We start from the raw sequence: 225913 nt of genomic DNA on the forward strand, positions 1-225913 counted from the left end.
CAAGACCCCGATCGTGGTCAACGACAGCCGCGGATTCTTCACCTCCCGCGTCATCGGCACGTTCATCAACGAGGCCCTCGCGGCCGTCGGCGAGGGCGTCGATCCGGTGTACCTGGAGCAGGCGGGCCAGCAGGCCGGCTACCCCGCGGCGCCGCTGCAGCTCGCCGATGAGCTCACCCTCACCCTGATGCAGAAGATCCGTCTGGCGACGGAGACCGCACTCAAGGCCGAGGGTCAGAGTGTGCCGCAGCACGGCGCCTACGCCGTGGTGGACTGGATGGTGGAGAACGGCCGCCCGTCGAAGAAGGACGGCGCGGGCTTCTACGACTACGCCGACGGCAAGCGCACCGGCCTGTCGAAGGGCTTCCAGGAGCACTTCAAGTCGGGCTCGGTGAAGCCGGACTTCGCCGAGCTCCAGGAGCGGATGCTGTTCATCGAGTCGATCGAGACCGTGCGCTGCTTCGACGAGGGCGTCATGGACTCGGTGGCCGATGCCAACATCGGTTCCATCTTCGGGATCGGCTTCCCGGCCTGGACCGGTGGCGTTCTGCAGTACATCAACGGCTACGAGGGCCGCCCGGGTACGCCCGCCGAGGGGCTGACCGGCCCGAAGGCGTTCGTCAAGCAGGCGGAGTTCCTGGCCGGCAAGTACGGCGAGCAGTTCACCCCGCCCGCCTCGCTGATCGCCAAGGCGGAAGCCGGCGAGACCTACGAGTAGGACCGGCTCGCAGCCGAACTGACGAGGTCCGGCACCACCGAACGGTGGTGCCGGACCTTTTTCGTCGTCACCGAGCAGGTGGTGCGGGCCTACTCCGGACCGGCCTCGATGACCTGCTCGGCGACCTCGGCCAGACGCACGTTGCTGTCCTGCGACAGGCGCGCGAGCAGGCGGAACGCGGCATCGGAATCGAGCTTGTAGCGTTCCATGATCATGCCCTTCGCCTGACCGATCACATCGCGGGTGGTCAGCGCGGCACGGATCTGCTCCTTCTCACGGACGGCGGAGAAGGCCACCGCCGCGTGCACCGCGACCAGCGATCCGATGGACACCGACTCGGAGTCGAAGGCGCCCGGCTCGCGGGCCATCAGGTCGAGGGTCCCGTAGCTCTCGTTCTGCACGTACAGGCAGAAGGAGAGGATCGAACCGACCCCGGCGGCGTGCGCGGCGCTGCTGAACTGCGGCCACTGCTCGTCGGAGGAGGTGTCGTCGATCATGATCATCGTCGAGGTGGCGAAGGTGGCGCCGACGCTCGGCCCCTCCTGCAGTTCGCGTTGCAGGTCCGCGACGTTCTGAGCGGTCTCGCCGACCACGACCGGATGGCTGATCCGGCCCTTGGTGTCCACCAGGGTCACGCTCGCGAAATCCGCTCCGGGAACCTGCTCGACGGCGAGCTGAGTGGCGGCGGTGAGCACCGATTCCGAGTCCGAGGACTGCTCGCGCAGCAGCCGGGCGATCTCGCCCATGCGGTCGCTGAGCGACAACTCCTCCAGCGCGACCTCGGGAGCCTCGTGAACGGTGCCGAGCACCGAGGGCAGCTGTTCAGTGGTCTGTTTACGTGAGGGGGGCACGGTTACCCGTTCTCCGCGTCGTCGTGCGCGGGGTCGCAGCGTGGGGCGCCCGCTTCTGGACGGCCCTCGGTCGCGGTCTGCTCACTGGCAGGCGCTCACCATATCGACACCCGCTGCTCGGGGTCCAGAAACAGGCGATCCCCGACACCGACCCCGAACGCCTCGTAGAAGGCGTCCACGTTGGAGACGATCGTGTTGCAGCGGAACTCCGCCGGTGAATGCGGGTCGATCGCCAGCCGGCGGATCGCCTCCTCGGGGCGCGACTTGCCGCGCCAGATCTCACCCCAGCTGTAGAAGACCCGCTGCAGGCCGGTCAGATCGTCGATGACGGTGCTCTCATCGTCGACGGTGCCGCCGGCCCGTTCGCGGGCGATCCGGTAGGCCACCAGCGCGATTCCCAGACCGCCCAGGTCACCGATGTTCTCGCCCACGGTGAAACCGCCGTTGACGTGGTGCGGCTGCGGCTGGTCCGCGAGCTCACGCGGGGTCAGTGCGTCGTACTGCTCGATCAGGGCGCTGGTGCGTTCACCGAACTCGGCGCGGTCGGTATCGGTCCACCAGTCCGCAAGGTTGCCGTCCCCGTCGTACTTCGAACCCTGATCGTCGAAGCCGTGGCCGATCTCGTGGCCGATCACCGCGCCGATGCCGCCGTAGTTCACGGCGTCGTCGGCGGTGGGGGAGAAGAACGGCGGCTGCAGGATGGCCGCCGGGAAGACGATCTCGTTCATTCCCGGGTTGTAGTAGGCGTTGACCGTCTGCGGGGTCATGAACCACTCGTCGCGGTCCACCGGCGCGCCGATCTTCGCGAACTCGCGGTCGTGCTCGTGGGCCTCGCCGCGCCGGACGTTCCCGACCGGATCGCCGGCGACGATCCGCAGAGCGGAGTAGTCCCGCGTGCTGTCCGGGTAGCCGATCTTCGGGGTGAACCTGCCCAGCTTCTCCAGTGCCTTCTCCCGGGTGGCGGGCGTCATCCAGCTCAGGTCGGCGATCCGGCGCCGGTAGGCCTCCACCAGATCGTCCACCAGTTCCTGCATCCGCGCCTTGGACTCGGCGGGGAAGTGCTGCGCGGTGTACAGCTCACCGACCGCGAAGCCCAGGTACTGCTCGACCAGTGAGACGCCGCGCTTCCACCGCTCCCGGATCTGCGGCGCACCGGTGAGGACGGTGCCGTGGAAGGCGAAGTGCTCGTCCACCAGGGCTTCTGTGAGCAGCGGGCTGCGGGTCTGCAGAACGCGCCAGGCGAGCCAGGTGCGCCATTGCTCGATTGGGCGTTCGGTCAGGAGTGCGGCGGCGTGCGTGATGAACGACGGCTCGCGCAGGTTCATCTCCGCGAACGTGGTCTGCGGGGAGGCGCCGCCGGGGGAGCCGGCGCCGGTGAGTGCGGTGGTCCAGGCGCTCAGGTGCAGGCCCGGTGCCTGCTGGTCGAGCTCGGCGAAGGTACGCAGGTTGTAGGTCTTGTCGGCGTCGCGCCGGTCCACCACGTTCCAGTGTCCGGCCGCGATCGCGGTCTCCAGGTCCAGGATCCGTGCCGCGGCCTCGTCCTCGGTCCCCGGGGCGACGATGCCGTCCAGCAGCTCCGATGCCAGGCGCAGCACAGAGGCCACGTGCTCGGTGAACTGCGCCCGGATAGGGGCGTACTGCTCCTCGCGGTAGTAGGCCTCGTCGGGCAGCGAGAGGCCGTACTGGACCAGGTTCACCAGGTAGCGGTCGGACCGCTTGGCGTCGGTGTCCACGTAGTAGCCCACCAGTCCGGCGACACCTGTGCGTTGCAGCCGGCCCAGCACCGTCGCCAGGTCCGGCGGCGCGCCGACGCCGCGGATCGCGGCGATCTCGTCCTCGATCGGCGCCAGGCCGGCCGACTCGATGGCGGCGGTGTCCATGAAGCCGGAGAACAGGTTCCCGATACGGGTCGCGTCGGTATCGCCGTCCGGGTCGGCCGTGGCCGTCGCAGCGCACTGCTCGATGATCTCGCGGACCCGTGCCTCGGCGGTGTCGCGCAAGGCGTAGAAGGCGCCGTCTGTGGAGCGGTCCGCGGGGATCTCATGGCTGTCCAGCCACTTTCCGTTGACGTGGCCGAACAGGTCGTCCTGCGGCCGGATGGCCGGATCGATGTGGCTGAGGTCGAGGGCACGGTCGGAAGTCACCGCTCCATCCTGCCAGGCATGGCACGAACCGCCCGGGCACCGGTGAGAACTCAGGCTAACTTCGTTCCGATTGCGGGGTCGAATCGGCCGTCGAGGGGGACCTAAAACACAATGGGCGTTAATGTAAGCCTTCAATACTGTGATTAGTTAGAGGAGAAATTGATATGGGCACGAGGCCGACCTGGTACCGCGTGCGCGCGGCCGGAGCGTCACTGCTGGTCGCGACGGTGATCGCCACCGCCGGAGTGATCGCCCCCTCTTTCTCGGACCTCCCGGCCCTCACTGCCCGGGCGGTTGCGGAACCCGCCGGACCGGGGGCCGGGGTGGCACCGTCGCTCTCCCGGGAGTGGATCGCCTCGCACGACGGTCCCACCCAGTACCCGCGGATGGCGATCGAATGGGACGTGCCGATCACCATGTCCGACGGAACGGTGCTGCGCGGCAACGTCTACCGTCCCGCCGACGACTCCGGACGGGCGATCGAGACCCGCACCCCGACCGTTGTCAACGTGACGCCCTACACGAAGCTGGTCAGTACTCTCGCCGCGCTGGCGCTCAACGTGCCGACCCTCTCGCCCGCGGTGATCGACCTGCTCGACCTGCTCAACTTCTCGGGCACCCCGATCGGGGGCGTCGACGATCTGCGCAACGTGCTGCGCGGCGGGCTGATCAACACCTTCACCGTCGACCCGAAACTGGTGCGCAACGGATACACCCAGGTGATCGTCGATGTCCGCGGCACCGGCAACTCGCAGGGAGTGTGGGACGTCTTCGGTGAACGCGAGCAGCAGGACACCGTCGAGATCCTGGATTGGGTCCGCGCCCAGAAGTGGACCAACGGGCGCCTGGGCATGACCGGTGTCTCCTACTCCGGGATCAACCAACTGCAGGTGGCGGCGAAGAACCCGAAGGGCCTGCAGGCGCTCTTCCCGGTGGTGCCCTCGGCTGACCTGGTGGCCGACATCGTCGCCCCCGGAGGCGGGCTGGGAGTGGGATTCCTCGGGCCGTGGCTGTCGATCGTCAACGGACTCAAGTTCATTCCGGACGGCCGCGCGTTGCTCAACGGCACCTTCGACTGGAAGTGGCTGCAGCAGCGGATCGAGAACCCCGCCGTGTTCTTCCCCGAACTGCTCTCCGGTGTCTTCTCGCCCACCGCCGCCGGCCTGACGCCGGCCACCAAGGAACTCATCACCAAGGACTCCCCGATCCGCGCCGCCTACCGCACCCCGCTGGAGAAGGTGACCACGCCGACGTTCGCGCTCGGCGGCTGGCACGACCTGTTCACCAACACCGAGTGGCGCCTGCCCAAGGCGCTCAGCGCCCTGCCCCCCAGCAAGAAGAAGCTGATCATGGGCGACGCCTACCACCTCACGGTGACCGGCGACATGCGTGGGGCGAACCAGCCCAACCGCGCCGACGTCCTGCAGAAGGCCTGGTTCGACAAGTGGCTCAAGGACGTCGACAACGGCATCGACGGCCACCCACCGGTGATCGTGCACCGCAAGGGCGGCGGGTTCTGGCAGGGCCAGACCTTCCCCGAGCCCGGCCAGCAGTATCAGCGGATGTACCTCTCCGGTCAGTCCTCGGGCACGGCGCCGACGGCACTGTCGGACAACAGCCTGCAGAAGGACCGCCCGCGCACGGCCGGCCGCCGCACCGTCGGACCGGGGCTGTCCACCCTCTGCTCCAACGACACCGGACAGGCCATGTTCGGCGCGCTGGTGCTGACCGGCTGCACCCGGGACAACCGGGTCGCCGAGACCAACGCGCTCACCTTCACCTCGAAACCGGTCACCGCGCCCACTGTGATCTCCGGGCCGATCAACCTGCGTCTGACCACCACCCAGGACGCGCGGGACGCCTACTGGAGTGTGATGGTGACCGACGTCTCGCCGGACGGCCGTTCCGAGGTGATCAGCTCCGGTCAGTTGACCACCTCGCTGCGGCGGATCGACGAGTCCCGCAGCACCCGCACCGCGGGCGGCGATCTGGTGGATCCGTACTACGAGCTCGATCTCGCGGGCCGCCGTCCGGTGCGGCCCGGGGAGGTGGTCGAGCTCGACATCGCCGCACACGCCACCGACGCCGTGCTCAAACCAGGGCACCGGCTGCGGGTGGACGTCTTCGCGTTGAACCTGATCAAGTCGATGTCGATGGGCCTGGTGACCGCGGAGACCCGGCTGGCCCCGCAGCACGTGGTGCTCGACCCGAACCGGCCGAGCTTCCTGGTGGTGCCCTCGGAGCGTCCGCTGCCGTAGCGGCGGCCGCCAGCGGGCGTCATCCGCCCAGGCGCGTGTGCATCTCCCAGAACAACAACTGCGCACCGTCGGGCCCGGCGCTCACCCGCCGGGCATCGCCGGCGGTGCGCAGCGAGTCACCGTCGGACAGTGCGCCCGCCGCCTCCACCTCTGCGGTGCCCTCCGCGAGGTAGAGATGACCGTAGGGTGCTTCCGGCAACTCGACCACGGCGCCGGGGGCGAGCCGGGCGGCGTGCAGGGTGGCGCCGCGGGTCCCGATCCGGATCGCGGAATCGTGCGCCGGGTCGCCCGAGGCGATCGGCACCAGGGCACCGCCGGTGAGGTCGGCGCCGACCTCGCGCTGCTCGTACGACGGTGGCGTGCCCGCCTCGTCCGGCAGCACCCACATCTGCACGAACCGCACGTCGGCACCGTCGACGGCGCGGTCGTTGCGCTCGGAGTGCAGGACCCCGGTGCCGGCGCTCATTCGCTGTGCTAAATCGGGGTAGACCAATCCGGAGTGACCCTCACTGTCCTGGTGGACCAGCGAACCGGACAGCACCCAGGTGACGATCTCCACCGCCCGATGCGGGTGGGTGTCGAAGCCCAGACCCGCGCTGACCTGCTCGGAATTGCACGCCAAGAGCACCCCGTGATGGGTGTTTTCGGGGTCGTAGTGATCGCCGAACGAGAAGCAGTGACGGGACCGCACGCCGGGCATCGACGATGCGGCCCGGTCCGCCGAACGAACAAGCCGATCCATATCCCAAGGATGCCACGTGTGTTTAGGTAAACTCCCGCCGTCGAGTGTGATGACTAGCATCGAGCCCGTGGGAGGCGACGTGAGGCGGAGCGGACGAGCACGGTTCGGTGTCGCCGCACTCGCCTCCGCGATCCTGCTCGCGACCGGAGCCGGGCTCGCCGCCTGCGGTGACGACGCCGCGGGCGAGGTGCACAAGATGCTCGACGGCTACGCCGCTGCGATCGGTGAGGGCAAGGCCGTCGCCGCTGCCGCCCACACCTCGTCCCCGGACATCGCCGGCGGTGTGATCGGCCGGACCCTGCGCGATATGAACGCCAAGAAGGTCGAGGTGAGCGCCACGAACGTGCAGCGGTACTCGGCCGGGAACGCCACCTTCGACATCAAGACCCGATGGAACTTCGGCGACGGACGGGACTGGGACTACACCACCAAGGGCAGCGCCACCCAGCTGTCCATCGGCTGGCGCATCTCCTGGGACCCGGCGGTGCTGGCCCCCGGCCTGACCCCGGAGACCTCGATCCGGCAGATCCGCACCGACGCGAAGGCGCCGAGGGTGTTCGCCGCGGACAAGTCCCCGCTGATGTTCGCCGGCACGGTGCACCGGCTCACCGTCAACCCGGACAAGACCAAGAACCTCACCGACAGCCTGACCCGGGTCGCGAAGATCGTGTCCCCGGTCGCACCGCTGGTCACCCCGGAATCGCTGGCCGCGAAGGCCAAGGCCGACCCGGGGAAGCCGGTACCGGTGATCGACCTGCGCGACGACGACTACGGAGTGCTCGGCGACAAACTCGAAGCGGTACCCGGGCTTCAGGACACCCGCGCCGAGGACCTGCTGATCGCCAACCGACAGCTGTTCTCCCCGCTGTTCGACGGCATCAAGGGTGCCTGGCAGGCCAACCGGGATGCCACCGCCGGCTGGGAGGTGCAACTGCTCGGCAAGGGGAAGCCGCCGACCAAGGTGGTGGGCTTCCAGGGGCCACCCGGTCCGGACCTGCGGGCCGCGATGGACCCGAAACTGCAGCTCGATGTGGAGAACGCGGTGGTCCAACTCGGCCAGCCCGGCGCGATGGTCGTGATCTCGGTGTCGACCGGGGCGGTGCTGGCCGCCGCGCAGAACAACCAGGCCAGTGCCATCTCACCGAGCTGGGCGCTCACCGGGCTCTCCACCACGGGACCGGTGCTGGCGCCGGTCTACAACGAGGTCAACGCGGCGGCTGGCGCCGACGCCGGGAAGCAGCGGCAACTGCTCGGCCCGCTCGGTCTGGGCACCGAGTTCGCCATGCCCGGGGTGAAGACGGTGACCGCGCAGGTACCGGGCAGCGGTGGCCGGGCACCGTCGGAGCTCGGCGCCGACACCCTGGAGGCCACCCCGTTCGGGATGGCGGTGTTCGCCTCGGCGATCGCCAAGGGGCGCACCACCGCGCCGTTCGTGATTCAGGGACAGACCGCCGCACCGAGCGTGCCGCTGGGAGAGGTGGACCCGAAGATCATGGCTGCGGTGCGCGCGAAGATGGACGCCACGATCTCGCCCTCGGGGGACGGCAGCGACCTGGTCGCCACCAAGGTCAAAGGGCTGGTGGGCACCAACGGCCCGCAGGGGCCGGGCTGGTTCATCGGCTACCGCGGTGATCAGGCCTTCGCCATCGCGGTGACCGGGGACCGATCGGGTAGCGGAGCGCTGCAGGTCGCGGGCGCGTTCCTGAAGTAGCGAACCGACCGGTCAGGCGGCGTTGCGGCGGGCGAGCACGGCGGCGATCGTGCGCCAGCCCAGCAGGAACAGGGCCAGCGCGATGCTCGCCACGATCACGAAGCTGACCTCGACCCCCTTGGGCGTGAGCAGACCGCGGGCGGTCATCCCGACGGCCACCGTCGAGATCCAGATGATGACACCGGCGGGGAACACCCGGATCGGGACGAAGGTGTGCGCGCGCCCCGGCTCGTGACCGCGCAACGAGGCCAGCACGTAGGTGAACGCCCAGCCCACGGCCAGGGCGAGCAGGAACGGCCACGCGGTCTCGGCGAAATCGGTGGGGGAGAACGCCTCGGCGTGGCTGAACCGGCCGATCACGACGAACAGCAGCACGAAGACCGCATCGATGACGGCGATAACCGGGTTGCGCATGTAGTGCACGGTAATCGATCGCCGCGCGCTTCCGGATCACCGCTACGGTTAGCGCAGGTCAGGACGGGTGCGACCCGGGTGGTGGAGCTGTCCGGCCGGCATCGCCGTCCTCCGTGCGGGGCTCCGGGCCGGGCTCCGCGTCGGGCTCCGGGGCGGTGCTGGGCTCCTCGCCGGAGTCGCTGCCGGAATCCTGACCGGCATCCTTGTCGGCGGCGTCGGGGTCGACGTCCATGGTGCTGCGGTAGGCCACGAAGAACACGATCCAGCCGATCACCACCACCAGCACGTAGCTCACCAGCCGGTACAGGATGGTCGCCGTGAAGGCCTGACTCAGTGGCATTCCGGCCAGCACCAGCGCGGGTACCAGCGCCGCTTCCACCAAGCCGAGCCCGCCGGGGATCGGGCTGATCGTGTTGACCACCTTCGATGCGGCGTAGGCGCCGGCCAGGGCGGCCAGACCGGGCGCCCCGCCCACCGCGTAGCAGGCGAAGGCGAGGCACGCCACGTCGGCGACCCAGTTGAACATCGACCAGCCGAAGGCCTCCGCGCCGTAGCGGCGGCTCATCTTCACGGCCTGGAGTTGTTCGATCACCTCGCGCAACTTGGCCAGGCCGGCGTCCTCGGGCTTGTTGCGCAGGTCGTTGGTCCACCGGATCAGGCGCGCCCCGACCACGTACAGGCCGTCCGGGTGCGAGGCCACGTACTGCACCAGCACGATGAACACCACCAACATGCCCACCGAGAACAGCACCGAGTACGGGCTCGTCTTCGCGCCCGCGAGCAGCGCTCCGACCAGGCCGAGCACCGCCAGGCCGGCGGACATCAGCAGTCCGCTCATCACGATCTGCCAGGCCGCGACCACCCGCGACGCGCCCCACATCCGGGTGCGCCGGTACACCAGCGTCGGAGCCAGAACCTGCCCGCCCGGCATCGTCTGCGAGACCGAGTTCGACGCCAGTTGCAGGCCCATCGCCTGCCGTTGGGTGACCTTCACTCCGGCGGACCGCAGCAGCACCCGGATCACCTGGGCGAACGAGTCCATCGAGAAGAACACGGCGATCAAACACGCCAGCACCCATTCCCAGCGGATGTGCTGGAGCTCGCGCACCGACTTCGAGACGGTGGGCCCGAACAGGTAGGCCTCGACCGCGAGGATGACCGCGATCACCACCAGCAGCACTCGCCGCACCCACATCAGACGCCGCCGGGTGAGGGCACTGTCCTTGGGTGGCTCTTCGTCGGGCTGCATCGGCGCCAGCCTACTCACCGGATACCGTGAGCACATGCAACGCCTGGCGTCCCGGCTTCGGCGCGTCGGGTCCGACGGTGACCCGCGCGCACCGCTGTGGCGCGGTGCCCAGTGGTTTCGCGCGTTGTCCTTGGTGTACGCGGTGGGGCGGCAGATCGACGAGTCCGACAGGTACCGGCTGGTGGGCTGGAGCTGGGTGATGATCGGCGCGGTGGTCCTGGTCAGCGTGGTCGCCGGGCTGGGTTACGTGCGCGGGTTCGGCCGTCGCCGGGCGTTCGTGATCGCCGAGTTCGTCATCGCCGCGGTGCTGGCACTGGGCACCGTGTGGGTGGCCACTCCCGAGTTCACCGCGGCCAATCAGGCGCTGCCCACCACTCTGTGGCTGACCAATCCCGTGGTCTCGGCCGCCATCCTGGCCGGCCCGGCGGCGGGGATCGCCGGTGGTATCGCGATCGCCACGGTGAACGCCGTCCACCGGGGCAGCTTCCCCGAGACAATCATACGCGACGCTAACTATCCGGTGTTGATGGCCGTCGGTCTGGGGATCGGGGTCGCCGCGAGGGTCGCCGTCCGCTCCACCGAGCAGGTGCGCGCGGCGGAGCGAGTGGCCGCCGAGGCCCGCGCCCGTGAGCGCCTGGCCCGTGAGGTGCACGACGGGGTGTTGCAGACCCTCGCCTTCCTGTCCCGGCGGTGCGCCGAGCTGGGTCCGCCCGGGTCCGAACTGCACGACCTCGGTGCCCGTGCCGGACGGCAGGAGCGGGCGCTGCGCCGGCTGATCGCCGAGACCCCCGACCGTGAGGGTGTCGACGCCGGACCGCGCGATGGGGACACCGTCGACCTGCGTGACCTGCTGCGACCACTGGCGTCCGGCACCGTCACGCTCGCCGAGCCGGGCGGTCCGGTGCCGCTCCGCGCTGCAGTGGCCACCGAGACGGTGGCGGCGGTGCACAACGCGCTGGAGAACACCGCACGGCACGCCGGCGACGCCGCACGCGCCTACCTGCTGATCGAGGACGTCGGGGACGCCGTGGTGGTGACGGTGCGCGACGACGGTCCCGGCATCGCACCGGGACGGCTCGAAGCCGCCCGGGAGGAGGGCAGACTGGGTGTGGCGGAGTCGATCGTCGGCCGGATCACCGACCTCGGTGGCCGCGCCGACCTGACCACTGGTCCGGACGAAGGGGTGGAGTGGGAACTGTGGATACCTCGGACGTGACCGCGAACGCGGGAATCTCGGTGCTGGTGGTCGACGATCACCCGATGTGGCGCGAGGCCGTCGCCCGGGACCTGCAGGACCGCGGCTTCACGGTGGCCGGCACCGCCGATTCGGTGGCCGCCGCCGGGCGGATCGCCGGCGCCGTACAGCCGGCGGTGGTGCTGATGGACATGGCCCTCCCCGACGGTGACGGCGCCGCCGGAACCGCTCTGGTGCTGACGCAAGCGCCGAAGACCTCCGTACTGATCCTCTCGGCCTCCGATGAGCGTGACGACGTGGTCGAGGCGGTCAAGGCCGGCGCCTGCGGTTACCTGGTCAAGAGCGCCTCGGCGGACGAACTGGAGGCGGCGGTGCACGCCACCGCCGCCGGGCAGCCCGTGTTCACCCCGGGCCTGGCCGGCCTGGTCCTCGGCGAGTTCCGCCGCATGGCCGCCGCGCCCGAGCCGCCCGCCGCGCAACTCACCCCGCGCGAGACGGAGGTGCTGCGACTGGTCGCGAAGGGCCTGTCCGCGAAGCAGATCGCCGGCCGGCTGCACCTGAGCCACCGCACCGTCGAGAACCACGTCCAGGCGACGCTGCGCAAACTGCAACTGGGCAACCGGGTGGAACTGGCCCGGTACGCCCTGGAGAACGGCCTCGACTAGGCGGTCGGGCGGTGCCCTCCGGGTCGGGGGTCAGGCCCTGCGGCGGGTGTCCGGTGAGGTGTTCGGGGCTGAGCAGCGAGGTCAGCGTCGCCTCGTCGAGTAGCCCGCGCTCCCGGATGATCTCGACGACACCCCGGCCCTGCTCCAGCGCCTGCGCGGCGACCGAGGTGGCGGCGGCGTAGCCGATGCTGGGGCTGAGCGCGGTGACCACACCGATCGACTCGGCCACCATGGTCTCCAGGCGTGCGGTGTTCGCGGTGATCCCCGCGACGCACCGCCGGCCGAGCACCCGGCTCCCGCGAGTCAGATGCGAGATCGACTCGACCAGCGACCGCGCGATGATCGGCTCGAAGGCGTTGAGCTGCAACTGCCCTCCCTCCGCGGCCATGGTGATGGTCACGTCGTGCCCGATCACCTCGTAGGCGATCTGGTTCACCACCTCGGGGATCACCGGGTTGACCTTGCCCGGCATGATCGACGACCCCGCCTGCACCGCGGGTAGGTGGATCTCGTTGAGACCGGCGCGCGGCCCCGACGAGAGCAGCCGTAGATCGTTGCAGGTCTTCGACAGTTTCACCGCGATCCGCTTGAGTACGCCCGAGAGTTGCACGAAGACACCGACATCGGCGGTCGCCTCGATCAGGTCGGTGGCGCCGACGAGTTCGTCGATGCCGGTGATCGTCCGCAGGTTCTCGATCACCCGCTCCCGGTATCCGGGATGCGCGTTGAGCGCCGTGCCGATCGCGGTGCCGCCGATGTTCAGCTCGTGCAGCAGCCGGGTGGCCTCCTGGAGCCGGACGATGTCCTCCCCGAGGGTGGTGGCGAAGGCCCCGAACTCCTGCCCGAGGGTCATCGGGACGGCGTCCTGCAGCTGAGTGCGGCCCATCTTCACGATGCCCGAGAACTCACCGGCCTTCATGGCGAAGGCGCCGCGCAACTCGGTGAGAGCCTCCTGGAGTTCCCGGAGCTGTGTGATCAGAGCGATCTTGATCGCGGTCGGGTACACATCGTTGGTGGATTGCCCGAGGTTCACGTGATCGAGCGGGTGTACGGCGGCGTAGTCGCCGCGTGGCCGCCCGAGATGCTCGAGCGCCGCGTTCGCGATCACCTCGTTGGCGTTCATGTTCGTCGAGGTGCCGGCGCCGCCGGCGATGGTGTCCACCACGAACCACTCGTGCAGGCCGCCGCCGCGGATCCGCTCGCAGGCCGCGACGATCGCCGCGCAGCGCTCATCGTCGAGCACGCCGAGTTGCCGGTTCGACGTCGCCGCAGCCTGTTTCACAGCTGCGAGGGCGTTCACCAGGTGGGTGTGGGTGGCGATCGCGATGCCGGTGATCGGGAAGTTCAGCAGCGCCCGGGCGGTGTGGGCGCCGTAGTAGGCGGCTGCGGGGACGTCGATGTCGCCGAGCAGGTCGTGCTCGCTGCGCGTCTGGTCAGGGGTCATCGAACGATCGTCGCGCACTCGGCGGCGGTTCCCCAGGGGTTCGCCGATTCCGGTCCTCGATTCCAGTGCCCGCAGACGGCGCCGGCTACGTGCGGAGCGGAACGCCGGAGGTGGCGAAGACGTCGAGCACCTCGGCGTAGAGCGTCGGGCCGAGCGCACGCCGGACCTCGTCGGCGTGCGTGAGGCGGAAGCCGAAGGGCTCGTCGTCGGGGGTGCCGAAGCCTCCGCGGAGGCAGTCGACCAGGGCGTCGAGGTTGCTGCCGAAGTAGCCGCCGGTGCCGTTGACCGCCCGGCCCAGTTCTGTGTAGAAGCCGTCCGCATCGGCCACACGGCGTCCGTCCACGGTGTAGGTCTTCACGCTCAGGCCCCCGTCACGATGCAGAACGAGGCGTAGTGATCGCCGGTGTAGTACCAGTTCGGCGGGGAGGTCAGCGGGGTCCCGCCGGTGACGATCCGCCGGGCGCCGCGGGTGGACGAGCCGGGGGTGATCACCGTGTACTCGTGGTAGTAACCCGAGGCCTTCGAGGGCAGCAGCCCCTCACGGTTCTGGAAGACGACCCCGTCGTTGTTCGGGTACGGGAACGGCCCGCCCTGGCGGATCAGCTTCACGGTGGTGGTGGCCTCAGCGGGGAGTGAGCTCAGCGCGCACGTCGGTAGGGCGGTGGCGGGGGGGACGGTGGCGGTTGTGACGCCGAGCGCCACGACGACCGAGCCGGTGAGACGGAGGGCGGTACGCATGAGAAGAAAGTTAGCCGAAGCAGGTGATATCTGCGTGGCCCCGGCGTGAACTCCGCGCGGCTATCGCTTCCGCGGCCGGTACGACCCCAGCCCCAGAGCGACCACGGTGAGCTGCCGATTGGTGCGGTCGATCAGCTCGTCCACGTCGCGGGTGTTGCGCGCGTCGATGCGCATCAACTCGGCCACGAACCCCAGCGTGACGGTCACGTACAGATCCGCGATCATCTCGAGATCCTCGACGTTCCACTCGCCGAGCGCGGAGATGCGAGCCAGGTCGTGGGTGAGCTCCTTGGCGAACAGCCGCAACTCCACGTCGATCGCACGCCGTAGCTCGGGGGATCCGCCGTAGCGCTCGCGGACCAGGAACTGGAACTCGTCGTTGTTGCTGCGCGCCTGTTTGGCGACGATGCGCACCGCCTCGCTGCCGCTCGGCGCGATCCCGTCGCGCCGCGCATCACGTAGCATCCGGCGCAGCACCCGCATGGCGTCCTCGACCAGGGTCACGCCGAGGTCGTCCATCGAGGCGAAGTGCCGGTAGAAGGCGGTGGGCACTACGCCCGCCCGCTTGGCGACCTCGCGCAGCGACAGGCTGGAGAACGAGCGTTCACCGGCCAGTGCCAGCGCCTCGTCGAGCAGGGCCTGCCGCGTGCGTTCCTTCGCCTCCGCCCGGGACGGGCCGGGCGTGTGCCGCTCGACGGCGCGCGGAGAGGGGCGGGGCATGTCGTCGAGTCTATCGCCGCCGGTCCGGGCGGCGTAGCCGACCGGTGTGGGGCAGGTCACTGTGGAAGGCCTTGACGGCAGCGCGGCGCAGACGGTCATACTGTGAGTGTACAAGTGTGCACTGAATGGAGATACAGACCGATGAGCCGCTTCCTTCGATTCGCCGCGACCACCGTGGAGGCCGCGCTGACGCCACACGCCGTGGACCGGTACCTGGAACTGTTCGACCCGATGCTCACCTGGTCCGAGATCCGCGGCCGGGTCACCGCGGTCAGCCGGCGTACCGACCGCACCGTGACCTTCACCGTGGCGCCCACGCGCCACTTCGAGGGATTCCAAGCGGGGCAGTTCGTCCAGGTCAGCGTGGTGATCGACGGTGTCCGCCAGACCCGCTGCTTCTCACCCGCCAACTCCCAGCACCAGGACGGGACCGTAGAGTTCACGGTGACCGCCGATCCCGGTGGGCAGGTCAGTACGTACCTGCGGGAGCACCTCGAGGTCGGTGACGTACTGGGGCTGACCCCGGCCGCGGGTGCCTTCACCCTCCCCGGCGCACCCGGCGAACGCCCCTCCTCGATCACCTTGATCAGCGGTGGAAGCGGCATCACACCCGTACTCTCGATGCTGCGCACGCTCGTCGACGAGGACTATCCCGGCACCGTCGCCCTGCTGCACTTCTGCCGGGACCGGACGGACGACCCCTACCGCGCCGAACTGCAGCGGCTGTCCCGCCGGCCCGGTGTGTCGGTGACCTACGTCTACACCCGGGCCGGTGGCTCGCACCTCGGCCCCGAGCACATCGAGGACTTCGGTGAGGTCGGTCTCGCCTGCGGGCCGGCGCCGCTACTGGCGGCCGCCGATCGGCTGTACACCGATGCCGGAGTGGAGCTGCGCGTGGAGGACTTCGCGCCGCCCTCGGCCGCCTCACCCACCGGAGATGCCACCGGAACGGTGCGTTTCACCGAATCCGGCACCGAGACCGGGAACGACGGCCGCACCCTCCTGGAACAGGCGGAGTCGTCGGGACTGTTCCCGGCGAGCGGCTGCCGGATGGGCATCTGCTTCTCCTGCACCGCTGTCCGCACGTCCGGGTGCACCACCAACGTGCTCACCGGAGAGCGCGGTTCCGAACCCGATCAGCACATCCAGCTCTGCATCAGCGCGCCGCTCGGCGACGTCGAGATCGCGCTGTAGCCCACCGACGCCCGGAAGGGAGCACCATGACCGAACAGATCGCACTCACCGCCGGACAGGTCGAGGAGATCGGACGCCGCTTCGACGCGATCCGCAGCCGCATCCTCGCCGACCTCGGCGAGAAGGACCGCGAGTACATCTACTCCATCGTGCGCGCGCAGCGCGGATTCGAGGTCGCCGGACGGGCGATGATGTACCTGCCGCCGCTGTGGCCGGTCGCCGTCGGCGCGCTGGGCGTCTCGAAGATCCTGGACAACATGGAGATCGGCCACAACGTCATGCACGGCCAGTACGACTGGATGCGTGAGCCCGGCCTGAACTCCCGCGAATTCGAATGGGACACCGTGTGCCCCGCCGATCAGTGGAAGCACAGCCACAACTACCTGCACCACACCTTCACCAACATCCTGGATATGGACCGCGACATCGGCTACGGCATCCTCCGGATGGCGCCCGAGCAGAAGTGGAATCCGTACTACCTGGGCAATCTGGCCTATGCGAGCGCGCTCATGGTGTTCTTCCAGTGGGGCGTGATGCTGCACGATCTGCAGACCGAACGGATCATCAAAGGTGAGCGTTCCTGGTCCGACATCAAGGACCTGGTGCACGGAATGCGTCGCAAAGCCGGCAAGCAGGTGCTCAAGGACTACGTACTGTTCCCGCTGCTCACCGGCCCGCTGTTCCCGCTGACCTTCCTCGGCAACGCCTCGGCCAACCTGATCCGCAATCTCTGGACCTTCTCGATCATCTTCTGCGGGCACTTCCCGTCGGGAGTGCAGACCTTCACCCGCGAGGAGACCGCCGACGAGACCCGGGGGCAGTGGTACGTGCGGCAGATGCTGGGCTCGGCGAACATCGACGGTGGCCGCCTGTTCCACATCATGAGCGGCAACCTCAGCTTCCAGATCGAGCACCACCTGTTCCCGGACCTCCCCGCCAACCGCTACCCCGAGATCGCCGCCGAGGTCCGGGCGACCTGCGAGGAGTTCGGCCTGCCGTACAACACCGGCTCGCTGCGCGGCCAACTCGGCTCGACCTGGAAGAAGATCGCCAGACTCTCGCTGCCCAACAGCTGGACGCGGGCCGAGCCCGAACTCGCCGTCGTGATCGAACGTGAGAGGGTGGCGGCGTGACCCGATCGACAAGGAGACCCACCGTGGACGGTTTCGAACGGCGCAAGGATCAGGCCCAGGACGCGATCGAATCGACCGCCATCCGGGTGGGCCGGATCGCGACCATCATCACCACCGCCGTCGCCGACGTGGCGCGGGAGATCGGCGACGGAATCAGCGACGCCGTGGAGATGCGGCAGGCCGCCAAGCGCGCTGAGCGGGCCACGGCCGACGAGTCCGAGGACTGACCCACCGCCAACGAGAACGAGCTCCGATCCCTGAGGGATCGGAGCTCGTTCGTCGTTCACGGGTCAGTCGCGCGGCGGGCGTTGCTGGTAGGGGCGGGTACCCTCCCCGGACGGTCCCTGGCCGTGCTGCGGCGGCCGGGGCGCCTGCGGACCCGGACCGCCCGGTCCCTGCGGACGCGGCGGGAACGGGGGCCGTCCGGGCTGGCCTGCCGGAGGCGGACCGGGGCGCTGCTGCCGCGGCATCGGTCCGCTGGGGCGCGGACCGGGGCCGGGCTGACCACCGGGACGGTACTGCCCGGGCGGCGGGCCCTGACGGCGGTCACCCGGGTGCGGCTGCTGGTAACTGCGCGGATCCTGCGGCGGGCGCGGCGCCGGAGCCGAGTGGCGCGGCGGCATCTCGATCCGACCGGAGAACCCGGGCGGGGGACCGGGACGTCGCGGACCCGGCCCGACGGGGGTCGGCCGCGCCTGACGCTCCACCGGCGGCGCACCGGCACCGGGCGCGACGGCGTGCTCGGTCGGTCCGGCGGCCGAACCGGCCACCACCGGCACACCCGCGGGGACCTGCTGCGGTGCGGCCTTCCCCGGTCCGGCGGTCGCGGCCCGTACCGACGAGAGCGCACGGCCGTCGCGGGTCTCGGCGGGCAGCGAGGTCTCGCCCAGACCGACCGCCTGCTGGATCTTGCGCATCCAGTTCGGAGCCCACCAGCAGTCGTCGCCGAGCAGCTTCATCACCGCGGGCACGAGCACCATGCGGACCACCGTCGCGTCGATGATCAGCGCGAAGATCAGGCCGAAGGCGACGTACTTCATCATCACCAGCTGCGACGTGGCGAAGGCCGCGGTCACCATGATCAGCAGGATCGCCGCCGCCGTGATGATCCGGCCGGTGTTGGCGGTGCCGGCGCGGATCGCCTGTTTGGTGGTGGCGCCGGAGGCTCGCTCCTCGATCATTCGCGACAGTACGAAGACCTCGTAGTCGGTACTGAGGCCGAAGACCACCGCGATCACCAGCACCAGCACCGGGGCCATCATCGGGCCGCCGGTGAAGTTGAACAGCGAGCCGCCGTTGCCGTCCACGAACATCCAGGTGAGGAAGCCGAGCGTGGAGCCGAGCGAGAGGATCGACATCAGCACCGCCTTGATCGGCAGCGTGAGCGATCCGAACGCCAGGAACATCATGATCGTGGTCACCAGGACCAGCAGGAACATCAGCAGTGGCAGTTTGCTGAGCATCGAATCGATCGAGTCGTACTGCAGCGTGGGCATACCGCCCACCGTGAAGCCGATGCCCTTGCCCGGGTCCGCGCCGTCCATCTTGATGCTGCGGAGTTTGGTGACGGCTTCCCCGACGGCCTTGGTGTCGTTCGGGTCCTGCAGTGAACCCTTGGAGATGCGGACCGAGACCTCGGCGCCCTTACCGCGGAGCTTGAGCGGTTCACCGCCGTCCTTGGCCTTGTCCACCGCGGCCGATGCCGCGCCGAAGCGTGCGGAGGCGGGGTCCGCCGGGTTGGCGCGCACGAAGCCGGGGATCTTGTTGGCCTCGGTGAGCACCTGATTGATCTGCGCGTCGTCGGCGTTGGTGAAGACCAGGTTGATCTCCTGGCCGGTGAACGCCGGGAACAGGTCGAAGAACTTGTCCTGCGCCTGCCGGGTCTCGTTGCTCGGCGGGAGGTAGGTCTGCGAGATGCCGCCGAACTGCAGGCCGACGACGGGGATCGTCGCCGCGAGCAGCAGGCCGACCACGCTGACGGTGGCGGCGATCGGGCGCTTCATGACGGCGTCGGTGACCCGGCCCCACATGCCCGCCTCGATGTTCGCCTTGGTCTTCGGCTTGCCCAGACGCTGCTCGGCCTTGTGCACCAGAGAGCCGATCACCGGCAGCTTCCACGAGTCGACCACCTTGAGCATCCCGTGGAAGCTCAGCGCGAAGACCTTCGGACCGAGCACCGAGAGCATCGCCGGCAGCAGCAGCAGCGACAGCAGTGCCGAGATGAACACACCGAGCAGGGCGCCGGTGGCCATGGAGGTCAGCAGACCCAGCGGGGAGATGTACAGACACGCGAGAGCGCCGACGATCAGTAGGGATGACATCACGATGGTGCGTCCGGCCGTCATCACCGTGCGTCTGACCGCCGTGGGTGTGTCGTACCCCTCGTCCAGTTCCTCCCGGAATCTGGACACCATGAACAACCCGTAGTCGTGGGCGATGCCCAGGCCGATCAGCGAGATGATCGGTCCCACGAACAGGTTGACGTCCATGAAGTAGGTCGTGATCATGGCGATCGCCATGGCCGCGCCGATGGTCATCACACCGATGATCATCGGCAGCGTCGCGGCGACCACGCCGCCGTAGACGAAGAACAGCACGATCGCCACCAGCGGCAGCGCGATCAGCTCGGCCTTCTTCTGGTCGCGCTGCACCCCTTCGGTGACCTCGGAGGTCACCGGGACCAGGCCGGCGAAACGGGCGCTGAACTCATCGGACTTGAGATCGTCGGTGAGCGGGCCCTGCAGCTCCAGCCAGTCCTTACCGCGCTGGGTGTCGTCCGCGGACTTCAGCGGGAGCGTGAAGAACCCCCAGGTCACACCCTGGGAGTCGGTCTTGGTCATGATCGACGCGAGTCCGGGGTTGGTGTAGCTCACCGGCCCCTGCTGCGGCTCCTGCTTGTTCTCCGCGCGCAGTTTCGCGTCGTCACCGGCGGCGTACTTGCCGAGGATCTTGGCGCGGGCCGCGTCGACCGCCTTGGCGACCTCCGGGTCGGTGACCTTCGCACCGTCCTTCGGCTTGACCAGCACCAGGATGTCGGACTGCGCCATCCGGCCGGCGGCCTGATCGGAGAGGATCGAGGCGGCTACCGAGTCGCTGTTTTCGTCGTACAGACCCGACATCTTGGTGGCCTTGCCGAGGCTGAAGAAGCCCCAGACGCCGCTGATGGCGATCGACACGAACAGAACCGCGATGATCGTGTAGCGGAACGCGTACGTGAAGCGTCCTATCGCTGAGAACAAGCGAATATTCCTTTCCGGTGGCCGGCCCGTGTGCTGGGCCGGTCGTCAGGCACGACTCGAAAGTAGCGAAGAAAGCGGGCGGAAGGGCTGCAGCCACGCGCCCTCGTCGGGCAAGGAATCCAGGCTGACCCGAGGAAGCGGCTCGCGGAACACTCCGGTGATGTCTTCGAGATCGACGAACTCCAGAGTAGGGGACGCGAGCGCCCAGGCCGCATGCTCACGGAACCCCAGTACCTTTACCGGTACCCCGCTTGCGGCGATCTCCTCCAGCGGCTCCCGGAAGGCCTGCCCGTCGGCGGAGGCCACCAACAGTCCAGCCAGGCCGGGGGAGTAGCGCCGCACATCGATGTGATCGAGCATGTCGGCGTCGACATCGCTGTCCTCATCGACCTTGGGCTTGGCGAACACCGCGTAGCCCACGTTCCGCAACGCCTCGACCCAGGGGCGGACCACATCGGCGGTGCCCGGGGCGATGTTGGTGAAGACGGTGGCCTCGGGCTCGAACCGGGCCGGGGCCGACGACCGTGCCGCCTCACCTTCCAGTTCGGCGGTGTAATCGAGCAGCCAGCGGCCGAGCGCGTCGAACCGGGGCCGGTGCGCGGCGGTCGGGCGCCCGCCCAGGATGGAGCCGAGCCCCATATCCAGGTTCGGTGCGTCCCAGACCAGCAGGACCCGCTTCGCCGGATCGGCGGGCAGCACGGATTCGTCGGTCGGACTCGTCACGGCCCCTCTCCTTCCGCCACGCGCTCGTAGACGAACTCGTGGATCTCGCGGCCCACCTGCGCGGCCTTGTCCTGGAACTTGGTCACCGGCCGGTCGACGGAGATCGGCAGCTCGGCATCGGCGAGTCGCGGGGGCAGCGCCACCGGCCGCAGCAGCGGCTCCGAGGGTGCGGTCTCTGCAATCGCCTCTGCATAGTCTGCATGATCAGTGGCCACGTGCAGAATCCCTCCGATCTTGAGGCGATCCGCGATCAGCGAGAACATCCGTGCCTGCAGCAGCCGGCGCTTGTGATGCCGGGCCTTCGGCCACGGGTCCGGGAAGAACACCCGCACCCCGGTCAGCGTGCCCGGGGCGATCATGTCCTCGAGGACCGCGACCCCGTCACCGCGGATCACCCGCACGTTCGTCAGCCCGGCCCGCTGTACCGCGCCGACCAGCTGGGCGATACCCGGCAGGTACACCTCCACCGCCACCACATCGTGTTCCGGCTCGGCCTCGGCCATCGCCCAGGTCGAGGTCCCGGTGCCGGAGCCGATCTCCACGATCAGCGGCGCCTCCCGGCCGAACCAGGCCGCCGCGTCCAGCGGGTGCGACGGCGCCGGGAAGGTGCCGGGCGCGCCGGGGGAACCGGGGGAACCGGGGGGCAGGGGAGCAGCCGGGGGGATGTCCCGGCCGAGGGTCTCCCAGCCGGTGTCCATCGCCAATTGCTGGGCGGGGGTGAGGGAGGCGCGGCGGGAGCGGAAACTGGTGACGCGCGGGTACAGCCGACGGTGCTCGGCGCGGGGATCCTGGGACTGGGGCACGCTCTCCATCGTCCCAGCTTCTCGGATGTGACCTAGCATTGGCGCCATGATCGCGCGTAACACTCGACACACGGTGCTCCGCCTGACCACGACGGCGGTGGTACTACTCACCGCTCTCGGCCTCGTCGCCGGCTGCTCATCGTCCTCCGCTCCCGCCGACGACCGACCCCTCCCCGATGCGAAGGCGGTGGTCGACGCCTCGTCGGCCTCCGCCCGTGCCCTCCGTGATGTCCGCCTGGACCTGTCCGTGGACGGCACCGTCCCCAACCTGCCGGTCAAGAGCGTGGGCGCCTACCTGACCAAGGACCCCAAGACGGGCGGCCAGGGCGACGCCGACGTGATCTACCAGGGCTCGGCGATCAAGGCCAAGTTCATCGTCACCGGTGGCGACCTCTGGGTGCAGCTCGCACCCGGCCAGCCCTACAACCGCACCGGACCGGCAGCGGACGTCTACGACGCCTCCGCGATCCTCGACCCGGAGAAGGGCATCGCCAAACTGATCTCCTCGGTACGTGAGCCGAAGGTCGAGGGTCGCGAGCAGATCGGCGGGACCGCCACGGTCCGGCTCTCGGGCACCATCCCCGGCGCCGCACTGGCCGGTATCGTGCCCAAGGCCACGCTCGGCGACCGTCCCGTCACCTTCTGGGTGCAGGACGAGGCGCCGAACAACCTGGTGCGGGTGCACGTCGGATTCGATTCCGGCACGCTGAGCGTCACGCTCTCGGACTGGGGCAAGAAGGTCCCGCTGCTGGATCCGAAGACGGCGAAGTGAGCTCGGCGGTGAGCTCGGAGCCCCTGCCTCGGCGGCGGGGCCGTGGCATCGCGATCGGCGCCGCCGGGCTGGCCGTTCTCCTCGGCGCACTGGACACCTACGTGGTGGTCTCGGTCCTCGAGGACATCATGCGCAGCGTCCAGATCCCGCTCAACCGGATCCAGCTCGCGACCCCGATCATCACCTGCTACCTGCTCGGGTACATCGCGGCCATGCCGCTCCTGGGCCGGCTCTCGGACCGGTTCGGCCGGCGACTGGTGCTGCAGATCAGTCTCGTGGTGTTCATCGCCGGCTCGGTGGCGACCGCGCTCGCCGACACCGTCCCCGAGGTGATCGCCGGGCGGATCGTGCAGGGAGTGGCCAGCGGCGCACTGCTGCCGGTGACGCTCGCGCTCGCCGCCGACCTGTGGTCGCCGGACCGGCGGGCAGCCGTGCTCGGCTGGGTGGGCGCCGCCCAGGAACTGGGTAGCGTGCTCGGCCCCGTCGTCGGGGTCGGGGTGGTCGCGCTGGTGCACGACAGACTTCCCTCGATCGCCAAGGACGACGCCTGGCGGGTGGTGTTCTGGGTGAACGTGCCGCTCGCGGTGCTCGCGATGGGACTGATCCAGATCAGCGTCCGCAGGCGTTCCGAGCGGGAGCGGCCGAAGGTCGACGTGGTGGGCGGCGTGCTGCTGGCCATCGCGCTGGGACTGTCGGTACTGGGCCTGTACAACCCCGAACCCGACGGCACTGCGGTGCTGCCGCCCAACGGCGGCCTGCTGCTCGGCGGCGCCGCAGTGGCGTTCCTGGCCTTCGCCGGGTGGGAGGTCTCCGCGCGGACCAAGCTGATCGAGACCGCCGGTATGCGGGTGACCCCGTTCCTGGCCTCGTGCGCGGCATCGGTGTGCGCCGGTGCCGCACTCATGGTGACGCTGGTCGACATGGAGCTGTACGCCCGCGTGGTGATGCAGCGTTCGCAGATCGACGCCGTGCTGTTGCTGGTGCGCTTCCTGATCGCGCTGCCGGTGGGCGCGATCCTCGGTGGGCTGATCGCGGCCCGGATCGGGGACCGCGTCGTCTCGGTGATCGGACTGCTCATCGCCGCCGGCGGGTACCTGCTGATCGCGGCCTGGCCACCGGAGGTGAGCACGGCCGCCTACGGCCCGCTGCCCGCCCTGGACACCTCACTCGCGGTCGCCGGGTTCGGCCTCGGACTGGTGATCGGGCCGTTGTCGTCCGCGGCGCTGCGGGCGGTACCGCTCACCCAGGCCGGTATCGCCTCCGCCCTGCTGGTGGTGGCCCGGATGAGCGGCATGCTGGTCGGTGTCGCGGCGCTGACGGTCTTCGGCTCGTACCGTCTGACCTCGATCGTGAACTCGATGCCAGCGGTGACCCCGCAGGGAGGTTTCGCCGAGACCGCCGCAGCGGTGTTCCGGCAGACCCAGCATGCGTATGCGCAGATGTTCGGTGAGGTGTTCGCCGTGACCGCGGGGATCTGCGTGGTGGGTGCGGTGTTCGCGGTGTTCGTGGCCGCGCGCCGGAAGGAATCGGAGCGAAACCGCACCGTCGGCGAGGAACCGCTCGTACCGTCGTCCTGACGGACCGGTGCGGGGGCGCCGGGCACGGGGGGCGAACGACATGGGGGATTCGGCGCATCCGTCGGTACGTACCGGGCCGCCGCGGTTGCGGCTGCTGGGACGCTCCGGGGTGGGTAAGACGGTGCTGGCGGCGGCGCTGCGACGCCGCGGGATCGACGTCGACGACGGTGCTGGCGGTGGCGGTGGCGTACCCGCACCGGCCGATGCCACCGCCTACTGCTTCGCCGGCGGACTGCGCGGCAGCGACCGCGCCGCGATCGAGACGCTGGCGGACGACCCCCTGCTGGTGATCTGGTGTCGCGCCGACGCCGCCGGCTCCTGGCGTGCCGCCGACGCCCACACCGAGCGGGTGGCCGAGGTGCTGGGCCGGCCGGTGACCGCGGTGATGGCGCTACTGGACGCACCCGATGTCGACCTGGCCGTGGTGCGACGGATCGCCGGCACCGATCTCGCACTGCCGGAGTCCGTGCTCGACGCGGCCGTGGCCCTGGGCGGCGACGCCGACCTGCTGCACCGGCTCGGGGGCTACGGTCTGGCCTGCGCGATCGGCGCATTGCGGGAGGCACCGTCGATGCCCGACGAGGAGCTGCGGACCCGGCTCCGCGAGCTCGGCGGAGTCGATGCGCTGCTCGCGCCGCTGGCGGCGGCCTTCCACGGCTGCGGCGAGCGTCGGCGGGCGCGGTTCGAGGACGAGTTGCGCGCTCTCGCGCACGCCGACTGCGCCCGTCGGGACCGCGCGGAGCAGGAGCTGCTGGACCTGCTGGGGCGAGCGTCGTGACCGTCCTGGTCGCCGGGCAGGACCCGGCCGGTGCGGTGGCGGTCGCGCAGCGGCTCGGCGGGCACGCCGCGGTGGTCGGCGCCGACGGTGCCCTCACCCCGCTCGGCGGTCGCGCGGCCGGCTCCGCCGCAGAGCAGTACAGCGCCGCGGTGTACCTGCTGGACTCGTGCGTCCCGGCCGACGCCGTGGACCTCGCCGCGCTGGGACGGCTGCGCTGCGCCTATCCGACGGTGCTCGCGGCCACCGGCGCCGAGGTGTACCCGGACGCGGCCGCGACCACCGCCGAATCGGCCCGACGGTGCGGGGCCGAGGTCCACGGCGTGCAGCCGGCGTCCGGCGCCGGTTTCGAAGCGCTGTCGGCTGCCCTCGCCGACCCCGGCCCGGTACAGCCGCCGCCCGCACCGGCGCGGCCCGGGGCGCAAGCGGGCGCCGGCAGCGCGGCGCTGGAGCGAGCCGACCGCTCCGCCTACTTGCGCACCACGATCGCCCGGCTGCGGGCCGCGGCGCTCGCGGAGGCGGCGCAGGACCTCCGCGCCCACGACGTGCGTGAGCTGGACCTGCGCGTCGGCGGCCGTGAGCAACTCGCCGAGCGGCTCGCCGACACCGTCGCCCGGCTGGAGCTGAGCCTGCACGGTCGGTTGCGCGCCGCCTATCGCGGCACCTTCGCCGGCTGGCCGGATCCGCCGGAGCCGGCCGCGCCGGTGCTCTCCCGCCCGGACCTGCCGGACGCGCCCGCGCACCGTCGGCGGCCCGAGGACGCTGCGGTGCTGCTGCTGGGCGCCTCCGCGGGGCTGGGCATCGGCCGCGCGGTGGCGGCGCCGCTGGAGGCGCTGGGTGCGCTGCGCTGGGCGGCGGTGCCGATCAGTCTCGCGGTGGGTCTGGCCGCCGCGCTGTGGCTGTTGCGGGTACGGCGCCGCTCGGCCGCCGGATCGGCGGACCGGGCATGGGCGGAGAAGGCCACCGCCGCGTTCCGGCAGCGGGTCGAGTTCGACCTCGCCGCCGCGCTGGTGGCGGCGGAGTCGGATGCGGCGCTGCGCCTGGCCCGTGGACCGGGAACCGATCGCCGGCCTGGTGCGTCTAATGGATATGGACCCTGAGTTCGGGTTGTTCGGGGCGAGCGAGCCCGAGGCCTTCGGCTCCGGCCTGTTCGACGGTGCGGTGCCCGCCCCGGCACCGTCGCCGGGCGGGCTGTGGGTCAGCGCCGAGGGCGGCTGGTTCGACGTGCACGCCCTGGACACCGACGGCGACGGCATGGTCGATACCGGCACGGTGACCGATGCCGACGGGACCGCGGTGTTCACCGATCTGGACGCCGACGGGGTGGCCGACGTGTACCACCGCATCCGCGGTGACGGGACGTTCGAGACCTGGCGGTTCAGTGGCGGCAGGTGGACTCTGCTGGACCGGGGGAATGTGATGTGAGCCGTCGCACCCGCCTCGCGGTTCTGTGACTTCGTCCAATGTGTGACACTGGTGCAAAGGGAGCGTTACGAGATCTCGGGAGACGAACACATGACCTCAGCAACCATTCCGGGCCTGGATGGGGCGTCGATCCCCACGAAGCACGAGAAGCTCATCGAATGGGTGCGGGAGATCGCCGAGCTCACCACCCCGGACCGGGTGGTCTGGGCGGACGGCTCCGAGGAGGAGTGGGACCGCCTCACCTCCGAGATGGTCGAGGCGGGCACCTTCACCAAGCTGGACGAGAAGAAGAAGCCGAACTCGTTCCTGGCGCTCTCGGACCCCGCCGATGTGGCGCGCGTGGAGTCGCGGACCTACATCTGTTCGGAGACCAGGGAGGGCGCCGGCCCCACCAACAACTGGGTGCGCCCCGCCGAGATGCGCGCCACCATGACCGATCTGTACCGCGGCTGCATGGCCGGCCGCACCATGTACGTGGTGCCCTTCTGCATGGGGCCGCTCGGCGCCGAGGATCCGAAGCTGGGTGTGGAGATCACCGACAGCCCGTACGTGGTGGTCTCGATGAAGATCATGACCCGGATGGGTACCCCGGTGCTGCAGAAGCTGGGCGATGAGGGCTTCTTCGTCAAGGCCATCCACTCGGTGGGTAAGCCGCTCGCGCCGGGCGAGGCCGACGTGCCGTGGCCGTGCAGCGAGACCAAGTACATCACCCACTTCCCGGAGACCCGCGAGATCTGGTCCTACGGCAGCGGCTACGGCGGCAATGCACTGCTGGGTAAGAAGTGCTACGCGCTGCGCATCGCGTCCGCGATGGCGCACGACGAGGGCTGGCTGGCCGAGCACATGCTGATCCTCAAGCTGATCTCGCCGGAGGAGAAGGTCTACTACATCGCCGCCGCCTTCCCGAGCGCCTGCGGTAAGACCAACCTGGCGATGATCCAGCCGACCCTCCCGGGCTGGCGCGCCGAGACCGTCGGCGACGACATCGCCTGGATGCGTTTCGGTAAGGACGGCCGCCTGTACGCGGTGAACCCCGAGTTCGGCTTCTTCGGCGTGGCCCCGGGCACCTCGATGGGCTCGAACCCGAATGCGATGAAGACCATCGAGGCCGGCAACACCATCTTCACCAACGTCGCCAAGACCGACGACGGCGACATCTGGTGGGAGGGCATGTCGGCGGCGCCGCAGCACCTGACCGACTGGCGCGGTGAGGATTGGGAGTCGAGCTCGGCGGAGAACGAGGACGGTGTGGTCACCGTCGCCGCGCACCCGAACTCGCGGTACACCACCCCGATGTCGCAGTGCCCGTCGATCGCCCCCGAGTGGGACGATCCGCAGGGTGTGCCGATCTCGGCGATCCTGTTCGGTGGCCGCCGCAAGACGACGGTGCCGCTGGTCACCCAGGCCCGCGACTGGAAGCACGGCGTGTTCATGGGCGCCACCGTCGGCTCCGAGCAGACCGCCGCCGCCGAGGGCAAGGTGGGCACCGTCCGCCGCGACCCGATGGCGATGCTGCCCTTCCTCGGTTACAACGTGGGCGACTACTTCGAGCACTGGCTGAGCATCGGCAAGCAGGCCGACGAGTCGAAGCTGCCGGCCGTGTTCTACGTGAACTGGTTCCGCCGCGGCGAGGACAAGCGCTTCCTGTGGCCCGGATTCGGTGAGAACAGCCGTGTGCTCAAGTGGATCGTGGACCGTATCGAGGGCAATGCCGCTGGTAAGGAGACCCCGGTGGGCATCGTCGCGACCCCGGAGGAGCTGGACCTGACCGGTCTGGACGTGCCGGTCGAGGACGTCGCCGAGGCGCTCGCGGTCGATGTCGACGAGTGGAAGGGCGAGCTGCCCTCGATCGAGGAGTGGTTCGAGTTCGTCGGCGACAAGCTCCCGACCGGGCTCAAGGACGAGTTGGACGCGCTCAAGCAGCGTCTGGGCTGATCGCGTTCTGCGAAAACCGCAGAAAACGGGGCCTTGAAGCCGGATCCGGCTTCAAGGCCCCGTTTTCCGTTGTTTTCACAGCTGTCAGTCCGGCGGGGACCAGCGCTGGGGGCGGCGGAAGGCGCGGTCGATCACCGAATCGGGGGCCAGCCGTAGGGCCAGCTCACGAGCTCCGACGGCGACGGGGTTCGGCCACTGTCCGGCCGCACCGATCAGGTGGGACTGCCGGGCGATTCGTTGAGTGCGCATTCGACGGGCCTTGTCGTAGGCGGTGAGTTTCGCCGGAACCTCCCGCGGATCCGGATCCCGGGCGATCGGACGCAGCAGCGAGACCAGCACTGCGGCGTCTTCCAGCGCGAGGTTCGCCCCCTGTCCCAGTGTGGGCGGCATGGCATGCGCGGCATCTCCGACCAGCGCCGCTTCGCCGCGGGAGTAGGTGCGCAGGGGATGCGCCAATCGTTCGATCGGCTGGTACCCGATGCGGGAGGCCTCGGTACCCGCGATCAGCGCGGGGATCGGATCGTGCCAGGCGCCGTATCGCAGGGCCAGCTCACCCGGCTCGGGGAGGTCGTCGGCGGCCGACGGACGCACCGCGAACCAGTACACCCGGCCGTCGCGCAGCGGCATGTAACCGAACCGCTCCCCGCGCCCGAAGCTCTCCCCGGCGTCGGGTACTCGCATCGGTTCGGCGGTGATCCCGCGCCAGGCCCCGTATCCGCAGTACACGGCCCCCGGGTCGCCGGCGTGGCTGCCGCGCACCCGGCTGCGGATGCCGTCCGCGCCGATGATCACGTGCGCGTCGGTGAGCGAGCCGCTCGGGCCCAGATCGAGGGTGCCGCGGCTCAGGCCCTCCAACCGGATGCCGGGCCGGACGGTGTCCGGGGCGAGCCCCCGGAGGAGGGCGTTGTGCAGGTCGGTCCGGTCGACCACCCGCAACTCGGCGACGGTGGCCGCGGTGAACGTGGTCAGTAACGTCCCGCGCGCGGTACGGATTCCGATGGGGACCTCGGCGGGAGTGTCGGAGGTGACCGCCCGCACCTGTTCCTCCAGGCCGAGCGAACGCAGTGCCGCGAAACCGTTCGCGAACAGCGACAGCCCGGACCCGCGGGGGAGGAATCGAGCGGCCTGTTCGAGGACGATCACCTCGGCGCCGGCGCGCTGCAGTCCGGAGGCCACCGCCAGCCCACCGATTCCGGCGCCGACGATCGCCACGCGCAGCGAATTCGTCCTCCACATGTCCTCGAAACTAGTGCGGATCCGGTCCGCTGTCACCGAGCTCCGGCTCAGCCGACGGTCCGGCCGGAAGGCGGGCACGGAGGTTGAAAACGGAAATCCCGGTCGGATATCGTGTCGTGTCCCTCCGGGTTCTACGAAGGGCGAGCACCTTCGAGGAGAGATCAGTGGTAGACGAGTGGGAGTTGTGGTTCCCGGACGCCTATGAGGTGGGCGCCGAGTCGGTGCGATCGTTCGCCCGTGCGATCCGCAGCGAGCACGTTCCCTATGCCGTCAGCCGTGTCCTTCCGGCCGACGTCGGCGTCCCGTCGACGATGCTCGGTGGGCCGTTGCTGCAGGCCGCGTCCGCGGTGGTCGGCAAAGCCATTCCCGGATGCAACCTGGCCGCGGTCCTGCACGCCGGACAGCGGTTCGACTACCTGCGCCCGCTGCGTGTGGGTGATGTGATCAGCATCGGCGTGCGGCTCGCCTCGCACATCGAGAAGGCCGATACCGACCTGCTGGTGGTCGAGTCCATGGTCTACGTCGGTGGCGAACCCACCATCGGCTCGGAGATCCTGCTGGTGCACAGTCAGCGCGAGACCGGCATCGACCTCGAAGCCGTCGACCGGCTCGCCGACGAGGTGATGATGACCGGCACCGGGCCGAGTCGGAGCGACGAGTACGCCGCACGGGTCGCCGATTCGGTCTGAGCGTTCACACCGCTGCGCCCAGCAGCCCCTCCAGGGCGCGCGCCATATCGGGTGCCTCGATCCGCATCAGCACGGACTCGTCCACCCCGATCAGGTCCAGACCGGAATCGGCCAGCCGCAGCTCCCGCTCCTCCTCCGCGGCCTCGATCACGTTGCGGACGAACCGGCCGTTGCCGAGCGTGTCCAGACGGTCGGTGATGCCTGCGCAGCAGGTCTCCAGGACCGCTGCGGCGTCACCGCTGAGCACCGCATCGCGGGAGCGGGCCATCGCGGCGCCGATCTCCGCCAGCTCACCCGGTGAGTAGCCGGGGAACCGGATCCGCCGCGCGAACCGCGAGGCCAGGCCCTCGTTCGAGGCCAGGAAACGGTCGATCTCGGCGTCGTAACCGGCCACGATCACCACCAGCCGGTCCCGATCGTTCTCCATCCGCGCGAGTAGAGTGTCGACCGCTTCCCGGCCGAAGGCATCGCCGCCGGAGAGACCCTCCTGCACCAGGGTGTAGGCCTCGTCGATGAACAGCACCCCGTCGAGCGCGGAGTCGATCACCGCGCTGGTCTTGAGCGCGGTGGCACCGAGGTACTGCCCCACCAGATCGCGACGCGAGCACTCGACCACCGTGTCGGAGGCCAGCAGTCCCAGCCCGCGATACATTCGGGCGACGATCCGCGCCACTGTCGTCTTACCGGTGCCGGGTGGCCCGGTGAACGCCAGATGCAGCGACCGGCTCCCGCTGGACAGACCGCGGTCGGCCCGTACCCGGGCCAGCTGCATCGTGGTACGCAGGCGCGTGACCTGCTCCTTCACCTCCCGCAATCCCACCTGCCGGTCCAGTTCGGCGGCGGCCTCGGCCAGCAGATCGGCGCTGGACCCGGCGTCCCCGGTCCCGGACCGGTCGGTGGCGGGTTCCTGCGGCGTCTCGATCACCAGTCGGTGGCTAGGATCGCGCAGCGCGGCCTCGGCCGGCGGGTACGACGGTGCCGCCCGCTCCAGTAGCGCCCGGGCGGCGTCCTCATCGCCCTGCTCCCGGAGCACCAGGGCGTGGCAGTAGCGGGCCGCGTCCGCTGCGCCGGGCAGCGCCCCGTCGGCGGCGGCGGTCAGAAGCCGCACCGCCTCGGCGAACCGACCCAGCTGCGCGGCGGCCGCCCCGGCGACCGCCCGGCCCGCTGCCGCGAGCACGGTGTCCTCCCAGGTCGAGACGTCGGTCAGGGCGGTCAGTGCGTCCGCCCAGCGCCGGGTTCGGGAGGCGATCACCGCCTGTTGATACCGCTCAAGGGGGCAACGCGAGGCGTTCGCGAGTACCTGCACTGCCTCCTCCGGGGCGCCGTCGGCGAGTAGGCGCGCCGCATAGGCCACGTGCGCGGTGGTCGCGTCGTGCAGCGGGTGATCGACGTACAGGCCGGTGGCGAAGGACGCCGACGGGGTTCCGGGCGGTAACCCGACCCGCCGCGCCGTGGCCCCGATCCGTTCGGCGTTGCGGTGCAGCGCCGCCAGCACTTCCGCGGTGGTCTCCCCGGCGGCGGCGCGCCCCAGCCAGGCATCGGCCATCGTCGGGTCGGCGGTGGTGGCGGCCTCGAAGGCGCGGCGGGCCAGTGCCGGATCAGCGGGCGCGGCGTCGAACTCGCCGATCCCGATCCCGAGCGCGGCGATTCCGGCTCGATAGGCGCGCAGCGCGGATGCGTGTGCCGCGGACGTCGTCATCAGTTCCCCCGAACTGAGGAATCCCCCGATTCCCCGGTTCCACGCTAATCGCGGTCAGCGTGCGAGGAGGGCGATCTCCCTGATCTCCTGCAGATCGGGCCCGTACTCGTCCGAGGACCAGAACCGCAGCCGCCAGGTGTCGGCGCCCTCGCCGTCGTGGCGGGCGACGGCCTCCACCTCGTAGAAGCCGCGGGCCATCGGGAACTCGACGACGTCGCCCGTGCCTTCTTCGCCGGGGGAGAAGAACTCCACCGAGCCGGAGGTGTCCACGCACAGTTTGGTGCGCAGGACGGTGTCCCACCGCCCCTCGGCGGGCGGGACGTCGTCCCAGTGCTCGAACTCGATCGGCATCGCGGTCTGGGTGCGCGACGGGGAGGCGAACCCGGCGGTGGCGCGGTTGGTCGCGGCACCGTGCACGGTGACCGCGGCGAGCAGGTCCTCGGGCACGCGGTGCCCGAAGCAACTGCCGAAGAACTTGCCCCCGCGCAGATCGAGCACACCGGAGAGCTGCATCAGGAGCTGGGGTTCGAGGCGCATCTCACCATTGTGGACGATGATCGTCTCGGGGTTCACCCCGATGCCGTGAGCGGCGCGTTCTGGCATTCTGTTGCCATGTCAACGACTCCGATCGAGACGATCGCCGCGCGGGCCGTGAACGTGACCAAGGTCTACGGTGAGGGGGAGAGCGCGGTCTACGCACTGGCCGGGGTCACCGTCGACTTCCGGGCGGGAGAGTTCACCGCGATCATGGGACCCTCCGGTTCGGGCAAGTCGACGCTGATGCACTGCCTGGCCGGCCTAGATGCCGCGAGCGGTGGATCGGTGCAGGTGGGCGGCACCGAGCTGACCTCGCTCAATGACAAGCAGATCACCGAACTGCGCCGCGACCGCATCGGATTCGTCTTCCAGTCGTTCAACCTGGTGCCCACCTTGACGGCGCTGGAGAACATCACCCTGCCGCTGGACATCGCCGGCCGTAAACCCGATGAGCAGTGGCTCAACGCGGTGATCGACCGGCTCGGCCTGCGCCCTCGGCTCGGTCACCGTCCCACCGAACTGTCCGGTGGACAGCAGCAGCGCGTGGCCTGCGCCCGCGCTCTGGTCGGGCGGCCGGAGATCGTGTTCGGTGACGAGCCGACCGGCAATCTCGATTCGCGGTCGGGCGCCGAGGTGCTGTCCATCCTGCGTGCCGCGGTGGACGAGTTCCGGCAGACGGTGGTGATCGTCACGCACGATCCGCGTGCCGCCTCCTACGCCGACCGGGTGGTCTTCCTGGCCGATGGCCGGATCGTCGACGAGATGTCCGAGCCCACGGCGGACCGGGTGCTGGAGAAGATGATTCACCTCGACGAGCTCGTGGCACGCTGATGGCCTCTCCCATGCGCCGGGTGGCGCTTCGGAATCTGATGGCGCACAAGGGGCGTTTGGTCCTGACGGTGCTCTCGGTACTCCTGGGCACCTCGTTCATCGCCGGCTCGATGGTCTTCACCGGAACCCTGTCGAAGGCCTTCGACGGGATCTCCGGTCAGATCGCCGTCGGGGTGGACGCGCGCGTCTCCCCGAAGAACTCGCAGGGCGACGGTGGCTTCGGTCCGGCCGGGCCGGGGGTGCCGATGAGCGTGGCCGACCAGGTGAAGACGGTGCCCGGTGTGCGGGTGGTGGTCCCGGCGATCACCGGAACCATCGCGCTGCGAAACGGCTCCGGGGACGTGGTCTCCCCCACCGGTGCACCCCAGGTGGGAGGCGCCTACCTGCCGCCGGAGGAGAGTCTCGATCCGGCCGGCCAGCGGATCACCGCGGGCCGGGCTCCGTCGGCCCCGAACGAAATGGTGATCAACGAGACCGCCTCGGAGCGGTTGAAGCTCCCGGTGGGGGCGAAGACCACCGTGGTCGCGCCGCGCTCACCCGGGCCGGTGGACGTGACCGTCGTGGGGGTGTACCGCATCTCCATCGACTCCGGTGGCTACGTCGGTGCACTGTTCGCCAAGGACGAGGCGCTCACGCTGTTCGGCGACGGTGCCAGTGCCCCGTACATCGATGTCGCCGCCGCCGATGGAACCTCACCGGAACAACTGCGCGAGGCGATCGCCGCGAAGTTGCCCGAGCTGGAGGTCAAGACCGGTGCGCAGGTGCGCCAGCAGTTCGAGGACGAGATCAACAAGGGGCTGAGCTTCCTCAACTACTTCCTGGTTGCGTTCGGCCTGATCGGCCTGCTGGTGGGCGTTTTCATCATCTACAACACGTTCTCGATGCTGGTCGCGCAGCGGCTGGGCGAGCTGGCCCTGCTCCGTGCGATCGGTGCCAGTCGCTCCCAGGTGCGCAATTCCGTGGTCCTCGAAGCGGTGGTCGTCGGCGTGGTCGGCAGTGCTCTCGGCCTCGCGGTGGGCATCGGCCTGGCGGTGCTGCTGCGCGCGGGTGTCACCGCGGCCGGCGCCGGCTTCCCCGACGGTGGCCTCTCGGTGAGCCCGTCGGTGGTGGTCACGGTGATGGTGGTGGGCACCGTGGTCACCGTGATCTCCGCGTTGATCCCCGCGGTCCGGGCCTCGAAGGTGCCGCCGGTGGCGGCGATGCGGGCGCAGGACGGCGGCTCCGCAGCCTCGGTGATGGCGCGCGGCGCGATCGGTGCGGGCCTGCTGCTCGGTTCCCTGGCCCTGCTGTTCGTGGCCACCAGCGAGGTCGGAACCGCCGCCGCGATCGAGGTGGGTATCGCCGGCCTCGGGCTGATCCTGGCCGTGGTGATCGGGGGTCCGGCACTGGTGGCTCCGCTGCTCGGCGGGATCGGCAAGCTGATCGCCGCGCCCTTCGGTCCGGCCGGCCGGCTGGGGCGTACCAACGTGATGCGCAATCCCCAGCGCACTACCGCCACCGCATTCGCGCTGGTGATCGGGGTGGCGTTGGTCGGTGTGATCGGCACCCTCGGCGCATCCATGCAGAAGTCGGTCGACGCGCAGGTCGACAGCGGTATCCGGTCCGAACTGGTGCTGCAGGCACCGCAATTGGGGATGCCGCCGGCAGCGCTGACGGCGATCGAGAACGTCGCCGGGATCGGGGAGAAGACGGTGCTCTACGCGGTTCCGGCCCGCCTCGGCGAGGATCGGACGCGGCTGCTCGGGGTCGACGGTGACGTCACCGCCTCGTTCAACCTGACCCGCGAATCCGGTGATCTGGCACTGAAACCGGGTGGCCTGCTGGTCGACGACCGTACCGCCGCGGAGCGTGGCTGGGAGGTCGGTTCGAAGGTGGATCTCACCTCCGCCGTGGGGCGGGAGCGGACCCAGGTCACCGTCACCGGGATCTACCGGGGCAATCCCGGGACACTGTCCGGTCCGGTGTTCGCAGCGGCCGATATGAACGCGCTCTATCCACCGGCGCGTGGCGCCTCCACCCCGATCGTGACGCCGCAGTCGGTGTTCCTCAATGCCGAGGACGGTACCTCGGTCGCCGACCTCAAGGATCGCTTGCGGGAGGCGGTCAAGCCGCTGCTGGTGGTCAACGTCGACGATCAGAAGGACCTGAAGGATCAAGCCGGACAGGCGATCACCGCGATGATGGGGGTGCTGTACGGGCTCCTGGGGCTGGCGGTGGTGATCGCGATCCTGGGCATCGTGAACACCCTGGCGCTGTCGGTGGTGGAGCGACGCCGGGAGATCGGGATGCTCCGTGCGATCGGGCTGATCCGCTCCCAGGTCCGCCGGTCGATCTACCTGGAATCCATGCTGATCGCCGTCTTCGGCGCGGCGCTCGGTCTGGTGCTGGGTGTGCTGCTGGGCACGTCCCTGGTGTACGCGCTGCGCGATGAGGGACTCGGCTCGGTGGTGGTGCCCTGGTCCACGGTGATCGTCATGCTGGTGGCCTCCGCCTTCGTCGGTGTGGGGGCGGCGATCCTGCCCGCGATCCGGGCCGCGCGCACACCCCCGCTGGCCGCGATCGCGGAGGGGTGATCGGCCGGCTGTCACAGATCGCGCACGGCCGGTGTCCTGTGTACGACACGTCCAACACAGGAGGAGTAATCATGAAGGTCGTCGTGATCGGAGCGGGCTACGCCGGGACCATCGCAGCGAACCGCCTGGTGAAGAAGGCGGACGGCGTGCACGTGACGGTGGTCAACCCGCGGGCCGAGTTCGTCGAGCGGGTGCGACTGCATCAGCACCTGGCCGGGACCGGGTCCGCCACCGTCGCCCTCACCGCGATGCTGGATCCGAGGATCAGGCTGGTCGTCGGGACCGTGACCAAGATCGGTGACGGTTCCCTGCTGCTCGCCGACGGAACGACTCTGCCGTTCGACCGGGCGATCTACGCGGCAGGGGGAGCCGTGACCGCTCCAGATGGGGCGCTGGCCGTCGGTTCCCTGGATTCCGCGGAGGAAGCACGCCGGGCGCTGCTCGCCCTGCCCGACGGTGCCGCGGTCACCGTCGTCGGCGGTGGGCTGACCGGTATCGAGACCGCGGCGGAGGTGGCGGAGACCTTTCCGGGCCTGCGAGTACGGCTGCTCACTGAGGGCGAGGTCGGCGCCTCGCTCAGTGCCGGGGCGCGGGCCCGTGTTCGCCGTGAACTCGACCGGCTCGCGGTGCCGGTCGATCGCGGTGGGTTCGCCGGTCCAGCCGGTGCCGATCTCGTGTTGTGGGCGGTTGCGACGCAGGTCAGCGGATTGGCGGCAGCCAGTGGGCTCGCCGTGGACGACGACGGCAGGGTGTTGGTGGATGCGTTCCTGCGCAGCACGAGCGACCCGAGGATCATCGCCGTGGGTGACGGTGCAGCCGTTCCCGGCGCCCGGCTGAGCTGCCAGACCGCGATGCCTCAAGGTGCCTACGGTGCGGACACGTTGGTGCGCGAGAGCGCGGGCAGGCCGACTCGGCCGTACTCGATGGGGTACACCGGCCAGGTCGTCTCGATCGGGCGTCGTGCAGCGGTGATCCAGGTCGCCAGGCGGGACGACACCGCGACCCGTGTGTGGTTCGGCGGGGCAGCCGCGGTGCCGGTGAAGGAACAGGTGTGCCGCCTCGCCCGCGGGGCTGCACGCACCGCGCGGTACGTCTGGCTCCCCGCACCCCGATGAACCCGATCGAGGTGTTCACCGAGCATCGCCCCCTGTTGTTCTCGGTGGCCTACGAGATCCTGGGCAGCATCGCCGATGCCGAGGACGTGCTGCAGGACAGCTACCTGCGGTGGCGCGAGGTGGATCTGAACCGGGTGGACGATCCGCGCGCGTACCTCGCACGGATCGTCACCCGGCAGGCGCTCAACGTCTTGCGCACGGCGTCGCGGCGGCGGGAGGACTACATCGGTCCGTGGTTGCCGGAGCCGCTGGAGGCGTGGTCGGGCGACGGTCCCGCGGAGCACGTCCTGACCGGGGAGGCGGTCACCACTGCGATGCTGCTGGTTCTCGAATCCCTGAGGCCCACAGAGCGGGCGGTGTTCGTGCTGCGGGAGGTGTTCGCGTTCGGCTACCCGGAGATCGCCGCGGCGATCGACAAGTCCGAGGCCGCGGTACGCCAGATCGCGCATCGGGCCCGTGCGCACGTGACGGCGCACCGGCCACGTTCGGTGGTGGAGCCGGCACTGGCCGAGTCGGTCGCGGAGAGGTTCCTCTCAGCCGCGATGTCCGGTGACGTTCAGGCTCTGATGGATGTGATCGCTCCCGATGCGGTGTACCTCGCCGACGGTGGCGGGGTGGTCTCGGCAGCGCGGCGCCCCGTTCTCGGTGCCGACCGGGTGGCCAGGTTCATGGTGGGTACGTTGCGTAGATCCGCCGGCTACGGCCGGCTGGGGCTGCGCTTCGGGGTGTTCAACGCGATGCCCGCGGTGGTGGTGAGCTTCGACGACGTGCTCGATCTGGTGATGTGCGTCGAGGTGACCGGTGAGCGGGTCTCGGCGGTGTACGTGGTGCGTAACCCGGCGAAGCTCGGGCACCTGCGCTGAGCGCCGGGGGGTCACGGCGCTTCACCCTTCCGGTCACGGTGAAAGTCCTGTTCCCATCACGACGATGGGAGAAAACGAACAAATAGTGTATTTCGTTTACCGGGTGAGTACGACGGTGGTCACTCCGGATTGGCATACCGTTCCGGTTGGATCTGCGCACATCTGGGCGCGTAGGTAGAGCTTCTACCTGCGTAGTCATGATTCGATGTAGGCGCCGTCGACCGTGACGATCGCCGGTTGGGTGTAAGTGTTACAGCTCACCCATGAGCAGATTCTCACCGATGGTAACGATTTAGTAACGAGGCGAGTTCGGTGGGTGCGTCCGTGACCGGTGCGGTGCCCTCCTCGTCCGGGCTGACCGGCCTGCGTTCGGCGAGCGCCGCCGCTTCGGAATCCGTGGTCGACCCCGACACCTACGGCCGCCACGCGGCTCCGGTCGAGGTCTCGTCGGCGGCCACCGCGACCGCCCGCGAGAAGGCCGCTGGTTCGGAGCCGACGGTGCCGGTGGTGTCCACCCCGTCGACGCCGTCCACCCCGTCCGCGGCGGCGGAGACGTCCGTCCGGAAGCCGGCGGAGACCACCCCGTCGGTGAGTGCGCCCGCGTCGTCGACCGAGTCGGCCCCGGCGACCGGAGGTTCCTCCGCGTCCTCGACCGGGACCTCCAGCAGCAGCACCACCGGCGGCGCGACCGGTGGCGGCACCGCCGGAGCTTCGACGGGGGCGAGCTCGACCGGTGGCGGCTCCGCCGGAGACTCGGCGGGTGCGAGCTCGACCGGTGGTAGCGGCTCGTCGGCGGAGTCCGCCGGGGGCACCTCGACCGACAAGGCCGATAGCTCCGCCGGTCAGTGTTTGCGGAAGACCAGAACCAGATTCGACACCAGCAGTTCCCGCAGTACCGGAACCTGCACCATCGACCACGCCCACGCCGGATGGTAGCGCGGGAACGCGGCCACCAGCTCACCACTGGTGACGTTGTTCGCCCAGCTCAGGCCGTCTGCGGCGGTCACCTTGAACAGGGAGGTGCCGTACAGGTTCTTCGGTGGACGGCCGTGCCGGCGGGTGTACCGGCGCGCGGCGCGTTCACCGCCGATGTAGTGGGTCAGCCCCATCTCGTGGCCGCCGAACGGTCCGTACCAGAGGGTGTAACTCAGGATCGCCATGCCGCCGGGGCGGGTGACTCGCAGCATCTCCTCGCCCATGGTCCGCCAGTCACGCACGTGCTCGGCGACGTTCGACGACAGGCACACGTCCACCGCGCCGTCGGCGATCGGCAGCGCCAGACCGGAGCCGCGCAGACCCCGCGAGGAGGTGATGCCCGCGGCGTGGGCCTCCGACGGATCGGGTTCGACGGGGACGTACACCGCGCCGTACTCGGCGAAGGCATCCTCGAAGTAGCCGGGCCCTCCGCCCACGTCCAGCACCACGGCGCCGTCGAGAGCGCCGTACAGGTCCGAGGTCAGTTCGACGGTGTCCCGCGCCAGCGAGCCGTAGAACCGGGCGGGTTCGCTCTGCTCGAACCGGAAGTCCGACAGCAGTCCGGCCGAACGGCGCAGGGTGGCGCGCCGCCGGAGAAGGGTGGTCGTGTTCTTCCAGGTCGCGGGGTACACGCCACCGGACGGTACCCTAGACGCCGTGCGTGAAGTCCTCCTGCTGTGCTGGCGAGACACCCGCCACCCGCAGGGTGGCGGCAGCGAGCTGTACCTCGAACGCGTCGGCCAGGAGCTGGCGCGCCGCGGCGTGCGGGTCACCCTGCGCACCGCCCGGTACCCGGGGGCAGAGCGCTCCGAGACGGTCGGCGGCGTGCGGATCTCCCGCGGCGGCGGACGGTTCAGTGTGTACCCGCTGGCACTGTTGGCGATCGTGGCGGCGAGGTTAGGCCGCGGTCCACTGCGCGGGATCCGGCCCGATGCGGTGATCGACACCCAGAACGGCATCCCCTTCTTCGCCCGACTGGTCGCGGGTGTCCCGGTGACGGTGCTGGTGCACCACTGCCACCGCGAGCAGTGGCCGGTGGCCGGGCGGCTGGTCGCGAAGATCGGCTGGTTCATCGAGTCGCGGCTCTCGCCGTGGGTGCACCGGTCCTCCCAGTATCTGACGGTGTCGCTGCCCTCGGCCGAGGAGTTGGCGCTCCTCGGTGTCGGCCCGGAGCGGGTGGCCGTGGTACGCAACGGGATCGACCCGGTGGATCCGGCTGCCGTGGAGGTGCGGTCAGCGACCCCGCGCATGGTGGTGCTCTCGCGCCTGGTGCCGCACAAGCAGATCGAGGATGCTCTCGACGTGCTCGCTCGACTGCGGCACCGGGTGCCCGAGTTGCATCTGGACGTGATCGGCAGCGGCTGGTGGGACGAGCACCTGTACGCGCACGCGCAGCGACTCGGTGTGCAGGATTCTGTGACTTTCCACGGCCACGTCAGTGAGGAGCGCAAGCACCGGCTGCTCTCGCAGGCGTGGGTGCACGTGATGCCGTCCCGCAAGGAGGGCTGGGGCATCACCGTGATCGAGGCGGCGCAGCACGCGGTGCCGACGGCCGGGTACGTCTCGTCCAAGGGGCTCACCGATTCGGTGGTCGACGGCGTGACCGGGATGCTGGTCCCGGACCTCGCGGGGCTCACGGAATCAGTGTTCGCCCTGCTCAGCGATGCCGATCTGCGCGATGAACTGGGTGCGAAGGCGCAGCAGCGGGCAGGCGAGTTCTCCTGGCCCGCCACCGCCGACGGTGTGGGCCGTGTGCTCGCGGCATCGGTGTCCGGAACCCTCGTCGGCGGCTTGGTCTAGCGCGATCCACGTGCAGCGAGCTGCAGTCGGCCTGGGCGCAGGCCTCCGGTAGCGCTCCGAGAACGGGCGATATCCGATAGTGTGCATCCATGATGACGCAGCGGTTGATCGGTGTCCGTCAGGGATGGGGATGACCTCCGACGTGGCCCGGGTGATCCCGGGCGGCGTCCTGAAAGCGGCCTCACGAGCAGTGATGGTCGTCGGCGCGCTCCTGGTGGCGGCCCAGGTTCTGGGCGCGAGCCGGGGGGCGATCGATGGGCCGCTGGGGCCGCGGTTGAGCTCCGGGATCCTGTTCGCGGTGACCGTCCTGGCGTTCCCGACCGCATGGAACCTCCGGTCGCCGGGGCGTACCACGGATACCCGGAGTGTGACCGCTCATCTCATCACGAGCGCGGGATTGGTCGTGATGCTCGTCGTCGCCGGGGCGAACATCATCGGGACGGATCCGATGGCAGGGCGGCTGTCGATGAGCGTGGGTCTGTTGGTGTTCGCGGCTGGTCTGCTGATGGTGTGGAGGGCGGGTAAGCGCCCTCCACGGGTGTACGCGCCGATCGTCACGCAGACGGTGCGGACGCACGCGGGGGAGCGTTGGGTGCGGATCGGCCAACCGCAGCAGTCCGGAGACCGATGGACGACGATGTGGTCCGTCGGAGCGGCGAGCGGCACGATCGTCCGTGTCTCGTACGGACCGGACTCGATGAGCTCGCTCACGGCGGCACTCGCCGACGCGGAGGCCGCCACAGTCGTACTGTGAAGGCAGGGCCGGTCGCAGCGTGACCGGCCAGTTCCGGTACGTGCCGGGTGCGGGTCACCCGGCGAACAGATGGATAAGGTGCACGGATGCCGCAGACCGTTCAAGGAATCGTCGCCCGCGCAAAGGGCGAGCCCGTCGAGATCGTTCCGATCGTGATCCCCGACCCGGGGCCGGGTGAGGTGGTGGTGGCCATCCGCGCGTGCGGGGTGTGCCACACCGATCTGCATTACCGTGAGGGTGGAATCAACGACGAGTTCCCCTTCCTGCTCGGTCATGAGGCCGCGGGCATCGTCGAATCCGTCGGTGCGGGAGTCGATCACGTCGAACCCGGTGACGCGGTGGTGCTGAACTGGCGTGCCGTGTGCGGGCGGTGCCGTGCGTGCAAGCGCGGTAAGCCGCAGTACTGCTTCGACACGTTCAACGCGGAGCAGAAGATGACCCTCGAGGACGGCACCGAACTCTCACCCGCTCTGGGTATCGGCGCCTTCGCCGAGAAGACGCTGGTGCACCAGGGGCAGTGCACCAAGATCGATCCGGAGGCCGATCCGGCCGTGGTCGGCCTGCTCGGCTGCGGCGTGATGGCGGGCCTCGGTGCTGCGGTGAACACCGGTGGAGTCTCACGCGGTGACACCGTGGCCGTGATCGGTTGCGGCGGTGTCGGAGACGCAGCCATCGCCGGTGCGCGGCTGGTGGGTGCCCGCACCATCATCGCCGTCGATCGTGACCCGAAGAAGCTGGAGTGGGCCCGTGACCTCGGTGCCACGCACACCGTCAACGCCGCGGAAGTCGATGCGGTGGAGGCGATCACCGAACTCACCGACGGTTTCGGTGCCGACGTGGTGATCGACGCGGTCGGCCGGCCCGAGACCTGGAAGCAGGCCTTCTACGCCCGCGACCTGGCCGGCACCGTCGTACTGGTGGGGGTGCCGACACCGGACATGACCCTGGAGATGCCGCTGATCGATTTCTTCTCCCGCGGAGGAACTCTCAAGTCCAGTTGGTACGGCGACTGCCTGCCGGAGCGGGACTTCCCGCAGCTGGTGGACCTGTACCAGCAGGGCAGGCTGCCGCTGGAGAAGTTCGTCACCGAGCGGATCGCACTCGACGAGGTGGAGCGGGCCTTCGAGACCATGCACCGCGGTGAGGTGCTGCGATCGGTGGTGGTCCTGTGACGCTGCGGGTGGAGAAGGTCGTCACCAGTGGGCAGTTCAGCCTCGACGGCGGTACCTGGGACGTTGACAACAACGTCTGGCTGGTCGGGGACGACAGCGAGGTCGTGGTGATCGACGCCGCGCACTCCGCCGGCCCGATCGTCGAGGCGGTGGCAGGACGGACGGTGCGCGCCGTTGTCTGCACGCACGGTCACAACGACCATGTGACGGTCGCACCGGAGCTCTCCGAACGGCTGGACGCCCCGATTCTGCTGCATCCGGGCGATGACGTGCTGTGGGAGATGACCCATCCCGGCGTTCTGCATGAGGACCTGGCCGACGGTGCCCGGATCGCCGTCGGCGGCACCGAGATCGAGGTGCTGCACGCGCCCGGCCACTCACCCGGATCGGTGTGCCTGTACCTTCCCGAAGCCGGGCAGCTGTTCAGTGGCGACACCCTGTTCGCCGGTGGACCGGGTGCCACCGGCCGCTCCTACAGCGACTTCTCGGTGATCATCGACTCGATCCGGGACCGCCTGTTCGCGCTCCCTCCGGAGACGGTGGTCAACACCGGCCACGGCGACGGCACCACCCTCGCGGCGGAATCGCCGCACCTCGAGGAGTGGATCCGCCGCGGTCACTGAACGGTACCGGCGCTAGACCGAGGTGAGTACCGGCGAACGGTCGGCCACCTCGGTGATCCGGTCCCGGAGCAGCCGGAAGACGGTGTCCACCGCGCGGACCGCCTCCGGGGTGTCCGGGTACATCGCGTTGAAGTCCAGGCCACCGGTATCGCGGTTGATCCAGGTGAACACCTCCCGTGAGGGGGTGGCGTTGGCGAACACCGACAAGTCGTGCTGGCGCGCCAGCTCCGCACCGGGCACCCGGGTGACGTCGATGTAGGACAGCATCGGAGCGGTGAAACCGTGCTCCACCGGGAACTCCGGATCGTCGGCGAGGAGGTCGATCACCGGGAACACCGGTGTGCGTTCGAGCTGCCGGGCGATGGCGACGCCCTCGTGCGCGTTGCGCGCCACCTCGTCGAAGTCGCCGGAGGCGGAGAACTGGACCGGCACCAGCGTGACGTACCAGCCGACGGCCATCGCGTCGCCGGTAGCGGAGCGGTCCGCTCGGGGAATCAGCATGGTGAACAGGTCCTCGCCGGTGAGGGCGTAGGAGACCTGGCCGAGGACGGCCAGCAGCGCGCTGCTGGTGTTCGCGCCGGCTTCTCGGGCGGCGGCGCCGAAGCGCTCGGTGCGCTCCGCGTCGATGAACGAGGTGTGCACGGCGATCCGGCCGGGCGCGCAATCGCCGTCGGGCAGGCCCAGCGGGAGTGGGAACCGGGGCATCCCGCCGGACCTGCCGAGCATTTCGCGCCACTGGACGACATCCGGGTGGGTGAGGGTGAGGGTGTCGGCCAGGGTGCGTTGCTCCCTGGTGAACTGGCTGTACGGGCGTACCGGAACAGCCGTGTAGGGGGTGTCGTTACGAGCGGAGGTGTACCGGGTGAGGATCTCGAAGAAGCTGATCGCCTGCGAAACCCCATCGGTGTACATGTGATCGGCGCACACGATCACCTCGAAGTTCGGGTTCGGCGAGCCCGGCCGGGCGTTCTGAATGCCGTTCACCGCGAACGCGAAGGCGGCCCAATCATCCAGGCCGGGAATGGTTTCCATCAGGAAGTCCTTGACCGTCGCGGCCGGGGTGGACTCCGAGGTGGCGCAGCATCCGAGGTGCAGGTGCTCGGGCAGCAGGGTGCGCCCGCGCGGATTCGAATGGCCCGAGACCGGGAACGAGGTGTGGAAGACCTCATGCGCCCGAACGAAATCCGAGAACACCGAGGCGATCAGGTCGGCGTCGTAGACATCCGGAATCGTGAACGTGGTGAACACCAGGCGACGCGCACAGGCCTCGTCGGAGACGCCGCTGCGCAGGTGGTCGGCCTGGATGAACGAGGTGCTCACACCGCGGTCGGGCGCGGTCTTCATGGCCTCCCGCGTGGCCGCATCCGGCGCCCAGACCGCCCACTCGCCGGGCGGGCACTGCCACTGCTCTGAGAATCCGGAGATCATGTCGACCATGATGACGAAATGAATAGCAGAGCAAAAGACCTGTGCTCCGTGACATTTCCAACACCGTAAAGGGGTATGCGTCACACCCGTTATGGGATAGTATGTGATTCACGTAACTAAGATTTAGTGGTGTTCAATCCCGCAAAGCCGCTCGCGATACGGCTCGTCCCGGCTGCCGGCGACCGCCGAAAACGCAGATCAGGGCGCCGCTGAGCAGAGTCGCGAGCCATACCAGGTGCGCCGCCCAGGCGCCCGCCCGCACCTGCGACGACGGTCCGGCCACCGCAGCGACCTCCCCGGGAACCCGGTACAGCTGCAACCGGCCGGTATCGACGGTGCGCTCCAGACCCGGCAGGGCGGTGGCCGGGAATGCGGGGGCACCGTCGATCACCACCGCCTCGACCAGCACCCAGCCCACACCGAGCGCGGCCAGCCTGCCCGCCAGAGCCTCACCGCCCGCGGCCAGCGCGTCCTCCGCATCCGCCGCGACACCGGGCACCCGGTCCACCGAGCGGCCACCGACCCGCAGCTCACCGGTCTGCAACACCGGCGCTCGCAGCATCCGCGGCGCCGGGTCGAGAACCGGAGCCGCCGGACCGTACGGATACACCCGGAACATCCCCGGCGGTAGCACCGCCACCGCCCCCCGATCAGCCGGCACCGCATCGGCGACGGTGCGCCAGTCCGCCGGATAGCTCACCGGCGCCAGGGCACCCCCGACTCCCCACGCCAGCGACGGCAACACCGCCACCGGCACCGCGACCGCCACGGTGGCCGCCGCCGCCCGGGCCGCGGGCACCGCGGCCACCAGCGCCGCCGCGCACGTCGCGTACAGCGGCACCATCAGAGCCACCCACTTCTGCCCGTCGCGTAGCAGACCACTCCCCGGAATCGCCTGCACCACCAGCTCGAGCAGCGACAACCCAGGACCCGTCGCCGCCAACGCCGGCAGCACTACCGCCCCCAGGGCCAGCAGCGCCAGGCCTCCCAGCGGCGGCGCGAACAGGCGGTGCCGCACTACCGCCAACCCACCGACCAGCACAGCCGCAGCGAGCACCGTCCACAACCACGGAACGCCGTCCGGTACCGCCTGGCGGTTCCAGATACCGCCGAGCCCCAGCAACGACCCCAGCGTCCCCAGGCCCGGCTCGGCGCGAGCCGAGAACGCCGCCACACTGGCCGGATCCGCGCGCACCCCGCTGCCCGAGACGATCGACGGATACACCCACGGTGCCGCCGCGCACAGGAACAGCACCACCTGCCAGGCCCACCGCCGCGGTGCCACCACCACGGCCGTGACCAGTGCGAACACCGCCCCGGTGGGAGTCAGGCCACCGGCCGCCAGGCACGCCGCGAAACCGCCGAGCTGCCGCAGTCCGGTCAGCCGCAGACCCACCACCACGGTCCACCCGATCGCCGCGTACCCGGCCAGCAGGCTCCAGTGCCCCTGCAACAGCCGCTCCGCGACGAACGGATTCCACAACGCCACCGTCGACGCCGCGAGACCGGCACCCAGGCCCGCCTCCCGGCCCACCGCCGTCAGCACGGCGAGCGCGCACCGCCCGAAACCCCAGCCCGCGGCGACCAGCGCCACGAACAGCGCAGCCGTGACCAGCACGCCACCGTCGACCACTGAGGAGCCGAGCGCCAGCAACCAGTCCTGCGGGGTGGCGCGGGCGGCGTTACCGCCGAGACCGAGCGCGGCGTCGGTGAGGAAGGAGCGGGGCGTGGAGACCGCGTCCCGGAGCAGGAGATACCGCCCCCCGAACGCCAACGGGCCCAGAATCACGCAGGTGAGCACGACGGACCAGGCGGCGAGGGCCGGATCACGCGATCTCATCGGCCCCAGCCTACTGGCGCAGCGCGGTGGCCACGGCGTCGCCTGACAGAATGGCCGGGTGAGCGGACTGGCATGGGTGACCCTCGGCTCGATGCTCGCGAACCTCTGCTCGTACCTGGTGCACCTGCCCGCGAGCCGCTGGTTGGGGCCCTCGGGCTATGGGGAGTTCGCGGCACTGCTGCAACTGTCGCTCATCCTCGCCGTACCCGCCCTGGCTCTGCAGACGGTGGTCGCCCGACAGGTGGTGCGCGGCGCCGGCGCGGCGCAGATGCGCAGGTCCGGCTACCGGATCGCGCTCGGAGCCGGTGCCCTCGCAGCGGTCGCCGTACCGCTCGCCGCAGCGGGACTGCACACCGGCGCGGGTACCGCCGCCGCAGCACTGGCCGCCGCCCCCGCTCTGGTGCTGCTCGGCGTGGAACAGGGCATCCTGCAGGGCGGACGACGGTTCGGACGGCTCGCGGCGCTCCTCGCCGTCGCCGGTCTCGGGAAGCTGGTCTTCGTGGTCCCGGGCCTGGCCCTCGGGCCGGGCCCGGCACTGTTGGGGACCACCGTGGGGGCGCTGGTGGCCACCGGGATCGGACGGATGCTGGCCGGTGCACCCCCGGAGCGGTCCCCAGTGGCCGATGCCGGTCTGCGGTCCGTGCTGGCCGCGAGCTCGGTGCAACTGGTGCTGCTGGTCTTCGCGTCGATCGACCTGCTGCTCTCCCGGCCGGTACTCGGGCCGGTGGCGGCGGGAAGCTATGCACTCGGCGCCGTTGCCGCGAAGGCGGCGTTCTGGCTGCCGCAGGCCGTGGGAGTGGTCTTCTACCCGCGTCTGGCCACCCCTGAACACTCCCTGCGGGCACTGCGCACCGTCACCGCCCTGCTGACCGCACTCGGGCTGGCCTGCGTCGCCGGAGCGGCGGTGTGTGCGCCCCTGGTCACCGTGCTCGCCGGGGAACAGTACCGCCCGGTCCAGGACCGGCTGTGGCTGTTCGCCGCCCAGGGCGGCCTGCTGGCGCTGATGCAGGGCCTGCTGCTGTACGCCATCGCGATCGAACGGACCCGCCTGGCGATCCTGGCCTGGGCGGTGGCCGGCGTCGAGACGGTGCTCCTGCTGACCTGGCCGCGCACCGCCGGCGAAATGATCACAGCCGCGGCGCTGTGCGCGGCCGCGGCTGTGATCGTGATCGGTTCGACGGTGTCCGTCAGCGCCCGTCGCGCGGACGGAAGTCGATCGCCTCGGTCTGCGAGTCGTCCGGCCTCGGCTGAGCGTTGAACGCCTCCGTCACCGGCTCGTCCTGATCCTGAGCCGGACGAGCGGCGGTCGCGTCGTCGTCCAACGGGAGGGTCGGCGTGGGACCGGAACCCGAACGCCGGCCACCGGCCGGAGCCGCACCGCGCCCGACGAACAGCGCGAAGCCGCCCAGGCCCAGCGCGATCAGGCCCAGCACCGCACCCGCGACCGGGACCACGTACTTCGCGACGGCCAGTTTGTTCTGCGCCGACTTCGCGGCATCGGCCTGCGAGCGGACGGTGTCGCCCACCCAGCGCTGATTGGCGTCGAAGACGTCGAGCTTGAAGTCACGCACCGGACGCGGAGTGTTCGGTGCCACCTGACCGGGCAGACGGAACTGCTGCTGGTAGTGCAGCGACTGATCGACGATGATGCCCGACTTCGGATCGACCCACACGTCCACGCCGGTCTTCGCCCAGCGGTTGAGCGTGATGTCGTCCTTGGGATCGACGCCGCCGATGCCCCACCAGCCGGCCGGCATGGTCAGCACGGTGCCCAGCGTCGGATCGTTGCTGTCCCGGATCGTCGACAGGTCGGTCCAGTCGCGCTCACCGCGGAAGTGCAGCGTGTTGGTGCCGCTGACCTCCTTCTCCTCGACGAACTTCAGCGGAACGTTGCTGCGGGTGATCAGGTCGAAGAACTCGTACTTGCCGTCCTGCGAGGTGCCCGCCGGGAACCGGTACTGCAGGCCCTTGCGGTTGTCGAGCTTGACCGCCGGGGTGCTCTCACCCGGTGCGTAGGTGGCCTCGGAGGTCTTACCGGTGGGCTTGGCGGTCTCGCGGTCCAGCTGCACGCGGTCCAACCACGCCTGCACCAGTCCGTCGTCGCAGGGACGCTCGTTGGCGGCGGCGCCGGTGAGCTGCGGATGTCGCGGCTCGCCCTTGGTCTTGACCGACGGGACCACCATCGACATGCCGGACTGCACCGTCATCGTCGACTCGTCCGACGGTGCGGTCACCAGCGTGCGGGTCTGCGTGGTCACGCTGACCTCGCTGACCACTGCCTTCTGCTTGCCGATCGAGCACAGGTCCAGGGACTTCGCCGGGAACTCCGCGTCGGCCTGCGAATCCGCCGGCTTCTCCGACTTGGCCACCGTGGTGATGTCCAGGTCGAGAGGGATCGGCTTGAGCTTGCCCGCCACGTACACCGGTGCGGCGATCGCAGAGGTGATCAGCAGTGCGCCCAGGAAGATCAGGATCGGACCGATAACGCGTGCCAGCCGGCCACGGCCTACCGCCATCGAAAGCTCTCCTCACGGTCTTGCGGAGCACATGCGGGTCTCGCACGCGCCGTGGGCGATGCGTTCGCATACGCCTCCGAGTCCCTGAGCTTACAGGCAGCCGGCGCGCAGGCGGGTCCACGCGCGCGGACCGGCGCCGATTCCGGCATAAGGCCCGCCGCCCGTGCCCGGGTAGATTCGAGTCCCGATGACAGCCACTCAGACCAGCGACTTCCGGACGGCGCCGCCCGCGGGTGCGTCCGGTTTCGTGCCCGCCCTGGAGGGGATGCGGGCCTGTGCCGCGATCGCCGTCATGCTCACCCACACCGCCTTCCAGACTGGTCAGGTGGGGGATTCGGTGATGGGCAGGGTCTGGGGCCGATTCGATATGGCCGTCGCGCTGTTCTTCGGTCTGTCCGGTTTCCTGCTCTGGCGCGCGCACGCGCGGGCCGCCTGGTCCGACGGTGCGCCGCCCGCGGCCGGCCGGTACTACCGCTCGCGCATCGTGCGGATCGTGCCCGCCTACCTGGTGGTCGCGCTGGTGGCACTGGCCCTGCTGCCGCGTGCCGATCCCCCGTCCGGATCGACCTGGCTGGCGAACCTGTCACTGACCCAGGTCTTCGTGCCCTACTCGCTGACCGACGGCCTCACCCAGATGTGGTCGCTGTCGGTGGAGATGCTGTTCTACCTGCTGATGCCGATGGCCGCACTGGCGATCGCGCGGCTGCGCGGCGACCGGGCCCGCTGGCGGGTTCCCACCCTGCTCACCGTCGCCGCACTGTCGCTGAGCTGGGGATACTTCGGCGAGCTGCTACCGCTGCCGCGAGGGGTGAACCACCACAACTGGCTACCGTCGTACATCCCCTGGTTCGTCGCGGGGATCGTGCTCGCCGAGATCGTGGTGGCTCCGGCCACCCGGTTCGTGCGGGTGCGCAGGTACGCACGGCGCGGTCTCTGCTGGCCGGCGGCGCTACTGGTGTTCGCGGTGATCTGCACCCCACTCGGCGGGCCGGTGACCCTGCAGACGCCCACCGCGTGGCAGTTCGCGCTCCGCATGGCGTTCGGTGGAGTGCTCGGATTCCTGCTGCTCGCACCGTTGGTTCTCGAACCCGCCGGCGCACCCGCCCGGTGGCTCGGATCGGGGCCGATGCTCGCGCTCGGCCGCTGGTCCTACGGCATATTCATCTGGCACCTGGTGGTGCTCACCGCGATCTTCCCGCTGTTCGCCATCGTCCCGTTCAACGGGAACATGGTCACGGTCACCGTGCTGACGTCGGTGTTCTCGATCGCCGTCGCCGCGCTGAGCTACGCCTGGGTGGAGGAGCCCGCCCGACGCTGGCTTGCCCGCCACGAGGGCAGGCGCACCGCCGGCCAGGCCATCAGCAGCACCCCGGCCAACGCCAGGCCCTGAGGCCACGGCCCGTGACCGACGTAGCCGGCGTCGGAGTTCCACGGCCCGGTGGCCAGGAGCAGCATCCCCGCCAGCACGAACCCGGCCGCACCGAACACCCGTAGCCCGGCCCGGCGGTCCGCCGGGAGGTGCAGTCCGGACACCAGCACCGTCGCCGCCCCGGTCACCGCCCACAGCCCGAGACCGGCCCATCCGCTGAGCACGAATGCGGCCGCGCCCAGCGCCAGGCCCGCGACCATCCCCGACCGCCAGGCCCGCACCGGCGTACCCGCGCCGCGCGAAGGCGCCCCCGGGACCAGCGCCAACGCCGCCAGGATCACCAGCAGTGCCAGGCCCCCGAACAACCCGATCCGGTACGGCGCATTCAGCGCGTACCGCAGAGTCACCGGGCCGCCGGTCCCCGCGGGCACCACCCAACCCTGCTGCCAGCCGTTGACCGTGACCGGTTCGAGCGGGGTCCCGTCCGGTGCGCTCGCCGCCCAGCCGCTGTTGCGGCTCTCCGGTACCACCAGCACCTGCGCGGTGGACGGGTGATCGATCGCCACTACCCGCCGGTCCGGCGTCCAGCTGAGCACCTTGACCGCCTTGTCCGCGGCCGCCGGAGTCTCCGCAGCGGTGTCCAGAGTCAGGGTCTCGATGCTGAAGGCGGACCCCGGTGTCGCCACGACCTGCGTCTTCCCCGCGGGCAGCGGGACCGCCGGATCGCAGGCGACCGCCCGCACCGGGGCGCCGTCGCGCAGATGACGGGCGGTGGCGTCCACCCGGAAACGCACCTGCCGGTCACCGATCAGTACCGTCGGGCCGGCCTCGCAGGGCACCGTGATCCGCCGGTCCGGACGCGAGGGCTCCGAGCCGGGGACGGGCGCACCGTCGGCGCCGACCGCCTGCACCTCGGCCAGTCCCGGAGGCATCTTCTCCGGGAAGCCGAGCGCGTTGATGTTCAGCTTCTCCTCCCAGTCCAGCACCGAGATCGAGATCGAATCGGTGACTGCGGGATCCACCCGCACGGTGGCGCTGTCACCGTCGGCGGAGAGCTCGCGCACCTGCCGCCCGGTGCCGAGGTCGACCGCGATCCGGGTCGGCCGGGCCGGTGCCTCACCGCGGGGCAGTGCCAGTTTCAGGCCTGCGACCAGCTGCGACGAGGGCAGTCGCAATCGCAGGATCGGTTTCGGCGCAGTGGGCTGGGTCGCCGACTGCGGCGCCGTCCAGGTGGTGTTCGGGTCACCGTCGGTCGCGGCGGCACCGCTGCCCCGGCCGTCCCCGACCGCCGAGTCCGCGAAGCTCGACGGTGCGAGCGGGTCCGCGAGCAGCGTGGTCAGGGCCTGCCCGGGACGGGCGTGCAGAGTCATCGTCGGCGTCACTTCGGGGGCACCGGGGCCGTCGACGGTGCGCCGCAGCGGGCCCGGTTCCTCCGGTCCGATCGAGATGTCGGCGCACTGCACCGGTCCGGGCCCGCCGTTCTCGCCCGGCGTGACGACGCAGCCGGAGCGGCCCATCGACTCCTGACCGAAGACCCAGCGCTGCGCCGGACCCGACGCCGGCAGGACCACCTCGTGCCGGGCCTCGATCGGGGTGCCGCCGCGCGCATCGGTGAGCTGCGCCTCGGAGATCGCGAACTGGTTACCCCAGGTGCGGTCGGAGGTCTCCGCGGCGGTGATCCGCACCCAGCGCGTGGCTGCCGACGGCACCACCAGGGTGATCGGAGTCCCGGCGGTCACCGGATCGGAGTAGACGGTGCCGGCCTCAGTGCTGATCAGCAGGCGGTTCACCGCAGGGCCGAGGGCCCGGCCCACGGTCACGGTGACCGCGAGGTCCTCCCGCGGCTGCGGCAGGGTGAACTGCAACCACTGATTGATCGCGTGATCGAGCCCGGACGAGACCCAGGAGGTGTTCTTGTCACCGTCGACCGCGGCGGCCGGACCGGCGCCGGGCAGCACCGTCCCCAGCTGGATCGCGTCGGCGGCGGAACTGGACGCGGTGACGGTGGCCCCGTCCCACCGCCCGTCCACCAGGCCGGCGCCGGGTACCGGGTAGTCGGGTAGCCGGTTGAGGGTGCGGCGCTGGTCGTCGGCGGTGCGGATCGCGGAACTGTGGTCGTCGACCCGGCCGTAGTCGGTCTCCCGGTTCTTCGGGGTGTCGGTCACCGTCAGCGGACCGTCGGGCAGTCCTGCGGCCCGCGCATCGGAGGCCAGCAGGGCGGCCCCGAGTTCGCGGCGTCCGGCGCCCGCGGCGTCGGCCTGCAGGGTGAGCAGTGATTCCGGTCCGCCGGCGATCCGCGGCATGGAACCCAGCTCGGCGAGGTACGGGCCGGTGGGCGTGTTGCCGTCCACCCGGTAGATCGTGATCGCCGGCAGCGGCGGACGCAGCCCCGAGTCCACCACTACCTTCTCGACCGTGGGCGGGGCGGTCTTCGGGCCGAACCTGGCCACCTCACTGATCCCGGGGGAGCCCTCGATCGCGGCCCGGGCGAGGGCCGGCCGGGCGGACCGGGACGTCTCCGGGTCCAGATCGGCGCGCAGCACGAGATAGGAGACGCCCTGACGGCGCAGCGTCGCCGCCAGGCCGGGTGACGGTGTGCCTGCCCGCAGCAGCCGCTGCACCGAGTCGAGGGCGCGGATCGCACCCGGCGGATTGAGCGGGATCGCATCGCGCACCGCCCACGGCGTCTGTGCCAGCGGCTGGATCGGCTCGTCGCGGGTCAGACCCCACAGCTGCGCGCCGAACGGGGCGCCGGGCACCACCAGGGCCCGTTCGGCGCGGGCCTGCCCCGGAGCGGTGCCGCCGGCGTTCGCCGAGAGCCAGTCCGCGGCCTGACTCCAGTAGTCCGGGATCTTCTGGTACGGACCGCGCGGCGCGAGCTTGCCGGTCCAGGCCATGCCGCCGGCCAGCGCCAGCACCACCACCACCGCCAGGGCTCCGGCCGCCAGCCGGTCCTGCTCCGGGTGTGCCAGCGCCCGCCGCACCCGGGCCGGGGCGACGGTGCCCGGCAGCGGAGCCCGCGCCAGCAGATGCGTCAACCCCATGACCAGGGGCAATCGCAGGAACGGTTCGAGCTTATAGACGTTGCGCAGCGGTGCGCCGACGCTGTCGAGGAAGACCCGCACCGGTTCGGCGATCGGCGAACCGAGCCGGCTGGCGTACCCGGCGCCGATCGCGGTCAGGCCCACCAGCAGCACCGTCGCCCAGACGCCCCGTTCGGGCATGCGGCGCATGGTGAGTCCGGCGATTCCGGCGGCGGCGACCAGGCCGGTCACCACCACCGCGGCGGGAGCGGTGGTGAGCATCGCCCCGGCGGCGCGCTCGTCGGAGATGAACGGACTCCACGAGGTGGTGCCGCGCAGCACCTCCGGCACCGACGCCCACTGCGTAGTGGCGCGAGCGGATTCGATGAACTCCAGGAACGGCGGGCTGACCCGGCCCATGATCAGCAGCGGCACGATCCACCAGGTGGTGGCGAGCAGGACGCACACCGTCCACCAGGCGGTGAAGACCCAGAACTGGCGGGTGGCGCCGCGTTCCCCCCGTGCACCCACCCGGGCGTGCAGCAGCCACCACAGTGCGGCGACGGCGCATGCGAAACCGGTGGCGACAGCGTTGACCGCACCCATCAGGGCGACCGCCACCGCGGACTTCGCCGCCAGGTTCCGCAGCGGCTGATCGGTGCCCTGCAGCATCACCACCAGTGGTAACAACACCCACGGGGCCAGCATCACCGGTGCCGTTTCGGAACTGATCGCGCCCAGGGTGGTCAGTACCTGCGGGGCGAGCACGTAGGCGCAGGCGCCCACGATCCGGCTGCCGCGCGAACCGGTGCCGAGCGCCTCGGCCAGCCGGACGACGCCCCAGAACCCGGCGAACAGCAGCAGCGCCCACCACAATCGCTGGGTGATCCACGGCGGGACGTGCAGGAGTTGGCCGAGCGCGAAGAAGGCGCCGTGCGGGAAGAAGTACCCGTAGGCCTGGTTCTGCACCTGGCCCAGCGGGGACTGGCTCGACCACACGTTGGCCGCGCGGGTGAGGAAGCCGATCGGGTTCGCCGTCAGGTCGAGCTTGGTGTCGGCGACGATCCGCCCGGGCGCGCTGGCGAAACTGAGCGCGAGCAGGGCCAGGAAGGCCCAGGCGCCGGCCCGGCGGGAGAGCGGTGCTACGACCTGGGCGCTACTTGTTGGCACCCGAGTCGTCGCGCTCGCCGTAGTTCGACGAGCCCTGCAGGAAGCCCTTCTCCTTGGAGACGGTGTCCACGCTGGTCGACGGGCTGGTCTGGCTGACGGCGGCGCCGCTCACCAGGGCGAGGGCGACGGCGACGACGATGCCGGCGACCACGGCCGTGGCGCTGGCGATGATCGAAGTGCGGTCCATGCGGTGCAGTCTACAGGTCCGTCCGGGCGAGAGGTGGCCAGGAACGCGCGATCACAGCTCGTCGCAGCCCGACGGGACGATCATCACCGGCCGCTTGCAGCCCCGCAGTACGTGTTCGGAGACCGACGAATGCCACAGAGCCTTGATCCCGGAGATCCCGCGGCTGCCGGAGACGATCACGTTCACGTCCTCCTCGTCGGAGGCGGCGATGATCGCGGCCCAGACCGTGGTGGAGACCTCGGCCAGCTTGCCCTGTGCGGTGAAGCCGGCGGCCGTGGCGAGTTCCACGCCCTGGTCGTTGGTCTTCCGCGCCTCGGTGTGCACCACGTCGCTCTCGCGGGTCAGGGCGGTCTCCGCGGCGCCGGCGCCGGCCACCCCGCTCATCGCGGAGAGGCGGGCCGCCTGATGGATGGTCGATTCCCACGCGGTCACCACCACGGCATGGGTCTGGCGTCCCTGCGCGAGCACCGCGCTGGCGTACTTCACCGCGCGCTGCGAACTCTCCGAGCCGTCGTACGCGATCAGAACCTTCACGGGAGCACTCATGCCGATCACCTCGATCTTCGCGGTCGCCTGGGTCCAGGTTACGCCCGCGCGGAGCGTCCGGTGGCGGGGAAGGCGCATCGTGTCGGGAGGGTTTGAGACACTGGGCGCGATGCGATTGATACGGAACATCACGATCGTGGTCACCGCGGCGGCCGCTCTCACCGCCTGCGCGACCTCCGAGCCCGTCGTGCCGCAGACCGCAGCGCCGAGCCCGCTGAGTGCGACGACCGTGAGTTCGTCGCCTTCGAGCGTCCCGAGTGCCCCGAGCGACCCGGCCGTCCGCCCCGGGTGTGGGACTGACCTGCTGGCGAAGCTGTCGGTCCGGGAGAAGGTCGCCCAATTGATGATGGTGGGGGTGCGGAACGCCTCCGATGCGCGCAGCGCGGTCCGTCAGGGTGTGGGCGGCGTCTTCATCGGCAGTTGGACGGATGTCTCGGTGTTCTCCGGGGGTGTGCTGGCGCAGGTCGCCGCGTCGGGGCGGCTTCCGGCCATGGTCTCCGTCGACGAGGAGGGCGGACGTGTCTCCCGGGTGCCCGGTGCGAACCTGGTCTCGGCGCGCCAGCTGGCCCGCACGATGACGGTGCCGCAGGCCCGCGCCGAGGGGGGGCGCGTGGGCCGGCTGTTGAAGTCGAAGGGGATCACCGTCGACTTCGCGCCGGACGCCGACGTCTCCGCCCAGCCCGACGGTGCCGTGATCGGGGACCGCTCGTACTCCGACGATCCGCGTACCGTCGTCGCGTACTCGCAGGCCTTCGCCGCGGGGCTGCGTGAAGCCGGGGTGTACCCGGTGTTCAAGCACTTCCCCGGACACGGCAGCTCGTCCGGCGATTCGCACCTCGGAGGTGTGAGTGTGCCGCCGCTCAACGCGCTCAAACAGCGTGATCTGATCCCGTTCCGGGCGGCGGCGGCCACGCCGGGGTCGGGGATCATGGTCGGGCATCTACAGGTTCCCGGCCTCACCGAGCCGGGCCTGCCGACCAGCCTGAGCCCGGCGACGATGCGCCTGCTCAAGCAGGGCACCGGTTACGGTGCCAAGCCCTACGACGGTCCGGTGTTCACCGACGACCTCTCCGGGATGAAGGCGATCACCGACCGGTACTCGGTGCCACAGGCGGTGGTGAAGTCGCTGTCCGCGGGAGCCGACGTGGCACTGTGGATCTCGACCGATCAGCTCGGTGCCGCGATCTCGGCCGCCGATTCCGCTGTGCGCTCCGGTGAGCTCCCGGTGGCGCAACTCGACGACTCGGTGCTCCGGGTGGCGCGGGCGAAGCAGATCGTCCGTTGCTGAGTCGGACATAGCGAAAACTACTTACCAGTAACCGAGTGCCGTACCATCTGACTCGACAGTAAGGAGGCATCGGTGGCAGGTGGTACCAAGCGTTTGCCGCGGGCGGTTCGCGAGCAGCAGATGCTCGACGCCGCCATCACGGTGTTCTCGCGCAACGGATTCTACGAGACGTCGATGGATGCGGTTGCCCGGGAAGCGCATATCAGCAAGCCGATGCTGTACCTGTACTACGGGTCGAAGGACGATCTGTTCGCGGCCTGCGTCACCCGTGAGGCGGGGCGCTTCCTGCGCAGCATCGAGTTCGACGCCGCCCCCAACCTGCCTCCGCTGCAACGGCTGCGCTCGGTGATCGCGGGCTTCCTGAAGTACGTCGACGAGAACCGTGACGCCTGGCGGGTGATCTACCGTGAGGCCTCCGGCCAGGCGGCGTTCGCCGCGCTCACCGAGGTCAACCGGGAGCGGGTGGTCGAGATGACCGCGATCCTGTTGCAGCAGGCCGCGAAGTACGCGCCCGAGGGCACCGATTTCGAGCTCTACGCGGTGGCCCTGGTCGGCTCCGGCGAGGCGATCGCCGACCGGCTCGCCACCGGCAAGGTCGAGTTGGACCGGGCCGTGGAGATCATGACCTCGTTCCTGTGGGGCGGCATCCGAGGCGATCGCCCCGACTAGACCGGCGCGGTCTCTGTGAAAACGAGTGAATCCGGGGTCTTGAAGCCGAATTCGGCTTCAAGACCCCGGATTCTGCACTGTTCGCAGCGGGTTACAGCGCCGTGAGGGTCGCCGTGACGTGCGGGAAGCCCTTCTTGAGGTCCTTCGCGACGACCTCGGTATGGCCCTGGCGGGTCACGTAGAGGCCCACCTTGGCCGGCAGGATCACCGGGCGGCCGAATCGCACGTGGTGGACCACGGCGTCGGGGATCTCACCCTCGACCACGCCGAGCATCGCCGCAGCGGTCCACGCGCCGTGCGCGATGGACGACGGGAACCCGAAGGCCTTGCCGCCGAGCGGCGACATGTGGATCGGGTTGCGGTCACCGCTGACCGAGGCGTACCGGCGGATCAGACCGCCGTCGGCCTTGAGCAGCGCGTCCGGCGCACCCGGGCGGGCCTCCTTGGGCGTGGGCCCCGAGGGCTCGTCCGACAGTGAGGTGCGCTGCTGGATCATCATCGTCGACACCTCGGAGGCGACCGATGCGCCGGAGGCGTCGGTGAACTCGGTGGTGAAGTCGATCAGCATGCCCTTGCGGTGCTCACGCAGGTTGCCCACCGAGGTGCGCAGGGTCAGCTTCTCGCCGGGCACCACGCGGCGCAGCCGGGTGATGGTGTTCTCCACGTGCACCGACCCCACCGCGGCCGCGGGGAAGTCGTCCGCCAGGAACAGGTCCATGATGAGCGGGAACGAGAGCACGTAGAGGTACATCACCGGGACCTCGCCGGCGTTGCCCACGCCGATGGCGTCGCAGTACTCGCCGAGCCGCTCGGGATCGACCTCGACGGTCAGCTCCACCGAACGCGTGGGCAGCTTCGTGTCCATCGTGAGCCGGCCCTGCTTGCCGATCACCGGCAGGATCCCGCGCAGGCCGCGGGTCAGCACCGACAGGCTCGACGGCGGGGCCTGCAGGACGGTCGTGTTGTCCGCCATATCAGGCTCCCAGCAGGCTCTGACCGCACACGCGCACGACGTTGCCGGTCACCGCGTTCGAGCTGGGCGCGGCGAAGTAGGCCACGGTCTCGGCCACGTCCACGGTCTGGCCGCCCTGCTGCAGCGAGTTCATCAGGCGGCCGGCCTGGCGGGTGGCCAGCGGGATCGCGGCGGTCATGGCGGTCTCGATGAAACCGGGGGCGACCGCGTTGATGGTGATGTTCTTCTTCGCCAGGATCGGGGCGTAGGCGTCGACGATGCCGATCACGCCGGCCTTGGTGGCGCCGTAGTTGGTCTGTCCGCGGTTACCGGCGATACCGGCGATCGAGGAGACGTCCACGACGGAGCCGCCCTCGTTCAGTGCGTCGGCCTCCAGCAGGGCGTCCACCAGTTGCTTCGGCGCCTTCAGGTTCACCGCCATGACCGAGTTCCAGCGGCCCTCGTCCATGTTGGCGAGCAGCTTGTCGCGGGTGATGCCGGCGTTGTTGACGATGATGTCCAGACCCTTGTGGCGGGTCTTGACCAGCTCGGCGACCTTCTGCCCGGCGTCGGCGGCGGTCACGTCGAGCGGCAGTGCCGTGCCGCCGATCTTGTTCGCCACGGCCGAGAGGGCCTCGCCGGCGGCGGGGATGTCGGCGGCGATGACGTGGGCACCGTCGCGCGAGAGCACCTCGGCGATGGTGGCGCCGATGCCGCGGGCGGCACCGGTGACCAGGGCGACCTTGCCGGCCAGCGGCTTGTCCCAGTCGGCAGGCGCCTGTGCGTCACGCTCGGTCACACGGATCACCTGGGCGTCGACGTACGCCGACTTGCCCGAGAGCAGGAAGCGCAGCGTCGAGGCCAGGCCCGAGGCGCCGGTGGCGGCGTCCGGGTGCACGTAGACCAGCTGGGCGGTGGCGCCGTCGCGCAGCTCCTTGGCCACCGAACGGGTGAAACCCTCGAGGGCGCGCGCGGCGATGTGCTCGTCGACGTTCTCGATCAGCTCCGGAGTGGTGCCGAGGACGACCAGGCGGGCGCTGTTGCCGAGCGAGCGCATCTGCGGGGCGAAGAACTCGTACAGACCGATCAGCTCGTCGATCGAGGTGATGCCGGTGGCGTCGAAGACGGCGCCGCCGAGCTTCTCGGAGCCGCGGGCGCTGCCGTTGTTGACCACCAGGTCGTAATCGGCGAGAAGCTCGCGAACCGGCTCCACCAGGCGGCCCTTGCCGCCGAGCAGGACCGGTCCGGTGAGAGCGGGCTTACCGGCCTGGTAGCGGCGTAGCGTGGGAGGCTGGGGCAGGCCGAGGCGGCTCGCCAGGAAGGAGCCGGGTCCCGACTTCACGAAGGCCGCGTAGAAGTCCGTGCTGGGTGCATCAGGCATGTGGGGTACCTCATCCGTGGGGGTTCCGATAGGCTATCGACAAGCAACTTACTCCAGAGTAAGAATACTCGGTAGTAGCAACCCTCAGATTCCAGGGAGAAACCGTGGCAAACATCGAAACCCGGCCGGTCGCCATCCTCGGCGGCAACCGCATCCCCTTCGCCCGTTCTGACCGCGCCTACGCCAAGGCCAGCAACCAGGACATGTTCACCGCAGCCCTCAACGGCCTGGTGAGCCGGTTCAACCTGCAGGGCGAGCAGCTCGGCACCGTGGTCGGCGGCGCCGTGCTCAAGCACAGCCGTGACTTCAACCTGATCCGCGAGTCGGTGCTCAGCAGCCCCCTGAGCCCCTACACCCCCGCGTTCGACGTGCAGCAGGCCTGCGCCACCGGCCTGCAGGCGATCAACGCCGCGGCTTCGGGCATCGCGCTCGGTCGCTACGAGGCCGCCGTCGGTGGCGGTGTGGACACCACCTCCGACGCCCCGATCGGCGTCTCCGAGGGCATGCGCAAGGTGCTGCTGGAGGTCAACCGCGCCAAGACCACCGTCGATCGGGTCAAGCTGCTCGGCAAGCTCCCGGCGAACCTGGGCCTGGACATCCCCCGCAACGGCGAGCCGCGTACCGGCATGTCGATGGGTGAGCACGCCGCCATCACCGCCAAGGAGATGGGCGTCGCCCGCGCCGACCAGGACGAGCTGGCCTACCTCAGCCACACGAACATGGCCGCCGCCTACGACCGCGGCTTCTTCGAGGACCTGATCACCCCGTACCTCGGCCTGACCCGGGACGACAACCTGCGCCCCGGCTCGACCGTGGAGAAGCTCGCCACCCTCAAGCCCGTCTTCGGCGTCTCGCTCGGCGATGCGACGATGACCGCCGGCAACTCCACCCCGCTCACCGACGGTGCCTCGACGGTGCTGATCTCGAGCGATGAGTGGGCCAAGGAGCGCGGGCTGCCGGTGCTCGCCTACCTCAAGGACGTCGAGTACTCGGCCGTCGATTACGTCGGCGGCGAGGACGGCCTGCTCATGGCGCCGACCTACGCGGTGGCGAAGATGCTCGCCCGCAACGGCCTGACCCTGCAGGACTTCGACTTCTACGAGATCCACGAGGCCTTCGCCTCGGTGGTCCTGGCCACGCTGCAGGCCTGGGAGTCGCCCGAGTACTGCAAGAACCGCCTGGGTCTGGACAAGCCGCTCGGCGCGATCGACCGGGCCAAGCTGAACGTCAACGGCTCCTCGCTGGCGGCCGGTCACCCGTTCGCCGCGACCGGTGGCCGCATGGTGGCCTCGGTGGCCAAGCAGATCCACGAGAACGGTGGCGGTCGCGCCCTGATCTCGATCTGCGCCGCCGGCGGCCAGGGTATCGTCGCCATCATCGAGGGCTGACCGGGACGGACGGGGCGGTATGAACGTCGGGATCCTCATCGTCGGGGCGGTGGCCGTTGTCGCCGTTCTCACGTTGATCGGTGTGCTCTGGTTCGTGCGCAGCTCGAACAAGCAGATCCAGGACTTCGCGAAGTCCACCGATCTGATCCCCGGCCGCCCCGGCCGTGCTCCGGCCGAATGGTCGACGTCCACCTCGACCGAGGCCAGACTGCATCAACGCACTCGCTACGCCATCGCGGACGTGCACCGCGGCGCCTACGCTCCGGCGGTGCCCCCGCCCGCGGATTCGGCGATCGCCGGGCCGGAGACCGACCTCGCCGACCTCGACGAGGCGGTCTTCGAGCTCGACGATGCGATCATCGCCGCCGCGCAACTCAGCGGTGAGGAGCGCACGAAGGCCCTGGGCGAACTCGAACCCAAGGTCGCGGCGCTGGAATCGCTGACCGGCAAACTGTGGGAGGCCCCGTCGGCCAAGCGGCGCGAGCTGATCGACGCCGTGACGGCGGTACTGCGCCGTTAGCCGCGGGATCCGGCGGCGCGCAGCCGCTCCACCGCACGGCTCAGCGCCCACGCCAGGGGCACCGTGATCACCGACGTCACCGCGACGATCACCCAGGTCGAGCCGGTGAACAGCGGCCAGTCGAAGACATCGCGCACCACCAGATCCAGCACCATCACGTGGATCAGGAAGTACTCGTAGCTGATCGACCCCAGCCACACCATCGGCCGTGAGCCCAGCGGGCCCGGCCGTCCGGTGGCGAACGCGGCCACCAGCAGCCCACCGATCAGCGCCTCCAGCAGGTACTTGAGCACCCCCTGCGCGGGGGAGGGCAGTGACAGGTCGATCGGTCCGGCCGCCGGTGTCAGCAGCACCCCGTAGGCCAGCGCGGCGACCAGCAGCAGCGGCAGTCGTGGCAACCGCACTCGATCGACCAACAGCGCCACCGTGATCCCGGCCGCGAAGGCCGCGGCGTACCCGGGCGGCCAGGACCGTGCGGTCTTGCCGAAGACCTCCGTCGCGATCACCAGGGTCAGCCAGCCCACCGAGAACGCCAGCATCGTCGCGGGCACGATCCACAGCCGCGGGCGCACCCGGATCAGCCACAGTCCCAGTAGTGGCAGCAGCAGGTAGAACACCACTTCCACGCACATGCTCCACATCTGGGTCAGGCCGGAATGCACGTGCCCCACGCCGTAGATCTGCACCAGCAGCAGGTGTCGCAGGTAGCCGCCCGGTCCGTGACCGGAGGTCGAGTCGTCGCTGCGCCACAGGTAGATCAGGTAGACGACGGTGACCACGATCCAGTAGGCGGGCAGGATCCGCCAGGCCCGGGCCGTGAGGTACCGGCGCAGGTCCGGGCGGTGCCCGTCGCCGCGAGCGGCCCGCACCCAGGGCCGCACCAGGAGGAATCCGGAGAGGGCGAAGAACACCGGTACCGCTGTCTCCAGCCGCGCGTAGGCCGCCCCGAGCAGATCGGGGCGGAAATCGCCGGCCCAGAACGCGGCGTGCGTGATGCACACCCCGAGCGCCGCCACCGCCCGCAGGCCGGTGAGCGCGGGAATCCGCTGCTCTGCTGGCGCCATCCGAGTGCTCTCCGCTGATCGTGTCGCAGGCCGGGTCTTCCGATCCTACGGTGCCCGGGAACGGGTGAGGGCGCCCCGACCGGATCCGGTCGGGGCGCCCTCGAGGTCTATCTACCGCTGACGGCGGCGACGATCAGAACGCGGCCTCGTCGAGGTCCATCGGATCGTTGTTGACCGCGGCGATGATCTCCTTGATCGAGGTCAGCTGCGGCAGCATGTTCGCGGCGAAGAACTTCGCGACGCCCACCTTGCCCTCGTAGAAGGACTTGTCGGCACCGGTGGCGCCACCGTCGAGCTTGGCCTGCGCGACGACGGCCTGGTGCAGCAGGCGCCAGCCGACCATCAGGTCGCCGAAGGCCATCAGGAAGCGCACCGAGCCCAGGCCCACCTTGTACAGCTCCTTGGGCTCCTGCTGCGAGGCGAGCGCGAAACCGGTGAGCGTGGCGGCCATCGCCTGCACGTCCTCGGCGGCGGTCTTGAGCTGCGCCACCTGCTCGGCGAACGGGCCGTCGATATTGGCCTCGATGAACTTGGTGACCTCGCCGGCCACGTGGCCCAGGGCCGCGCCGCGGTCCCGGAGGATCTTGCGGAAGAAGAAGTCCTGGGCCTGGATGGCGGTGGTGCCCTCGTACAGCGAGTCGATCTTCGAGTCGCGGACGTACTGCTCGATCGGGTAGTCCTGCAGGAAGCCCGAGCCGCCGAAGGTTTGCAGCGACTCCTGGCCGAGCAGGGTGAAGGCGCGCTCGGAGCCGACGCCCTTGACGATCGGCAGCAGCAGGTCGTTGATCTTGTAGGCCATCTCGGCGTCGGCGCCGGAGACCGGGGTCGCGGTGCGGACGTCCTGGTGCGCGGCGGTGTAGAGGTAGACCGCACGCAGGCCCTCGGCGTAGGCCTTCTGGGTCAGCAGCGAGCGACGCACGTCCGGGTGGTGGGTGATGCTCACCCGCGGCGCGGTCTTGTCGGTCATCTGGGTCAGGTCGGCACCCTGGATGCGCTCCTTGGCGTACTCCAGCGCGTTCAGGTAGCCGGTCGACAGGGTGCCGATGGCCTTGGTGCCCACCATCATCCGGGCGTGCTCGATCACCTTGAACATCTGCGCGATGCCCTTGATCTCCTCGCCGACCAGCCAGCCCTTGGCGGGCTTGCCGTGGCCGCCGAAGGTGACCTCACAGGTGGTGGAGGACTTGATGCCCATCTTGTGCTCGACGCCGGTGACGTAGACGCCGTTCTCCTCGCCGAGGTTGCCCTCCTCGTCGAAGTGGAACTTCGGAACGAAGTACAGGCCCAGGCCCTTGGTGCCGGGGGCGCCGCCCTCGGGGCGGGCCAGCACCAGGTGGAAGGTGGACTCGAACATGCCGTCCATCACGGCGGAGGTGATGAAGCGCTTGACGCCCTCGATGTGCCAGGAGCCGTCCTCCTGCTTGATGGCCTTGGTGCGGCCGGCGCCCACGTCCGAGCCGGCGTCCGGCTCGGTGAGCACCATGGTGGCGTTCCAGTTGCGCTCGGCGCAGATCTTGGCCCACTTCTTCTGCTCGTCGGTGCCCTCGTCGAAGAGGATCTGCGCGAAGCCGGGGCCCGCGGCGAACATGAAGACGGGCGGGTTGGCGCCGAGGAACATCTCGCCGATGCCCCAGTACAGCGAGCGGGGCACGTCGGTGCCGCCGAGCTCCTCGTTGAGGCCGAGGTAGGCCCAGCCACCGTCGGAGAAGAACGCCTGCGACTTCTTGAAGGCCTCGTTGATGGTGACCTCGTGGGTCTCCGGGTTGAAGACCGGCGGGTTGCGGTCGGCCTCGGCGAAGGACTCCGCGATCGGGCCCTCGGCCTGACGGGCGGCCTCGCGCAGCATCTCCTTGGCGGTGTCCTCGTCGAGGTCGCCGTACGCACCGGACGCCAGCACCTCACCGACACCGAGATCCTCGAAGAGGTTGAACTCGATGTCGCGGACGTTGCTCTTGTAATGACCCATGGGGCTGTTCCACCTTCTCAGATCAGGCTGTCGGACTGTTACCTGCCGGTAAGTTACCACCCGGTAATATCAAAAGAATAACCTGCGGCCGGTCGCGGAAACAAGTGCCCCCGGCGCGTTGTCCACCTTCGCTACTCGTGTCGCCGCCGAGCGCGAACCACCAGGTCAGTACCTGTTCCGTGGTGTGGATCACTTTCCCGCCACTGAACGTGCTCGACCACCATGTCCGCGGGCAGCGCCTCGGACACCTCGGCCGCTCCGATGGTCGGCAGGCCCGGATGCGAGGGGGCCTTCTCGTGCGTGAGCAGCAGCAGGATCCCGCCGGGCGCGAGCGCCCGGGTCACCTTGGCGATCGACGCGGCCCGATGCTCCGGCTCCGGATGCACGAACGCCCACAGTGCGAGGTCGTAGGGCGGGTCCGGGATCGGGTCGACGGTCACGTCCAGCGGTGTCCAGTGCAGGCGGGCCCGGACGGTGCGGGGCGCCCGTGCGGCCACCGTCGCAGCCTTGTCCAGGCCCACGCGCGAGAAGTCGACGGCGGTGACGTCCCACGCGCGGGTGGCCAGCCACAGCGCGTGCCGGCCCTCGCCGGCGCCGATGTCGAGGGCGCGGCCGGGCGGTAGCACGGTGGCCTGTTCCACCAGGAACGGGTCGGGGGGTGCGCCCCAGATCAGGTCGGTGGCGCGGTAGCGGTCGTCCCAGTCGTCGGCGTTCACAGCAGTGCGTCCTTCAGATAGGCGACGTCGTCGGCGAGCCCCTCGGCGGGCGTCTCCAGGATGACCGGTGCCCCGGCGGCGCGGGCGACATCGGCCAGCAGGTCCGGATCGATGGTGCCGGACTGTAGATTCGCGTGCCGGTCCCGGGCGGAGTCGAAGTCGTCACGGGAGTTGTTCAGGTGCACCAGGTCGATCCGGCCGGTGATCGCCATCACCCGCTCGACGATGCCGAGCAGTTCCTCACCGCCGGCCCAGGCGTGGCAGGTGTCCAGGCAGAAGCCCGCGCCGTGTTCGCCGACGGCGTCCCACAGCCGGTCGATGGTCTCCAGCTGGCGGGCGATCGCCGCATCACCGCCCGCGGTGTTCTCGATCAGGATCGGCACGTCGAACCCGCCCTTGTCCTCCTGGCGGGTGAACAATTTCTTCCAGTTCTCGATCCCGGCCGCCAGATCCTCGCCTTCGCGTAGGTGACCGCCGTGCACCACCAGCCCGAACGCGCCGAGTTCCCCGGCGGCGGCGGCCTGCTGCTCCACCGCCTTGCGCGAGGGCATTCGCAGCCGGTTGTTCAGGCTGGCCACGTTGATCACGTACGCCGAGTGCACCACGATCTCCAGCGGGGAATCCCGGAGCGCCTCGGCCTGCGGGTGGGGCTCGGGCTTGCGCCAGCTCTGCGGATCCGAGACGAACATCTGGATCACGTCCACCCCGAGCTCGGCGGCGGTCTCGACGGGGTGGGTGTCGCTGCGGACATGGGCACCGATGCGCATACGTCCAGCGTAGTTGTTCGCCCGGCTCGGGTGGGTGTCCTGTGGAGGACCGCGGTCCTGTGGATGGGGGGCGATCTGCGCGTCGTCGGCGCCGGGCGACGGGAGCGGTCCGGCCTAACCTGACGCCATGCCTGACGGAACGGTGGTCGTCCGAGCGGCGACGTGGCGGGGCGAGCCCGCGCACGCGTACCGGCGGTGGGCCGATCGTGAGGCCCGGGCGGCGGCGCAGTTGCACGCGGCTCTCGACCGAGCGGTGTCCGAGATCCGCAGCGGTGGAGACGATCTCGCGGCGCGGCTCGCCTCGATCGACCTTCCCTCCGCCGTGCGGCCCGGAACTGAACCGCCCGCCCGGGTGCCGCTGTCCGGACCGAGTCCGGGAGGGCCGCCGCGGTTGCCGGTCCCGGTTCCCGGGCGCCCGGCGTCCGCCGCGCAGCGGGACCGTGACAACCGGGCCCGGCTCGCCGCTGACCTGCGCGATCTGCGTGGACGGCGGCGCACCGCCGGGCAGGACGCGCGGCTGCGGACGCTGGAGACCATCGACGCCCGGCTCGCCGAGCTGTCCCGCGGCGGCGAGACGGTGCAGTTGTTCGAGTACGACCCGGGCGCGTACGGCGGCGACGGCAACGTGGTGGTGTCCATCGGCGATCTCGACACCGCGCAGAACATCGGAATCGTGGTACCCGGAATGGGTACCACCGCCGCCTCGATCGGAGCGGTCACCCACAACGCCGCGCGGTTGCAGGTGGCGGCGCGCCGCGCCGACCCCACCCGTCCGACGGCGACGGTGGCCTGGATCGGCTACGACGCCCCATCGGGACGGGCGGCGCCGGTGCAGGTGCTCACCGGTGTGCATGCGCGGCGCGGCGCCCGGGAACTGCGGGCCGATCTCGAGGATCTGGCCCGGCTGCGTCCCGACGATCCGCGGATCGTGGTCTTCGGGCACAGCTACGGCGCCACCACAGCGGCCACCGCCGGTTCGGGTGGGGCGCTCGCGGGCACCGTCGACGCGATGGTGCTGCTGGGAGCCCCCGGCGCGGGGCCGGTGCGTTCGGCGAGCGAGCTGGCGGTGCCGGTGTTCGCGGCTCGCGACTCCGACGACCCGGTCGCCAAGGTGGGCTCGACCGACGGTGCCGGGCAGGCCCTGCGCAAGGTCTTCGGCGTCGAGCTCGGACTCGGACGGGACCCGGCCGCCGCCGCGTTCGGTGCCACCCCGGTCGCCGCGGAGGGGCCGACGGGGTTCGGCTTCGCCGCGCACTCCGGTTACTTCGACGAGGGATCGCCGTCACTGGCGGCGTTCGCCGCGATTCTCACCGGAGGTGCCCATGCCCGCTGACGCCGTGGACATCGGCGAGATCTCCGCCCTCGCCGCGGACTGGGACCGCGCCGCGGACGACTTCACCGAACGGGCCGCGTACTGGCGGCGCCTCGCGGCGGACCCGGAGACGGCTGCCTTCGCGCAGCGAGCGGCGGCGGCGCTCACCGGCCACGCCGAGGCGGCCACCGCCGCGGCCCGCCGGCTACGGGACTACAGCGCCTCGGTGCGTGCCGTCGACGCCGACGGTGCCCGCAGCGTGTGCCTCGCGATCACCGCCGCGGCCAGCATCAGCGCCGCTCCGATCGCCGACGTGGTGCTCACCCCGACGTCGAAGGACTGAGCCGCCGCCCGCATCAGCTCGGCGCCGGTCTCGGCCGGCAGGGTGCCGGCCACATGGTGCGCCCCGGCGAGGGTCTCGCCGGCCGCCCGCGCCTGATCGGCGTCCAGCCCCTCGGGCAGGGCCAGATCGGCTGCGTAACCCGCAGCCAGGATGGAACCGAGGATCGCGGTACCGAGCACCGAGCCCAGCTCGTACGCCGTCTCCGAGACCGCCGAGGCGGCTCCGGCCTTGTCCGCCGGCACCGAGGAGACGATCAGATCGTTGGAGAGGGTCTCCGCCGCACCGATTCCGGCACCGAGCATGGCGAACGCCACGAGCAGTGCGACCGTGGTGTCCGGGGAGATGAAGACGGCGACCACCGCGTAGGCGGCGGCGGAGACGAGCATGCCCGCCACGATCACCGTGGAGGGGGCGATCCGGCGTACCAGCCGCACCACGTACAAGCCCGCGATCACCATGGTGATCAGGCCCGGGACCAGTGCCCAACCGGAGGTCATCGGGCTCATACCGGCTACCAACTGCAGGTGCTGCGCGACGAAGAACATGAATCCGACCAGCGAGAAGATGCTGATCAGGTTCACCGCCACGGCGCCGGAGAAGGTGCGGTCGGCGAACAGTCGCACGTCCAGCATCGGGTCCGGGCGACGGAGCTGCCGGCGGACGAACAGCCAGGTCGCGACGACTCCCAGCAGCAGCGCCGCGAGTGCCGCCGCGACGCCGCCCTTGGCCGCCGCCTTGACCGCGTAGACGACCGGGGTGAGGGCGAGCAGTGAGAGTGCGATCGATACCGGATCGATCCGCCCCGGAGCGCTGTCCCGGGACTCCGGCACGCACATCGGCGCCAGGACCAGGAGTGGGATCAGCACCGGAACGGCCATCAGGAACACCGAACCCCACCAGAAGTGCTCCAGGAGGAAGCCGCCGACGATCGGGCCGAGGGCCGCGCCCGCAGCGAAGAACGAGGCCCACACGGCGATGGCGAGCCGTCGCTGCTGCGGGTCGACGAAGATGTTCCGCAACAACGACAGCGTCGACGGCATGAGCATCGCGCCGAAGAAGCCCAGGCCCGCGCGCGCCGCGATCAGTGCGGTCGCGGTGGGGGAGTACGCGGCCACCACCGACATCGCGGCGAAACCGGTGGAACCGATCAGGAGCAGGCGGCGGCGGCCGAACCGGTCGCCGAGGCTGCCCATGGACACCAGCAGACCCGCCAGGACCAGCGGATAGACGTCCACGATCCACAACTGTTGCGCCGCGGAGGGGCTCAGCGTGGCGGCGATCGAGGGCAGCGCGAAGCTCAGCACCGTGCCGTCGATGGAGACCAGCAGCACCGGGAACATCAGCACGGCGAGCGCACACCATTCGCGCGCCGTGGCGCGGGTCGGGCCGGGTGAGGTCGTGGGGATGGTGCAGGTCATGGCTTTCCGTTCGAGTTCGAGTGGTTCGACCATGGTTACTGTACCAGCCGGACGGTACAGAAACGAGGACGGCGAAACCCGGCTACCATTCCTGTCGTGCCACCTCCGCCCGCTGCACGCGCCAAGCTGCTTGAATCCTTCGTCCGGATACTCATCGAGCAGGGCGAACGCGCTGCGACCCTCGAAGCAGTGGCCGCCGAGGCGGGTGTCAGCAAGGGCGGTCTGCTGTACCACTTCGGGTCGAAGGACGCTCTGGTGGAGGGCATCGTCGACTGGCTCGACGGTCTCGTCGGCGACGATCTCGATCTGATGCGTGCCGCACCCGAGGGTGCCGCCGCCTATTACGTGCGCACCTCGTGCTTCGGCGACACCGACCTCGATCGGCTGATCATCGCGATGCTGCGGCTGAGCCAGGGTGCGAACCCGAGGGCCCAAGCCGCGCTGTTGGAGATCCAACAGCGCTGGCTCGGTGTGCTCCTCGAGCAGGTTCCGGATGAGGCCGCGGCCCGTGCGGTGATGCTGGTCGGTGACGGGCTCTACTTCAACGCCGCACTCAGTGGCGGCCAGTCCATCGCCACCGACGAGCAGATCGAGGAGATCCTGCAGCGCGTGCAGCGCATGATCGTCGCCGCCTGACCCGCGCCGGAGCCGGGCCCGGCGGTACCGGACGTGCCGGTGTCAGGCGCGGGTCCGGACGGTGTCCGCCGGCTCCACCGGGTCCCAGACGTCTCCGGGCAGGTCGCCGGGCAGGTGCGGGTTGCCGCGACCGACGAAGCGCACGTCCTGGCCGGAGCGGCGCATGGCGTCGTAATCGCGCAGCGCCCCGAAGGCCCACCGGCCGAGCAGAGTGATCGCGATCAGGTTCACGGTGGCCATGAGCGCCATCGCCACGTCCGCGAGCATCCACACCGTCTCCAGCTTGGCCAGTGCGCCGAATCCGACGGCGGCCAGCACCAGGGTCTGCAGCACCCGCAGTCGAGAGCCCTGCAGGCCCAGGAAGTTCAGGTTGATCTCGGCGTACGAGTAGTTGCCGATGATCGAGGAGAAGGCGAAGACGAACACCAGCAGGGCCATCGGCACCGTCGTCCAGGTTCCGAGCGAGGCGGCGACCGAGTTCTGGGTCAGCACCGCGCCGCCGTCACCGTCGGGACTGACTCCCGGCTGGTAGACGCCGGAGACGAGCACGATGAACGCGGTGGCGGTGCACACGACGATGGTGTCGACGAAGACGCCGAAGGACTGGATCAGGCCCTGCTTGACCGGATGCGAGACGGTGGCGGTGGCCGCGGTGTTGGGGGCGCTGCCCATGCCGGCCTCGTTCGAGAACAGGCCGCGCTTGACGCCGTTGAGCAGTGCGGCCAGGATGCCGCCGGCGGTTCCGGCCAGAGCCTCGTCGAGCCCGAACGCACCGGCCACGATCTGCCGGATGACCTCGGGGAAGGCGGTGATGTTCAGGGCCACGATCACCAGGGCCATGCCCACGTAGATCAGCGCCATGACCGGCAGGATGATCTCGGAGACCTTGGCGACCCGGCGCACACCGCCGTAGAAGATCGGCGCCGCGAAGACCATCAGGCCCACCGCGATCCACGACGAGTCGATCTCGAAGGTCGATGCCAGCGAGCCGCTGATCGTGTTGGCCTGCAACATGTTGAACGCGAAACCGAAGGCGAAGATCAGCAGCACGGCGAAGACGATGCCCCACGTGCGCGAGCCCAGCCCGCGCTGGATGTAGTACGCGGGACCGCCGCGAAAACTGCCGTCGGGATTGCGCACCTTGAACATCTGCGCGAGCGTGGCCTCGACGAAGGCGGTGGCCATGCCGACCAGCGCCACCATCCACATCCAGAACACCGACCCCGGGCCGCCGAGCACCAGTGCCACACTCACGCCGGCGATGTTGCCGGTGCCCACACGCGAGGCGAGGCCCACGCAGAAGGCCTGGAACGACGAGATGCCGCCGTCGGCGTCCGAGCGGGACGAGCCGATGGCCTTGAGCATCTGGGGGAACATGCGAACCTGCACCAGGCGGGTGCGCAGGCTCATGTACAGGCCCACGCCGAGCAGGAGGTAGATCAGCAGCGACTCGTAGAGGCGTGTGCTCAACCAGGCGAGCGCGGTGTCCAGGTTCGCGATGAGCGAGCTCATGAATTCCTCTCCGGGCCCCGGGTGCGGGACGGTTCATCTGCAATGCGGTGCCGCGATGATGTCACGCCGGTGCGCATCCGATCGAATGCATCGCGCTGTCCGGCTCGTTGAGTTCGATTCAATAGACCCTTTACTGCGCACATCTCTGCTGGTAGCGTCCCCGATATGCCTTCGATCTTCATCTCCGGCGGCGCCGTCGGCATCGGCCGCGCGACCGCCCTGCGTTTCCTGTCCGAGGGATGGACGGTGGGCGTCTACGACATCGACCAGACCGCACTCGACGACCTCAAGGCCGAGCATCCGGAGATCGTCACCGGTCGGCTGGACGTCACCGACTACGGGCAGTGGGAGGCGGCGCTGGCCGACTTCACCTCGCACACCGGGGGCAAGCTGACGGTGCTCGACAACAACGCCGGCGTGCTCTTCGGCGGTGACCTCGATGAGATCACCCCGCAGCAGGTGAAGCTGCAGATCGACGTCGACGCCCTGGGAGTCACCTACGGCGCCAAGGCCGCCCTGCCCTACCTCGCCGGTGAGAAGGGCGCGCACCTGGTGAACATCAGTTCCGCCTCGGCGATCTACGGCCAGCCCGGTATCGCCACCTACAGTGCCACCAAGTTCTACGTCGCCGGTTTCACCGAGGCGCTCGAACTCGAGTGGGAGAAGCACGGAATCCGGGTGGTCGCGATCTGGCCGCTGTGGGCCAAGACCGCCCTCGCCGACACCGACGCCAAGAGCACCCGGACCCTGGGGGTGAACCTGACCCCCGAGGAAGTGGCCGAACAGGTGTGGAACTCGGTGCACCCCAAGGTCCAACTGCCCTTCCTGCCGCGAATCCACTATTCGGTCGGAATCATGACCACCGTGCTCTCGAATTCGAGTAAGTTCGCACCCAGGTCGATCGTGCGCCTGATCAACCAGATCACCAGCCAGTAGCCGGTGCCGGCGCGCGGGGCCGGTCATGCGAATCCGAGCTCCCGAGAGGTAGTCCAACGCCGTGATCGAGACAACGATGCAGGACGGCGAGCTGACCATCGCTCGCCTGGTCGAGTACAGCCGCCGCGTCTTCCCCGAGGCCGCGGTAGCCACCTGGACCGGAGAGGGTCTGCGGCGCATGTCCTTCGCCGAGGTCGGCGACCGCGCCTGCCAGCTGGCGCACGCCCTCACCGGCCTGGGGGTGCAGCGCGGAGACCGGGTCGCCACGTTCATGTGGAACAACAACGAGCACCAGGTCGCCTATGCCGGCGTCCCCGCGATGGGAGCGGTGCTGCACACCCTGAACCTGCGGCTGACCCCGGAGCAGGCGGTGTTCATCATCGACCAGGCCGACGACCGGGTGATCATCGTCGACGCCTCGGTGGCGCCGTTGCTGAGCAAGTACCTCGCCTCCACGCCGAAGGTGGAGCACGTCATCGTCGCGAACGGCCCGAAGGAGGCGCTGGAAGCGCCAGAGGGTGTCACCGTGCACGGCTTCGACGACCTGCTCGACGGGCGACCGACCACCTTCGAGTGGCCCGAGCTGGACGAACGCGCTCCCGCAGTGATGTGCTACACCTCCGGTACCACCGGTGATCCGAAGGGCGTCGTCTACAGCCACCGCAGCATCTGGCTGCACTCGATGCAGGTGAACTCGTCGTCGGGCATGGCTCTCGGCAACGCCGATTCGGTGCTGGCGATCGTGCCCATGTTCCACGTCATGTCCTGGGGCCTGCCGTTCGCGGCGATGATGAGCGGCATCACCCTGCTCATGCCCGACCGGTTCCTCCAGCCCGAGCCTCTGCTGCAGATCATGGACGCCGCCAAGCCCACATTCGCCGCGGCGGTACCCACCATCTGGGCCGGGGTCGCGGCGGTCCTGGCGACCAAACCACAGGACATCTCCCACCTGCGTGAGGTCGTGGTCGGCGGAGCGGCCGTGCCCCCGTCCATGATCCGAACCTTCGACGGTTTCGGGGTGAGCATCACCCACGCCTGGGGCATGACCGAGACCTCGCCGCTGGGTTCGGTGTCCCGGCCCCCGTTCGGGGTGGACGATGCGCAGGAGCGGTTCGCCTACCGCGTCACCCAGGGCCGCTTCCCGGCCTCGGTGCAGGCCCGCCTGATCGACGACGAGGGTGCTGAGCAGCCCTGGGACGGCGAATCCGCGGGTGAGCTGGAGGTGCGCGGGCCGTGGATCACCGGCGCCTACTACGCCCCCGAGGGCAACGTCAGCGACGAGTCGAAGTTCCACGACGGCTGGCTGCGCACCGGTGACGTCGCGACCATCAGCCCGGACGGATTCCTGACCATCGTCGACCGCACCAAGGACATGATCAAGACCGGCGGTGAGTGGATCAGCTCCGTCGAACTCGAGAACACGGTGATGAGCAATCCGGCGATCGCCGAGGCCGCGGTGGTGGCGGTGCCGGACGAGAAGTGGGACGAGCGTCCCTTCGTGCTGGCCGTGGTCAAGGACGCCGGGGACGCCGATGCCGGGCAGCAGCGCGCCTTCCTCGCGGATCTGCTGCCCAAGTGGCAGCTGCCCGAACGCTGGGCCTTCGTCGACGAGGTGCCCAAGACCTCGGTCGGCAAGTTCGACAAGAAGCGCATCCGTGCCGAGTACGCGAGCGGCACCTACCCCGTTGTCGAGTCCCGCGACTGAAGGTTCACTGCACCGAATCATCTTGTGGGAGTGGCCCGGTCGAGCTCGGTCGTGACATCGTGGAGGGATGAACCGCACGACTGAGAATCGGACCGGGCCACACTCACCCGGTTGGATCGCCGCGGTGGCAGGGGTACTGGCCGGTGCCACTGGGCTCGCGGTGGCCGAACTCGCCGCCGCCGTCGTCGCCCCGGGCGCGAGCACCCTGTTCGCCGGCGGGGCCGCTGTCATCGATGCCGCTCCCGCCTGGCTCAAGGACTTCGCGATCGAGCGGTTCGGCACCGCCGACAAGGCGGTCCTGCTGGCCACCATGGCCGTGGTGCTCACCGTGGGCGCGGCGTGCGCGGGACGGCTCGAACTCCGCCGGGCACCGTGGGGTGCGGTGCTGATCGGCCTGGTCGGGATCACCGGGGCGGCCACCGCGGTCATGCGTCCGGACGCCACGGCGTTGTGGGCGCTGCCGAGCGTGGCCGGAATCGGGGCAGCGCTGCTCGTGCTGCGGACGGCGATCGCGCGGCTGCGGCCGGGGGCGTCGGCGCGAGCCACCGGTGCCGGTGCAGTCGACGGCGCCTCCGGTGCGGTGGACCGGCGCGGTTTCCTCACCGTCGCCGGGGTCGCCGCCGGGACGGCCGTCCTCGCCGTCGCCGGAGCCCGCCTGATGTCCGCCGGATCGTCCGCGGTGCAGGCCGCCCGCCAGGCGCTGCGCCTGCCCGCGCCCGGCAGACCCTCCGCCCCGATCCCCGCCGGCGCGAACCCGCCGGTCGCCGGGATCACTCCGTACGTCACGCCCACCGCGGACTTCTACCGGATCGACACTGCGCTGCGGGTACCGCAGATCGAGCCCGCGCAATGGTCGCTGGAGGTTCGCGGCATGGTCGAGCAGCCGTTCACCCTCACCTGGGACGAGCTGCTGGCCCTCCCTCTGGAGGAGCATTACGTGACGCTCGCCTGCGTGAGCAACCCGGTCGGTGGCGAACTGATCGGCAACGCCCAGTGGCTCGGCTACCCGATCAGAGCCCTGCTCGACCGCGCGCGGCCGCAGCCGGGCGCCGACATGGTGCTCTCCCGCAGCCAGGACGGATTCACCGCCGGCACACCGCTGGACGTCCTTCGCGATCCCGCCCGAGCCTGCCTGCTCGCGATCGGGATGAACGGAGAACCGCTCCCGGCGCGCAACGGCTTCCCCGCCCGCCTGGTGGTTCCCGGCCTGTACGGGTACGTCTCGGCCACCAAATGGGTGACCTCCCTGACGGTCACGACCTTCGCCGCGGATCGGGGCTACTGGACACCGCGGGGATGGTCCGAGCTCGGCCCGGTGAAGCTGCAGTCGCGGATCGACGTGCCCCGCGGCCGGGTGCCGGCCGGTGACGTCACCGTCGCCGGTGTGGCTTGGGCGCAGCACACCGGAATCAGCCGGGTCGAGGTCCGCGCGGACGACGGTCCCTGGGTGAGCGCTGAACTCGCCGACACCGTCGGCCCGGATACCTGGCGGCAGTGGCGGACGTCGCTCCCGCTCGACGCCGGCCGGCACGTGCTCGACGTGCGCGCCACCGACGCGAACGGGGCGGTCCAGACCGATCGGGTAGCCGATGTGGCACCCGACGGCGCCACCGGCTGGCACCGGGTGGCGGTCACCGTCGGGTCATGACGGTGCGGCACACAGGCTCGACGGGTCCTGCATCACCACCCGTACGCCGTATCCGACATCGGATGCCAGCTGGGTGAGCAGGTACGCCGCGACCGTCGAGATGCGGGTGACGTCGGTGAGGTCGAGGACGACGGTGCTGCCGCTGCACGCGCGGCCGCGGCGCAGCGCCTCGTGCACCACCTCCTCCACGGCCACGAAATCCACCTCGCCGCGCAGCCGCAGGACGGTCCGTCCGGTCGACGGATCGGTCTCGGCGGACGCCACGGAACTGACCGGGTTGATCGGACGGTTGAGCAGATGCAGGCCGAACTCGCTGCTCATCCGCTGCAGCACGGCGACCCCGCGACTGGAGTTCCCGGCCTCGTCGAGCGGCGGGCTGAAGACCCCGATCCCGTACTCGCCCGGTGTCGCCGCGACGATCCCGCCGCCCACACCGGACTTCGCGGGAATGCCCACCGAGACCATCCACGCGCCGGACCTGTCGTACATGCCGCAGCCGGTCATCACCGACAGCACGTGCCGCGCCACCTCGGCGCTGATCACCCGCTCCCCGGTGATCGGGTTGATCCCGCCGGCCGCGAGGGTCACGCCCATCACCGCCACGTCGTGCGCGTCCACCAGCAGTGCGCACTGCCGGAAGTACGGGTCGAGCGCCTCGTCGACGGGGATGCGCAGCGCCTCGGTGGAGCGGGCCAGCGCCGCCAACGCGAGATTGCGGTGGCCGGTGGCGGCCTCCGACGCGTACACCGCCTCGTCGAGTTCGAGGTCCCGGCCGGCGAACCGGGACAGGCCCGCCCGGATCGCAGCGAAACGTTCCGCACCGTCGACACCGCCGATCAGCGAGGTGGCGACGATCGCACCGGCGTTGATCAGCGGATTCTCCGGCCGGCCCGACGGATCGAAACTGATCCCGTTGAACGCCTCCCCGCTGGGTTCGACGCCGATCCGCTCGCACACCGCGTCCACCCCGAGTTCCTGCAGGGCGAGAGCGTAGACGAAGGGCTTGGACATCGATTGGATGGTGAACGGGGTGCGATAGTCGCCCGCCCCGTACGAGTGCCCGTGCACCGAGACCGCGGCGATCCCGAACGCCTCCGGATCGGCGGTGGCGAGCTGCGGGATGTAGTCGGCGACGGTGCCGGGATGATCGCCGCGGCGTACGTCGTCGAGCACGCGGGCCATCGCGGCGTCGACGGGGTTGTCGGTGAACTCCACGGAGACCGGTTCGGCGATGCGACTCACCCTGTCACGGTAGCCGGGCGGCGGTCTCGCCGTCAGCCGTCGCCGTCGGCCGTCGGAAGCTGTCGCTGCGCGGCGAGTATCGTCTCGGGTACCGCTACCAGTTCCGGTGAGCAGCGCACACCAGCCGATATCGCCGTCTTGATCTTCTGGAGAATGCACATGACTGAAACGCTGCCCGACGGCCGAGCCGTCGACGAGGCCGTCGCGGCCGGAGCCCGCGCCTACGAACTCGACCGTGCCCATGTCTTCCACTCGTGGTCGGCGCAGGCGCAGATCACCCCGATGACGATCATCGCCAGCGAGGGGTCCTACGTGTGGGACGGCGAGGGCCGCAGGCTCCTCGACTTCAGCTCGCAGATGGTGAACACCAACATCGGCCACCAGCATCCCAAGGTGATCGCGGCGATCGCCGAGCAGGCCGCGAGGATCTGCACCATCGCACCGCAGCACGTCAACGAATCCCGCAGTGAGGCAGCGCGACTGATCGCCGAGCGCACTCCCGGTGACCTGAACAGGGTGTTCTTCACCAACGGCGGTGCCGATGCCAACGAACACGCCGTTCGCATGGCGCGGGTGCACACCGGACGCCGTAAGGTGCTCAGCCGCTACCGCAGCTATCACGGCGGCACCGAGCTGGCGGTCAACCTCACCGGTGATACCCGCCGCTTCGCCAGTGATTTCGGCAGCGAGGCGGTCGTGCACTTCGACGGACCGTTCCTCTACCGCAGTTCCTTCTACGCGCAGACCGAGGAGCAGGAGAGCCAGCGGGCGCTCGAGCATCTCGAACGCACCATCGTGCTCGAGGGGCCGAACACCATCGCCGCGATCATCCTGGAGGCCATCCCCGGTACTCCCGGCATCATGGTCCCGCCGCCCGGCTACATGGCCGGTGTCCGCGAACTGTGCACGAAGTACGGGATCGTCATGATCGCGGACGAGGTGATGTCGGGCTTCGGCCGCACCGGTAAGTGGTTCGCCATCGAGCACGGCGCCACCGCCGCAGGCCCGATGGTGCCCGATCTGCTGACCTTCGCCAAGGGCGTCAACAGCGGGTACGTGCCGCTCGGTGGTGTGGCGATCAGCGATGCCATCGCGGCGACCTTCGCCGACCGGCCCTATCCCGGCGGTCTCACCTATTCGGGACACCCCTTGGCCTGCGGATCGGCGATCGCCACCATCAACGCGATGGCCGAGGAGGGCATGGTGGAGAACGCCGCGAAGATCGGTGACGAGGTGATCCGTCCGGCGCTGGAGGGCTTCAAGACCACGCACCGTTCGGTGGGCGACGTGCGCGGCGAGGGCGTGTTCTTCGCGATCGAGCTGGTCCGTGACCGGCAGACGCGCGAGCCGTTGGCACCCTACGGTGGTAGTAGCCCGGCGATGAACGAGACCATCGGCGCGCTCAAGAAGGGCGGTCTGCTGCCCTTCGCCAACTACAACCGCATCCACGTGGTGCCGCCGTGCAACGTCTCGGTCGACGAGGCCCGCGAGGGCCTGGCGATCATCGACGAGGCGCTGGCCGTCGCGGACGCGCACACCGTCTGACCCGAATCGCACCAGGAGGCCGCCATGCCAGCTCTCAAGCCCGTTCTTCCCGCAGAGTTGCAGCCCGGCCGGCCCGGTGTGTACGAGTTCTCGGTGCGCTCCGCGCGACCCGTCGACTGGGTGTGGAAGGAGCTGACCTCGGACCGGCCACTGCACTGGTGCCGGGCGATCCGGAAGATCGAATGGACCAGTCCGCGGCCCTTCGCCGCCGGTTCCACTCGCCGGGTGCACCTCGGTCCGGGGATCCGCGGTGACGAGATCTTCTACTCCTGGGAGGAGTCGGAGACACTGTGCGAGAAAGCCTTCTACGTCCAATCCGCCACCGCGCCCGGTCTGGCGCGGCTGGCTGAGAAGTACCGGGTGCAGGCTCTGCCGGAGGGTGGGTCGCTGTTCACCTGGACGCTGTTGATCGAGCCGATCGGTGGGGAGCGGGTGATCGGGCTCAGTGGTCTTCCGGTGGGTCTGATCGTCAAGTGGTTGCAGCGCGATACGGAGAAGTACCTGGGCTCGTAACCGTTCAGCGGGTGCCGAGTCGCTCCCGGATGGCCGCTGCCACCTCGTCCGGGCGAGGCACGCCGAAGACGTGCTCGGAGCCGTCGCCGATGGTGATGCACAGGTGCGTGCGCGGGCGGCGCAACAGTCCGGCGGGGCGATCGACCAGGCCGGCGCCGACGAGGTGCTTGAGTTGTACTGCGAATCCGGTGCCCTCGAACCGGGAGGCCAGCCCTGCGGGGCGGAATCTCACGTGCGCATCGGTCAGATCGAGGTGCCCGCGGATGGCGCCGCGGCCGCCGGTCGCGTCGAGGTGCCGGACGGCGGGCCAGCTCAAGTCACTCACGGCTCAACTCTAGGTGGAGCCGGGGTACGGCCTGGCGGTAGCATCAGGTATCCGTTTGAGTGATCATGGGGGTTGAGATGCCGTACTTCGGTGCAATCGTACTTCTGCTCTGGGTGCTGGCCCTGGTCGATGTGATCGTCGCGGACGAGCATCGCGTGCGGCATCTGCCGAAGCTGGGCTGGCTGGCGGTGATCCTGCTGATTCCGCTGGCCGGGTCGCTGATCTGGTTCCTGCTGGGCCGTCCGGTGGGCGCGGCGAGCGGTGCGCCGTCGCGTACCACCGGCTACCCCGAGTACGAGCGGCCCGGGCGGCACCTCGCCCAGTACCCCGACGATGACGACGAGTTCCTGCGCAAATGCCGCGAGCGGGCCGATGAGCAGCGGCGGCGCGCGAAGGGGCTCGACGCCCGCAACCCGTCCGATCCGCCGGAGGACGGCAACTGACGCCCTGTTCTCGCCGGAGTCGCAGTGGAGCCGATGACGGGAATCGAACCCGCGACCTCCTTGGGAAGCTGACTGAGCCCGATTCCGCCGGTTCTTGAGAATGTGTGCAAGTCGTTGAGCTGCGATGAGTGCGAATCAGCGCGGGGTCGCGGCGGTGCGCCCCTCCATTCCATGGAGGCAGTGCGGCCCCGCCTTCGTCCCAGGAAGACGCCATGACCACTAAGGCAGAGCTGATCGAAGCCCGCCAGGCCGGCCTCCACGCCGAGCCGGGCGACTCGAACCCGTACGCAGGGCTCGAGCTGCCGACGCTGGGCCTGATGTGGCGCCACGGGTACCGGCAGATGCTCGCCGACCGACTCGCGACCTCACCCGCCCGCCAGGCGTACCTCGCCGCCGCCCATACCCGTGACCCGTACAAGTGGCGGTGATCGCCTACTGGCTCGGGCACACCGACGCGAGCTTCACGCAGCAGACCCACGCGCACAGCCAGGACGACGAGCTGCGCAAGGCCGCGGCGAGTTTGGGAGCAGTTGTGACATCCTGTGACACCGAGCCCGGATCGAGGGCCTGATTCGAGCTTGCGGACCCGCATTCGTGCAGGTCATTCGTGGAGCCGATGACGGGAATCGAACCCGCGCTACCTGCTTGGGAAGCAGGAGTTCTACCATTGAACTACATCGGCATTGCGGCGCTTCTCCAGCGAGAGCGCCGCGCGTACGGGCCACAGTAGCACGGGCCCGTCGGCGCCAGACCGCCGGCTAGGGCGAGCTGGGGGCTGCTGAGGGCGGCTGGGCGTGGTCAGGTGCGCGACGATGCCCGCGGAGCCACCCACAGTTGGTAGGCGCCGGCCAACGCCACCAGCCACACGCCGCCGACCACCAGCGCGATCAGAGTGTCCTTCTCGAACGCCATCAGCACCACCACCAGCAGCAGGAAACCGATTGCGAACAGCTGCCCGTAGGGCCACAGCGGTACTGGGAACTTCAGTGCGGCCACGTGATCGGCGGGCATGACACGTCGCTGCCGGAACTGCGAGAACAGGATCATCAGCCACACGAAGATCGTGGCGAAGGTCGCGATCGAGGCGATCACCACGAACACGTTCTCCGGGATCAGGTAGTTCAGCAGCACGCCCACCAGCAGCGCGGCCGTCATCACGGCCACCGTCACCCAGGGCACGCCGCCGCGGGTCAGCCGCTGCAGGGCCCGCGGTGCCTGGCCCCGCTGCGCCATGCCGTACATCATCCGGCCGGCTCCGAAGATGTCGCTGTTGATCGCCGAGATCGCTGCGGTGATCACCACCAGGTTGAGCACATGCGCGGCCGGTTCCACGCCCAGCGCGCGGAAGATCTGCACGAACGGGCTGGAATCACGGCTGATCTCGTTCCACGGAATCACCGCCATGATCACCGCCAGCGCGAGTACGTAGAACAGCCCGATCCGCACCGGCACGGTGTTGATCGCCTTGGGAATCGTCTTCTCCGGATCCTTGGCCTCGGCCGCCGTCAGGCCGATGATCTCCGAGCCGCCGAAGGCGAACACCACCAGCACGAAGCAGCTCAGGAAACCACCCAGTCCGGTGGCGAAGAAGCCCTCGTGCGACCACAGGTTGCTCACCCCCTGGGAGGTGTCGTGCAGGCCGAAACCGAAGATCAGCACGGCGATACCGCCACCGATCATGGCCACGATCGCGGTGATCTTGACCATCGTCAGCCAGAACTCGACCTCACCGAAGACGCCCACCCGCATCAGGTTCAGTGCGCCGATGAAGAAGATCACCGCCAGCACCCAGATCCACTTCGGCACTTCCGGGAACCAGAGACCCATGTACACCGCGAACGCGGTGACGTCCGCGATGCACACGAAGATCATTTCGAAGACGTACATCCATCCCGTCGCGAACCCGGCACGCGGACCCAGGCTCGACGATGCGTAGTCCCCGAAGGAGCCCTGCGGCCTGCGGACCGCCATCTCGCCGAGCGCCCGGAGCACCAGGTAGATGACCACACCGCCGATCACGTAGGCGAGCAGCACGGCCGGTCCGGCGGCCTGGATCGCCGAGGCCGAGCCGTAGAACAGACCGGTGCCGATCGCCGAGCCGAGCGCGATGAACCGGATGTGGCGCGCGGTCAGCCCGCGGCGGAGGGGGGTATCGGTCACGAAGGAGCAGTATTCACGACCATCACCACTGGTTGAAACTCTCCGCCGAGACGAAGAATCCGTGATCGCCGCGGCGGCAGGTCACGCCGCGGGTCTCGGAGACGCAGGTGACACCGGCCGAGGTGACGCTGTGCCCGTAGGGCAGGGTCTGCTGATCGACTCGGGAGGAGAAGACACCCTGGGAGAAACAGGACGGCTGGAACGGTCCGCCCCTCTGCGACAGGTACCCCTTGGACAGTTTCTCGGGCGGCATGGTCGCGCCCTCGCACCGAGCGCCGGGCGGGATCACCGTTGTCGTGAAGACCTGACAGCCGGTGAGGGAGCCGTCCCGTTCGGTGGTGATTCCGCACCCGATATTGCGGGACGGGGTGTAGAAGTACACGCCTCCGGGGCCGTTGTACCGCTCCGGAGAGTCCGCGATCGGCGTCGAAAGCTCGCTCGAGGTGACCTTCCCGGGATTCGACCCACCGGCGTCCGGTGCCGCCGGACCGCCGTCGGCGGGGCCGACAGCCGACGCGGGCGCGGCTGTGGACGCGGGAGCGGTCACCGGGGCGGGCGCAGCACCGTCGGACTGCGAGTCGCAACCGGCGAGGGCGATGGGGAACAGGGCGGAGAGGAGGGCGGGGAGCACGATCGGTACTTGCCTCATACCCAGTGGTCGTCGATCCGTCGGTGATCGTTACCGGTGGGCACCGGCGTGCGGCGTCTGCCTTAGGCTGAACCCGTGCTGCTCTCCGATCGCGACATCCGCGCCCACCAGGAATCCGGCCGCCTCGGCATCGATCCGTTCGATCCCGACATGGTGCAGCCGTCCAGCGTGGACGTGCGGCTCGACGGGCTCTTCCGGGTCTTCAACAACACCAAGTACACCCACATCGACCCGAAGCAGCGGCAGGACGAGCTGACCTCCCTGGTCGAGCCCGCGGAGGGGGAACCCTTCGTGCTGCACCCCGGGGAGTTCGTGCTCGGCTCCACACTGGAGGTGTGCAGCCTGCCCGACGATCTGGCCGGCCGGCTCGAAGGCAAGTCCTCCCTCGGGCGCCTGGGACTGCTCACCCACTCCACCGCCGGTTTCATCGACCCGGGATTCTCCGGGCACATCACGCTGGAACTGTCGAACGTTGCGAACCTGCCGATCACCCTGTGGCCGGGTATGAAGATCGGCCAGCTGTGCCTGTTCCGGCTCACCAGTCCCGCCGAGAACCCGTACGGCAGCTCCGCCGTCGGATCCAAGTACCAGGGCCAGCGCGGCCCGACACCGTCGAAGGCGTACCTGAACTTCCAGAACTGACGCGGCTCAGTCCGCCGAATGCCGGCCCCGGCGCGGCTGCTCGGCCGGTGGCGCGGGCCGCGGCGGTGTGGGGATCGGGCCCGACGGCAGGCGCCGCCGGCCGGGTCGCTGCGGGGCGTCCGGCTGCGGGCGCCGCACCGGCATCCGACCGGTCGACGGTGCCGCAGCTGCGGGCGCTGACCGGTCGGCAACCTGCTCCGTGGCCTGGCCGGCGGTCCGCTCGGACGGTCCGGGCGCCGGCTCCTCCCGCTCGACGGTGCCGCGGCGCGACCGCACCCGGATCTCCGACGGGTCGCTGTCCGGGTGGCTCTGGGTGTATCGCTCGGCCGCCTCGGCGCTGACCGCCGCCCGCTTCGGCTTGGCCAGCAGCGTCGCGATCGCCGTGGTCAGCGGTACCGACAGGGCCAGCCCGATACCACCGACGAAGGAACGGACCAGTTCCACCGAGACCGAGTCCGAGGTGAGCACCTGACCCAGCGGGCGGCTCGCGATCGAGAACAGCAGCAGCAGCGGCAGCGCCGAACCGACGTATGCGAACACCAGCGTGTACACCGTCGACGCGATGTGGTCCCGGCCCACCCGCATGGCCGAGAGGAAGGTGCGCCGCCGTGAGGCCTTCGGGGAGAGCTTGGCCAGCTCGAAGGTGGCCGACGCCTGCGTGATGGTGACGTCGTTGAGCACACCCAGTGCGCCGATCACGAACCCGGCCAGCAGCACGCCGGAGATCGACAGCTGCGCGGCGTGCGCCTGCAGGTTCGTGGCGTCGTCGCTGCTCAGGCCGGTGACCCGGGTGGTCTCCGTGGCCGCCCAGGCCAAGACCCCGCAGACCGCGAGGGAACACAACGTGCCCAGCAGTGCCGCCGAGGTCCGCAGTGAGACGCCGTGCGCGAGGTACAGCACCACGTACAGGATCACTGCGGACGCCACCAGCGCCACCCACACCGCGGAGTTCCCGTCCAGGATCGACGGCAGCGCGAACAGCACGATCACGACCCCGGACAGGGCCAGCCCGAGCAGCGCACGCAGACCGCGCCACTGCGCCACGATGACCACCACGACCGCGAAGATCAGGCCCCACACCCACAGAGAGATGCCGCGCGAGTAGTCGTAGAAGGAGTAGTTCGACGGTGCGCCGGCCACCCCGCCGCCGTTGACCGCGATCATGATCTTGGTGCCGGGGGTCAGATTCGGCTGCCCGGTGCCGGGGATCGCCGGGCGGGAGGTCTGCACACCGGTGCCCTGGTCCGGCGGGGCCTGCCCGGGTACCGAACTGAAGTTCACCCGCAGGGTGCCGATCGAGAACTGCGTCCACTTACCGGCGTCGGGTCCGCTGGTGATCTGGACCGCACTGTTGAGGCAGCCACCGTCGGGATTGGCGACCGGGTGCGGCTCGGTGTCGATCACCTGACCGTTCCCACGCGGGGTGAAATCGCAGTCACCGATCTGCTGATCGGTGACGGTGCCCTTGTACAGCGTGGGCGACTGCGGCGCGCCGGGGAGCGTGACGCGCATCTGCGAGGGCCACAGCAGCACCACACCGGCCACCACCGCGATACCGATCACCGCGAGCAGTCCCACCACCACTCGGGCGGCCCACTTGCCGAGCGAGATGTTGCTCAGCGAATGGGTGTGGACGTGGCCCATCTGCTCGTGGTCGGCGCGGTCTTCGGTGTCGGTCACCCGTGTCACATTACTTCTGCTTGTAGGAGCTCAGGAAGTTTCCGAATCGGTCGAGTGCCTCGGCCAGGTCGCGTGCCCACGGCAGCGTCACCACACGCAGGTGATCGGGTGTGGGCCAGTTGAACCCGGTGCCCTGGACCAGCAGGATCTTCTCCTGGTTGAGCAGGTCCAGCACCATCTGCTCGTCGTCGCGGATCTCGTGCACGTTCGGATCCAGCCGGGGGAAGGCGTACAGCGCACCCTCTGGTTTGACGCAACTCACCCCGTCGATCGCGTTGAGCTTGTCGAAGGCGACGTCACGTTGCTCGCGCAGCCGGCCTCCGGGCAGGATCAGGTCGTTGATCGACTGGTACCCGCCGAGCGCCACCTGGATCGCGTGCTGCGCCGGGACGTTCGGGCACAGCCGGGTGGAGGCGAGCAGCGTCAGTCCCTCGATGAAGCCGCTGGCGTGCTCCTTCGGGCCGGTCAGCACCGCCCAGCCGGCGCGGTAGCCGCACACCCGGTAGGCCTTCGACAGGCCGTTGAAGGTCATCACCAGCAGGTCCGGCGCGAGTTCGGCGATGGAGATGTGCTGGGCACCGTCGTAGAGGATGCGGTCGTAGATCTCGTCGGCGAGCACCAGCAGTGAGTGCCTGCGCGCCACCTCGACGATCTGCTGCAGTGTCTCGCGGGAGTACACGGCGCCGGTCGGGTTGTTCGGGTTGATCACCACGATCGCCTTGGTGCGGTCGGTGATCTTGGCCTCGATGTCCTCCACCGACGGGTTCCAGCCGTTGTCCTCATCGCACAGGTAATGCACGGGGGTGCCGCCGGAGAGGCTGGTCATGGCGGTCCACAGCGGGTAGTCGGGCGCGGGGATGAGCACCTCGTCGCCGTTGTCGAGCAGCGCCTGCAGGGTCATGGTGATCAGTTCGGAGACGCCGTTGCCGAGGTAGACGTCGCCGATGTCGAAGTACGGGAAGTCCGGGACCTCCTCGTAACGGGTCACCACGGCGCGGCGCGCCGACGCGATACCCTGCGACTCGCTGTAGCCCTGCGAGGTGGGTAGCGCGTGGATCATGTCCCGTACGATCGAATCCGGCGCCTCGAAACCGAAGGTGGCCGGGTTACCGATGTTCAGCTTGAGGATCCGGTGCCCCTGCGCCTCCAGCCGGGCCGCCTGCGCCACCACAGGTCCACGGATCTCGTAGAGCACGTTCTGCAGTTTCGCGGACTGCTCGAGCGGCTTGAGTTCGGTGCGGATGTGGGGCACATGCGGTCGGCTCATGCGCTATATCGTCGCAGGCTGCGGCAAATCCTTTTCGCTCACCTCGCCGTTGTCCGACGGTGCCCCGGCGACGGCCCGGCGCCGGGCGGCGCCGATCACCATGAGGGCGTACCCGATCACGATCCAGGTGCCCAGTACCGCGAAGGACGCGGCCGCTCCGGCGCCGATCAGGGAACCGTCGGCGAAGAACGCGGCGCTGCGCAGTGCGGTGCCGGTGGCGCCGATCGGCAGCGTCTGGCCCAGCACGCTCCAGATCCGGGGCAGGAACTCCGGTGGCGCCATGACACCCGCCAGGGGCATTCCCACCAGCAGGAACAGCAGCACCGTCGGAGCCACGCCGCGGATCCCGATGAGCGAGATCAGTCCGGCCGCGGTCGCCGCGATCGCCAGGATCCCGGCGCTCATCGCCAGCCATTGGGCCCCGAAGCCGCCGGGGAGTACGCCGATCCACATCGCCACGCCGACCGCGCACGCGCCGGTCACCGCGGCGCCCACGGGCAGGGCGGCGGCGATCACGAGCGGTAGGTGACCGAAAAGTACCGTCGCGATCGCCAGCACCATCCCGGTGACGAAGACGGGGATCGCGATCGCGCCGAGGCCGGCACCACGCGGATCGTCGGAAGACGGTGGCGCGACGTCGGTGACCTGGACCGTAGCGCCCGGTGCGAGCGTGCCGGCCATCTGGGTGAGCAGCGGTGCGACCACTGGGGAGGCGCCGGTGGCGATCACCGCGCGAGGCTGCGGTCCGGGGATCAGGCCGCCGTACACCTCGCGGTTCGCGGTGGCGCGCTCCAGTGCGGCCTGGTCCGCGTAGCCGGACACCGTGAAACCGCCGCTGTGCCGCGCGTCGAGTTGTTGCTGGACCTGCTCCGCCGCTGCAGCCGGTCCGACCACGCCGATCGGCAGCTCGTGCGGCTGCGCGCGGGAAGCGGGGCCGGCGAACAGCAGCACGATCAGCGGGATCACGACGGCCAGGCCGGCGAAGACCGCGGCGAGCTTGGCGAGGGATGCGCGCATGGGGTGCCTCCAAAGAATTCAACGACTGATGAATCCCAGGTTACGACCGTACTCCGTCAGAAGTCAACAGGTGTTGAAATACTGCTAGGATCGACACATGGCAACCGGGAGACGCGCGGGCACCAGTACCGCGAAGGCCGACATCCTCGAGGCGGCGCGCGCACTTTTCGCCGAGGTGGGCTACGACCGCGCCACGATCCGCGCGATCGCCCGCCGGGCCGGTGTCGACGTCGCCCTGGTCTCGTACTACTACGGCAACAAGAAGGGCCTGTTCCGTGAGGTCATGCACCTGCCGATCGACCCGGAGGAGACGTTCGGCAATGCCCTCGAAGGTCCCCGAGGGGGCGTGGGGGAGCGGCTGGTGACGACGGCGCTGACGGTCTGGGAGGCGCAGGACACGGCCCCGGTGGTGCAGGCCATGCTCCGCGGCGCGGTGAACTCCGACGTGCGGGAATCCAGCGTGTTCGGCGAGTTCGTCGCCCGGGAGATGCTACCGACGCTGGCCCGCCGCGCCGGCGTGAGCATCGAGACCGGCCGGATCGTGGCGAGCACCATGTTCGGGCTGGCCTTCATGCGCTACCTGGTGCGCTCACCGATCTTCACCGCTCCGTCGCGCGAGGAGCTGATCGCGACCTACGGTGCCGCGATCCAGCGAATGGTCGACGCCGACGGGACGGCGGCGCACGGCACCGGGCCGGATGCGGGCGGGTCAGGCGGAACCGTGGCCTGATCCCTGGGCGACCGCCATGACCTCGTCGGGATCGGTCGCGGCATGGGTGAACTCGTCGCCCAGATTGTGGAAGGCGCGTCCGAGCTCGTCGGAGATGTCGATGATCCGGGCCTTGCGAACCTCGGGCTTGTCGATCTCCTCGGCAACGTACTGGGCGATGAACCGGCGGATCTCCGCATCGACACTGGCCACCATGCGCACGATGGAACCGCGGATGCTGCGTGACTCCACATCCACCCACACGTCCTTCGGACGCGGCGGGTCCACCTCGATCCGCAGCTCCAACGGCGCGGCGGCGCGCACCGTCAGCGGCAGGGTGATCAGGCCCTCCACGTCGTAGCGGATCCGGTCGAGCTTGAGGTCGATCAGCAGCCCGATACGCAGCGGGATCTTCACCGTGAAGGTGATCAGTTCCCCCACGTGCCGGGTGAGCTGCGGTTCGGCGATCTGGACCTGAGCCCACACCTTCGCCATCCCCGCGGGTCCGGACGGGACGGGGCCGACGGTGAAGTCACCGCCGGCCATGTCGGCGAACGCGGAGCCGACGCGCTCCTCGTTCACGGCGATCTCGAAGAACCGCCGCCCGAACTCCTCGTAACTCACGTATTCAGGCACGCGACCATCTTGCACCATGTGCGATAGAGATTTCGTGAGGAACGATCACTTCTTGCCGCCCGGACGTTTGGCGCCGGCCGCGATCCCGAAGCCCTTGGCCTTCGACTCCCCCTCGGTGGTGAGCAAACGCTCACTGCCGCCCGACGGTGCCGGGCTCTCCTCAGCCCCCTGGACTGCGGTTTCCGCGTCCTGAGGGGTCTCGGGGGCCTCCGCTGCGTCGGCCTGGGCGACCGGCTCGGCTGCGGGCGCGGCCGGCTCAGCAGGAGCCGGCGCTGCGGCGGCGGGCTTCGGCGCGCCGGGCTTCTTGGCGCCCGGCCGCTTCGCGCCCGCGGCGATCCCGAAGCCCGCGGCCTTGGACTCACCGGCGCTGCTCAGCGTGCGGTCCTGTGCCGGGGCGTCCGGCGCGGCGGCGTCCTGCTCCGCCGGAGCCGATGCCGACGGAGCCTGTGCAGTCGCAGGGACCTCCGTGCTCTCCGGGGCTCGTGCGGCCTCAGCGGACGCCGCAGCGGGTGCGGTGGGCGCTGCCGGCTCAGCAGGAGCCGGCGCCGCGGTGGCGGGCTTCGGTGCGCCGGGTTTCTTGGCGCCGGGTTTCTTGGCGCCACCCGCGATGCCCAGCCCGACCGCGGGCTTGGCCGGGGCTGCCGGGGTCTCCGGAGCTGCCGGGGTCTCCGGGGCGGGCTGATCCGACGCAGCGGCGGCCGGGGCCGCAGCAGGCGGCTTGGGAGCGCCGGGCTTCTTGGCACCGGGGCGCTTGGCTCCGCCAGCCATCCCCAGACCCACGGCGGGCTTGGCCGGCGCGGCGGGCGAGGACTCCGCGGCGTCGGCGGCCGGGGCAGCCGGGGCAGCCGGTGCATCGGCAGCGGCGGCAGCGGGCTTGGCCGCTCCGGGCTTCTTCGGTCCACCGGGGCGCTTGCCGCCGCCGGCCAGGCCCAGGCCCACCGTCGGCTTGGCGTCCTTCTTCTCCGCGGGCTTGTCCGCCTCGGTGCTCGCCGCAGCGGCGGCTGTACCGGCCGCAGCCGCAGCCGCGGCGGCAGTCGGGGCCGCGGCAGGTGCCTGCTCCTGAGTCGCGGCATCGTCGGACACCTTGCGGTTCGGGTTGCCCCGGACGATCCCCTCGGGCAGGCCGCGCTTGACCGACTCCAGCAGCATCTGCGCGACGTCGACGACCTCAGGCGCCGGACCCTCGGATTCGGCGGTCTGTGCCGTGACGCCGTCGGAGAGCATCACGCGGCAGAACGGGCAGCCGGTGGCGATCTTCTTGGGAGCGTCGGTGGGCATCTCGGAGAGCGTGTTCAGGGCCTCGTCGACGCGGTCGACGTTGATCCGCTTGCCGAGCTGCTCCTCCATCCACATGCGCGCGCCGCCGGCGCCACAGCACATGGAGCGCTCCAGGTGCCGCGGCATCTCCTTGAAGGTGGCTCCGGAGGCGCCGATCAGCTCACGCGGGGCCTCGTAGACCTGGTTGTGGCGTCCTAGGTAGCAGGGATCGTGGTAGGTCACGTCCTCGCTGGGCGGGGCCACCGGCACCAGTCGCTTGTCGCGGACCAGCTTGTTCAGCAGCTGGGTGTGGTGCACCACCTCGTACTGTCCACCCACCTGCGGGTACTCGTTGCCCAGGGCGTTGAAGCAGTGCGCGCAGGTGACCACGATCTTGCGCTGCTTCTCGGGAACACCGTCGAACACCTCGTCGAGCTGCTCGATGTTCTGCTGCGCGAGCATCTGGAACAGGAACTCGTTACCCGCGCGGCGGGCGGAGTCGCCGGTACAGGTCTCGCCCTGGCCCAGCACCAGGAAGTTCACCGCGGCCACGTCCAGCAGCTCGGCGACGGCCTTGGTGGTCTTCTTGGCGCGGTCCTCGAAGGCACCGGCGCAACCGACCCAGAACAGGTACTCGAAGCCCTCGAAGGACTCCACATCCTGGCCGTAGACCGGGATCTCGATGTCCATCTCGTCGATCCAAGCGGTGCGCTGGCTCGAGGCCTGCCCCCACGGATTGCCCTTGTTCTCCAGGTTCTTGAACAGGCCGGCCAGCTCGTGCGGGAACTCCGACTCGATGAGCACCTGGTAGCGGCGCATGTCGACGATGTGGTCGACGTGCTCGATGTCCACCGGGCACTGCTCGACGCAGGCGCCACACGTGGTGCAGGACCACAGCACCTCGGGATCGATGACGCCGCCCAGAGCACCGTCCTCACCCGCGGGGCCCACCAGGGCGCGCTCGGCCTCGGCGCGGGCCTCGGCGGGGATCTTCTCCAGCTTGGCCTCGTCGGGGTTGCCCTCGGCGTCGACCAGGCCGATCTGCTCGCCCGACGGGTCGGTGCGTCCGCCCGCGAGCAGGTACGGGGCCTTGGCGTAGCCGTGATCCCGCAGGCCCATGATCAGCAACTTCGGACTCAGCGGCTTACCGGTGTTCCAGGCGGGGCACTGGCTCTGGCACCGGCCGCACTCGGTGCAGGTGGTGAAGTCCAGCCAGCCCTTCCAGGAGAAGTCCTCGATCTTGCCGGCGCCGAGATTGTCGACATCGGGATCGGTGTTCTCCATGGTCAGGACCTTGCCGTTGGAGACCATCGGCTTGGCGGCGCCCAGCGCGCGGCGGCTGCCCAGCTCGCGCTTGAAGTAGATGTTGAAGAACGCCGAGAAGCGGTGCCAGGCGACACCCCAGGTGAGATTGCCGCCCACCAGGATCAGGAACATCACGCCGGACATCAGCTTGATGAAGGCGAAGACGGTGATCAGGGTGGGGCTGGCCGGGAGCAGGGTGGCCACGTGCCGGGTGAAGAAGTCGGTGACCGGGTCGGCGTCGCCGTAGGTGGCGATCTTGCTCGACTTCACCGCGATCATGCCGAGGCCCTCGAAGAAGACGATCGCCTCGATGGTGTACGCGGGCAGGAATCGGCTGCCGGCGAACCGGGAGAACAGTGCGGGGTTACGCGGGTGCTTGACCTGGCGCACGATGATCAGCACCAGGATGCCGAGCACGGTGCCGATGCCCAGCAACTCGTCCATCATCCGGTACACCGGCCACGAACCGAAGACCGGCCAGTGGAACGCCGGGTTGAAGGTCTGCGGCAGTGCCTCGAACCAGAGGATCGCGCCCGCCAGGAAGCCGATCATCACGAACCAGTGGGCGATGCCCACGGTGCGGTTCTTGATCATCTTGGTGTGGGCCAGGAACTCGACCACGACCTCCGCGGCGCGCGGGATGAAGGGGAGCCAGCGGTCCTTGGCGGACTGGCCCTGTGCGATGATCCGCACCATGCGGAGGGCCCCGCGGAGGAAGATCGCCCAGCCGACCGCGAAGGCGATCGCGCCGATCGTGCCGAGCGTGATGTTGAGCGGGGTGATCTCGGACTCGGCGGCGGCCAAATAGGTCTGGTCCACGTCGTGCACCTTTCTGCCTCGCGGGCTGGTAGCACCCATATTACTGGCGAGTAAGATAGGCGCGAAACCACTGCGTCTGGCATAACGGTAGATCGCTCAGGTAATGGGCTTCGCGTGAAGGTTCACCTAACTACCGCTCGGTAAGGTGTGGTCCATGCCCTCCGCCACATCACTGCGCGCCTCCGTGCCGGCCCGGCTGCGCGCGATCGCGGGTGGGATCACCGGCGCGGGGCCGATGTACGAGCCGGCTCGGGCACCGTCGGCGCCGGTCGCGATCGTCTTCGGCGCGTCGGTGCGCGGGGGCCGGCCGGGGTCCTTCGTCGAGGGGCGTCTGGAGGCGTCGCTGCAGCTCCACCGACTGGGCAAGGTGCAGCGAATCCTGGTCTCGGGCAATGCGGGTGGCACTTCGGGCGATGAGATCGCGGTGATGACGCGCTGGTTGCTCGAACGCGGTGTGCCGGAATCCGATCTGTTGACCGACGGCACGGGGCTGGATACCTATCTGTCCTGTCGCCATGCCCGGGACGAGTTCGGGTTGCGGCGCGTGCTGCTGGTCTCCCAGTTCTTCCACGTCCGCCGGGCCGCTGCGATTGCGCGGCACCTGGGCTTGGACGTCGATGCGGTGCGGGCCGGATGCGGCTGCACCCGCCGCTCCTGGGTTCGTAACCTCGCCCGCGAGTACCTGCTCTCGCGGCCGAAGGCCGCTCTCGACATCGCCCGCCTGCGCTGACCGATCGGTTGCGCGGCTAACGTCGTTATCCTATCGTGTAGCTAACAATGTTAGCCAAGGAGGGATCATGCGGTGGTCGGTGTCGACGGTGGTGGCGATCGTGCTGGTGGGAGGACTCGTCGTGATGCTCTACCGGGAGCGCACGGTGGAGCGGTCGGTGGAGATCGAAGCGACTCCGGAGCAGGTCTGGACGGTCCTCACGGACTTCGACGCCTACCCGCAGTGGAATCCGTTCGTGATCGGCGCCGCGGCGCCCGAGGGGCTGCAGCCGGACCGGAAACTGGACGTCAGAGTCCGCAACGGTGGATCCGAGATGGGATTCCGGCCCACTGTGCAGGTCGCTCAACCCGGTCGGGAGCTCCGGTGGCTCGGCCGTGTGGTGGTCCCCGGTCTCCTCGACGGTGAGCACTACTTCATCCTCGAAGCCACGCCGGGCGGGACGCGATTGACGCAGGGGGAGCGGTTCCGCGGAGTCCTGATCCCGGTCTTCGGTTCGTCGATCGACGTCGGCGACGGTTTCGCGGCGATGAACCGGGAGCTGCGCAAGCGGGTGCTGGCTACGATCGCTCCGTGATCCCCGACGAGCTGGACCCGCTTCGCCACGCGACACCGCGGGCCCGCCAGATCGTGGAGACCGCACGCACGCTGCTCGAACGTGACGGCTGGGAAGCGGTCACGATGCGCGACCTGGCCGATGAGATCGGGATCCGCGCACCCTCGCTGTACAAGCACTTCGCCGGTAAGGACGCACTCAAATCCGCGTTGGTCGCGGTGGCGCTCGCAGAATCGGGTGCCGCTCTGCGGCCGGCCGGCACCGTCGACGAACTCCTGGTGGCCTATCGCGCGGCCGCGGGAGCGAATCCGAATCTGTATCGCCTGGCCACCGTCGGACCGTTGGATCGAGCGGCGCTGCCCGACGGCTTGGAGGAGTGGTCGGGTGCCCCGTTCTTCGAGGTCACCGGCGATCCGCACGCGGCACAGGCGTTGTGGGCGGCCGCACACGGCATGGCGATCCTGGAGATCGACGGCAGGTTCCCCTCCGGCTCGGCGCCGGACCGGACCTGGCGGGAACTCGCCCGGCGATTCGAAAACCGGCTCTGAACCGGCCTACGCCGCCTCATCGCGATCCTCATCGAGAAAACGCCTGGTTTCCGCCAGGCCCCGCCACGTACTGTGCCCCTGCACCCCCGTCCTGATCCCGCACCGAGTCCACAGATCGGTACCTCTCATGCATCCCATCACCACACAACAGGTCCTCGACTCCTTCCGAGGCGCTACCAGGAGTGAGGTCAAACGCGTCACCTTCCCGGCCGACTTCGACGATCTCGATTTCGAGAAGCTGGAGTTCGTCGGTTGGACCGATAAGAAGATGCCGCGCCGTGCCTACGTGGCCGTGCCCACCGACGACGGGCTGGTGAGCATTCTGCTCACCCGGGCCGAGGCTGACAGGGCGAGGTCGAGGGCCAAAGCCATGTGCAACTGGTGCCGCGATGTCAACATGACCAGTCAGGCGGTGCTGTACTCGGTCCGGCGAGGCGGACCCGCCGGGCGCAAGGGCGACACCATCGGCATCCTGGTGTGCGAGGACTTCAGTTGCGCCGCCAATGCTCGCAAGCTCCCACCCGCCTTCCACAAGGGCACCGATATCGATCAGATCCGCGAACAGAACCTCGCCGACCTGCGACGGCGGGTCACCGGGTTCGTCGCCGAGGTGCTCAGCACCGAGGAGTGATCAGCGGTAGTTCGGATTGTTGCCGGTGGGGATCTCGATGTTGACCGGCCGGAACTCGCCCAGGTACACCAGCTCCATCGTCTTCGCGATCTGATCGAGCTGGCGATACACCTCCGCGGGGACCGCCGCGCGTGTGAGCTCACCCTCGCGGATCGCGACGTACGTCGGCCACATGGCGTGGATCAGCGGCTCCCACAGCGGCTGTCGCGGCAGTTGCATCCAATCGGTGAGCCGGTCTCCGAGCGAGTACCGGGTGAACGCCTCCAGTGCCGGCCGGGAGGCCAGCGTGCCGTCGGCGGACCGGCCGAGGTCCATCAGCATGCTCGCGATCTTCACGCCCTCCGGAGTCGGGCCCATGATCGAATCCAGGTCCACCTGAGCCTGCCGCTCGGCCTGCTCCCAGCTGGAGGGGATGTACGCGTCGTCGATGCCCAGCATGTACGCGTTGACCTGCCATGAGTGCAGCAGTCCATCGGTCTCGTCCGGTGGTAGACGGACGCCCCAATTGCGCATGATCCGCATGCCCATGGTGGCCAGGCTGTGCCAGGTGACCGTCATGTCGGCCTGCGAGATCGGCACCGGCTCGGGCGCGACCCGGCGCCAGTGCGGCGACTGCGGCAGCAGATGCCGGACGGCGCCGTGCGTGAGGCGGGTCTTCACCGAGGTGACGGCGGCCCGGCCGTGCGGCCCGTACCCGCCGACCGCGATCTGGTCGTAGACCAGACGGTAGGTCTTGGCGATGCGGTCCTTCATGTTCGCGCCACCGGCCGACCAGTACACCGCGCGTGACTCCCGGGGGATCACCGACATCATCACCCCGCCGGAGAAGCCGATGATCACCGACATGTACAGGCTGCGCGTGGTGTAGAACCTGTCCGCGTAACCCATCAGTCGCGGATCCATCCAGTCCGGCAGGGCCACTGCGTGTTCGATGAACTCCCGGACGTCCGACGGGAGACCTGTGGGCACCGGCTGGCCGTTGGTCTGCCAGGTGGCGAGCGCACGGTTCACGCGCGGCACGTCCCCGCGCTCGAGGACCGATTTCATCAGCGCATCGCACTGCGGGTCCCATCGCTTCGCGGGGTCGGGGGTGCCGGTGGTGCGGCTGCCGGGTTCGGCCGAGACCAACCCGGTGCCCAGCCCGCCGGCCACCGCTGCGGCGCCGGCCGCGCCGAGTCCCGCGACCCGTAGTGCGTTCCGCCTGGTGATCGTGCCCGGGCTCTTGTCCGCCACGGTCATCCGCGTTCCCCTCCCGCTGTGTGGCAGGAGTGTAGGCAGAATCAGATTGCGATTGCAAACATGCGGTCAGTCCGCACTGTGCGGGAGCTTCACGCCCCGCGGAGCGACCCTCCCCGCCGACGGGGGCGGCACCATCGGGCCGATGTCACCGTCGGGGGCGGTGTCCAGATCGAGCATGACCGGAGCGTGGTCAGACGGTCCCTTGCCCTTGCGCGCCTGCCGGTCGATCCAGGCCGCAGCGGTGCGATCGGCGACGGGGCCACTGGCCAGGATCAGGTCGATCCGCATCCCGAGATTCTTGTTGAACATCCCGGCGCGGTAGTCCCAGTACGAGAAGACCTGCTCGTGCGGCCACCGCTCGCGCACCACATCGCGTAGCCCTAGCGCTTCCAGTGCGGCCAGCGCTGCGCGTTCGGGTGCGGTGACGTGGGTGTGACCGACGAACGCAGCGGGGTCGAAGACGTCCTCGTCGGTGGGGGCGATGTTCATGTCACCGCACACGAGCTGCGGCACGGAATCCGCTGCGACCTGCGCCCGCAGCGCGTCCAGCCAGGCCAGCTTGTAGGTGTAGTGATCGGAATCGATCTCCCGGCCGTTGGGCGTGTACAGCGAGTGCACCCGGATGCCGGGGTCGGCGGACCCGGTGCTGCCCTTGCCGCACACCGCAGAGACCGCACGCCCCTCGACCTCGGGAAACCCCGGGGCGCCGGGGATCCCGATCACCACGTCGTCGAGCCCGACCTTGGACAGCACCGCGGAACCGTTCCATTGCGGCTGCCCGGCGGTGGCGAACGCGTAGCCGCGCTCGGTGAGGTCCGGACCGATCAAGGTGGCGAAGGCGTCGTCGGTCATCTTCAGTTCCTGCAGGCAGACCACGTCCGGACGGCGGGAGTCCAGCCATTCCAGCAGCCGTCCGTGCCGCTGCTTGACCGAGTTCACGTTCCAAGTGGCGATCCGCATGCCCTCACAGTATCGGTGGCCACCGACGCCTTCGCCCGAGCTGCCGTTCACACTGGTGGGCATGAATCCGGGTGAGCAGTACCTGCGGGCGGCGGTCGCATCGTCGGCCGTGGTGATCGGCGACTACTCGACCTCGTTCTCGCTCGCCACGCGGATGATGCCGCGTCGGGTCCGCGGGCACGTCACTTCGATCTACGGGCTGGTCCGGGTCGCGGACGAGATCGTCGACGGTGCCTGCCACACCGATCCCGGCGGTCATCTCGACCGGCTGGAGCAGGACGTCCGAGCCGCGCTGCGTGATGGTTTCAGCGCGAACCTGGTGGTGCACGCCTTCGCGCACACGGCGCGCACCACCGGCTTCGGGACCGAGCTGACCACGCCGTTCTTCGACTCCATGCGCAGCGATCTCACCCCCGCCCCGCACACCGCGCAATCGCTCGCGCAGTACATTCACGGCTCCGCCGAGGTGGTGGGTCTGATGTGCCTGCGCGCCTACGTCAGCGGGGTCGCCGAATCCGATTACGAGCGGCTCTCTCCGGACGCGGTGCGGCTCGGCGCCGCCTTCCAGAAGATCAACTTCCTGCGTGACCTCTCCGACGACGAGATCCGGCTCGGCCGCGCCTACCTGCCCGAGCTCACCCGGGACGCCTTCGAGGTCGCCCTGCGCGACGCCGAAGCGGATCTGCGGGCCGGGCGCGCCGGCATCACCCGGCTGCCCCGGGACGTGCGGCGCGGCGTGCGCACCGCCGCCGACCTCTACGCCGAACTGCTGCGCCGGTTGCGGATCGCCGGGCTCGACGGTGCCCGGTCCGGCCGGATCCGCGTGCCCACCACGGCGAAAGCCGCGGTCCTGGTCCGCTCGGTGGCGAACCGGTAGCGCGGACCGAACGCACTCAGTGCGACGCGGCCCGTGGCAGCTGTGGAATCGCGTTACGGCCCAGGAACTCGGTGAGCAGAGCCGTGAACTCCGGCGTGCATTCGAGCTGTGGCATATGACCCACGCCGGGGATCATCACGGTCTCCGCGTGCGGCATCAGCGGGTGCACGTTCAGCAGGTGCGACGCCGGCAGGATCCTGTCCTGATCGCCCCACATCACCAGGGTCGGCCGCGGGGTCGGCGCGATCGCCCGGTGCAGTTCCTCCCGCCACTGCGGCCGGACGCCGTGCAGCACCGACCCGAGCTCCCCGGCCGTCTTCCACGCGGTCAGTCCGGCATCGGTCTCGCGGGCGATCGCCATCGCGTGATCGCGCCGGGCCCGGGTGGCGAAGGACTTGTCGGCGAAGATCAGGCGTTCGGAGACCCATGCGTTGAGCGGACTCGGGATCGTGGCGATCAGCTTGCCCAGCAGGGGGACTCCGAACAGGCGCAGCATCGGGGTGACCTGCTTGCCGAAGCCCGCCGGATCGACCAGGGTCATGGTCGCCACCAGATCGGGATGGCGGGCCAGCAGGGTCATGGTCACCGCGCCGCCGAGCGAGTTCCCGACCACGTGCACCGGACCGCGCACGCGCAGGGCCGCCAGCACCTCGGCGGCACCGTCGGCCAGTGCCGCGAGGCCCGCGCCATCGGGATGTGGTGCCGACCAGCCGTATCCGGGCAGGTCCGGTGCGATCATCCGGTACTCGGGGCACGTATCCGGCCCACTCCCTCCGAGCGCGTCGAAGACCGGGTCCCAGTCCTCCAGGCTACGGGTGATCCCGTGCAGCAGAAGCAGAGTGGGCAGGCTCTCGTCGCCGGAGACGCGGACGCGCGCCCAGCGACCGTTGACGCTGACGGTGTCGATCATCGGTTCTCCCGGATCCATTGCAGGGTGGCCTCGGCCAGCGGACCGGGGTTCTGCACCACCACCCAGTGCCCGCCGGCGATGGACACGTGCCGCGACTTCGGAGACTTCTCCAATCCCAGCAGCTGCATCGGCGGAGTGACGAACATGTCGGCCTCCGGGGTGAGAACCTGCACCGGAACCGTGGTGACGGCGTTCTCCGGCTTGAGGAAGGGGGCCGGCATGTTGGCGCGGTAGAGGTTCAGGCCGTTGGTGAAGTCACGGTCCGCGCGCACGTATCCCGGTGCCGTCCGGCCGCCGCTGCCGCGCTTCTCGAAGGTCTCGATCAGTCGTCGGCCCACCCCGCTCTTGTACAGCGTGTCCGCGACACCGGGGGTGAGGAAGACGGGGATGTACGCCGAGCCGGCGGCCTGCCGCAGTCGCGCGGGCAGATCCGAGAGCGCTCGCGAGCCCTTGAGGAACTCGCCGGCGTGATTGAGGTTGGGGCCGGAGATCGAGGTGTACGAGGCGGTCTTGTCGGCCACCGCCGGATCGACGATGGCGTGCCAGCCCTGGATCGAGCCCCAGTCATGGCCCATCAGGTGCACCTTCGAACGATCGCCGCTGACCTCGCGCACCGCGTCGATCACCCGCGAGACGTCGGAGATCAGGCGGTCGAACCGGTAGCCGGCCTTGCCCGACGGTGCTTCCGATGCACCCGCACCGCGGACGTCGTAGCTGTAGACGTTGGCTCGTCCGGCCAGTTCGGCGGCCACGCCGTCCCACACGTGGTGGTTGTCGGGGTAGCCGTGAACCCCGAGCAGAGTAGGCAGCGTCGGGTCGTGGGATCCGTAGCGGAATCCCGCCAGGACCAGGCCGTCCGACGTGGTCACGTCGAACCGGAGTTGATCAGTCATCGTCGGCACCTCGGAGGTCGATGGTCGGCTCATCGCTCCCGCCGCACTGAGGCGATGAGAGCACTTGGGTCGAAACCTATCACTGCGGACTGGTCGCCAGAAGGTCTTGCGGCAACCGGGGCGCGGTCGTAAAGTACAACCTGATGGTTGTAGATGAGATGACTCCGGACGAGGTGGACAGGCTGTTCCACGCGCTCGCCGACCGCACCCGGCGCGACATCGTGGTGCGCGTCATCGAGCACGAGTGCTCGGTCTCCCAGCTCGCACGGGGTTATGAGATGAGTTTCGCGGCGGTGCAGAAGCACGTCGCGGTTCTCGAACGGGCGGCGCTGGTCACCAAGGTCCGGCGTGGCCGGGAGGCCCTGATCCGGCCCGACATCGACACCATCGCGCGCGGCGCCGAACTGCTGCGCGAGTACGAGGACCTCTGGCGGGGACGAGTGCAACGCATGGACGCCCTGCTTCAGCCGCTCACGGATCACGAATGAGGAGTCGACATGCCCGTTCTCTCTACCGCCGCCGATCGCGAGGCGCTCACGTTCGTTCTCGAGGCCGAGTTCGCGGCCTCGCCGGAGAAGGTCTGGCAGCTGTGGGAGGACCCGCGGCTGCTGGAGAAGTGGTGGGGTCCGCCCACGTGGCCGGCCACCTTCGTCCGGCACGAGTTGCGCCCGGGCGGTGAGTCGCGCTACTACATGACCGGCCCGGACGGCACGAAGGCCGGCGGGTGGTTCTCGACGGTGTCCACCGAAGCGCCGTCGACCTTCACCTTCCGCGACGGTTTCGCCGGGGAGGACGGTGAGCCCGTCGACCCGGAGGACTACTCCACTTCCACCGTCGTGATCACCGCCGAAGGCGATGCGCTCTCGCACATGCGGTTGGTCGCGACCCACCGCTCACTCGAGCAGCTGGACCGGGTGCTGGAGATGGGTATGGCCGAAGGGATCACCGCGGCGATGAACCAGATCGACGCACTGCTTGCGCAGGACTGATCCGGTCCATCGCCGCGGTGGACTCACCACTGCCAGAAGGCGCGCTGCGCCGCGACCGCCCAGGACGTGATCCGGGGCAGATCGGCCCGCTCGGGAAGCCGGCACGCACCGGTGTCGAGCAGGCGGCGGACTTCCGCCTCGAGCAGTTCGATCGCCCGGACCACGTCCGCGCGCGGCACCTCACCGCGCTTGACGGCCAGCACGTGCTCGCGCTCGGTGATGGACATGGGCAGGGTCAGCGCGGCGTCCCGAGCGATCTCTCGACCCTGGTAACGCCGAACGCTGCTCCCGCAGTGACCGGCCCAGATCGGTCACCATGATCAGATCGCCCGGCGGCGCATACAGCGGCAGGAGCACCGTCGGATTGCCCTTGACCGCCAGGCGCAGGTACTTGCGCAGGCTGTACATCACCAGATCGGTATCACCCGGCCCGCTGCGCACCCCCTCGGGCTGGATGGGACGTCAAATACGGCAGTCACGCGTTGCGCCTGGCGTAAGTGTCGCGCAATCAGTTCCGGCCGGTTCGGGGCGCCCGCGCGACCCAGCATCCGCTCACGCTGGCCGCGCATGTAGCCCAGGAACCGTTCGACCGCGAGCTGTGAGAGGATGCGTCCGCCAGATGTAGTCCGGGCGGTGCTCACCCACGCCCAGAACGACGTCGGCGGGCTCGATGTAGACGCCCAGCTCGTCGTGATCGTCGGTGCCGGGGATCGCGATGCCGTGCACGCCGGAACCCACGACGCTACGCAGGATCTCACCTCGCAGGGCGGTATCGCGGTCGCCGTATTCGACGTTCTCGAGCTCGGACATGCAGCGACCGTATGCGTCCGATCACCGTCCGATCAAACGATTTTCACGACCACTTCTGCGCCTCGCGCGCCTGCCTCATCTATCGGTACAACTGGGTCCGCCGGGTGAGTGCCCGTGCCGCGAGCCGGCCCGAGATCAGGGCGGGCGGCACGCCCACGCCGGGGTGCGTCATCGAGCCGGCGAGCACGGCGTTGGCGATCCCCGGTACCCGCTGCGGCCGCCGCAGCGGACCGGTCTGGCTCAGCGTGTGCGCCGCCGCGAACGGCGTTCCCGCGGACATCCCCCGGCGTGCCCAGTCGGCGGGCGTGTCGGTACGCAGCACCTGCGCGCGGTCGATGCCGCGGTAACCGCGGCCGGACAGGACCTGCAGGAGTTCACGCAGGTAGTCGGGGCCGATCCGGTCCCAGTCCAGCGGCGCCGATGCCAGGTTCGGGCAGGGCGCCAGCACGCTCACCGGGCTGGGCTCACCCGTCGTGACGGACGGTCGGGTGATGAGGAACGACGGGTCACTCATCAGTCGTCCGCGCCCACGCGTCGCGGTGATCTCGGCGAACGTCTGCTCCCAGGCTGTGCCGAAGTCCAACGTGTGGTGCGCCCGGGTGGGCCAGTGATCCTGCAGGTCCGGGTCCACGTCCAAGTGCGCGACCACGGCCGACGGCGAGAGTCGCACCCGCCGCGGTGCCCGGCCGCCCAACGGTGCGATCAGCCTGTCGGTGACGGGGGCGTCGGCGGTGATGACCACCGCATCGAACGAGAACCGGTGCACTCGTGCCGATGTGCGCGCCCGCAGTCCGGTCACCAGACCCCGTCGCCCGTCCAGGCCGAGCACCTCGTGTTCGAGCAGGAGTGTGCCCCCCGCGCGTTGCACCTGCCGCGCCATGACCGAGGCGACCGAGCCCATTCCGGCCCGCGGGTACCAGACGCCCAGGCCCAGGTCCATGTGTGAGATGACGGCGTACACCGCGCGCGCCGCCGACGGTGCGACACCGGCGTACAGCGCCTGGAAGGTGAGCATCCGGCGAGTGCGCGGATCGTCGACCCGCCGGTCCACCTGATGCTGCATCGATCGCAGTGCGCCCAGCCGCACCAACCGGACCAGCGCCGCCAGGTCGCCGGGGTTCGCGTACGAGCTCCACGCGGCATCGCCTCCGATGAAGCGCGGATAGGCGGCGTCGAACATCGCCTCCTGCCAGCGCAGGTGGTCGCCGGCGGCGAGGTCGTCGGGTGCGTGCAGCACGGTCGGCGGGAGCGCGCCCAGCGCGGGGAAGCGGCCGGCGTAGGCGGGTGTCACCGGCAGCAGGTCGAGCTCGGTGGCGGCGTCGGCACGGCCGAGTCCGGCGGCGGTGAGGGCGTCGAAGACCAGCTCCGGCATGGTCAGCACGCTCGCGCCGGTATCGATCAGGCGCCCAGCCGTCACCACGATCCCGGGGTCCCCGGCGGTCGCGGGGATCCGCTCGGTGCCCGCCCGTCCGCCGACCTCCCGCGATCGTTCCAGCACGGTCACCGTGTGGCCGGCGCCGGTCAGGTGCAGTGCGGCTGAGAGCCCGGCCAGGCCCGCTCCGATGATTCCGATGTGCACGCGATGAGTCTAGAGAGGACTCGCGAGAACATATTGCAATGTGTGCATATATGTCTTAGGGTCATTCCCATGAGTGCAGACCACGACCACGGATCCGGCCACTCGGCGCGGTGGGAGATCGGATTCGCCATCGCCTCGGGCGTGACCTACGTCAGCGGCATGATCGCCGAGTACGCCCTGGACCGGCCATCGCTGGCCACCGTGCTGTTCCTTGCGACCTACTTCTTCGGCGGCTACTTCACCATCCGCTCGGCGATCAAGTCGACGCTCGCCGGCAAGTTCGAGGTCGACTTCCTGATGCTGGTCGCCGCGCTCGGCGCGGCGTCGATCGGCCGCTTCGCCGAAGGTGCCGTTCTGCTGTTCCTGTTCAGCCTCGGGCACGCCCTGGAGGAGTTCGCCCTGGCCCGGGCGTCGAAGTCGATCGAGGCGCTCGCCGAGCTCGCGCCGCGGACCGCGCTGGTGCACGTGAGTGGACCGGCCGATCTGTCCGGTGAGTTCACCGAGCAGCCGGTGGACGGTGTCGAAGTCGGCGATCTGGTGCTGGTCCGGCCCAATTCGCGGGTCAGTGCCGACGGTTTCGTGGTCGACGGCCGCTCCGCGATCGACCAGAGCGCCGTCACCGGTGAGTCGATGCCGGTGGAGAAGGAACCCGTCACCGACGCCGACGCCGCAGCGGCCCGCCCGGCCACCGTCGCCGCCGAGCACCGGGTGTTCGCAGGCACGGTCAACGGCTCCGGTGCGCTCGTGGTGCGCGCCACCGCGCTGGCCAAGGACTCCACACTGAGCAAGGTGGTCGAGCTGGTCGCGTCCACCGATCAGGCGAAATCGCCCACGCAGCGTTTCCTCGACCGGTTCCAGCGGATCTACGTTCCCGCGGTCATCGTCTTCGTGATCGGTGTGTACCTGGTCGGCCAGTTCGCCCTCGGCAAGTCCTTCGCCGATGCCTTCTACCTCGCGATGGCGGTGCTGGTGGCCGCCAGCCCGTGCGCCCTGGCGCTGGCCACCCCGTCGGCGGTTCTGGCCGGTGTGGCCCGCGCGGCTCGGGCCGGTGTGCTGATCAAGGGCGGTGCGCCGCTCGAGACGCTCGGCCGGGTCTCCTCGATCGCCTTCGACAAGACCGGCACCCTCACCTGGGGTGAGCCGCAGGTCACCGACACCGTCGCCGCTCCCGGCGTGGAACTCGACGATCTGCTCGCCACCACCCTCGCGGTCGAGAAGCTCTCCGACCATCCGCTCGCAGCCGCCGTCACCGACGGCATCGCGGGCCGCACCACCACGGCGCTGACCGCCACCGATCTGCAGTCGGTCACCGGCCGGGGTGTGCGCGCCTTGATCGACGGTGAGCAGGTCGAGATCGGCAACCAGCGACTGTTCTCCGACGCCGGGGTCGAGATCGACGGTGCCGTGGCGGCCGATATCGATCGGCTACAGGCCGCCGGTCGCACCCTGATGGTGGTGCGCCGCGGCGGACGGTTCCTCGGTGTGATCGGTGTGATGGACACGCCCCGCCGCGAGGCCGGAGAGGTCCTCGATCGGCTGCGCGAGTCCGGCATGAAGGACATCGTGATGATCTCCGGCGATCACCAGCAGGTGGCCGACGCCGTCGGCAAGCACGTCGGGGTGGACCGCGCCCTCGGCGGGCTGCTGCCCGAGGACAAGGTCGCGCAGATCCGCGGCATGTCGGCTACCGCGGAGCCTGCGGGCGGTGCCGGGGGCGCCAGGGCCGCTGGTGGTGCCGGGCGGTGCGCCATGGTCGGTGACGGGGTCAACGACGCCCCCGCGATGGCGCAGGCCGACGTGGGTATCGCGATGGGCGCCGCCGGTTCGGCGGTGGCCCTGGAGACCGCCGACGTGGCGCTGATGAGCGACGACCTGGGCCGCCTGCCGTTCGCGGTGCGGTTGAGCCGCAAGACCAGCCGGGTCATCCGGCAGAACCTCATCGCGGCGCTGGGCATCGTCGTCTTCCTGGTGATCGTCACCTTCCTCGGGATGCCGATGGGTCCGGTGGTGTTCATCCACGAGGGCTCGACGCTGATCGTGGTCGCCAATGCGCTGCGCCTGTTGCGCTTCGACGTCGGTCGAGAGCATCACGGCGTGGAGCACGAGTCGCGTCCGGAGAAGGTCGCCGTCGCCGCCTGACCCTGCTCGGCGTCTTCCATGCTCGTTCCCGGATCCCCCCCGTGCCGCCCGCACGGGGGGGATCCGGCGTCTGCGGATCGTAGAGGTGAGCGCACTCTGCTCAACTTTTTGCCGGAACCGGGAACAATCCCGTCCTGCGGGTCGTTGGATCAGACGTACTACTTGAGCGTGCTTCGCTCAATGGGGTAGAACTGAAGTGTTCGCCCCTTGAGCCAAGGGCGCTGAAGTCTTCGAATCAACAGCAGAACAAGCAGGAGGCAAGAAACATATGGCACGTGCAGTAGGCATCGACCTCGGCACCACCAACTCGTGCGTCTCCGTCCTCGAGGGCGGAGACCCGGTCGTGATCGCCAACGCCGAGGGCTCGCGCACCACCCCGTCGGTGGTCGCCTTCGCGCGCAACGGCGAGGTCCTGGTGGGTCAGCCCGCCAAGAACCAGGCCGTCACCAACGTCGACCGCACCATTCGCTCGGTCAAGCGCCACATCGGCACCGACTGGTCGCAGAAGATCGACGACAAGGACTACACCAGCCAGGAGATCAGCGCCCGTACGCTGATGAAGCTCAAGCGCGATGCCGAGGCCTACCTCGGTGAGGACGTGACCGACGCGGTCGTCACCGTCCCCGCGTACTTCAACGACGCGCAGCGCCAGGCCACCAAGGAGGCCGGGCAGATCGCGGGCCTGAACGTGCTCCGCATCGTCAACGAGCCCACCGCCGCCGCACTGGCGTACGGCCTGGACAAGGGCGAGAAGGAGCAGACCATCCTGGTCTTCGACCTCGGTGGCGGCACGTTCGACGTCTCGCTGCTGGAGATCGGCGACGGTGTCGTCGAGGTCCGTGCGACCTCGGGCGACAACAACCTCGGTGGTGACGACTGGGACCAGCGCATCGTCGACTGGCTGGTCGAGAAGTTCAAGGCGCAGCACGGCATCGACCTGACCAAGGACAAGATGGCCATGCAGCGTCTGCGTGAGGCCGCGGAGAAGGCGAAGATCGAGCTCAGCTCCGGTCAGAGCACCTCGATCAACCTGCCGTACATCACCGTCGACGCCGACAAGAACCCGCTGTTCCTGGACGAGAACCTCTCGCGCAGCGAGTTCCAGAAGATCACCAGCGATCTGCTCGAGCGCACCCGCACTCCGTTCCAGGCCGTGATCAAGGACGCCGGCATCTCCGTCGGCGACATCGACCACGTCGTGCTCGTGGGTGGTTCCACCCGTATGCCCGCCGTGACCGAGCTGGTCAAGGAGCTCACCGGCGGCAAGGAGCCCAACAAGGGCGTCAACCCCGACGAGGTCGTCGCGGTCGGAGCGGCGCTGCAGGCCGGTGTGCTGCGCGGCGAGGTCAAGGACGTGCTGCTGCTCGACGTGACCCCGCTGAGCCTGGGCATCGAGACCAAGGGCGGCGTGATGACCAAGCTCATCGAGCGCAACACCACCATCCCCACCAAGCGGTCCGAGACCTTCACCACCGCCGATGACAACCAGCCGTCGGTGCAGATCCAGGTCTTCCAGGGCGAGCGTGAGATCGCCGCGCACAACAAGCTGCTCGGCAGCTTCGAGCTGACCGGCATCGCGCCGGCCCCGCGCGGTGTGCCGCAGATCGAGGTCACCTTCGACATCGACGCCAACGGCATCGTGCACGTGACCGCCAAGGACAAGGGCACCGGCAAGGAGAACACCATCAAGATCTCCGACGGCAGCGGCCTGTCCCAGGAGGAGATCGACCGGATGATCAAGGACGCCGAGGCGCACGCCTCGGAGGACAAGACTCGCCGCGAGGAGGCGGAGACCCGCAACCAGGCCGAGTCGCTGGTCAACCAGACCGAGAAGTTCCTCAAGGAGAACGAGGACAAGGTCCCGGCCGAGAACAAGGAGAAGGTCGAGGCCGCCATCAAGGAGGCCAACGAGGCCCTGCAGGGCACCGACATCTCCGCGGTCAAGTCCGCCGTCGAGAAGCTCTCGACCGAGTCCCAGGCTCTGGGCCAGGCGATCTACGCCGCGGCCGGTGCCGAGGGCGCCGAGGGTGGCGCTGCGGCCGGTGGTTCCACCCAGGCCGACGACGGTGTCGTCGACGCCGAGGTGGTCGACGAGGATCCGAAGGACGCGAAGTAATGAAGACCCCCGAGAATCCGGTGGAGCCGGACGAGGTGTACACCGACGCCGAGGGGGTCGACGAAGCCGAGGTCACGTCCGCGGCGGAGCAATCCGCCGCGGGCGAGTCCGCCGACGGTGCCGATGCGGCCCCGTCGGACAAGGAGGCCGAGCTCACCGCCGATCTGCAGCGCGTCTCCGCCGAGTTCGCCAACTACCGCAAGCGCACCGCGCGCGAGGTGGTCGACGCCCGTGCCGCGGGTAAGGCCTATGTGGTCGGTGAGCTGCTGGTGGTGCTCGACGATCTGGACCGGGCGCGCAGTCACGGTGATCTCGACTCCGGGCCGCTGAAGTCGGTGTCCGACAAGCTCGACGGTGTGCTCAAGGGGCTCGGTCTCGAGTCCTTCGGGGCCGAGGGCGATGAATTCGACCCGTCGGTCCACGAGGCGGTGCAACACGAGGGCGACGGCACCGACCCGATCCTGGGCGCGGTGCTCCGCCAGGGCTATCAGATCGATGGCAAAGTGATCCGTAACGCGATGGTCGCAGTGGTGGACCGTCCCGCCGGATCGTCCGACCCGAACGAGTCCCAGTAAAGGAGGTGATGCCCGGTGGCACAGAGGGAATGGGTTGAACAGGACTTCTACAAGGAGCTGGGCGTCAGCTCCGACGCGAGCGCGGACGAGATCAAGAAGGCGTACCGCAAGCTGGCCCGGGAACTGCATCCGGATGCCAATCCGGGCAACACCGCGGCCGAGGAGCGGTTCAAGCGGGTCTCGGAGGCGCACGCGGTGCTCTCCGACCCGGCCAAGCGCAAGGAGTACGACGAGACCCGGCGCCTGTTCGGCGGCGGGCGGTTCGGCTCCGCCAGCGGCGGCTACCCCGGTGGTGGCTTCGGCGGCGGTTTCGGTGATGCCGGTGGCGCGAGCGGGTTCTCCTTCTCGGACATCTTCGACGGTGCGGCCGGCAACGGCGGTGGCGGATTCGGAGACATCTTCGAGGGCCTGTTCAACCGCGCCGGAGCCGGCGCGGGACCGGGCCCGGGGGCGCAGCCCTCGCGCCCGCGGCGCGGCAGTGATCTGGAGTCCGAGCTCACGCTCGACTTCCGGGACGCCACGCTGGGCGTGACCACTCCGATCACGTTGACCTCTCCGTCGCCGTGCATCACCTGCCACGGCTCCGGCGCCAAGCCGGGTACCAGCCCGCGGGTGTGCCAGTCGTGCAACGGTTCCGGACTGGTCAGCCGCAATCAGGGAGCGTTCAGCTTCTCCGAGCCGTGCCCGGACTGCCGTGGCTCGGGATCGGTGATCGACGATCCGTGCGGCGAATGCACGGGCACCGGCGTCACCGTGCGCACCCGCACCGTGAACGTGAAGATCCCGGCCGGTGTCAAGGACGGGCAACGCATCCGGCTGGCCGGACAGGGCCAGGCCGGGATGCGCGGGGCACCGTCGGGCGATCTGTTCGTGACCGTGCACGTCGGTGCCGATGACGTCTTCACCCGCAGCGGTGACGACCTCCTGGTCACCTTGCCGGTCAGCTTCTCCGAGCTGGCGCTCGGGGCGACGGTGACGGTCCCGACGCTGGCCCAGTCGGTCGGGGTGAAGATCCCGGCGGGCACCACCGACGGTCGCACCCTGCGGGTGCGGGGTCGCGGTGTGCCCAAACGTGCTGGTGGCCAAGGTGATCTGCTGGTCAAGGTGCAGGTCACCGTCCCGAACTCGCTGGATCAGCGGGCGCAGGACGCCCTGCGTGCCTACGCCGAGGCCGAGCGCGCCGCGGGCTTCGATCCGCGGGCCGGATGGCCCGGCGGCGGCAGCGGTGCCCCGCGTCCCGACGGCGCGGGGGCGTGACCATGAACACCGGTGCGCACGGCCCCGAGGATCCGGACGCGCACGTGTTCATGATCTCGGTGGCCGCGCAGCTCGCGGGGATGCACGCGCAGACCCTCCGCACGTACGACCGGCTCGGGCTCGTCACGCCCGTGCGGTCGGCGGGCGGAGGGCGGCGCTACTCGTCCCGGGACGTCGATCTGCTCCGAGAGGTGCAGCGGCTCTCCCAGGACGAGGGCGTCAACCTGGCCGGCATCAAGCGGATCATCGACCTCACCAATCAGGTCGATGCACTGCAGCGCCGGGTCGACGAGCTCACCGCTCAGGTCGAGTCGGCGCGCCGCTCCGGCGGAGAGCTGGTGCACGTGCCGAAGACCAGCGCAATGGTGCTCTGGCAGCCGCGGGTGCGCCGCCGGGACTGAAGCCGTCAGAGCGGATCGGAGAGCACGTCCGCCGGCGCGGCGCCCTGTTCGACCGCCTTGGCGCTCGCGGCGCGCAACAACCCCGGTGGTCCGGCGATCAGAACCCGGTGGCCGGTCAGATCCAGATCGTCCATCGCGTCCACCAGGGATCCGTGCCGCAGCGGCAGCGCACGGTGACCGGTGGCGGGCCGCTTGAGCCACCACGGATCACGCCGCGCATCGGTCACCTGCGTGACCCGCAGCCACGGATTGGTGGCCGCGAGCGGCGCCAACGAATCGGAGTCGTACAACAACCCCGGCGATCGCGCACCCACCATCAGGTGCACGTCGGGGTTGTTGGCGTTCACGGCCAGCGCCAGCAGGATCGACTTCATCGGCGCCAGTCCGGTGCCCCCGGCGATCATCGTGACGGGGCGGTCACCGTCGGGCCGGAGCGTCCCGTGGATCTGCCCGAACTGCCACACGTCGCCGGGCCGGGTCTCGGCGAACACCGCGCTGGAGACGTAACCGCCGGGCACCGAGCGCACGTGGAACTCCAACTGCCCCTGCCGGTTGGGCGGCATGGCCAGCGACAGCGGGCGCCACTGCCGGGGGACCTGCGGAATCTGCGTCTCCACGTACTGACCGGGCCGGAACAGCAGCGGCTCGTCGGCGATCAGGCGTACCACGGCGAGCCCGGGGTGCGGCCGCAGTGCCTCGACCACCCGGGCGGTGCGCCGCGCCGGCGTCGGGTCCGAGTGCGCGCCGCCGCGCATCACTCCGGTGAGTAGGGCAACGGCCTGCTGCAGGACCGCCGAATCGGCCTGGTCCAGGCCGCCGAGGGGTTGGTAGGTGGCTTCGACCTGCGCGATGATCGCGGCCCCCATGGTCTCGTAGTCGGCCTCGGTCAGTCCGTACTTGCGGTGATCACGCCCGAGCTGCGCCAGGAATTCGATCAGTTCGTCGTGATCGTCGGCCTCGGGGATCGTGGTGAAGACGTGGTCGAGCACCCGGAAGAACACCGAACGGTGGCCGGACATGCTGGCCGGGAACAGATCCCGGAGTGCTGGATCCATCGCGAAGAGCCGCGCGAAGAGGTCTTTGGTGAACTCGTCGGACACCGGGCGGAGGTCGGTGGCGATCTGCGTGAGACCGTGCCGAGAATGCGACCCCACCTCGATCCGCTCCTACCCGTCGAACTGTTCGTGACCGCCTCATGGTACCCGCGGATGCAGTGTCGCGAGTCGGTCACAGTCGGGCGTGCCTGGTTCTCTCGGTTCCGGTACTCGGGTACGTTTTCTCCGTATCTGCGACGCGTCGTCGCGGCATCACCAGGTGCGCTCCGCACCGATTCCGGTTCAGTGCTCTACAGAGAGGGTTCTTCCGCCATGGTCGCACTGCGAGATCGCCGTCACCTGCGCCGATTCGGATACGGGGTGGCGCTCGGTGCCGGCATCGCGTTCGCGCCCTTCGCGATCGCGGCCGCGTCCGCCGATCCGGGGCAGGCAGCGCAGGGGCCGGCCGCCGCGGCCGCGCAGCAGGGTCCGGCGCTGGGCCAGCCCGCTCGCGCAGCGCAGCCGATGAGGGTCGCCGAGCAGGCCGTGGCGAAGGTGGTACTGCCGGCCCCCGCGGCTCCGCCCGCGCCCGCCGCTGCTGCGCTGCTGGTCCCTGTGAAGCCCGCAGTGAAGGTGCCCAACCCGGTGCAGTCCGGTTCGGTCGCGGCCCAGTCGGCTGCGCAGCCGGTTGCGCTCGCCGAGCGGCAGCAGGTGGCGCCGCGCTCGCAGGCGGCGGACCGTCGCTCGATCGTGGTGATCGGCGCCTCGGTCTCCGCGGGGAAGGCGGTCACGGCGGGCGCCGCCTATCCCGGACAGGTGCGCGAACTGTCCGGACGCCCGGTGTACGTGAGTGCTCGTTCGGGTGCCGCCTACAACGACGGCTCGATCGCCCAGCTCACCCGCGCGGCGAACCTGCCTGCTCGCTCGCCCGCCCTGGTGGTGCTACAGGCTGGCACCAACGATGTGGGCGCGCGTCCGGCGGCCGTGGCGGGCCAGGTCCGCCAGGTGGTCTCGACGGTGCGCCAGCAGGCGCCCGGTGCCAAGATCGCCCTGGTCACCGTGTTCCCGTCGATCCACTCCGGCGAGGCCGCGCAGGCCACTGACCAGGCCATCATCGGTGCCGCTCAGTCCGTGGATCCGTCGGTCACGGTGATCTCGCCGCTGGAGGAGGAGTGGCGGTACGGCGCCAGCGGCGACGGGCACCCCGGCTCGTCGGCGCACCTGCGTATCGCCGAGCGGATCTCCGCCCTGGTCTGATTCCCCGTCCCCGGTTCTCCGTGACCCTCGCCGATGTGGCGGGGGTCACGGTTCGTTATCGGGGTTGAGTGGAACAGACTCAAGACTGGATGCGTTGAACGGAACATGGATGCATACTTGAGTGAGTAAGGCTCAGGTGTGCGCAGCATGTTCGTCACGACCCCAGGAGGGCATTCACGTGGATTCGTTCAAACCCACCACCAAGACGCAGGCCGCACTGACCTCGGCGCTGCAGGCGGCATCCGCAGCGGGCAACCCGGAGATCTCGCCGGCGCACCTGCTGGTGGCTCTGCTGGACCAGACCGACGGTATCGCCGCGCCGCTGCTCAAGGCGGTGGGTGTGGATCCGGTCACGGTGCGCAACCGCGCTCAGGACCTGGTGGACCGTTCGCCCAAGGCCAGTGGTTCCACCACCACCCCGCAGCTGAGCCGTGAATCGATCGCGGCGATCAGCGCCGCGCAGAAGCTGGCCACCGAGATGGGCGATCAGTTCGTCTCCACCGAGCACGTGCTCTACGGGCTCGCCGAGGCGGGCGGCGCCGCCGGAGCCGTGCTCACCGAGGCCGGTGCCACGCCCCAGGCCATCCGTGAGGCGTTCACCGCTGTTCGGGGCAGTGCGAAGGTCACCTCGGAGAACCCGGAGGGGCAGTACCAGGCGCTGGAGAAGTACTCGACCGATCTCACCGCGCGGGCCCGCGAGGGCAAGCTCGATCCGGTGATCGGGCGTGACAACGAGATCCGCCGGGTGGTGCAGGTGCTCAGCCGGCGAACCAAGAACAACCCGGTGCTGATCGGCGAGCCGGGCGTCGGCAAGACGGCCATCGTCGAAGGTCTGGCGCAGCGCGTGATCGACGGTGACGTCCCGGAGTCGCTGCGCGGTAAGACGGTGGTCTCGCTGGATCTGGGCTCGATGGTCGCGGGTGCGAAGTACCGCGGAGAGTTCGAGGAGCGGCTCAAAGCGGTGCTGGACGAGATCAAGGCCAGTTCCGGGCAGATCATCACCTTCATCGACGAACTGCACACCATCGTGGGCGCCGGTGCCACCGGTGACTCCGCGATGGACGCCGGCAACATGATCAAGCCCATGCTCGCCCGCGGTGAGCTGCGGCTGGTCGGCGCCACCACGCTCGACGAGTACCGCCAGTACATCGAGAAGGACGCCGCGCTCGAGCGGCGGTTCCAGCAGGTACTGGTGGGTGAGCCGAGTGTGGAGGACACGGTCGGCATCCTGCGCGGCCTCAAGGAGCGCTACGAGGTGCACCACGGTGTGCGGATCACCGATTCCGCGCTGGTTGCCGCCGCGTCGCTCTCGGATCGCTACATCACCTCCCGGTTCCTTCCGGACAAGGCGATCGACCTGGTCGATGAGGCCGCGTCGCGGCTGCGGATGGAGATCGACTCCCGTCCCGAGGAGATCGACGCCGAGGAGCGCCTGGTGCGGCGCCTGGAGATCGAGGAGATGGCACTGGCGAAGGAGTCCGACGCCGCCTCGAAGGACCGGCTGGTGAAGCTGCGCGGCGAGCTCGCGGATCATCAGGAGAAGCTGGCTCAGCTGACCTCCCGCTGGCAGAACGAGAAGGGCGCGATCGACTCGGTGCGCACCGTCAAGGAGCGGCTCGAGAACCTCAAGGGTGAGTCCGAGCGGGCCGAGCGCGACGGCGATCTGGGCCGTGCCGCGGAGCTGCGCTACGGCCAGATCCCGGCGCTGGAACGCGAACTCGACGAGGCGGTGGCCAAGTCCGGTGCCGCCTCCGACGGTGAGGTCATGCTCAAGGAGGAGGTCGGCCCGGACGACGTCGCCGACGTGGTCTCGGCGTGGACGGGTGTCCCCGCCGGCCGCATGCTGGAAGGCGAGACGGCGAAGCTGCTGCGCATGGAGGCCGAGATCGGCAAGCGTGTGATCGGCCAGGAGGCCGCCGTGGCCGCGGTCTCCGACGCGGTGCGCCGCACCAGGGCCGGCGTGGCCGACCCGAACCGGCCCACCGGCTCGTTCCTGTTCCTCGGCCCCACCGGCGTGGGCAAGACCGAGTTGGCGAAGGGATTGGCGGAGTTCCTGTTCGACGACGAACGGGCCATGGTCCGGATCGACATGTCCGAGTACGGCGAGAAGCACTCGGTCGCTCGGCTGGTTGGCGCGCCTCCCGGGTACGTCGGCTACGAGGCCGGTGGTCAGCTCACCGAGGCGGTGCGGCGCCGTCCCTACACGGTGGTGCTCTTCGACGAGGTCGAAAAGGCCCACCCGGACGTCTTCGACGTGCTGCTGCAGGTGCTCGACGAGGGCCGGCTCACCGACGGCCAGGGCCGCACGGTGGACTTCCGCAACACCATCTTGATCCTCACCTCGAACCTCGGCGCCGGTGGCGACAGGGATCAGGTGATGGCGGCGGTGCGGGCGAAGTTCAAGCCGGAGTTCATCAACCGTCTCGACGACGTGCTGGTCTTCGATGCCCTCGACTCCTCGCAGCTGACCGGCATCGTCGACATCCAGCTGGATGCGCTGCGCAAGCGGCTCGCGCAGCGCCGGCTCGGTCTCGACGTCTCCGGCGAGGCGAAGGCCTGGCTCGCCGAGCGCGGGTTCGACCCGCTCTACGGTGCTCGGCCGCTGCGTCGGCTGGTGCAGCAGGCGATCGGCGATCAGCTGGCGAAGGCGCTGCTCGCGGGCGACGTCCGGGACGGCGACGAGGTGAAGGTCACCGTCAGCGATGACGGCGACCGTCTGGTCATCGCCTGACGGTCCGGCCACCGGCGCCCGCGCCACGTTCGAAGGTCCCGTCCCCTCCGGGGGCGGGACCTTCGTCGTCGGTCTTGTCATCGGTCCCGCACCGCCCTATTGTGAAGCCTATTCAGAAATAGGCATGGCTCACCTAAGTAGGATGGTATGTCGAGAGACTCGCAGGAATCGGAACCCGACGCCTCACCGGCCGTCGACTCGAAGGCCCGGCTGCGGGCGGGGTCGGCGGCGCTGAAGGAGATGACGCGGCCGGTGGCCGCGATGCTGACCCTCGGCCGCGCGATGGCGCTGATCTCGGGGGTACTGGCAGTGGTGCCGTACATCGCCTTCGTGCGCATCGGCGCCGAACTGCTCGGCGCCGCCGCCGTGGACCGGGCCGTCGACGGAGCTGCGGTGCAGACCTGGCTACAGATCCTGATCAGCACGTTCGCCGCTCGTCTCGGCATCTACCTGGCGGCCCTGACCGTCACACACGTCGCCGATCTGAAGTTCGGCCGGATCATCAGACTGCGTATGGTGCAACGGATCTCGCAGGTTCCGCTGGCGTGGTTCAGCTCCACCAACTCGGGGCGGGTGCGCAAATCGGTTCAGGACGACATCGGTGTCGTGCATCAGCTGATCGCGCACCGCCCGGTGGAGGTGGTGAACGCGGTGATCATGCCACTGGCGCTGATGATCTACGCCTTCCTGATCGATTGGCGGCTCGGTCTGCTGTCGATCGCCACCCTTCCCGTGTACGCGCTGGCCATGGCCTTCTCACTGCGGGGCATGGGGGAGATGACGGTCCAGATGGACCGGAAGCTGTCGGTGGTATCGGCGCGGACCGTCGAATTCGTGACCGGGATCGCGGTGGTGAAGGCGTTCGGCCGCGTCGGGCGAGCGCACCGCAGCTACCAAGAGGCGGCCGACGACTTCCACACCTTCTACGCCGAGTGGGTCAAGCCGCTGGTCCGGGTGGCGGCGCTGGGCAACTCCTGCCTGGCGGTACCGCTGATCCTGCTGGTCAACATCGGTGGCGGCGCCCTGCTCGTGCACAGCGGAGCGGTCACCGCAGCCGACGTCCTCACCACCTCACTGATCGCTCTACTCGTGCCGTACGCCTTGGAGACACTGATGAGCTCGACCTGGTCGACCCAGCTCGCAGGGGCGGCCGCGCTGCGTCTCCAGGACATCCTTCACACGCCGACGCTGCCCCGGCTCGACGACCCCGGTGACCGGCCGCAAGGCCACGACGTGGTCTTCGATCGCGTCGAGTACTCGTACGCCGGCTCCGGTCGTCTGGCCGTCGACGACCTGAGCTTCACGCTCCGCGAGGGCACGATCACGGCACTGATCGGCCCGTCCGGCTCGGGGAAGTCGACGATCGCGACGTTGCTGGCCAGATTCGACGATCCGCAGTCCGGGTCCGTGAGCATCGGCGGGGTGCCGGTGCAGCGGATAGCCGACCTGTACGCGCATGTCGGGTTCGTGCTGCAGGACCCGCAACTGCTCGGGATCAGCATCCGCGACAACATCCGCCTCGGGCGGCCCGATGCCTCCGACGAGCAGGTACGGGCAGCCGCCCGGGCCGCCCGGGTGCTCCATGAGATCGAAAGCCTCCCAGCGGGGTTCGACACCATCCACGGCGATGGAAGTGGGCTGTCCGGAGGGCAGGCGCAGCGGATCGCGATCGCCCGGGCGCTGCTGGTCGACGCTCCGGTGCTGGTGCTCGACGAGGCCACGGCACTCGCCGACCCGGAAGCGCAGGCCGAGATCCAACAGGCGCTCTCGGAACTCGTGCGCGGCCGCACCGTCCTGGTGATCGGACACCGGCGGGAGACGATCAGCGGCGTCGACCAGATCCTCGTGATCGACGCCGGCCGCCTGGTCGCCGCCGGTACCCACGACGAACTGCTGGCGAACCCGCAGTACGCGCGACTATGGCGGTCCGGTGCGCCCGCCTCCACTCGGATCGAAGGAGACCTGTGATGCCGCTCCCGCTGCTCGACGTCGTACCCCGCGTCCGCCGGATGCTCTCGCGCCCCAGGACCCTGCGCACCATGCTCTCGATGGCGGCGGTCACCGGCCTGATCGAGGGACTCGCCCTCGCGGCGATGCTCCCGGCCATCGCGAACCTCTCCGGAGGCGACCGGGTGTGGGGGATGGGGACGTCGGGCTGGTTGATCGTCCTGGCCGTACTCGCAGCGCTCGGCTTCGCGGTGAACTACCTCTCCAGCCGCAGCTCCTACTCCGCTGCGCTCGACTTCCTCTCCAGCATCCACCGGCTGGTGGGCGATCAGGTGGCGAAGCAGCCGCTGGGCTGGTTCGCTCGTCCGCGCGCCGGGGGATTGTCCCGCGTGGTGTCCACCGAGCTGATGATGGCCGGACAGATCCTGGCGCACATGCTCTCGCCGATCGTGGCCCGCATCATCAGCGCGGGCGTGGTGATCGTCGCAGCATGGCTGTGGAATCCCGCGCTGGGACTGGTGTTGACGGTCGCGGTACCGGCTTTCGTCGCGATCACCCTGGTCTCCACCGCCCTCATGCGCAAGGGACGGTCGATCCACGAACCCCGGGAGACGCTGCTGGCGAACCGGATCGTCGAGTACTCCCAGTCGCAGGGAGCGCTGCGCTCGTGCGGGCGCAGTGAGGATTTCGCACCGCTGCGCAGAGCCCTGGAACAGGCGGAGTCCGCCAAGAAGCGGGCGTTCGGGTTCGAGACGGCCGGCCTGCTCACCAGCGGCATGGTCTCCCAGGGGGTGATCGTCGTGCTGATCACCGTGACCGGCACGCTGGCGGTCTCCGGCGACCTCGCCCCGATCCCCGCGCTGGCGTTCATCGGGCTGGCGCTGCGGTTCACCACGATTCTGTCGGAGATCACCTCCAGCGCGATGGCCATCGAATCCCGCCGCCCGCTGCTCGATCAACTGGACGAGGTTCTCACCGCCGTTCCGTTGGCCGAGCCGCAGGCTCCGGCGGACCTGCCGGCGCCGGGTTCGATCGAGCTCGATCGGGTCACCTTCGGCTATCAGCCAGACGGCCCTCCGGCTCTGCGGGACGTCTCGCTGAACGTGGCGGCCGGGACCATGGTCGCGCTGGTGGGCCCATCCGGTAGCGGTAAGACGACGGTGGCCAAACTCGTCAGCAGGTTCTACGACGTGCAGCAGGGCCGGGTGCTGGTGGGCGGGGCGCCGGTCACCGAGCAGACCACCGAACAGTTGATGGGCCAGCTGTCCATGGTCTTCCAGGACGTCTACCTGTTCGACGACACCCTGCTGGCCAATATCGCGGTCGGCCGGGACGACGCCGCGCCGGAGGAGGTCCTGTGGGCAGGGGAGATCGCGGGCGTCGACGAGATCGCCCGGCGCCTGCCGCGCGGCTGGGATTCGCCGGTCGGCGAGGGTGGACGGGCGCTCTCGGGAGGTGAACGGCAACGGGTCTCGATCGCTCGTGCACTGCTCAAACGCGCACCGATCGTGCTACTCGACGAGGCCACGTCCGCCCTGGACGTGGAGAACGAGGCCAACATCGTGGCCGCGGTGCAGCAGTTGCGGCGCGAGGCCACCGTGCTGATCATCGCGCACCGTCTGGACACCATCGCCGATGCTGATCTGATCGTCGCCCTGGACGACTCCGGTGAGGTGGAAGCGGTGGGTACCCATGATGAGCTGCTCGCGGCGGGCGGGACGTACGCCGACTACTGGCGGCGTCTGCGCACGGCGCAGGGATGGAGGCTCACGCGCTAGAGTCACCGCCGTGGCACAGGGCGAGTCGATCACACGGAAGGCGGGCCGCAGGCCGGCGTTCGACGCGGACGACGTGATCGATGCGGCGTTCGCCGAAGGACTCGACAGGTTCACCCTGGCGGCGGTCGCCGAACGTCTCTCGGTGGTACCCCCCGCCCTCTACCGTCTGTTCCGGTCGCGGGACGAGGTGGAGGCGGCGTGCCTGCGCCGGGCCGCCTCCACCATCGAGGTGCCGGCGCCCGGGGCGCGCTGGGAGGACGTACTGCGGCTGTGGGCCGAACAGTGCTGGCTGGTGTGCGAGCGTCACCGCGGGCTCAACCGGATGGTGTACGCCAACCCCGTCGCCTTCACCCACGTCGAGCACATCACGGCCGCGTACGCCCGCGCTCTCATCGCGGACGGCTGGACCGTGGGGGAGGCGGCGTTCGCGCTGGACTTCCTGGGGGACACCGTGTTCGTCTCCCACCTGGGCATCGAGGCCATGCACGCACTCGATGAGGAGGGGGAGAGCGGCTACGACCGGGCCCGGCGGGAATCGTCCGACGACGCCGTCTTCCGTCCGCAGCCCCAATGGCTCGACCGCACCGTGCTGGACGCGAAGATCGAGTTCATCATCGAGGGACTGCAACACCGGCGCCCCGACATGTGACCCGCCGCGGATTACGCTGGACGCCATGAGCAGCAGCGAGGTCACCGTCGGTTCCATCGCGGATGCCAAGTACGTCCTGTTGACCACCTTCCGCAAGGACGGCACCCCCGTGGCCTCGCCGCTGTGGGCGGTGCGCGACGGCGCCGATCTGCTGGCCTGGACCGTGGCCGATTCATGGAAGGTCAAGCGGTTGCGACGCGATCCGGCGGTGCTGGTCCAGGTCTGCGATGCCCGCGGCACGAAGACCACCGGACCGCAGATCGCGGGTGTCGGCGAGATCATCGACGGTGCAGGTCCCGCTGCGATGATCCGCCGCAAATACGGCCTGATCGGCCGGCTCATCGTGATCGGATCGCGGCTGCGGCGGGGCACCGACGGCACCGTCGGGATCCGGGTGCGCCCGGCCGAGTGAATCAGCCCGCCGGGTCCGGTGCGGCCCGCCACTGATCGACCGCCGGACCGAGGAACTCGACCAGCTGAGGAAGCCGATCGGCCAGGGCGAGAGTGGCCACCGCACGCAGCATTCCGACCGCGTTGATCACCTCCAGCACGTCCGGGCGCAATGCGCGGAGCCCGGCGGCTGCGGCGCCGCGGTCGTAGGCCGCCTCCAATTCGGGCCCCAGCGCCGCCAGGTCCCACTCCACCGGTCCCAGGGTGACCAGCTCGAAATCGGCGTACCGGGGACCGTCGAGTCCGGCGAACATGTTCGCAGGAGGGCAGTCGCCGTGGATCGGCTGCAGGTCGACCCCCGGGAACCGTGCCTCGAACGCCGTCCGTGAGGACACCAGCGGCTCCAGTCGATCCCACTGCCGCTGCGCACGACGCACCTCGTCCGCACTGATCAGATCGGGTCGCCGGATCAGCGATAGCAGGGCCGGGGTCACGCTGTGCGGGGCGGTCGCGGTCAGGAACGCGAGCCGGCCCGGATAGCCGCGCATCGCGGCGTGCAGAGCGGCAGTCCGTTCCGCGTTCACGGTGTAGTCCGGTTCCGCCGACTCGTCCTGGTGAACGTGGTCCCAGAAGGTCATCGAGAACCCGTCCCGCTGTACCGGCCGTAGCGGAACCCGGTCGGTGGGGGCGAGCACCGGTACCCCGGCACCGGCCAGCCAGGACGTCATCGACAACTCGTCCTGCTGACGCCGGGCCAGCTGCTCCAGGCTCTCCGCCTCAGTGAGCACCGTCGGTACGCGCACCACCACCGACGCCGGTTCGAGTCGCACCACCACCGAGAACAGGTCGTGCAGCACCGTCGCGTCGACGACCGGCAGCCCCAGCTCACGCGCCGCGGCGACTGCGGCGTCGACGGCGGCCGCGGAGTGTCCGGTCGGTTCGGTCATGTCGTTCACTGTGCCAGCACCTCCACCATTCCCGCGCCGGCCAGTGCGACCACCGCTGCGACCAGCATCAACGCTCTGCCCGGGCCGATTGGTCTGTGCCGTCGCCGCGCCCCGGTCGCAACCGGGGCGAGCACCGCGACCGCCAGGCACAGGGTCAGGATCGACACCGCCACGGCGAGCCCGGCGGCCTGCCCGGCCCGCGCCACGACCGCCGAGGTCAGCACCACCGCGATGACGGTGCGCAGCCGCGCCAGCCGGGTGCGCTCCGCAGCCCGCGGGTCCGGTGCGTTCACGTCACCGCGATCGATACCGCGAGGACGATCGACGCCACTGTGATCAGGGCGGCCACCAGGAGTGTCGCCGGGGATCCGCGCAGTTCACGACCGGTGCGCATGGCTCCCTCCACCGACAGCCACCGTCGGAACGCGAGGCCGGCGAGCACCGCGGATCCGGCCAGCAGCACGATCACCAGTGGGGTGCGCACCACCGGTGCCAGTACGGACGGAGCGAAGGCCTCCAGGGCCACCGTGGAGGCGACCAGCGCCAGAGCGGTGCGGATCCAGGCCAGAAAGGTCCGTTCGTTCGCCAGAGTGAACCGAATATCCGGTGCCTCTCCATCGACCAGCTCCCGCGGTGGCCAGTGACGTCCCACGACACCAACGCTAGCGCGGCTCACAATGATTCGCTCGCAGGATTCACAGGCACATCTCAGACACGACGCCTAAGTTCGCCCGGAGTGCGTAGAACTGCGCGCACCATTGAACCGACGGGAACCGGCCGATCCGCCAGGAGGGAGCCCCAGTGGGAGGCGACGCACGCACGCGCAGCTCGTGGCCCGCCGTACTCCTCAGTCTCCTGGGAATCGGACTGGTCGGCGCTGGTATCGCCTACGCCCTGCACGTCTCCTCCGAAGTCGGCAGCGACCGCCGCGTACTGCCTGCGGCGCAGTCCGCCGGCACCCCGGTGCACGAGCAGAAGACGGTCGCGATCACCCCCGGCCGCGAGGTGATCGGCGCGGTCCTCGCCGTCGAGGCCTCGTCCATCACGGTGCGCTCGGCGCCGGGCGGCAGCACCGTCAGACTGTCCACTGGACCGGACACCCAGGTCACCACCACGCACGGCAGCAAACTGTCCGATATCGAGGTCGGCGATGTGGTCATGATCCAGGTGAGCGCCGACGGCGGGGCCGCACTGGCGATCTACGCCGGTCAGATATCCATCGCCGGTACTCCGTCAGTCGGGTGAACTCGGCGCCGGACCGGCTAATGTAGGTGGCGATGTCGTACGTAGTGTTCCTGATCCTCGCAGTGGTGTGTGCGGTGCTGGCTGCCGCGCTCATCTGGTACGAGCGCAATCACACGCCCCAGGTCCGTTCCGAGCGGGCCGATTGGGCCGCCGAGCGTGAGTTCGTCTACACCCCGGAAGATCCCTCGCTGCAGGACGAGTTCCACCGCGGCGGTATGGCCGTGGGCGGTGCACCGAAGGTGATCGATGTGGCGCACGGCGCCTACTTCGGCGCCGCCGCCTACGTCTTCGACGTGCAGGGATCGGTCACCGTCGTGGCGATCGACCGCGGCGCATCCTCCGGTGCGCTGATGGACCTGCGCCCGGGCGACGCACCGCCGCCCGGTGAGCCGGGGATGGAACCGCTCGGTGCCCTCGGTCCCCGGGTGCTCTACACCAACAACGCCGAGGTCGCCCGCCGCGTCGCCGACCGGCGGATGATCACCTTCGCCGAGCAGGTTCCCGAGCACATCGAGTCGCTGTGGAACGAGGGCGAGTGGACGCTCGCCGCGATGCCCACCACCGACGACCCGGAGGATCTGGACGAGGCTCTGGAGGCGGTGCGCCGCTTCGGTGACCTGTTGCGCGTGCTCCCGCCCGAGGGACACGCCCGCGTCCTGGCCAGCGGCGGGCCGCGCGACCCGGGCCAGCCGCTGCCGGTCCGTTCCGGTCCGGACGGCCGACGGTGACAGCCGACGCCAAGGCGCGCCTGGCCGAACTGGTCCGCGAACTGGCCGTCGTGCACGGCCGGGTGACCCTCTCCAGCGGCCGGGAGGCCGACTACTACGTGGACCTGCGTCGTGCCACCCTGCACCACGAGGCGTCGCCGCTGATCGGCCGGTTGCTGCGCGAACTCACCGCGGACTGGGACTACGCCGCGGTCGGTGGCCTCACCCTGGGTGCGGATCCGGTGGCCACGGCAGTCATGCACGCCCCGGGTCGGCCGATCGACGCCTTCGTCGTCCGCAAGGCCGCGAAGGCGCACGGTATGCAGCGCCAGGTCGAGGGCCCCGACGTCGTCGGCAAGCGGGTCCTGGTGGTCGAGGACACCACGACCACCGGCAACTCGCCGCTGACCGCGGTGCGGGCGCTGCGCGAGATCGGTGCCGAGGTGGTCGGTGTGGCCACCGTGGTGGACCGCGCGACCGGCGCGGCTGATGTGATCGCCGCGGAGGGCCTGCAGTACCGCTCGGTGCTGGGCCTGCCCGACCTCGGGCTGTGACCGGCGCCCCGTGACCGGCGGCGAACTCGAGGACGCCGGCCCCACTGAGTGGGTCACCGGCCTACCCGGACCGCACACCGTCGGGATGGGGCCGTGGGCACGCGAACACCCCGGTGAGCCGATCCCCGACGATCCCCGCTACGACGTCGAACTGCTCGCCGACGGTGACCGCCGTAACGTCGTCGATCGGTACCGCTACTGGACGCGGGAGGCGATCGTCGCCGACCTCGACGCCCGGCGGCACCCGTTCGACGTGGCGATCGAGAACCTGGGCCACGACGCCAACATCGGCACCGTGGTGCGCACCGCGAACGCCTTCGGGGCGCGGGCGGTGCACATCGTGGGCCGTCGGCGCTGGAACCGGCGCGGCGCCATGGTCACCGACCGGTACCAGCACATCCACCACCACCCGGACGTCGACGCCCTGAGCCGGTGGTGTGCGGAACAGCGGTTGCCCGTCGTCGCGGTCGACAATCAGCCCGGCGCGGTGCCGCTGGAACGGGCCCGTCTGCCCCGGCGCTGCCTGCTGCTGTTCGGGCAGGAGGGGCCGGGTGTGTCCGGCGATGCCCGGGGGATCGCCGATACGACGGTGTCGATCGCGCAGTTCGGTTCTACCCGCTCGATCAACGTCGGGGTGGCGGCCGGGATCGCCATGCACGCGTGGATCCGGGAGCACGCCGATCTCGACACCGCATGGTGACGCCCGTCGCAGTGAGTCGACCTGGGCGGACGCGCACTGGTCGGCCGCCCGTGATGTAGTGGAGGCATGAGTTCGGTCGAGTGGAATCAGCGGGCGGCCGCCGCGCAGGCGGCGGTGGTCGATCGGCACCTGCGCACGGTGTGGGGCCTGCCCGGCACCCGGCTCGGGGTGCCCGCGTACCCGGCCCTGCGGCGGGACAAACTCCTGCTGAGTTGGAACTACTGGTGGCAGGCGCATCTGCTCGATGTGGCCGTGGACGCCTACCTGCGGGACGGAGCTCCCAGCACCCGCAAACTGGTCAGCCGGATCGCCCGGGGACACCGGGTGCGCAATCTGCTGCGGGTGACCAACTCCTACTACGACGACATGGCCTGGATGGGGCTGGCTCTGGAACGGGCCCGGCGGCACGCCGGGCTCAACACCTCCCGCCGGCTGCGGACGCTGCGCAACACGCTCTACGACGCGTGGGTCCCCGAGGCGGGCGGCGGCATCCCGTGGCGCACCACGGGGCTGTTCCTCAACGCCCCGGCCAACGGGCCGGCCGGGATCTTCCTGGCCCGCATGGGCCGGTTCGAGCGAGCGACGGAGATGTCGGACTGGCTGTACCGCCGCCTGCTCGACCCGGAGACCGGCCTGATCAACGACGGTGTCGACGGTGACCCCACCGACCCGACCTGCGGGCACATGCACACCGAGAAGTACAGCTACTGCCAGGGAGTGACGATCGGCCTGGACACCGAGTTGTCCTCGGATCTCGCGCCCCGGCACGCCGCCCGCGCCGGGGCGCTGATCGGCGCGGTCCGCGAGCACATGACCGAGCGGGACGTGCTGACCGGCGGTACCGGTGGAGACGGCGGCCTGTTCAACGGCATCCTGATGCGCAATCTCGCGCTCGCGGCACTGAACCTGCGGGGGCCCGGCAGCGACGACGTCCGCGAGGTGGCCGCCGAGATCGTTCTCGCCTCCGCGGATGCCGCGTGGCGGGGCGCCCGCGAGGTCGACGGCCGGGTGCTGTTCTCGGCGGACTGGACCCGCGATGCACAGGTCCCGGGCCCGGGTGGCCGCGCCGCGTACTTCACCGGCGGCACCGTCCGCTCGTCGGAGACCCCCGAGCGCGACCTCTCCGTGCAGGTCGGCGGCTGGATGGCGATGGAGGCCGCGGCGGTCCTCGCCCGGAGCTGAGTGGGCAGGCTCAGTCCTCGCTGAGCATCCCGGCGTCCATCCGCCAGCGGCGGGTGGCGCGCACCGTCTCCAGCATCCGGCGATCGTGGGTCACCAGGATCACCGTGCCGTCGAAGGACTCCACCGCCTGCTCCAACTGTTCGATCGCGGGTAGATCCAGATGGTTCGTGGGCTCGTCGAGTACCAGCAGATTCACCCCGCGGGCCTGCAGCAGCGCGAGCGCGGCGCGGGTCCGCTCACCGGGGGAGAGCGACGAGGCGGGCCGCAGCACGTGGTGTCCGCGCAGCCCGAACTTCGCGAGTAGCGTCCGCACGTCGGCGGGCGGCGTCTGCGGGACCTCGGCGCAGAAGGCTTCCAGCAGCGGACCGTCCGAGAGGAAGCGGCCGCGGGCCTGGTCGACCTCGCCCACCTCGACCCCGGAGCCGAGGACGACCGACCCGGCGGAGGGCGTCAGGCGGCCGAGCAGCAGCCCCAGCAGAGTGGACTTACCGGCCCCGTTCGGACCGGTGAGCAGGATCCGGTCGCCGTAGGCGATCGAGGTGCTGATCGGTCCCACTGTCAGTCCGGGGTATCGCGCCTGCGCACCCGAGAGCTGCGCGACCAGCGAGCCGCTGCGCGGTGCCGCGGCGATCGACATGCGCAGCTCCCATTCCTTGCGTGGCTCGGCGACCACTTCCAGCCGCTCGATGGCGCGTTCGGTCTGCCGAGCCTTCGACGCCTGTTTCTCGGTCGATTCCAGGCGCGCCTTGCGGCCGGCCTTGTCCGGATCGGACCCGCTGCGCATCTTCCGGCGCGCATTGCGGACCCCGTGCTCCATCCAATTGCGCTGCATCTGCGCGCGGTCCTGCAGGCCGGACAGCTTTCCCGCGTACTCGTCGTACTCCTCGCGGGCGTGCCGGCGGGCGGTCTCCCGCTCCACCAGGTAGGCCTCGTAGCCGCCGCCGTACACACCGATCTGCTGCTGCGCGAGGTCGAGTTCCACCACGGTGGTCACCGTCCGCGCCAGGAACTCCCGGTCGTGTGAGACCAGAACCAGAGCCGTTCCCGCGCTCGTCTCGGTCACGAAGCGCTCCAACAGTTCCAGGCCGGCCAGATCCAGATCGTTGGTCGGCTCGTCCAACAGCAGCACGTCGTATCGGGAGGCGAGCACGGCCGCCAGACCGGCCCGGGCCGCCTGACCACCGGAGAGTCCGGTCATCTCCGCCTCGGAGTCCGGTAGCCCGACCTCGTCCAGGATCGCCGCCAGACGCTGTTCCAGATCGGCCCCGCCGAGCGCCAACCACCGGTCGAGGGCGGGCGTGTAGAGGTCCTGCCTGGAGTCCTCGGCCAGGGCCTCCGCCGCGTCGTCCATCGCCTGCTGCGCCGCCGTCACACCGGTGCGTCGCGCCACGAACTGCGCGACGCTCTCGCCGGGGCGCCGTTCGTGTTCCTGCGCCAGGTATCCGACGGTGGCATCGGCCGGGGCCAGTTCGACGGTGCCGGAGACGTCCGGCCCGCCGGGGGAGCGGACACCCGCGAGCAGTGCGAGCAGTGTGGACTTGCCCGCACCGTTCGCGCCGACCAGGCCGACCACATCGCCCGGGGCGATCACCAGGTCGAGTCCGGTGAACAGGGTGCGGTCGGCGTAGGCGACCGATAGGTCGCGGGTCTGCAGGACCGTCATGCGACCTCCTGGGTCGTGATTACCGGACTGGATCAAACGATGATTCTAGGTGGTCGCGGCACCGGTTCCTGAACGCCCTCCGGCAATCCGTCCATCGACCGTTATCCCTGGTGGCACGCAGTATTCATCCGGTATTCGCCGTCCGGTCGGTGCAGTGCGCCGGGCCACAGGTTTACCTGTACGTGAGTTGCTTAATGGCCTCTTGACATCCCGTTTAGTGACGCTAAGTTGTGAGCTTGGGGGTAGGCGCAGTGAGGCCCTTCGGGCGTGTCTCCTGATCGCCTGCGGCGACCCTCGCCGACCACGCACGCACATCGAACGCCCCACAGCATCGACCTGCAAGGAATGGACGCTTGACAGCCTTCTCCGGCGACATCGCGCGCGCCGGCGGTGGAGAATCATCGCTATCGCGTTTCGACCAAGAACTGAAACCTGCTGAACCCCACCGGTTCCCTCGGCTGCGGCCGCTGGAGGCGGTGGCGGTGATACCGGCACTGCTGTGCATCGGCATGGTGATCGCAGCGCTGGGAGTCGCCATGGTGACCTCCGCGCCGAAGTCGGTGGTCCCGCTCTCGGCGCAGGAGTCGATGAAGACCGAGGCTGTGACCGCGGTGAACGCCCTCGCCGGTGTGATCGATCGGACCGTCAAGGCGGTACGCGCCAATCCCTCAGTAGCGCAGGGTGATACATCGTCACTACCGATCGGATCGGGACTCTCGGGAGTGGAGGTGATCAACCGCGCCGGGGCGACGGTCGCCTCCGCCGGTGATGCGGTTCGGGTCTCCGGCGCCGAACTGTGGGAGTCGGGAACGGCACCGCGAGTGGCCCGTCTCGGCGATGCACTGATCGTCGCGGTGCCCGCCGGTCCCGATCGGATGGTGCTCGCACAGGTGCGGGTGCGCGAGGTCGAGCGTCACGACGACCGCCGGACGGTCACCGTGGTGCGCCTGGACGGTGCGCCGTTGAGCGGGCCGCCCGGGTACGGGACCGTCGCGGGGTCGCTGGTCCGAAACGCGACACTCGCCAGTGCCGCTGGCCAACAGGGTTTCTCGGCGTCGAGTCAGGGTGTCAACGATGAGGAGGGGGAGGACTCACGGCACACCTCCGCCGCCGCAGCGGCGCGCCTGCCCGGTCTCGGTGCGGGTGCCGACGTCGCGGTCGCGGTCACCGGCAGGGTTCCCGCGATCGAGGGTCGAGCCGATCGCCCTGGAACCCAGGCGGCGATCGTGATCGGTATCGCCTCGGTCCTCGTCTTCCTGCTGCTGTACCTGATGGTCGTGCGTCCGGTGCGCAACCTGCGCGACGACATCGAGGCCCTGTGCAGCGATCTGGACGCCGGCCGGGTGTCCCGGGTTCGCCTGCAACGCTCGGCGCACGCGCAGGTCGACCGCATCGCCGCCCTGGTCTCCCGGATGCCGCGGGTCTTCGGCGGCTCCCGTGACCTCACCCCGATGTCCGATCGCCGCCGTGCGATACCCGGTGGTGCCGTGATCGCCGTCGCCGCGGTGATCGCGATCACCGCTCTGATCGTGGGCGGCGCACTGGTCGCCAGCCGTGACTCCGCCTCCGGCGGCGCCGATGTGGTCTCCGCCGAACAGCGCGCACACGAGACGCAGATGCGATTGAGCAAGACGCTGCTCAGTGCACTGACCGAGGTCGAGAGGGCGACCACTCCCTCGGTGGGTACCGTCACCGACTGGCAGAAGGACGTCACCGCGGTACTCGACCGCCAGCCCGGACTGCGCTCGGTGTACGCCGTCGCCGGCGCCGACGGTGCCGTGCTCGCGGAGGCCGGTACCGCGCCGTCCGCCGTGGACGAGTTGCGCAACGGTTCCGGACTGGTGCAGGTCAACAGCCAGGGTTCCGAGCCGATCGTCGCGGCCGTCGCCCGTAGTCACGATCAGAAGGTGACCGTGATCGCCGAGTTCGCGCCGCGCAAGCTCAACGACATCCTGTCCCGCTCGGCGGCCGAGACGGTAGTGCTCGATCGCACCGGCCGGGTGGTGCTCGGCTCCACCGGCTACCTGGCGTTCTCCGAACCCGCCGCCGATATCGCCACCGTCGGCGGCACCGCCTCCACTGTGCCGTCCGCCGAGGTCTTCGGTTCCGGCGATGAGGCGATGATCCTGTCCGCGGAGAAGGTCGGGGAGCGAGCCCCGGCGACCGACTTGAACTGGGTGCTGGTGCAGCGCGGCAAGGTGGCCTCCGCCGCCTTCGAGCAGTCGCCCGTGCAGCGCGCCGGAGCCGCCGTGATCGGGCTGGCGACGATCGCCGCCGGCGCCCTCATGCTGTGGCTGTACGCGTCCACCGTGATGCCGCTGCGCCGGGTGATCCGCTGGCTGGAGCCGGTGGCCCTGGATGCCCCGCCGCCACATCCCCCGGCACCCGCCCCGGCCCGGTTCGACGAGGTCGGCGCGCTGACTGCCGGTCTGCTGCACCTGGTGAAACGAGGCTGATGTGATCGTCCTGTATGCGCTCCTGGTGGGCGCCTGCCTGGTGCTGCTCGGCTGCGGTGTGCTCGAACAGCGCCGGCACCACCAGAACCTGCACTCGATTCCGGTCCGAGTGGTGATCAACGGTATCCGCGGCAAGAGTTCGATCACCCGGCTGTGCGCCGGTGCGCTCCGCGGTGGCGATCTGGTGACGGTGGCCAAGACCACCGGCACCGCGGCCCGGTTCATCCCCCCGGACGGCACCGACGAGCAGATCCACCGCCGGTTCGGCCTGGCCAATGTGATCGAGCAGGTGGGTATCGTGCGCCGCGCCGCATCGTTCCGCCCGGACGCGCTGGTGATCGAGTGCATGGCCGTGCTCCCGGACCTGCAGGAGATCAACGAGCGCAAGCTCATCCACTCCACGATCTGCGTGATCTGCAACGTCCGTGAGGATCACGTCGCGGAGATGGGGCCCACTCTGGAGGACATCGCACGTTCGCTGTCGCGGTCGATGCCCAAGGGCGGCGTCTGCGTGACCGCGGAGAAGGAACACGTGCACGTGCTGCGGGAGGAGGCCCGCAAGCGGGACTGCCGGCTCATCGAGGTCGATCCCGACGACATCAGCGACGAGATCGTGGCGGGGTTCCCGTTCATCACCTTCAAGGAGAACATCGCGATCGCCTTCGCCGTCGCACAGATGTGCGGGGTCGACCGGGATGCGGCCCTGAAGGGGATGGTCGAGTCCGCCGCCGACCCCGGGACGGTGGCGGTCAGCCGGTACCGCAGCGGTGACAAGCGCATCGCGATGGCGAACATCTTCGCCGCGAACGACCCCGAGTCCACCCGGATGAACATCGACCTGCTCACCGACCGCGGGCTGATCGGCCGCCCGCTGAACGTGATCATCAACTGCCGGCCCGACCGCGTCGAACGCAACGGGCAGATGGGTGAGCTCACCGGCGTGCTCGATCCGGACCGGATCATCCTGATCGGCGACCCCACCCGCTCGGCGAAGGTCAGCATCCCCGACACCCTCACCGACCGGGTCTCCGACCTCGGCGGGCGACTCGATTTCGAGAGCGTGCTGTCGGCAGTCGTCGCCGATGAGACCGGTGCGGCCTCGGTGGTGACCATCGGAAACATCCACGGGAGCGGGGAAGTCCTGCTCCACGAATTCAACGGCCTCGATCCCGACACTCAGGAGACCTCGTGCTGACCGGCACCCTCAGCCCACAGGTCGCGACCATCGCGCTCGCCATCGGCGTGATGCTCGCGCTGTGCTGCTACCTCGTCACCAATCTCTCGCCGGGCGGCATGATCACCCCCGGCTGGCTCGCCGTCGCATTCCTGGAGGACATCGACCGGGTACCGGTGATCGTCGGCGTCACCGCGGTCACCTGGTTGTCGACGATGCTCGTGCAGCGCTACGTGATCCTGTACGGCAAGCGGCTGTTCGCCTCGGTGATCCTGATCAGCGTCGTCTACTCGGTGGGCGCCTACCTGGTGGTGCACGAGCACGCCCCGCTGCTGTTCGCCCACCAGACGCTCGGATTCATCATCCCCGGCCTGATCGCCTACCAGCTGGTTCGCCAGCCCCGCCTGCCCACGATCGCGTGCACCTTCTCGGTCACGCTCGGTGCGTACGGGATTCTGGCCAGTGGTGTGCTCCTCGACCTCGTTCCGGCGACGTGAGCCGGCTCGACCTACGCGGCCTGTCGGCCCGCACCCGCCGCATGATCGCCGCGTGCATCGTCTCGGTGATCGTCGGCGTGGCCGGCATCGGCGTCGGCGTGTTCCGTCAGGGCGGGCTCTCCGACGCCGCCCTCGACGCCGGCGAGGCCGTGCCGGAGATCGGTGAACTGCGCTTCGAACGATTGGACGCACCAGGCCGGACCATCGCCCGTGACCGGCACCGGCGCATCGTCGCCGTGATGACCGACGGTGCCCGCACCGCCTCTCTGCTCGGGCGTTCCCGTGTGATCAACGAGACCGCGACCACCAGGGCGCTGGTCGTCGATCATCAGCGCGTGGTCCTCATGCCCCGACCGTGGGCGCCGGAGGCGCAGTCGCAGCCGTGGTACCGGGACTGGTTCTCAGCCGCGGTGAAGAACAGGGACCCCGACCTGCTCGACATCGCCGCGCAGTACATCACCGGTGCGGACCAGGGCGTCGACGCCGCCGGAGTGCAGTACCGAGGCGACGCCCGATACCGCGGCCCGGCACCGTCGGGCGGCGAACCGGACTCCGATTTCAACGACTATCTCGGAGTGCCGTTCACGTTCCCGAACGGCACCACCCGCCGACCCGATCCGGGTGCGCTCCGCACGCTGAGCACGGCCGGCTTCGTGCGGCTGGTGTACGGCTATCGCGGAGGCCTGCCGCTCGCCCGCACGGCCGACGACAAGACCGCTATGGCACCCTCGGTAGAGGGAATGCACCGGGGGATGGGTGTGGACGTCGCCTCCGCGACCGATGCCCCGGTGACGGATCTGAGCCGACTGCAAGCGGGAGACCTGTTGTTCTTCGACACCGATACCGATCGGGGCCTCGACCAGGTGGGCATCTACATCGGCCTGGACCAGGACAACGAGCACCGCTTCATCATGAGCCGGCGCGCGGCGGACGGGCCGACCATGGGTGACAAGGGCGGTCCGTCGGTGATCGACGAGGGCAGGTTCGCCACCGCGCTGCGCGCAGTGAAGCGCCTATGACGGGTCGTCGACCCGCTGGATTGAGTCGACGCGATCTCCTGCGCGGCGCGGCCGGGCTGTCGCTCACGACTCCGCTGCTGGCCTGTGGGAGTGGAACCGCGGGCCCGGTGAACCTGGATGAGCTCGTCGCGGACCTGTCCGCATCACTGGTGCCGGATCAGCCCTATCGGGTGCCGACCGCGCAGGAGCGGGCCACCGTGGTGCGCGGACTCCGGACGATCGGCTCCGGCGGTCTCGACGCCGCGCGGGGCGAGCTGGCCGGGGTCGGGTTCCGGGTGGAACAGGCGCGGGACGAGCCCTCGGGCCAGGACCTGGTCGTGGTCCGCTCGGAAACCGCCACCGAACGCGCCTGGGGCACGGTGGTGCTGAGCGTCGCGCATCCCGATCCGCGGGTGCTCATCGAGGTGCCGCACCCCCGCGCGGACATGCAGACCGAGTTCATCGGCCTGTCCCTGCTCAGGGCGGTGCCGGGAGCGGCCCTACTCATCGCCGGAGCGCATCGCCGGGCGGACGGTGGCAGGGCCGACGTCGCGCACAACGCGGAGTCGGTCTTCCACCAGGTGGCCGTCGATTACAGCATCCGCGGTGCGGCGCAGATCCAATTGCACGGGTACGCCGACGGTTCGCTCCCGGGTAAGGACATCGTCGTCTCCGCGGGCAGTGGGCCGACCTCCGAGGTGGCCCGCGACATCGCGGGGGCTCTGGGCGGCGCCTTCGACGTCTGCCGTGCCTGGACCGATCGTTGTGGCCGGCTGGAGGGCAGATCGAACGTCCAGGGGACGGACGCGGCCGAGCGGGGGAGCGTCTTCGTGCACCTCGAGGCCAACAACACCGTGCGCACCCGGCAGCAGGACCGCTCGGAGTTCGAAGCCGCGCTCAGCCGAGTGCTGCGCGAGATCGGCCGGAAGTAGTCACTCGTCGAGGTCGACGGTGACGTTCGGCTTCGCCATCTCCCGGCGGTAGCCGATGATCCCGATGATCGTGCCGATGACGAGCATCACGATCATCCCGCGCAGCGCCCAGTCCAGGATCCACTTGTATTCGCTCAGAGCGGTGGACGCGTAGTAGCCGACCAGCAGCAGGAACGGCGCCCAGATCAGCGAGCCCAGCACCGAGGCGAGGGTGAACTTGCGCTTGTCCATCCCGACGGCTCCGGCGACCAGTGGACACAGGGTGCGCACCCACGGAATCCACCGGGCGATCAGCACCGAGAAGAAGCCGTGGCGGTCCATGAGCTGTTTGACCTTGTGCAGGTTCTGCTCGTTGAGGTAGCGGCCGTCCTGTTTGGCCAGCACGTGATCGCCCATCTTGACGCCGATCCCGTACCCGACGTGATTGCCGGCGATAGCGGCGATGAACGCGGCCACCGCCAGGCCCCAAACCGATGCCGTCGAATGACCGGTGGTGGCCATCGCGAGTCCCGCCGTGAGCAGCAGGGAGTCACCGGGCAGGAAGAGTCCGATGATGAACGCGCACTCGCAGAAGACGAAGCCGGCGACGATGAGCCAGATCATCACCGGCCCGGCGTTCTGGACTAATTCGAGCACGGGGCGAGCCTAGGCAGTGGCGTCGGCGCGGCGATTCGCGAGGTACTTCTTCACTACGCCCCAGACGATCGGCAGGACCGAGACCAGCACGATGCCGATGAAGATCTTGTCGATGTTCTCGCGGACCCACGCGATCCGGCCCAGCCACACACCCAGGAGCAGGATGCCGTCGGCCCAGATCACCGCACCGATCGCGTTCCACATCACGAACTTGGCGTAGTGCATCTTGGCGGCACCCGCGGCGATCGGGGCGAAGGTCCGCACGAACGGCACGAACCGGGCCAGGATCAGTGTGGCGGGGCCGTACTTCTCGAAGAACTCGTGCGACTCCTCGAGGTGCTTGGTCTTGAGGAAGCGGGCATCGGGTGAGAAGAACTTCTCACCACCGAACCTGCCGATCAGGAACCCGACCTGCGAGCCGAGGATCGCCGCGATCGGTGTCGCGATCAGCAGCACCGGCAGCGACATCGCCGAGCCGGTGTAGGCGATCTCGTTGGCCGCGGTGCTGGTGGCGCCCGCCGAGGCCAGCAGGCCTGCCACGAACAGCAGCGAGTCACCCGGCAGGACCGGGAACAGCACACCCGACTCGATGAAGACCACGAGCAGCAGTCCCACCAGGGCGATACCGCCGAAGGCGTTGAGGACCGCCACCGGATCGGTGATGTCCTTGAGGGCGAAGGCCTGCATGGTGGTCGAGGCGGCCAGAGTCAGGTCGGTGAAGTGCACGACGACCAGGATACCTGCGCCGGGGACGTGCCGGTGTCGGCGTCTTTGACGATAGTCTTTGACCAGGAACCGCATACTCGCGCTCAGGAGGACAGAACATGCCCATCGCAACCCCCGAGGCATACCGGCAGATGCTGGACCGCGCCCGTGAGGGAGGCTACGCCTACCCGGCGATCAACTGCACGTCGAGCGAGACCATCAATGCGGCCATCAAGGGCTTCGCGGACGCCGGTAGCGACGGCATCATCCAGTTCTCCACCGGCGGAGCCGAGTTCGGCTCCGGCCTGGGCGTCAAGGACATGGTCACCGGAGCGGTGGCGCTGGCCGAGTTCGCGCACGTCGTCGCCGCGAAGTACGACGTCACCGTGGCGCTGCACACCGATCACTGCCCCAAGGACAAGCTCGACGGTTACGTCCGTCCGCTGCTGGAGATCTCCGCGGAGCGGGTCCGCAACGGCCAGAACCCGCTGTTCCAGTCGCACATGTGGGACGGCTCGGCGGTGCCGCTGGATGAGAACCTGGAGATCGCCAAGGACCTGCTGGCGAAGGCCAAGGCCGCGAACATCGTCCTGGAGATCGAGATCGGTGTGGTCGGTGGTGAGGAGGACGGCGTCGAGAACGAGATCAACGACAAGCTGTTCACCTCCGATGAGGACTTCGCGAAGACCGTCGACGCGCTCGGTGCCGACGGCTACCTGCTGGCTGCGACCTTCGGCAACGTTCACGGCGTCTACAAGCCGGGCAACGTCAAGCTCCGCCCCGAGGTGCTGCGCGACGGTCAGAGCGTGGCCTCGCAGAAGCTGGGCCTGCCGGCCGGTAGCAAGCCCTTCTCGTTCGTCTTCCACGGCGGTTCCGGTTCGCTCAAGAGTGAGATCGAGGAATCGCTGAGCTACGGCGTGGTCAAGATGAACGTCGACACCGACACTCAGTACGCCTTCACCCGTCCGGTGGCCGGGCACATGTTCGCCGATTACGACGGTGTTCTCAAGATCGACGGTGAGGTCGGCAACAAGAAGGTCTACGACCCGCGCAGCTACCTCAAGAAGGCGGAGACCTCGATGGCCGCGCGTGTGGTGGAGGCCTGCAACGACCTGCACTCGGCGGGTAAGTCGATCAGCGCCTGATCGTCGCTCAGGCCAGCGCCAGGCCCACGATCACGGCCAGTACGAGCAGACCGAAGGCCGCGGCCGCCGCCCATTCCGGGCCGGTGAGCCGCGGCCTCGCGCGTTGCGGAGGATTCGCCGCCGGTAGTGCGGCAGGCGCTGGTGCGGGTGACGGTGCTGCGGACGGACGGTGCCCGGGCGGCGCCATCGGGTGCGGTGCGGGTCGGCGATTGTGCGGAGCGACCGGGTGCCGCGGACTGCGGTGCTGGTGGTGCTGCCGGGGTGCCATGGCCTGCGGGGAGGCCGGAGGAGGTGTGGCGGCACGGCGCGGCGGGGTGACCCGTTCGGCGCCGCGGGTGATCCGGTCGGTCCGCGGTGCCGGAGGGTCCGCGACCTCGGAGTAGGCCAGTCGCGGTGGCGACGGCGCGATCCGGGCCTGCGGCGGGACGCTCCTCGCCTGCGGTGCTGGGAGGCTCGGGTTCCGGCGGGTGGGATCGTCCGGGTGCGGAGTCATCGTCCGCCGACCTGCGTGCACACCTTCCAGCCGTCACCGTTGTTCTCCAGGGTGAGGGTGTTGCGCACCTTGGCCTGCGGGTTACTGACGTAGTGGACCTCGACCTGGACCTCGGCGCGGTTGTCGCGGACCTCCACCGCCTGGAGGCCGTTGATCTCGGGGAGCATGCCGTCGGCCTTGGCGTTGTTGTGGATGCGCTGCCACCGGGCGTCGTCGATCTTGTCGTAGTAGGCCTTGGCGCCGCCGCAGGTCTGCTGACGCAGCGCGGCCAGATCGCCGCGGTTGACCGCCGACACGAACGAGGTGGTGGCGTTCGCAGCGGCCTGACGGGCATCGTTGGGGTCGCTGCTCGTGGACGAGCCGAACAGGGCGATACCGCCTGCGATCAGTGCGATCACCAGGATCGCTGCGGCGATGATCCACTTGAGCTTGCCGCCGCGCTTCGGTGCGGGGGCACTGCCGGCCGGGGCGTGGTACTCGGGTGCCTGACGTGCGGGCGCGAGCGGCGGTGCCTGCGGTGCGGGTGCCTGCGGGGGAACGGGCTGGGGTGCGGGTGCCTGCGGGGCGGCGGCTGCGACGGGCAGGGCCTCGGTCGGCGGAGTGGCGTCCGGGAGCGCGGTCCGCTCGGTCGGAGCGGTCTGTGCCTGAGAGGGCTTCGTGGCTGCGGCGCCGGCTGCGGCGGCGCCGGCTGCGAGGGTTGCTGCGGCGGCGGCTGTTGCGGGTTTCGCCACCGACGGGGTGGTCTTGTCGGCGGGTTCCTCGGGGGATTCTTCGCCCGAGTCCGTGGCGTCATCGCCTGTGGTGTCGTCGGGCTCGTCGGTGGTGGCGGTGGCGTCCGTCTCGTCTGTGGAGCCGGTCTTGACCTCGGCCTCGTTCTCGGTTTCGGCTTCGCCGGTGTTGTCCGGTTCGGCGGCTTCGTCGGTGGACGTGGCTGCGGCGGCGCCGGCTGCGAGGGTTGCTGCGGCGGCGGCTGTTGCGGGTTTCGCCACCGACGGGGTGGTCTTGTCGGCGGGTTCCTCGGGGGATTCTTCGCCCGAGTCCGTGGCGTCATCGCCTGTGGTGTCGTCGGGCTCGTCGGTGGTGGCGGTGGCGTCCGTCTCGTCTGTGGAGCCGGTCTTGACTTCGGCCTCGGCCTCGGCCTCGGCCTCGTTCTCGGTTTCGGCTTCGCCGGTGTTGTCCGGTTCGGCGGCTTCGTCGGTGGACCTGGCTGCGGCGGCGGCGCCGGCTGCGAGGGTGGCTGCGGCAGCTGCTGTTGCGGGCTTCGGTGCCGACGGGGCGCTCTCCTCCGCAGCGGCCTCCGCGGCGGTGCTCGCCTCGTCGGTGTCGGCGCGGGGAACCACCGGGATCGCCACGGTGTCCTCGGTACTCGGACGGTTCACGGTGGGGAGCACGTCGGTCTCGGCCTGTGCCACCGCATCGACCGGCGGAACCGTGTTCACGGGGCCGACGGTGCGCAGAGGCGACGCAGCGGCGGTGGGGGCGATCTTCTTCGTCTCGTCCGCAGCGGTGTCCTCGTCCGCGTCCTCCGCCTGGTCGGCGGCGCTGGTGCCCTCAGCGGCAGCGGCGACCGGGATGGCGCGGGTCTCGGCGTCGGAGGGACCATCCCCGGCTGCCGCAGTCCCGCCACCCGACTCCGACCGAGCCGCGGCACCGTCGACCTCGATCGCGCTGGTCTCCGCCTCGCTCGGCACAGCCGCCGCGCCGCCCGACCCGACCACCTGGGCCAGGGAATCCGAATGTGAGGGAGTCACCGCGTCCGTCGGGGCGCTTCCGATGGTCCCGGCCTCCTCGTTCGACTCGTGCAGTGGTGCGGCGGGCCAGGTGGCGAGCCGCTCCCGCAGGTCCCGTAGCCGCGACAGGGGTCCCAGGTTCTTCTCCCGCGCCATCGAATCCCTCATCCCCTCACTCGCGAACAAACTCCGGTCGGCGACGGCGCACCGCACACCGAACACCTCACAGACTAGCCGCCGCAGCTCGACGGGGACTCGGACCTGGTGCGACGTGCGCCGCATCGCCTGGCCCCGCGGAGCCGGCACATGCGAGGATCGACGGCATGACCTCGTTCGGAGATCTCCTCGGCCCGCCCCCCGTGCTGCTCGACCTCGATGAGGAACCGGAGTTGCAGCTCAACCAGGGGCGCCCGGCCGCAGAGGTGGCCGCGGACTTCCCGACCTCGTCCCTGGCCTGGGCCACCCTCGCGGAGTCCGCGCTCGCCGACGGGCAGGCCGTCGCCACGTACGCCTACGCCCGCACCGGCTACCACCGCGGTCTGGACCAGCTGCGCCGCCAGGGCTGGCGCGGATTCGGTCCGGTGCCGTACAGCCACGAGAACAACCGCGGCTTCCTGCGCGCCGTCGCGGCCCTGGCCCGTGCCGCGAAATCGATCGGCGAGGAGGACGAGTACCTCCGCTGCCTGGATCTGCTCAACGATTGTGATCCGCAAGCCGCGGCCGCACTCGGACTCGGCGACTAGCCGGATCCGTCGGCGGCACAATGCACTGCCGCCGATCATCCAGAACCGCACCCGGCGGCTCTGGACCTCCAAGCTGCCCATCCTGCAGTGCGCACTGGCGGCGGGGCTGGCCTGGTTCATCGCCAATGACCTGATCCGGCACGAGTCGCCGTTCTTCGCGCCGATCGCAGCGGTCATCTCCCTCGGACTGTCGGTCAACCAGCGGCTTCGGCGTTCCCTGGAGCTGGTCGGCGGGGTCACCGTGGGGATCGGCGTGGGCGATCTGCTGATCAGCGTGATCGGCACCGGACCATGGCAGTTGGCGATGGTCGTGGCGTTCGCGATGTCCGTCGCGGTGCTGGCCGACCGGGGTCCGCTGGTTCCGATGCAGGCGGCGTCGTCGGCCGTCCTGGTCGCGACGTTGCTGCCGCCCGGGTCGACGGCGAGTTTCAACCGGATGGGCGACGCGCTGGTCGGCGGCCTGGTCGGAGTGCTCATCGTCGCGGTGATCCCGAGCAATCCCGCGGGCCGGCCGCGTAAGGACGCGGCGAAGGTGCTCGACACCATGCGCAAGGTCGTCGCCTCGATCGCCGCCGGGCTGACCGACGGTGATCGATCCAACCTGGATTGGGCACTGGAGACCGCTCGTGCCACCCAGCCCGACCTCGACGAACTCGGCGCAGACCTGGCCGGTGGCATCGAGATCGCGAAGGTCTCACCGGTGTTCTGGAGTGCGCGGCCGCGGATGGAGCGGCTGCATGCGATCGCCGACCCGCTCGACAATGCGGTGCGCAACGTGCGAGTGATGGCGCGGCGGGCGATCGCCTCGAACCAGTCCGGGCAGCGGATCGATCCCGCGCTGGTCAGGGAGGTCGGCCGGCTCGCTGATTCGTTCAAGACCGTGCGTGACATGGTGCTGGCCGAACCCGGTGCGCACCCCGACGAGGCGGACGCGGCGCGGGTGCTGAGGTCAGCGGCGCGGCGCGCGAACGAGCTGCACATCGAGGAGGGCGGCGGCTCCCTCAACGAGGTGGTGATCTACGCACAATTGCGCTCGACCATCGTCGATCTGTTGCAGGTGGCCGGACTCAAACGGACCTCCGCGATCGCGGTGCTGCGGGCGCAGCCGCGCAGTGAACGCCGGACCGAGCCGACCGACCCGGTGCAGCCGCCGGACGCACCGGCCGGCCCGGTCAGCTGATCAGCAGCCAGTCCTCCACATTGCGGTAGAACGTCGATCGGGTGACCACCGACGGGTCGGAGCGACCGTCCCGTTCCACCACCAGCTCCAGGCCGCCGGTCTGGGCCGCACGGCCGGTGAGCCACTTGCGCAGCACCCCCTTCGCGAGCCGGGCGCGGACGCCTTCACCCGAGCCGGTCGGCTCGACGATGATGGCCTTCGCCTGCCCGGTGAACAGTTTCTCCGAGTCGACGAAGGTCTCACCGGTCAGCGGGCCACCGTCGGGACCGGTGATCCGGGCGCGGCCCACCAGCACGAAACCGCGGTCGTCGCGGATCAGCGGTACCGGACGCGGGGTGCCGGTGAGCGGATCGCCCGGCGGGTAGATCGCCGCGGCGCGGGAGTTCGTGGTGGGCGAGTACGCCACCTCGACGTCGAGCCGCTCGGCCGCCATCAGGCGGGCCAGCACGGCGGCGAGCAGATCATCGGGTCCGGCGACCACGATCCGACCGGGGAAGGTCAGCTTCTGCTTCAGTTCCGACTTCGCGGAGTCGGGATCGACGGTGATCGTTTCGAGGTCGCGGAGGCTGCCCGGGATACGGACATCAGGTGCGCGCACCACGACGGTGCTCTGGGTCACGGAGCTCACCACACCTACTGTAAGGTTGCGGCACGGCTCGACGTTATCCAGGTGATTCCTTTGTGGTGAAGGGTTCGGTATCGGGCCGGAAGGAGATCGTCCATGCCTGCGATCGTGCTGATCGGCGCCCAGTGGGGCGATGAGGGTAAGGGTAAGGCCACCGATCTGCTGGGGGAGAAGCTCCAGTGGGTGGTGCGCTATCAGGGCGGCAACAACGCCGGCCACACCGTCGTTCTACCGAACGGTGACAAGTTCGCACTCCACTTGATCCCGTCGGGCATCCTCACGCCCGGTGTGAAGAACGTCATCGGCAACGGCGTCGTGGTCGATCCGTCGGTGCTGCTGGCCGAGCTCGACGGCCTCGAGGCCCGGGATGTGGACACCTCGAACCTGCTGCTCTCGGCCGATGCGCACCTGCTGATGCCGTACCACGTGGCGATCGACAAGGTCACTGAGCGGTTCCTCGGCAATAAGAAGATCGGCACCACCGGTCGCGGCATCGGTCCCTGCTACCAGGACAAGATCGCCCGCGTGGGCGTGCGCGCTCAGGACGTCCTCGATGAGTCGATCCTCACCCAGAAGGTCGAGGCGGCACTGGAGTTCAAGAACCAGGTGCTGACCAAGATCTACAACCGTCGCGCGCTCGACGCGCGGCAGGTGGTCGACGAGACGCTCGAACTGGCGGAGAGCTTCAAGCACCGCATCGCCGATACCCGCCTCGCGCTGAATCTGGCGCTCGAGCGCGGTGAGACGGTGCTGCTGGAGGGATCGCAGGGCACCCTGCTCGACGTCGATCACGGCACCTACCCGTACGTGACCTCGTCGAACCCCACCTCCGGTGGCGCCTCGGTGGGTTCGGGTATCGGCCCCACCCGGATCACCACCGTGCTCGGCATCCTGAAGGCGTACACCACCCGTGTCGGCTCGGGCCCGTTCCCGACGGAGCTGTTCGACGAGTGGGGCGAGTACCTGGCCAAGCACGGTGGCGAGGTGGGCGTGACCACCGGCCGCGCCCGGCGCTGCGGCTGGTTCGACGCCGTGATCGCCCGTTACGCGACCCGCGTCAACGGCATCACCGACTACTTCCTCACCAAGCTCGACGTGCTCAGCTCGATCGAGAACGTGCCGATCTGCGTGGCTTACGAGATCGACGGTGTCCGGTACGACGAGATGCCCCCCAACCAGAGCGACTTCCATCATGCGAAGCCGATCTTCGAGACGATGCCCGGCTGGTGGGAGGACATCTCCGGGTGCCGCACCTTCGAGGATCTGCCGAAGAACGCGCAGGATTACGTGCTGCGGCTCGAGGAGCTCTCGGGTGCGCACATCTCGTGCATCGGTGTGGGACCGGGCCGCGACGAGACGATCGTGCGCCGCGCGATCGTCTAGCCGCGGCGCGCGTCAGGCTCCCGGTGCGGTCGCCGGGGTCGACGGTGCGGCGCTGGACGGCGGGGCGGGCCGCTGTGCCCCGTCACGGCGGTGCTCGCGGCGTTCGGATCCGTCGACCCGACCCTCGGCGTCGCCCTGATGCTTGCCGAAGCGCTGTTCGGCGATCTTGCCGCGGTGTCCTCCGTCGCCCTCGTGGCCGACCCAGTACCCGGCTGTGAAGCTGACCCCGCCGAGGCCGATCAGGCCGAAGACGATGCCCGCGACCAGTAGTTTCTTCGACGCTCCTGATGGTGCGGGCTGTTCCTGCGGGGCCGGTCGCGCGTCGGCGGCAGTGTTCTCGGGCTGTGATCCGGTGGATTCGGTCATCGGTGACTCGTTTCGGTTCGGTGCGGTGCGAGTGACCGCAGGTGGTACCGAGCTTCGACGGGGTTGCTGGGAGACCGCTGGGGACCGGCCCTCAATCACCTGGAATTCCGGTGGTCGCCGAGCGCACCTCGTCCATCGACGGCGCGTGCGCCCCGGCCCGGCCCACGGTGAGCGCTGAGGTGGTCATCGCCCGGACCAACGCCGGACGCAGGTCTTCGGCACGGGCGGTCCGCAACCGGTGCACGGCGTCACGGGACCCTAGGTACCCACCGTCCATCAGCCCGGAGAGCAGTCCGGCCATGAACGAGTCGCCCGCGCCGACGGTGTCGGCGACGGTGACCGGCGGCGGATCGAGGTGCAGGGGTTCCTCCTGACCCGCGAGCAGTGCGTCCGCACCCTCCGGACCGCGGGTGATCACCACCAGTGCGGGCCCGCCGGCGGCCCAGTCCCGCATGACCCGCGCCGGAGTCCGTCCCGGGTAGAGCCATTCGACGTCCTCATCGCTGGCCTTCACCACGTCCGCGAGGGCGATCATCTCGCTCACCCGGTCCGTCACGTCCGACGGTGCGCCCATCAGCGCCGGCCGGATGTTCGGGTCGTAGGAGATACTCGCGTGCTCACGGAGCATCTGGGAGGCGGCTACCACCCCGTCGGCGCCGGGTGCGAGCGTCGCCGCGAAACTGCCGGTGTGCAGGTGCCGGTACCGGGCCGGGTCGTCGAGGGGCGGAACCTGCCAGGTCAGGTCGAACTCGTAGGTGGCGCGACCGTCAGCGTCGAGGTGGGCGTGGGCGAGTGGGGTGCGCGGGGCACCGTCGGATCCGGGAACGATCTCCACTCCGGCCGCTCGTGCCGCGTCGGAGATGCGGGTGCCGCGCTCGTCGCGCCCCCACCAGGACAGGATCGAGGTGGCGTGGCCCAGGGATGCGAGTCCGCAGGCCACGTTGAACAGACTGCCGCCCACGTGCTCGGCGGGTTCGGTGCCTTCGCGAAGTACCACGTCGACGAGTGCCTCGCCGAGGCACAGCGTCCGGTCGGTCATGTCGGCGTCCCTTCGATCCCGGTCGGTGATGTGAGTTTGCCATGATGGAACGTATGACGAACCTCAGCGAGACCGGTGGCAATCCGCGTATCGGCACGGCTCTGACTCCTGGCGCTACCAAGGCGTTGCTGCTCGGGTCCGGAGAGCTGGGCAAGGAGGTGGTGATCGCCTTCCAACGTCTGGGAGTCGAGACGATCGCCGTCGACCGGTACGCGGACGCGCCGGCGATGCAGGTCGCGCACCGCAGTCACGTGATCGACATGACCGATGCCGCGCAGGTCCGCCGGGTGATCGAGGAGGAGAAGCCCGATTTCGTGGTGCCCGAGATCGAGGCGCTCGCGACCGAGGCGCTGGCCGCGGTGGAGCAGGACGGTCTCGCTGAGGTGATCCCCACCGCGCGGGCGGTGTCGCTCACGATGGACCGTGAGGGCATCCGGCGGCTCGCCTCGGAGGAGCTGGGGTTGCCGTGCTCTCCTTACGTCTTCGCGTCCTCACTCGACGAGGTGCGGGCCGGTGCCCGCGAGGTGGGCTTCCCGTGTGTGATCAAGCCGGTGATGTCGAGCTCCGGTAAGGGGCAGTCGGTGGTCCGGTCGGCGGAGGAGATCGACGCCGCGTGGGATCACGCGGTCGACGGGGCGCGGGTGCGCAACGAGCGCGTGATCGTCGAGGGGTTCGTGGACTTCGACTACGAGATCACCCTGCTCACGGTGCGGGTGTTCGACGCCGAGCGGGGCAAGGTGGTCACCCGGTTCTGTGAACCGATCGGGCACCGCCAGCAGGACGGTGATTACGTCGAGTCGTGGCAGCCGCAGGCGATGAGCCAGGCCGCGTACGACGCCGCGACGTCGGTGGCGGGGCGGATCACCACGGCGCTGGGTGACGGGGGCAAGGGTGGACGTGGTGTGTTCGGAGTGGAGTTGTTCGTCAAGGGTGACGACGTGTACTTCTCCGAGGTCTCACCGCGTCCGCACGACACCGGTCTGGTGACGCTGGGCTCGCAGCGGCTTTCGGAGTTCGAACTGCACGCCCGCGCGATTCTGGGCCTGCCGGTGGACACCTCGCTGATGTCTCCGGCGGCGTCGGCGGTGATCTACGGCACCAAGGACAGCAGTTCGGTGGCCTTCGACGGGGTCGCCCGCGCACTGGAGGTGCCGGAGAGCGATCTGCGGCTGTTCGGGAAGCCGCAGGGCTACCAGCGGCGCCGGCTCGGTGTGGCGGTGGCGACGGCGGACACCACGGAGGTGGCCCGTACCAATGCCACCGAGGCTGCGGGCCGGGTGACGGTGGTCGACAGTGCGGATCCGATCGCCGCGGCCGCGCCGGCGACGATGGCAGTCCCGATTCAGCGGCCGCGACAGCAGGAGGATCTGTCCACCCAGGCGATCCCCACGCAGCGTCCCGAGCCCCGTCCCGAGCAGCAGCCCCGACCCGAGCAGCAGCCCCGTCCCGAGCCCCGGACCGAGCAGCAGTCCTGGCCGGTGCCGCCGCCGCAGTCGCGGGTGTCGCCCCCGCAGGCACCGCCGCAGACGCCCCCGCAGGCACCTGCACCGCCGCAGCAGCCGTCAGAGGAACCGGAGCCGGTTCCGCCGACCAGCATGCATCCAGTCGCCGGCCGGCGTCCGGCGCAGCCGCGTCCGATCCAGCCGGCTCCGCGTCCTTCGGTGAGTGATTCGTCGCCGATCACCGAGCAGGAGTCCTACGACCACAATCCGCCCACGTCTCTGGGCCTGCCTCCGCAGCGTCCTGGTCAGGGCGACTGAACTGCGTCTGCTGGCGATCAGCCCCGCTGGAGCCAGTACGCCTGTGATTTGATGCGGTCCTTGGGGAGTCCGAGGTCGCGTTTGGCGGCCCTGGTGATCTCGCGCGTGGCTCTACTTTCGGCGGCCACGAACAGGAACGCGTCTCGCGGGATGCTCGCGGTGGTGACGGTGGAGACCAGGGTGGCGCCGCGGTCCTCACGGGGTACCCACGTCACGCTCGCACCGCGCACCGGGATTTCCCGCTCGGCGATGTGCTGGTACTCGAGGAACACCCGGCACGGCACCCCGGCCGAGTCGACCAGCGAGTTGATCGCCGGGATCGATGCCGTATCGCCCACCAGAACGTACTCCGACGGTGCCGGGCTCTCGGGCACGGTCAGATCGGAGCCCATCATGGTGGCGGCGATCCTGTCACCGGGTTCGGCGTCCACCGCCCAGCGCGGCGCGGGGCCGTCATGGACGGCGAACTCGATGGAGAACTCGCTGCCTTCGGGATCGACGATGGTGTAGCCGCGCTGCGCCAGGCTCCCTTCGTCGGCATCGGTACTGGCTTCTCCGCTTTTGGGGATCCACAGTCGTACCCACATCGTGGGGAACCACGGGTTCTCCGTGAGGAAGGCGCCCCCGTCGAAGCGGATCCGGTGGTAGTGATCGTTCACGTGCTCGGTCCGGATCACTGTGAAGACGTAGTCGTCGGCTCGCATGGCCTTGAGGATCAGACCGGACACCCCTCTACCCATGTAGATGAGCCTAGCCTAAGTTCGGTCAGTCCTTGTGGCGGCAGGCGCAGAGGTCGCCGCATCCGCACGGGTCGCCGCATCCGCAGCGGTCGCCGCACCCGCACACCGTCCGCAGGTCGATCATCGACAGCACGCGATCGGTGAGGTCGGTCTGGGGCTCGCCTTCCGGCGCTGCGGAAACCCGCAGGCGGCGGCCGATCTTCGCGACGGTCGTGTACCACCGCCGGCAGTCCTGGCAGTGCATCAGATGGTCTTGTGCGGCGGCGGCCTCACCGGAATCCTGCTCGTCGTCGAGATCGGCGGAGAGCGCCTCACGCGTGCGTTCGCAGACCGTGCTCATGTGCCCCTCCGTCCGTGATCCGACACCGAAGCCGTGTTCGCTGGTGAAGCCGGAATTCGACTCCGCCGCACGCATCGTGCTCGATACCCCAGGGGAGTAGGAACACGGTTGCCGACTCTGGTTTCATATCTATCATGTCCGATCGATCCGTGTCCGAGGCGCACCTTACTGAGATCGCGCTCCGCGCCGGACGCGGCGAGCGGGCGGCCCTGGAGGAGTTCATTCGTACCACCCAGCGAGACGTGGTGCGGGTCATCAGCCACCTCAGCAACGCCCAGGACGCGGAAGACCTTGCGCAGGAGACCTTCATCCGTGCTATCGGTGCACTACACCGCTTCGAGGGACGATCGTCTGCGCGGACCTGGCTCATTACCATCGCCCGACGGGTCGTCGTCGACGCCCGCCGGCATGCGCAAGCCCGCCCGCGCCTGGCCAGCAGAGAGGCTCAGGTCGCCTTTGAAACCACCTGCATTGCACCGGGAATCACGCTGGACGCCCGCGCCAGTGTGTTGGATCTGCTGGGTGGACTGGCTCCCGAGCGTCGCGAAGCTCTGATCCTGACGCAGGTTCTCGGGTTCAGTTATGCCGAGGTCGCAGAGATCATCAGCACGCCGATCGGCACGGTTCGATCCCGCGTCTCCCGTGCCCGTGCCGAGCTCGACCAGGCGGCTGCGGACCGCAGCGATCGCGCGACCGGTTAGTTCGACGAGAACGCGACGACTCAGAACGGCGGTTCGGGCTCGTCGGGGTGCGGCGGCTGAGGTTTGCGACGATGTAAGGGCCCCAGCGGGAGTCGTCCGCGGCCTGCGGCGGCCGTCGCGCGTTCCTGGGCGCGGCGGTATGCGGTGTAGGCCGGGATCACGATGCGCAGACGTTCCTCGATGAGACTCGACTGTGCCGGGCCGGTGCGGGACGGCGCTTCCTTTGGTGGGACGCGATGTTAGCGCGCCGAATCCGTTCTCGGCGTTGATGTTCACGCTTTAGTCGTGACGGTGGAGGCGGCGCTCCCGGCGGTGCGGGTGCGCCCAAGGTCGACGATGGGGAGTCGGTGGCCGCGGCGATCGGCGGGATGGCCCAGTGGACGCGGCGCAGGTCCGGGAACAGTTCCAGTGCGACGGGGGCGGGATCGACGATGTAATCGGTGCCGTCGGGGCTGGTCCACATGATCCGGCCGTCGGGGAGGCGGCTGTCGATCCAGCCGCCGGCGGTTTTGAGCTGGTGGTGCGCCTTGCACAGTGGTTGGAGGTTGCTGACAAGTCGTTAAGAGCAGGTCAAGGGGGTCTGCCAGCGCGGCGCGCCCGTGCCGTCCTGTCGCGTCCGAAATGCCCCAAACTCGCCTTCGCGCGGGGCATGACCGCCACGCAGATTCCGTGCGGCCCCCTCTCGTAGGGCATACGCGGCCGCGCCGTGTTCGCTCGCGCCCGTCATGAGATCGCCCGACCTACTCCTGCTCGAGGAGCCCGCCACGCTCCATCACCATCACCCGACAGGCCGGCCGCTGGTTCGGGCGTCCCTGACACTCCGCCCGGCCATCACCCACGGAACCGTCACTCCGCAGGCGCAGGCACCCGAGACAGACTGGGGGACATAGCCTGACGCGGGCTGTCCAGAAGGCCGAACGGGATGTCGGGAATGCTGCGCAACTGCAGGCGGTGCGTGATCCGAGTGGGCGGAAGGTGCAGAATCGCGTCGGCGCCGCGGCCCCGGATGGCCTCCATGCACAGGTCCCACCGCACGGACCGGGTCATCTGCGCCAGGAACCGTGCGGCGAAATCGCGCGCGTCGGTCACCGCATAGCCGTCCCGGTTACTGAGGAGAGTGCAGCGCGGGTTCCGCAAGTCCGTAGCCTCGAGCGCCTGCGAGACTGCCGCCACAGCGGGTTCCATGTATGGGGTATGGAACGCGCCGGACACGGCCAGCGGGCGCTGGGAGACGCCTCCGGGCAGCATGCAGCCGAGTTCTCGGATCTCGACTACTGGTATCGGGAAGTGGCCGCCGGGTTCGCCTCGCGAATGGTCGGCGGCCGCATGCCCGATGCACGCACACCGTCCTGGATGAGGCGTCCGGGGCCCTTCCGGGATAGCCTCGTCCGTGAGTTCGCGTTCCGGTCGATCGCAGAGGAGCGCGCGGCGCGCGTGATTGGCCTCCTCGTAGATGCGGCGCCCACGCGCGCGGAAATGGCGTTCCTCACCACTCAGATCGTCGACGAGGCGCGGCACGCCGACGCCTTCCGCGCCCACGTCGGAGAGCTGATCGGTAGCGAAGCCCACGTCGACACCGTGATCGCGGAGCAGGCGGCCGAGGGCGCCCGAGACGTCCTACGCCCACTGGAGGCTTTCGCCCGCAGGCACATCGCGGCCCCTGATGGGTATGTCCGTGGAGTGGCGGTGCTCACGATCCTGGTCGAGGGCGTGCTTGCGCCGACCGGCGAGCTGAGCGAGCGCAAGTGGGCGATGGTCGATCCAGCGGCAGCGAGCGTCGAGCGCGGCGCCGCGATTGACGAAGTCCGTCACCTCGCGGTGGGCAGTGAGATCATCCGTCGCCGGTTCACTGCGCACCACGACGTGATCAGCGAGGTACTAGCCGAGGGTATGGCGCTGTGGCAGGACCTGCCGATCATCCGTGAGATGACCTCGCGTGAAGAGGCTTTCGACGCCGGACTGGCCCAGGTGCGCGAGGCAAGCCTGAATGACCCGTTGGCCGAACTCCTCCGGACCTACGAGGTCTGGGACGGACGCCGGCTGATCGACACCACCGCGGAGGAACCTATCGGTACCGCCCTCGAATGGTCGGAATCCGCGCAGCACAGCCGGCTTGAATACATGGGGGTGCAACTGTGACGATTCTGCAGGGCAGTCCGCCGCGCTCGATCGCCGTTCGCCTGGACTCCGGAACCGGTTAGCGGAAAGTGAGTTCGGGGCGTATACGGGTGGCCGCAGCACGGTGATCGCAGCCATGCGCGAGTTGGGGGCCGCCGGGCTAGTGGTTCCCGCAGAGCTAGGGGGTGGCGGCCTCGGTGCGCGTGAGCTGGTCGAGCACACCGTCGCCACCGGAGCTGCTGCGCCCTCGGCGGCAGTCGCGATGACCATGCATCATTTCAGCGTCTCCACGCTGCGCGCCCTACTCGCCGACGGCCATGCAACGGTGTGGGTGTTGTTGGAGGCGATCGCCACACAGAATTTGCTGATGGCTTCCGGATTCGCGGAGGGCACCTCCGACCGGTCGATCGTGCGCCCCGCCGTTCGGGGCGTTCGTTCGGGCGACGGCTACCGGGTTTCGGGCGTGAAGCGTCCGTGTTCCCTGGCACACAGCATGGATCTGCTGTCCCTGTCCATCGACCTCGATGACGACCCCGACGCCTACGGTGTCGCGATCGTGCCGGTTGCGGGCGCCGGCATCACGGTCGACAGGTTCTGGAACGCACCCGTTCTCGTCCACGCGGAGTCCGAACAGGTCACACTCTCCGATGTCTTCGTGGACGACGCGCTGATCATCCGGATACCGCGGGAAGGCGACGGTATCACTCCGACCGTCCAGGACATCGGCTTCGTCTGGTTCGAGGTCCTCATGTGTGCGGCGTACCTCGGGATGCTCGCGCGGATGGTGGAGCTGTCGGCGGCGACACGGGCTAATCGAGCGATCCACCGATCCAGCCTGGCGGTGGATCATGCCGCCGACGCCCTCACCGCGCTCGCCGACGAGGTGGACCGCTCGGTCGATCACAGTGTGCTGCGCCGCTCGCTACGACTGCGCCAGGTGATCGAAGACCTGATCGCTCGGGAGATTCCAGTGATTCTGGACAACGCCGGCGGGATGACCGCGATCGGCGGACCGGAGCTACTCTACCTCAGCGCCGCCGTCCAATGCCTGCGGTACCACCCGCCCTCCCTAACCCGGATGGACTCGGTCGCATACGAACTGCTCGCCATCGATCGCTACAGCCACGTCGAATGACAGGAGCATCACTATGTTAGAGACTATCCCCGAATCCCAGACTGGAACCTGCGGGCGCGTCGCGACGGTGCGGGCGAGCATCGCCCACAGTGATGCCGACGCTGTGTTCGCCCGGATCGTAGACTTCGGCGCCTACCCCGAGGTGTGCCCCGACGTGGTCTCGGTTAGCGTCGGCTCCGCACCAGTGGACGGGTCCATGGAATCCACGTGGGAGGTGCGCTTCCGCGGCGGGACGATGATCTGGACCGAGCGCGATGCCGTCGACAGCGCCCGTCGGGTCTGTGAATTCGTGCAGACGAGCGGTGATCTCGAGGTGTTCTCGGGGACGTGGCACGTGCAGTCCACGGACGCCGGCCGCGTCGCCATCTCCTTCGAGTGCGTCTTCGACATCGGCGTCCCCAGTCTTGCGGACATGCTCAACCCCGTCGCGGGGAGGGCGATCACCGACAACATCCGGTCGATGATCGACGGGCTCTTCGGAGGCTGCGATGTCCGTGAGCTGTGAGCTGTGATGTGTCCATGCCGGTCGGCGACGCGTACCGGCGCCATCTCGGCGTCGCCTTGGGGCGGCTGGGAAACCTGCTCGGAGGCCGCTGCGAGGACGCCTCGACCGGAGCGGAGATCATCTGCGTAGACGGCCGCCTGTACCTCGACTGCGGTTCGTACGGAACCAATTTCGTCGGTACACATCGAACCGAGGTGGAGGAGCGTGTGATCGCGCAGATCCACCGCCGACCGCTTGCTACTCGCGCACTGCTCGACCCCGGGTTGGCCGCGGCGGCGACATCCCTCGCCGGCGTGCTGCCGGATGGGCTCGACCGCGTCTATCTCTCGCCGTCCGGGACCGACGCGGTCGAGGTGGCGCTGAAGCTCGCGCTGGCGTGTGGTCGGCATCACGTCATCGCGGCCGAAGGGGCCTTTCACGGTAAGACGCTCGGAGCACTTGCGCTGACCGACAATCCCACGTACTCTTCCCTGTTCGATACGCGTCTAAGCGGAGTCACCCGGGTGGCCTTCGATGACGAGGGCGATGTGCGGCGGGCACTCGCGGAGGTCGAGTCCAAGTCGGCGGTCGTGATTGTCGAGCCGGTGCAGAGTGAGCGCGGTGTGCGCATTCCCGGGCCGCAGTACCTCGCCGAGGTGGCCCGGGCCTGTCACTCCGCCGGCGCCCTGCTGGTGGTCGACGAGATCATGACCGGACTCGGCCGGTGCGGTGCGTGGTCACTGAGCGCTCGGGCGGGCATCACGCCGGACATCATCTTGCTCGGGAAGGGGCTCTCCGGTGGAGTGGTCCCGGTCGCCGCCACCGTCGCAACAGCGGAGGCGTTCGCTTCGCTCGGCCGTGACCCTTACCTGCACACATCGACCTTCGGAGGCGCGCCTCTGCAGGCGGCAGCGGTGTCGGCCACCGTCGATGTCGTGGCACAGCACGGGCTCGTAGAGGCCAGCGCCGCCCGAGGCGCCCAGCTCCTCACCCGGCTTCGAGCTGTCGCGGCGGAGCACCCGCGTCCCGACGTACGCGGAGTAGGGCTGCTGATCGCGCTCGACTTCGGCGATCCCGCTCTTGCGGGCGAGGCGTTCCTCGCTCTCCTCGATGAGGGGGTGCTGGTCATCACTCGCTCAATCGTGGTTCGGTTCTCCGGCTCACCCCGCCCGCCACGATCGACGACGAGCAGACTGAGCGGGTCATTGAGGCAGTGCGGCGAGCGCTCGCACACATCGAGAGGACGACACCATGCGCATACTCGTGACCGGAGGCACCGGGGTCGTGGGCCGACGGGCGTTGGAGGCGCTCGCCGTTCACGACACGATCACGGTGACCCGCAATCCGGAGCCCGGTACGCCGGCCGTGCGCGGCGACATCACGTCGCCCCACATTGGGATCTCCCCCGGCGATGCCCGCCGGCTCGCCGATGAGAGAGTGGACGTCGTGCTGCACATCGCCGGAGACGTGTCCTTCAGCCGTAGCTGGGATCAATACCTGGCGACCAACGTGGGCGGCACCCGTCACGCTCTCGACTTCGCGCGGGAGCTGGGCGCCCGCTTCGTATATGTGTCGACCGCCTACGCCCAGCGCGCAGAGGCGCCCGGTTTCGTTCGCCGCGACGGCGGACCCAGCGCATACGCCGCGTCGAAGCTCGCCGCCGAACGCCTGGTGCACGACTCTGACCTTCCGCACGTCGTGATTCGGCCGTCCATCGTCATAGGCGACTCGCGAACCGGCGTCATCGGGTCGCACCAGGGCATCCACGCGTTCGCGCGCAATCTGATGCTGGGCCGTTTGCCGTTCCTGCCAGTGCAGCCCGAATGGGTGCTGGACACCGTGCCCGTCGACATCCTGGCCGATGTGATCGCGTGGACCGTCGCCTCGTGGCCGGAGGCGGGCACCATATGGGCCACCTCGGGCGAGTACTCGCTGACTGCACGCGACGTCGTCGTCTCGTGCACGCGAGGGGGAAGTCAGCCGCGATTCATCGCACCCGACACGTACGAGCGCCTCATCCGGCCCGCCTTCGTCGATGACATGCCGGCCGACGTGGTCCGCCGAATCGAGACTCTCGTGCACACCTGTGACCAACTGTTCTCCCGCGAGGGCGGATTCCCGTCGAGCCTCGACACGGCTTGCGGGGTACGAGACTGGGCCGCGGTGACGTCGGCCGCATGGGCCGCGAATGTCGCGGCCCTGCGCGAGCAGCTTGCGGAGGCGGCATGACCGCGGTGGTTATCGCCCCGGCGCTCGGTGTACCCGCGGGTGCGTACCGCAGGCTCGTCGCCGCATTGGAGCAGCAAGGGGTGGCGGCGGTCGCCGTCGAGTACGACTGGCAGACCGGAGACGACTACGCCCATTTGTACCGGCGTCAGCTGCCGGATGCGGTTGCGCGGGCCCGCCGCCAGACGCCAGGGCCGGTGTGGGTGCTGGGACACAGCCTCGGGGCACAGGCGGCCGTACTCGGCGGGGTGCACGGCACCCTCGAGGCCGATGGGCTGATGATCGTGTCCGGAGGAGTGCCCGCGGCGAGTGCCTACCCGTGGAGGGACCGGTGGAAGCCACTCGCGGGCACCGCGTTCGCTCTCGTGGTGGCGCACCTGCGCGGAGGAGTGCCCGCGGGGACCGCGGGAGTCGGGGTTGCGGTGCCGACCCGGCTCATTGATGAATGGACGCGCTGGTGCTGGCTGGGGACGGTGCCGGGCGGCGTTCCCGGGGGAGCGTCTCGAGCGTCGTTCGATCGGGTGATGGCAGTGGTGGTCGAGGGCGACGATCTCGCGCCGCGCGGTGCTACCGATGCGCTGTTAGCGCTGCTCGGTGCGCCAGAACCGCAGGTGATCGAAACCGCTGTCGGGCACGGGCACAGCGCGTGGCTCCGCGAGCCGGATGGGATCGCAGGCCTGGTCGCTGACACCATCGACTCGTGACCGACGCCTACCTAGGACGTGCCAGAACAGAAGGACGGAACCCAGTAACGGAGGGAATGCTGTGACCGAGGTGGGAACACTCGAGTGGGTGGCTGAGACCGGTGGCCGGCTATCTCCGGCGCAGGCGTTGCGCTTCGCCGCGGTTGAGATCGTGGGGCAAGCGCGCCTGCTCGCCGACCTCCGACGCCCGGCGCCGACATCGCCTGCGGTCGTCGAGCCACCGCACACGACCGGCGAAGCTGCCGTCGAGGTGACGCGGTACGCGCAGGAACGGCTACCCGAGCCGCTACTCAATCACAGTCTGCGCGTGTGGGTTTTGGCGTACGCTTTGGTACCTGATGCACCCGACACGATGGACCACGATCTCCTATTGGCGGCATGCTTACTGCACGACGCCGGTCTCGCGGATCGTGACCGTGACCGTGACCGCGGATGCTTCACCGTCCGGAGCGCGGAGATCGCTTCCGGCATCCTCGAGCGAGTCGGCTTCGACGCGAAAGCCACCGGCGAGGTGGCGGCGGCCATCGTCGGTCACATGAACGCCGCGCCACCCGCCGACGCCTCGCCGCTGACCGTTGCTCTCCACACAGCGACTCACCTCGATGTGACGGGGGCACAGGCGCATCGATTGCCCCGCGCCGTCCTCTCGGCGACCAACGCCCGCTACCCACGCGCGGGCTTCGCCGGCTGCTTCTCAGGAGACTTCCGGCGCGAGTTTTTCCGGGCACCGCTCACGCGGGCGGGTGTTGCGTGGGCGATCGGCCTGCCGATCGCCGTCCGGTTGAACCCGTTGGCGCGAGCCTGAACTCGCCCCAGCCCCATGGGTGGCGTCAGTCGTTGTCGTTGACGATACGCGCGATGCCGTGTGCGACGCCGAGTGTCGCAACGAGGGCAGCACCTGCGCCGGCAGCGCGGTTCGGCACCGCTATCCCGCGCACGGACAGCGCCTTGTTCGCGGCGAGATAGAAGGGAATCACCACGGGGAGGACCGTTGCCACGCCAGGCGAGTAGCCGCGCGTCACAACGCTGTTGGCGATGTGCACGGCACCGTGCCACCCGAAGGCCGTGAGAGACCACTGGTACAGGCGGCTGCGCCCGCCGCTCCGGCGTCCGCATTCGGCGGCAGTGGCCACGAGGACACCGGCGACCCCGATCGCGACACGCGCCTGCGTCGTGGACATGGGTGGCACCGACAGCCGGCGGTGTCCGAACGTGTAGTGCTCCCGGGCAGTCCACCCGGGCATCGTCAGCACCTCCTCGAAGTCGTGGACGAGCCATGCTGCGAACAGTCCCCAGGTAGCCCACAACGGTGCCGGAGCTCCCTCAATATTCACGCCGACGGCCTCCGGCAGGAGCTGCAGAGTCGTCGGAACGCCGTCGGGATCCTCGTGTGTCACCATGCCCCGACCATACCGCAACGCATCGATGCGTTGCATTTCGTGGATTCGCCGCCTACCGTGGTGGCATGACCACTGCTGCACTCTCGTCAGCTCCCGAGGCCGGCGAGTCGGCCGAACTCCTCTCCCGCGATCCGTCCACCGGGAAGCCGATCGGCAGCGTGCCGATCGCCGCTCCCGAGGAGGTCCGCAGCGCAGTCGCACGAGTCAGGGACGCGGCCACCACGTGGGCCGACCTCGAAGCCCGCGAACGACGTCGACACCTCGACCGCTGGCGCCGGACGATCGCGGATCGCCGCGGCGAACTGCTCGAACTACTGCAGGCCGAGGCCGGTAAGGCCCCTGCCGATGCGCTTCTGGAGGTGAATCTCGCTCTGCACCATCTGGAATGGGCAGCAGTGCATTCGCGTCGCGCGCTCGCACCCCAGCGCGTACGCTCGGGTCTGATGATGCTGGGCCATACGAGCACACTGGTCCGCCGCCCCTACGGGGTGATCGGGGTCATCGGGCCGTGGAACTACCCCGTCTACACCCCGATGGGCTCGATCGCGTACGCGCTCGCGACGGGAAACGGCGTGGTGTTCAAGCCGAGCGAGCACACGGCACTGATCGGCCAATGGCTCGTCGACAGGTTCGCCGACGCCGCACCCGACCACCCCGTATTCGAGGCGGTCCACGGCTTCGGGGCCACCGGGGCCGCATTGGTGGAGGCAGGGACCGATAAAATCGCGTTCACCGGCTCCGTCGGAACCGGACGCAAGGTGATGGCGGGCTGCGCGGCATCGCTCACCCCCGTCCTGATGGAGCTCGGAGGTAAGGACGCGGCGATCGTCGACACCGATGCGGATCTCGACGATGCGGCGGATGCGATTGTGTGGGGTGCGTTGATGAACGCGGGTCAGACGTGCGCGGGAGTGGAACGGGTGTACGCCGTCGACGAGGTCTATGACGCTCTTCTTGAACGGATTACGCACCGGGCCGGGCAGATCCGCGCCGCCATCGACTACGGCGCGATCACTATGCCCGCCCAGATCGATGTCATCGCCGAGCACATCGACGCTGCCCTGACGGACGGCGGTCGCGCGACGGTGGGCGGCAGGGAATCGGTCCGCTCCCCCTTCGTTGACCCCGTGGTACTCGTCGACGTTCCCGAGGATTCCGCGGCCGTCCGCGAGGAGACCTTCGGCCCCGTACTGATCGTGAACAGGGCGGACGATGTTCACGACGCGATCAGCCGTGCGAACGGTACGCCGTATGCGTTGGGCGCGGCCGTGTTCGGGCGACGCCGTGGCCGATGGATAGCGGAGCAGTTGCGGTCCGGTATGGTCAGCGTCAATGGTGTCGTCGACTTCGGCGCCGTCCCCGCGTTGCCGTTCGGTGGGAACGGTGCCTCCGGCTTCGGCCGCATCCACGGGATTCCCGGGCTACAGGAATTCACGACCTGCATGTCGATTACCGAACGCCGCCTCCGATTGCCGGTCCGACCGCAGCGGTTCAGCCGCAGTCGGGTCGACATCGCCGCCCTGGTCCTCCTGCTGAACCGCCATCGCCGGGTGCGCCGATGACGGCGGCGAAGCGAGAGGCCGCATCGCGCACGTCGGATACCGCGCAACCGCCATCGGCTGCCACGACCCGACTTCCGCGAAAAGGCGACAAAATCTTCGACGTCGCGCTGCGGCAGCTCTCGGACAAGGGATACGACGCTTTGACGATCGAGGGCATCGCGCAGGAAGCCGAGGTCAACAAGACCACGCTCTACCGATGGTGGAGCGGCAAGGACGAGTTGCTGTCTGCCGCTCTGCGGCATGGCGAGCTGCTCCAGATCACCGTCCCAGACACCGGCTCCCTGCGCGGCGACCTCATCGACGTGCTCGGCCAGATCTCCGCCCTACTCGAATCGCCGTACACCCGCGCGCTCATCGCCGTTGTGATCGGCGGCGGCCGCCCGGGCCTCGAACATCTGGCCACGGAGTTCGTCCACGACCGACTTCTCAGGCACGGCGAGGTAGTTGCGCATGCCAAGGCCCGCAGAGAGATCCCCGCCGCCACGACCGGCACCGACCTGTTCCACCCGCTGATCGGCGCGCTATGGATCCGTGTGCTCCTGCTATCGCAGTACGCCGACGACGACTACCTGGCTGATCTGGTCGACCACTTCCTCGCGGGCTTCGTAGTCACGTCGGAGACCGGCCACGACCAAGGGCCGCCCGATGCCGGCCGGTCCGCACGCCCGTGACACGTCGCTGAGACGCTGTTCAGGTCGCCTGGGCTGGGAGGATCGAGACCGGCGACAGGAATGCGTGCGCCGTCCATTACTGCCGCTACTTCATCGAGACGATCTCGTCGACTCTCGCGCTGGCAAGGCGCACCGTCGCAGCCCAGTACCTCATACTGAAGGCAGGGGGGTGACCTCGTCGCCGTGCCCCTCCGCGGTCGGCTTCATCATCCGGTGCAGGTACCGGCTCGCTGCCTTCGACGGCCGCTGGGGTCGGAATCGTCCACCACCGCGGGATGGAGCGCTCCAGAATTGGGACTGCGGCGAAGAGGTCGTCGTCGGCGAGCCGGCGACGTTTACCGGCCCAGGCTGGGTGTGATTGGTTCGGCCACCACACGAGTCGTCGCGGTCTGTGCCTTTGGCGATGCCGTAAGGCCGCCGCAGTACGACATGGTAGAGGCGCTCACGCCCGGACGATGCGCACTGGGTCTGAGTTCCTAACGGGAGTCAAGCCGCTCCGGTAGCTCGTATCGTGGTGGTGGCGGGCCGGGATGTTGGAGCGCTTGGCGACTTCTGTGACCCCGGTCCGCCCTTTCCGGTGCGGCGGTTGTAGGCCCGTCGTCCGGCTGCGGCGACCCTCGTCTTCGAGTCCGGTGTGCCGCGTTCGGCGATGAGGCGGCGACCTTCCTCCGGGGTGACGGTGCGGCCGTCGACGTCGCGCAGCTGGTAGGCGGTGCCGGTGCGCATGCAGGCCGCGATCCGGGTCAGCAGGTCAGCGGCGAGGTGGCAGAGCACCGAGTTGCGGTGCCGGTCGGTGGCCATCAGCCGGACGTACTTTGCGGCGAGCTGCGGGTCAGTCTTGCGGGCGTGATCAGCAGCCATGAACAGCGCCTCGCGCAGCAGTGGGTCACCGGCTTTGGTGATGCCGTCGGTGTGTTCACCGACGCCGGATTGGGAGACCTTCGGCACCAGCCCGGAGTAGGCGCGGATCGCGGCGAGGCTGGTGAACCGGTGCGGGTCGCCGACCCGGCCGGCGATGATCGCCGCCGTCACCGGGCCAACACCGGGTGCGGAGGCGACGATGCCGTCCGGGTCGGCGTCGGCGTAAAGGTTCGCGATCCGTTCGTCGAGGTCGTGGATCTGCTCGGTGAGGAACATCGCCTGTTCGGCTTCCACGGCGATGTCGTCGGCGAGCTCGGCGAAGTCCATCCCGTCCGGCCCCCACAACGCGAGGGTTTCCCGCGCTGCGGCGAGCAGTCCTTGGGCGGTGTGCTCGCCGATCTGGCCGCGGGAGTGCCGGCGTAGGAAGCGGGTCAGCCGCGCCGGCCCGAGCTTGATCACCGCGTTCGGGTCCGCATACCGGCCGAGGAACCTCAGCGCGGCTTTGCCGTAGTCGCTGCCCAGGACGGCGTACCAGGCAGGGCCGAGCAACTCGACCAACGCGTCGAGGCGGGCGTAAACGGCCGTGCGGCGCTTGACGATCGACGAGCGTTGCTTGGTCAACCGGCGCAGCGGATCCGCGGTGCTGGCGCCGGTGAACGCCCGCAGCCCCTCCGGATGCAGCAGCGGCAGCTTCGCCAGGATCTCCGAGTCCAGCCGGTCGTTCTTGGCGTGCTTGGAGTAGTACCGACGCAGGTCCGCCGACTGGGTGGTCGGGACCATCACCACCTTCGCTCCGCGCGCGCGGAACCACTGCGCAAGGACGATCCACGCGTTCCTGGTCGGCTCCAGCACGACCGTCAATGCGGCCGGATCATCAAGGTCCAGATCGGACCACAAGGCGCCGAGCTCGGAGGCGCTGGTGGTGAACTTGCGACCCCGCCACAGCACTGTCCCGTCGCGGGCGAGGGTGGCCAGATGCTCGGCCCGGCAGGCGATGTCGATCCCGAGGGTGAATGCTCCTGTCATGATCGCGCTCCGTTCCCGTAGATGATCTCGGGTGCGACCTGGAGTGCCGCGGCCACGGCCCAGACATTCTGCAAGCAACGATCCGGCATCCCCGAACAGCGCCGAGGAATCCGGTCGCAAGTTCCCGAACAAGAACACCGCGTCGACCAGGCGCGGACCCACGAGCAGCCAGTCAGATTCCAGAGGTCACAACGTGCCCCGGTCAGAGGCCCGAAGCTGCTCGCGGACCCACCATCGACTCTAAATGTCAGATTTTCTGTGTAAGAGGCCATCGCTAGTTGACCTCGAGCCGGTCGCCGTAGGTGATGGCGAGGGTGTTGAGGATGGATTTCCAGCCGGCGATCTGGCCGGTGGGGTTGGGTCGGTTGTGCCGGCGTTCTTGGCAGGTGAGGTAGAGCACTTTCAACGCTGACTGCTCGTCGGGGAAGTGTCCACGCCGTCGGGTCGCCGCCCGGAATCGGGCGTTCAACGATTCGATGCCGTTGGTCGTGTAGATCAGCTTGCGGATCGGGATCGGGGAAATCGAGGAACGGGATGAACTCGGGCCACGATCTTCGCCACAGCGCGACCATCGCCGGGTACTTCTCGCCCCACTTGTCGGTGAAGTCGTCGAGCTCGGCTTCTGCGGCATTGACCGTGGGGCTGTGGTAGATCCGTTTGAGATCGCGGCTGATCTCCGCCCAGTGCTTCTTCGAGGCGTACCGCAGACTGTTGCGCACCAGATGCACCACACAGGTTTGCACCGTCGCGCGGGGCCAGGTCGCTTCGATCGCTTGAGGTAGGCCCTTGAGTCCGTCGCAGCACACGATGCATGCATCCACGATGCCACGGTTCTTCAGGTCGGTGAGCATGTTCATCCACACTGTGCTCGCTCATGAATGTGATCTTCTTCCCGTCCCAGGCTCAGACCTGGGACCACACGCCATGGCTCTTACACAAAGTTCCCGGCAGACCCAGATGCGGGCATAGATCGCGGCCGACCGCACTTGCCGCGGGGTGCTGTTCCTGCTGGTTGCCATGAGGGTAGGTTAGCGACGTACTAGCTTGTCGGCGTCGGTGCGGCCGCCCTGGGCGGGGTCGGCGTGGCAGTACTCGCGGCCGTGATCGACCTCGCAGCGGTGCGCGGGCCGGGTGCACAGTGGGAACACGCACCGTGGGTACAGCATGGTGAGGTAGCGGGCCAAATCCGCGGTGAGCCGGTACCCGCTGCTGCCGTGTGCCGTCACCAACGGCGCAGCAGGCCTTGCCGTCTGGTCCGCAGTCCCGGTAGTTGATTCCAGCTCGGCCTCCGGGGGTTTCGTCGCCTGCGGATCGAGTTCGATCGCCGGAGCGGCCTGAGGTGCTGTGATCCGTTCGCCGAAGTCGCGGACGACGGCCTCGGGCCGGGCTGCGAGGTCGCGGGCATGTTCTGCCGTGATCGGGCCGTGGCCGATCATCAGGCCAGGTTCGGAGTTGTCCGGATCGCTGAGGGTGCGTTCGTTGGCCACCACGTGTACCAGGGTCCGATAGCGGGTGACCACACCTTCGGTACTCGAACCCGCCGGCGCCGCAGCGGGTGCTGTGAGTTCGCAGTCGCCGCAGTCGCAACCGAGTGTGGTGTATCCGCGGGTGAGCATCATCAGCCCGTCCGCGCGGCGCTGTGCGACAGTGCGACTGTCGCGATCGCAGACCGTGCGGGCGATCTCCTCGACCCGGGCGGCGAGTTCGAGGGCGTCCTCCGCGACGAGTAACGCGAATGCGGCGGCCATGCCGTCGTCCTCGGGCCGGAAGGTCACGGTCCGGTCCTCGCGGGCGCGCTCGCGCCGCCGCTGTGCCGCGGCCGGGTCGATCCCGAGAACGATCTTGTCCGCCGCCTCACGTACCGCCGGGATCGCGAACAGCTCGGCGGGATCATTCTCCATCCGACGGGCGAGGGCGTCGTCGAACCGGCGGACCTGCTCCTGGGTGAGTACGCGCGAACGGCGGAGCGCCTCTTGCCCGGCCCGCACCGAGACCACGTTCTGTGCGATCAGGCTGAAGACTCGCGGTAGTCGTTCGACGAAACCGACCGCTTCGTTCAGGGCGCGTTCGGTGGCGGCCGGGCCGGTTCGCAGCAACACCGACGCCTGTGCCGACAGTTCGGTCTCCCGGCGCCGCAGATCCCGCTTGCGGGAGGTGAACTCCACCAACGGGGTATCCGCACCGAGGGTGAGGTACTCCGCCTCCGCATCTGCGTAGCAGGCTCGATACAGGCAGTACAGTGCCGTTACCGTACGGCAGTACGCGAGATTCGCCGCACACTGCTGTTCGAATAATACTGCGGAGACCAGTGCTCGGTGCCCGTACGCATCCGCCAGTCCCGGAGGGGCGATACCCTCTAGGAGCTGCCGGAACGCATTCGGAAGAGCCACACCCCTATCGTACTCCTGTGCGAATGGGATTGCAACATTCGCCTGTCCTCAACGGGTCAAGTACTGACCGAGGTGTCCAGCAGACCGGAACCCTCAAGGAGCGGCAACGGTACTGTCCAGCGTGGAGTCCGGAGCGGTGTGAACTGCCGCGTCACGACGGTGTCCCTCCTGGGCGGCGAGCCGATCCGTGGACTCGGGAAGCTCCACGAAGTGGCTGAGCGTCCCCAGGCGGTACACCGGCTCATAATTACGGCGCGCGTCATCGTGGCTGGTCAGTCGCGGTTGCCCGTACCGGTTGTACACCAGTACCGAATGCCACGGGGTCAGCCACACCTCGTCGTCAGGGGCGATCAACTTGATCCCGAACTTGGGGGACCGGCTCGGCTGCGGATGAATCGACAGCCGGACCGCGTCCGGGAAGTGCTCGTCCAGGATTCTTCCCCACGCGGCACTGAACCGGATCAATTGGTAAGCACGACTTTTCGCAGACTTCTGCAGTTGCGACTTGGTGCCCTTCCAGTCCACGGTATCGGCCAGCATGAATCGCGTCATCCCACGCAGGAGGCGTGCCGACTGCCCGCCGGCCAGCACGTCGGCGCGCACCTCGTCCAGGCTCGGCGCCCACTGACTGTCCAGCCTGGCTCGCTTGGACTCGAAATCACCTGCGCCCCAGATCTCCCGCAGGTCGAATGTGCGCAGATTCGCCAGGCCCTCATCGGCGATCATCAGTACCAGTCGGTCGTTGTACTCGACGATCGCCTCGTCGCTGACTCCGATCACATCGGTGAAGACGTGGCCGTCCGAGCAGATCGTGATCCGCGCGCCAGGCGGATGCAGTCGCTCGATTTGCGTGCAGATCTCGTCCAGAACGTGCAGCGCCACCCGCTCGGCCTCGTCCGGAACGGAACCGATCACCTTGGCGGGGTTGGGGGACTTGCACGGGAAGCCGGGCAGGATGAACTCGACGGGCCGGTGGTTCTGCACCGCCCGAGCGATCGCTGCCAACTGCACCGGCCAGTCCTCCGGACGCGGGCCGTCGTCCTCGGTGGTCCGTCTGCGCGGCAGTAGAACTCGAATGATCTCTATGGCGGTCCGCCGGGCTTGTTCGTCGATGGCTGGCTGGTTCTCGAGGTCAGTGCTCATTGCTTCCGGATGCTCTCGTAGGCGATGGGTAGCTTTCGGACTCCCCGTGCGAGGGAGGCGTGCAGGAACTGCAGCTCGCCGTCATCGCAGGCGAGACGCATTCCGTCGATCCGGCTGATGATCGCGAGAACGGTTTCCTGCAGTTGGATGCGAGCCAGATGTGCTCCGGGACAGAAGTGCACCCCGTGCCCGAAGGCCAAGTGCGGGTTGGGACTGCGCTGAAGATCGAGCTCGTCCGGGTGGTCGAACTTCTTCGGGTCACGGTTAGCGCCCATCAGCGAGATGATCACCGAGTCGCCGGCGGGCACGGTGTGCCCGCCGTACTCGGTGTCCTCGACGAAGAACCGCCAGGTGGTCTGCGTGAACGCGCTCTCGTACCGCAGGAGTTCCTCGGTCGCCCGGTCGACCGCGTCCGGGTGCGCGCGCAACCAGTCGAGGGCCTCCGGATTGCGCAGCAGGGCCAGCACCGCAGCGCCGAGCTGGTGCGTCACCGGCTCCTGTCCGGCCGCGAGGATCTGGAAGATGATCGAAGCCAGCTCGTTCGAGGTGAGTCGGCCCTCCTCCTGTTCCCGGACCAGGCGCGCCAGCAGCGTGCTCCGGTCCCCGCCCCCTTCGCTGAAGTGCGCGATCACATCGGCTATGTACCCCTCCAGGCCGCGCAGCAGCGAATCGTAGTGCGGACGGCGGGGATCGTCCGGTCCGACCGGGGCGACCACACCGCCCCACACCGGGTCGAACCGCTCGGCGAGTTTATCGGGCAGGCCCATGGTCTCCCGCAGCACCAAGAAGGGCAGCCGGGAGCCGAAGGCCTCGATGAAGTCCACCGATCCGGCTGGGAATTCGTCGATCAGGGTGCGCACATGCGCTCGGATCGACTCGCGTTGCGACTCGGACCGGCGGGCGGTGAAGTGATCGGCCACCATTGCGCGCATCTCGGTGTGCCGCGGTGGATCCTGGTGCAGCAGGTGCACCTGCAACCGGGAGTGTTGCGGCTCGGCCATCACGGAGGCGTTGGCGCGCCAGCGTGCGTTGCCGCGGGAGTGGTTCTTACCCAGGCGGTCGTCGTGTAGGGCGTCGACGGCGGCGTCGTACCCGGTGACCAACCAGGCGTCGATGGACGGGAAGCGGACGGGATGAACCGTCCCCTGCTCGCGCAGCATGGCGAGCCGGGGATGCGGGTCCCTGAAGTACTCCTCGCCGAACAGCCGGACGGGGCATTTCTCGGAACTCATGCGGGCTGCTCTCGGGTCAGCGCGGAGCGTTGACGGTGTCGATGATCGCGGCCACCTGATCGGCGTTCGCGGGACCGGCCAGCGTCATGTCCTCGGACGTGGTGCGGATGAACCGCTTCTCGCGCACCGCGGTGAGGTTCTGGGTGCGCGGATCCGCCGCGAGAGCCGCGATCGCCGCGTCCTGCGCCGCTCGCACGGTGGCCTCGTCACCGGTGCGGCGCACCGCGATCGTGATCCAATCCGGGTTCGCGGCGACGAGCTCCTCGTAGGTGAACTTGCCGAAGGCACGATCGATCTTGCCGCCCAGCGGGTTCGTGCCGGCCAGGGTGTAGACGGCGTTGGCGATCTGCCGGTTGCCCGGGGTGGTCAGTGTGTCCTTGCTGGCCGCCACATCGAAGTGGAAGACGCTCGGCTTGGCCGCGTTCGCCGGGATCCGGGCGCGCGCATCGTCGATCCGCTTCTTCATCGAGGCGACGAGATCGGCGCCCTTCTGACGATGCCCGGTCAGATCGGCCAGGCCGGTGATGTCGGAGTAGACCTGTTCGAGGTCGGTGCGCGGGCCGGGCAGGAACTTCGCGCAGGCGGAGGACTTGATGAAGACCTTCGTCAGATTCGCGGCCCTGTACTCGGCGTCGGTGGGCTCGGGGGTTCCCATCATCTCCATGCTGGCGAAGGTCGCGAGGAAGACCTGCGCGCCCGAGGAGAGGAGCTTCTCCTTGTCGATGTTGCCGTCGGACAGCCGCTGCGCGGAGGACAGGCTCTGCCGCACGTCCGGGGCCAGCGAGTCCAGGCCGCGGGCCCAGCCGAGGCCGGTCACCTGCGGCCCGGCGCCGATCCGGGCCAACAGATCGGCCCCGGCGTTGTTGGAGGTGATGATCTTCGTCGGTGCGGTGTCGAACCGCTGCGGGTTCTTGTCCTCGCAGTCGGTGGTGGTCACCGGCTGGAACTGCGCCGACGACGACGAGGACGACTCGGTCGTGTTCGTGCTGCACGCCGTGAAGGCAGTGCCGGCCGCGAGGACGGCCACGATGGCCTTCGCCTGAATCGAGATCCCTGTGCGCATATGAATGTCAAACCCTTCACCAACGACGACCGGCTGAGGATGGTCGTGCTCTACATAGAATTAGTCGGATGCCGGAGATGTCCGGTTCCCGCCGATTCGGATCCGCTGCCGCGCTGCGACGAACGACACTGCCGCCAGGCCCGCGCAGGCGGTGGCCCCGAGCATCGAGACCGTTCCCAGCGGCGCCGCGGTCATGCCCAGGCCGGCGATCAGCGGTCCCACCGCGAAACCCGTGGTCCGTGAGAGCTGCATCGCTCCGGCGGCGGTCGCGGTCGAGCCGGCCGGCGCCGTCGACATCACCCACGCCTGCGTCGGGCCGCCGTACAGGCCCATCCCGAATCCGACGACCACCAGTACGGCCACCGTGAAGACTGTGCCGGGCCGGTCCAGTCCGACGGTCAGCACCGCCAGCGACACCGTCACCAGGACGGCGCCGGCGATCGCGACCGTGCCCGGAGCGCGGCGCTCCGCCAGTCGGCCGGCGAACCAACCGGTAGCAGCCATGACCAGTGCGAAGACCGTCAGTACGCTCGCCGTGCGCGCCGCCTCCCAGCCCTGCCCTTGGAACGAGAACGACAGAGTGAACTGCATCGCCTGCATGGCGGCGCCCAGACCCAAAGTGCCCAACAGCATCCCGTGCAGCGGGCGCTGCTCGACGATCGCGCGCACCCGTTGCACCGACCGCGCGAGCACGCTCGCGTCACCGTCGGGGCGAGCACCGGCCGGCCCGGCCTCGGCGATGGTGGCGCCGGCGGGCAGCGACCTGACCAACAGCACGGCCGCGACCAGCACGAACGGGATCTTCACCAGGAACGCCGCGCGCCACCCGGCGGCATCCACCACCAGTCCACCCAGCAGCGGACCGACGACGGCGCCGAGCGGTCCCAGGGTGGCCGTCACCGACAGCGCCGTCGCCCGCCGGTCGGGCGGGGCCGAGCGCACCGCGAGCACCGGCATCAGTACGAACAGGGCGGCTCCCGACGCGCCCTGCACCGCCCGCATGGCGATCACCCACCACAGCCCGTGATCGTGCGGGGTGATCCACACCGCCGGACCGGTACCAGCGAACAGGATCATCGCGATCACGACAGCGGGGCGGATCGCCCGGCTGTCGAGCACCACTCCCATCGGAATGAGCAACAGCGCCAAAGGGATCTGATACGCCAACACCGCCCACTGCGCCGCACCGATCGGAACCGACAGGCCCGTCGCCAGTTCGGGCAGGGCGATGTTGACGATGCCCATCTCCGCCATCGCCGTCAGTGACAACAGTCCCGCTGCGGACAACAGCCGCAGGTCGAAGCCGGGCCGGTCAGTCACCGTCATCGGCCGTGTAGTCGACCGCGATCAACAACCGCCCCGAGCGCGGATGCCGGGACAGGCTCGCCTCGACCCCGAAGACCTCGCGCAGGAGCTCGACGGTGAACACCTCCCCGGGGTCGCCGTCCGCGACGATCCGGCCCTCGCTGAGCACGAAGATCCGATCGCACACGGCCGCAGCGGCATTGAGATCGTGCATGGTGATCAGCGTGGTCGCCCGGCGGCGCCGAAGGATCTTCAGCAGGTGCACCTGGTGGTTGATGTCGAGGTGGTTGGTCGGTTCGTCGAGGACCAGGACCTCGCCGCCCTGCGCGAAGCATCGCGCCAGCAGGACCCGCTGCTTCTCGCCCCCGGAGAGCCGGGCGAAGGTCCGGTCCTCGAACCCGCCGAGGCCCACCTCGTCGATCGCACGACGGATAGCTGCGGCGTCCTGCTCGGATTCACCGCCGAACCGGCCCTGGTGCGGAATCCGCCCCAGAGCGACGACTTCCCGCACCGTGAACTCGAACTCGGCGTTGCGTTCCTGCGGCACCGCCGCCACCATCCGCGCCGCCCGCGCAGCGCCCAGGGAGCGGATGTCGTCGTCGCCGATCAGGACCCGACCCGCATGGGGTTCCACATTGCGGTAGACGGTGCGCAGCAGCGTTGATTTGCCACTGCCGTTCGGGCCGATGATGCCGGTGATCCGCCCAGGTGCGGCGAGCACCGTCGCACCACTGACGATGGTCTTGCCGGACAGTTCCACGCCGATCCGGTCCAGATGCACCCCGGTCAGCTTCCCGACGCCCATCACATCGCCTTCCGCTGGTGCCGGGAGACCAGGTACAGCAGCGTCGGAGCGCCGATCACGGCGGCCACCACGTTGATCGGCAGCTCCTGGTTGATGACCCGGGTGGCCAACCGGCACAACAGATCCACGCAGAGCAGCAGGAGCGCCCCGCACAGCGCCGACGCGGGCAGCAACCGGCGATGGTCGGTTCCGACCAGAAACCGTGCGATGTGCGGGATCACCAGGCCGATGAAGCCGATCGCACCGGAGAAGGCGACCATCACACCCGTCATCAGGCTGGTGACCACGAAGACCTCGGTGCGTACCCGCTTCGGTGAGATGCCCAGCGAGTTCGCCGTCTCGTCACCGATCATCAGGGCGTTGAGCGGGCGGGCCAGCGCGAACAGGGCCACCGCCCCGGCGCCCACCGCCACCGTGACCACCGGCACCGCTGGGCCGATCGCTCCGGCGAGACTGCCCATCAGCCAGTGCAGGATGCCCTGCGTGAGGTTGATGTCGTCGGCCTGCAGGACCAGGAAACTGGTGAACGAGGCGAAGATCTGTCCGATCGCCACGCCGGCCAGGATCAACTTCAGCGGTGTCACCGCGGCGCCGCGCGCCCCCACCAGCCACACCACCAGGAATGCCGCCATGGCCCCGAGGAAGGCCGCCATGGGTAGGGCGAACACCGTCGAGAACGCACTCAACGCAGCGCTGCCACCGAGTACCAGGGTGGCCACCGCACCGAGCGAGGCGCCGGAGGACACACCGAGCAGGTACGGGTCGGCGAGCGGGTTGCGCACGATCGCCTGTACCGCGGCACCGACCATGCCGAGTCCGGCGCCGATCAGTGCCGCGAGTACCGGACGGGGGAAGCGCACCCGCCAGATGATGATCTCCTGGCTGCCCTCGATCAGTGGCCGGCCCAGGATCCGGTCGAACAGGATCCGCCAGACGTCCCCGACGGCGATGTCCGTCGAACCGAAGGTGACCCCGAGAGCCAGCAACAGGACCAGCGCCGGGACCCCGAGAATCCACAGCAGCCGGGTCCGGGCGGTCTTCGGAGCCGACCGCGTCACTTCAGCTTCGAGATCTCTTGCGCGAGAGTACGAACCATCTGCGCGTTCTCGACACCGGGCAGCGTCATGTCCTCGGCGTAGGCCCGCACGAACTTCTGATCCCGCACGGCGCGCATCGCGGCGGTCCGGGGATCGTTGCGCAGCTGATCGACGAGTGCCCGATAGGCCTTGTCGGCCGCTTCCTGGGTGGCCTGGCGGGTCACCGTCAGCACGATCGCATCGGGATCGCTGGCGACCACGTCCTCCCAGGAACCGGCGAACTGGGCCTTGTCGACCGACTCGAAGGCGTTCCGTCCGCCGGCCAGCTCGATGATCGCGTTGCCGATCTGGCGGTTGCCGATGGTGCTGGCCCGGTCGTTGTTGCGAGCGCCGATCAGGTACAGGATCTTCGGCTTCTCCGCCTTCGCCGGCGCCGGATCGACCTTCATCGACTCGACCAACTCGTCGCCGGCCTGCTTGCGGCCGACCAGGGCCGCGAGCGAGCGGATGTCCTCCTTGACGCCGTCGAGAGTGGTGACCGGGCCGGTCAGGGTGTCGTTGCAGGCCGACGAGCGCAGCATGACGCGCTTCATCCCGGCCGCGGCGAAGTCCTCCGGGGTGGGGCCGGTGATACCCATCATCGGCATGCTCTCGTACGGGTCGATGTACACCTGCGCGCCGGACTTGAGCAGCTTCTCCTTATCGGCGGCGCGTTCACCGAGCGAGGGCACCTTCTCGGCCTTCTCCCGAACGTCCTGCGGGAGCGTCTTGGCGCCGGCCGACCATGCGGTACCGACCACCTTGTCGGCGGCGCCCAGGCGGATCAGCAGTTCCAGTGCGGAGGTGTTGCCGGTGGCGATCTTGTCCGGGGTGTTGTCGAAGGTGACCTTCGAGCCGTCGCACAACTGCATAGTGACCGGTTCGGCGGACTTCCCGGACGGTGCCGCCGATTGCACCGAGGAGCATCCGGCGAGCGCCGCCGTGGAGATCAGGGCGATACCGCTGAGGCGGACGATGGACCGGAAGGAGTGCTTCGTGCTTGGCATAGGCGTCATTAAACAACAGAGAAATCGGACGTATACCGGCGTAGGGTATACCGCCCGGAATCCTCGAATATCAACCGCGCGAAGATGATCGGTGAGAACGGCCGGGAACTTTCCATGCACTCGATACGACCGGTCCCGGGGGTTCCGGCTCCGGAACGAGGACTGCCGCCGACCCCGGTGCGGGGACGGCGGCAGCTACCGGAGCGTGGCTCGATCAGTCCTGCTGGACCTTGTCCGGCTCGGACGCGGCCAGCATGTCGTCACGCTCGACGACCTTCACCCGCTCACGGCCCTGTGCCTCGCCCAGGCTGCGCTCGTGCTCGTCGAGGCGGTACCAGCCGTCCCAGGTGGTGTACGGCGTCTCGTGCGCGTCGAGCCAGTCGGTCACGCCCTCGGTGGTGGGGTCCGACGGTGCGTTCAGCTTCCCGGCGTGGAAGTCCTCCAGCAGGCAGGCGATGGTCTCGTTGGCGTCGCCCTTGGTGTGGCCGATCAGGCCCACCGGGCCGCGCTTGATCCAACCCGTGGTGTAGACGCCGCTGATGTGCCGGCCGCCGTCGACCACACGACCGGCCTCGTTCGGGATGACCCCGGCCTGATCGTCGAACGGGATCTCCGGCAGATCGTTGGAGAGGTAGCCCACGGCGCGGTACACCGCGCCGAGTTCCCAATCGGTGAACCTGCCGGTGCCGCGGACGTTGCCGGTGCCGTCGAGTTCGGTGCGCTCGGTGCGCAGGCCGACCACCTTGCCGTCCTCACCGAGGATCTCCACCGGGGACTCGAACAGGTGGATGTACAGCTTGTGCGGGCGGTTCGTGGGCTCGCGGATCGCGTAGTTCTCCAGGATCGTCGCCACCTGGTCGGTGATCTTCGATTCGCGCCGAGCCGACGCCGAGCCCTCGTCGTAGTCGATGTCCTCGGGGCTGACGATCACCTCGATGGTCTGCGAGTGGTCGAGTTCCTTGAGTTCGAGCGGGGTGAACTTCACCTGCGCCGGACCGCGCCGGCCGAAGACGTGCACCTCGGTGGCCTTGTTGAGCTTGAGGCCCTCGTAGACGTTCGGCGGGATCTCCGTCGGGAGCAGCTCGTCGGCGGTCTTGGCGAGCACGCGCGCCACGTCCAGGCCCACGTTGCCCACGCCCAGCACGGCCACCTTCTCGGCCTCCAGCGGCCACTCGCGGGAGAAGTCCGGGTGGCCGTCGTACCAGGCCACGAACTCGGCGGCGCCGTAGCTGCCGTCGAGGTCGATACCGGGGATCTCCAGGTTGCGGTCGGCGACGGCGCCGGTGGAGAAGATCACCGCGTCGTAATGGCGGCGCACGTCCTCGAGGGTGAAGTCCTTGCCGAAGTCCAGATTGCCGAGCAGCCGGACCTGCGGCTTGTCCAGCACCTTGTGCAGCGCGGTGATGATGCCCTTGATCCGCGGGTGGTCGGGGGCGACGCCGTACCGGATGAGTCCGAACGGGGCGGGCATCTTCTCGAAGAGGTCGATGCTGACCCCGGGATCCTTCGCCTCGTCGGACTTCATGAGCGCGTCTGCCGCGTAGATGCCGGCGGGACCCGCACCCACGATCGCGACCCGCAACGGGCGGTTCTGTTCAGTCATGGAGAGTCGGCTACCTTTGTCTGCAAGCACGGTTGAGTCCCCACCAGGTTAGTGCGGACTAATCGACCGTTCCCAGTCCGGGTGGTGTATTCGACCCGGCCAGGGACTGGAACGTGTTCTAGTAGAGGGTAGAGACTTCGGTGACCGCAGACAAGAGCCAGGGCGCTGTCAACCCCGAGCGGGGCACGACCGCCACCCCCTTCATCATCGCTCTCGTGATCGCCGTCGTCGCCATCGGCGGCATCCTGACCTGGACCTATCTGCGACCGGGTGAGGAGCGGATCAACGACTCCGGTCAGATCTCCCGCACCGTCGGCCAGTACTACGGCGCGCTCAACCACGGCCGGTACGCCGATCTCGTCGCAAATACATGCAGCGCAGATCGTAATTCCCCGACGTTCCCGCAAGAGGCCGGATTCGCCGACGCGCGCAAGGCCGCCGTGGAACGCGAAGGGCAGGTGACCCTCGACGAGAAGGGCATCTCCGATGTCCAGGTCAGCGGTGACACCGGGACCGCCAAACTGGTGCTGAAGTACGAGAAGGCCGGCGAGCGTACCGAGCAGGGCCGGTTCGTCCGTGAGGACGGCAAATGGAAGAAGTGCTCGTGAGCTACGCCGGTGACCTGACACCGCAGCAGGCCTGGGAGCTGCTGGCGGCCGATCCGCAGGCAGTGCTGGTCGACTGCCGGACCGAGGCCGAATGGAACTACGTCGGCGTCCCCGAGCTCTCGCAGCTCGGCCGGACCCCGGTACTGGTCGAATGGCAACGCTATCCGGACGGCTCGCTCAACCCCGGATTCGTCGACGAACTGCGCGCGAAGGGCATCACCGACGACGCGCCGGTCGCCTTCATCTGCCGCTCCGGTCACCGTTCGATCGGCGCAGCGGAGGCCGCCACCCGGGCCGGTGTGCAGCGCGCGTACAACGTGCTCGACGGCTTCGAAGGGCCCATCGACGGATTCGGACATCGCGGTATCGCGGGATGGCGCGCGGAGGGCCTGCCCTGGCGGCAGTTCTAGTCTGGAGCCATGACGGAGTTCAGCCACCTCCCTGACGGTGTTCGGCCGGAGACCCTCGGTGTGCGCGGCGGCCTACTGCGCACGAACTACGAGGAGACCTCCGAGGCGCTGTTCCTCAATTCCGGGTACACCTACCAGAACGCCGAAGCCGCGGAGGCGGCGTTCAACGGCGACATCGACCGGTTCGTCTACTCCCGGTACGGCAACCCGACGGTCGCCATGTTCCAGGAGCGGCTGCGCCTGCTGGAGGGCGCGCAGGCCTGCTTCGCCACCGCTTCGGGCATGTCGGCGGTGTTCACCGCCCTCGGCGCACTGCTCCAGGCCGGTGACCGACTGGTGGCCGCGCGTTCGCTGTTCGGATCCTGCTACGTGGTGTGCAACGAGATCCTGCCGCGGTGGGGGATCGAGACGGTGTTCGTCGACGGTGAGGACATCGACCAGTGGCGCGTGGCGCTGAACACCCCCGCGCAGGCCGTGTTCTTCGAGACCCCGGCCAATCCGATGCAGTCCCTGGTGGACGTGCGGGCGGTCGCCGATCTCGCACACGCCGCGGGAGCCCAGGTGGTGCTGGATGCGGGCTTCACTCCGCTCGGCTACCAGGACTCGTTCGGGATGGGTGCCGATGTGATCGTGCACTCGTCGACCAAGACCATGGACGGGCAGGGCCGGGTGATGGGCGGCGCGATCCTCGGTCGCGAGGACTACATCGACGGTCCGGTCAAACAGCTGATGCGGCACACCGGGCCGGCGATGGCGCCGTTCAACGCCTGGGTGCTGCTCAAAGCGCTGGAGACCCTGGATCTGCGGGCGGAGCGGGTCAGTGCCAACACCCAGCGGGTGGCCGAGTTCCTGGCCGCCGACCCGCGTGTGTCGAAAGTGCTGTTCCCGTTCCTGCCCTCGCACCCGCAGTACGAACTGGCGAAGCGGCAGATGAAGGCCGGCGGCACGGTGATCACGCTGGAACTGGCCGATTCCTCCGACGCCAGCGGCAAGGACCGGGCCTTCCAGTTCCTCAACCGGTTGCAGGTGATCGACATCTCCAACAACTTCGGCGATGCGAAGTCGCTGATCACCCATCCCGCGACCACCACGCACCGGGCCACCGGACCGGAGGGACGCGCGCGGATCGGACTCACCGATTCCATGCTGCGCATGTCCGTGGGACTGGAGAACGTCGACGACCTGATCGCCGATCTGGACCGAGCCCTCGGCTGACCCGCACGATCGCGGTCACCGGCCCGCGCTATCGGTGGCTCAGTGACCGGGATCGACGCGCGTAGACCGGAAATTCGGTGGACCCCCGCCGCTGCGGTGCATAGCCTTTCCGGCATGGTCATGTGTCGACTCCCCGAATCGTTGCGGCAGGGCTCCTGCTGCCGGTTCGACGTGCGCGCATAACCTGCGGCAACCCGGGCCGTCGCTCCACCGCCGGCCCGGGCTCCATGCATCTCACGCATGTCGGTTCGGACCGGTGTCCATTCACATCGAGACGAGAAAGACATGGAGAAGATCACCGATCGCCTGGTCTCCTGGGCGTCCATCATGGACGACAAGACCCGTAACCAGGCCATTACCACGGCGACACTGCCGTTCATCTACCCGCACATCGCGCTGATGCCCGATGCGCACCTCGGCAAGGGGGCCACCGTCGGCTCGGTCATCCCGAGCCTGGGTGCGGTGATCCCCGCCGCGGTCGGCGTCGACATCGGCTGCGGCATGATCGCGGTCCGCACGCAGTTCACCGAGGGTGATCTGCCCGCGGACCGTGCGAGCATCCGTGAGGCGATCGAGCGGGCGATCCCGTTGTCACCGGGCCGCTACAACAAGAAGGTCGTCGCCACCGCGGAGCCGCGCATCGCCGAACTGACCGCCCTCGCCGAGCGCGCGGAGTTCGACCCGGCGAAGTACGCGGGGAACTGGGCGCTGCAGCTCGGAACACTGGGCGGCGGCAACCACTTCATCGAGATCAGCCTGGACCAGGACGACACGGTGTGGGCGTTTCTGCACTCGGGTTCGCGTGGTGTGGGGAACAAGATCGCCCAGCACCACATCGCGGTGGCGACCGGGCTGTGCAAGCAGTGGTGGATCGAACTGCCCGATCCCGACCTGGCCTACCTGGTCGAGGGGACGCCCGAGTTCCGTCGCTACATCGCCGAGCTGAAGTGGGCGCAGCACTTCGCGTTGCTCAACCGTGAGGAGATGATGGACCGGGTGATCCGCCAGCTCGGCGAGTGGGTGCGGACGCCGGTCGTGGAGGCGGAGCGGATCAACTGTCACCACAACTTCACCAAGCGCGAGAAGCACTTCGGCAAGGAGGTGTGGGTATCGAGGAAGGGAGCCATCGAGGCCCGCGAGGGCATGACCGGGCTGATCCCCGGGTCGATGGGAACCGCCTCGTACATCGTCGAGGGCAAGGGCTTCGCGCCGTCGCTGAACAGTTCGCCGCACGGTGCCGGCAGGGAGTACTCCCGGTCCGCCGCGCGGAAGACCTTCACGCACGATCAGTTGCGGGAGGCCATGGTGGGCATCGAGTTCCGCGACAGCGCCGAGTTCATCGACGAGATCCCGCAGGCCTACAAGCCGATCGACCGCGTGATGGCCGACGCCGAGCAGATGGTGTCGGTGCGGGCCGTGCTGCGGCAGATCGTCAACGTCAAGGGCCAGTAGCGCACCTGCGCCCGATCCAGGCCCGTTCCCGGGGATCGTCCCGGGAACGGGCCTGGTGGGGTTTTCGCGCGCCGTGATCGAAACCTTGACGGTGACCGGTCCGGCAGTGCATCCTCGTGTCAGGTCATGAGTGCCAGTGACAAGCCCCGGCTCGCTGGTCGGCAACCCTCCTCCGCGGTGGGGTGCTCCGGGTGACGACCCGGCCGCATCGAAGGGATGCGGCAAGCGCGGATCCGCAGCACCGTCATCGCACGGTGTTGCGCGTCCTGAACCTCGAAGGACACTCATGAGCATCACCGCAGAACGCACCTCCGTGTGCGCCGCCCCGACCGTGCGCAGCCTCCCCACCCTCCAGCCGACCGGTCCGGCGGCGCAGGTCACCGGGGCCGACCAGTACGTGCCACTGCGCGACGGAACCACCATCCGGTACGCCAACTTCGACTACGCCGCCAGCGCGCCGGCGCTGGCCGGCGTGCGGTCCGCGGTCGCCGATGCGCTGGACGAGTACGCCAGCGTGCACCGCGGTGCCGGCCACCTCTCGCAGCGCTCGACCGCCCGGTACGAACGCGCCCGCGCGACCGTCGCCGATTTCGTCGGTGCCCGTGACGACGACCACGTGATCTTCACCGGCAACACCACCGACTCGATCAACCTGCTGGCACACTGCGTACCCGGCGAGGTGGTGGTCCTGGACTGCGAGCACCATGCGAATCTCCTGCCCTGGAAGCGGATCGCGGAATCGGACCGGCCCGCGCACGCCGCCCCCGGCGCTGCTCGTGTGGTCAGTGCGCCATTGTCGATCGAGGGCACCCTGGACGCGGTCGAGAAGGAACTGCGCCGCCGGCCCGCGGCCCTGTTGAGCGTGACCGGAGCGTCCAACGTCACCGGTGAGGTGCTGCCGATCCGCCGGCTCGCGGCGCTGGCCCATCGCTACGGCGCGCGGATCGCCGTCGACGGTGCGCAACTCGTCCCGCACCGTCGGATCTCGCTGCGTGAGAGTGGTATCGACTACCTCGCCTTCTCCGGGCACAAGCTGTACGCCCCGTTCGGTTCCGGGGTGCTGGTGGGGCGGGCCGACTGGTTCGACGAGGCCGAACCGTTCCGCTGCGGCGGCGGAGCCAGCGCGCAGGTCATCGGCACCCCGGCGGCGAAGTCGGTGGAGGTGATCTGGCACACCGGGCCCGCCCGGCACGAGGCCGGATCTCCGAACGTGCTGGGCGCGGTCGCGATCGCCGCCGCCTGCACCGCGATCACCGAGCTCGGCGAGCACAGCGTGACCCGCCACGAGCAGCAGCTGACCGATCTGCTGCTGGGATCTCTGCAGGCGATCGACGGGGTGCGCACCTACCGGATCTGGCAGGACTCGACCGAGCGAGTGGGAATCGTCGCCTTCACCGTCGACGGGTACTCGCCCCGGCAGGTGGCCGAGCACCTCTCCGCCGCGCACGGAATAGGTGTACGCGACGGGAAGTTCTGCGCGCACCCCGTCGTCGACCGGCTCGGCTGCTACGACGGTGCCGTGCGTGCCAGCCTCGGTCTCGGCACCACCGACAAGGACGTGCACCGCCTGGTGCGCGCCCTCGAAGACCTGTCCGCCCGGAACGTCCTCACGAGGAGGCAGCAATGACCGTGCCCCGCCCCGCACTCCTGGTCACCGTCGACGGTGACCGACAGGCGCAACACCTGACCCGGGTGCGCGCCGCCGATCTGCGCATCGCGCAGAAGCAACGCGGCCATCTGCGGGCCGAGGATGCCCGCGCGGGGCGTGCGCCCGCCCCGGTCGCGCTGGAGGTGGACGTGGTGATCGACGAGCGGGCCGCGGACGCCCGCGCCAGCTACACCCCTCCGGCCACCGGCCGCGGTATCACGTACGTGGGAACCCCGTCGGGGCTGAGGTCGCTGATCGAGGACGTGTACGCGGCCGAGGTCGCCGATGCGGTGGTGCTGCGGCCGGTGGGCGGTGCCCGCACCGAGGAGCTGATCGCGACGCTGCTGGCCGCGTAGCGCCGTCGTCGGCATACTGGCGGGGTGACCGAGCAGTACTCGCCCCGTACCGAGACCGTCCGCGCCCGCCTCGCCGAGGCGGGCCACCCGGACACCGTGCGCCACGTGCCCGACGGTGCCCGCACGGCGGCCGAGGCGGCCGAGGCGCTGGGCTGCGAGGTGGGCGCGATCGCGAACAGCCTGATCTTCCTCGCCGACGGCGAGCCGCTGCTCGTGCTCTCGAGCGGGCGGCACCGGGTGGACACCGCTGCACTGGCGCAGCGCACCGGGCACGCGAAGATCTCCCGCGCCCAGCCGGAGCAGGTGACGGCGGCCACCGGGCAGGTGATCGGCGGTGTATCACCGGTGGGGCACCCGGCTCCGCTGGTGACGGTGATCGACGAGTCGCTGCGGGACTACCCGGACCTGTACGCCGCCGCGGGAACCCACGACACCATCTTCCGCACCGACTTCGACACTCTGGTGGCGTTGACCGGAGCCCGGGTGTTGCGGACCTGCGGCTGAGCGGTGGCGACGGTGATCGTGCCACCTCTAAAACAGTTGTAGACTGCACGTAGTTTTCGGGTTTCCGGTTTCAGTATTCTCAAACTCCGGCACGGCGCCGGGGAGTTCGTGGTGGAGGCGTGATGGACCAGGCGAGGGCGGAGCGGATCGAAGGGATCGTCCGCGTGATCGGTGAGCTGACCCGGCTCAAGGAACGGCATGCCGCCGTCACCCGGAACGTCGTGGCGCCCGACGGAGTCGAACTCGCCGCCTACGCAGCACTGTTCGCCCTGGACAAGGAGGGGCCCATGCGGTCCTCGGTGCTCGCCGAGCAGATCCACACGGACCCGTCGACCGCCAGCCGCTACGTGAGCACGCTGACCGGCCTCGGGTACGCCGAACGCACCCCGGACCCGTCGGACCGGCGTGCCGCTCTGGTCGCCGCGACCGATGCCGGACGCGACAAGCTCGCTCAGATCCGGGCGCAGCGCAACGAGCGGCTGCAGCCGTTGCTCGCCGAGTGGACCGATGCGGAGATCGATCAATTCGTCGCCCTCGGCGACCGCGCCCTCGACCAGTTCGAGCAGGCGCTCAAGCTGCTGCGCGAGGCCTGACCCGCGGTTCGACCCCGGACCCGGTATCGGCCAGACTGGAGCCCATGACCGAGCCCGAATCCGAGCCCGTGACCGCACGCGTGGCCACCCCCGCCGCGGAGCTGAGCGAACTGCGCGCGGAGAACGCCGCTCTCGCCGCCGAACTCGCCGAACTGCGCACCGGATACCGGGCCATCGCCGGCCACACCCGGCTCCGTGAGTCCGGCATCGTCGACCCCACCCGGTTCACCGTCGACGCCCGCGGACCCCGCGGAGCGCGTGCCGGAAGGCTCGACACCCCGCACGGCGAGATCGCCACGCCCGCCTACCTGCCCGTGGCCGGACGGGGCGCGATCGCCGGTCTCACCCCGTCGGAGCTCCGCCGGCTGGGCACTCAGGCGCTGGTGGTGGACCTGCACGAGTTGTACCTGCAACCCGGCACCGAGGTGATCGAGGGCGCCGGTGGCGTCGGCGCCGCGATGGCCTGGGCCGGACCCGTCTTCGGCGATACCGGTGTCTCCGCGATCGCGCGGCAGCGCAGGACCCGGATCACCGATGAGGGGATCTCCTTCCGCGGCCGGCTCAACGGCTCACCGCACCTGTGGCAGCCCGAGGACGTGGTGCGGATCGCGCACCGGATGGACGCCGGAATCGCCTTCGCCCCGGCCGACCCGTCGCACCCGGCCCGCACCGAACACTGGGCGCGCCGGGCCCTCTCCGAGCACGCCTGGCAGTGCGCCGACCGGCGGGTCGCACGGTCACTGTGGGGTGTGGTCACCGGCGGAGCGGACCCACGGGCGTGCGAGCGCACCGCCCGCACGCTGTCCCGGCTCTCCGACGACGATCGGCAGCAGGGTGGGCTCGGCTTCGGCGGGTACCGGATCGAAGTCCCGAGTGGGGCCCCGATCACCGACGCGGTCGCCGGAGCGATCGCGGGCCTGCGTGACGATGCACCGCGGTACCTGCCGCAGGTGGGCACCACGGCGGAACTGCTCGCCGCGGTCGAGGCGGGCGTGGACCTGATCGACGGTGTCGCCGCCGCCCGGCTCGGCGCCCAGGGCACGGTGTTCACCTCGGAGGGAATGCTCGACCTCACCGATCCCGCGCTGCGCGCCGACTTCCGGCCGCTGGACCCCGCCGCGCCGCGGGAGGGCTCACCCAACCGGACCGACGAGTTCACCCGCGCCTACATCCACCACCTGCTCGCCGCCAACGAAGGGCTCGCGGTGACCCTGTGCACCCTGCACAACGAGCACTTCTTCGCCGCACTCGCCGCCGGCGCGCGCCGCGCGATAATCACGGGGCACTACCCCGAGTTCGCCGCAGCCGCGCTGGCACGAACTCGGTAGAATCCGACATATTTCGCACTCGATCCCCGCACCCGATCGGCAGGAGAAGCCGTTGCGCCGCATTGACCAGACCTGTCCACCCCGCCGCGTCGCGGCCATCGCCACCGCACTGGCCGCCACCGGTCTGGTGCTGACCGCCTGCGGCGGCGCGGACGGGACCGCGTCCTCGAGCCGGGCCCCGTCGAGTGGCGCGCCCACCGTCGAACCGGCCAAGGCGCTCACCGCCCAGGACGTGCCCGCCGGGCTGACCCTGGACACCGTGCCCGCGGACAGCGCCATGATGACCGCTCTGCAGGCGGTGCAACAGGTCCAGGACGCCACCGTCGAACCCGCGGCCTGCAAGGACAAGAACCTCAAGGCGCAGCAGGAGGTCGCCGCGACCGTCAAGTCCGGTGTGCAGCAGACGGTCCGCAAGGGCGAGGCCGTGCTCTACGGCATCACCCTGCTGCCGGGCGACGTCGCCCCCGCTATCTTCGAGGCCGCCGGCACCGGCGAATGCGCCCAGGTCGGTTTCGGGCCGCTCAAGCAGGAGACCGTTCGCAAGGACCTGCCCGCGGGCACCGACGGCGCCACCGGATTCGTCTTCGACATCACCCGCAAGGACGGGGACAAGACCGCCGCCGGATCGTCGGCGTACTTCACCAAGGGCGGGGTGACGGTGATGCTCAACGCCAATGCGGCTGCCGACGGCACGATCGACCGGCCCGGATTCGAGGACATGATCCGGCGGGTCGCCGCGAAGCTCTGACCGAACACTAAAAGCGGCGGCGAGGAGATCCTCGCCGCCGCTTCCGGTTTCCCGGCAACAGGGTTGCCGGTCAGTGCTCCTCGGCCGCGGTCTCGGCGCGAGCGACCGACGCGGCGATCTCCTTCTCCGCCTCAGCCTTGCCGACCCAGCTCGAACCCTTCACGAACTTGCCCGGCTCGAGATCCTTGTAGTGCACGAAGAAGTGCTCGATCGCATCCAGCTCGAACTTGTCGATGTCACCGATGTCCTGGACCGAGTCCCAGCGCGGATCGCCGGCGGGCACCACGAGAACCTTGTCGTCGCCGCCCTTCTCGTCCTCCATCTTGAACATGCCGATCGCGCGGCAGTCCACCAGCGAACCCGGGATCACCGACTCCTGCAGCAGGACCAGCGCGTCCAGCGGATCGCCGTCCTCACCGAGGGTGTCCTCGATGTAGCCGTAATCAGTGGGGTAACCGAAGGAAGTGTACAGGTACCGGTCCAGCTTCAGGCGACCGGTCTTGTGGTCCACCTCGTACTTGTTCCGCGAGCCCTTGGCGATCTCGACGGTGACCTCGAATTCGACGCTCATTGTTTCCCTTCGCTCGCGTCAACCATGCACGCTGAGAATACTCACCCGCACTGCCGTTAGGGTGGTGCGGTGCGACGCTTCCGGATCCGGCGAACCCTGACGCGGCTGGCGATCACCGTACTGGTGTTGACGCTGGTCGTGGTGGGCACCGTCGCGGCCATCGTCGGCTACGGCGTCTACAAGGACAGGCGGGACCTCGCCGCCGCGGTGCCACCCCGTCCCGCCGAACCCGACTACCGGCCCGCGCTCAGCGCCGTCGTCCCGGGGATCGCCCCCACCGCCGGTGGCGTCGAGACCCAGATCGCCGGCGCGCTGCGCAACCCCGATCTGGGGGATCTGACCGGTGTGATCGCGGACGCGACCTCCGGCACCGTGCTCTGGCAGCGCGGTTCCGAGCGACCCCGCACCCCCGCGTCCACCACCAAGGTGCTCACCGCCGCCGCCGCGCTGCTCACCATGCCGCTCGACAGCCGGATCGCCACCACGGTGGTCGCCGGTCCGCGCCCGGGTGACGTGGTCCTGGTCGGCGGGGGAGACCCCACCCTGCGCGCCGGTGCCACCTCGCTGTTCTCCGACGCACCGAAGATCTCGGACCTGATCGCGCAGGTCAAACGCAAGGGCGCCCCGATCGAACGGGTGCTGGTGGACACCTCGCACTACGTCGGATCCGATTTCGCGGCCGGCTGGGACCGCGCCGACATCGCCGGCGGCGACATCACCCCGATCGGCCCGCTGATCCTTGACTCCGGGCGCATCAAACCCGCCGAGGACTACTCGCCGCGTGTTCCCGACCCGGCGCTGGCCGCCGGCCGCGCGCTCGCCGCGGGCCTGGGCCTGCCCGCCTCAGCGGTGATCGCCGGCAGCGCGCCGCAGGGTGCGGCCCCGCTCGCCTCGGTCAGCAGTGCACCGCTGAGCACCCGCCTGCACGACGCCCTGGTGCACTCGGACAACGTGCTCGCCGAGACCATCGGCCGGGAACTGGCCATCGCCAGCGGCCAGCCCGCCTCCTTCGACGGCGCCACCCGCGCCGTCCTCGGCGCCCTTCGCGGCGGCGGCTTCGACCTCACCGGGGTCGAACTGTCCGACACCAGCGGGCTGTCCTCGCTCAACCGGATCCCGGCGAAGGTGCTCGACGCCGTCGTCACCGCCGCCGCGAGTCCCGCCAAGCCGCAATTGCGGCCCCTGCTGGACCTGCTGCCCGTCGCCGGTGCCACCGGCACCCTCGCCGACCGGTACGTCACCGCCAACCGGCCCGGCGCCGGATTCGTGCGGGCCAAGACCGGCAGTCTGTCCGGTGTCTCCACGCTCGCCGGCTACGTCACCGGGCGCGACGGTGCGGTGCTCACCTTCACCCTGATGTCCTCCGGGACCCCCGTCGACGTGGCGCGGCCCGCCATGGACGCGGTCACCGCCGCGCTCCGCGGCTGCGGATGCGGCGCGGCGCCATGACTGCGCCGAGTCCCCGCACCCAGGTCGACTGGCCGCTCGCCGCAGCGGCCGGCCGCAAGGTGGCGGGTGCACTCGGACGCGGCCCGGCGACCACCGCCTACACCCGCGAACGCGCCGCCGCCCAACTGCTCGAGTACGCCGCCACCGCCGAGGACCACGTCCGCACCGTCACCGGCCTGCCGACTCCTGCGCACATGCCGCCCGCCCGCACCGTCGACCGGCGGGAGTGGATCACCGCCGCCACCCGGTCGATGGAAGCCCTGATCGAGGACGACGACGCCCGCCCCCCGGGGCTGGCCGCGCGAGTGGCCGGGGTGCAGGCCGGGTCCGTGCTCGGACTGATCTCCGGATCGGTCCTCGGCCAGTACGACCCGTTCGGTGTACCTGGCGGTGAACTGCTGCTCGTGGTCCCCAACGTGATCACCGTCGAACGGGCGCTCCGGCTCAAGCCGGACGACTTCCGGATGTGGGTGTGCCTGCACGAGGTGACGCACCGGGTGCAGTTCGGCGCGAACCCGTGGCTCGCCGACTACATGCGGGAGAACGTCGCGGCGCTCACCGGCAGTGGCAGCGGCACCGTCGCCGACCTGCTGGCGCGAGTGAGCCGCGGCCTGTCCGCGGACGAGCGGCAGAGCGGATTGATCGGGGTCCTGCAGGTGGTCGCAGGCCCCGAGCAGTACGCCGCCGTGGAGCGGCTGATGATGCTCGGCACCCTGCTCGAAGGGCACGCCGACCACGTGATGGACGCGGTCGGACCGTCTGTGATCCCCACCGTGAGCAGCATCCGCGCCGCCTTCGACCGGCGCCGGGAGGCACCGTCGAACCCGATCCAGCGGATGCTGCGGGTGATTCTCGGCATGGACGCGAAGATCGCCCAGTACGTGCGGGGCAAGAAGTTCGTCGACGCCGTGATCGGGCAGGTCGGGATGGAGCGGTTCAACACCGTCTGGTCCGGTCCGCAGAGCCTGCCGCTGGCGCAGGAGCTCGACCATCCGGACCGCTGGGTCCGGCGGGTGCTGGGCGGCGCGGAGCCGTGAACCGCCCCGGTCCGGCGGCGCTGCGGGTGCGGCGGGCGGTCGAGACCTGGTGGCACGAGTACCGGGCGTCGGCCGCGCCGGGACGCTCCGAGGTGGCGGTCGCGCTGTCCGGCGGCGCGGACTCGCTCGCCCTGCTCACCGGCGCACTGGCCGCGGGGCTGGACACCGTCGCGCTGGTGGTCGACCACGGTCTGCAGGACGGTTCCGCCGCGGTCGCCGAGCGCGCCGCCGCCACCGCGCGGGACCTCGGGGTGCTCCGCGCGCAGGTGCTCACCGTGCAGGTCGACGGTGCCGGCGGACCGGAGGCGGCGGCCCGCACCGCTCGGTACCGCGCCCTCGACGCCGCCCGCGACGGATCGCCGGTCCTGCTCGGACACACGCTCGACGACCAGGCCGAGACCGTACTGCTCGGTCTCGGCCGTGGTAGCGGAGCCCGCTCGCTCGCCGGGATGGCGCCGTGGGCCCCGCCGTACGGCAGACCCCTGCTCGGCGTCCGGCGCGACGAGACCCGCCGGGCCTGCACCGAGCTCGGCCTGCATCCGTGGGAGGACCCGCACAACCTCGACCCCCGGTTCACCCGGGTGCGGCTGCGCACCGAGGTGCTGCCGCTGCTGGAGGAGGTGCTCGGCGGGGGAGTCGCACCGTCCCTGGCGCGCACGGCGGCTTCACTGCGTGCCGACAACGAGGCCCTCGACGCGCTCGCCCCAGCACCGTCGGGCCCGCACCTGCCGGTGTCCGAACTGACGGAATTGCCCGCTGCACTGCGGATTCGCGCGATCCGCGCCTGGCTGGCCCAGTGCGGCGCCCGGGCACTGACCGCCAAACACCTGACCGCGGTGGACGCACTCGTCACCGACTGGCACGGGCAGGGCCCGACCGCGGTGCCGGGCGGAAGTGCGGGGCGGCGGCTGCAGGTGACCCGGGCAGGTGGCATCCTGAGAGCGTGGTGAACGGCACGGGTGAGTTGTACGCGGGAGACATCGCCTCGACGGTGCTCACGGAAGAGCAGATCAAGCAGCGGACGGCGGAACTGGCCGCCGAGATCGCGGAGCGGTACAGCTCCCGGGAGGGCGACTCCGACCTCCTGCTGATCACGGTGCTCAAGGGCGCGGTCATGTTCGTGACCGACCTGGCGCGGGCGCTGCCGGTGCCCACGCAGCTGGAGTTCATGGCGGTCTCGAGCTATGGCTCGTCGACCTCCAGCTCGGGTGTGGTGCGCATCCTCAAGGACCTCGACCGCGACATCGCCGGCCGCGACGTGCTGATCGTCGAGGACATCATCGACTCCGGCCTCACCCTGAGCTGGCTGCTGCGCAACCTCGCGACCCGCCAGCCCAACTCGCTCGAGGTGGTCACCCTGCTGCGCAAGCCAGACGCGGTGCGGGTGGAGGTCGACGTGAAGTGGGTCGGCTTCGACATCCCCAACGAGTTCGTCGTCGGCTACGGCCTCGACTACGCCGAGCGCTACCGCGACCTGCCCTACATCGGCATCCTGGAGCCCAAGGTCTACAGCGAATGACCCCGGCCACCGCCGTGGCCACCGCCGAGCGGGTGCGATCGGGACGGCAGAGCGCCGTCGAGATCACCCGCGAGACGCTGGCCCGGATCGGTGACGACGAGGTGCACGGCTGGCGGGTGCTGCGGGCCGAACGCGCCCTGGCCGAGGCGGCGGCCGTGGACGGACGCCCCGACCGCTACTCGCTGCCCCTGGCCGGGGTGCCGATCGCGGTCAAGGACAACGTGGCCGTCTCCGGCCACCGCACCCTGGACGGGGTCTCCGAACAGTGCGGCGCCGCGCTGCCCGCGCAACAGAGCGACCATCCGGTGGTCAAGCGCCTGCGCGCCGCGGGTGCGGTGGTGGTGGGCCTGACCCGGGTCCCGGAACTGTGCCTGTGGGCGATGACCGATGACCCGTCCGGCCCGGTGGACAATCCGCACCGTCCCGGACGCACTGCCGGCGGCAGCTCCGGGGGCAGCGCGGCGGTGGTGGCCGCCGGACACGTCCCGCTGGCGCACGGCAACGACGGACTCGGCTCGCTGCGCGGTCCGGCCGCGTGCACCGGCACCGTCGCCATCAAACCCGGGCGGGGTGTGGTCCCGTCCGACCTCGGACCGACGAGCTGGTTCGGGATGGCCGAGAACGGCCCGATCACCCGCACCGTCGGCGACGCCGCGCTGGGCCTGTCGGTACTGGCCGGACGACCCGAGCTGGCGCGGATCGGTGACGCCACCGGCCTGCGGGTGGGACTGGGCTGCAACCGCCCGACGGCGGTCACGTTCACCGCAGCCGCGATCACCCGGTCGGTGCACGGCGCCGCCGAACGGCTCCGCGAGCACGGGCACTCGGTCCACGAGGTCGCCGTGCCGTACCCCGCTTCACCCCTGCCGGTGCTGGCCCGGTGGGTCGCGGGCGCCGCCACCGACGCCGACGACCTGATCGCTCGCGGCGCCGACCCGAGCCTGTTGCAGGCCCGAACCCGTCGGCACGCCGCCCTCGGCCGGGTGGCGATCCGTCGCGGCCTGGTCCGGCCCGCGGACGCTGTACGCATCGAGTCCGCACTGCTGCGCTTCTTCGCCGCCGAGCGGATCGACGTCCTGATCTCCCCGGCGCTCGCGCGCCGCCCGGTCCGGGCCCGCCGGTACTCGCAGTCGCCCTGGGTGGCGAGTGTGCTGAGCAGCCTGGCGTACGCGCCGTTCCCGGCGCTGTGGAACCTGGTCGGCTGGCCCGCGATGACGGTGCCCTTCCTCGGCGAGGGTGTGCAATTGATCGCCCGGCCGGGCGGGGAGGCCGCGTTGCTGGCGCTGGCCGCCGAGATCGAGGCATAGCGGGTTGTTCGCCCTGAGCGCAGCCCGGGACCGCTTCCACCCCGGCCCTGCACGGTAATCTGGGGAGTCGACCCTGCGCGGCGATCCGCGCGCCGGAAGAAGAAGGACTGACGAGCCGCGAGGCGAAGCCATATGAAACGGAAATCTCTCATCCGCACCCTGGCGATCATCGCCACCTTCGTGCTGCTGGTCTGGGCGTTCACCATGGTCGGCGGGAGCAACCGCGAGTACACCAAGGGCGTTCCCACCTCGCTCGTGGTCGCGCAGCTCGATGCCAAGAACGTCACCGACGTGCAGATCGACGATCGCGAGCAGACCCTGCGCGTGACCCTCGCCAAGGCCGTCGACGGCGAGAACGGCACCGACGGTGCCACCAAGGTCTTCACCAAGTACCCCGCCGGGGCCGCGCGGGACATCCTCGGCGAGGTCCAGGACGCGAAGACCTCGGACGGCAAGTCCGTGCCGTACACCACCAACGTGACCCAGGAATCGCCCTGGATCTCGATGCTGCTGTTCACGCTGCTGCCGATCCTGCTGCTGGTGGGCCTGTTCTTCTTCCTGATGAACCGGATGCAGGGCGGTGGCCGCGGTGGGGTGATGGGCTTCGGTAAGAGCAAGGCCAAGCAGCTCACCAAGGACATGCCCAAGACCACCTTCTCCGACGTCGCCGGCGCCGACGAGGCCGTCGAGGAACTCAACGAGATCAAGGATTTCCTGCAGAACCCGGCCCGCTACCAGGCACTCGGCGCGAAGATCCCCAAGGGCGTGCTGCTCTACGGCCCGCCCGGCACCGGTAAGACGCTGCTCGCCCGCGCCGTCGCCGGTGAGGCCGGGGTGCCGTTCTTCACCATCTCCGGCTCGGACTTCGTGGAGATGTTCGTCGGTGTCGGCGCCTCCCGCGTGCGCGATCTGTTCGAGCAGGCCAAGGAGAACAGTCCCTGCATCATCTTCGTCGACGAGATCGACGCGGTCGGCCGCCAGCGCGGCGCCGGCCTCGGCGGCGGTCACGACGAACGCGAGCAGACCCTCAACCAGCTGTTGGTGGAGATGGACGGCTTCGGCGACCGGCAGGGCATCATCCTGATCGCCGCCACCAACCGGCCCGACATCCTCGATCCGGCGCTGCTGCGCCCGGGCCGCTTCGACCGTCAGATCCCGGTCTCGAACCCGGACATGGCCGGCCGGAAGGCGATCCTCAACGTGCACGCGCAGGGCAAGCCGCTCGCGCCCGATGCAGACCTCGACGGACTGGCCAAGCGCACCCCCGGCATGTCCGGCGCCGACCTCGCCAACGTGATCAACGAGGCGGCGCTGCTCACCGCCCGCGAGAACGGTGCGGTCATCACCGCACCGACCCTCGAGGAGGCGGTGGACCGTGTCGTCGGCGGCCCGCGCCGCAAGAACCGGATCATCTCCGAACACGAGAAGAAAGTCACCGCGTACCACGAGGGCGGGCACACCCTGGCGGCTTGGGCCACCGACGGCCTGGACCCGGTGTACAAGGTGACGGTGCTGGCCCGCGGCCGGACCGGTGGCCATGCGCTGGCCGTGCCGGAGAACGACAAGGGCATGTACACCCGGAACGAGATGATCGGCCGGCTGATCTTCGCGATGGGTGGTCGCGCCGCCGAGGAACTGGTCTTCGCCGAGCCCACCACCGGCGCGTCCAGCGATATCGACCAGGCCACCAAGATCGCGCGCGCCATGGTCACCGAGTACGGCATGAGTGCGCGCCTGGGTGCGGTGAAGTACGGACAGGACGAGGGCGACCCGTTCCTGGGCCGCGGCATGGGCGGCGGGGCGCAGTACTCCGACGCCGTGGCGGCGCAGATCGACGAGGAGGTGCGCTCGCTGATCGAGGCCGCGCACACCGAGGCCTGGGCGATCCTCACCGAGTACCGCGATGTGCTCGACGTGCTCGCGGGTGAGTTGCTGGAGAAGGAGACCCTGGTCCGCAAGGATCTGGAGCGGATCTTCGAGTCCGTGGAGAAGCGTCCGCGGATCACCCAGTTCGACGATTTCGGCAGCCGTACCCCGTCGAACAAGCCTCCGATCAAGACTCCGAAGGAGATCGCGATCGAGAAGGGCGAGCCGTGGCCGCCGGTGGACGAGGACGCCGAACGCCGCATGGCCGAGCAGCAGAGCCTGGTGGCCGCAGGCCAGAACAGCCAGAACAGTCCGACCGGGCAGAACAGCCCGAACGGGCAGAACAGCCCGAACGGGCAGTGGGGTCAGCCGGCCCCCGTCGGACCGGGATCGTGGCCGGTTCCCGGGCAGCAGGCGGGCGCACCGTCGGGCCAGGCGCCGCAGGGTTACGGTCAGCCCGGGTACCAGTGGGGCGGCCCGCAGGGCTACCCCGGTCCGCAGTACCCGCAGGCCCAGCCCGGCCAGTACAACCAGCCGGGCCCGTACAACCAGCCGGGTCAGTACGGTCAGCCCGGGGAGCGGCACCAGGGCAGCCGGCCCGATTACGGCGCCCCGGCCGGATGGTCTGCGCCCGGGTGGCCCCCGCAGCAGCCCCAGCAGCCGCAGCCCTCACCGGGTGACACCGCACAGCAGGGCGGGGAGCAGTCCGGCACGGACCGATCGAGCGACGATGGCCGCTGACTTCGGGGCCGCGGTCGCCCCGTTCGATCACCAGCGCGCCGTGGACGCGGTCCGGGAACTGCTGATCGCCGTCGGTGAGGACCCGGACCGGGAGGGGCTCACCCAGACCCCGGAGCGGGTGGCTCGCGCCTTCGCAGAGGTCTTCGCGGGCCTGCACACCGATCCGGACACCGTGCTCGACACCACCTTCGGGGAGGATCACGACGAGCTGGTGCTGGTCAAGGACATCCCGATGTACTCGACCTGCGAGCACCACCTGGTCTCCTTCCACGGCGTCGCGCACGTCGGTTACCTGCCCGGCCCCAGCGGCCGGGTCACCGGGCTGAGCAAACTGGCCCGGGTGGTGGACCTGTACGCCAAGCGGCCGCAGGTGCAGGAGCGGCTCACCGCACAGATCGCCGACGCCGTGGTCCGCAAACTCGATCCGCGCGGTGTGATCGTGGTGATCGAGGCCGAGCACCTGTGCATGGCGATGCGCGGTATCCGCAAGCCGGGCGCCAGCACCACCACCTCCGCGGTGCGCGGTGCCTTCAAGGACAGTGCGACCTCCCGCGCCGAGGCGCTCGATCTGATCCTGCGCCGCTGATGACGGCGCAGCCCCGGGCCGACCGGACGCTCGTGATGGGCGTGGTGAACGTGACCGCCGACTCCTTCTCCGACGGTGGCCGCTACCTCGATCCCGAGGCCGCCGTCGCCCGGGCCCGGGCGCTGGTCGCCGACGGTGCCGCGATCGTGGACGTGGGCGGCGAATCGACCCGGCCCGGCGCGCACCGGGTACCCGCCGAGATCGAACGGGACCGCGTGGTCCCGGTGATCGAGACGCTCGCCGCGGACGGCATCGCGGTCTCGGTGGACACCATGCGCGCATCCGTCGCGGCCGCTGCCCTCGAGGCCGGAGCTGCGATCGTCAACGACGTCTCCGGCGGTCTCGCCGACCCGGAGATGACCTCCGTGGTCGCGGATTCCGCCGCGCCCTGGATCCTCATGCACTGGCGTCCCAGCCCGGGGGCGCCCGGAGCCGACACCTGGGCCGGCATCCATCACGAGGTCACCGACTACGGGGATGTGGTCACCGAGGTGCGCGACGAACTGCTCCGGCAGGCGGACGCCGCGATCGCCGCGGGCATCGCGCCCGACCGGATCGTGCTGGACCCGGGCCTGGGATTCGCGAAGAACGCCGCCCACAACTGGGCCCTGCTGCGTGATCTGGACGTGCTGGTGCAGACCGGTCACCGGGTGCTGGTGGGTGCCTCCCGCAAACGGTTCCTCGGCGAGTTGCTCGGCGGACGCGAACCCGCCGGGCGTGAGGTGGCCACCGCCGCGATCTCCGCGCTGGCCGCCCAGGCCGGGGTGTGGGGGGTGCGAGTGCACGACGTGCGCTCGTCCGCGGATGCGATCGCGGTCAGCTCGGCCTGGCGCGCGGGCGGTGCCTGAGATGGCCGACCGGATCGAACTGACCGGGCTGCGGGTGCGCGGCAACCACGGTGTCTTCGCCCACGAACGCCGCGACGGCCAGGAGTTCATCGTGGACCTGGTGCTCTGGGTCGACTCCCGGCCCGCCGCCGCCTCCGACGACCTCGGCGACACCGTCGACTACGGGGCGTTGGCGCAGCTCGCCCACGACATCGTGGCCGGCCCGCCGCGGGACCTGATCGAGACGGTGGCGGCGGAGATCGCCGACCGGATCGCCGCCGATCCGAAGGTGTACGCGGTGGAGGTCACCGTGCACAAGCCGTCCGCACCGATCCCGCTGACCTTCGCCGATGTGGCCGTGGTCGCGCGCCGCTCCCGGGCCGGCAGGAGCGCGCAGTGACCGCCGCGGTGCTCTCGTTCGGAGCCAACCTGGGTGACGCCGCGACGGCGGTGCGCACCGCGATCGACGCGCTCGGACCGGCTCTGGTGCGAGCCTCCGCGCTGTACCGCACGCCGCCGTGGGGCGGGGTCGAGCAGGACGATTTCATCAATGCCACGGTGCTCGCCGACGACCCCGCGCGGGACGCCGCCGGGTGGCTGGCCTTCGCCCGTGAGCAGGAGGCGGTCGCCGAACGGGTCCGCGAGGTGCGCTGGGGACCGAGGACGCTGGACGTCGACGTGATCGCGGTCTGGGACGGCGGCGAGCCGGTGCACTCCGACGATCCCGAGCTCACCGTTCCGCACCCGCGAGCACATCAGCGCGCCTTCGTGTTGGTCCCGTGGCTGGAGCTGGACCCGCACGCCGAGCTTCCCGGGCGCGGCCCCGTCGCGGACCTGCTCGCGGAGCTGCCCGCGGCGGAGGCGGCGGAGGTGACCGCACTGTGAGTGCCACCGGAACCGGATCGGGGCGGGCCCCGCAGGACGAGGAGCCGGGCGGTCCGACGGTGCGCCCCACCACCTGGATCGAGACGGCCCTGATCGTCGTCGGTGTGGGCATCGGGGTGTACCTGGTGGCGGATGGGGTCGCCGCACCGATCATCCCGGTCTGGGCGGGTGCCCTGCTGTACGGCATCGCCGCCGCCGACCTGTACATCGCGCAGGTGGTGCGGGCGCGGATCGGCGACGGCGAGGTGGGGATGGGCCGTGGCCGGATCCATCCGATCGCGGTGGCACGGGCGCTGGCCCTGGCCAAGGCGTCGGCGTACCTGGGCGCGGTGGCGGGTGGATTCTTCGGCGGAGCCCTGGTGTACCTGTACGCCGGGGGAGCGCGCCTGGCGGCCACGCACGCCGATCGCCCCGGCGCCTGGATCGGCCTGGTGGGGGCGATGCTGCTGCTGGCGGCGGCGTTGTGGCTGGAACGGTGCTGTCGCACCCCGGACGATCCGGACGATCAGCCGGCCGACACCTCCCCGGCCTGAAGGTATCGACCGCAGGTAAACGGTAAGGTCGCGATCATGACGCAACCCAACATCCCGAATTCACGCAAGCGTGCCCCGCGCCGCTCGAGCGGCGGCGCCGGGCAGTGGATGCTGGGTGCAGTGATCGTGCTGGCCGTGATCGGCACCGGTATGTGGGTCTTCTCCGATGACCGTCGGTGGGGACTGGTCGCGCTGATCCTGCTGGTCTGGGGCCTGGTGATCGCCGCCTTCCTGATCGCCCGGTACACCCGCGACCTGCGCGCCGCGGAGTCCAAGGAGAGCGGCCTCAAGACCGTCTACGAGTTGCAGCTCGAACGGGAGATCAGCGCGCGCCGCGAGTACGAGCTGCAGGTCGAGCGGGAGATCCGCGCCGAGGTGCGTGACGAGGCCAATGAGGAGCTCACCGCGCTCAAGTCCGAGGTGCTGGCACTGCGCGCCAACCTGGAGGAGTTGCTGGGCCGCGACCTGGGGCCGTCGTACCAGGAGCTGTACGCGGCCGCCGAGCAGCGCGCCCTGGCCGCGCAGCGCAGCAAGTCGGTCTTCGAGGACGACGACCGGTTCCGTGCCCAGCAGGACTTCGCGGGCGTCCCGGACCAGGTCGCCGACGTCGACGACTACTACGGCGCCGCGTCCGCCGCACCGTCGGCGTCCGGCCCGCAGGAGCCCGGGAACGCCCAGACCGGCCGGCCGGGGCAGCCGGGCTTCAACAACTCGCAGGGCTCGGGATTCACCGTGCCGTCCGCGCCGGGCGCCGGACAGGATCCCGGTGCGGCGCCGCGCCGGGAGTCGCCGACGATGGTCTTCGAGGTCGTCCCCGACGACGTCGACGAGGCCGCTTCCAGCGGCGCCGGTGCCCGGGAGTCGCAGCCGGTGGATGTGGAACACGTCGAGCACATCGACCCCACCACCGCCGAGCCGTTCGTCCCGATGGCTCCGCAGTCCGGGTACCGTCCGCCGTTCCCCCCGCGTCCGTACACCCCCACCTCCGGACCCCAGCCGGGACAACAGCCCGGACCCCAGCCCGGACCCCAGCAGGGGCCGGGTGCCCCCGCAGCGCACGGCTTCGCGGCCCCGCCCGCGCAGCCGTCGTTCCAGCCGCAGCAGTCCGCCCCGTCCCAGCCCGAGGCGCCTCAGGATCAGGGCACGTCGAAGGAGCAGAGCGAGCACACCGGCCAGCACACCTCCGGCAGCACCGTGGCCGATCTGATCGCGCGGATGAACGCCGATACCGAGCGCAGCCAGGGCGGACGGCGCCGCAAGCCCGAGTGATGAGTTAGCTCACACCCGATTGCCACCGTCGAGCAGCGAGGAATAGCCTTGCGCTGACCGTCTGGTACCCGCGATGCGGGACTGGAACGACCTTTGGAGGCACACGCCCATGCCTGAGTTCTCGGACTCGCAGAGCAGGCACGACCCGCTCGCGGGCATACCCAATCCCCCGACGCCCGCGCGGCTGTCCGTCGGCGTGATCTCGGCCGGCCGGGTCGGTACCGCCCTCGGCGTCGCCCTCGAACGCGTCGGCCACATCGTGACCGCCGTGAGCGCCCCGTCGCCGGCTGCCACCGCCCGCGCCGCCCGCGGCCTGCCCGAGGCCGTGATCGCTGCCCCTGAGCAGGTCGCCGCGCAGGCCGAACTACTGGTCCTCGCCGTCCCGGACACCGAACTGGCCGCACTGGTCGAGGAGCTCACCGGCGCGATCAACCCGTCGGCGATCGTGCTGCACACCTCGGGCGCACTCGGCGTCGGCGTACTCGATCCGCTGGCCCGGCTGGGCTGCACCACCAGCGCCTTCCACCCGGCCATGACCTTCGTCGACACCGACGAGGACTCCGTGCGCCTGCAGTCGTGCTGCATCGGGATCACCGCCACCGACGAGGTCGGTCACGCCGTGGGGCAGGCACTGGCGCTCGAGATCGGCGCGGAACCGGTCCGTGTCCCGGAGACCGCCCGGCCGCTCTACCACGCGGCGCTGGCACACGGGGCGAACCACCTGGTCGCCCTGATCGACGACGCCGTCCTCGCGCTGCGCGCCGCCCTCGCCGCCGGGATCGGCCGTGATGATCCCGAGTTCCAGGGCGGGACCCGGACCGGCCCGGCCGAACGGGTGCTCGCCCCGCTGGCGCGCGCGGCCCTCGACAACGCCCTGCGCAGCGGCGCCGCCGCACTCACCGGGCCGGCCGCCCGCGGCGACCACCGGACCGTCGCCCGGCACCTGGATGCCCTGGGCGCCGTCGACCCCGCCCTCGCCGACGCCTACCGCGCCCAGTCGCGGCGTGCCGCAGCACAATCCGGAACATCCTCAGCCATCGACCCGGTTCTCACGCCGACTCAGGAGCCCTCATGAGCGCACCCGCCCGCCCCTACGTGCCCGGCCAGTTGACCGTGCACCACGACCCGGCGCAGGTCACCAAGGTGGCCGCCGCACTGCGCTCCACCGGCAAGCAGGTGGCCCTGGTGCCCACCATGGGAGCGCTGCACGCCGGACACCTGGAACTGGTGCACGCCGCCAAGCTCACCGGTGCCGTGGTCGTGGTCTCGATCTTCGTCAACCCGCTGCAGTTCGGGCCGGGTGAAGACCTCGACGCCTACCCGCGCACGCTGGACGCCGACGTGGAGAAGCTGCGCGCCGCCGGCGTGGAACTGGTCTTCGCGCCATCGGCCGCCGACATGTACCCCAACGGCCCGCGCACCACCGTGCACCCCGGCCCCGCGGGATTGGGACTGGAGGCCGACAGCCGCCCGACGCACTTCGCCGGGATGCTCACCGTGGTCAACAAGCTGCTGAACATCGTCCGGCCGAACGCCGCCTACTTCGGCGAGAAGGACTACCAGCAACTGGTCCTGGTCCGGCAGATGGTCACCGACCTGAACATGGACGTCAGGATCGTGGGCGTTCCCACCGTCCGCGAGCCCGACGGCCTGGCGATGAGTTCACGCAACGTGTACCTCTCCGAGACCGAGCGGGAGACCGCTACCGCCCTCTCCGCGGCGCTGCTGGCCGGTGCCTACGCCGCGCAGGGCGGCGAGAGCGCCATCCTGGCCGCCGCGAACGAGGTGCTCGCCGCACGCCCGGAGATCGACGTGCAGTACCTGCAGCTGCGCGCGCCGGACCTGGGCGCGGCGCCCGAGAAGGGCGACGGCCGGCTGCTGGTGGCGGCCCGGGTGGGGACCACCCGGCTGCTCGACAACGTCGGCATCGCCATCGGAACCGGATTCCTGGAGGAGGCACAGTAATGCTCCGCACCATGATGACCAGCAAGATCCACCGCGCCACCGTGACCGAGGCGAACCTGCACTACGTGGGGTCGGTGACCGTGGACGCCGATCTGCTCGACGCGGCGAACCTCCTCGAGGGTGAGCAGGTCGCGATCGTGGACGTGACCAACGGTGCCCGCCTGGAGACCTACACCATCGCCGGTGAACGCGGCAGCGGTGTGATCGGGATCAACGGTGCCGCAGCACATCTGGTCAGCCCCGGCGACATCGTGATCCTGATCGCCTACAGCCAGCTCGACGAGGCCGAGATCGCCTCCTACGCACCGTCCGTGGTCTTCGTGGACGCCGACAACAAGCCCGTCGAACTGAGCGCCGACGCCGCGCACGTCCCGGACGGGTTCGGCCTGGTGACAGGACGCATCTAGTGCTGTTGGCGATCGACGCCGGGAACACCTCGGTCACCGTCGGACTGTTCGGCAGCGCCGACGACGAACGGCTGCTCGGTACCTGGCGGTTGCGCAGCGATCCGCGGATGACCACCGATGAATTGGCCCTGATCCTGCGCGGCTTCCTCACCGGAGGCGGCTTCGATCCCGCCGCTGTGACCGGCGTCAGCGTGCTGTCCACGGTGCCCGAGCTGCTGCGATCACTTCGCGCGGTGGTGCCGCAGTACTACCCGCACGCACAGCAGGTGATCCTCGAACCGGGAGTCAAGACCGGCGTGCCATTGCTGGTGGACAACCCCCGCGAGGTGGGCACCGACCGGGTCGCCAATGCGGCCGGTGCCCACGAGCTGATCGGCAGACCGAACGGCAGCCCGTGCGTCATCGTCGATTTCGGCACCTCAACCCGAGTGGACGTGGTCAGCGCCGGCGGGGAGTTCCTCGGCGGTGCCATTGCGGCCGGCGTCGGCAGTGCACTGGACGCGCTCGCCGAGCGCACCGTCGCACTGCGCCGCGTGGAGCTGTCTCCGCCCCGCTCGGTGGTGGGCAAGAACACCGTCGAAGCGCTGCAGTCCGGCATCATCTACGGCTTCGCCGGAATGGTCGATGCGCTGGTGGGCCGGGCACTGAAGGTGGTGCCCGGAGCCCGCGTGGTGGCCACCGGTGGCTACGACGACGGTGTGGCCGGTGAGTGCGCCACCGTCACCGATCAGCGCGCCGACCTGACCCTGCAGGGGCTGCGTTCGGTGTACCTGCGCGAGACGGCCAACCGGTACCAGCGTGAACGCAGGTCCCGGGATTCGAAGCACGGGTGATCGCAATGATTGCCGCAGGCGGGCGCCGGGTGCTAGTTTTCCCCTCATGAGCCAGGTGCGCAGCTGCATGGAGTGTTGTCGGGTCCGCTAGGAACCCGGCCCCTTCCGCTGCCCGGACGCCGCCGATCGTGCGCGCTCCGCCTCCCACCTGGAGATCCCCGATGCACCCCGTGCACTTCACCCCCGCTCCCGGCCAGATCCTGGTCGACGTCCGTGACCAGGCCGAACGCACCCGCGACGGCGTTCTCACCGGTGCCCTCGCCGTGGACGCCGCCGCGGTGGCCGCCCGCCTGGTCCCGGGCCTTCCCACCAGCCTGGCCGCCGCCGGACCGGACGCCCACTGGCTGCTGGTCAGCAGCAACGGCGCCACCGCCGCCGCGATCGCGACGCGTCTGCGGGACCGTGGCGTGCGCGCCTCCTCGGTCGACGGTGGTTTCCGCGCCCTGTCCCTGGGCATCGGCGCCGGAGCCAACGGCGCCCCGGATCCGGGCGCCGGGACCGGTTCGCACGCCTACCGCCGGGCCGTGGCCCAGTTCGCCGCCCACGAGGCCTGAACCCGGACCCCGCGCTCAGGCGTGAGGGACGGCCGGGAACCGTCGGTAAGATGACGGTCCGTGACCGAAACGAACGCACCCCTGGACGACTGGGTCTCCCGACTCGCCGACGAAGCCGTGGCCTTCGCCGAGCGGAACGACACTCCGGTGAAGGTGGCGTCCGGAATCTCCCCGTCCGGACCGATCCACCTCGGGAATCTGCGTGAGGTGATGGTCCCGCATCTGGTGGCCGATGAATTGCGCCGCCGGGGCCTGCAGGTCGAGCACATCATATCCTGGGACGATTTCGACCGATTCCGCAAGGTTCCCAAGGTCGACGGTGTCGATTCCAGCTGGGAGCAGCACATCGGTAAGCCGCTCACCCGGGTACCGGCGCCGCACGGCTCCGATGCACCGAACTGGGCCGAGCATTTCCGCCGCGAATTGCAGGGTGCGCTGGAGGAACTGGGTGTCGAGTACACCGGAATCAGCCAGACGCAGAAGTACACCAGCGGTGCATATATCGATCAGGTTCTGCACGCGATGTCGCAGCGCGGTCGAATTGATGCGATCCTGGCTCGCTACCGCACACTCGATCGTGGCGATACGGAACAGGTCGGCGATAAGCCCACCGATTCCGATACCGATACCGGCGGCGGTGCCGAGTTCGATACCGGCGCGGTTTCCGGTGCCGCCGATGAGGCCGACGGATCGGGTGACGGCGGCTACTACCCGTACAAGCCCTACTGCTCGGCGTGCGGCACCGATTTCACCACCGTGACCGGTTACGACGATGCCACTACCGCGCTGACCTACACCTGCCGGTGCGCTCACACCGAGACCGTGGTGCTGCGCGAGCACACCGACGGCAAGTTGGTGTGGAAGGTCGACTGGCCGATGCGCTGGGCCTACGAGAAGGTCACCTTCGAGCCGTCCGGTGTCGACCACCAATCGCCCGGATCGTCGTTCGCGGTGGGTAAGGACGTCGCCCCCCTGTTCGGCTGGCGGCGTCCGCTCGGACCGATGTACGCCTTCGTCGGCATCCGGGGGATGGCGAAGATGTCGTCCTCGAAGGGCGGTGTGCCCACCGCGGCGGTGGCGCTGCGCTACCTGGAGCCCCCGCTGCTGCGCTGGCTGTACGGGCGCAAGAAGCCCAACCAGTCGTTCGATGTGGCGCTCGACGGTGAACTGCCGCGCACCTACGACGAATGGGACGCCCTGGTTCGCAAGGTGGGCGGTGATAAGGCGCAACCCGGTGACATCGCCGCGCACGCCCGCGCGGTCTCCGTCGCCGGAGCCGGGGGATCGGTCCGCACGCTGGCGCTGACCCCGCGCGTGATGCCGTACAAGACCCTGGCCTCGGTCCTCGACATCACCACCGGCGACGAGGATCAGACGCTGCGCATCCTCGCGGCGCTGGAACCGGATCAGCCGCTGACCTCACTGGACCCGCTGCGCCCGCGACTGGACCGGGCGGGCGCGTGGGTGGCCGAGCAGATGCCGGCCGCCGACCGCACCGTGGTGCGGACCGAACCGGATGCCGAGCTGCAGGCCGCGCTGACCGACGAACAGCGCGAGGGTCTGCGGCTGCTGCTGGACGGCTCGGGGACTCCCGCTCCGACCGGGCTGGGGAGGCTCGAGGACGATTGGTCGCTCGCCGGGATCACGCATCAGGTGTACGGCGTCGCGAAAGTACAACGCGGACTCGGAGCCGATCAGATCGTGAAGGGCGATAAGGAACTCGCTGCAGCGCAACGCGCATTCTTCGTGTTGCTGTACCGCCTTCTGGTGAGCAGTGACACCGGCCCTCGGCTCCCGACTTTGTTGCTTGCGATCGGCGCTGAACGTGTACGCGGGCTGTGTGTGCTCCCTTAATCCGCAAATTCCGACACCGTACGAAATCCTCTCCACTCGGTAAGTGATTGTTATCCGATTGCGACCGATTCTTACGGTGTGAAATGGAAATGTGCCTATTGGTGTGTATAGACTTCGTGGTGAACTTGTCGTAAGTGAGCGAATGCACATGAAGAAGGGGTCATAAATCATGGCACGTAAGGTCACCGTCACGCTGGTCGACGATGTGGACGATACGCAGACCGCGGACGAGACCGTCGAATTCGGGTTGGACGGCGTCACCTACGAGATCGACTTGTCTTCGAAGAACGCGGCGAAGCTGCGTGAATCGCTCGGAACCTGGGTGGAGAGCGCCCGTCGCAGTGGTGGCCGTAAGCGCGGTACCCGTTCGCTCGCCGCGCCGCGCGGCCGCACCCCGATCGATCGCTCGCAGAGCGCCGCGATCCGTGATTGGGCACGGAAGTCCGGCTTGAAGGTCAACGACCGCGGCCGGATCAGCCAGGACGTGATCGACGCCTACAACGAGGCCAACTGATCGGGGGCAGCAGCCCCGACAGCCTCTCCGCCCGCGCCCCGACACCCCCGATCGTGTCGGGGCGCCGGTGTGTCCGGACCCGTTTCGCTCACGGCGGAACCGGGATCAATGCCCGGAGGCACGGCGTTTGACCTGCTGTATCAGGACCGGGAACCGGGGCGACGGTGCGGGCGCAGCGGCTACCGGGTATGCACCGGCACCGTGGGCGACCGGTCCGAACTACAGTGATAAGAAGTCAGTTGCTTAACGGCTATCGACGGGCCCGGCCTCCAGTCGGGCCCCGGAGTAACCGGGATGTGAGGAAAATGGCCATGTTCGAGAGGTTCACCGACCGCGCTCGTCGCGTCGTCGTCCTGGCTCAGGAAGAAGCCAGGATGCTCAATCACAATTACATCGGAACCGAGCACATCCTCCTGGGCCTGATCCACGAGGGTGAGGGCGTGGCCGCCAAGGCGCTGGAGTCGCTGGGCATCTCCCTGGAGGGCGTGCGCAGCCAGGTCGAGGAGATCATCGGCCAGGGCCAGCAGGCGCCGTCCGGGCACATTCCCTTCACTCCGCGTGCCAAGAAGGTCCTGGAGCTGTCGCTGCGCGAGGCGCTGCAGCTCGGACACAACTACATCGGCACCGAGCACATCCTGCTCGGCCTGATCCGCGAGGGTGAGGGCGTGGCCGCCCAGGTCCTGGTGAAGCTGGGCGCCGATCTCAACCGGGTGCGCCAGCAGGTCATCCAGCTGCTCTCCGGCTACCAGGGCAAGGAGGGCGGCGAGCCCGCCGGCGCCGGAGCCCGTACCAGCAGCGGAGGCGACTCGGGCACACCGTCGACCTCCCTGGTCCTGGACCAGTTCGGCCGGAACCTGACCGCTGCCGCTGCGCAGGGCAAGCTGGACCCGGTGATCGGCCGCTCGAAGGAGATCGAGCGGATCATGCAGGTGCTCTCGCGGCGCACCAAGAACAATCCGGTGCTGATCGGTGAGCCCGGTGTGGGCAAGACCGCCGTGGTCGAGGGTCTGGCGCAGGCGATCGTCAACGGCAACGTGCCCGAGACGCTCAAGGACAAGCAGCTCTACACCCTGGATCTGGGCTCGCTGGTGGCCGGCAGCCGGTACCGCGGTGACTTCGAGGAGCGCCTGCGCAAGGTGCTCAAGGAGATCGACACCCGCGGCGACATCATCCTGTTCATCGACGAGCTGCACACGCTGGTCGGTGCCGGTGCCGCGGAGGGTGCGATCGACGCCGCCTCGATCCTCAAGCCGAAGCTCGCCCGCGGTGAACTGCAGACCATCGGCGCCACCACGCTCGACGAGTACCGCAAGTACATCGAGAAGGACGCCGCACTGGAGCGCCGGTTCCAGCCGGTGCAGGTCGGTGAGCCGAGCGTCGAGCACGCGATCGAGATCCTCAAGGGCCTGCGCGACCGCTACGAGGCGCACCACCGGATCTCCATCACCGACAGCGCTCTGGTGGCGGCGGCGACGCTCGCCGACCGGTACATCAACGACCGGTTCCTGCCGGACAAGGCGATCGACCTGATCGACGAGGCGGGCGCGCGTATGCGTATCCGCCGGATGACCGCTCCGCCGGACCTGCGCGCCTTCGACGACAAGATCGCCGATGCCCGCCGGGAGAAGGAATCGGCCATCGACGAGCAGGACTTCGAGAAGGCCGCATCGCTGCGGGACAAGGAGAAGCAGCTCATCGCTGAGCGCGGCGAGCGTGAGAAGCAGTGGCGCGCCGGTGATCTCGATGTGGTTGCGGAGGTCGACGAGGAGCAGATCGCCGAGGTTCTGGGCAACTGGACCGGCATCCCCGTCTTCAAGCTCACCGAGGAGGAGACCACCCGTCTGCTCCGCATGGAGGACGAGCTGCACAAGCGGATCATCGGCCAGGAGGACGCGGTCAAGGCCGTCTCCAAGGCGATCCGCCGTACCCGCGCGGGCCTGAAGGACCCCAAGCGTCCGTCGGGCTCGTTCATCTTCGCCGGCCCGTCCGGTGTGGGAAAGACGGAGCTGTCGAAGGCCCTGGCGAACTTCCTGTTCGGCGAGGACGACGCGCTCATCCAGATCGACATGGGCGAGTTCCACGACCGTTTCACCGCTTCGCGCCTGTTCGGTGCCCCTCCCGGGTACGTGGGCTACGAGGAGGGCGGCCAGCTCACCGAGAAGGTGCGCCGCAAGCCGTTCTCCGTGGTGCTCTTCGACGAGATCGAGAAGGCGCACAGCGAGATCTACAACACGCTGCTGCAGGTGCTCGAGGACGGTCGCCTGACCGACGGTCAGGGCCGCACCGTCGACTTCAAGAACACGGTGCTGATCTTCACCTCGAACCTCGGCACCGGCGACATCTCCAAGGCCGTCGGCCTGGGCTTCACCCAGGGCGATTCCGACGGGGCGAACTACGAGCGGATGAAGCTCAAGGTCAACGACGAGCTCAAGAAGCACTTCCGGCCGGAGTTCCTCAACCGCATCGACGACATCGTCGTCTTCCACCAGCTGACGCAGGACCAGATCATCGAGATGGTCGATCTGATGCTGGGCCGAGTGGGTACCGCACTCAAGAACAAGGACATGGAGCTCGAGGTCAGCGATCGGGCCAAGAGCCTGCTGGCCAAGCGCGGCTTCGATCCGGTTCTCGGTGCACGCCCGCTGCGCCGCACCATCCAGCGGGAGATCGAGGACGCACTGTCGGAGAAGATCCTGTTCGGCGAGGTCGGTGCCGGACAGATCGTGTCCGTGGACGTCGAGGGCTGGGACGGAGAGGGCAAGGGCGAGGACGCGAAGTTCACCTTCGCCGGTCGCCCGAAGCCGGTGGCCGAGTCGGAGAAGTCCGACGATGCCGAACCCGCACCGGTGCTGGCCGGTGACGCGACGCCGGGCGAGAGCGCGTAGCACCAACGACCCACACAGCAGGAGCCGTCACCCGAGTCTCGGGTGACGGCTCCTGGTGCGTTCGGCGGAGTCCTGCCGGGGTGGAAGCTCTGCGCAACGAACTGCAGCCGCGTAATCTATTGATCATCACGATCGGATTTCAGTTCGGTGGAGGTGCACGCCGTGAAGAACCGTACGTTCCGCCGAGCCGTCCTCCGTTTCCTGCGCCTATCGCTGTCGTTGTGCGCGGTCACCGTGCCCGCCACGGCAGTCGCACTGGTCATCGCGGACTGATTCACCGCCCCTCCGGTGGTCGGCCACCGCTCGCGGTCCCCGGCCCTAGTAGGTTGGCACCATGCCTGAAACCGGTTTCGATCAGCGCACGTTCCGACACGTCATGGGGCAGTTCTGCACGGGGGTCACCATCGTCGGTACGTCCGATGGCGACGACAGGCCGGTCGGATTCGCCTGCCAGTCCTTCGCCGCGCTGTCCCTCGACCCGCCGCTGGTGCTGTTCTGTCCGATGAAGACCTCGCGCAGCTGGAAGCACATCGAGGCCTCCGGCAGGTTCGCCGTATCGGTGCTCAGCGAGGAGCAGGAGGCGGTGAGCGCGGCCTTCGGCCGGTCGGTGGACGACAAGTTCGCCGGATTGCAGTGGAGCCGTTCCCCGCTCGGCAATCCGACCCTGGACGGTTCCCTGACCTGGATCGACTGCACGCTGGAGAACGTGATCGACGGTGGGGACCACCACATCGCGATCGGCCGCGTGCACACACTCGGCGAGGTCGAGGATGCCAAACCGCTCTTGTTCTACCGCGGTGCCTACCTGTCGACGAATCATCCGCAGCAGCACCCCGCGCCCAGCCTGGAGTCCTTCCTCACCTGGGACGCCGGCGACTGGCTCTGAGGCCGGGTATGCGCGGTATTTGGGAATGTGAAATCATCATCACCATGAATGCACATAAGACCCGTACCGTGTTGGCATCCGTGGCGACCGCGGCACTCACCGCAGCGGCCGTCGTAGCCCCCGTCGCGCCCGCGTCCGCCGATCCCGGCCGCGCCGCCGCAGGCCCGTTGTCGTACTCGAAGGGTGCGCTGCCGGGCTGGGAGTTCCGCGGACCGGACACCGACCGCACCGTCGTCGCCGTCGCGCCGCTGCCCGGCAAGAACTGGGTCTCCCTGGTCGAACTCGGGCTCACCGGTATCCAGGGCCGTTCGGCCGCGGACGTCGCGCGGGCGATCACCGTCGCCATGCCCGAGTCGCCCGGCTACCGCGGGCTCAATGCGACGGTGCAGGGGCTGGCGGTGACGCCCACGACGATCTCGGGGATTCCGGCCGCCCGGGCGACCGCGTGGATCAAGGTCGAGGGTGGACCCGTGGCCGGTGATCGTTTCCGGCTGACGGTGGTGGACACCAAGCCGCAGACCTACTTCCTCACGGCGGTACCCAACGAGGCGCCGGAGCGGCTCGGCCAGGCCGACCGCGCCGAGGCGAGCCTGACCGCGACCCGCTGACCGACGCCTCGAAGCGGGTTACTGCGCGGGCTTGGCCGCCACGTCCAGCACGACCTCGAATTCGAGCAGATCGGCGCCGGTGGCGACGGGCTTACGGCCCTCGCCGCCGCCGGGGGAGCGTTCGCCGGCGTGTGCCTGCCGGGCCGGCCCGTCGCGCCACGCCGCGAACGCCTCCTCCGACTCCCACTGGGTGACCACGAAGTAGCGGTCGTCGCCCTTGACCGGGCGCAGCAGCTGGAATCCGAGGAAGCCCGGCGAGTTCTCCACCGCGTGCGCACGCTGCGCGAACCGCGTCTCGAGCTCGGGGCCGGCGCCCTCGGGAATGTGAATGGCGTTGATCTTGACCACCGACATGTTCTTCACTCCTTGCAGTTCAGAGTTCTCCAGCACCAGCGGGGTACGCCCGTGCGGGACGGTGTGGCGCGTGCGATCCGCTCGCCGCTGGACGGAGCGGTGCGGGTCGGAGCGGGTCCACACTCACACCATATGTCCGACGCTGTTTTGCTATCGCGCACAGTCCGGCGATCGGGCGTAACCTACCCGCTCATGAGAAGAAGAGTGACGGCTATCACGTTCATGGCCACTGGCTGCGCCGTGTCATGCCACTGCGTCGAGCAGGGCGGCGGCGAGCACATCGACGGTGGGAGGTGACCGGCGTGCAACCCACCGGAGACGCGGACCAGCCCGGCCCGTACCTACCCCCGGAACCCGACGCGGCACCGGCGAAAAGGCATATCGTCCTCCGCGTGATCGGGTCGGTACTGATCGGTTTCGGCGTGCTCGGCGCAGTGGTCTCCCTGTTCACTGCGAGCGGCGCCGGCGGCAAGGTCGGAGGCATGCTCATCGGACTCGCCTTCGCGGCGGTCGGTGCCGTCCTGGTGTGGAGATCGGTGAACTGGAAAGCCGGAATCCCCGCGGCCATCGTGGCTCTGCTGGCCGGTGGCGCGCTGTCTCCTGCTCCGCCGGAATCGGAACCGGTGGTCTCGCCGGCATCGTCGAGCATCGCCCAGACCACCACGACCAGCGCCGCGCCCTCGTCCAGCGGAAGCGCGTCGAGCAGCCCCGCGTCGAGCAGCGGGTCCGCCGCGTCCTCGGCGACGACGGCCGCGACCACCACGACGGCCGCGACGACCACGACGACGGCCGCGACCACCACGGCCGCGGTGACGACCACCTCGGTCGCAGTCACCACCACGACGACCATCGCCCCTCCGCCGGCGGTGGCCGAGACCGATACCCGGACGCCGGTTCCCACGCCACGGCAGGTGATTCCGACAACCACCGCGGCGCCACCGGCGGGTGGCGGGGGTAGCGGAACCTACCGGAGTTGTGCCGAGGCTCGTGCGGCCGGAGCCGCCCCGCTGCTGCGCGGACAACCGGGTTACAGTCGCAATCTCGACCGCGATGGTGACGGAGTCGCGTGTGAGTAGTAGTGACCGGGCCGCCACGGGTGTGACCGGCCGGCGGCGGCGGAGGGTACTTTGTAGTGCGTGGATGAGTGTGTGGGACTGCGAGATTGGGGTGGCGACGCGGATGCCGGCCCGATCGTGCTGCTGCACGGACTCATGGGACGCGGCCGCACCTGGCGCCGCCAGATCCCCTGGCTGCGCCGCTACGGCCGGGTCTTCACGTTCGACGCCGAGTTCCACCGAGGCCCCGGATTCGCCGCGCCCGCACCGCACGACCTGTGCACCGAACGGTTCGTCGCCGACGTCGCCGAGATCCTCACCCTGCTCGACCAGGGCCCGGCCACACTGATCGGGCACTCGATGGGCGGCCTGCACGCCTGGTGCACCGCCGCCGATTACCCCGAACTGGTCAGCGCGCTCGTGGTCGAGGACATGTCACCGGAGTTCACCGGGCAGTCCACCGACGCCTGGGCGCCGTGGTTCGCCAGCTGGCCCGATCGTTTCGGTTCGCAGGCCGAATGCGAGCGCCTGTTCGGTCCCGTCGCCGGACGGTACTTCTACGAGGCCTTCGACGACGGCGCGCTGCACGGCGACATCGACACCTTCCGCGCCATCGCCGACCACTGGGGCCCGCGCGATCACTGGACGCAGTGGCGCACCGTCGAGGCCCCCACCCTGCTCATCGAAGCCGAGTTCTCCGTGGTCCCACCCGGGGTGGGGGAGCGGATGGTGCGCCAGTACACCGGCGCTGACCTGCACTATCTCCGGTTCGACGGTGCCGGTCACCTGGTCCACGACGACGCTCCCGACCGCTACCGGGGCGCTGTCGAGGCTTTCCTCTCAAGCCTGTCCGGCCTGGACCGGCCACCGGCCTGACCGCTCGCCCGCGCCACCGTGCGGGCTCAGGCCTCGCCGGCCAGGGCGAAGCGTCCGTCGGCGGTCTGCTCGATCAGCCCGTCCACCAGCAGCGAATCCAGTGCCCGATCCCGCTGGGCCGGATCCCGCTGCCAGGCCAGGTCGAGCTGCGCGCGGGGCACGGCACCGTCGCAACCGCGCAGCACGTCGAGCAGGCGCCCGCGCGCCTGACGATCGGTGCCCTCGTACTTCTGCACCTTCCGCGGTGCGACGGTGTCCGCCGGCGCCCCCGCCACCAGCCACGCGCAGTCCGCGCTGATCGGGCACTGCCCGCACCGCGGCGCGCGTGCGGTGCACACCAGCGCTCCCAGCTCCATCAGTGCCGCCGACAGTCGCGGACGCCGCGCCCTCGGCACCGTCGCCAACGCCGCTGTCGCCGCCGGCAGGTCCCGCTTGGCCGACGGTGGCGCCGCGTCCGATTCGCCGCCGACGGCCCGGGCGAGCACCCGCCGCACGTTGATGTCGACCACCGGCACGTCCTGGCCGAATGCGAAACAGGCCACCGCACGCGCGGTGTAGTCGCCCACCCCGGGCAACGAGAGCAACTCGTCCACGTCGGTGGGCAGGGCACCGTCGAACCGGTCGACGATGGCCTGCGCGCACGCCTGCAAGCGCATCGCCCGCCGCGGATAGCCGAGCTTGCCCCAGGCCCGCACGGCGTCGGCACCGGTCGCCGCGGCGAGGTCCGCGGGGGTCGGCCAGCGCTGTATCCACTGCCGCCACACCGGCTCCACCCGCACCACCGGGGTCTGTTGCAGCATCACCTCGCTGACCAGGATCCCCCACGCGCTGACCTCCGGGCGACGCCACGGAAGGTCCCGCTCAGCGGTGTCGAACCACACCAGTACGGGTGTGAGGTTCATCGCGGTTGGCCCTCCGGGCGCAGGTGTCGAGCGCACAGGTAGCAGTATGGCGGTATGCCTACATCGACTCCGCCCGGCGCCTGGCGCGCGCTCCGTGACGGTAACCGCCGATTCGTGGAGGGCACCCCCGAACACCCGAACCAGGGCGCGATCCGCGTCGCCGAGCTGGCCGGCGGGCAGCAGCCCACCGCCGTGCTGTTCGGCTGCGGCGACTCCCGCGTGGCCGCCGAGGTGATCTTCGACCAGGGCCTCGGCGACATGTTCGTCGTCCGCACCGCAGGTCACATCATCGACGCCGCCGTGCTCGGCTCCATCGAGTACGCCATCGAGGTGCTCAAGGTCCCGCTGATCGCGATCCTCGGCCACGACAGCTGCGGCGCGGTCGCCGCCACCGTCACATCGATCGACACCGGAACCATGCCCCCGGGGTACATCCGTGACATCGTCGAACGACTGACCCCGTCGGTGCTGGCCGGGCGCCGTGAGGGGCTCACCGACGTCAACGACATCACCGCGCAGCACGTGATGGAGACCGGCTGGCTGCTCATGGAGCGCTCGCGGATCATCGCCAAGGGCGTCGAGGAGGGCCGGGTCGCGATCGTCGGCCTGACCTACGAGCTGGCCGAGGGCCGGGTGCGCCTGCGCGGTGCCGTCGGCGACATCGGTGAGAGCCCCACCTCGCCGTTCCAGGCCATTCGGCCGGCCTGATCACCGCCAAATTCAGACACGCCGCCGCAGGTCAGCGGCACAGGGCCGGTGAACCGATACCGTTTACCACGTGCTTGAACCCCACGGACCCCTGCCGCCCGAGATCTACTGGCGCCGCCGCGTGTTGGCCGCCGTCTTGGCGCTGCTCGCCGTCCTTGTGGTGGTACTGCTGATCGTCTTCGTCGGTGGTGGCAGCGACAATTCGCAGAACACCGCGGCCACGGCGTCGTCGTCGGCCGAGACCACCGGTGAGCTGCCCCCGTCGCAGCCGCGCAGCGCCGACCCGTCGGCCCCCGGCGGTGCCGCGGGGGGTTCCGCCGCGTCCGGAGCGTCCGGTGCACCGGCCTCGGGAGCCTCGGGCGCATCCGGTGCGCCGGCCTCGCAGTCGGCGAATCCGTCCGGTGGTGGCGTGCCCACCCCCGGGGCCGTGGTCGCGGGCGGACCGTGCCCGGACGCGAACATCTCGGTCGTGGTCGTCGCCGACAAGCCCACCTACGCGGTCGGCGAGCAGCCGACCTTCGAGGCGACGGTGACCAACGCCGGATCGGTGCCCTGCTCCCGGGACATCGGCACCGGCCAGCAGCAGTTGATCGTGCTCACCCTCGACGGCAGCAAGCAGCTGTGGTCGAACTTCGACTGCACCTTCCAGCCCGAGATCAAGAACGAGGTGCTCCAGCCCGGCCAGCAACTGCGCTACAAGCTGCAGTGGGCCGGAACCACCTCGGCCCCCGGCTGCCAGGCACAGCGGGTCCCCGTCGCCCCCGGTGCCTACCAGGTGGTGGCCCAGCTCGGTGCCAAGCGCAGCGCCCCGGTGACCTTCAACATCGTCAAAGCGGCGCCGCCCCCCGGCCCCGGCGGCAACTAGCTGCACGACGTTCGGAGCCTCCTGCGACTGAACGGGGCCCTGGCTCCACGGCGCCGGCGCCGCAGGACCGCTTCGAACGATGCGGCTCAGAACTGCTCGACGGCCGCCTCGGCCAGGTGCGCCAGACCCTCACGGGCCTGCCTGGCGCCGGTCGAACCGATACCGGGCACCGCCTGCAGATCCGCGGGTGTCGCGGCGAGCAGCGTCTGCAACGTACCGAAGGTCCCGACCAGATCCTCCACCTGCTGAGCGCGTAGTCGGGGCACAGATCCGAGGAGCCGGTAGCCGCGCGGAGAGACCGGATCGTCCTGTGCTTCGACGGTGCCCGGGAAACCCAGGGCCGCCGCGATCGTGGGCGCCGCCAGTAGTTCGGTGTCGGTGAGCGCGTCGATCCGCGCGGAGGTATCCGCGACCGCGTCGTCGCCACCGGGCAGGTAGTCACGCAGTACCGGCGCGCGTAGCGACAACGCATCACCGAGCAGGTCCTCCAATTGCAGTGCGATCTGCCGCCCGGACGTGCCCAGTTCCAGTACGTGCTGCTCGATCTCGATCGCCAGCCGCCGCACCAGCTCCAGCCGCTGCACCGCCAGCGTCACCTCACGCACCGTCACCACGTCCTCGATCTCGGCCCGGGAGAGCTGCGCGAGCACCTCGTCGAGCCGGTGCGTGTACCGCTCCAGCGTGGCCACGGCGAGGTTCGCGCGGGAGAGGATGCGCGCAGCGTCGTCGACCAGGTGCCGGGTCGGTCCCACGTAGGCGCGCACGATTGACATCGACGCGCTCACCGAGATCACCGGGTAGCCGGTCTGGATCGCGGTCCGCTCGGCGCAGCGGTGGCGCGTCCCGGACTCCCGCGTGGGGATCGCCGGATCCGGCACCAACTGCACGTTCGCCCGTACGATCCGGGTGCCGTCGGTGGAGAGCACCACCGCACCGTCCATCTTCGCCAGCTCCCGCAGCCGGGTCGGCGCGAACTCCACGTCCAAGTGGAAACCGCCGTCGCAGATCCGTTCCACGGCATCGTCGTAGCCCAGCACGATCAGCGCACCGGTGCGTCCGCGCAGGATCCGCTCGATCCCGTCGCGCAGGCCGGTGCCGGGGGCGACCCGGATCACCGTCTCGCGCAGCCGCGCGTCGTCGGCGAACGCCTCTTGGAGATCCATAGCCGAAAGGTTAACCCCCGCCGAGCTCGACCAGGCGCAGTGCATCGGCGACGGTGGCCGCCTCACCGATGGTCATTCCGGCCACGTTCACCGGCTGACCGTCCGGCGATCCAGGCACGATCGCGTGCGTGAATCCGAGCCGGTGCGCTTCGGCGAGCCGCCGCTGTAGGCCGGCGACCCGCCGCACCTCACCGGCCAGGCCCACCTCGCCGAGCACGACGGTGTGCGGGCGCAGTGCTTTCTCCGCCGCCGCTGAGGCCACCGCCAGTGCCAGCGCGAGATCCGCGGCCGGCTCGGTGATCCGCATTCCGCCGACGGTGGCGGTGTACACGTCCTTCTGGGCCAGACTGCCCACACCGCCGCGGCTGGCCAGCACTGCCAGCACCATCGCCACGCGGGCCGAGTCCAGGCCGGAGACCGCGCGCCGCGGCGCCGGCAACGGCGACGGGGTCACCAGGGCCTGCAACTCACCGAGGAGCGGCCGCTTACCGTCGAGCCCGACGGTGACCGCGGTGCCCGGGGCGCTCGAGTCCCGGTGCTGCAGGAACAGTCCCGACGGGTCGGTGACCTCGGCGATCCCGTTCTCCCGCTGTTCGAAACAGCCCACCTCGTCGGAGGCGCCGAACCGGTTCTTGATGCCCCGCACCATGCGCAGGGTGGAGTGCTTATCGCCCTCGAAACTGAGCACCACGTCCACCAGGTGCTCCAGCGACCGCGGTCCGGCGACGGCACCGTCCTTGGTGACGTGACCGACCAGCACGACCGCCACGCCGGATGCCTTCGCCAGGGAGGTGAGGGTCGCGGTGATCGCGCGGACCTGGGTGACACCGCCGTGCACCCCGTCGACCCCCGACGCGGACAGCGTCTGCACCGAGTCCACCACCATCAGCGTGGGGGAGAGCTGCTCGACGTGGCCGAGGACGGTGCCGAGGTCGGATTCCGCGGCGAGGTACAGCTCGTCGGACAGCGCCCCGGTGCGTTCGGCGCGCAGGCGCACCTGGCCCGCCGATTCCTCACCGGTGACGTACAGCGACCGGCCGCGGCCGGTGGACGACCAGCGGTGCACCACTTCCAGGAGCAGTGTCGACTTACCGACACCGGGCTCGCCCGCGAGCAGGATCACCGAGCCGGGGACGATGCCGCCGCCGAGGACTCGGTCGAGTTCCCCGATGCCGACCGGTAGTGCCCGGGTGGAATTCGGGTCGATCCGGGTGATCGGTACGGCCGGAGATCTCGGCAGCGTCAGCCCGACGTTCGCGCCCGGTGCGGAACCGCCGCCAGGGGGCGCCGCCTCCTCCATCGTGGACCAGGCGCCGCAGGACGGGCAGCGGCCGACCCACTTGGGCACGCAGTGTCCGCACTCGGTGCAGGTGTACTGCACCTTCTGTTTGGCTGCCTTGGCGGCCATGAAGTGGTGGGACGGCCCTAGTGGCTCAGTGGCCCGCGCCGGCTTCCGCGCCGCCGGTGACGGTGATGCCCGCCGCGGACGCGGGAGCTGCGCCGGCGTCCATCGGGACGTCGACCATCAGCGAACCGGCGCGCTCGAGGTGGAACCACACCTTCTTGGTGAGGCCGGGACGCCAGTCCGGGCTGACCGGGATCGTGACACCCAGGCGGGTGACGCCCGAGGCGTCGCTGCTACCGACCGGAGCGGCGCCGTACAGCGAGCCGTTCGCGGGCAGCGTCGTGTTACCGCTGACGGTGGCGGACTTGTTGTCCTCCAGCGAGATCCCGACCAGCTTGTCGGCGGTCTTGGGGTTGATGTTGGTCAGCACGAAGGCGAGCTTCCCCTGGCTGCCGGTGACCGGGAACAGCACGTGCGCATCGCTGATCGCGATCTGCTGATCGACGAAGGTCCGGTTGGCGCCGTTGATGGCGGCCACCTGGTTGGCGGTCTGCGAGATCTGGCCGGCGCTGCACGCAGACACCGACAGCAGAGCGCCGGCGGCGAGCAGAGCACCCGCGACGGTGGTCACGGTGCGGCGGGTCGAGACGGTGCGTGCGGACACGGTTCCTCCAGTTTCCTCCCCGTGCGCGGCGACACCCGCGTGCGGATGGTGCTGAGTATGTCACCACGCAGCGTAGTAGAAGCGGCATCGGCTCGTACCGCCGGGCGGCGTGAACCGGCCCCGGATGCACCGACGATCAGCCGGGACGCCGTTTGTCAACCCCCACATGAGTCCTGACCTGCGACGTTGCCGAGCAGCCCGATTGAGCCCCGTGTTACCCTGGTCATATCGAAAGGGGCATGGATCAGATGATTTTCAAGGTCGGAGACACCGTTGTCTACCCCCATCACGGTGCCGCACTGATCGAAGCGATCGAGATCAAGAACATCGGTGGACGTGAGCGCGAGTATCTGGTGCTCAAGGTTGCACAGGGTGATCTGACGGTCAAGGTTCCCGCGGAGAACGCCGAGGTCGTCGGCGTGCGCGATGTGGTCGGCCAGGAGGGTCTGGACAAGGTCTTCCAGGTTCTCCGCGCCCCGCACACCGAGGAGCCCACGAACTGGTCTCGCCGGTACAAGGCGAATCTCGAGAAGCTCGCATCGGGCGATGTGAACAAGGTGGCCGAGGTGGTCCGAGACCTGTGGCGTCGTGAGCAGGATCGCGGCCTGTCGGCCGGCGAGAAGCGGATGCTCACCAAGGCCCGTCAGATCCTGGTCGGTGAGCTCGCGCTCGCCGAGTCGACGGACGACAAGAAGGCCGAGTCCCTGCTCGACGAGGTGCTGGCGGCGGCGTCCTGACGGTCGCCGCTCTGGTCCCCGCCGCCGGGCGGGGAACTCGCCTCGGGCTGGACATGCCCAAGGCCTTCGTGCCGTTGCAGGGCCGCCCACTGCTGGACTGGGCGGTCCGGGGGCTGCTCGAATCCGGCGCGGTGGATCACGTCGTGGTGATGGTCCCCGCCGAGATGCTCGACGATGCCCGTGCCCTGGTGCCGCAGGCGCAGGTCGTGGTCGGTGGTGCGGAACGCACCGACTCGGTGCGCGCGGGACTGCGGGCACTGGCCGGGCACGACCACGTGCTGGTGCACGACGCCGCCCGCCCACTGACCCCCGCCGCGATGATCGTGCGAGTGGTGCAGCGGCTGCACGCCGGAGCCGATGCGGTGATCCCGGTGCTCCCGATCACCGACACCGTCAAACGGGTCGACCCGTCCGGTGCCGTGGAGGCCACCGTCGACCGGTCCGATCTGCGGGCCGTTCAGACCCCGCAGGGCTTCACCGCCGGCGCGCTGCGGGTGGCTTACGACGCCGCCCCCGGTGCGCTGGCCACCGATGACGCCGGGCTGATCGAACGCGCCGGTGGGCGCGTGCTGACCGTCGCCGGGGATCCGCTGGCCATGAAGATCACCACCGCCTTCGACCTGCGTCTCGCGCGGGCATTGATCGAGGAGTGCCGATGATCGTCCCCCGGGTAGGAATCGGGACCGACGTCCATCCGATCGAACCGGGCCGCGAGTGCTGGATGCTCGGACTCCGGTTCGACGGTGACGGTTGCTCCGGCCACTCCGACGGCGACGTCGCGGTGCACGCGCTGTGCGATGCGCTGCTCTCGGCCGGCGGTCTGGGTGATCTGGGCACCGTGTTCGGAGTGGGGCGCACGGACAACGCCGGCATCACCGGCGCGCAGATGCTCACCGAGGTCCGCTCACTGCTGGACGGTGCCGGTTTCGCCGTGGGCAACGCCGCGGTCCAGTTGATCGGCAATCGGCCCAAGATCGGTCCGCGCCGGGATGAGGCGCAGCGGGTGCTCAGTGAGCTGCTCGGCGCCCCGGTCTCGGTCTCCGCGACCACGACCGACGGTCTGGGGCTCACCGGCCGCGGTGAGGGCGTCGCCGCGATGGCGACGGCGCTGGTCTACGTCGCATAGCGCGCACGGTGTCGAAGGTGAGCAACGCCAGGGCCAGCCAGACGATGCCGAAGCCGATCCACCGCTCGGCCGAGACCTGTTCGCCCAACACCACCACCGCGCACAGTAGTTGCAGGATCGGCGTGGCGAACTGGATCAACCCGACGGTGACCAGCGGGATCCGCCGGGCGGCAGCAGCGAACAGCAGCAGTGGCACCGCAGTGGCGATACCGGCGAAGGCGAGCAGGGCGGCGTGCCCCGCGCCGTTCCGGCCGAAGTCCAGACCGCCGCCGTGGAACGCGATCAGTGCCAGCACCAACGCGGCGATCGGGGACAGGATCGCCGTCTCCAGGGTGAGCCCGTGCAACGCGCCCAGGTGAGCGCCCACCTTCTTCTTCACCAGCCCGTACAGTGCGAACGAGCAGGCCAGCGCGAGACCGACCACCGGGAACCGTCCGGCCGCGACCGCCAGGTAGATGAAGGCGAGCACGCCCACGCCCACCGCCAGCCACTGCAGCGGCCGCAGCCGTTCCCGCAGCACCAGTACCCCCAGCGCTACTGTGACCAGTGGATTGAGGAAGTACCCGAGCGCTGCGTCGGCGGTGTTCCCCGCGGCGACCGCAGCGACGTAGACGATCCAGTTGGTCGCGATCAGCAGGGCAGCGACCGCGACCCCGGCCAGGAGGCGCCGCTGGCGCAGAACCGGACGGATCCAGGACAGATCGCGCAGGATCAGCAGGATCGCGCCGCACAGCACCAGTGTCCACAGGATGCGGTTGGCCAGGATCTCCCACGGACCGGTGGGGAGCAGCGCGGTGAAGTACAGCGGGAACAGTCCCCACAGGGCGTACGCGGCCAGGCCCATGACGGTGCCGCGACGGACCTCGGCCGGGTTGCTGGCGTGCACCGAATGATCCTACCTTTCGGGGTGGCATCGCCGAACCGCCGGACGCTGAGCGAGTGCGAACGAACGACACTCCGCCGACCCGTAGAATCAACCGTCGTGACGCTGCGCCTGTACGACTCCCAGACCCGCGAGGTTCGTGACTTCGTTCCCCTCACCGAGGGCAAGGTCGGCATCTACCTCTGCGGCGCCACGGTCCAGGGCGTCCCGCACATCGGTCACATCCGCAGCGGCGTCGCCTTCGACGTGCTCCGCCGGTGGCTGATCGCCAAGGGGCTCGACGTCTCCTTCGTGCGCAACGTGACCGACATCGACGACAAGATCTTGCGCAAGGCCGCCGAGGCCGGTCGCCCCTGGTGGGAGTGGGCGGCCACGCACGAACGCGAGTTCACGCGCGCCTACGACGCGCTCGGTGTGCTGCCGCCGTCCGCCGAGCCGCGCGCCACCGGGTTCATCACCCAGATGATCACCTACGTGGAGCGGATGATCGAACGCGGCCACGCCTACCCGGCCGGCGGCGACGTCTACTTCTCCGTCCGTTCGCTGCCCGACTACGGCGCGCTGAGCCGGCAGAAGGTCGACGACGTGCAGCAGGGCGAGTCCGCCGCCACCGGCAAGCGTGATCCGCTGGACTTCACCCTGTGGAAGGCCGCCAAGCCGGGGGAGCCGAGCTGGCCCTCGCCGTGGGGGCCAGGACGTCCGGGGTGGCACCTGGAGTGCTCGGCGATGGCCACCGACCTGCTCGGCGGCCGGTTCGACATCCACTGCGGCGGCATGGACCTGGTCTTCCCGCACCACGAGAACGAGATCGCCCAGGCGCACGGCGCCGGCGACGGCTTCGCCGGCTACTGGCTGCACAACGGCTGGGTCACGATGGCCGGCGAGAAGATGAGCAAGTCGCTGGGCAACGTCGTCTCCATCCCGGTGCTGCTGGAACAGGTGCGTGCGGTGGAGCTGCGCTATTACCTCGGCTCCGCGCACTACCGCTCGATGCAGGAGTACTCGCCGGGAGCGCTCGCCGAGGCCGCCACCGCCTACCGCCGGATCGAGGCCTTCGTGGCCCGCACCGTCGAACGGACCGGGCAGGTCGAGCTCGGCGAGTGGAGCGAGGGCTTCGCGGCTGCCCTCGACGACGATCTGGGCGTACCGTCGGCCATGGCGGAGGTGCACCAGAGCGTGCGCGCCGGCAATGCCGCGCTGGAATCGGGTGATCTCGACGGTGCGCGGCGGCTCGCCGGGTCGGTGCGGGCGATGACCTCGATCCTCGGCGTCGACCCGCTGGATCCGCACTGGAGCGGTTCCGGCGGCGATGACACCGCGGCGATGGACGCGCTCGGCGTCCTGGTCGAGGCGGAACTGCAGCGTCGGGCGAGCGCACGGGAGCGCAAGGACTGGGCCGAGGCGGACGCGGTCCGTGACCGGCTGCACGCGGCGGGCATCGAGGTCGCGGACGGCGCGGGCGGTTCCGCGTGGACGCTGAAGAACCCCTGAACAGCGGCCCGAAGAACAGACACGAGAACGATCAGAAGAACGGATAGAGGCGGACACTGATGGCAGGCAATTCCCAGCGCCGCGGAGCTGTCCGCAAGGCGGGCACCAAGAAGGGGCAGGTCACCGGCTCGGGCGGGGTGCGCCGCCGCGGGCTCGAGGGCCGCGGGGCCACCCCGGCCGCGAAGGACCGGCCCTACCATCCCGCGCACAAGAAGGCGCGGGCCGCGGCCAAGGCGAGCGCCGCTCCGCAGCGCCGACCGCAGAAGGTCGCCGGACGGCCGGCGGAGGACGGTCCCGAGTACGTGCTCGGCCGCAATCCCGTCGTCGAGTGCCTGCGTGCGGGGGTCCCGGCGACCGCCCTGTACGTGGCGATCGGCTCGCAGAACGACGAGCGGCTCACCGAGTCCGTGCAGATCGCCGCGGACCAGGGGATCGCGATCCTGGAAGTGCAGCGCGGCGAACTGGACCGGATGAGCGAGAACGGTCTGCACCAGGGCATCGCCCTGCAGGTGCCGCCGTACACCTACGCGCACCCCGACGACCTGCTCACCCGTGCCAAGGACAGCGGCCAGGCGCCGCTGATCGTGGCGCTCGACAACATCACCGACCCGCGGAACCTGGGTGCGGTGATCCGTTCGACCGCCGCGTTCGGTGGGCACGGCGTGCTGATCCCGGGGCGACGGTCCGCCGCGGTCACCGCCGTCACCTGGCGCACCTCCGCCGGGGCCGCCGCTCGCCTGCCGGTCGCGCAGGCCCCGAACCTGAACCGGGCACTCGCCGACTACGCCGCGGCGGGCCTGCAGGTCGTGGGCCTGGACGCCGGCGGTGACGTCACGCTCGACGACTACCGCGCCGACACCGGCGTGGTGGTGGTGGTCGGCAGTGAGGGCAAGGGACTGTCTCGGCTGGTGCGGGAGAACTGCGACTCCATCCTGTCCATCCCGATCGCCTCGGCGGTGGAATCGCTCAACGCCTCGGTGGCCGCGGGCGTGGTGCTGGCCGAGTTCGCCCGGCAACGCAGGCAGTGAGCCGAGGAGGCCGCCGCCCGGATTAGTTCGCGCACGTAATCGGCTATGACGCTATAGTGAATCCGTGACGTCGCTCGAAGAACGGCAGCAGATGCGTCGTCGAGTGATGCTCGACGCCGGAATCGGGCTGCTCGGCGCCCCCGAGCCGGGCGCTCTCGGGGTCCGGTCGGTGTGCCGGCCCACCGGGATCACCGAGCGCTACTTCTACGAGGAGTTCGGCACCCGCGACGATTTCGTGCGCGCCGTCTACGACGATGTCAGCGACCGCGCCCGCGACGCCCTGGTGGACGCGGTCCGCAGATCGTCGACCCACGAGCAGGCGGCAGTGGTGGCGGTGACCGCGTTCGTCGAATTGGTGATCGATCACCCGGAAGCCGGCCGGGTGCTGCTGATGGCCCCCTATCGGGAACCGGCACTGGCCGAACGCGGGCTGAGCGCCATGCCCGGCTTCTTCGCGGTGGTCGCCGGAGCCATGCCCGACGGTGTCGGGGAGCAGACCCGCAAGCTGGTCGCGATCGGCCTGGTGGGTGCGCTGACCTCCCTGTTCACCGAGTTCCTGGGCGGGCGGATGGAGGTCTCCCGGGAGGATCTGATCGCGCACTGCGTGCGGCTGGTGGAGACCGCCCCGAGTCGCTTCGTGGAGTGATCCGCCCGTCGGTTCAGGTGAACGGCGCGATCTCCACCCCGGCACCGTCGAGCACCTGACGGACCCGGCGCGCCACCTGCACCGCCTGCGGATTGTCGCCGTGCACGCACACCGACTCCGGTGCCAGCTGCACCCGCGTCCCGTCGATGGCCTCGACGGTGCCGCCGACCACCATCTGCAGCACCCGGTCGGCGATCCGGTCGGGATCGTGCAGAACCGCGCCGGGCCGGCTGCGGGGGACCAGTGCACCGTCGGGCAGATAGGCGCGATCGGCGAAGGCCTCCCGGACCACGCGCACGCCGCGCTCCTGCGCGATCCGCAGCAACTGCGAGCCGGGCGGGCCGAGGACGGGCAGGCCGGGAGCGCAGGCGAGGACGGCGTCGACGACGGCGCGGGCCTGCACCGCGTCGCCGACGACGCGGTTGTACAGGGCGCCGTGCGGTTTGAGGTACGTGACGCCGGTGCCGGCGGATCGGGCGATCGCCTGGAGCGCACCGATCTGGTAGATCACATCGGCGGTGAGATCCTCCGCCGGAAGGTCGAGGTTGCGGCGGCCGAATCCGCGCAGGTCCGGGTATCCGACCTGGGCTCCGATCCGCACGCCCCGGGCCGCGGCGGCGGTGGCGGTGGCCCGCAGTGTGGTCGGATCGCCGGCGTGGAAACCGCAGGCGACGTTCGCCGAGGTCACCACGGCGAGCAGGGCCTCGTCGTCGCCCAGGCGCCAGGCGCCGAAGGATTCGCCGCAATCGGCGTTCAGATCCACCACGTGATCGGTCACAGGTGCGAGGTTAGTGCGGATGCAGGCAGTGGTGGTCGGGGTGGCCCGGGGGCTGCTTCGCAGCGGCGACGGTGCCGCGGCGCCCGCGCTGGCCGATCACCCGGCAGGCCAGGTAGATCACGAACGAGATGGACGTGACGAACACCGACACCGGCAGTGCCGGGGCCAGCGAGACGATGATCCCGCCGACCGCGGACACCAGCGCGAACAGCAGCGACAGCGCGGTCGCCTTGCCGGGGGAACTGGTGACCCTGGCGGCCGCCGCGGCCGGGGTGATCAGCAGGCTCATCACCAGCAGGGCACCCACGATCTGCACGCCCTGCGCCGCTGCGGCACCGACCAGCATCGCGAAGACCACCGACAGCGTCTTGACCGGAACCCCGTGCGCGGCCGCGACGTCCGGATCGGTGGACATGAACAACAGCGGCCGGTAGATCAGGGCCACGATCGCCAGCACCACCACGGTGGTGATCGCCATCAACGTCACCCCGTTGAGGCCGACGGCCACCACCTGTCCGGTGAGCAGTGCGAACGCGGTGCCCTGGCGGCCCGGGTAGAGCGCGAGGAAGAGCACCGACAGGCCCAGCCCGAAGGCCATGATCACGCCGATCACCGAGTCGCGTTCGCGGGCGTACACCCCGAGCAGTCCGAACAGTAGGCCCGCGACCAGCGCCCCGAGCAGCGCGCCGGCCCCCACGTTGAACCCGACGAGCAGGGCGAAGGCGGCGCCGGTCAGTGACAGTTCGGAGGTGCCGTGCACGCTGAACGCCATCTGCCGGGACACGATCAGCGGGCCGAGCACTCCGGCCAGGACGCCGAGGAGCCCGGCGGCGAGCAGTGCCTGCTGGACGAAGGGCTGCTGCAGCAGCTCCCAGGTGAGGCCGAAGTCGGTGATCTCGCGCAGGTGGTCCATCAGGACTCGCCCCCCACCACGACCAGGCGATCCCGAACGTGCAGCACGTCGACAGGGGTGCGGTAGAGCCGGGTGAGCCGCTCCGAGGTCATCACCTCCGCAGTCGGGCCGACCTCGAACCGGCCGTCCACCAGGTACAGCACCCGATCGCAGTAGGGCAGCACCGGGTTGATCTCGTGAGTGACGAACAGCACCGCGGTGCGGTGTTCGCGGCGGCGGCGCTCGATCAGCGAGACCGCGAGCTGCTGGTGGCCGGGGTCGAGTGAGAGCAGCGGTTCATCGCACAGCAGGATCGTCGGGTCCGAGGCGAGGGCTTGGGCCACCCGCAACCGCTGCTGCTCCCCGCCGGACAGTGAGCCGATGGGGGCGTCGGCGAAGGGCGCCGCGTCCACCTGAGCGAGGGCGGCGTTCACCGCGGCGCGTCGCGCGGCCCGGTTGCGTAGTCCGATGCCCCAGGCGGCACCGTCGAAGCCGAGGCCGACGAGGTCGCGCCCGCGCAGCGGAACGGCGCCGTCGAGCGCGCGTTGCTGCGGGATGTAGCCGATCCGCCCGCGCACGTCGACGGTGCCGGAGGAGAGCTCGGCCTGTCCGAGCAGGATGCGCAGCAGTGAGGTCTTACCGGCGCCGTTGGGCCCGAGGACGGCGATGAACTCGCCGCTGCGGATGTCGAGGTCGAGGCCGTCCCAGAGGGTGCGGTCGCCGTAGCGCAGGGACGCCTCGCGCAGCGAGATGACGGTGCCGGTCACGGCTGCCGCTTGAACGCGGTGGCCAGCCGCTCGACGGTCTCGGACTGCCAGGTGACGTAGTCGTCGACGCCGGCGGGCATGGACTCGGTGACCTTGACCACCGGGATCGAGGCGGCTTCGGCGGTCTTGGCCAGGTTGGTGGTCACCGGGTTCTCGGTCTGCGAGTTCAGCACCACCGCGCGCACCCGCTTCTCGGTGACCAGCGTGTTCGCGGCGGCGATGTCGGCGGGGGCCGGGTCGGTGCCGGACTCGATCGCGGCTGTGTACCGAGCCGGCGCGGCGTCGATCAGACCGGACAGGGACAGCAGGTAGCCGGCCACGGGTTCGGTGGCCACGACCTTCGCTGCGGGGTTGGCGCGGCCGATGGCTCGGGCCTGTGCGATCACGCCGTCGAGCCTAGCGCCGAACTTCTTGGCGCGATCGTCGTAATCGGCGCGACGCGCGGTGTCCCGGTCGCCGAGCGCGGAGGCGATCGCGGTCGCGACCTTCGCCATGGTGGGCAGGTCGTAGAAGACGTGCTCGTTCTCGCCCTTGGGCTCCTGCAGGGAGACGGCGTCGACCTTCGCGGCGGTGGCGCCCTCGGCGGCCTTCTCCATGTAGGCGTCGTAGTGGCCGCCGTTGAAGACCAGCACAGAGGCCTTCTTGACCTTGAGGGTGTCCTGCGCCGACGGTTCGAACTCGTGCGGGTCGCCGGTGGGGTTGGCGAACAGGGAGGTCACGTTCGCATCGTCGCCGGCGACCGCCTTGGCGATCGCTCCGTAGACGTCGGTGGACGCCACGATCGAGGGCCTGCCGTTGTCGCCGGAGGTGCCGGTACCGCAGGCGGACAGCGCGAGGGTGGCGACGACGACGGTGCCGACGGCCTGCGCCAGGCGGGTGCGGATGCGCACGGGGACTCCTAACAACGGAAATGAAAACCGTTGTCAAGATTACCGTGGGGTGGCTGCCCGCGCCAATCGGACGGGGTGTGAGTCCGGCCTCCGTCCGCGCCCCCGTGGATCGCGTGATTACCGGGCGACGTGCGGCATGAGGGCGTCGGGCGGGATGGTGCCGAACTTGCCGGCGTTGTAGTCCTCCAGCGCTTCGATGAGATCGGCGCGGGTGTTCATCACGAACGGCCCGTACTGCGCGACCGGCTCCCGGATCGGGCGGCCGCCGAGGATCAGTACCTCCATCGCCGGACGGTTCGAGTCCTGCGAGTCGTCGGCGGCCACGGTGATCCGGTCGCCGGCGCCGAGTTGTGCGAGCTGTCCCTGGTGGATGGGGTGTCCCGCCGGTCCCACGGTGCCGCGCCCGCTGAGCACGTACACCAGTGCGTTGAAGTCGCGGTTCCACGGAAGTGAGACCTCGGCGCCCGGCGCGACCGTGGTGTGTACGAAGTTGATCGGAGTGCGCGTGGAGCCCGGTCCGGAGTGACCGTCGACGTCGCCGGCGACGATCCGGACGAGTGCGCCGCCGTCGGCGGACGAGACGAGCGTGGTCTGCCCGCCTTCCAGGTTCTGGTACGCGGGCGTGGTGAACTTCTCCGACTTCGGCAGGTTCACCCACAGCTGGATGCCGTGGAAGGTGCCGCCGGATTCGACCAGTTCGGCGGGTGGGGTCTCGATGTGCAGGATGCCCGATCCGGCGGTCATCCACTGGGTCGCACCGTCGGTGATCAATCCGCCGCCGCCGTGGCTGTCCTGATGCTGGAACAGGCCGTCGATCATGTACGTCACGGTCTCGAAGCCGCGGTGCGGATGCCAATCGGTACCCCGGGGTTCGCCCGGCTGGTACTCGACCTCACCCATCTGGTCCATGTGCACGAACGGGTCCAGCTCGCTCGGGTGGACTCCCGCGAAGGCGCGGACCACCGGGAAGCCCTCGCCCTCGTATCCGCGGGGTCCGGTGGTGATCCTGCGTACCGGTCGGTCGGTCTCGTCCGGGCGTGCCGGAGAGATGCGGGGCAGGGTCAGGGTGTCGGCGGTGATGGCGGGCATGTCGTCCTCCTGGTGTCGGCTGGTGACATTGACGCTCAGCATAACCGGACCGAGGTCCGATTAATTCCCGTGAGGGCAGGAAGGCCGCAGCGATAGTGTCGACGGCGTGACTCGCGCATGTGGCATCGTCGTCTCACCCGACGGCACGGAGATCTTCTACACCGATCGCACCGACGGCGCGGACCCGTCAGCAGCTGCGTTCCTGCTGGTCCACGGCTGGTCGGCGAGTTCCGACTCCTGGGGTTCGCCGCTGATCGACGCACTCACCTCCGCCGGACACCGGGTGGTCACCGTCGACAACCGCGGCCACGGACGCAGCTCGGTCCCGACCTCGTCGGACCCCTATTCGACGGTGCGTTTCGCCGACGACCTCGCCGCCGTCCGCGGCGCCCTCGGCCTGCACCAGGTGATCCCGGTGGGCTGGTCGTACGGCGGTCTGATCATCGCCGACCACCTCGCCGTCCACGGCACCGACGGTGTCCGGGCAGTCGGCCTGATCGGTGCCATCACCTCGATCGGTGCCGGGCCGGACGGCCCGCTGCCCGGCGGCGCGATCGGACCGTCGATGGCCGAAGCGCTGCCCGCTGCGCTGTCCGAGCATCCCGCGAAGGCGATCACCGCGCTGGCGAAGCTGCGCATGCTGCCGCACGGTTTCGATAAGCAGGCGCTCGGGCCGATCGCTCAGCAGCAGTTCGGGATCGCGCTGGCCACGCCGCCCAGCGTGCGCGCGGGACTGTTCCGGCGCACCGTCGACCACGACCAGGACCTGGCCCGGTGGACCTTCCCGGTGCTCATCCAACACGGCCGTGACGACGAGGTGGTGGCGCCGTCTGCCGCCGAGCACCACGCGCGGATCCTTCCCGAGCCGACGCTGTCCTGGTGGGACGGTGGCGGACACGCCCCCTTCGTGGTGGACCCGGCCCGCAGCGCCCGGGAGTTGCTGGCGCTGGCGGGTTAAGCTGGGCGACGTGCCTACTGGTAAGTCCGCGGCAGCCGCGCCGCGCCGGGTCGCGGTGCTCTCGGTGCACACCTCGCCGCTGGCCCAGCCCGGCACCGGCGACGCGGGCGGGATGAACGTCTACATCTGGCAGACCTCGCTGGAACTGGTCGCCCGCGGCATCGAGGTGGAGATCTTCACCCGCGCCACCAGTTCCCTGGACGCGCCGATCGTCGAGGCAGCCCCCGGAATCCGGGTACGCAACGTGGTCGCCGGACCGTTCGAGGGCCTGGACAAGACCGATCTGCCGGCGCAGCTGTGCGCTTTCGCCGCGGGCGTGCAGCGCGCCGAGGCCCGCGAGGAACCCGGCTACTTCGATCTGATCCACTCCCACTACTGGCTCTCCGGCCAGGTCGGATGGCTCGCCCGCGATCGCTGGGGGGTGCCGCTGGTGCACACCGCGCACACTCTCGCGGCGGTGAAGAACAATGCGCTCGCCGTGGGCGACACCGCCGAGCCGCAGGCCCGGATCATCGGCGAGCAGCAGGTTTCGGACGAGGCGGACCGCCTGATCGTCAACACCGAGGTCGAGGCCCGGCAACTGGAGGCGATCCACGGGGTCTCCGGGAACCGTATCGACGTGGTGCATCCCGGTGCCGACCTGCGCGTCTACACCCCCGGTGACGGTGCGGCCGCCCGCGCCGAGCTCGGTATCGCCGCCGACGAGCTGGTGCTCACCTTCGTCGGACGGATACAACCGCACAAGGCGCCCGATCTGCTGCTGCGTGCTGCGGCCCCGTTGATCCGCGCGCATCCCGAACGGCGCATCCGGCTGCTGGTGGTCGGTGGACCGTCGGGCACCGGCCTGGAGCGCCCGGACGCGTTGATGGCGCTGGCCCGCGAACTCGGCATCGAATCAGCCGTCACCTTCGGGCCTCCCCGGCCGCCGTCCGGGCTGGCCGAGGTCTACCGCGCCTCCGATCTGGTGGTGGTGCCCAGCTACTCCGAGTCCTTCGGCCTGGTCGCCGTCGAGGCGCAGGCCTGTGGCACACCCGTGCTGGCGGCCAACGTCGGCGGGCTGTCGGTCGCCGTCGCCGACGGTGTCTCCGGCCGCCTGGTCTCCGGGCACGCCCCGTCCGCCTGGACCACCGCACTCGACGAACTCACCGCTGACCCGGGGCTGCGCACCCGCCTGGCCGACGGTGCAGCCGCGCACACCCGGCAGTTCTCCTGGGCGGGGACCGCGGACGGCCTGCTGACCAGTTATGCGAAGGCGATCGAGGCCCGCAAAGGCGCGGCACTGGCGGTTCGCCGGCGTCGCAGAGTAGGAGTGAGGGCGTGACCCCGGAACAGATCGAAGCAGCGCTGACCGACCGTGAGCTGGAGTTCACCCGCCGTGGGGAAGCGGGTAAGGACGTCGCTCACTTCGTCATCGACCTGCCCGGTGAGAAGAAGCTCAAGACCACCATGCTGCTGACGCTGGGCCGGCACGGTGCGCAGGTGGAGGCCTTCGTCTGCCGGCATGTGGACGAGAACTTCGCCGGGGTCTACCGCTACCTGCTGCAACGCAACCGCAGGCTGTACGGGGTGGCGTACACGCTGGACCGGGCCGGCGACATCTACCTCTCCGGCCGGTTCGCCGAACTCACCGAGGAAGAACTCGATCGCGTGCTGGGCCAGGTGCTCGAAGCGGCCGACGGCGATTTCAACACCCTGCTCGAACTCGGATTCTCCACCGCGATCCGGCGCGAATTCGATTGGCGCGTCTCGCGCGGCGAGCCGTTGTGGAATCTCAAGCCCTTCGAGCACCTGCTGCCGGACTTCCCGGACCCGCCCGCGCAGTGACCCGCTGTGCGCTGACCCTATGGTGGGGTGATGCAGCGCAAAGGGGTGTGGATAGGGCTCGGTCTGATCGTCGCGGCGATCGTGGTGCCCCTGGTGCTGGTGCTCACGCTGGTGATGCCGCAGTTCCGGATCGACGAACGCGTGGTCCCGGTCGACGGTTCCCCGCATTCGGTGACCCTCCCGTCCGGTACCGAGTACGCGCTGCTCGCCGAGACCCGGACCACCTCCGGCACGCCGTCGTGCCTGGTGATCGGGGAGGACGGTGCGCCCATTCCGCTGCGCGCGACCTCCGGTTCGGTGACGGTGAACAACCTGATGGTGCTGCGCACCTTCGACACCGGCGACGGTGAGGTGGTGGTGACCTGCCAGCCGGCTCCCGGTTACACCGAGGTGGCGCTCGGTAGGTACCCGAAGATGGCTCTGCTGTTGACCGGGATCTTCGGGGCCTTCGGTTTCGCGCTCGTCTTCGGCGGTCTCGGTGTGACTCTGCTGGTGCTCGCCCTGGTGCGGCGGAAACGGTAGCGGTGGATTCCCGGCGGCTGGGATTCGCGGCACTAGCGGGGCTCGCCGCCGCGATGGGGCTGGGCCGGTTCGTCTACACCCCGATCCTGCCGTTGATGCAGGAGCAGACGGCGATGTCGCCCGGGTCGACGGCGGTGGTCGCCACGGTGAACTACCTCGGGTACTTCCTGGGTGCGCTTGCGCTCGCGGTGTTCCCGCAGTTGGCGCGCAGTTCCGTGTTGCTGCGGGTCTCGCTGGTAGGGCTGGTCGCCAGTGAGATCGCGATGGTCGTGGTGATCGACGTGCCGGTGTGGTCGGTGGCCCGGCTGATCGCCGGGCTGGCCAGTGCGGTGGTCTTCGTCTACTGCGCGGGTGCGGTCGCCGGGACGCGCGCCGCTGGGATCGCCTTCTGCGGGGTCGGTGTGGGCATCGTCGCCTCCGGATTGCTGGTGGTCGGTCTCGGTGAGCTGGTCGGCTGGCGCACCCTCTGGTGGGTGGCGGCACTGGTCACCGCACTGTTCGGGCTGCTCGCCTGGAACCTTCCACCTGGGCGGCCGGCCCCTGTCGTCCGATCGGCCCCGGACCGACCGGTGCGGACGCGGCGGCCGGGGATCGCCGGGTGGGCGCTCGGCGGCAGCTACTTCCTGGAGGGACTCGGGTACATCGTGCTCGGCACCTTCCTGGTGGCCGCGATCGCGGTGGGAGGCCGGTCGTGGGAGGGGCCGGCGGCGTGGGTCGTGGTGGGGTGCGCCGCGGCCGCGTCCCCGATCCTGTGGGCGCGGCTGCGGCGGTACCGGTCTGCGGAGACGCTCCTGGTGACGGCGCTGCTGCTCCAGGTGGTGTCGGCTGTTCTCCCGGCTGTGGTCGCCGGTCCGGTGGCCGGCCCCGTCGCCGCCGCGGTCTCGGCGGCGCTGTTCGGCGGCACGTTCATCGGGGCGGTGATGCTGTCGATGGAGGCTGGTGCCGCGATCGGTATCCCGCGGTCGGCGGCGGTGCTCACCGCCGGCTACGGCATCGGCCAGATCCTGGGGCCGCTGGTGGTGGCCCCCATGCTCGGCGACGGCTACGACGCTGCCTTCCTCACCGCCGGAGCGGTGCTCATGGTGTCGGCCGCACTGGCCGCCGTCGCCGGGTGGCTGCGCCGAACAGCCTGATCAGCGGCGCTGCAGCGTGCGCTGTGGCAGCCTGCTACCCGCCGCCGAGAGTGCGCTCAGCTCGGCGATGTGCTCCGGCGAGAGCTGGATCTGCGCGGCGCCGAGGTTGTCCGCGAGATGGTCACGGCGGGTCGTTCCGGGGATCGGCACCACGTCCGCGCCCTGTGCCAGAAGCCACGCCAGCGCCACCTGTGCGGCGCTCACCCGGGCGTCGTCGGTGCCGAGTTCGGCGGCGATGGCGTCGATACGGTCCACTAGACGCAGGTTCGCCTGCAGGTTCTCGCCCTGCCAGCGGGGGATCGTGGTGCGGAAATCGCCGTCGGTGAGTGCGGCGACGGTGGCCGCCCGGTCCGAGGTGAGGATGCCTCGGCCAAGTGGGCTGAACGGCACCAGCGCGGCACCGATCTCCCGCGCGGCGCGGAGCGGGCCGTCCTCGACGTCGCGGGTGAAGATGGAGTACTCCGATTGCACGGCCGCGATGGGGTGGACCGAAGCCCCACGCCGGATGTCCTCGGCGGTCGCCTCGGAGAGGCCGAGTGCCCGCACCTTCCCGGCAGTGACCTGGCGCGCCATCGCGCCGACGGTCTCCTCGACGGGCACCTGCGGGTCGACCCGGTGCAGGTAGTACAGGTCGATCACGTCGACGCCGAGGCGCCGCAGGGATGCGTCGACGCAGCCGGCGACTCGCTCGGGGCGGCCGTCGATGCCGACCGGCCGCGCGTTCTCGTCGTTGATGAAGCCGAACTTCGTGGCCAGTACCACCGCATCGCGGCGCTCGGCGAGGAACGGTGCGAGGAACACCTCGTTGGCGCCGTTGCCGTACATGTCGGCGGTGTCGAACAGGGTGACTCCGGAGTCGGCGGCCGCGTGCAGAGTGGCGAGGGATTCGGCCGGGTCGGCGGATCCGTAGCCGTGGCTCATGCCCATGCAACCGAGTCCGATGGAGGATACTTGCAGGTCACCGATGGTGCGTGTGGGTAGCATGTCAGTCCTTCGGGGAATCGTCGGAACGGGTGGTGAGCGCGCAGTCGCCGAGGGCGCCGCCGTAGGTGGCGATCTTGTAGTCGATCACCGCGAGCGAGTAGGTCAGGTCCTCGATCCGAGCGGCGGTGCGCGCCCGGTGCGCGGTCAGCAGTGCCAGTCGCGCGGGGATGGTCGCATCGCCACCGTCGACGAGTCGTACGTACTCGGTGATGTCGGCGATCGGCATACCGGACAGGCGCAGACGAGTCAGGAAGACGACCCGGGCGATGGCCTGCGGGCCGTACCGGCGGTGTCCCGCGCCGTCCCGGTCGACGGTGACCAATCCGATCCGCTCGTAGTAGCGCAGCGTGTGCCGTGAGACGCCGACCAGCTCGGCGAGCTCCGCGACGGTCAGCGGTCCCGCGCATTCCGGCCAGGCGAGGAGGTCCTGCACATCGGGCCGGGGTCCGGCGGGACCGGACCGGGGTCGGGGTCGTTCGGCGGGGTGTCGTTCGGTGTGTGCGACCACGTGAGCCACGCTAGGCCTTCGAGCGCGCTCGAAGTCAACGACGGATCTGCCGACGGTTCCCGGTGAGTCCGGTCAGGGCTGCGGCGGGGTCCAGGGTTGGACGAAACCGAGGTCGCCCATGTCCTCTGCGGCGGCGACCAATTCGTACATGGTGGCTCCGTCGATCTGCTCGCGGACGATGTCGGCGTGGCCGGCGTGCCGGGCCACTTCCTCGATCAGGTGCAGCAGGATCCACCGGATGGACCAGCCTTCGAGGTCCTTGGGGAACCAGGGGGCCTCCGGTACCGGTGCCAGCAGGTCGAGGTCGGCGGTGTCGACGAGGGCCAGGGCCCGGTCGCCGGCGGTGTCGTACGCGGCGAGGAGTGATTCGAGGGTGTCGGTGTCGGTGAGGTCGAATCCCTCATCCGATCCGGTGTTCTCGGTGGCCGATTCCGGTGCGGCCTCGGCTCGCGAGCACCATCCGTCCAGCACCACCGTGACATGCTTGATCAGCCCGCCCACGGTGAGCGCGCTGCGTGCGG

Annotated in this window: 219 protein-coding genes, 1 tRNA gene, 3 pseudogenes and 1 riboswitch (1 of these 224 cut by a window edge); of the genes and pseudogenes, 130 read left to right on the forward strand and 93 right to left on the reverse strand. The window is 69.6% G+C overall.

What is annotated here, in order from left to right:
• On the forward strand, positions 1 to 718 hold a 718-nt coding region (locus ACYVHG_RS08155), incomplete at its 5' end, for a 3-hydroxyacyl-CoA dehydrogenase family protein (protein ID WP_461166953.1).
• Positions 719 to 807: 89 nt separating this feature from the next.
• Here ACYVHG_RS08155 and ACYVHG_RS08160 read toward each other — a convergent pair.
• Positions 808 to 1569 (reverse strand): GAF and ANTAR domain-containing protein, encoded by a 762-nt coding sequence (locus ACYVHG_RS08160; RefSeq protein WP_461166954.1) that lies wholly within the window; start codon positions 1567 to 1569, stop codon positions 808 to 810.
• A 95-nt stretch (positions 1570 to 1664) separates the two neighbouring features.
• Positions 1665 to 3713, reverse strand: coding sequence for a M13 family metallopeptidase (locus tag ACYVHG_RS08165; RefSeq protein WP_461166955.1), 2049 nt, complete (start codon positions 3711 to 3713; stop codon positions 1665 to 1667).
• A gap of 164 nt (positions 3714 to 3877) precedes the next feature.
• Here ACYVHG_RS08165 and ACYVHG_RS08170 point away from each other — a divergent pair, with 164 nt between their 5' ends.
• Positions 3878 to 5971: a CocE/NonD family hydrolase gene (locus ACYVHG_RS08170; protein WP_461166956.1), complete on the forward strand. Its 2094-nt coding sequence runs from the start codon at positions 3878 to 3880 to the stop codon at positions 5969 to 5971.
• Between the two features lie 19 nt (positions 5972 to 5990).
• Here the strand turns inward: ACYVHG_RS08170 and ACYVHG_RS08175 are convergent, their stop codons facing one another.
• A complete protein-coding gene (locus ACYVHG_RS08175) occupies positions 5991 to 6713 on the reverse strand; it encodes a pirin family protein (protein ID WP_461166957.1) in 723 nt (240 codons plus the stop codon).
• Positions 6714 to 6780: 67 nt separating this feature from the next.
• Here ACYVHG_RS08175 and ACYVHG_RS08180 point away from each other — a divergent pair, with 67 nt between their 5' ends.
• Positions 6781 to 8424: an NTF2-like N-terminal transpeptidase domain-containing protein gene (locus ACYVHG_RS08180; protein WP_461166958.1), complete on the forward strand. Its 1644-nt coding sequence runs from the start codon at positions 6781 to 6783 to the stop codon at positions 8422 to 8424.
• A 12-nt stretch (positions 8425 to 8436) separates the two neighbouring features.
• Here the strand turns inward: ACYVHG_RS08180 and ACYVHG_RS08185 are convergent, their stop codons facing one another.
• Positions 8437 to 8838: a DUF3054 domain-containing protein gene (locus ACYVHG_RS08185; RefSeq protein WP_461166959.1), complete on the reverse strand. Its 402-nt coding sequence runs from the start codon at positions 8836 to 8838 to the stop codon at positions 8437 to 8439.
• A gap of 58 nt (positions 8839 to 8896) precedes the next feature.
• A complete protein-coding gene (locus tag ACYVHG_RS08190; protein ID WP_461166960.1) occupies positions 8897 to 10087 on the reverse strand; it encodes a lysylphosphatidylglycerol synthase transmembrane domain-containing protein in 1191 nt (396 codons plus the stop codon).
• A gap of 34 nt (positions 10088 to 10121) precedes the next feature.
• On the opposite strand from ACYVHG_RS08190, the gene macS reads away from it, so the two are divergent.
• Together macS and ACYVHG_RS08200 are read left to right on the forward strand one after the other, a co-directional pair.
• Positions 10122 to 11303 (forward strand): MacS family sensor histidine kinase, encoded by a 1182-nt coding sequence (gene macS / locus ACYVHG_RS08195; protein WP_461166961.1) that lies wholly within the window; start codon positions 10122 to 10124, stop codon positions 11301 to 11303.
• Positions 11276 to 11947 carry a response regulator gene (locus ACYVHG_RS08200; RefSeq protein ID WP_461166962.1) on the forward strand — a complete coding sequence of 224 codons (672 nt, stop codon included), beginning with the start codon at positions 11276 to 11278 and terminating at the stop codon, positions 11945 to 11947. Before macS ends, ACYVHG_RS08200 begins: the two co-directional genes overlap by 28 nt.
• 52 nt (positions 11948 to 11999) lie before the next feature.
• On the opposite strand, the pseudogene ACYVHG_RS08205 reads toward ACYVHG_RS08200, so the two are convergent.
• From ACYVHG_RS08205 to ACYVHG_RS08220, 4 genes and pseudogenes are all read right to left on the reverse strand, one after another.
• Positions 12000 to 13391, reverse strand: a pseudogene (locus tag ACYVHG_RS08205) (aspartate ammonia-lyase); the annotation flags it as partial.
• Between the two features lie 85 nt (positions 13392 to 13476).
• Positions 13477 to 13749 (reverse strand): barstar family protein, encoded by a 273-nt coding sequence (locus ACYVHG_RS08210; protein WP_461166963.1) that lies wholly within the window; start codon positions 13747 to 13749, stop codon positions 13477 to 13479.
• A gap of 2 nt (positions 13750 to 13751) precedes the next feature.
• Entirely contained in the window at positions 13752 to 14129 is a 378-nt protein-coding gene (locus tag ACYVHG_RS08215; protein ID WP_461166964.1) for a guanyl-specific ribonuclease, read from the reverse strand.
• Positions 14130 to 14189: 60 nt separating this feature from the next.
• Positions 14190 to 14849, reverse strand: a complete 660-nt coding sequence (locus tag ACYVHG_RS08220; RefSeq protein ID WP_461166965.1) for a TetR family transcriptional regulator — start codon at positions 14847 to 14849, stop codon at positions 14190 to 14192.
• 141 nt (positions 14850 to 14990) lie between these two features.
• Here ACYVHG_RS08220 and ACYVHG_RS08225 point away from each other — a divergent pair, with 141 nt between their 5' ends.
• From ACYVHG_RS08225 to ACYVHG_RS08235, 3 genes are read left to right on the forward strand one after another with little or no spacing between them, the layout of a single operon-like run.
• Positions 14991 to 16043, forward strand: a complete 1053-nt coding sequence (locus ACYVHG_RS08225; RefSeq protein ID WP_461166966.1) for a ferredoxin reductase — start codon at positions 14991 to 14993, stop codon at positions 16041 to 16043.
• Positions 16044 to 16069: 26 nt separating this feature from the next.
• Positions 16070 to 17176 (forward strand): fatty acid desaturase family protein, encoded by a 1107-nt coding sequence (locus tag ACYVHG_RS08230; protein ID WP_461166967.1) that lies wholly within the window; start codon positions 16070 to 16072, stop codon positions 17174 to 17176.
• Entirely contained in the window at positions 17173 to 17403 is a 231-nt protein-coding gene (locus ACYVHG_RS08235; protein ID WP_461166968.1) for a hypothetical protein, read from the forward strand. Before ACYVHG_RS08230 ends, ACYVHG_RS08235 begins: the two co-directional genes overlap by 4 nt.
• Before the next feature lie 63 nt (positions 17404 to 17466).
• On the opposite strand, the gene ACYVHG_RS08240 is transcribed toward ACYVHG_RS08235, so the two are convergent.
• Genes ACYVHG_RS08240 through trmB form a run of 3 tightly spaced genes read right to left on the reverse strand, consistent with a single transcriptional unit; the run spans position 17467 to position 21950 of the window.
• The gene (locus tag ACYVHG_RS08240; protein ID WP_461166969.1) at positions 17467 to 20415 is read right to left on the reverse strand and encodes an MMPL family transporter; all 2949 of its coding nucleotides are present in this window, start codon (positions 20413 to 20415) and stop codon (positions 17467 to 17469) included.
• A 45-nt stretch (positions 20416 to 20460) separates the two neighbouring features.
• A complete protein-coding gene (locus tag ACYVHG_RS08245; RefSeq protein WP_461166970.1) occupies positions 20461 to 21138 on the reverse strand; it encodes an NYN domain-containing protein in 678 nt (225 codons plus the stop codon).
• On the reverse strand, positions 21135 to 21950 hold the full coding sequence (gene trmB / locus ACYVHG_RS08250) for a tRNA (guanosine(46)-N7)-methyltransferase TrmB (protein WP_461166971.1): 816 nt from the start codon (positions 21948 to 21950) through the stop codon (positions 21135 to 21137). Before trmB ends, ACYVHG_RS08245 begins: the two co-directional genes overlap by 4 nt.
• Before the next feature lie 37 nt (positions 21951 to 21987).
• Here trmB and ACYVHG_RS08255 point away from each other — a divergent pair, with 37 nt between their 5' ends.
• From ACYVHG_RS08255 to ACYVHG_RS08280, 6 genes are all read left to right on the forward strand, one after another.
• A complete protein-coding gene (locus tag ACYVHG_RS08255; protein WP_461166972.1) occupies positions 21988 to 22713 on the forward strand; it encodes an LppX_LprAFG lipoprotein in 726 nt (241 codons plus the stop codon).
• Positions 22668 to 24290 carry an MFS transporter gene (locus ACYVHG_RS08260; protein WP_461167626.1) on the forward strand — a complete coding sequence of 541 codons (1623 nt, stop codon included), beginning with the start codon at positions 22668 to 22670 and terminating at the stop codon, positions 24288 to 24290. Before ACYVHG_RS08255 ends, ACYVHG_RS08260 begins: the two co-directional genes overlap by 46 nt.
• 40 nt (positions 24291 to 24330) lie before the next feature.
• Positions 24331 to 25068, forward strand: coding sequence for a hypothetical protein (locus ACYVHG_RS08265; protein WP_461166973.1), 738 nt, complete (start codon positions 24331 to 24333; stop codon positions 25066 to 25068).
• Complete coding sequence (locus ACYVHG_RS08270; protein ID WP_461166974.1) at positions 25065 to 26165, forward strand: hypothetical protein; 1101 nt, start codon at positions 25065 to 25067, stop codon at positions 26163 to 26165. The genes ACYVHG_RS08265 and ACYVHG_RS08270 overlap by 4 nt, the downstream gene beginning before the upstream one ends.
• Positions 26155 to 26490, forward strand: coding sequence for a DUF6802 family protein (locus ACYVHG_RS08275; protein WP_461166975.1), 336 nt, complete (start codon positions 26155 to 26157; stop codon positions 26488 to 26490). The genes ACYVHG_RS08270 and ACYVHG_RS08275 overlap by 11 nt, the downstream gene beginning before the upstream one ends.
• A 90-nt stretch (positions 26491 to 26580) precedes the next feature.
• A complete protein-coding gene (locus tag ACYVHG_RS08280; RefSeq protein ID WP_461166976.1) occupies positions 26581 to 28425 on the forward strand; it encodes a phosphoenolpyruvate carboxykinase (GTP) in 1845 nt (614 codons plus the stop codon).
• 84 nt (positions 28426 to 28509) lie between these two features.
• On the opposite strand, the gene ACYVHG_RS08285 is transcribed toward ACYVHG_RS08280, so the two are convergent.
• Positions 28510 to 29661, reverse strand: a complete 1152-nt coding sequence (locus tag ACYVHG_RS08285; RefSeq protein WP_461166977.1) for an FAD-dependent monooxygenase — start codon at positions 29659 to 29661, stop codon at positions 28510 to 28512.
• Between the two features lie 164 nt (positions 29662 to 29825).
• Between ACYVHG_RS08285 and ACYVHG_RS08290 the strand changes: the two genes are divergently transcribed.
• Complete coding sequence (locus ACYVHG_RS08290; protein WP_461166978.1) at positions 29826 to 30350, forward strand: FAS1-like dehydratase domain-containing protein; 525 nt, start codon at positions 29826 to 29828, stop codon at positions 30348 to 30350.
• A 4-nt stretch (positions 30351 to 30354) separates the two neighbouring features.
• Here ACYVHG_RS08290 and eccA read toward each other — a convergent pair whose 3' ends face one another.
• Both eccA and ACYVHG_RS08300 read right to left on the reverse strand, forming a co-directional pair.
• Positions 30355 to 32049: a type VII secretion AAA-ATPase EccA gene (gene eccA / locus ACYVHG_RS08295; protein ID WP_461166979.1), complete on the reverse strand. Its 1695-nt coding sequence runs from the start codon at positions 32047 to 32049 to the stop codon at positions 30355 to 30357.
• Positions 32050 to 32103: 54 nt separating this feature from the next.
• Entirely contained in the window at positions 32104 to 32586 is a 483-nt protein-coding gene (locus ACYVHG_RS08300; protein WP_461166980.1) for a hypothetical protein, read from the reverse strand.
• Positions 32587 to 32661: 75 nt separating this feature from the next.
• On the opposite strand from ACYVHG_RS08300, the gene ACYVHG_RS08305 reads away from it, so the two are divergent.
• The 4 genes from ACYVHG_RS08305 (at position 32662) to ACYVHG_RS08320 (ending at position 37968) form a co-directional block, all read left to right on the forward strand.
• Positions 32662 to 33417: an ABC transporter ATP-binding protein gene (locus ACYVHG_RS08305; protein WP_461166981.1), complete on the forward strand. Its 756-nt coding sequence runs from the start codon at positions 32662 to 32664 to the stop codon at positions 33415 to 33417.
• A gap of 11 nt (positions 33418 to 33428) precedes the next feature.
• The gene (locus ACYVHG_RS08310; protein WP_461167627.1) at positions 33429 to 35990 is read left to right on the forward strand and encodes an ABC transporter permease; all 2562 of its coding nucleotides are present in this window, start codon (positions 33429 to 33431) and stop codon (positions 35988 to 35990) included.
• Between the two features lie 71 nt (positions 35991 to 36061).
• On the forward strand, positions 36062 to 37105 hold the full coding sequence (locus ACYVHG_RS08315) for an NAD(P)/FAD-dependent oxidoreductase (RefSeq protein WP_461166982.1): 1044 nt from the start codon (positions 36062 to 36064) through the stop codon (positions 37103 to 37105).
• The gene (locus ACYVHG_RS08320; RefSeq protein WP_461166983.1) at positions 37102 to 37968 is read left to right on the forward strand and encodes an RNA polymerase sigma-70 factor; all 867 of its coding nucleotides are present in this window, start codon (positions 37102 to 37104) and stop codon (positions 37966 to 37968) included. Before ACYVHG_RS08315 ends, ACYVHG_RS08320 begins: the two co-directional genes overlap by 4 nt.
• Positions 37969 to 38381: 413 nt before the next feature.
• On the opposite strand, the gene ACYVHG_RS08325 is transcribed toward ACYVHG_RS08320, so the two are convergent.
• Entirely contained in the window at positions 38382 to 38792 is a 411-nt protein-coding gene (locus tag ACYVHG_RS08325) for a hypothetical protein (RefSeq protein ID WP_461166984.1), read from the reverse strand.
• An 18-nt stretch (positions 38793 to 38810) separates the two neighbouring features.
• On the reverse strand, positions 38811 to 39575 hold the full coding sequence (locus ACYVHG_RS08330; RefSeq protein WP_461166985.1) for a class I SAM-dependent methyltransferase: 765 nt from the start codon (positions 39573 to 39575) through the stop codon (positions 38811 to 38813).
• Between the two features lie 25 nt (positions 39576 to 39600).
• On the opposite strand from ACYVHG_RS08330, the gene ACYVHG_RS08335 reads away from it, so the two are divergent.
• The 4 genes from ACYVHG_RS08335 (at position 39601) to ACYVHG_RS08350 (ending at position 43292) form a co-directional block, all read left to right on the forward strand.
• Positions 39601 to 40743, forward strand: a complete 1143-nt coding sequence (locus ACYVHG_RS08335) for a glycosyltransferase family 4 protein (RefSeq protein WP_461166986.1) — start codon at positions 39601 to 39603, stop codon at positions 40741 to 40743.
• 130 nt (positions 40744 to 40873) lie between these two features.
• A complete protein-coding gene (locus ACYVHG_RS08340; RefSeq protein WP_461166987.1) occupies positions 40874 to 41497 on the forward strand; it encodes a hypothetical protein in 624 nt (207 codons plus the stop codon).
• Between the two features lie 86 nt (positions 41498 to 41583).
• Entirely contained in the window at positions 41584 to 42669 is a 1086-nt protein-coding gene (locus ACYVHG_RS08345) for an S-(hydroxymethyl)mycothiol dehydrogenase (RefSeq protein WP_461166988.1), read from the forward strand.
• Positions 42666 to 43292 carry an MBL fold metallo-hydrolase gene (locus ACYVHG_RS08350; RefSeq protein ID WP_461166989.1) on the forward strand — a complete coding sequence of 209 codons (627 nt, stop codon included), beginning with the start codon at positions 42666 to 42668 and terminating at the stop codon, positions 43290 to 43292. Before ACYVHG_RS08345 ends, ACYVHG_RS08350 begins: the two co-directional genes overlap by 4 nt.
• A gap of 12 nt (positions 43293 to 43304) precedes the next feature.
• On the opposite strand, the gene ACYVHG_RS08355 is transcribed toward ACYVHG_RS08350, so the two are convergent.
• Positions 43305 to 44720 carry a condensation domain-containing protein gene (locus tag ACYVHG_RS08355; protein WP_461166990.1) on the reverse strand — a complete coding sequence of 472 codons (1416 nt, stop codon included), beginning with the start codon at positions 44718 to 44720 and terminating at the stop codon, positions 43305 to 43307.
• Positions 44721 to 44853: 133 nt separating this feature from the next.
• Complete coding sequence (locus tag ACYVHG_RS08360; RefSeq protein WP_461166991.1) at positions 44854 to 46560, reverse strand: hypothetical protein; 1707 nt, start codon at positions 46558 to 46560, stop codon at positions 44854 to 44856.
• Positions 46561 to 46618: 58 nt separating this feature from the next.
• Here ACYVHG_RS08360 and ACYVHG_RS08365 point away from each other — a divergent pair, with 58 nt between their 5' ends.
• A complete protein-coding gene (locus ACYVHG_RS08365; RefSeq protein ID WP_461166992.1) occupies positions 46619 to 47818 on the forward strand; it encodes a polysaccharide biosynthesis protein in 1200 nt (399 codons plus the stop codon).
• On the opposite strand, the gene ACYVHG_RS08370 is transcribed toward ACYVHG_RS08365, so the two are convergent.
• Positions 47748 to 49076 carry a PorA family protein gene (locus ACYVHG_RS08370; protein ID WP_461166993.1) on the reverse strand — a complete coding sequence of 443 codons (1329 nt, stop codon included), beginning with the start codon at positions 49074 to 49076 and terminating at the stop codon, positions 47748 to 47750. The genes ACYVHG_RS08365 and ACYVHG_RS08370 overlap by 71 nt on opposite strands.
• 187 nt (positions 49077 to 49263) lie before the next feature.
• Here ACYVHG_RS08370 and ACYVHG_RS08375 point away from each other — a divergent pair, with 187 nt between their 5' ends.
• Positions 49264 to 50466 (forward strand): acyltransferase family protein, encoded by a 1203-nt coding sequence (locus ACYVHG_RS08375; RefSeq protein WP_461166994.1) that lies wholly within the window; start codon positions 49264 to 49266, stop codon positions 50464 to 50466.
• Here the strand turns inward: ACYVHG_RS08375 and ACYVHG_RS08380 are convergent.
• The 3 genes from ACYVHG_RS08380 to ACYVHG_RS08390 are packed head-to-tail and all read right to left on the reverse strand — an operon-like array spanning position 50361 to position 55371.
• On the reverse strand, positions 50361 to 54638 hold the full coding sequence (locus ACYVHG_RS08380; protein ID WP_461166995.1) for an alpha-(1->3)-arabinofuranosyltransferase: 4278 nt from the start codon (positions 54636 to 54638) through the stop codon (positions 50361 to 50363). The genes ACYVHG_RS08375 and ACYVHG_RS08380 overlap by 106 nt on opposite strands.
• The gene (locus ACYVHG_RS08385; RefSeq protein ID WP_461166996.1) at positions 54625 to 54825 is read right to left on the reverse strand and encodes a DUF2613 family protein; all 201 of its coding nucleotides are present in this window, start codon (positions 54823 to 54825) and stop codon (positions 54625 to 54627) included. The genes ACYVHG_RS08380 and ACYVHG_RS08385 overlap by 14 nt, the downstream gene beginning before the upstream one ends.
• Before the next feature lie 51 nt (positions 54826 to 54876).
• Entirely contained in the window at positions 54877 to 55371 is a 495-nt protein-coding gene (locus ACYVHG_RS08390) for a universal stress protein (protein WP_461166997.1), read from the reverse strand.
• A gap of 109 nt (positions 55372 to 55480) precedes the next feature.
• Between ACYVHG_RS08390 and ACYVHG_RS08395 the strand changes: the two genes are divergently transcribed.
• Positions 55481 to 56659 (forward strand): glycoside hydrolase family 3 N-terminal domain-containing protein, encoded by a 1179-nt coding sequence (locus ACYVHG_RS08395; protein WP_461166998.1) that lies wholly within the window; start codon positions 55481 to 55483, stop codon positions 56657 to 56659.
• Positions 56660 to 56731: 72 nt separating this feature from the next.
• On the forward strand, positions 56732 to 57328 hold the full coding sequence (locus ACYVHG_RS08400; RefSeq protein ID WP_461166999.1) for a TetR/AcrR family transcriptional regulator: 597 nt from the start codon (positions 56732 to 56734) through the stop codon (positions 57326 to 57328).
• Between the two features lie 91 nt (positions 57329 to 57419).
• Here the strand turns inward: ACYVHG_RS08400 and ACYVHG_RS08405 are convergent, their stop codons facing one another.
• On the reverse strand, positions 57420 to 58301 hold the full coding sequence (locus ACYVHG_RS08405; RefSeq protein WP_461167000.1) for a MaoC/PaaZ C-terminal domain-containing protein: 882 nt from the start codon (positions 58299 to 58301) through the stop codon (positions 57420 to 57422).
• Position 58302: 1 nt separating this feature from the next.
• Positions 58303 to 59661: a 3-oxoacyl-ACP reductase gene (locus ACYVHG_RS08410; RefSeq protein WP_461167001.1), complete on the reverse strand. Its 1359-nt coding sequence runs from the start codon at positions 59659 to 59661 to the stop codon at positions 58303 to 58305.
• A 104-nt stretch (positions 59662 to 59765) separates the two neighbouring features.
• Here ACYVHG_RS08410 and ACYVHG_RS08415 point away from each other — a divergent pair, with 104 nt between their 5' ends.
• Positions 59766 to 61049 carry an acetyl-CoA C-acetyltransferase gene (locus tag ACYVHG_RS08415; RefSeq protein WP_461167002.1) on the forward strand — a complete coding sequence of 428 codons (1284 nt, stop codon included), beginning with the start codon at positions 59766 to 59768 and terminating at the stop codon, positions 61047 to 61049.
• Positions 61050 to 61068: 19 nt separating this feature from the next.
• Positions 61069 to 61569 (forward strand): hypothetical protein, encoded by a 501-nt coding sequence (locus tag ACYVHG_RS08420; protein ID WP_461167003.1) that lies wholly within the window; start codon positions 61069 to 61071, stop codon positions 61567 to 61569.
• Here the strand turns inward: ACYVHG_RS08420 and ACYVHG_RS08425 are convergent.
• The 4 genes from ACYVHG_RS08425 to ACYVHG_RS08440 form a co-directional block, all read right to left on the reverse strand.
• Positions 61566 to 62633: an acyltransferase family protein gene (locus tag ACYVHG_RS08425; protein ID WP_461167004.1), complete on the reverse strand. Its 1068-nt coding sequence runs from the start codon at positions 62631 to 62633 to the stop codon at positions 61566 to 61568. The genes ACYVHG_RS08420 and ACYVHG_RS08425 overlap by 4 nt on opposite strands.
• A 133-nt stretch (positions 62634 to 62766) precedes the next feature.
• Positions 62767 to 64599: an acyl-CoA dehydrogenase gene (locus ACYVHG_RS08430; protein ID WP_461167005.1), complete on the reverse strand. Its 1833-nt coding sequence runs from the start codon at positions 64597 to 64599 to the stop codon at positions 62767 to 62769.
• A gap of 131 nt (positions 64600 to 64730) precedes the next feature.
• A complete protein-coding gene (locus ACYVHG_RS08435; protein ID WP_461167006.1) occupies positions 64731 to 65315 on the reverse strand; it encodes a class I SAM-dependent methyltransferase in 585 nt (194 codons plus the stop codon).
• Complete coding sequence (locus ACYVHG_RS08440) at positions 65312 to 66082, reverse strand: deoxyribonuclease IV (RefSeq protein ID WP_461167007.1); 771 nt, start codon at positions 66080 to 66082, stop codon at positions 65312 to 65314. The genes ACYVHG_RS08435 and ACYVHG_RS08440 overlap by 4 nt, the downstream gene beginning before the upstream one ends.
• Positions 66083 to 66209: 127 nt before the next feature.
• On the opposite strand from ACYVHG_RS08440, the gene ACYVHG_RS08445 reads away from it, so the two are divergent.
• Positions 66210 to 67415: an alpha/beta hydrolase gene (locus tag ACYVHG_RS08445; RefSeq protein ID WP_461167008.1), complete on the forward strand. Its 1206-nt coding sequence runs from the start codon at positions 66210 to 66212 to the stop codon at positions 67413 to 67415.
• 192 nt (positions 67416 to 67607) lie between these two features.
• Here the strand turns inward: ACYVHG_RS08445 and ACYVHG_RS08450 are convergent, their stop codons facing one another.
• Positions 67608 to 69188: an MFS transporter gene (locus tag ACYVHG_RS08450; RefSeq protein WP_461167009.1), complete on the reverse strand. Its 1581-nt coding sequence runs from the start codon at positions 69186 to 69188 to the stop codon at positions 67608 to 67610.
• A 63-nt stretch (positions 69189 to 69251) separates the two neighbouring features.
• On the opposite strand from ACYVHG_RS08450, the gene ACYVHG_RS08455 reads away from it, so the two are divergent.
• Positions 69252 to 69791, forward strand: coding sequence for a TetR/AcrR family transcriptional regulator (locus ACYVHG_RS08455; RefSeq protein ID WP_461167010.1), 540 nt, complete (start codon positions 69252 to 69254; stop codon positions 69789 to 69791).
• A gap of 42 nt (positions 69792 to 69833) precedes the next feature.
• On the opposite strand, the gene ACYVHG_RS08460 is transcribed toward ACYVHG_RS08455, so the two are convergent.
• Positions 69834 to 71303 carry an alanine/glycine:cation symporter family protein gene (locus tag ACYVHG_RS08460; RefSeq protein WP_461167011.1) on the reverse strand — a complete coding sequence of 490 codons (1470 nt, stop codon included), beginning with the start codon at positions 71301 to 71303 and terminating at the stop codon, positions 69834 to 69836.
• A 165-nt stretch (positions 71304 to 71468) separates the two neighbouring features.
• Here ACYVHG_RS08460 and ACYVHG_RS08465 point away from each other — a divergent pair, with 165 nt between their 5' ends.
• From ACYVHG_RS08465 to ACYVHG_RS08475, 3 genes are all read left to right on the forward strand, one after another.
• Complete coding sequence (locus tag ACYVHG_RS08465; RefSeq protein ID WP_461167012.1) at positions 71469 to 72239, forward strand: SDR family oxidoreductase; 771 nt, start codon at positions 71469 to 71471, stop codon at positions 72237 to 72239.
• A 76-nt stretch (positions 72240 to 72315) separates the two neighbouring features.
• The gene (locus ACYVHG_RS08470; RefSeq protein WP_461167628.1) at positions 72316 to 73944 is read left to right on the forward strand and encodes a long-chain fatty acid--CoA ligase; all 1629 of its coding nucleotides are present in this window, start codon (positions 72316 to 72318) and stop codon (positions 73942 to 73944) included.
• Between the two features lie 124 nt (positions 73945 to 74068).
• Positions 74069 to 75592 carry a molybdopterin-dependent oxidoreductase gene (locus tag ACYVHG_RS08475; protein ID WP_461167013.1) on the forward strand — a complete coding sequence of 508 codons (1524 nt, stop codon included), beginning with the start codon at positions 74069 to 74071 and terminating at the stop codon, positions 75590 to 75592.
• Here the strand turns inward: ACYVHG_RS08475 and glsA are convergent.
• Positions 75587 to 76834 carry a glutaminase A gene (glsA, locus tag ACYVHG_RS08480; RefSeq protein ID WP_461167014.1) on the reverse strand — a complete coding sequence of 416 codons (1248 nt, stop codon included), beginning with the start codon at positions 76832 to 76834 and terminating at the stop codon, positions 75587 to 75589. The genes ACYVHG_RS08475 and glsA overlap by 6 nt on opposite strands.
• A gap of 32 nt (positions 76835 to 76866) precedes the next feature.
• Positions 76867 to 76995, reverse strand: a complete 129-nt coding sequence (locus ACYVHG_RS08485; protein ID WP_461167015.1) for a hypothetical protein — start codon at positions 76993 to 76995, stop codon at positions 76867 to 76869.
• Between ACYVHG_RS08485 and ACYVHG_RS08490 the strand changes: the two genes are divergently transcribed.
• Positions 76994 to 78379, forward strand: a complete 1386-nt coding sequence (locus ACYVHG_RS08490) for an aminotransferase class III-fold pyridoxal phosphate-dependent enzyme (RefSeq protein WP_461167016.1) — start codon at positions 76994 to 76996, stop codon at positions 78377 to 78379. The two genes, ACYVHG_RS08485 and ACYVHG_RS08490, sit on opposite strands and share 2 nt — an antisense overlap.
• Positions 78380 to 78403: 24 nt before the next feature.
• Positions 78404 to 78892, forward strand: a complete 489-nt coding sequence (locus ACYVHG_RS08495; RefSeq protein ID WP_461167017.1) for an SRPBCC family protein — start codon at positions 78404 to 78406, stop codon at positions 78890 to 78892.
• Positions 78893 to 78896: 4 nt separating this feature from the next.
• On the opposite strand, the gene ACYVHG_RS08500 is transcribed toward ACYVHG_RS08495, so the two are convergent.
• Positions 78897 to 79217: a hypothetical protein gene (locus tag ACYVHG_RS08500; protein ID WP_461167018.1), complete on the reverse strand. Its 321-nt coding sequence runs from the start codon at positions 79215 to 79217 to the stop codon at positions 78897 to 78899.
• Positions 79218 to 79282: 65 nt separating this feature from the next.
• Between ACYVHG_RS08500 and ACYVHG_RS08505 the strand changes: the two genes are divergently transcribed.
• On the forward strand, positions 79283 to 79660 hold the full coding sequence (locus ACYVHG_RS08505; RefSeq protein WP_461167019.1) for a PLD nuclease N-terminal domain-containing protein: 378 nt from the start codon (positions 79283 to 79285) through the stop codon (positions 79658 to 79660).
• Positions 79661 to 79872: 212 nt separating this feature from the next.
• Positions 79873 to 80088 (forward strand): ribosome modulation factor, encoded by a 216-nt coding sequence (locus ACYVHG_RS08510; RefSeq protein WP_461167020.1) that lies wholly within the window; start codon positions 79873 to 79875, stop codon positions 80086 to 80088.
• Between the two features lie 180 nt (positions 80089 to 80268).
• Here the strand turns inward: ACYVHG_RS08510 and ACYVHG_RS08515 are convergent.
• The 3 genes from ACYVHG_RS08515 to ACYVHG_RS08525 form a co-directional block, all read right to left on the reverse strand.
• A tRNA-Gly gene (locus tag ACYVHG_RS08515) sits at positions 80269 to 80342 on the reverse strand.
• A 116-nt stretch (positions 80343 to 80458) separates the two neighbouring features.
• Positions 80459 to 81820, reverse strand: coding sequence for an amino acid permease (locus tag ACYVHG_RS08520; RefSeq protein ID WP_461167021.1), 1362 nt, complete (start codon positions 81818 to 81820; stop codon positions 80459 to 80461).
• 22 nt (positions 81821 to 81842) lie between these two features.
• Positions 81843 to 82469 (reverse strand): hypothetical protein, encoded by a 627-nt coding sequence (locus ACYVHG_RS08525; protein ID WP_461167022.1) that lies wholly within the window; start codon positions 82467 to 82469, stop codon positions 81843 to 81845.
• Positions 82470 to 82544: 75 nt separating this feature from the next.
• On the opposite strand from ACYVHG_RS08525, the gene dcd reads away from it, so the two are divergent.
• On the forward strand, positions 82545 to 83111 hold the full coding sequence (gene dcd / locus ACYVHG_RS08530; RefSeq protein WP_461167023.1) for a dCTP deaminase: 567 nt from the start codon (positions 82545 to 82547) through the stop codon (positions 83109 to 83111).
• Positions 83112 to 83117: 6 nt separating this feature from the next.
• Here the strand turns inward: dcd and ACYVHG_RS08535 are convergent, their stop codons facing one another.
• Genes ACYVHG_RS08535 through ACYVHG_RS08545 form a run of 3 tightly spaced genes read right to left on the reverse strand, consistent with a single transcriptional unit; the run spans position 83118 to position 87075 of the window.
• Entirely contained in the window at positions 83118 to 84791 is a 1674-nt protein-coding gene (locus ACYVHG_RS08535) for a YibE/F family protein (RefSeq protein ID WP_461167024.1), read from the reverse strand.
• Between the two features lie 10 nt (positions 84792 to 84801).
• Entirely contained in the window at positions 84802 to 86058 is a 1257-nt protein-coding gene (locus ACYVHG_RS08540; protein WP_461167025.1) for a pyridoxal phosphate-dependent aminotransferase, read from the reverse strand.
• Between the two features lie 3 nt (positions 86059 to 86061).
• On the reverse strand, positions 86062 to 87075 hold the full coding sequence (locus ACYVHG_RS08545; protein WP_461167026.1) for an ABC transporter permease: 1014 nt from the start codon (positions 87073 to 87075) through the stop codon (positions 86062 to 86064).
• Positions 87076 to 87172: 97 nt separating this feature from the next.
• Here ACYVHG_RS08545 and ACYVHG_RS08550 point away from each other — a divergent pair, with 97 nt between their 5' ends.
• Entirely contained in the window at positions 87173 to 87805 is a 633-nt protein-coding gene (locus ACYVHG_RS08550; RefSeq protein ID WP_461167027.1) for a TetR/AcrR family transcriptional regulator, read from the forward strand.
• Here ACYVHG_RS08550 and ACYVHG_RS08555 read toward each other — a convergent pair.
• Positions 87785 to 88420, reverse strand: coding sequence for a hypothetical protein (locus tag ACYVHG_RS08555; protein ID WP_461167028.1), 636 nt, complete (start codon positions 88418 to 88420; stop codon positions 87785 to 87787). The two genes, ACYVHG_RS08550 and ACYVHG_RS08555, sit on opposite strands and share 21 nt — an antisense overlap.
• 45 nt (positions 88421 to 88465) lie before the next feature.
• A complete protein-coding gene (locus ACYVHG_RS08560) occupies positions 88466 to 91765 on the reverse strand; it encodes a (Fe-S)-binding protein (protein WP_461167629.1) in 3300 nt (1099 codons plus the stop codon).
• Between the two features lie 190 nt (positions 91766 to 91955).
• Here ACYVHG_RS08560 and ACYVHG_RS08565 point away from each other — a divergent pair, with 190 nt between their 5' ends.
• From ACYVHG_RS08565 to ACYVHG_RS08580, 4 genes are all read left to right on the forward strand, one after another.
• Positions 91956 to 92531, forward strand: a complete 576-nt coding sequence (locus ACYVHG_RS08565) for a SanA/YdcF family protein (RefSeq protein ID WP_461167029.1) — start codon at positions 91956 to 91958, stop codon at positions 92529 to 92531.
• A 67-nt stretch (positions 92532 to 92598) separates the two neighbouring features.
• Positions 92599 to 93105: an SRPBCC family protein gene (locus tag ACYVHG_RS08570; protein WP_461167030.1), complete on the forward strand. Its 507-nt coding sequence runs from the start codon at positions 92599 to 92601 to the stop codon at positions 93103 to 93105.
• Positions 93102 to 93632 (forward strand): TetR/AcrR family transcriptional regulator, encoded by a 531-nt coding sequence (locus ACYVHG_RS08575; protein WP_461167031.1) that lies wholly within the window; start codon positions 93102 to 93104, stop codon positions 93630 to 93632. The genes ACYVHG_RS08570 and ACYVHG_RS08575 overlap by 4 nt, the downstream gene beginning before the upstream one ends.
• Before the next feature lie 127 nt (positions 93633 to 93759).
• A complete protein-coding gene (locus ACYVHG_RS08580; protein WP_461167032.1) occupies positions 93760 to 94263 on the forward strand; it encodes an FBP domain-containing protein in 504 nt (167 codons plus the stop codon).
• On the opposite strand, the gene ACYVHG_RS08585 is transcribed toward ACYVHG_RS08580, so the two are convergent.
• Together ACYVHG_RS08585 and ACYVHG_RS08590 are read right to left on the reverse strand one after the other, a co-directional pair.
• Complete coding sequence (locus tag ACYVHG_RS08585) at positions 94264 to 95502, reverse strand: oxygenase MpaB family protein (protein WP_461167033.1); 1239 nt, start codon at positions 95500 to 95502, stop codon at positions 94264 to 94266. It lies immediately after the preceding gene.
• Positions 95503 to 95568: 66 nt separating this feature from the next.
• The gene (locus ACYVHG_RS08590; RefSeq protein WP_461167034.1) at positions 95569 to 96462 is read right to left on the reverse strand and encodes an exodeoxyribonuclease III; all 894 of its coding nucleotides are present in this window, start codon (positions 96460 to 96462) and stop codon (positions 95569 to 95571) included.
• 61 nt (positions 96463 to 96523) lie between these two features.
• Here ACYVHG_RS08590 and ACYVHG_RS08595 point away from each other — a divergent pair, with 61 nt between their 5' ends.
• The gene (locus ACYVHG_RS08595) at positions 96524 to 97339 is read left to right on the forward strand and encodes a phytoene/squalene synthase family protein (RefSeq protein WP_461167035.1); all 816 of its coding nucleotides are present in this window, start codon (positions 96524 to 96526) and stop codon (positions 97337 to 97339) included.
• A gap of 16 nt (positions 97340 to 97355) precedes the next feature.
• Here ACYVHG_RS08595 and ACYVHG_RS08600 read toward each other — a convergent pair whose 3' ends face one another.
• Together ACYVHG_RS08600 and ACYVHG_RS08605 are read right to left on the reverse strand one after the other, a co-directional pair.
• Positions 97356 to 98249, reverse strand: a complete 894-nt coding sequence (locus ACYVHG_RS08600; protein WP_461167036.1) for an alpha/beta fold hydrolase — start codon at positions 98247 to 98249, stop codon at positions 97356 to 97358.
• The gene (locus ACYVHG_RS08605) at positions 98246 to 99142 is read right to left on the reverse strand and encodes an alpha/beta fold hydrolase (protein ID WP_461167037.1); all 897 of its coding nucleotides are present in this window, start codon (positions 99140 to 99142) and stop codon (positions 98246 to 98248) included. The genes ACYVHG_RS08600 and ACYVHG_RS08605 overlap by 4 nt, the downstream gene beginning before the upstream one ends.
• A 143-nt stretch (positions 99143 to 99285) precedes the next feature.
• Here ACYVHG_RS08605 and ACYVHG_RS08610 point away from each other — a divergent pair, with 143 nt between their 5' ends.
• Positions 99286 to 99630, forward strand: a complete 345-nt coding sequence (locus ACYVHG_RS08610; protein WP_461167038.1) for an ArsR/SmtB family transcription factor — start codon at positions 99286 to 99288, stop codon at positions 99628 to 99630.
• 9 nt (positions 99631 to 99639) lie between these two features.
• Positions 99640 to 100131 (forward strand): SRPBCC family protein, encoded by a 492-nt coding sequence (locus tag ACYVHG_RS08615; protein WP_461167039.1) that lies wholly within the window; start codon positions 99640 to 99642, stop codon positions 100129 to 100131.
• A gap of 23 nt (positions 100132 to 100154) precedes the next feature.
• Here the strand turns inward: ACYVHG_RS08615 and ACYVHG_RS08620 are convergent, their stop codons facing one another.
• The 4 genes from ACYVHG_RS08620 to crtI form a co-directional block, all read right to left on the reverse strand.
• The gene (locus ACYVHG_RS08620) at positions 100155 to 100358 is read right to left on the reverse strand and encodes a hypothetical protein (RefSeq protein ID WP_461167040.1); all 204 of its coding nucleotides are present in this window, start codon (positions 100356 to 100358) and stop codon (positions 100155 to 100157) included.
• A complete protein-coding gene (locus tag ACYVHG_RS08625; RefSeq protein ID WP_461167041.1) occupies positions 100312 to 100539 on the reverse strand; it encodes a DNA polymerase beta superfamily protein in 228 nt (75 codons plus the stop codon). Before ACYVHG_RS08625 ends, ACYVHG_RS08620 begins: the two co-directional genes overlap by 47 nt.
• A 144-nt stretch (positions 100540 to 100683) precedes the next feature.
• Positions 100684 to 100941 (reverse strand): hypothetical protein, encoded by a 258-nt coding sequence (locus ACYVHG_RS08630; protein WP_461167042.1) that lies wholly within the window; start codon positions 100939 to 100941, stop codon positions 100684 to 100686.
• 79 nt (positions 100942 to 101020) lie between these two features.
• On the reverse strand, positions 101021 to 102520 hold the full coding sequence (gene crtI, locus ACYVHG_RS08635; protein WP_461167043.1) for a phytoene desaturase family protein: 1500 nt from the start codon (positions 102518 to 102520) through the stop codon (positions 101021 to 101023).
• 69 nt (positions 102521 to 102589) lie between these two features.
• Here crtI and ACYVHG_RS08640 point away from each other — a divergent pair, with 69 nt between their 5' ends.
• The 5 genes from ACYVHG_RS08640 to ACYVHG_RS08660 all read left to right on the forward strand — a co-directional run bounded on the left by ACYVHG_RS08640 (position 102590) and on the right by ACYVHG_RS08660 (position 109008).
• Complete coding sequence (locus ACYVHG_RS08640) at positions 102590 to 104659, forward strand: heavy metal translocating P-type ATPase (RefSeq protein ID WP_461167044.1); 2070 nt, start codon at positions 102590 to 102592, stop codon at positions 104657 to 104659.
• A gap of 268 nt (positions 104660 to 104927) precedes the next feature.
• Positions 104928 to 106775: a molecular chaperone DnaK gene (dnaK, locus tag ACYVHG_RS08645; protein WP_461167045.1), complete on the forward strand. Its 1848-nt coding sequence runs from the start codon at positions 104928 to 104930 to the stop codon at positions 106773 to 106775.
• Entirely contained in the window at positions 106775 to 107350 is a 576-nt protein-coding gene (gene grpE / locus ACYVHG_RS08650; RefSeq protein WP_461167046.1) for a nucleotide exchange factor GrpE, read from the forward strand. Before dnaK ends, grpE begins: the two co-directional genes overlap by 1 nt.
• 15 nt (positions 107351 to 107365) lie before the next feature.
• Positions 107366 to 108607, forward strand: a complete 1242-nt coding sequence (gene dnaJ, locus ACYVHG_RS08655; RefSeq protein ID WP_461167047.1) for a molecular chaperone DnaJ — start codon at positions 107366 to 107368, stop codon at positions 108605 to 108607.
• Positions 108608 to 108609: 2 nt separating this feature from the next.
• Positions 108610 to 109008: a heat shock protein transcriptional repressor HspR gene (locus tag ACYVHG_RS08660; RefSeq protein ID WP_461167630.1), complete on the forward strand. Its 399-nt coding sequence runs from the start codon at positions 108610 to 108612 to the stop codon at positions 109006 to 109008.
• Positions 109009 to 109013: 5 nt separating this feature from the next.
• Here the strand turns inward: ACYVHG_RS08660 and ACYVHG_RS08665 are convergent, their stop codons facing one another.
• Positions 109014 to 110162, reverse strand: a complete 1149-nt coding sequence (locus ACYVHG_RS08665) for an FAD-binding oxidoreductase (RefSeq protein WP_461167048.1) — start codon at positions 110160 to 110162, stop codon at positions 109014 to 109016.
• 213 nt (positions 110163 to 110375) lie between these two features.
• Here ACYVHG_RS08665 and ACYVHG_RS08670 point away from each other — a divergent pair, with 213 nt between their 5' ends.
• The 6 genes from ACYVHG_RS08670 to ACYVHG_RS08695 all read left to right on the forward strand — a co-directional run bounded on the left by ACYVHG_RS08670 (position 110376) and on the right by ACYVHG_RS08695 (position 118816).
• A complete protein-coding gene (locus ACYVHG_RS08670; RefSeq protein ID WP_461167049.1) occupies positions 110376 to 111299 on the forward strand; it encodes an SGNH/GDSL hydrolase family protein in 924 nt (307 codons plus the stop codon).
• 178 nt (positions 111300 to 111477) lie between these two features.
• Entirely contained in the window at positions 111478 to 114030 is a 2553-nt protein-coding gene (clpB, locus tag ACYVHG_RS08675; protein ID WP_461167050.1) for an ATP-dependent chaperone ClpB, read from the forward strand.
• 147 nt (positions 114031 to 114177) lie between these two features.
• Entirely contained in the window at positions 114178 to 115998 is a 1821-nt protein-coding gene (locus ACYVHG_RS08680; protein WP_461167051.1) for an ABC transporter ATP-binding protein, read from the forward strand.
• Positions 115998 to 117755 (forward strand): ABC transporter ATP-binding protein, encoded by a 1758-nt coding sequence (locus ACYVHG_RS08685; RefSeq protein ID WP_461167052.1) that lies wholly within the window; start codon positions 115998 to 116000, stop codon positions 117753 to 117755. The genes ACYVHG_RS08680 and ACYVHG_RS08685 overlap by 1 nt, the downstream gene beginning before the upstream one ends.
• A 10-nt stretch (positions 117756 to 117765) precedes the next feature.
• Complete coding sequence (locus ACYVHG_RS08690) at positions 117766 to 118404, forward strand: TetR/AcrR family transcriptional regulator (protein ID WP_461167053.1); 639 nt, start codon at positions 117766 to 117768, stop codon at positions 118402 to 118404.
• A gap of 25 nt (positions 118405 to 118429) precedes the next feature.
• Positions 118430 to 118816, forward strand: a complete 387-nt coding sequence (locus ACYVHG_RS08695) for a PPOX class F420-dependent oxidoreductase (protein ID WP_461167054.1) — start codon at positions 118430 to 118432, stop codon at positions 118814 to 118816.
• Between the two features lies 1 nt (position 118817).
• Here ACYVHG_RS08695 and ACYVHG_RS08700 read toward each other — a convergent pair whose 3' ends face one another.
• The 3 genes from ACYVHG_RS08700 to ACYVHG_RS08710 are packed head-to-tail and all read right to left on the reverse strand — an operon-like array spanning position 118818 to position 120393.
• Entirely contained in the window at positions 118818 to 119741 is a 924-nt protein-coding gene (locus ACYVHG_RS08700; protein ID WP_461167055.1) for a phosphotransferase, read from the reverse strand.
• Between the two features lie 5 nt (positions 119742 to 119746).
• Entirely contained in the window at positions 119747 to 120034 is a 288-nt protein-coding gene (locus tag ACYVHG_RS08705) for a DUF202 domain-containing protein (RefSeq protein ID WP_461167056.1), read from the reverse strand.
• Positions 120031 to 120393 (reverse strand): YidH family protein, encoded by a 363-nt coding sequence (locus tag ACYVHG_RS08710; protein WP_461167057.1) that lies wholly within the window; start codon positions 120391 to 120393, stop codon positions 120031 to 120033. Before ACYVHG_RS08710 ends, ACYVHG_RS08705 begins: the two co-directional genes overlap by 4 nt.
• Before the next feature lie 149 nt (positions 120394 to 120542).
• Here ACYVHG_RS08710 and ACYVHG_RS08715 point away from each other — a divergent pair, with 149 nt between their 5' ends.
• From ACYVHG_RS08715 to ACYVHG_RS08735, 5 genes are all read left to right on the forward strand, one after another.
• The gene (locus ACYVHG_RS08715; RefSeq protein ID WP_461167058.1) at positions 120543 to 120986 is read left to right on the forward strand and encodes a hypothetical protein; all 444 of its coding nucleotides are present in this window, start codon (positions 120543 to 120545) and stop codon (positions 120984 to 120986) included.
• Positions 120987 to 121018: 32 nt separating this feature from the next.
• Positions 121019 to 121714 carry a hypothetical protein gene (locus ACYVHG_RS08720; RefSeq protein ID WP_461167059.1) on the forward strand — a complete coding sequence of 232 codons (696 nt, stop codon included), beginning with the start codon at positions 121019 to 121021 and terminating at the stop codon, positions 121712 to 121714.
• Positions 121711 to 122247, forward strand: a complete 537-nt coding sequence (gene pyrE / locus ACYVHG_RS08725; RefSeq protein WP_461167060.1) for an orotate phosphoribosyltransferase — start codon at positions 121711 to 121713, stop codon at positions 122245 to 122247. The genes ACYVHG_RS08720 and pyrE overlap by 4 nt, the downstream gene beginning before the upstream one ends.
• A gap of 85 nt (positions 122248 to 122332) precedes the next feature.
• Positions 122333 to 122947, forward strand: coding sequence for a TrmH family RNA methyltransferase (locus tag ACYVHG_RS08730; protein ID WP_461167631.1), 615 nt, complete (start codon positions 122333 to 122335; stop codon positions 122945 to 122947).
• Positions 122948 to 123013: 66 nt separating this feature from the next.
• Positions 123014 to 124129, forward strand: a complete 1116-nt coding sequence (locus tag ACYVHG_RS08735) for a glycoside hydrolase family 76 protein (RefSeq protein WP_461167061.1) — start codon at positions 123014 to 123016, stop codon at positions 124127 to 124129.
• Positions 124130 to 124139: 10 nt separating this feature from the next.
• On the opposite strand, the gene ACYVHG_RS08740 is transcribed toward ACYVHG_RS08735, so the two are convergent.
• Positions 124140 to 125792 (reverse strand): ABC-F family ATP-binding cassette domain-containing protein, encoded by a 1653-nt coding sequence (locus ACYVHG_RS08740; protein ID WP_461167062.1) that lies wholly within the window; start codon positions 125790 to 125792, stop codon positions 124140 to 124142.
• A gap of 482 nt (positions 125793 to 126274) precedes the next feature.
• On the opposite strand from ACYVHG_RS08740, the gene ACYVHG_RS08745 reads away from it, so the two are divergent.
• Genes ACYVHG_RS08745 through ACYVHG_RS08765 form a run of 5 tightly spaced genes read left to right on the forward strand, consistent with a single transcriptional unit; the run spans position 126275 to position 131849 of the window.
• On the forward strand, positions 126275 to 128248 hold the full coding sequence (locus ACYVHG_RS08745; RefSeq protein WP_461167063.1) for a hypothetical protein: 1974 nt from the start codon (positions 126275 to 126277) through the stop codon (positions 128246 to 128248).
• A 1-nt stretch (position 128249) separates the two neighbouring features.
• Positions 128250 to 129443: a poly-gamma-glutamate synthase PgsB gene (gene pgsB / locus ACYVHG_RS08750; protein WP_461167064.1), complete on the forward strand. Its 1194-nt coding sequence runs from the start codon at positions 128250 to 128252 to the stop codon at positions 129441 to 129443.
• Complete coding sequence (locus tag ACYVHG_RS08755; protein ID WP_461167065.1) at positions 129437 to 129919, forward strand: poly-gamma-glutamate biosynthesis protein PgsC/CapC; 483 nt, start codon at positions 129437 to 129439, stop codon at positions 129917 to 129919. The genes pgsB and ACYVHG_RS08755 overlap by 7 nt, the downstream gene beginning before the upstream one ends.
• The gene (locus ACYVHG_RS08760; protein WP_461167066.1) at positions 129916 to 130938 is read left to right on the forward strand and encodes an NlpC/P60 family protein; all 1023 of its coding nucleotides are present in this window, start codon (positions 129916 to 129918) and stop codon (positions 130936 to 130938) included. The genes ACYVHG_RS08755 and ACYVHG_RS08760 overlap by 4 nt, the downstream gene beginning before the upstream one ends.
• Positions 130939 to 130958: 20 nt before the next feature.
• Complete coding sequence (locus ACYVHG_RS08765) at positions 130959 to 131849, forward strand: hypothetical protein (protein WP_461167067.1); 891 nt, start codon at positions 130959 to 130961, stop codon at positions 131847 to 131849.
• Here ACYVHG_RS08765 and ACYVHG_RS08770 read toward each other — a convergent pair whose 3' ends face one another.
• Both ACYVHG_RS08770 and ACYVHG_RS08775 read right to left on the reverse strand, forming a co-directional pair.
• Entirely contained in the window at positions 131850 to 132485 is a 636-nt protein-coding gene (locus ACYVHG_RS08770) for a DedA family protein (protein WP_461167068.1), read from the reverse strand.
• A gap of 9 nt (positions 132486 to 132494) precedes the next feature.
• Complete coding sequence (locus ACYVHG_RS08775; protein ID WP_461167069.1) at positions 132495 to 133211, reverse strand: DedA family protein; 717 nt, start codon at positions 133209 to 133211, stop codon at positions 132495 to 132497.
• 98 nt (positions 133212 to 133309) lie between these two features.
• Between ACYVHG_RS08775 and fbaA the strand changes: the two genes are divergently transcribed.
• The gene (gene fbaA, locus ACYVHG_RS08780; RefSeq protein ID WP_461167070.1) at positions 133310 to 134335 is read left to right on the forward strand and encodes a class II fructose-bisphosphate aldolase; all 1026 of its coding nucleotides are present in this window, start codon (positions 133310 to 133312) and stop codon (positions 134333 to 134335) included.
• 7 nt (positions 134336 to 134342) lie between these two features.
• Here fbaA and ACYVHG_RS08785 read toward each other — a convergent pair whose 3' ends face one another.
• On the reverse strand, positions 134343 to 134828 hold the full coding sequence (locus tag ACYVHG_RS08785; RefSeq protein WP_461167071.1) for a hypothetical protein: 486 nt from the start codon (positions 134826 to 134828) through the stop codon (positions 134343 to 134345).
• The gene (locus ACYVHG_RS08790) at positions 134825 to 136714 is read right to left on the reverse strand and encodes an Rv0361 family membrane protein (RefSeq protein ID WP_461167072.1); all 1890 of its coding nucleotides are present in this window, start codon (positions 136712 to 136714) and stop codon (positions 134825 to 134827) included. Before ACYVHG_RS08790 ends, ACYVHG_RS08785 begins: the two co-directional genes overlap by 4 nt.
• 167 nt (positions 136715 to 136881) lie before the next feature.
• Between ACYVHG_RS08790 and ACYVHG_RS08795 the strand changes: the two genes are divergently transcribed.
• Together ACYVHG_RS08795 and ACYVHG_RS08800 are read left to right on the forward strand one after the other, a co-directional pair.
• Positions 136882 to 137301 (forward strand): DUF3151 domain-containing protein, encoded by a 420-nt coding sequence (locus tag ACYVHG_RS08795; RefSeq protein WP_461167073.1) that lies wholly within the window; start codon positions 136882 to 136884, stop codon positions 137299 to 137301.
• Positions 137264 to 138481 (forward strand): FUSC family protein, encoded by a 1218-nt coding sequence (locus ACYVHG_RS08800; protein ID WP_461167632.1) that lies wholly within the window; start codon positions 137264 to 137266, stop codon positions 138479 to 138481. Before ACYVHG_RS08795 ends, ACYVHG_RS08800 begins: the two co-directional genes overlap by 38 nt.
• On the opposite strand, the gene ACYVHG_RS08805 is transcribed toward ACYVHG_RS08800, so the two are convergent.
• The gene (locus ACYVHG_RS08805) at positions 138474 to 139109 is read right to left on the reverse strand and encodes a hypothetical protein (protein ID WP_461167074.1); all 636 of its coding nucleotides are present in this window, start codon (positions 139107 to 139109) and stop codon (positions 138474 to 138476) included. The two genes, ACYVHG_RS08800 and ACYVHG_RS08805, sit on opposite strands and share 8 nt — an antisense overlap.
• Before the next feature lie 93 nt (positions 139110 to 139202).
• Here ACYVHG_RS08805 and ACYVHG_RS08810 point away from each other — a divergent pair, with 93 nt between their 5' ends.
• Positions 139203 to 140489 (forward strand): adenylosuccinate synthase, encoded by a 1287-nt coding sequence (locus ACYVHG_RS08810; protein WP_461167075.1) that lies wholly within the window; start codon positions 139203 to 139205, stop codon positions 140487 to 140489.
• A 12-nt stretch (positions 140490 to 140501) separates the two neighbouring features.
• On the opposite strand, the gene ACYVHG_RS08815 is transcribed toward ACYVHG_RS08810, so the two are convergent.
• The gene (locus tag ACYVHG_RS08815; protein WP_461167076.1) at positions 140502 to 140855 is read right to left on the reverse strand and encodes a hypothetical protein; all 354 of its coding nucleotides are present in this window, start codon (positions 140853 to 140855) and stop codon (positions 140502 to 140504) included.
• Positions 140856 to 140946: 91 nt separating this feature from the next.
• On the reverse strand, positions 140947 to 141894 hold the full coding sequence (locus tag ACYVHG_RS08820; RefSeq protein WP_461167077.1) for a PfkB family carbohydrate kinase: 948 nt from the start codon (positions 141892 to 141894) through the stop codon (positions 140947 to 140949).
• Positions 141895 to 141947: 53 nt separating this feature from the next.
• Between ACYVHG_RS08820 and purT the strand changes: the two genes are divergently transcribed.
• Complete coding sequence (gene purT / locus ACYVHG_RS08825; protein WP_461167078.1) at positions 141948 to 143654, forward strand: formate-dependent phosphoribosylglycinamide formyltransferase; 1707 nt, start codon at positions 141948 to 141950, stop codon at positions 143652 to 143654.
• Positions 143655 to 143671: 17 nt separating this feature from the next.
• Here the strand turns inward: purT and ACYVHG_RS08830 are convergent, their stop codons facing one another.
• On the reverse strand, positions 143672 to 144394 hold the full coding sequence (locus tag ACYVHG_RS08830) for a siderophore-interacting protein (protein WP_461167079.1): 723 nt from the start codon (positions 144392 to 144394) through the stop codon (positions 143672 to 143674).
• Positions 144395 to 144419: 25 nt separating this feature from the next.
• The gene (locus ACYVHG_RS08835; RefSeq protein ID WP_461167080.1) at positions 144420 to 144734 is read right to left on the reverse strand and encodes a zf-HC2 domain-containing protein; all 315 of its coding nucleotides are present in this window, start codon (positions 144732 to 144734) and stop codon (positions 144420 to 144422) included.
• 134 nt (positions 144735 to 144868) lie between these two features.
• On the opposite strand from ACYVHG_RS08835, the gene ACYVHG_RS08840 reads away from it, so the two are divergent.
• Positions 144869 to 145435 carry a sigma-70 family RNA polymerase sigma factor gene (locus tag ACYVHG_RS08840; RefSeq protein ID WP_461167081.1) on the forward strand — a complete coding sequence of 189 codons (567 nt, stop codon included), beginning with the start codon at positions 144869 to 144871 and terminating at the stop codon, positions 145433 to 145435.
• An 846-nt stretch (positions 145436 to 146281) separates the two neighbouring features.
• Here the strand turns inward: ACYVHG_RS08840 and ACYVHG_RS08845 are convergent.
• Entirely contained in the window at positions 146282 to 146608 is a 327-nt protein-coding gene (locus ACYVHG_RS08845; RefSeq protein WP_461167082.1) for a hypothetical protein, read from the reverse strand.
• A 21-nt stretch (positions 146609 to 146629) separates the two neighbouring features.
• Between ACYVHG_RS08845 and ACYVHG_RS08850 the strand changes: the two genes are divergently transcribed.
• The 7 genes and pseudogenes from ACYVHG_RS08850 to ACYVHG_RS08880 all read left to right on the forward strand — a co-directional run bounded on the left by ACYVHG_RS08850 (position 146630) and on the right by ACYVHG_RS08880 (position 152907).
• Positions 146630 to 147574 (forward strand): ferritin family protein, encoded by a 945-nt coding sequence (locus tag ACYVHG_RS08850; RefSeq protein WP_461167083.1) that lies wholly within the window; start codon positions 146630 to 146632, stop codon positions 147572 to 147574.
• A gap of 115 nt (positions 147575 to 147689) precedes the next feature.
• Entirely contained in the window at positions 147690 to 148688 is a 999-nt protein-coding gene (locus tag ACYVHG_RS08855) for an acyl-CoA dehydrogenase (RefSeq protein ID WP_461167084.1), read from the forward strand.
• Positions 148689 to 148701: 13 nt separating this feature from the next.
• Positions 148702 to 149193 carry a type II toxin-antitoxin system RatA family toxin gene (locus ACYVHG_RS08860; protein ID WP_461167085.1) on the forward strand — a complete coding sequence of 164 codons (492 nt, stop codon included), beginning with the start codon at positions 148702 to 148704 and terminating at the stop codon, positions 149191 to 149193.
• A 14-nt stretch (positions 149194 to 149207) separates the two neighbouring features.
• Positions 149208 to 150311: pseudogene (locus ACYVHG_RS08865) on the forward strand (class-III pyridoxal-phosphate-dependent aminotransferase); the annotation flags it as partial.
• 112 nt (positions 150312 to 150423) lie between these two features.
• Complete coding sequence (locus ACYVHG_RS08870) at positions 150424 to 151401, forward strand: SDR family oxidoreductase (RefSeq protein WP_461167086.1); 978 nt, start codon at positions 150424 to 150426, stop codon at positions 151399 to 151401.
• Positions 151398 to 152102: an alpha/beta fold hydrolase gene (locus tag ACYVHG_RS08875; protein ID WP_461167087.1), complete on the forward strand. Its 705-nt coding sequence runs from the start codon at positions 151398 to 151400 to the stop codon at positions 152100 to 152102. Before ACYVHG_RS08870 ends, ACYVHG_RS08875 begins: the two co-directional genes overlap by 4 nt.
• Positions 152103 to 152163: 61 nt before the next feature.
• Positions 152164 to 152907, forward strand: a complete 744-nt coding sequence (locus ACYVHG_RS08880) for an HD domain-containing protein (RefSeq protein ID WP_461167088.1) — start codon at positions 152164 to 152166, stop codon at positions 152905 to 152907.
• 25 nt (positions 152908 to 152932) lie between these two features.
• Here the strand turns inward: ACYVHG_RS08880 and ACYVHG_RS08885 are convergent, their stop codons facing one another.
• Complete coding sequence (locus tag ACYVHG_RS08885) at positions 152933 to 153538, reverse strand: HXXEE domain-containing protein (protein WP_461167089.1); 606 nt, start codon at positions 153536 to 153538, stop codon at positions 152933 to 152935.
• 29 nt (positions 153539 to 153567) lie between these two features.
• Between ACYVHG_RS08885 and ACYVHG_RS08890 the strand changes: the two genes are divergently transcribed.
• Both ACYVHG_RS08890 and ACYVHG_RS08895 read left to right on the forward strand, forming a co-directional pair.
• The gene (locus tag ACYVHG_RS08890) at positions 153568 to 155064 is read left to right on the forward strand and encodes an aldehyde dehydrogenase family protein (RefSeq protein ID WP_461167090.1); all 1497 of its coding nucleotides are present in this window, start codon (positions 153568 to 153570) and stop codon (positions 155062 to 155064) included.
• Positions 155061 to 155735 (forward strand): TetR/AcrR family transcriptional regulator, encoded by a 675-nt coding sequence (locus ACYVHG_RS08895; protein WP_461167091.1) that lies wholly within the window; start codon positions 155061 to 155063, stop codon positions 155733 to 155735. Before ACYVHG_RS08890 ends, ACYVHG_RS08895 begins: the two co-directional genes overlap by 4 nt.
• 486 nt (positions 155736 to 156221) lie before the next feature.
• Here the strand turns inward: ACYVHG_RS08895 and ACYVHG_RS08900 are convergent, their stop codons facing one another.
• The 11 genes and pseudogenes from ACYVHG_RS08900 to ACYVHG_RS08950 all read right to left on the reverse strand — a co-directional run bounded on the left by ACYVHG_RS08900 (position 156222) and on the right by ACYVHG_RS08950 (position 169246).
• Positions 156222 to 157622 carry an IS110 family RNA-guided transposase gene (locus tag ACYVHG_RS08900; protein ID WP_461167092.1) on the reverse strand — a complete coding sequence of 467 codons (1401 nt, stop codon included), beginning with the start codon at positions 157620 to 157622 and terminating at the stop codon, positions 156222 to 156224.
• A 274-nt stretch (positions 157623 to 157896) separates the two neighbouring features.
• Positions 157897 to 158482: pseudogene (locus ACYVHG_RS08905) on the reverse strand (IS256 family transposase); the annotation flags it as partial.
• 168 nt (positions 158483 to 158650) lie between these two features.
• The gene (locus ACYVHG_RS08910; protein WP_461167093.1) at positions 158651 to 160012 is read right to left on the reverse strand and encodes a DUF222 domain-containing protein; all 1362 of its coding nucleotides are present in this window, start codon (positions 160010 to 160012) and stop codon (positions 158651 to 158653) included.
• A 93-nt stretch (positions 160013 to 160105) separates the two neighbouring features.
• Complete coding sequence (locus tag ACYVHG_RS08915; protein WP_461167094.1) at positions 160106 to 161155, reverse strand: L-tyrosine/L-tryptophan isonitrile synthase family protein; 1050 nt, start codon at positions 161153 to 161155, stop codon at positions 160106 to 160108.
• Positions 161152 to 162387 (reverse strand): cytochrome P450 family protein, encoded by a 1236-nt coding sequence (locus ACYVHG_RS08920; protein WP_461167095.1) that lies wholly within the window; start codon positions 162385 to 162387, stop codon positions 161152 to 161154. Before ACYVHG_RS08920 ends, ACYVHG_RS08915 begins: the two co-directional genes overlap by 4 nt.
• Before the next feature lie 16 nt (positions 162388 to 162403).
• Complete coding sequence (locus tag ACYVHG_RS08925) at positions 162404 to 163450, reverse strand: ABC transporter substrate-binding protein (protein ID WP_461167096.1); 1047 nt, start codon at positions 163448 to 163450, stop codon at positions 162404 to 162406.
• Between the two features lie 60 nt (positions 163451 to 163510).
• Positions 163511 to 164776 (reverse strand): MFS transporter, encoded by a 1266-nt coding sequence (locus tag ACYVHG_RS08930; protein ID WP_461167097.1) that lies wholly within the window; start codon positions 164774 to 164776, stop codon positions 163511 to 163513.
• Entirely contained in the window at positions 164763 to 165560 is a 798-nt protein-coding gene (locus ACYVHG_RS08935; protein WP_461167098.1) for an ABC transporter ATP-binding protein, read from the reverse strand. The genes ACYVHG_RS08930 and ACYVHG_RS08935 overlap by 14 nt, the downstream gene beginning before the upstream one ends.
• On the reverse strand, positions 165560 to 166618 hold the full coding sequence (locus ACYVHG_RS08940) for a FecCD family ABC transporter permease (protein WP_461167099.1): 1059 nt from the start codon (positions 166616 to 166618) through the stop codon (positions 165560 to 165562). Before ACYVHG_RS08940 ends, ACYVHG_RS08935 begins: the two co-directional genes overlap by 1 nt.
• Positions 166615 to 167643, reverse strand: coding sequence for an ABC transporter substrate-binding protein (locus ACYVHG_RS08945; RefSeq protein WP_461167100.1), 1029 nt, complete (start codon positions 167641 to 167643; stop codon positions 166615 to 166617). The genes ACYVHG_RS08940 and ACYVHG_RS08945 overlap by 4 nt, the downstream gene beginning before the upstream one ends.
• Positions 167644 to 167857: 214 nt before the next feature.
• Positions 167858 to 169246 (reverse strand): FAD-dependent oxidoreductase, encoded by a 1389-nt coding sequence (locus ACYVHG_RS08950; RefSeq protein ID WP_461167101.1) that lies wholly within the window; start codon positions 169244 to 169246, stop codon positions 167858 to 167860.
• 140 nt (positions 169247 to 169386) lie between these two features.
• On the opposite strand from ACYVHG_RS08950, the gene ACYVHG_RS08955 reads away from it, so the two are divergent.
• The 10 genes from ACYVHG_RS08955 to ACYVHG_RS09000 all read left to right on the forward strand — a co-directional run bounded on the left by ACYVHG_RS08955 (position 169387) and on the right by ACYVHG_RS09000 (position 178108).
• Positions 169387 to 169854, forward strand: coding sequence for an Rv0361 family membrane protein (locus ACYVHG_RS08955; protein WP_461167102.1), 468 nt, complete (start codon positions 169387 to 169389; stop codon positions 169852 to 169854).
• On the forward strand, positions 169836 to 170264 hold the full coding sequence (locus ACYVHG_RS08960; protein ID WP_461167103.1) for a rhodanese-like domain-containing protein: 429 nt from the start codon (positions 169836 to 169838) through the stop codon (positions 170262 to 170264). Before ACYVHG_RS08955 ends, ACYVHG_RS08960 begins: the two co-directional genes overlap by 19 nt.
• Before the next feature lie 9 nt (positions 170265 to 170273).
• On the forward strand, positions 170274 to 171479 hold the full coding sequence (locus tag ACYVHG_RS08965) for an O-succinylhomoserine sulfhydrylase (RefSeq protein WP_461167104.1): 1206 nt from the start codon (positions 170274 to 170276) through the stop codon (positions 171477 to 171479).
• Positions 171480 to 171764: 285 nt separating this feature from the next.
• Positions 171765 to 172931, forward strand: a complete 1167-nt coding sequence (locus ACYVHG_RS08970; protein ID WP_461167105.1) for an RtcB family protein — start codon at positions 171765 to 171767, stop codon at positions 172929 to 172931.
• A gap of 122 nt (positions 172932 to 173053) precedes the next feature.
• A riboswitch (SAM riboswitch) is annotated at positions 173054 to 173165 on the forward strand.
• A 52-nt stretch (positions 173166 to 173217) separates the two neighbouring features.
• Positions 173218 to 174558 (forward strand): aminotransferase class V-fold PLP-dependent enzyme, encoded by a 1341-nt coding sequence (locus ACYVHG_RS08975; RefSeq protein ID WP_461167106.1) that lies wholly within the window; start codon positions 173218 to 173220, stop codon positions 174556 to 174558.
• Complete coding sequence (locus tag ACYVHG_RS08980; RefSeq protein WP_461167107.1) at positions 174555 to 174935, forward strand: hypothetical protein; 381 nt, start codon at positions 174555 to 174557, stop codon at positions 174933 to 174935. The genes ACYVHG_RS08975 and ACYVHG_RS08980 overlap by 4 nt, the downstream gene beginning before the upstream one ends.
• Positions 174936 to 174959: 24 nt before the next feature.
• Entirely contained in the window at positions 174960 to 175439 is a 480-nt protein-coding gene (locus ACYVHG_RS08985) for a YbaK/EbsC family protein (RefSeq protein ID WP_461167108.1), read from the forward strand.
• A gap of 122 nt (positions 175440 to 175561) precedes the next feature.
• Positions 175562 to 176032, forward strand: a complete 471-nt coding sequence (locus tag ACYVHG_RS08990) for a MarR family winged helix-turn-helix transcriptional regulator (protein ID WP_461167109.1) — start codon at positions 175562 to 175564, stop codon at positions 176030 to 176032.
• A 44-nt stretch (positions 176033 to 176076) separates the two neighbouring features.
• Positions 176077 to 177360 carry a tRNA-ribosyltransferase family protein gene (locus ACYVHG_RS08995; protein WP_461167110.1) on the forward strand — a complete coding sequence of 428 codons (1284 nt, stop codon included), beginning with the start codon at positions 176077 to 176079 and terminating at the stop codon, positions 177358 to 177360.
• 52 nt (positions 177361 to 177412) lie between these two features.
• Entirely contained in the window at positions 177413 to 178108 is a 696-nt protein-coding gene (locus ACYVHG_RS09000) for a hypothetical protein (protein ID WP_461167111.1), read from the forward strand.
• A 70-nt stretch (positions 178109 to 178178) separates the two neighbouring features.
• Here the strand turns inward: ACYVHG_RS09000 and ACYVHG_RS09005 are convergent, their stop codons facing one another.
• Entirely contained in the window at positions 178179 to 178679 is a 501-nt protein-coding gene (locus tag ACYVHG_RS09005; protein ID WP_461167112.1) for an inorganic diphosphatase, read from the reverse strand.
• A 69-nt stretch (positions 178680 to 178748) separates the two neighbouring features.
• Here ACYVHG_RS09005 and dacB point away from each other — a divergent pair, with 69 nt between their 5' ends.
• From dacB to ACYVHG_RS09115, 22 genes are all read left to right on the forward strand, one after another.
• Positions 178749 to 180128, forward strand: coding sequence for a D-alanyl-D-alanine carboxypeptidase/D-alanyl-D-alanine endopeptidase (gene dacB / locus ACYVHG_RS09010; protein ID WP_461167113.1), 1380 nt, complete (start codon positions 178749 to 178751; stop codon positions 180126 to 180128).
• Positions 180125 to 181165, forward strand: coding sequence for a zinc-dependent metalloprotease (locus ACYVHG_RS09015; protein ID WP_461167114.1), 1041 nt, complete (start codon positions 180125 to 180127; stop codon positions 181163 to 181165). The genes dacB and ACYVHG_RS09015 overlap by 4 nt, the downstream gene beginning before the upstream one ends.
• Entirely contained in the window at positions 181162 to 182115 is a 954-nt protein-coding gene (tilS, locus tag ACYVHG_RS09020) for a tRNA lysidine(34) synthetase TilS (protein ID WP_461167115.1), read from the forward strand. Before ACYVHG_RS09015 ends, tilS begins: the two co-directional genes overlap by 4 nt.
• Positions 182112 to 182684: a hypoxanthine phosphoribosyltransferase gene (hpt, locus tag ACYVHG_RS09025; protein WP_461167633.1), complete on the forward strand. Its 573-nt coding sequence runs from the start codon at positions 182112 to 182114 to the stop codon at positions 182682 to 182684. The genes tilS and hpt overlap by 4 nt, the downstream gene beginning before the upstream one ends.
• Entirely contained in the window at positions 182681 to 183991 is a 1311-nt protein-coding gene (locus ACYVHG_RS09030) for an amidase (RefSeq protein ID WP_461167116.1), read from the forward strand. Before hpt ends, ACYVHG_RS09030 begins: the two co-directional genes overlap by 4 nt.
• Before the next feature lie 132 nt (positions 183992 to 184123).
• The gene (gene ftsH / locus ACYVHG_RS09035) at positions 184124 to 186598 is read left to right on the forward strand and encodes an ATP-dependent zinc metalloprotease FtsH (protein ID WP_461167117.1); all 2475 of its coding nucleotides are present in this window, start codon (positions 184124 to 184126) and stop codon (positions 186596 to 186598) included.
• Positions 186588 to 187184 carry a GTP cyclohydrolase I FolE gene (gene folE, locus ACYVHG_RS09040; RefSeq protein ID WP_461167118.1) on the forward strand — a complete coding sequence of 199 codons (597 nt, stop codon included), beginning with the start codon at positions 186588 to 186590 and terminating at the stop codon, positions 187182 to 187184. The genes ftsH and folE overlap by 11 nt, the downstream gene beginning before the upstream one ends.
• The gene (folP, locus tag ACYVHG_RS09045; RefSeq protein WP_461167119.1) at positions 187184 to 188032 is read left to right on the forward strand and encodes a dihydropteroate synthase; all 849 of its coding nucleotides are present in this window, start codon (positions 187184 to 187186) and stop codon (positions 188030 to 188032) included. Before folE ends, folP begins: the two co-directional genes overlap by 1 nt.
• 1 nt (position 188033) lies before the next feature.
• On the forward strand, positions 188034 to 188411 hold the full coding sequence (gene folB / locus ACYVHG_RS09050; RefSeq protein ID WP_461167120.1) for a dihydroneopterin aldolase: 378 nt from the start codon (positions 188034 to 188036) through the stop codon (positions 188409 to 188411).
• Positions 188408 to 188896, forward strand: a complete 489-nt coding sequence (gene folK, locus ACYVHG_RS09055; protein ID WP_461167121.1) for a 2-amino-4-hydroxy-6-hydroxymethyldihydropteridine diphosphokinase — start codon at positions 188408 to 188410, stop codon at positions 188894 to 188896. Before folB ends, folK begins: the two co-directional genes overlap by 4 nt.
• On the forward strand, positions 188893 to 189429 hold the full coding sequence (locus ACYVHG_RS09060; protein WP_461167122.1) for a DUF3180 domain-containing protein: 537 nt from the start codon (positions 188893 to 188895) through the stop codon (positions 189427 to 189429). The genes folK and ACYVHG_RS09060 overlap by 4 nt, the downstream gene beginning before the upstream one ends.
• A gap of 36 nt (positions 189430 to 189465) precedes the next feature.
• Complete coding sequence (locus ACYVHG_RS09065; RefSeq protein WP_461167123.1) at positions 189466 to 190698, forward strand: DUF6779 domain-containing protein; 1233 nt, start codon at positions 189466 to 189468, stop codon at positions 190696 to 190698.
• A 109-nt stretch (positions 190699 to 190807) separates the two neighbouring features.
• Entirely contained in the window at positions 190808 to 191773 is a 966-nt protein-coding gene (locus ACYVHG_RS09070; protein ID WP_461167124.1) for a Rossmann-like and DUF2520 domain-containing protein, read from the forward strand.
• On the forward strand, positions 191770 to 192663 hold the full coding sequence (gene panC, locus ACYVHG_RS09075) for a pantoate--beta-alanine ligase (RefSeq protein WP_461167125.1): 894 nt from the start codon (positions 191770 to 191772) through the stop codon (positions 192661 to 192663). The genes ACYVHG_RS09070 and panC overlap by 4 nt, the downstream gene beginning before the upstream one ends.
• Positions 192663 to 193070: an aspartate 1-decarboxylase gene (gene panD / locus ACYVHG_RS09080; protein WP_461167126.1), complete on the forward strand. Its 408-nt coding sequence runs from the start codon at positions 192663 to 192665 to the stop codon at positions 193068 to 193070. Before panC ends, panD begins: the two co-directional genes overlap by 1 nt.
• Positions 193070 to 193903 (forward strand): type III pantothenate kinase, encoded by an 834-nt coding sequence (locus ACYVHG_RS09085; RefSeq protein ID WP_461167127.1) that lies wholly within the window; start codon positions 193070 to 193072, stop codon positions 193901 to 193903. Before panD ends, ACYVHG_RS09085 begins: the two co-directional genes overlap by 1 nt.
• A gap of 161 nt (positions 193904 to 194064) precedes the next feature.
• Entirely contained in the window at positions 194065 to 194457 is a 393-nt protein-coding gene (locus ACYVHG_RS09090) for a rhodanese-like domain-containing protein (RefSeq protein WP_461167128.1), read from the forward strand.
• Positions 194458 to 194517: 60 nt separating this feature from the next.
• On the forward strand, positions 194518 to 196311 hold the full coding sequence (locus ACYVHG_RS09095) for a lysine--tRNA ligase (protein WP_461167129.1): 1794 nt from the start codon (positions 194518 to 194520) through the stop codon (positions 196309 to 196311).
• Between the two features lie 169 nt (positions 196312 to 196480).
• Positions 196481 to 196825, forward strand: coding sequence for a histone-like nucleoid-structuring protein Lsr2 (locus ACYVHG_RS09100; protein ID WP_461167130.1), 345 nt, complete (start codon positions 196481 to 196483; stop codon positions 196823 to 196825).
• 311 nt (positions 196826 to 197136) lie between these two features.
• Positions 197137 to 199710, forward strand: a complete 2574-nt coding sequence (locus tag ACYVHG_RS09105; protein WP_461167131.1) for an ATP-dependent Clp protease ATP-binding subunit — start codon at positions 197137 to 197139, stop codon at positions 199708 to 199710.
• A gap of 334 nt (positions 199711 to 200044) precedes the next feature.
• On the forward strand, positions 200045 to 200596 hold the full coding sequence (gene hsaB, locus ACYVHG_RS09110; RefSeq protein WP_461167132.1) for a 3-hydroxy-9,10-secoandrosta-1,3,5(10)-triene-9,17-dione monooxygenase reductase subunit: 552 nt from the start codon (positions 200045 to 200047) through the stop codon (positions 200594 to 200596).
• Positions 200597 to 200640: 44 nt separating this feature from the next.
• Positions 200641 to 201204 (forward strand): hypothetical protein, encoded by a 564-nt coding sequence (locus ACYVHG_RS09115; RefSeq protein ID WP_461167133.1) that lies wholly within the window; start codon positions 200641 to 200643, stop codon positions 201202 to 201204.
• A gap of 18 nt (positions 201205 to 201222) precedes the next feature.
• On the opposite strand, the gene ACYVHG_RS09120 is transcribed toward ACYVHG_RS09115, so the two are convergent.
• Positions 201223 to 201558 (reverse strand): antibiotic biosynthesis monooxygenase family protein, encoded by a 336-nt coding sequence (locus ACYVHG_RS09120; RefSeq protein ID WP_461167134.1) that lies wholly within the window; start codon positions 201556 to 201558, stop codon positions 201223 to 201225.
• 220 nt (positions 201559 to 201778) lie between these two features.
• Positions 201779 to 202459 (reverse strand): hypothetical protein, encoded by a 681-nt coding sequence (locus ACYVHG_RS09125; RefSeq protein WP_461167658.1) that lies wholly within the window; start codon positions 202457 to 202459, stop codon positions 201779 to 201781.
• A 10-nt stretch (positions 202460 to 202469) separates the two neighbouring features.
• Between ACYVHG_RS09125 and ACYVHG_RS09130 the strand changes: the two genes are divergently transcribed.
• The gene (locus tag ACYVHG_RS09130; protein WP_461167634.1) at positions 202470 to 202634 is read left to right on the forward strand and encodes an excalibur calcium-binding domain-containing protein; all 165 of its coding nucleotides are present in this window, start codon (positions 202470 to 202472) and stop codon (positions 202632 to 202634) included.
• A 72-nt stretch (positions 202635 to 202706) separates the two neighbouring features.
• Positions 202707 to 203489 (forward strand): alpha/beta fold hydrolase, encoded by a 783-nt coding sequence (locus tag ACYVHG_RS09135; RefSeq protein ID WP_461167135.1) that lies wholly within the window; start codon positions 202707 to 202709, stop codon positions 203487 to 203489.
• Between the two features lie 26 nt (positions 203490 to 203515).
• On the opposite strand, the gene ACYVHG_RS09140 is transcribed toward ACYVHG_RS09135, so the two are convergent.
• Positions 203516 to 204391 carry an HhH-GPD family protein gene (locus tag ACYVHG_RS09140; protein WP_461167136.1) on the reverse strand — a complete coding sequence of 292 codons (876 nt, stop codon included), beginning with the start codon at positions 204389 to 204391 and terminating at the stop codon, positions 203516 to 203518.
• A 54-nt stretch (positions 204392 to 204445) separates the two neighbouring features.
• Here ACYVHG_RS09140 and ACYVHG_RS09145 point away from each other — a divergent pair, with 54 nt between their 5' ends.
• Both ACYVHG_RS09145 and ACYVHG_RS09150 read left to right on the forward strand, forming a co-directional pair.
• The gene (locus ACYVHG_RS09145; RefSeq protein ID WP_461167137.1) at positions 204446 to 205099 is read left to right on the forward strand and encodes a carbonic anhydrase; all 654 of its coding nucleotides are present in this window, start codon (positions 204446 to 204448) and stop codon (positions 205097 to 205099) included.
• Between the two features lie 70 nt (positions 205100 to 205169).
• Entirely contained in the window at positions 205170 to 205964 is a 795-nt protein-coding gene (locus ACYVHG_RS09150; RefSeq protein WP_461167138.1) for a BsuPI-related putative proteinase inhibitor, read from the forward strand.
• An 86-nt stretch (positions 205965 to 206050) separates the two neighbouring features.
• Here ACYVHG_RS09150 and disA read toward each other — a convergent pair whose 3' ends face one another.
• The 3 genes from disA to ACYVHG_RS09165 are packed head-to-tail and all read right to left on the reverse strand — an operon-like array spanning position 206051 to position 209136.
• Entirely contained in the window at positions 206051 to 207127 is a 1077-nt protein-coding gene (disA, locus tag ACYVHG_RS09155) for a DNA integrity scanning diadenylate cyclase DisA (protein ID WP_461167139.1), read from the reverse strand.
• A 10-nt stretch (positions 207128 to 207137) separates the two neighbouring features.
• Complete coding sequence (gene radA / locus ACYVHG_RS09160; RefSeq protein WP_461167140.1) at positions 207138 to 208535, reverse strand: DNA repair protein RadA; 1398 nt, start codon at positions 208533 to 208535, stop codon at positions 207138 to 207140.
• Between the two features lie 25 nt (positions 208536 to 208560).
• Entirely contained in the window at positions 208561 to 209136 is a 576-nt protein-coding gene (locus ACYVHG_RS09165; RefSeq protein WP_461167141.1) for a hypothetical protein, read from the reverse strand.
• 248 nt (positions 209137 to 209384) lie between these two features.
• Here ACYVHG_RS09165 and ACYVHG_RS09170 point away from each other — a divergent pair, with 248 nt between their 5' ends.
• The 3 genes from ACYVHG_RS09170 to ispF are packed head-to-tail and all read left to right on the forward strand — an operon-like array spanning position 209385 to position 210999.
• The gene (locus ACYVHG_RS09170; protein ID WP_461167635.1) at positions 209385 to 209873 is read left to right on the forward strand and encodes a CarD family transcriptional regulator; all 489 of its coding nucleotides are present in this window, start codon (positions 209385 to 209387) and stop codon (positions 209871 to 209873) included.
• Positions 209870 to 210532: a 2-C-methyl-D-erythritol 4-phosphate cytidylyltransferase gene (gene ispD, locus ACYVHG_RS09175; RefSeq protein WP_461167636.1), complete on the forward strand. Its 663-nt coding sequence runs from the start codon at positions 209870 to 209872 to the stop codon at positions 210530 to 210532. Before ACYVHG_RS09170 ends, ispD begins: the two co-directional genes overlap by 4 nt.
• Complete coding sequence (gene ispF, locus ACYVHG_RS09180; RefSeq protein WP_461167142.1) at positions 210529 to 210999, forward strand: 2-C-methyl-D-erythritol 2,4-cyclodiphosphate synthase; 471 nt, start codon at positions 210529 to 210531, stop codon at positions 210997 to 210999. Before ispD ends, ispF begins: the two co-directional genes overlap by 4 nt.
• On the opposite strand, the gene rarD is transcribed toward ispF, so the two are convergent.
• Positions 210941 to 211843, reverse strand: coding sequence for an EamA family transporter RarD (rarD, locus tag ACYVHG_RS09185; protein WP_461167637.1), 903 nt, complete (start codon positions 211841 to 211843; stop codon positions 210941 to 210943). The genes ispF and rarD overlap by 59 nt on opposite strands.
• 138 nt (positions 211844 to 211981) lie before the next feature.
• Here rarD and cysS point away from each other — a divergent pair, with 138 nt between their 5' ends.
• From cysS to ACYVHG_RS09200, 3 genes are all read left to right on the forward strand, one after another.
• Positions 211982 to 213373, forward strand: a complete 1392-nt coding sequence (cysS, locus tag ACYVHG_RS09190; protein WP_461167143.1) for a cysteine--tRNA ligase — start codon at positions 211982 to 211984, stop codon at positions 213371 to 213373.
• Positions 213374 to 213432: 59 nt separating this feature from the next.
• The gene (gene rlmB / locus ACYVHG_RS09195) at positions 213433 to 214401 is read left to right on the forward strand and encodes a 23S rRNA (guanosine(2251)-2'-O)-methyltransferase RlmB (protein WP_461167144.1); all 969 of its coding nucleotides are present in this window, start codon (positions 213433 to 213435) and stop codon (positions 214399 to 214401) included.
• A 64-nt stretch (positions 214402 to 214465) separates the two neighbouring features.
• Positions 214466 to 215047, forward strand: coding sequence for a TetR/AcrR family transcriptional regulator (locus tag ACYVHG_RS09200; protein ID WP_461167145.1), 582 nt, complete (start codon positions 214466 to 214468; stop codon positions 215045 to 215047).
• 13 nt (positions 215048 to 215060) lie between these two features.
• On the opposite strand, the gene ACYVHG_RS09205 is transcribed toward ACYVHG_RS09200, so the two are convergent.
• The 5 genes from ACYVHG_RS09205 to ACYVHG_RS09225 form a co-directional block, all read right to left on the reverse strand.
• Positions 215061 to 215825 (reverse strand): LamB/YcsF family protein, encoded by a 765-nt coding sequence (locus ACYVHG_RS09205; protein WP_461167146.1) that lies wholly within the window; start codon positions 215823 to 215825, stop codon positions 215061 to 215063.
• Positions 215826 to 215835: 10 nt separating this feature from the next.
• Positions 215836 to 216738, reverse strand: a complete 903-nt coding sequence (locus tag ACYVHG_RS09210) for a metal ABC transporter permease (RefSeq protein ID WP_461167147.1) — start codon at positions 216736 to 216738, stop codon at positions 215836 to 215838.
• Positions 216738 to 217484, reverse strand: a complete 747-nt coding sequence (locus ACYVHG_RS09215; RefSeq protein WP_461167148.1) for a metal ABC transporter ATP-binding protein — start codon at positions 217482 to 217484, stop codon at positions 216738 to 216740. The genes ACYVHG_RS09210 and ACYVHG_RS09215 overlap by 1 nt, the downstream gene beginning before the upstream one ends.
• A complete protein-coding gene (locus ACYVHG_RS09220; RefSeq protein WP_461167149.1) occupies positions 217481 to 218374 on the reverse strand; it encodes a metal ABC transporter solute-binding protein, Zn/Mn family in 894 nt (297 codons plus the stop codon). Before ACYVHG_RS09220 ends, ACYVHG_RS09215 begins: the two co-directional genes overlap by 4 nt.
• 117 nt (positions 218375 to 218491) lie before the next feature.
• Positions 218492 to 219463, reverse strand: a complete 972-nt coding sequence (locus ACYVHG_RS09225; protein ID WP_461167150.1) for a pirin family protein — start codon at positions 219461 to 219463, stop codon at positions 218492 to 218494.
• A 106-nt stretch (positions 219464 to 219569) separates the two neighbouring features.
• On the opposite strand from ACYVHG_RS09225, the gene ACYVHG_RS09230 reads away from it, so the two are divergent.
• The 5 genes from ACYVHG_RS09230 to ACYVHG_RS09250 are packed head-to-tail and all read left to right on the forward strand — an operon-like array spanning position 219570 to position 223900.
• On the forward strand, positions 219570 to 220421 hold the full coding sequence (locus tag ACYVHG_RS09230; protein WP_461167151.1) for an alpha/beta fold hydrolase: 852 nt from the start codon (positions 219570 to 219572) through the stop codon (positions 220419 to 220421).
• Positions 220422 to 220431: 10 nt separating this feature from the next.
• Positions 220432 to 221742 carry a D-inositol-3-phosphate glycosyltransferase gene (gene mshA / locus ACYVHG_RS09235; protein WP_461167152.1) on the forward strand — a complete coding sequence of 437 codons (1311 nt, stop codon included), beginning with the start codon at positions 220432 to 220434 and terminating at the stop codon, positions 221740 to 221742.
• Positions 221739 to 222245, forward strand: a complete 507-nt coding sequence (locus ACYVHG_RS09240) for a type III secretion system chaperone family protein (RefSeq protein WP_461167153.1) — start codon at positions 221739 to 221741, stop codon at positions 222243 to 222245. The genes mshA and ACYVHG_RS09240 overlap by 4 nt, the downstream gene beginning before the upstream one ends.
• A 30-nt stretch (positions 222246 to 222275) precedes the next feature.
• Positions 222276 to 222767: a hypothetical protein gene (locus ACYVHG_RS09245; RefSeq protein ID WP_461167154.1), complete on the forward strand. Its 492-nt coding sequence runs from the start codon at positions 222276 to 222278 to the stop codon at positions 222765 to 222767.
• Between the two features lie 2 nt (positions 222768 to 222769).
• Positions 222770 to 223900, forward strand: coding sequence for a YbfB/YjiJ family MFS transporter (locus tag ACYVHG_RS09250; RefSeq protein ID WP_461167155.1), 1131 nt, complete (start codon positions 222770 to 222772; stop codon positions 223898 to 223900).
• Here the strand turns inward: ACYVHG_RS09250 and ACYVHG_RS09255 are convergent, their stop codons facing one another.
• From ACYVHG_RS09255 to ACYVHG_RS09265, 3 genes are all read right to left on the reverse strand, one after another.
• Positions 223901 to 224884 (reverse strand): aldo/keto reductase, encoded by a 984-nt coding sequence (locus tag ACYVHG_RS09255; protein WP_461167156.1) that lies wholly within the window; start codon positions 224882 to 224884, stop codon positions 223901 to 223903.
• A 1-nt stretch (position 224885) separates the two neighbouring features.
• Positions 224886 to 225392 (reverse strand): MerR family transcriptional regulator, encoded by a 507-nt coding sequence (locus tag ACYVHG_RS09260; protein ID WP_461167157.1) that lies wholly within the window; start codon positions 225390 to 225392, stop codon positions 224886 to 224888.
• Between the two features lie 72 nt (positions 225393 to 225464).
• Positions 225465 to 225913, reverse strand: the 3' portion of a protein-coding gene (locus tag ACYVHG_RS09265) for a DinB family protein (protein ID WP_461167158.1). Its footprint extends 124 nt past the window's final position; only the last 449 of its 573 coding nucleotides appear in the window; its start codon lies beyond the right edge, outside the window — the gene reads right to left on this strand; the stop codon is at positions 225465 to 225467.

The sequence above is a fragment of the Tsukamurella serpentis genome, from assembly GCF_054780975.1.

What these genes read in the sequence shown, in the direction of transcription:
- ACYVHG_RS08170 (WP_461166956.1), top strand. Translation starts at nt 3,878, where the DNA reads ATGGGCACGAGGCCGACCTGGTACCGCGTGCGCGCGGCCGGAGCGTCA.
- ACYVHG_RS08175 (WP_461166957.1), bottom strand. Translation starts at nt 6,713, where the DNA reads ATGGATCGGCTTGTTCGTTCGGCGGACCGGGCCGCATCGTCGATGCCC.
- ACYVHG_RS08185 (WP_461166959.1), bottom strand. Translation starts at nt 8,838, where the DNA reads ATGCGCAACCCGGTTATCGCCGTCATCGATGCGGTCTTCGTGCTGCTG.
- ACYVHG_RS08190 (WP_461166960.1), bottom strand. Translation starts at nt 10,087, where the DNA reads ATGCAGCCCGACGAAGAGCCACCCAAGGACAGTGCCCTCACCCGGCGG.
- macS (WP_461166961.1), top strand. Translation starts at nt 10,122, where the DNA reads ATGCAACGCCTGGCGTCCCGGCTTCGGCGCGTCGGGTCCGACGGTGAC.
- ACYVHG_RS08215 (WP_461166964.1), bottom strand. Translation starts at nt 14,129, where the DNA reads ATGCGTACCGCCCTCCGTCTCACCGGCTCGGTCGTCGTGGCGCTCGGC.
- ACYVHG_RS08220 (WP_461166965.1), bottom strand. Translation starts at nt 14,849, where the DNA reads ATGCCCCGCCCCTCTCCGCGCGCCGTCGAGCGGCACACGCCCGGCCCG.
- ACYVHG_RS08225 (WP_461166966.1), top strand. Translation starts at nt 14,991, where the DNA reads ATGAGCCGCTTCCTTCGATTCGCCGCGACCACCGTGGAGGCCGCGCTG.
- ACYVHG_RS08230 (WP_461166967.1), top strand. Translation starts at nt 16,070, where the DNA reads ATGACCGAACAGATCGCACTCACCGCCGGACAGGTCGAGGAGATCGGA.
- trmB (WP_461166971.1), bottom strand. Translation starts at nt 21,950, where the DNA reads ATGGAGAGCGTGCCCCAGTCCCAGGATCCCCGCGCCGAGCACCGTCGG.
- ACYVHG_RS08255 (WP_461166972.1), top strand. Translation starts at nt 21,988, where the DNA reads ATGATCGCGCGTAACACTCGACACACGGTGCTCCGCCTGACCACGACG.
- ACYVHG_RS08265 (WP_461166973.1), top strand. Translation starts at nt 24,331, where the DNA reads ATGGGGGATTCGGCGCATCCGTCGGTACGTACCGGGCCGCCGCGGTTG.
- ACYVHG_RS08275 (WP_461166975.1), top strand. Translation starts at nt 26,155, where the DNA reads ATGGACCCTGAGTTCGGGTTGTTCGGGGCGAGCGAGCCCGAGGCCTTC.
- ACYVHG_RS08280 (WP_461166976.1), top strand. Translation starts at nt 26,581, where the DNA reads ATGACCTCAGCAACCATTCCGGGCCTGGATGGGGCGTCGATCCCCACG.
- ACYVHG_RS08285 (WP_461166977.1), bottom strand. Translation starts at nt 29,661, where the DNA reads ATGTGGAGGACGAATTCGCTGCGCGTGGCGATCGTCGGCGCCGGAATC.
- eccA (WP_461166979.1), bottom strand. Translation starts at nt 32,049, where the DNA reads ATGACGACGTCCGCGGCACACGCATCCGCGCTGCGCGCCTATCGAGCC.
- ACYVHG_RS08300 (WP_461166980.1), bottom strand. Translation starts at nt 32,586, where the DNA reads ATGCGCCTCGAACCCCAGCTCCTGATGCAGCTCTCCGGTGTGCTCGAT.
- ACYVHG_RS08305 (WP_461166981.1), top strand. Translation starts at nt 32,662, where the DNA reads ATGTCAACGACTCCGATCGAGACGATCGCCGCGCGGGCCGTGAACGTG.
- ACYVHG_RS08310 (WP_461167627.1), top strand. Translation starts at nt 33,429, where the DNA reads ATGCGCCGGGTGGCGCTTCGGAATCTGATGGCGCACAAGGGGCGTTTG.
- ACYVHG_RS08315 (WP_461166982.1), top strand. Translation starts at nt 36,062, where the DNA reads ATGAAGGTCGTCGTGATCGGAGCGGGCTACGCCGGGACCATCGCAGCG.
- ACYVHG_RS08320 (WP_461166983.1), top strand. Translation starts at nt 37,102, where the DNA reads ATGAACCCGATCGAGGTGTTCACCGAGCATCGCCCCCTGTTGTTCTCG.
- ACYVHG_RS08340 (WP_461166987.1), top strand. Translation starts at nt 40,874, where the DNA reads ATGACCTCCGACGTGGCCCGGGTGATCCCGGGCGGCGTCCTGAAAGCG.
- ACYVHG_RS08345 (WP_461166988.1), top strand. Translation starts at nt 41,584, where the DNA reads ATGCCGCAGACCGTTCAAGGAATCGTCGCCCGCGCAAAGGGCGAGCCC.
- ACYVHG_RS08355 (WP_461166990.1), bottom strand. Translation starts at nt 44,720, where the DNA reads ATGATCTCCGGATTCTCAGAGCAGTGGCAGTGCCCGCCCGGCGAGTGG.
- ACYVHG_RS08360 (WP_461166991.1), bottom strand. Translation starts at nt 46,560, where the DNA reads ATGAGATCGCGTGATCCGGCCCTCGCCGCCTGGTCCGTCGTGCTCACC.
- ACYVHG_RS08370 (WP_461166993.1), bottom strand. Translation starts at nt 49,076, where the DNA reads ATGGCGGTAGGCCGTGGCCGGCTGGCACGCGTTATCGGTCCGATCCTG.
- ACYVHG_RS08375 (WP_461166994.1), top strand. Translation starts at nt 49,264, where the DNA reads ATGACAGCCACTCAGACCAGCGACTTCCGGACGGCGCCGCCCGCGGGT.
- ACYVHG_RS08385 (WP_461166996.1), bottom strand. Translation starts at nt 54,825, where the DNA reads ATGGACCGCACTTCGATCATCGCCAGCGCCACGGCCGTGGTCGCCGGC.
- ACYVHG_RS08390 (WP_461166997.1), bottom strand. Translation starts at nt 55,371, where the DNA reads ATGAGTGCTCCCGTGAAGGTTCTGATCGCGTACGACGGCTCGGAGAGT.
- ACYVHG_RS08395 (WP_461166998.1), top strand. Translation starts at nt 55,481, where the DNA reads ATGCGATTGATACGGAACATCACGATCGTGGTCACCGCGGCGGCCGCT.
- ACYVHG_RS08405 (WP_461167000.1), bottom strand. Translation starts at nt 58,301, where the DNA reads ATGGCGGACAACACGACCGTCCTGCAGGCCCCGCCGTCGAGCCTGTCG.
- ACYVHG_RS08410 (WP_461167001.1), bottom strand. Translation starts at nt 59,661, where the DNA reads ATGCCTGATGCACCCAGCACGGACTTCTACGCGGCCTTCGTGAAGTCG.
- ACYVHG_RS08420 (WP_461167003.1), top strand. Translation starts at nt 61,069, where the DNA reads ATGAACGTCGGGATCCTCATCGTCGGGGCGGTGGCCGTTGTCGCCGTT.
- ACYVHG_RS08425 (WP_461167004.1), bottom strand. Translation starts at nt 62,633, where the DNA reads ATGGCGCCAGCAGAGCAGCGGATTCCCGCGCTCACCGGCCTGCGGGCG.
- ACYVHG_RS08430 (WP_461167005.1), bottom strand. Translation starts at nt 64,599, where the DNA reads ATGGGTCATTACAAGAGCAACGTCCGCGACATCGAGTTCAACCTCTTC.
- ACYVHG_RS08440 (WP_461167007.1), bottom strand. Translation starts at nt 66,082, where the DNA reads ATGCGCATCGGTGCCCATGTCCGCAGCGACACCCACCCCGTCGAGACC.
- ACYVHG_RS08445 (WP_461167008.1), top strand. Translation starts at nt 66,210, where the DNA reads ATGCCTGACGGAACGGTGGTCGTCCGAGCGGCGACGTGGCGGGGCGAG.
- ACYVHG_RS08450 (WP_461167009.1), bottom strand. Translation starts at nt 69,188, where the DNA reads ATGGTCGAACCACTCGAACTCGAACGGAAAGCCATGACCTGCACCATC.
- ACYVHG_RS08460 (WP_461167011.1), bottom strand. Translation starts at nt 71,303, where the DNA reads ATGAGCTCGCTCATCGCGAACCTGGACACCGCGCTCGCCTGGTTGAGC.
- ACYVHG_RS08465 (WP_461167012.1), top strand. Translation starts at nt 71,469, where the DNA reads ATGCCTTCGATCTTCATCTCCGGCGGCGCCGTCGGCATCGGCCGCGCG.
- ACYVHG_RS08470 (WP_461167628.1), top strand. Translation starts at nt 72,316, where the DNA reads ATGCAGGACGGCGAGCTGACCATCGCTCGCCTGGTCGAGTACAGCCGC.
- ACYVHG_RS08490 (WP_461167016.1), top strand. Translation starts at nt 76,994, where the DNA reads ATGACTGAAACGCTGCCCGACGGCCGAGCCGTCGACGAGGCCGTCGCG.
- ACYVHG_RS08485 (WP_461167015.1), bottom strand. Translation starts at nt 76,995, where the DNA reads ATGTGCATTCTCCAGAAGATCAAGACGGCGATATCGGCTGGTGTGCGC.
- ACYVHG_RS08495 (WP_461167017.1), top strand. Translation starts at nt 78,404, where the DNA reads ATGCCAGCTCTCAAGCCCGTTCTTCCCGCAGAGTTGCAGCCCGGCCGG.
- ACYVHG_RS08505 (WP_461167019.1), top strand. Translation starts at nt 79,283, where the DNA reads ATGGGGGTTGAGATGCCGTACTTCGGTGCAATCGTACTTCTGCTCTGG.
- ACYVHG_RS08510 (WP_461167020.1), top strand. Translation starts at nt 79,873, where the DNA reads ATGACCACTAAGGCAGAGCTGATCGAAGCCCGCCAGGCCGGCCTCCAC.
- ACYVHG_RS08525 (WP_461167022.1), bottom strand. Translation starts at nt 82,469, where the DNA reads ATGAGGCAAGTACCGATCGTGCTCCCCGCCCTCCTCTCCGCCCTGTTC.
- ACYVHG_RS08540 (WP_461167025.1), bottom strand. Translation starts at nt 86,058, where the DNA reads ATGAGCCGACCGCATGTGCCCCACATCCGCACCGAACTCAAGCCGCTC.
- ACYVHG_RS08545 (WP_461167026.1), bottom strand. Translation starts at nt 87,075, where the DNA reads ATGCGCGCATCCCTCGCCAAGCTCGCCGCGGTCTTCGCCGGCCTGGCC.
- ACYVHG_RS08550 (WP_461167027.1), top strand. Translation starts at nt 87,173, where the DNA reads ATGGCAACCGGGAGACGCGCGGGCACCAGTACCGCGAAGGCCGACATC.
- ACYVHG_RS08565 (WP_461167029.1), top strand. Translation starts at nt 91,956, where the DNA reads ATGCCCTCCGCCACATCACTGCGCGCCTCCGTGCCGGCCCGGCTGCGC.
- ACYVHG_RS08570 (WP_461167030.1), top strand. Translation starts at nt 92,599, where the DNA reads ATGCGGTGGTCGGTGTCGACGGTGGTGGCGATCGTGCTGGTGGGAGGA.
- ACYVHG_RS08580 (WP_461167032.1), top strand. Translation starts at nt 93,760, where the DNA reads ATGCATCCCATCACCACACAACAGGTCCTCGACTCCTTCCGAGGCGCT.
- ACYVHG_RS08585 (WP_461167033.1), bottom strand. Translation starts at nt 95,502, where the DNA reads ATGACCGTGGCGGACAAGAGCCCGGGCACGATCACCAGGCGGAACGCA.
- ACYVHG_RS08590 (WP_461167034.1), bottom strand. Translation starts at nt 96,462, where the DNA reads ATGCGGATCGCCACTTGGAACGTGAACTCGGTCAAGCAGCGGCACGGA.
- ACYVHG_RS08595 (WP_461167035.1), top strand. Translation starts at nt 96,524, where the DNA reads ATGAATCCGGGTGAGCAGTACCTGCGGGCGGCGGTCGCATCGTCGGCC.
- ACYVHG_RS08600 (WP_461167036.1), bottom strand. Translation starts at nt 98,249, where the DNA reads ATGATCGACACCGTCAGCGTCAACGGTCGCTGGGCGCGCGTCCGCGTC.
- ACYVHG_RS08605 (WP_461167037.1), bottom strand. Translation starts at nt 99,142, where the DNA reads ATGACTGATCAACTCCGGTTCGACGTGACCACGTCGGACGGCCTGGTC.
- ACYVHG_RS08610 (WP_461167038.1), top strand. Translation starts at nt 99,286, where the DNA reads ATGGTTGTAGATGAGATGACTCCGGACGAGGTGGACAGGCTGTTCCAC.
- ACYVHG_RS08615 (WP_461167039.1), top strand. Translation starts at nt 99,640, where the DNA reads ATGCCCGTTCTCTCTACCGCCGCCGATCGCGAGGCGCTCACGTTCGTT.
- ACYVHG_RS08620 (WP_461167040.1), bottom strand. Translation starts at nt 100,358, where the DNA reads ATGTCCATCACCGAGCGCGAGCACGTGCTGGCCGTCAAGCGCGGTGAG.
- ACYVHG_RS08625 (WP_461167041.1), bottom strand. Translation starts at nt 100,539, where the DNA reads ATGTACAGCCTGCGCAAGTACCTGCGCCTGGCGGTCAAGGGCAATCCG.
- ACYVHG_RS08630 (WP_461167042.1), bottom strand. Translation starts at nt 100,941, where the DNA reads ATGTCCGAGCTCGAGAACGTCGAATACGGCGACCGCGATACCGCCCTG.
- ACYVHG_RS08640 (WP_461167044.1), top strand. Translation starts at nt 102,590, where the DNA reads ATGAGTGCAGACCACGACCACGGATCCGGCCACTCGGCGCGGTGGGAG.
- dnaK (WP_461167045.1), top strand. Translation starts at nt 104,928, where the DNA reads ATGGCACGTGCAGTAGGCATCGACCTCGGCACCACCAACTCGTGCGTC.
- grpE (WP_461167046.1), top strand. Translation starts at nt 106,775, where the DNA reads ATGAAGACCCCCGAGAATCCGGTGGAGCCGGACGAGGTGTACACCGAC.
- ACYVHG_RS08660 (WP_461167630.1), top strand. Translation starts at nt 108,610, where the DNA reads ATGAACACCGGTGCGCACGGCCCCGAGGATCCGGACGCGCACGTGTTC.
- ACYVHG_RS08670 (WP_461167049.1), top strand. Translation starts at nt 110,376, where the DNA reads ATGGTCGCACTGCGAGATCGCCGTCACCTGCGCCGATTCGGATACGGG.
- ACYVHG_RS08680 (WP_461167051.1), top strand. Translation starts at nt 114,178, where the DNA reads ATGTCGAGAGACTCGCAGGAATCGGAACCCGACGCCTCACCGGCCGTC.
- ACYVHG_RS08685 (WP_461167052.1), top strand. Translation starts at nt 115,998, where the DNA reads ATGCCGCTCCCGCTGCTCGACGTCGTACCCCGCGTCCGCCGGATGCTC.
- ACYVHG_RS08695 (WP_461167054.1), top strand. Translation starts at nt 118,430, where the DNA reads ATGAGCAGCAGCGAGGTCACCGTCGGTTCCATCGCGGATGCCAAGTAC.
- ACYVHG_RS08700 (WP_461167055.1), bottom strand. Translation starts at nt 119,741, where the DNA reads ATGACCGAACCGACCGGACACTCCGCGGCCGCCGTCGACGCCGCAGTC.
- ACYVHG_RS08720 (WP_461167059.1), top strand. Translation starts at nt 121,019, where the DNA reads ATGTCGTACGTAGTGTTCCTGATCCTCGCAGTGGTGTGTGCGGTGCTG.
- ACYVHG_RS08730 (WP_461167631.1), top strand. Translation starts at nt 122,333, where the DNA reads ATGGGGCCGTGGGCACGCGAACACCCCGGTGAGCCGATCCCCGACGAT.
- ACYVHG_RS08735 (WP_461167061.1), top strand. Translation starts at nt 123,014, where the DNA reads ATGAGTTCGGTCGAGTGGAATCAGCGGGCGGCCGCCGCGCAGGCGGCG.
- ACYVHG_RS08740 (WP_461167062.1), bottom strand. Translation starts at nt 125,792, where the DNA reads ATGACGGTCCTGCAGACCCGCGACCTATCGGTCGCCTACGCCGACCGC.
- fbaA (WP_461167070.1), top strand. Translation starts at nt 133,310, where the DNA reads ATGCCCATCGCAACCCCCGAGGCATACCGGCAGATGCTGGACCGCGCC.
- ACYVHG_RS08785 (WP_461167071.1), bottom strand. Translation starts at nt 134,828, where the DNA reads ATGACTCCGCACCCGGACGATCCCACCCGCCGGAACCCGAGCCTCCCA.
- ACYVHG_RS08790 (WP_461167072.1), bottom strand. Translation starts at nt 136,714, where the DNA reads ATGGCGCGGGAGAAGAACCTGGGACCCCTGTCGCGGCTACGGGACCTG.
- ACYVHG_RS08795 (WP_461167073.1), top strand. Translation starts at nt 136,882, where the DNA reads ATGACCTCGTTCGGAGATCTCCTCGGCCCGCCCCCCGTGCTGCTCGAC.
- ACYVHG_RS08810 (WP_461167075.1), top strand. Translation starts at nt 139,203, where the DNA reads ATGCCTGCGATCGTGCTGATCGGCGCCCAGTGGGGCGATGAGGGTAAG.
- ACYVHG_RS08815 (WP_461167076.1), bottom strand. Translation starts at nt 140,855, where the DNA reads ATGACCGAATCCACCGGATCACAGCCCGAGAACACTGCCGCCGACGCG.
- ACYVHG_RS08820 (WP_461167077.1), bottom strand. Translation starts at nt 141,894, where the DNA reads ATGACCGACCGGACGCTGTGCCTCGGCGAGGCACTCGTCGACGTGGTA.
- purT (WP_461167078.1), top strand. Translation starts at nt 141,948, where the DNA reads ATGACGAACCTCAGCGAGACCGGTGGCAATCCGCGTATCGGCACGGCT.
- ACYVHG_RS08830 (WP_461167079.1), bottom strand. Translation starts at nt 144,394, where the DNA reads ATGGGTAGAGGGGTGTCCGGTCTGATCCTCAAGGCCATGCGAGCCGAC.
- ACYVHG_RS08835 (WP_461167080.1), bottom strand. Translation starts at nt 144,734, where the DNA reads ATGAGCACGGTCTGCGAACGCACGCGTGAGGCGCTCTCCGCCGATCTC.
- ACYVHG_RS08840 (WP_461167081.1), top strand. Translation starts at nt 144,869, where the DNA reads ATGTCCGATCGATCCGTGTCCGAGGCGCACCTTACTGAGATCGCGCTC.
- ACYVHG_RS08850 (WP_461167083.1), top strand. Translation starts at nt 146,630, where the DNA reads ATGGAACGCGCCGGACACGGCCAGCGGGCGCTGGGAGACGCCTCCGGG.
- ACYVHG_RS08855 (WP_461167084.1), top strand. Translation starts at nt 147,690, where the DNA reads ATGCGCGAGTTGGGGGCCGCCGGGCTAGTGGTTCCCGCAGAGCTAGGG.
- ACYVHG_RS08860 (WP_461167085.1), top strand. Translation starts at nt 148,702, where the DNA reads ATGTTAGAGACTATCCCCGAATCCCAGACTGGAACCTGCGGGCGCGTC.
- ACYVHG_RS08870 (WP_461167086.1), top strand. Translation starts at nt 150,424, where the DNA reads ATGCGCATACTCGTGACCGGAGGCACCGGGGTCGTGGGCCGACGGGCG.
- ACYVHG_RS08875 (WP_461167087.1), top strand. Translation starts at nt 151,398, where the DNA reads ATGACCGCGGTGGTTATCGCCCCGGCGCTCGGTGTACCCGCGGGTGCG.
- ACYVHG_RS08885 (WP_461167089.1), bottom strand. Translation starts at nt 153,538, where the DNA reads ATGCAACGCATCGATGCGTTGCGGTATGGTCGGGGCATGGTGACACAC.
- ACYVHG_RS08890 (WP_461167090.1), top strand. Translation starts at nt 153,568, where the DNA reads ATGACCACTGCTGCACTCTCGTCAGCTCCCGAGGCCGGCGAGTCGGCC.
- ACYVHG_RS08895 (WP_461167091.1), top strand. Translation starts at nt 155,061, where the DNA reads ATGACGGCGGCGAAGCGAGAGGCCGCATCGCGCACGTCGGATACCGCG.
- ACYVHG_RS08900 (WP_461167092.1), bottom strand. Translation starts at nt 157,622, where the DNA reads ATGACAGGAGCATTCACCCTCGGGATCGACATCGCCTGCCGGGCCGAG.
- ACYVHG_RS08915 (WP_461167094.1), bottom strand. Translation starts at nt 161,155, where the DNA reads ATGAGCACTGACCTCGAGAACCAGCCAGCCATCGACGAACAAGCCCGG.
- ACYVHG_RS08920 (WP_461167095.1), bottom strand. Translation starts at nt 162,387, where the DNA reads ATGAGTTCCGAGAAATGCCCCGTCCGGCTGTTCGGCGAGGAGTACTTC.
- ACYVHG_RS08925 (WP_461167096.1), bottom strand. Translation starts at nt 163,450, where the DNA reads ATGCGCACAGGGATCTCGATTCAGGCGAAGGCCATCGTGGCCGTCCTC.
- ACYVHG_RS08930 (WP_461167097.1), bottom strand. Translation starts at nt 164,776, where the DNA reads ATGACGGTGACTGACCGGCCCGGCTTCGACCTGCGGCTGTTGTCCGCA.
- ACYVHG_RS08935 (WP_461167098.1), bottom strand. Translation starts at nt 165,560, where the DNA reads ATGGGCGTCGGGAAGCTGACCGGGGTGCATCTGGACCGGATCGGCGTG.
- ACYVHG_RS08945 (WP_461167100.1), bottom strand. Translation starts at nt 167,643, where the DNA reads ATGCCAAGCACGAAGCACTCCTTCCGGTCCATCGTCCGCCTCAGCGGT.
- ACYVHG_RS08950 (WP_461167101.1), bottom strand. Translation starts at nt 169,246, where the DNA reads ATGACTGAACAGAACCGCCCGTTGCGGGTCGCGATCGTGGGTGCGGGT.
- ACYVHG_RS08960 (WP_461167103.1), top strand. Translation starts at nt 169,836, where the DNA reads ATGGAAGAAGTGCTCGTGAGCTACGCCGGTGACCTGACACCGCAGCAG.
- ACYVHG_RS08965 (WP_461167104.1), top strand. Translation starts at nt 170,274, where the DNA reads ATGACGGAGTTCAGCCACCTCCCTGACGGTGTTCGGCCGGAGACCCTC.
- ACYVHG_RS08970 (WP_461167105.1), top strand. Translation starts at nt 171,765, where the DNA reads ATGGAGAAGATCACCGATCGCCTGGTCTCCTGGGCGTCCATCATGGAC.
- ACYVHG_RS08975 (WP_461167106.1), top strand. Translation starts at nt 173,218, where the DNA reads ATGAGCATCACCGCAGAACGCACCTCCGTGTGCGCCGCCCCGACCGTG.
- ACYVHG_RS08980 (WP_461167107.1), top strand. Translation starts at nt 174,555, where the DNA reads ATGACCGTGCCCCGCCCCGCACTCCTGGTCACCGTCGACGGTGACCGA.
- ACYVHG_RS08990 (WP_461167109.1), top strand. Translation starts at nt 175,562, where the DNA reads ATGGACCAGGCGAGGGCGGAGCGGATCGAAGGGATCGTCCGCGTGATC.
- ACYVHG_RS08995 (WP_461167110.1), top strand. Translation starts at nt 176,077, where the DNA reads ATGACCGAGCCCGAATCCGAGCCCGTGACCGCACGCGTGGCCACCCCC.
- ACYVHG_RS09005 (WP_461167112.1), bottom strand. Translation starts at nt 178,679, where the DNA reads ATGAGCGTCGAATTCGAGGTCACCGTCGAGATCGCCAAGGGCTCGCGG.
- ACYVHG_RS09015 (WP_461167114.1), top strand. Translation starts at nt 180,125, where the DNA reads ATGACTGCGCCGAGTCCCCGCACCCAGGTCGACTGGCCGCTCGCCGCA.
- ACYVHG_RS09030 (WP_461167116.1), top strand. Translation starts at nt 182,681, where the DNA reads ATGACCCCGGCCACCGCCGTGGCCACCGCCGAGCGGGTGCGATCGGGA.
- ftsH (WP_461167117.1), top strand. Translation starts at nt 184,124, where the DNA reads ATGAAACGGAAATCTCTCATCCGCACCCTGGCGATCATCGCCACCTTC.
- folE (WP_461167118.1), top strand. Translation starts at nt 186,588, where the DNA reads ATGGCCGCTGACTTCGGGGCCGCGGTCGCCCCGTTCGATCACCAGCGC.
- folP (WP_461167119.1), top strand. Translation starts at nt 187,184, where the DNA reads ATGACGGCGCAGCCCCGGGCCGACCGGACGCTCGTGATGGGCGTGGTG.
- folB (WP_461167120.1), top strand. Translation starts at nt 188,034, where the DNA reads ATGGCCGACCGGATCGAACTGACCGGGCTGCGGGTGCGCGGCAACCAC.
- ACYVHG_RS09065 (WP_461167123.1), top strand. Translation starts at nt 189,466, where the DNA reads ATGACGCAACCCAACATCCCGAATTCACGCAAGCGTGCCCCGCGCCGC.
- ACYVHG_RS09070 (WP_461167124.1), top strand. Translation starts at nt 190,808, where the DNA reads ATGCCTGAGTTCTCGGACTCGCAGAGCAGGCACGACCCGCTCGCGGGC.
- panC (WP_461167125.1), top strand. Translation starts at nt 191,770, where the DNA reads ATGAGCGCACCCGCCCGCCCCTACGTGCCCGGCCAGTTGACCGTGCAC.
- panD (WP_461167126.1), top strand. Translation starts at nt 192,663, where the DNA reads ATGCTCCGCACCATGATGACCAGCAAGATCCACCGCGCCACCGTGACC.
- ACYVHG_RS09090 (WP_461167128.1), top strand. Translation starts at nt 194,065, where the DNA reads ATGCACCCCGTGCACTTCACCCCCGCTCCCGGCCAGATCCTGGTCGAC.
- ACYVHG_RS09100 (WP_461167130.1), top strand. Translation starts at nt 196,481, where the DNA reads ATGGCACGTAAGGTCACCGTCACGCTGGTCGACGATGTGGACGATACG.
- ACYVHG_RS09105 (WP_461167131.1), top strand. Translation starts at nt 197,137, where the DNA reads ATGTTCGAGAGGTTCACCGACCGCGCTCGTCGCGTCGTCGTCCTGGCT.
- hsaB (WP_461167132.1), top strand. Translation starts at nt 200,045, where the DNA reads ATGCCTGAAACCGGTTTCGATCAGCGCACGTTCCGACACGTCATGGGG.
- ACYVHG_RS09115 (WP_461167133.1), top strand. Translation starts at nt 200,641, where the DNA reads ATGAATGCACATAAGACCCGTACCGTGTTGGCATCCGTGGCGACCGCG.
- ACYVHG_RS09120 (WP_461167134.1), bottom strand. Translation starts at nt 201,558, where the DNA reads ATGTCGGTGGTCAAGATCAACGCCATTCACATTCCCGAGGGCGCCGGC.
- ACYVHG_RS09140 (WP_461167136.1), bottom strand. Translation starts at nt 204,391, where the DNA reads ATGAACCTCACACCCGTACTGGTGTGGTTCGACACCGCTGAGCGGGAC.
- ACYVHG_RS09145 (WP_461167137.1), top strand. Translation starts at nt 204,446, where the DNA reads ATGCCTACATCGACTCCGCCCGGCGCCTGGCGCGCGCTCCGTGACGGT.
- disA (WP_461167139.1), bottom strand. Translation starts at nt 207,127, where the DNA reads ATGGATCTCCAAGAGGCGTTCGCCGACGACGCGCGGCTGCGCGAGACG.
- radA (WP_461167140.1), bottom strand. Translation starts at nt 208,535, where the DNA reads ATGGCCGCCAAGGCAGCCAAACAGAAGGTGCAGTACACCTGCACCGAG.
- ACYVHG_RS09170 (WP_461167635.1), top strand. Translation starts at nt 209,385, where the DNA reads ATGATTTTCAAGGTCGGAGACACCGTTGTCTACCCCCATCACGGTGCC.
- ispF (WP_461167142.1), top strand. Translation starts at nt 210,529, where the DNA reads ATGATCGTCCCCCGGGTAGGAATCGGGACCGACGTCCATCCGATCGAA.
- rarD (WP_461167637.1), bottom strand. Translation starts at nt 211,843, where the DNA reads ATGGGCCTGGCCGCGTACGCCCTGTGGGGACTGTTCCCGCTGTACTTC.
- rlmB (WP_461167144.1), top strand. Translation starts at nt 213,433, where the DNA reads ATGGCAGGCAATTCCCAGCGCCGCGGAGCTGTCCGCAAGGCGGGCACC.
- ACYVHG_RS09210 (WP_461167147.1), bottom strand. Translation starts at nt 216,738, where the DNA reads ATGGACCACCTGCGCGAGATCACCGACTTCGGCCTCACCTGGGAGCTG.
- ACYVHG_RS09225 (WP_461167150.1), bottom strand. Translation starts at nt 219,463, where the DNA reads ATGCCCGCCATCACCGCCGACACCCTGACCCTGCCCCGCATCTCTCCG.
- ACYVHG_RS09245 (WP_461167154.1), top strand. Translation starts at nt 222,276, where the DNA reads ATGCAGCGCAAAGGGGTGTGGATAGGGCTCGGTCTGATCGTCGCGGCG.
- ACYVHG_RS09255 (WP_461167156.1), bottom strand. Translation starts at nt 224,884, where the DNA reads ATGCTACCCACACGCACCATCGGTGACCTGCAAGTATCCTCCATCGGA.